Source organism: Shewanella sp. HL-SH8 (assembly GCF_051165765.1).
Lineage (GTDB): Bacteria > Pseudomonadota > Gammaproteobacteria > Enterobacterales > Shewanellaceae > Shewanella > Shewanella glacialimarina.
This window is the reverse complement of the sequence record NZ_CP195039.1, coordinates 1-230686: the sequence shown is the minus strand read 5'-3', so window position 1 is coordinate 230686 and position 230686 is coordinate 1. Positions and strand designations below refer to the sequence as shown.

Annotated in this window: 180 protein-coding genes, 5 tRNA genes, 7 rRNA genes, 4 pseudogenes and 1 riboswitch (1 of these 197 cut by a window edge); of the genes and pseudogenes, 113 read left to right on the top strand and 83 right to left on the bottom strand. The window is 42.4% G+C overall.

The features are described from left to right. Window positions 1–389: the 3' portion of a type II secretion system protein M gene (locus ACRWQN_RS00980; RefSeq protein ID WP_434939495.1), read on the top strand. 88 nt of this gene lie to the left of the window's left edge; 389 of the gene's 477 nt are visible here — the last part of the coding sequence; its start codon lies off the left edge, out of view; it ends in the stop codon at window positions 387–389. Between the two features lie 9 nt (window positions 390–398). Beyond that, window positions 399–1160 (top strand): type II secretion system protein N, encoded by a 762-nt coding sequence (locus ACRWQN_RS00975; protein WP_434939494.1) that lies wholly within the window; start codon window positions 399–401, stop codon window positions 1158–1160. Between the two features lie 110 nt (window positions 1161–1270). Here the strand turns inward: ACRWQN_RS00975 and yrfG are convergent, their stop codons facing one another. Next, window positions 1271–1945 carry a GMP/IMP nucleotidase gene (yrfG, locus tag ACRWQN_RS00970; protein WP_434939493.1) on the bottom strand — a complete coding sequence of 225 codons (675 nt, stop codon included), beginning with the start codon at window positions 1943–1945 and terminating at the stop codon, window positions 1271–1273. A gap of 336 nt (window positions 1946–2281) precedes the next feature. Here yrfG and ACRWQN_RS00965 point away from each other — a divergent pair, with 336 nt between their 5' ends. The 6 genes from ACRWQN_RS00965 to cysQ all read left to right on the top strand — a co-directional run bounded on the left by ACRWQN_RS00965 (window position 2282) and on the right by cysQ (window position 14056). Beyond that, the gene (locus tag ACRWQN_RS00965) at window positions 2282–2776 is read left to right on the top strand and encodes a GNAT family N-acetyltransferase (RefSeq protein ID WP_434939492.1); all 495 of its coding nucleotides are present in this window, start codon (window positions 2282–2284) and stop codon (window positions 2774–2776) included. 250 nt (window positions 2777–3026) lie between these two features. Beyond that, entirely contained in the window at window positions 3027–3593 is a 567-nt protein-coding gene (locus ACRWQN_RS00960; RefSeq protein WP_434939491.1) for a phage tail protein, read from the top strand. Window positions 3594–3697: 104 nt separating this feature from the next. Further along, window positions 3698–5788, top strand: a complete 2091-nt coding sequence (locus ACRWQN_RS00955; RefSeq protein ID WP_434939490.1) for a beta strand repeat-containing protein — start codon at window positions 3698–3700, stop codon at window positions 5786–5788. After that, window positions 5730–12338 carry an Ig-like domain-containing protein gene (locus ACRWQN_RS00950; RefSeq protein ID WP_434939489.1) on the top strand — a complete coding sequence of 2203 codons (6609 nt, stop codon included), beginning with the start codon at window positions 5730–5732 and terminating at the stop codon, window positions 12336–12338. The genes ACRWQN_RS00955 and ACRWQN_RS00950 overlap by 59 nt, the downstream gene beginning before the upstream one ends. Window positions 12339–12534: 196 nt before the next feature. Then, entirely contained in the window at window positions 12535–13083 is a 549-nt protein-coding gene (gene nudE / locus ACRWQN_RS00945) for an ADP compounds hydrolase NudE (RefSeq protein WP_434939488.1), read from the top strand. Between the two features lie 157 nt (window positions 13084–13240). Then, a complete protein-coding gene (gene cysQ / locus ACRWQN_RS00940) occupies window positions 13241–14056 on the top strand; it encodes a 3'(2'),5'-bisphosphate nucleotidase CysQ (RefSeq protein WP_434939487.1) in 816 nt (271 codons plus the stop codon). Between the two features lie 228 nt (window positions 14057–14284). Here the strand turns inward: cysQ and mnmH are convergent, their stop codons facing one another. The 3 genes from mnmH to ACRWQN_RS00925 all read right to left on the bottom strand — a co-directional run bounded on the left by mnmH (window position 14285) and on the right by ACRWQN_RS00925 (window position 17778). Further along, window positions 14285–15385, bottom strand: coding sequence for a tRNA 2-selenouridine(34) synthase MnmH (gene mnmH / locus ACRWQN_RS00935; RefSeq protein WP_434939486.1), 1101 nt, complete (start codon window positions 15383–15385; stop codon window positions 14285–14287). Then, window positions 15378–16439, bottom strand: a complete 1062-nt coding sequence (selD, locus tag ACRWQN_RS00930; protein ID WP_434939485.1) for a selenide, water dikinase SelD — start codon at window positions 16437–16439, stop codon at window positions 15378–15380. The genes mnmH and selD overlap by 8 nt, the downstream gene beginning before the upstream one ends. Before the next feature lie 232 nt (window positions 16440–16671). Further along, window positions 16672–17778: an acyl-CoA desaturase gene (locus ACRWQN_RS00925; RefSeq protein ID WP_434927572.1), complete on the bottom strand. Its 1107-nt coding sequence runs from the start codon at window positions 17776–17778 to the stop codon at window positions 16672–16674. Between the two features lie 166 nt (window positions 17779–17944). On the opposite strand from ACRWQN_RS00925, the gene fabR reads away from it, so the two are divergent. Next, complete coding sequence (gene fabR / locus ACRWQN_RS00920) at window positions 17945–18562, top strand: HTH-type transcriptional repressor FabR (protein WP_226412478.1); 618 nt, start codon at window positions 17945–17947, stop codon at window positions 18560–18562. Window positions 18563–18635: 73 nt separating this feature from the next. Here fabR and trmA read toward each other — a convergent pair whose 3' ends face one another. Further along, complete coding sequence (gene trmA, locus ACRWQN_RS00915) at window positions 18636–19733, bottom strand: tRNA (uridine(54)-C5)-methyltransferase TrmA (RefSeq protein ID WP_434939484.1); 1098 nt, start codon at window positions 19731–19733, stop codon at window positions 18636–18638. 85 nt (window positions 19734–19818) lie between these two features. Between trmA and murI the strand changes: the two genes are divergently transcribed. Continuing rightward, window positions 19819–20592: a glutamate racemase gene (murI, locus tag ACRWQN_RS00910; protein WP_434939483.1), complete on the top strand. Its 774-nt coding sequence runs from the start codon at window positions 19819–19821 to the stop codon at window positions 20590–20592. 19 nt (window positions 20593–20611) lie between these two features. On the opposite strand, the gene ACRWQN_RS00905 is transcribed toward murI, so the two are convergent. Continuing rightward, entirely contained in the window at window positions 20612–21067 is a 456-nt protein-coding gene (locus tag ACRWQN_RS00905) for an RNA recognition motif domain-containing protein (RefSeq protein ID WP_434939482.1), read from the bottom strand. Window positions 21068–21765: 698 nt separating this feature from the next. Between ACRWQN_RS00905 and ACRWQN_RS00900 the strand changes: the two genes are divergently transcribed. The 5 genes from ACRWQN_RS00900 (at window position 21766) to rrf (ACRWQN_RS00880) (ending at window position 27205) form a co-directional block, all read left to right on the top strand. After that, window positions 21766–23310: ribosomal RNA gene (locus tag ACRWQN_RS00900) — 16S ribosomal RNA — on the top strand. Window positions 23311–23398: 88 nt separating this feature from the next. Next, a tRNA-Ile gene (locus ACRWQN_RS00895) sits at window positions 23399–23475 on the top strand. Between the two features lie 145 nt (window positions 23476–23620). Further along, a tRNA-Ala gene (locus ACRWQN_RS00890) sits at window positions 23621–23696 on the top strand. A gap of 346 nt (window positions 23697–24042) precedes the next feature. Beyond that, window positions 24043–26945, top strand: a 23S ribosomal RNA gene (locus ACRWQN_RS00885). Between the two features lie 144 nt (window positions 26946–27089). Beyond that, window positions 27090–27205 (top strand): 5S ribosomal RNA (rrf, locus tag ACRWQN_RS00880). Together the 16S, 23S and 5S rRNA genes with 2 tRNA genes alongside form the textbook arrangement of a ribosomal RNA operon. A 169-nt stretch (window positions 27206–27374) precedes the next feature. On the opposite strand, the gene ACRWQN_RS00875 is transcribed toward rrf (ACRWQN_RS00880), so the two are convergent. The 4 genes from ACRWQN_RS00875 to ACRWQN_RS00860 form a co-directional block, all read right to left on the bottom strand. After that, window positions 27375–28401 (bottom strand): IS630 family transposase gene (locus ACRWQN_RS00875; RefSeq protein WP_434939481.1). Its coding sequence is split into 2 segments (ribosomal slippage): window positions 27375–27944 and window positions 27946–28401, totalling 1026 coding nucleotides; the frame shifts between segments, so codons are not numbered across the junction. A gap of 826 nt (window positions 28402–29227) precedes the next feature. Continuing rightward, a complete protein-coding gene (locus ACRWQN_RS00870; protein ID WP_434939480.1) occupies window positions 29228–32395 on the bottom strand; it encodes an efflux RND transporter permease subunit in 3168 nt (1055 codons plus the stop codon). Between the two features lie 9 nt (window positions 32396–32404). Beyond that, window positions 32405–33553 carry an efflux RND transporter periplasmic adaptor subunit gene (locus ACRWQN_RS00865; protein ID WP_434927566.1) on the bottom strand — a complete coding sequence of 383 codons (1149 nt, stop codon included), beginning with the start codon at window positions 33551–33553 and terminating at the stop codon, window positions 32405–32407. 415 nt (window positions 33554–33968) lie between these two features. Then, window positions 33969–34103 (bottom strand): hypothetical protein, encoded by a 135-nt coding sequence (locus ACRWQN_RS00860; protein WP_434939479.1) that lies wholly within the window; start codon window positions 34101–34103, stop codon window positions 33969–33971. A gap of 223 nt (window positions 34104–34326) precedes the next feature. Between ACRWQN_RS00860 and ACRWQN_RS00855 the strand changes: the two genes are divergently transcribed. After that, window positions 34327–34944, top strand: coding sequence for a TetR/AcrR family transcriptional regulator (locus ACRWQN_RS00855; protein ID WP_434939478.1), 618 nt, complete (start codon window positions 34327–34329; stop codon window positions 34942–34944). 15 nt (window positions 34945–34959) lie between these two features. On the opposite strand, the gene ACRWQN_RS00850 is transcribed toward ACRWQN_RS00855, so the two are convergent. Continuing rightward, window positions 34960–35649, bottom strand: coding sequence for a DNA-3-methyladenine glycosylase I (locus tag ACRWQN_RS00850; protein WP_434939477.1), 690 nt, complete (start codon window positions 35647–35649; stop codon window positions 34960–34962). Window positions 35650–35784: 135 nt separating this feature from the next. After that, window positions 35785–36315: a thioesterase family protein gene (locus tag ACRWQN_RS00845; protein ID WP_434927564.1), complete on the bottom strand. Its 531-nt coding sequence runs from the start codon at window positions 36313–36315 to the stop codon at window positions 35785–35787. A gap of 148 nt (window positions 36316–36463) precedes the next feature. Beyond that, a riboswitch (FMN riboswitch) is annotated at window positions 36464–36654 on the top strand. 93 nt (window positions 36655–36747) lie between these two features. Here ACRWQN_RS00845 and ribB point away from each other — a divergent pair. Further along, window positions 36748–37405: pseudogene (gene ribB, locus ACRWQN_RS00840) on the top strand (3,4-dihydroxy-2-butanone-4-phosphate synthase). 117 nt (window positions 37406–37522) lie between these two features. Here ribB and ACRWQN_RS00835 read toward each other — a convergent pair. From ACRWQN_RS00835 to prlC, 5 genes are all read right to left on the bottom strand, one after another. Then, entirely contained in the window at window positions 37523–38374 is an 852-nt protein-coding gene (locus tag ACRWQN_RS00835; protein WP_434939476.1) for an alpha/beta hydrolase, read from the bottom strand. A 15-nt stretch (window positions 38375–38389) separates the two neighbouring features. After that, on the bottom strand, window positions 38390–38599 hold the full coding sequence (locus ACRWQN_RS00830) for a helix-turn-helix domain-containing protein (RefSeq protein WP_434927561.1): 210 nt from the start codon (window positions 38597–38599) through the stop codon (window positions 38390–38392). Next, the gene (locus ACRWQN_RS00825) at window positions 38599–39174 is read right to left on the bottom strand and encodes a DUF2975 domain-containing protein (protein ID WP_434939475.1); all 576 of its coding nucleotides are present in this window, start codon (window positions 39172–39174) and stop codon (window positions 38599–38601) included. The genes ACRWQN_RS00830 and ACRWQN_RS00825 overlap by 1 nt, the downstream gene beginning before the upstream one ends. Window positions 39175–39335: 161 nt before the next feature. After that, window positions 39336–39998: a PilZ domain-containing protein gene (locus ACRWQN_RS00820; protein ID WP_434939474.1), complete on the bottom strand. Its 663-nt coding sequence runs from the start codon at window positions 39996–39998 to the stop codon at window positions 39336–39338. 179 nt (window positions 39999–40177) lie between these two features. After that, entirely contained in the window at window positions 40178–42217 is a 2040-nt protein-coding gene (gene prlC / locus ACRWQN_RS00815; protein ID WP_434939473.1) for an oligopeptidase A, read from the bottom strand. A gap of 389 nt (window positions 42218–42606) precedes the next feature. Here prlC and ACRWQN_RS00810 point away from each other — a divergent pair, with 389 nt between their 5' ends. From ACRWQN_RS00810 to ACRWQN_RS00795, 4 genes are all read left to right on the top strand, one after another. Further along, window positions 42607–43296, top strand: a complete 690-nt coding sequence (locus ACRWQN_RS00810; RefSeq protein WP_434939472.1) for a hypothetical protein — start codon at window positions 42607–42609, stop codon at window positions 43294–43296. 105 nt (window positions 43297–43401) lie between these two features. After that, window positions 43402–43929 carry a hypothetical protein gene (locus tag ACRWQN_RS00805; RefSeq protein ID WP_434939471.1) on the top strand — a complete coding sequence of 176 codons (528 nt, stop codon included), beginning with the start codon at window positions 43402–43404 and terminating at the stop codon, window positions 43927–43929. Between the two features lie 78 nt (window positions 43930–44007). Next, complete coding sequence (gorA, locus tag ACRWQN_RS00800; RefSeq protein WP_434939470.1) at window positions 44008–45363, top strand: glutathione-disulfide reductase; 1356 nt, start codon at window positions 44008–44010, stop codon at window positions 45361–45363. A 291-nt stretch (window positions 45364–45654) separates the two neighbouring features. Further along, window positions 45655–46356: a DUF6445 family protein gene (locus tag ACRWQN_RS00795; RefSeq protein WP_434939469.1), complete on the top strand. Its 702-nt coding sequence runs from the start codon at window positions 45655–45657 to the stop codon at window positions 46354–46356. A 16-nt stretch (window positions 46357–46372) separates the two neighbouring features. Here ACRWQN_RS00795 and ACRWQN_RS00790 read toward each other — a convergent pair whose 3' ends face one another. Beyond that, window positions 46373–47032, bottom strand: coding sequence for a TetR/AcrR family transcriptional regulator (locus tag ACRWQN_RS00790; protein ID WP_434939468.1), 660 nt, complete (start codon window positions 47030–47032; stop codon window positions 46373–46375). A 121-nt stretch (window positions 47033–47153) separates the two neighbouring features. On the opposite strand from ACRWQN_RS00790, the gene ACRWQN_RS00785 reads away from it, so the two are divergent. Further along, the gene (locus ACRWQN_RS00785; protein WP_434939467.1) at window positions 47154–48026 is read left to right on the top strand and encodes a LysR family transcriptional regulator; all 873 of its coding nucleotides are present in this window, start codon (window positions 47154–47156) and stop codon (window positions 48024–48026) included. A 112-nt stretch (window positions 48027–48138) separates the two neighbouring features. Here the strand turns inward: ACRWQN_RS00785 and ACRWQN_RS00780 are convergent, their stop codons facing one another. Then, complete coding sequence (locus ACRWQN_RS00780) at window positions 48139–48492, bottom strand: cytochrome c3 family protein (RefSeq protein ID WP_434939466.1); 354 nt, start codon at window positions 48490–48492, stop codon at window positions 48139–48141. Window positions 48493–48520: 28 nt separating this feature from the next. Beyond that, complete coding sequence (locus tag ACRWQN_RS00775) at window positions 48521–50041, bottom strand: flavocytochrome c (protein ID WP_434939465.1); 1521 nt, start codon at window positions 50039–50041, stop codon at window positions 48521–48523. 339 nt (window positions 50042–50380) lie between these two features. On the opposite strand from ACRWQN_RS00775, the gene ACRWQN_RS00770 reads away from it, so the two are divergent. Both ACRWQN_RS00770 and ACRWQN_RS00765 read left to right on the top strand, forming a co-directional pair. Next, window positions 50381–50644 (top strand): CYTH domain-containing protein, encoded by a 264-nt coding sequence (locus tag ACRWQN_RS00770; RefSeq protein ID WP_434939464.1) that lies wholly within the window; start codon window positions 50381–50383, stop codon window positions 50642–50644. Then, window positions 50637–50855: a hypothetical protein gene (locus ACRWQN_RS00765; protein ID WP_434939463.1), complete on the top strand. Its 219-nt coding sequence runs from the start codon at window positions 50637–50639 to the stop codon at window positions 50853–50855. Before ACRWQN_RS00770 ends, ACRWQN_RS00765 begins: the two co-directional genes overlap by 8 nt. 87 nt (window positions 50856–50942) lie before the next feature. On the opposite strand, the gene ACRWQN_RS00760 is transcribed toward ACRWQN_RS00765, so the two are convergent. Further along, the gene (locus tag ACRWQN_RS00760) at window positions 50943–52472 is read right to left on the bottom strand and encodes a DUF3612 domain-containing protein (protein ID WP_434939462.1); all 1530 of its coding nucleotides are present in this window, start codon (window positions 52470–52472) and stop codon (window positions 50943–50945) included. Between the two features lie 158 nt (window positions 52473–52630). On the opposite strand from ACRWQN_RS00760, the gene ACRWQN_RS00755 reads away from it, so the two are divergent. Then, a complete protein-coding gene (locus ACRWQN_RS00755) occupies window positions 52631–53149 on the top strand; it encodes a malate synthase (RefSeq protein ID WP_434939461.1) in 519 nt (172 codons plus the stop codon). 102 nt (window positions 53150–53251) lie between these two features. Here the strand turns inward: ACRWQN_RS00755 and ccoG are convergent, their stop codons facing one another. Together ccoG and ACRWQN_RS00745 are read right to left on the bottom strand one after the other, a co-directional pair. Next, window positions 53252–54712, bottom strand: coding sequence for a cytochrome c oxidase accessory protein CcoG (gene ccoG, locus ACRWQN_RS00750; protein WP_434939460.1), 1461 nt, complete (start codon window positions 54710–54712; stop codon window positions 53252–53254). 207 nt (window positions 54713–54919) lie between these two features. Next, complete coding sequence (locus ACRWQN_RS00745; protein WP_434939459.1) at window positions 54920–56362, bottom strand: sigma-54 interaction domain-containing protein; 1443 nt, start codon at window positions 56360–56362, stop codon at window positions 54920–54922. A gap of 253 nt (window positions 56363–56615) precedes the next feature. Between ACRWQN_RS00745 and ACRWQN_RS00740 the strand changes: the two genes are divergently transcribed. Continuing rightward, window positions 56616–57551, top strand: coding sequence for a YeiH family protein (locus ACRWQN_RS00740; protein ID WP_434939458.1), 936 nt, complete (start codon window positions 56616–56618; stop codon window positions 57549–57551). A gap of 150 nt (window positions 57552–57701) precedes the next feature. Here ACRWQN_RS00740 and ACRWQN_RS00735 read toward each other — a convergent pair whose 3' ends face one another. Continuing rightward, a complete protein-coding gene (locus tag ACRWQN_RS00735) occupies window positions 57702–57884 on the bottom strand; it encodes a hypothetical protein (protein WP_434927548.1) in 183 nt (60 codons plus the stop codon). A gap of 439 nt (window positions 57885–58323) precedes the next feature. Between ACRWQN_RS00735 and ACRWQN_RS00730 the strand changes: the two genes are divergently transcribed. The 4 genes from ACRWQN_RS00730 to ACRWQN_RS00715 are packed head-to-tail and all read left to right on the top strand — an operon-like array spanning window position 58324 to window position 62597. Continuing rightward, window positions 58324–59004, top strand: coding sequence for a methylamine utilization protein (locus ACRWQN_RS00730; protein WP_434939457.1), 681 nt, complete (start codon window positions 58324–58326; stop codon window positions 59002–59004). After that, window positions 58994–61291 carry an EAL domain-containing protein gene (locus tag ACRWQN_RS00725; protein ID WP_434927546.1) on the top strand — a complete coding sequence of 766 codons (2298 nt, stop codon included), beginning with the start codon at window positions 58994–58996 and terminating at the stop codon, window positions 61289–61291. Before ACRWQN_RS00730 ends, ACRWQN_RS00725 begins: the two co-directional genes overlap by 11 nt. Window positions 61292–61314: 23 nt before the next feature. Further along, window positions 61315–62166, top strand: a complete 852-nt coding sequence (locus ACRWQN_RS00720) for a DUF3034 family protein (RefSeq protein ID WP_434939456.1) — start codon at window positions 61315–61317, stop codon at window positions 62164–62166. Next, entirely contained in the window at window positions 62163–62597 is a 435-nt protein-coding gene (locus ACRWQN_RS00715) for a group I truncated hemoglobin (protein WP_434927544.1), read from the top strand. The genes ACRWQN_RS00720 and ACRWQN_RS00715 overlap by 4 nt, the downstream gene beginning before the upstream one ends. A 22-nt stretch (window positions 62598–62619) precedes the next feature. Here ACRWQN_RS00715 and ACRWQN_RS00710 read toward each other — a convergent pair whose 3' ends face one another. Then, complete coding sequence (locus tag ACRWQN_RS00710; RefSeq protein ID WP_434939455.1) at window positions 62620–63813, bottom strand: HD-GYP domain-containing protein; 1194 nt, start codon at window positions 63811–63813, stop codon at window positions 62620–62622. A 268-nt stretch (window positions 63814–64081) separates the two neighbouring features. Here ACRWQN_RS00710 and ACRWQN_RS00705 point away from each other — a divergent pair, with 268 nt between their 5' ends. Beyond that, entirely contained in the window at window positions 64082–65440 is a 1359-nt protein-coding gene (locus ACRWQN_RS00705; RefSeq protein WP_434939454.1) for an isochorismate synthase, read from the top strand. 104 nt (window positions 65441–65544) lie between these two features. Here the strand turns inward: ACRWQN_RS00705 and ACRWQN_RS00700 are convergent, their stop codons facing one another. Next, window positions 65545–67152 carry an AbgT family transporter gene (locus tag ACRWQN_RS00700; protein ID WP_434939453.1) on the bottom strand — a complete coding sequence of 536 codons (1608 nt, stop codon included), beginning with the start codon at window positions 67150–67152 and terminating at the stop codon, window positions 65545–65547. A 533-nt stretch (window positions 67153–67685) separates the two neighbouring features. Between ACRWQN_RS00700 and ACRWQN_RS00695 the strand changes: the two genes are divergently transcribed. From ACRWQN_RS00695 to ACRWQN_RS00680, 4 genes are all read left to right on the top strand, one after another. Next, the gene (locus tag ACRWQN_RS00695; RefSeq protein WP_434927540.1) at window positions 67686–68204 is read left to right on the top strand and encodes a hypothetical protein; all 519 of its coding nucleotides are present in this window, start codon (window positions 67686–67688) and stop codon (window positions 68202–68204) included. A gap of 5 nt (window positions 68205–68209) precedes the next feature. Continuing rightward, complete coding sequence (locus ACRWQN_RS00690; protein ID WP_434939452.1) at window positions 68210–69142, top strand: lytic transglycosylase domain-containing protein; 933 nt, start codon at window positions 68210–68212, stop codon at window positions 69140–69142. A 111-nt stretch (window positions 69143–69253) separates the two neighbouring features. Continuing rightward, a complete protein-coding gene (locus tag ACRWQN_RS00685; protein WP_434939451.1) occupies window positions 69254–70657 on the top strand; it encodes a M28 family peptidase in 1404 nt (467 codons plus the stop codon). A 32-nt stretch (window positions 70658–70689) separates the two neighbouring features. After that, complete coding sequence (locus ACRWQN_RS00680) at window positions 70690–70932, top strand: hypothetical protein (protein WP_434930919.1); 243 nt, start codon at window positions 70690–70692, stop codon at window positions 70930–70932. 94 nt (window positions 70933–71026) lie between these two features. Here the strand turns inward: ACRWQN_RS00680 and ACRWQN_RS00675 are convergent, their stop codons facing one another. Further along, window positions 71027–71869: a 23S rRNA (adenine(2030)-N(6))-methyltransferase RlmJ gene (locus ACRWQN_RS00675; RefSeq protein ID WP_434940578.1), complete on the bottom strand. Its 843-nt coding sequence runs from the start codon at window positions 71867–71869 to the stop codon at window positions 71027–71029. Between the two features lie 155 nt (window positions 71870–72024). Here ACRWQN_RS00675 and ACRWQN_RS00670 point away from each other — a divergent pair, with 155 nt between their 5' ends. Beyond that, complete coding sequence (locus ACRWQN_RS00670) at window positions 72025–72783, top strand: class I SAM-dependent methyltransferase (RefSeq protein WP_434939450.1); 759 nt, start codon at window positions 72025–72027, stop codon at window positions 72781–72783. A gap of 128 nt (window positions 72784–72911) precedes the next feature. Here the strand turns inward: ACRWQN_RS00670 and ACRWQN_RS00665 are convergent, their stop codons facing one another. The 3 genes from ACRWQN_RS00665 to ACRWQN_RS00655 form a co-directional block, all read right to left on the bottom strand. Further along, the gene (locus ACRWQN_RS00665; RefSeq protein WP_226412539.1) at window positions 72912–73127 is read right to left on the bottom strand and encodes a TIGR02450 family Trp-rich protein; all 216 of its coding nucleotides are present in this window, start codon (window positions 73125–73127) and stop codon (window positions 72912–72914) included. Then, a complete protein-coding gene (locus ACRWQN_RS00660) occupies window positions 73124–73621 on the bottom strand; it encodes a DUF3429 domain-containing protein (protein WP_434939449.1) in 498 nt (165 codons plus the stop codon). Before ACRWQN_RS00660 ends, ACRWQN_RS00665 begins: the two co-directional genes overlap by 4 nt. 189 nt (window positions 73622–73810) lie before the next feature. Next, complete coding sequence (locus ACRWQN_RS00655; RefSeq protein WP_434939448.1) at window positions 73811–74830, bottom strand: DUF4382 domain-containing protein; 1020 nt, start codon at window positions 74828–74830, stop codon at window positions 73811–73813. 528 nt (window positions 74831–75358) lie between these two features. Between ACRWQN_RS00655 and ACRWQN_RS00650 the strand changes: the two genes are divergently transcribed. Further along, complete coding sequence (locus ACRWQN_RS00650; RefSeq protein WP_434939447.1) at window positions 75359–75871, top strand: DUF2937 family protein; 513 nt, start codon at window positions 75359–75361, stop codon at window positions 75869–75871. 202 nt (window positions 75872–76073) lie between these two features. On the opposite strand, the gene ACRWQN_RS00645 is transcribed toward ACRWQN_RS00650, so the two are convergent. Together ACRWQN_RS00645 and ACRWQN_RS00640 are read right to left on the bottom strand one after the other, a co-directional pair. Further along, on the bottom strand, window positions 76074–76580 hold the full coding sequence (locus tag ACRWQN_RS00645) for an ACT domain-containing protein (protein WP_434927532.1): 507 nt from the start codon (window positions 76578–76580) through the stop codon (window positions 76074–76076). 101 nt (window positions 76581–76681) lie between these two features. Continuing rightward, complete coding sequence (locus tag ACRWQN_RS00640; protein ID WP_434939446.1) at window positions 76682–77293, bottom strand: HutD/Ves family protein; 612 nt, start codon at window positions 77291–77293, stop codon at window positions 76682–76684. Between the two features lie 131 nt (window positions 77294–77424). Between ACRWQN_RS00640 and ACRWQN_RS00635 the strand changes: the two genes are divergently transcribed. Both ACRWQN_RS00635 and ACRWQN_RS00630 read left to right on the top strand, forming a co-directional pair. Beyond that, on the top strand, window positions 77425–79458 hold the full coding sequence (locus ACRWQN_RS00635; RefSeq protein ID WP_434939445.1) for an EAL domain-containing protein: 2034 nt from the start codon (window positions 77425–77427) through the stop codon (window positions 79456–79458). Between the two features lie 106 nt (window positions 79459–79564). Continuing rightward, window positions 79565–80455, top strand: a complete 891-nt coding sequence (locus ACRWQN_RS00630) for a dienelactone hydrolase family protein (protein WP_434939444.1) — start codon at window positions 79565–79567, stop codon at window positions 80453–80455. Window positions 80456–80651: 196 nt separating this feature from the next. Here the strand turns inward: ACRWQN_RS00630 and ACRWQN_RS00625 are convergent, their stop codons facing one another. Genes ACRWQN_RS00625 through putP form a run of 3 tightly spaced genes read right to left on the bottom strand, consistent with a single transcriptional unit; the run spans window position 80652 to window position 84504 of the window. Further along, on the bottom strand, window positions 80652–81899 hold the full coding sequence (locus tag ACRWQN_RS00625; protein WP_434939443.1) for a glutamate-5-semialdehyde dehydrogenase: 1248 nt from the start codon (window positions 81897–81899) through the stop codon (window positions 80652–80654). Next, a complete protein-coding gene (proB, locus tag ACRWQN_RS00620; protein ID WP_434939442.1) occupies window positions 81896–82999 on the bottom strand; it encodes a glutamate 5-kinase in 1104 nt (367 codons plus the stop codon). Before proB ends, ACRWQN_RS00625 begins: the two co-directional genes overlap by 4 nt. Before the next feature lie 8 nt (window positions 83000–83007). Continuing rightward, complete coding sequence (gene putP, locus ACRWQN_RS00615) at window positions 83008–84504, bottom strand: sodium/proline symporter PutP (protein WP_434939441.1); 1497 nt, start codon at window positions 84502–84504, stop codon at window positions 83008–83010. A gap of 362 nt (window positions 84505–84866) precedes the next feature. On the opposite strand from putP, the gene ACRWQN_RS00610 reads away from it, so the two are divergent. Beyond that, complete coding sequence (locus ACRWQN_RS00610; protein ID WP_434939440.1) at window positions 84867–85340, top strand: MarR family winged helix-turn-helix transcriptional regulator; 474 nt, start codon at window positions 84867–84869, stop codon at window positions 85338–85340. 62 nt (window positions 85341–85402) lie between these two features. Here ACRWQN_RS00610 and iadA read toward each other — a convergent pair whose 3' ends face one another. The 3 genes from iadA to ACRWQN_RS00595 all read right to left on the bottom strand — a co-directional run bounded on the left by iadA (window position 85403) and on the right by ACRWQN_RS00595 (window position 90681). Further along, window positions 85403–86566, bottom strand: coding sequence for a beta-aspartyl-peptidase (gene iadA / locus ACRWQN_RS00605; protein WP_434939439.1), 1164 nt, complete (start codon window positions 86564–86566; stop codon window positions 85403–85405). Window positions 86567–86574: 8 nt separating this feature from the next. Then, a complete protein-coding gene (gene yfcC / locus ACRWQN_RS00600) occupies window positions 86575–88023 on the bottom strand; it encodes a putative basic amino acid antiporter YfcC (RefSeq protein ID WP_434939438.1) in 1449 nt (482 codons plus the stop codon). Window positions 88024–88098: 75 nt separating this feature from the next. Next, window positions 88099–90681, bottom strand: a complete 2583-nt coding sequence (locus ACRWQN_RS00595) for a TonB-dependent receptor (RefSeq protein ID WP_434939437.1) — start codon at window positions 90679–90681, stop codon at window positions 88099–88101. Between the two features lie 347 nt (window positions 90682–91028). Here ACRWQN_RS00595 and ACRWQN_RS00590 point away from each other — a divergent pair, with 347 nt between their 5' ends. The 6 genes from ACRWQN_RS00590 to ACRWQN_RS00565 all read left to right on the top strand — a co-directional run bounded on the left by ACRWQN_RS00590 (window position 91029) and on the right by ACRWQN_RS00565 (window position 99628). Next, complete coding sequence (locus tag ACRWQN_RS00590; RefSeq protein WP_434939436.1) at window positions 91029–92756, top strand: cyanophycinase; 1728 nt, start codon at window positions 91029–91031, stop codon at window positions 92754–92756. A 67-nt stretch (window positions 92757–92823) separates the two neighbouring features. Beyond that, entirely contained in the window at window positions 92824–93564 is a 741-nt protein-coding gene (locus ACRWQN_RS00585) for a PepSY domain-containing protein (protein WP_434939435.1), read from the top strand. Then, the gene (locus ACRWQN_RS00580) at window positions 93564–94316 is read left to right on the top strand and encodes a PepSY domain-containing protein (protein ID WP_434939434.1); all 753 of its coding nucleotides are present in this window, start codon (window positions 93564–93566) and stop codon (window positions 94314–94316) included. The genes ACRWQN_RS00585 and ACRWQN_RS00580 overlap by 1 nt, the downstream gene beginning before the upstream one ends. A 257-nt stretch (window positions 94317–94573) precedes the next feature. After that, the gene (locus ACRWQN_RS00575) at window positions 94574–95011 is read left to right on the top strand and encodes a hypothetical protein (RefSeq protein ID WP_434939433.1); all 438 of its coding nucleotides are present in this window, start codon (window positions 94574–94576) and stop codon (window positions 95009–95011) included. A gap of 156 nt (window positions 95012–95167) precedes the next feature. Then, complete coding sequence (locus tag ACRWQN_RS00570) at window positions 95168–96481, top strand: efflux RND transporter periplasmic adaptor subunit (protein WP_434939432.1); 1314 nt, start codon at window positions 95168–95170, stop codon at window positions 96479–96481. Between the two features lie 12 nt (window positions 96482–96493). Further along, entirely contained in the window at window positions 96494–99628 is a 3135-nt protein-coding gene (locus ACRWQN_RS00565; protein ID WP_434939431.1) for an efflux RND transporter permease subunit, read from the top strand. Window positions 99629–99717: 89 nt separating this feature from the next. Here the strand turns inward: ACRWQN_RS00565 and ACRWQN_RS00560 are convergent, their stop codons facing one another. Next, complete coding sequence (locus ACRWQN_RS00560; protein ID WP_434939430.1) at window positions 99718–100701, bottom strand: TerC family protein; 984 nt, start codon at window positions 100699–100701, stop codon at window positions 99718–99720. 431 nt (window positions 100702–101132) lie between these two features. Here ACRWQN_RS00560 and ACRWQN_RS00555 point away from each other — a divergent pair, with 431 nt between their 5' ends. Further along, window positions 101133–103601: an alpha/beta hydrolase family protein gene (locus ACRWQN_RS00555; RefSeq protein ID WP_434939429.1), complete on the top strand. Its 2469-nt coding sequence runs from the start codon at window positions 101133–101135 to the stop codon at window positions 103599–103601. A 121-nt stretch (window positions 103602–103722) separates the two neighbouring features. On the opposite strand, the gene ACRWQN_RS00550 is transcribed toward ACRWQN_RS00555, so the two are convergent. Beyond that, window positions 103723–104640: a LysR family transcriptional regulator gene (locus ACRWQN_RS00550; protein ID WP_434939428.1), complete on the bottom strand. Its 918-nt coding sequence runs from the start codon at window positions 104638–104640 to the stop codon at window positions 103723–103725. 171 nt (window positions 104641–104811) lie between these two features. Between ACRWQN_RS00550 and ACRWQN_RS00545 the strand changes: the two genes are divergently transcribed. Then, window positions 104812–106908, top strand: a complete 2097-nt coding sequence (locus tag ACRWQN_RS00545) for an alkyl/aryl-sulfatase (RefSeq protein WP_434939427.1) — start codon at window positions 104812–104814, stop codon at window positions 106906–106908. Window positions 106909–106966: 58 nt separating this feature from the next. Here ACRWQN_RS00545 and ACRWQN_RS00540 read toward each other — a convergent pair whose 3' ends face one another. After that, window positions 106967–107863, bottom strand: coding sequence for a LysR substrate-binding domain-containing protein (locus ACRWQN_RS00540; protein ID WP_434940577.1), 897 nt, complete (start codon window positions 107861–107863; stop codon window positions 106967–106969). Between the two features lie 207 nt (window positions 107864–108070). Here ACRWQN_RS00540 and ACRWQN_RS00535 point away from each other — a divergent pair, with 207 nt between their 5' ends. Next, entirely contained in the window at window positions 108071–109039 is a 969-nt protein-coding gene (locus ACRWQN_RS00535) for a TDT family transporter (protein WP_434939426.1), read from the top strand. A gap of 527 nt (window positions 109040–109566) precedes the next feature. Here the strand turns inward: ACRWQN_RS00535 and ppiC are convergent. Further along, complete coding sequence (gene ppiC / locus ACRWQN_RS00530; protein WP_434939425.1) at window positions 109567–109845, bottom strand: peptidylprolyl isomerase PpiC; 279 nt, start codon at window positions 109843–109845, stop codon at window positions 109567–109569. 328 nt (window positions 109846–110173) lie between these two features. Here ppiC and ACRWQN_RS00525 point away from each other — a divergent pair, with 328 nt between their 5' ends. The 8 genes from ACRWQN_RS00525 to hmpA all read left to right on the top strand — a co-directional run bounded on the left by ACRWQN_RS00525 (window position 110174) and on the right by hmpA (window position 117355). Then, the gene (locus tag ACRWQN_RS00525; protein WP_226415796.1) at window positions 110174–110617 is read left to right on the top strand and encodes a TlpA family protein disulfide reductase; all 444 of its coding nucleotides are present in this window, start codon (window positions 110174–110176) and stop codon (window positions 110615–110617) included. 3 nt (window positions 110618–110620) lie between these two features. Continuing rightward, a complete protein-coding gene (locus ACRWQN_RS00520; RefSeq protein ID WP_226412590.1) occupies window positions 110621–110860 on the top strand; it encodes a DUF4266 domain-containing protein in 240 nt (79 codons plus the stop codon). Further along, entirely contained in the window at window positions 110851–112155 is a 1305-nt protein-coding gene (locus tag ACRWQN_RS00515; protein ID WP_434939424.1) for a DUF3570 domain-containing protein, read from the top strand. Before ACRWQN_RS00520 ends, ACRWQN_RS00515 begins: the two co-directional genes overlap by 10 nt. 140 nt (window positions 112156–112295) lie before the next feature. After that, window positions 112296–113126, top strand: a complete 831-nt coding sequence (locus tag ACRWQN_RS00510; RefSeq protein ID WP_434940576.1) for an FAD:protein FMN transferase — start codon at window positions 112296–112298, stop codon at window positions 113124–113126. 24 nt (window positions 113127–113150) lie between these two features. Then, entirely contained in the window at window positions 113151–113810 is a 660-nt protein-coding gene (locus tag ACRWQN_RS00505) for a response regulator transcription factor (protein WP_434939423.1), read from the top strand. Continuing rightward, the gene (locus ACRWQN_RS00500) at window positions 113810–115255 is read left to right on the top strand and encodes an ATP-binding protein (protein ID WP_434939422.1); all 1446 of its coding nucleotides are present in this window, start codon (window positions 113810–113812) and stop codon (window positions 115253–115255) included. The genes ACRWQN_RS00505 and ACRWQN_RS00500 overlap by 1 nt, the downstream gene beginning before the upstream one ends. 224 nt (window positions 115256–115479) lie before the next feature. Continuing rightward, a complete protein-coding gene (locus ACRWQN_RS00495; protein ID WP_226412597.1) occupies window positions 115480–115953 on the top strand; it encodes a peroxiredoxin in 474 nt (157 codons plus the stop codon). Between the two features lie 208 nt (window positions 115954–116161). Further along, window positions 116162–117355: an NO-inducible flavohemoprotein gene (gene hmpA, locus ACRWQN_RS00490; RefSeq protein ID WP_434939420.1), complete on the top strand. Its 1194-nt coding sequence runs from the start codon at window positions 116162–116164 to the stop codon at window positions 117353–117355. A gap of 78 nt (window positions 117356–117433) precedes the next feature. Here the strand turns inward: hmpA and ACRWQN_RS00485 are convergent, their stop codons facing one another. The 5 genes from ACRWQN_RS00485 to ACRWQN_RS00465 form a co-directional block, all read right to left on the bottom strand. Further along, window positions 117434–118288, bottom strand: coding sequence for a hypothetical protein (locus ACRWQN_RS00485; protein ID WP_434939418.1), 855 nt, complete (start codon window positions 118286–118288; stop codon window positions 117434–117436). A 116-nt stretch (window positions 118289–118404) separates the two neighbouring features. Then, complete coding sequence (gene envZ / locus ACRWQN_RS00480) at window positions 118405–119739, bottom strand: two-component system sensor histidine kinase EnvZ (RefSeq protein WP_434939417.1); 1335 nt, start codon at window positions 119737–119739, stop codon at window positions 118405–118407. Between the two features lie 3 nt (window positions 119740–119742). Further along, window positions 119743–120468, bottom strand: a complete 726-nt coding sequence (gene ompR / locus ACRWQN_RS00475; RefSeq protein WP_226412603.1) for an osmolarity response regulator transcription factor OmpR — start codon at window positions 120466–120468, stop codon at window positions 119743–119745. Window positions 120469–120714: 246 nt separating this feature from the next. After that, window positions 120715–121455 (bottom strand): hypothetical protein, encoded by a 741-nt coding sequence (locus ACRWQN_RS00470; protein WP_226412605.1) that lies wholly within the window; start codon window positions 121453–121455, stop codon window positions 120715–120717. A gap of 119 nt (window positions 121456–121574) precedes the next feature. Continuing rightward, window positions 121575–122327, bottom strand: a complete 753-nt coding sequence (locus ACRWQN_RS00465) for a putative porin (RefSeq protein ID WP_434939414.1) — start codon at window positions 122325–122327, stop codon at window positions 121575–121577. A gap of 358 nt (window positions 122328–122685) precedes the next feature. Here ACRWQN_RS00465 and greB (ACRWQN_RS00460) point away from each other — a divergent pair. Both greB (ACRWQN_RS00460) and ACRWQN_RS00455 read left to right on the top strand, forming a co-directional pair. Then, window positions 122686–122832 (top strand): annotated as a pseudogene (gene greB / locus ACRWQN_RS00460) (transcription elongation factor GreB); the annotation flags it as partial. A gap of 620 nt (window positions 122833–123452) precedes the next feature. Further along, window positions 123453–124565 (top strand): hypothetical protein, encoded by a 1113-nt coding sequence (locus tag ACRWQN_RS00455; RefSeq protein WP_434939412.1) that lies wholly within the window; start codon window positions 123453–123455, stop codon window positions 124563–124565. A gap of 189 nt (window positions 124566–124754) precedes the next feature. On the opposite strand, the gene ACRWQN_RS00450 is transcribed toward ACRWQN_RS00455, so the two are convergent. Together ACRWQN_RS00450 and ACRWQN_RS00445 are read right to left on the bottom strand one after the other, a co-directional pair. Further along, complete coding sequence (locus ACRWQN_RS00450; protein ID WP_434939410.1) at window positions 124755–126164, bottom strand: DEAD/DEAH box helicase; 1410 nt, start codon at window positions 126162–126164, stop codon at window positions 124755–124757. Between the two features lie 5 nt (window positions 126165–126169). Further along, on the bottom strand, window positions 126170–126709 hold the full coding sequence (locus tag ACRWQN_RS00445) for a response regulator (protein ID WP_434939409.1): 540 nt from the start codon (window positions 126707–126709) through the stop codon (window positions 126170–126172). A gap of 132 nt (window positions 126710–126841) precedes the next feature. On the opposite strand from ACRWQN_RS00445, the gene ACRWQN_RS00440 reads away from it, so the two are divergent. Continuing rightward, on the top strand, window positions 126842–127048 hold the full coding sequence (locus ACRWQN_RS00440; RefSeq protein ID WP_434939407.1) for a helix-turn-helix domain-containing protein: 207 nt from the start codon (window positions 126842–126844) through the stop codon (window positions 127046–127048). Between the two features lie 75 nt (window positions 127049–127123). After that, entirely contained in the window at window positions 127124–127489 is a 366-nt protein-coding gene (locus ACRWQN_RS00435; RefSeq protein ID WP_434939406.1) for a hypothetical protein, read from the top strand. Between the two features lie 534 nt (window positions 127490–128023). Here the strand turns inward: ACRWQN_RS00435 and ACRWQN_RS00430 are convergent. After that, window positions 128024–128488 carry an Imm26 family immunity protein gene (locus tag ACRWQN_RS00430; RefSeq protein WP_434939404.1) on the bottom strand — a complete coding sequence of 155 codons (465 nt, stop codon included), beginning with the start codon at window positions 128486–128488 and terminating at the stop codon, window positions 128024–128026. Window positions 128489–128536: 48 nt separating this feature from the next. Continuing rightward, window positions 128537–129265 (bottom strand): hypothetical protein, encoded by a 729-nt coding sequence (locus ACRWQN_RS00425; protein ID WP_434939402.1) that lies wholly within the window; start codon window positions 129263–129265, stop codon window positions 128537–128539. A 1120-nt stretch (window positions 129266–130385) separates the two neighbouring features. On the opposite strand from ACRWQN_RS00425, the gene ACRWQN_RS00420 reads away from it, so the two are divergent. Further along, window positions 130386–130703 (top strand): hypothetical protein, encoded by a 318-nt coding sequence (locus ACRWQN_RS00420; RefSeq protein WP_434939401.1) that lies wholly within the window; start codon window positions 130386–130388, stop codon window positions 130701–130703. 419 nt (window positions 130704–131122) lie between these two features. On the opposite strand, the gene greB (ACRWQN_RS00415) is transcribed toward ACRWQN_RS00420, so the two are convergent. The 4 genes from greB (ACRWQN_RS00415) to gmtY are packed head-to-tail and all read right to left on the bottom strand — an operon-like array spanning window position 131123 to window position 137334. Next, window positions 131123–131605 (bottom strand): transcription elongation factor GreB, encoded by a 483-nt coding sequence (gene greB / locus ACRWQN_RS00415; protein ID WP_434939400.1) that lies wholly within the window; start codon window positions 131603–131605, stop codon window positions 131123–131125. A 20-nt stretch (window positions 131606–131625) separates the two neighbouring features. Continuing rightward, window positions 131626–132246, bottom strand: coding sequence for a gamma-mobile-trio protein GmtX (gmtX, locus tag ACRWQN_RS00410; RefSeq protein WP_434939399.1), 621 nt, complete (start codon window positions 132244–132246; stop codon window positions 131626–131628). Window position 132247: 1 nt separating this feature from the next. Continuing rightward, window positions 132248–136036 carry a gamma-mobile-trio integrase GmtZ gene (gmtZ, locus tag ACRWQN_RS00405; RefSeq protein WP_434939398.1) on the bottom strand — a complete coding sequence of 1263 codons (3789 nt, stop codon included), beginning with the start codon at window positions 136034–136036 and terminating at the stop codon, window positions 132248–132250. Continuing rightward, window positions 136033–137334, bottom strand: coding sequence for a gamma-mobile-trio recombinase GmtY (gmtY, locus tag ACRWQN_RS00400; protein WP_434939396.1), 1302 nt, complete (start codon window positions 137332–137334; stop codon window positions 136033–136035). Before gmtY ends, gmtZ begins: the two co-directional genes overlap by 4 nt. 137 nt (window positions 137335–137471) lie before the next feature. On the opposite strand from gmtY, the pseudogene greB (ACRWQN_RS00395) reads away from it, so the two are divergent. Both greB (ACRWQN_RS00395) and ACRWQN_RS00390 read left to right on the top strand, forming a co-directional pair. After that, window positions 137472–137810: pseudogene (gene greB, locus ACRWQN_RS00395) on the top strand (transcription elongation factor GreB); the annotation flags it as partial. Window positions 137811–138224: 414 nt separating this feature from the next. After that, entirely contained in the window at window positions 138225–138797 is a 573-nt protein-coding gene (locus ACRWQN_RS00390; protein WP_434930947.1) for a cytochrome b/b6 domain-containing protein, read from the top strand. Between the two features lie 53 nt (window positions 138798–138850). On the opposite strand, the gene ACRWQN_RS00385 is transcribed toward ACRWQN_RS00390, so the two are convergent. Continuing rightward, complete coding sequence (locus ACRWQN_RS00385) at window positions 138851–141871, bottom strand: bacteriohemerythrin (protein WP_434939395.1); 3021 nt, start codon at window positions 141869–141871, stop codon at window positions 138851–138853. Between the two features lie 203 nt (window positions 141872–142074). Here ACRWQN_RS00385 and ACRWQN_RS00380 point away from each other — a divergent pair, with 203 nt between their 5' ends. From ACRWQN_RS00380 to ACRWQN_RS00360, 5 genes are all read left to right on the top strand, one after another. Next, window positions 142075–144438, top strand: coding sequence for a Tex family protein (locus ACRWQN_RS00380; protein WP_434939393.1), 2364 nt, complete (start codon window positions 142075–142077; stop codon window positions 144436–144438). Window positions 144439–144622: 184 nt separating this feature from the next. Next, the gene (locus tag ACRWQN_RS00375; RefSeq protein WP_434939391.1) at window positions 144623–146290 is read left to right on the top strand and encodes a phosphoethanolamine transferase; all 1668 of its coding nucleotides are present in this window, start codon (window positions 144623–144625) and stop codon (window positions 146288–146290) included. Between the two features lie 92 nt (window positions 146291–146382). After that, window positions 146383–147057 (top strand): response regulator transcription factor, encoded by a 675-nt coding sequence (locus ACRWQN_RS00370; protein WP_434939390.1) that lies wholly within the window; start codon window positions 146383–146385, stop codon window positions 147055–147057. Continuing rightward, window positions 147057–148520 (top strand): sensor histidine kinase, encoded by a 1464-nt coding sequence (locus ACRWQN_RS00365; protein ID WP_434939389.1) that lies wholly within the window; start codon window positions 147057–147059, stop codon window positions 148518–148520. Before ACRWQN_RS00370 ends, ACRWQN_RS00365 begins: the two co-directional genes overlap by 1 nt. Before the next feature lie 292 nt (window positions 148521–148812). After that, window positions 148813–150825, top strand: a complete 2013-nt coding sequence (locus tag ACRWQN_RS00360; RefSeq protein WP_434939388.1) for an LTA synthase family protein — start codon at window positions 148813–148815, stop codon at window positions 150823–150825. A 151-nt stretch (window positions 150826–150976) separates the two neighbouring features. Here ACRWQN_RS00360 and ACRWQN_RS00355 read toward each other — a convergent pair whose 3' ends face one another. Together ACRWQN_RS00355 and bioH are read right to left on the bottom strand one after the other, a co-directional pair. After that, entirely contained in the window at window positions 150977–151477 is a 501-nt protein-coding gene (locus tag ACRWQN_RS00355; protein WP_434939387.1) for a hypothetical protein, read from the bottom strand. A 94-nt stretch (window positions 151478–151571) separates the two neighbouring features. Then, window positions 151572–152357 carry a pimeloyl-ACP methyl ester esterase BioH gene (gene bioH, locus ACRWQN_RS00350; RefSeq protein WP_434939386.1) on the bottom strand — a complete coding sequence of 262 codons (786 nt, stop codon included), beginning with the start codon at window positions 152355–152357 and terminating at the stop codon, window positions 151572–151574. A gap of 30 nt (window positions 152358–152387) precedes the next feature. Here bioH and ACRWQN_RS00345 point away from each other — a divergent pair, with 30 nt between their 5' ends. After that, window positions 152388–153293: a ComF family protein gene (locus ACRWQN_RS00345; RefSeq protein WP_434939384.1), complete on the top strand. Its 906-nt coding sequence runs from the start codon at window positions 152388–152390 to the stop codon at window positions 153291–153293. Between the two features lie 282 nt (window positions 153294–153575). Then, window positions 153576–154154 (top strand): Fe-S biogenesis protein NfuA, encoded by a 579-nt coding sequence (gene nfuA, locus ACRWQN_RS00340; protein ID WP_434927491.1) that lies wholly within the window; start codon window positions 153576–153578, stop codon window positions 154152–154154. A gap of 52 nt (window positions 154155–154206) precedes the next feature. On the opposite strand, the gene ACRWQN_RS00335 is transcribed toward nfuA, so the two are convergent. Then, the gene (locus tag ACRWQN_RS00335) at window positions 154207–155265 is read right to left on the bottom strand and encodes a PepSY-associated TM helix domain-containing protein (protein WP_434939383.1); all 1059 of its coding nucleotides are present in this window, start codon (window positions 155263–155265) and stop codon (window positions 154207–154209) included. Window positions 155266–155913: 648 nt separating this feature from the next. Between ACRWQN_RS00335 and ACRWQN_RS00330 the strand changes: the two genes are divergently transcribed. Next, complete coding sequence (locus ACRWQN_RS00330) at window positions 155914–157893, top strand: methyl-accepting chemotaxis protein (RefSeq protein ID WP_434939382.1); 1980 nt, start codon at window positions 155914–155916, stop codon at window positions 157891–157893. 153 nt (window positions 157894–158046) lie between these two features. Here ACRWQN_RS00330 and menE read toward each other — a convergent pair whose 3' ends face one another. Genes menE through menD form a run of 4 tightly spaced genes read right to left on the bottom strand, consistent with a single transcriptional unit; the run spans window position 158047 to window position 163153 of the window. Then, window positions 158047–159531, bottom strand: a complete 1485-nt coding sequence (gene menE / locus ACRWQN_RS00325) for an o-succinylbenzoate--CoA ligase (protein WP_434939381.1) — start codon at window positions 159529–159531, stop codon at window positions 158047–158049. Between the two features lie 8 nt (window positions 159532–159539). Further along, entirely contained in the window at window positions 159540–160565 is a 1026-nt protein-coding gene (gene menC, locus ACRWQN_RS00320; RefSeq protein WP_434939379.1) for an o-succinylbenzoate synthase, read from the bottom strand. A 9-nt stretch (window positions 160566–160574) separates the two neighbouring features. Beyond that, complete coding sequence (gene menH, locus ACRWQN_RS00315; protein ID WP_434939377.1) at window positions 160575–161414, bottom strand: 2-succinyl-6-hydroxy-2,4-cyclohexadiene-1-carboxylate synthase; 840 nt, start codon at window positions 161412–161414, stop codon at window positions 160575–160577. Continuing rightward, window positions 161414–163153, bottom strand: coding sequence for a 2-succinyl-5-enolpyruvyl-6-hydroxy-3-cyclohexene-1-carboxylic-acid synthase (gene menD / locus ACRWQN_RS00310; protein WP_434939376.1), 1740 nt, complete (start codon window positions 163151–163153; stop codon window positions 161414–161416). The genes menH and menD overlap by 1 nt, the downstream gene beginning before the upstream one ends. Window positions 163154–163629: 476 nt before the next feature. Here menD and ACRWQN_RS00305 point away from each other — a divergent pair, with 476 nt between their 5' ends. Next, window positions 163630–164460, top strand: coding sequence for an HDOD domain-containing protein (locus tag ACRWQN_RS00305; protein WP_434927484.1), 831 nt, complete (start codon window positions 163630–163632; stop codon window positions 164458–164460). A 155-nt stretch (window positions 164461–164615) separates the two neighbouring features. Here ACRWQN_RS00305 and ACRWQN_RS00300 read toward each other — a convergent pair whose 3' ends face one another. Beyond that, window positions 164616–165050, bottom strand: a complete 435-nt coding sequence (locus ACRWQN_RS00300; RefSeq protein ID WP_226412653.1) for an Lrp/AsnC family transcriptional regulator — start codon at window positions 165048–165050, stop codon at window positions 164616–164618. A gap of 141 nt (window positions 165051–165191) precedes the next feature. On the opposite strand from ACRWQN_RS00300, the gene yjeH reads away from it, so the two are divergent. After that, complete coding sequence (gene yjeH, locus ACRWQN_RS00295) at window positions 165192–166481, top strand: L-methionine/branched-chain amino acid transporter (protein ID WP_434939375.1); 1290 nt, start codon at window positions 165192–165194, stop codon at window positions 166479–166481. A 6-nt stretch (window positions 166482–166487) separates the two neighbouring features. On the opposite strand, the gene ACRWQN_RS00290 is transcribed toward yjeH, so the two are convergent. After that, on the bottom strand, window positions 166488–166937 hold the full coding sequence (locus ACRWQN_RS00290; RefSeq protein WP_434927482.1) for a TerB family tellurite resistance protein: 450 nt from the start codon (window positions 166935–166937) through the stop codon (window positions 166488–166490). A gap of 158 nt (window positions 166938–167095) precedes the next feature. Then, entirely contained in the window at window positions 167096–167629 is a 534-nt protein-coding gene (locus ACRWQN_RS00285) for a DUF2780 domain-containing protein (protein ID WP_434927481.1), read from the bottom strand. Between the two features lie 158 nt (window positions 167630–167787). Between ACRWQN_RS00285 and ACRWQN_RS00280 the strand changes: the two genes are divergently transcribed. Continuing rightward, window positions 167788–168540: a hypothetical protein gene (locus tag ACRWQN_RS00280; protein WP_434927480.1), complete on the top strand. Its 753-nt coding sequence runs from the start codon at window positions 167788–167790 to the stop codon at window positions 168538–168540. A 39-nt stretch (window positions 168541–168579) separates the two neighbouring features. Next, window positions 168580–170067, top strand: coding sequence for a DUF4145 domain-containing protein (locus ACRWQN_RS00275; RefSeq protein WP_434939374.1), 1488 nt, complete (start codon window positions 168580–168582; stop codon window positions 170065–170067). Between the two features lie 355 nt (window positions 170068–170422). Here the strand turns inward: ACRWQN_RS00275 and ACRWQN_RS00270 are convergent, their stop codons facing one another. The 3 genes from ACRWQN_RS00270 to ACRWQN_RS00260 form a co-directional block, all read right to left on the bottom strand. Continuing rightward, window positions 170423–172378 carry a methyl-accepting chemotaxis protein gene (locus ACRWQN_RS00270; RefSeq protein ID WP_434940575.1) on the bottom strand — a complete coding sequence of 652 codons (1956 nt, stop codon included), beginning with the start codon at window positions 172376–172378 and terminating at the stop codon, window positions 170423–170425. 188 nt (window positions 172379–172566) lie between these two features. Then, window positions 172567–172929 carry a hypothetical protein gene (locus ACRWQN_RS00265; protein ID WP_434939373.1) on the bottom strand — a complete coding sequence of 121 codons (363 nt, stop codon included), beginning with the start codon at window positions 172927–172929 and terminating at the stop codon, window positions 172567–172569. A gap of 159 nt (window positions 172930–173088) precedes the next feature. Then, window positions 173089–174063, bottom strand: a complete 975-nt coding sequence (locus tag ACRWQN_RS00260) for a LysR family transcriptional regulator (protein WP_434939371.1) — start codon at window positions 174061–174063, stop codon at window positions 173089–173091. Window positions 174064–174221: 158 nt separating this feature from the next. Here ACRWQN_RS00260 and ACRWQN_RS00255 point away from each other — a divergent pair, with 158 nt between their 5' ends. Beyond that, on the top strand, window positions 174222–175421 hold the full coding sequence (locus ACRWQN_RS00255; RefSeq protein ID WP_226412669.1) for a multidrug effflux MFS transporter: 1200 nt from the start codon (window positions 174222–174224) through the stop codon (window positions 175419–175421). 87 nt (window positions 175422–175508) lie between these two features. On the opposite strand, the gene ACRWQN_RS00250 is transcribed toward ACRWQN_RS00255, so the two are convergent. Beyond that, on the bottom strand, window positions 175509–176507 hold the full coding sequence (locus ACRWQN_RS00250; protein ID WP_434939370.1) for a putative porin: 999 nt from the start codon (window positions 176505–176507) through the stop codon (window positions 175509–175511). 84 nt (window positions 176508–176591) lie between these two features. Here ACRWQN_RS00250 and ACRWQN_RS00245 point away from each other — a divergent pair, with 84 nt between their 5' ends. From ACRWQN_RS00245 to ACRWQN_RS00220, 6 genes are all read left to right on the top strand, one after another. After that, on the top strand, window positions 176592–177206 hold the full coding sequence (locus tag ACRWQN_RS00245; protein ID WP_434939369.1) for a tRNA-uridine aminocarboxypropyltransferase: 615 nt from the start codon (window positions 176592–176594) through the stop codon (window positions 177204–177206). Next, the gene (locus tag ACRWQN_RS00240) at window positions 177203–177574 is read left to right on the top strand and encodes a hypothetical protein (RefSeq protein ID WP_434939367.1); all 372 of its coding nucleotides are present in this window, start codon (window positions 177203–177205) and stop codon (window positions 177572–177574) included. Before ACRWQN_RS00245 ends, ACRWQN_RS00240 begins: the two co-directional genes overlap by 4 nt. Before the next feature lie 30 nt (window positions 177575–177604). After that, window positions 177605–178285 carry a methyltransferase domain-containing protein gene (locus ACRWQN_RS00235; RefSeq protein ID WP_434939366.1) on the top strand — a complete coding sequence of 227 codons (681 nt, stop codon included), beginning with the start codon at window positions 177605–177607 and terminating at the stop codon, window positions 178283–178285. A 282-nt stretch (window positions 178286–178567) separates the two neighbouring features. Then, window positions 178568–179896 carry a M16 family metallopeptidase gene (locus ACRWQN_RS00230; RefSeq protein WP_434930973.1) on the top strand — a complete coding sequence of 443 codons (1329 nt, stop codon included), beginning with the start codon at window positions 178568–178570 and terminating at the stop codon, window positions 179894–179896. 5 nt (window positions 179897–179901) lie between these two features. Next, entirely contained in the window at window positions 179902–181338 is a 1437-nt protein-coding gene (locus tag ACRWQN_RS00225) for a M16 family metallopeptidase (RefSeq protein WP_434939365.1), read from the top strand. A gap of 158 nt (window positions 181339–181496) precedes the next feature. Then, complete coding sequence (locus ACRWQN_RS00220; RefSeq protein WP_434939364.1) at window positions 181497–182099, top strand: hypothetical protein; 603 nt, start codon at window positions 181497–181499, stop codon at window positions 182097–182099. A gap of 113 nt (window positions 182100–182212) precedes the next feature. Here ACRWQN_RS00220 and ACRWQN_RS00215 read toward each other — a convergent pair whose 3' ends face one another. The 5 genes from ACRWQN_RS00215 to ACRWQN_RS00195 form a co-directional block, all read right to left on the bottom strand. Beyond that, window positions 182213–182500 carry a DUF2956 domain-containing protein gene (locus tag ACRWQN_RS00215; RefSeq protein ID WP_434940574.1) on the bottom strand — a complete coding sequence of 96 codons (288 nt, stop codon included), beginning with the start codon at window positions 182498–182500 and terminating at the stop codon, window positions 182213–182215. A 41-nt stretch (window positions 182501–182541) separates the two neighbouring features. Then, window positions 182542–183006, bottom strand: a complete 465-nt coding sequence (gene trmL, locus ACRWQN_RS00210; RefSeq protein WP_434927467.1) for a tRNA (uridine(34)/cytosine(34)/5-carboxymethylaminomethyluridine(34)-2'-O)-methyltransferase TrmL — start codon at window positions 183004–183006, stop codon at window positions 182542–182544. A 258-nt stretch (window positions 183007–183264) separates the two neighbouring features. Beyond that, window positions 183265–184635 carry an ATP-binding protein gene (locus tag ACRWQN_RS00205; protein WP_434939362.1) on the bottom strand — a complete coding sequence of 457 codons (1371 nt, stop codon included), beginning with the start codon at window positions 184633–184635 and terminating at the stop codon, window positions 183265–183267. Beyond that, window positions 184635–185321, bottom strand: a complete 687-nt coding sequence (locus tag ACRWQN_RS00200; protein WP_434939360.1) for a response regulator — start codon at window positions 185319–185321, stop codon at window positions 184635–184637. The genes ACRWQN_RS00205 and ACRWQN_RS00200 overlap by 1 nt, the downstream gene beginning before the upstream one ends. 93 nt (window positions 185322–185414) lie before the next feature. Then, a complete protein-coding gene (locus ACRWQN_RS00195) occupies window positions 185415–186866 on the bottom strand; it encodes a cytochrome C biosynthesis protein (RefSeq protein ID WP_434939358.1) in 1452 nt (483 codons plus the stop codon). Window positions 186867–187142: 276 nt separating this feature from the next. On the opposite strand from ACRWQN_RS00195, the gene ACRWQN_RS00190 reads away from it, so the two are divergent. Continuing rightward, window positions 187143–187634, top strand: a complete 492-nt coding sequence (locus ACRWQN_RS00190) for a Spy/CpxP family protein refolding chaperone (protein WP_434939357.1) — start codon at window positions 187143–187145, stop codon at window positions 187632–187634. A gap of 211 nt (window positions 187635–187845) precedes the next feature. Next, the gene (gene fieF / locus ACRWQN_RS00185) at window positions 187846–188715 is read left to right on the top strand and encodes a cation efflux pump FieF (RefSeq protein WP_226412697.1); all 870 of its coding nucleotides are present in this window, start codon (window positions 187846–187848) and stop codon (window positions 188713–188715) included. A 78-nt stretch (window positions 188716–188793) separates the two neighbouring features. Here fieF and glnG read toward each other — a convergent pair whose 3' ends face one another. The 5 genes from glnG to typA form a co-directional block, all read right to left on the bottom strand. Further along, the gene (glnG, locus tag ACRWQN_RS00180; protein ID WP_434927462.1) at window positions 188794–190209 is read right to left on the bottom strand and encodes a nitrogen regulation protein NR(I); all 1416 of its coding nucleotides are present in this window, start codon (window positions 190207–190209) and stop codon (window positions 188794–188796) included. A gap of 25 nt (window positions 190210–190234) precedes the next feature. Further along, window positions 190235–191278: a nitrogen regulation protein NR(II) gene (gene glnL, locus ACRWQN_RS00175; protein ID WP_226412701.1), complete on the bottom strand. Its 1044-nt coding sequence runs from the start codon at window positions 191276–191278 to the stop codon at window positions 190235–190237. A 126-nt stretch (window positions 191279–191404) separates the two neighbouring features. Further along, window positions 191405–191947 (bottom strand): DUF4124 domain-containing protein, encoded by a 543-nt coding sequence (locus tag ACRWQN_RS00170; protein WP_434939355.1) that lies wholly within the window; start codon window positions 191945–191947, stop codon window positions 191405–191407. Between the two features lie 118 nt (window positions 191948–192065). Then, window positions 192066–192371, bottom strand: coding sequence for a pyrimidine/purine nucleoside phosphorylase (locus tag ACRWQN_RS00165; RefSeq protein ID WP_434927460.1), 306 nt, complete (start codon window positions 192369–192371; stop codon window positions 192066–192068). Window positions 192372–192563: 192 nt separating this feature from the next. Continuing rightward, the gene (gene typA / locus ACRWQN_RS00160; RefSeq protein ID WP_434939354.1) at window positions 192564–194375 is read right to left on the bottom strand and encodes a translational GTPase TypA; all 1812 of its coding nucleotides are present in this window, start codon (window positions 194373–194375) and stop codon (window positions 192564–192566) included. Between the two features lie 565 nt (window positions 194376–194940). Here typA and glnA point away from each other — a divergent pair. From glnA to glpK, 4 genes are all read left to right on the top strand, one after another. Beyond that, a complete protein-coding gene (glnA, locus tag ACRWQN_RS00155) occupies window positions 194941–196350 on the top strand; it encodes a glutamate--ammonia ligase (protein WP_434927458.1) in 1410 nt (469 codons plus the stop codon). 653 nt (window positions 196351–197003) lie between these two features. Then, complete coding sequence (locus tag ACRWQN_RS00150; protein ID WP_434939352.1) at window positions 197004–198356, top strand: outer membrane protein transport protein; 1353 nt, start codon at window positions 197004–197006, stop codon at window positions 198354–198356. Between the two features lie 70 nt (window positions 198357–198426). Then, window positions 198427–198855: a nuclear transport factor 2 family protein gene (locus ACRWQN_RS00145; protein WP_434930982.1), complete on the top strand. Its 429-nt coding sequence runs from the start codon at window positions 198427–198429 to the stop codon at window positions 198853–198855. 75 nt (window positions 198856–198930) lie between these two features. Then, window positions 198931–200424: a glycerol kinase GlpK gene (gene glpK, locus ACRWQN_RS00140; protein WP_434939351.1), complete on the top strand. Its 1494-nt coding sequence runs from the start codon at window positions 198931–198933 to the stop codon at window positions 200422–200424. 152 nt (window positions 200425–200576) lie between these two features. Here the strand turns inward: glpK and ACRWQN_RS00135 are convergent, their stop codons facing one another. Next, window positions 200577–200870 (bottom strand): hypothetical protein, encoded by a 294-nt coding sequence (locus tag ACRWQN_RS00135; protein WP_434939350.1) that lies wholly within the window; start codon window positions 200868–200870, stop codon window positions 200577–200579. 702 nt (window positions 200871–201572) lie between these two features. On the opposite strand from ACRWQN_RS00135, the gene mraZ reads away from it, so the two are divergent. The 15 genes and pseudogenes from mraZ to lpxC all read left to right on the top strand — a co-directional run bounded on the left by mraZ (window position 201573) and on the right by lpxC (window position 218642). Next, the gene (gene mraZ / locus ACRWQN_RS00130; RefSeq protein ID WP_434939349.1) at window positions 201573–202031 is read left to right on the top strand and encodes a division/cell wall cluster transcriptional repressor MraZ; all 459 of its coding nucleotides are present in this window, start codon (window positions 201573–201575) and stop codon (window positions 202029–202031) included. A 21-nt stretch (window positions 202032–202052) separates the two neighbouring features. Next, window positions 202053–202994: a 16S rRNA (cytosine(1402)-N(4))-methyltransferase RsmH gene (rsmH, locus tag ACRWQN_RS00125; RefSeq protein WP_434927452.1), complete on the top strand. Its 942-nt coding sequence runs from the start codon at window positions 202053–202055 to the stop codon at window positions 202992–202994. A gap of 11 nt (window positions 202995–203005) precedes the next feature. Beyond that, a complete protein-coding gene (gene ftsL, locus ACRWQN_RS00120) occupies window positions 203006–203320 on the top strand; it encodes a cell division protein FtsL (protein WP_434927451.1) in 315 nt (104 codons plus the stop codon). Window positions 203321–203331: 11 nt separating this feature from the next. After that, window positions 203332–205068 carry a penicillin-binding transpeptidase domain-containing protein gene (locus ACRWQN_RS00115; RefSeq protein ID WP_434927450.1) on the top strand — a complete coding sequence of 579 codons (1737 nt, stop codon included), beginning with the start codon at window positions 203332–203334 and terminating at the stop codon, window positions 205066–205068. Further along, window positions 205065–206595 (top strand): annotated as a pseudogene (gene murE / locus ACRWQN_RS00110) (UDP-N-acetylmuramoyl-L-alanyl-D-glutamate--2,6-diaminopimelate ligase). Before ACRWQN_RS00115 ends, murE begins: the two are co-directional and overlap by 4 nt. After that, entirely contained in the window at window positions 206592–207965 is a 1374-nt protein-coding gene (locus ACRWQN_RS00105; protein ID WP_434939347.1) for a UDP-N-acetylmuramoyl-tripeptide--D-alanyl-D-alanine ligase, read from the top strand. Before murE ends, ACRWQN_RS00105 begins: the two are co-directional and overlap by 4 nt. Continuing rightward, window positions 207966–209048, top strand: a complete 1083-nt coding sequence (gene mraY / locus ACRWQN_RS00100; protein ID WP_226412735.1) for a phospho-N-acetylmuramoyl-pentapeptide-transferase — start codon at window positions 207966–207968, stop codon at window positions 209046–209048. 6 nt (window positions 209049–209054) lie between these two features. Beyond that, window positions 209055–210374: a UDP-N-acetylmuramoyl-L-alanine--D-glutamate ligase gene (gene murD, locus ACRWQN_RS00095; protein ID WP_434939346.1), complete on the top strand. Its 1320-nt coding sequence runs from the start codon at window positions 209055–209057 to the stop codon at window positions 210372–210374. Beyond that, window positions 210364–211575 (top strand): cell division protein FtsW, encoded by a 1212-nt coding sequence (ftsW, locus tag ACRWQN_RS00090; RefSeq protein WP_434927446.1) that lies wholly within the window; start codon window positions 210364–210366, stop codon window positions 211573–211575. Before murD ends, ftsW begins: the two co-directional genes overlap by 11 nt. A 62-nt stretch (window positions 211576–211637) precedes the next feature. Then, window positions 211638–212702 carry an undecaprenyldiphospho-muramoylpentapeptide beta-N-acetylglucosaminyltransferase gene (gene murG / locus ACRWQN_RS00085; RefSeq protein ID WP_434928882.1) on the top strand — a complete coding sequence of 355 codons (1065 nt, stop codon included), beginning with the start codon at window positions 211638–211640 and terminating at the stop codon, window positions 212700–212702. A 1-nt stretch (window position 212703) separates the two neighbouring features. Continuing rightward, the gene (murC, locus tag ACRWQN_RS00080) at window positions 212704–214149 is read left to right on the top strand and encodes a UDP-N-acetylmuramate--L-alanine ligase (RefSeq protein ID WP_434939345.1); all 1446 of its coding nucleotides are present in this window, start codon (window positions 212704–212706) and stop codon (window positions 214147–214149) included. 132 nt (window positions 214150–214281) lie between these two features. Then, on the top strand, window positions 214282–215052 hold the full coding sequence (locus ACRWQN_RS00075) for a cell division protein FtsQ/DivIB (protein WP_434927444.1): 771 nt from the start codon (window positions 214282–214284) through the stop codon (window positions 215050–215052). Further along, a complete protein-coding gene (ftsA, locus tag ACRWQN_RS00070) occupies window positions 215049–216284 on the top strand; it encodes a cell division protein FtsA (RefSeq protein WP_226412745.1) in 1236 nt (411 codons plus the stop codon). The genes ACRWQN_RS00075 and ftsA overlap by 4 nt, the downstream gene beginning before the upstream one ends. Window positions 216285–216310: 26 nt before the next feature. Beyond that, complete coding sequence (gene ftsZ / locus ACRWQN_RS00065) at window positions 216311–217477, top strand: cell division protein FtsZ (RefSeq protein ID WP_434927443.1); 1167 nt, start codon at window positions 216311–216313, stop codon at window positions 217475–217477. 244 nt (window positions 217478–217721) lie between these two features. After that, on the top strand, window positions 217722–218642 hold the full coding sequence (gene lpxC, locus ACRWQN_RS00060; RefSeq protein ID WP_434927442.1) for a UDP-3-O-acyl-N-acetylglucosamine deacetylase: 921 nt from the start codon (window positions 217722–217724) through the stop codon (window positions 218640–218642). A 5-nt stretch (window positions 218643–218647) separates the two neighbouring features. Here lpxC and ACRWQN_RS00055 read toward each other — a convergent pair whose 3' ends face one another. After that, window positions 218648–219097 carry a DUF721 domain-containing protein gene (locus ACRWQN_RS00055; RefSeq protein ID WP_434927441.1) on the bottom strand — a complete coding sequence of 150 codons (450 nt, stop codon included), beginning with the start codon at window positions 219095–219097 and terminating at the stop codon, window positions 218648–218650. Between the two features lie 27 nt (window positions 219098–219124). On the opposite strand from ACRWQN_RS00055, the gene ACRWQN_RS00050 reads away from it, so the two are divergent. From ACRWQN_RS00050 to rrf (ACRWQN_RS00010), 9 genes are all read left to right on the top strand, one after another. Continuing rightward, window positions 219125–220024, top strand: coding sequence for a M23 family metallopeptidase (locus ACRWQN_RS00050; protein WP_434927440.1), 900 nt, complete (start codon window positions 219125–219127; stop codon window positions 220022–220024). A gap of 58 nt (window positions 220025–220082) precedes the next feature. Further along, window positions 220083–222806, top strand: coding sequence for a preprotein translocase subunit SecA (gene secA, locus ACRWQN_RS00045; RefSeq protein WP_434931950.1), 2724 nt, complete (start codon window positions 220083–220085; stop codon window positions 222804–222806). A gap of 666 nt (window positions 222807–223472) precedes the next feature. Next, window positions 223473–225017 (top strand): 16S ribosomal RNA (locus ACRWQN_RS00040). Window positions 225018–225105: 88 nt separating this feature from the next. Next, window positions 225106–225182, top strand: a tRNA-Ile gene (locus ACRWQN_RS00035). A 146-nt stretch (window positions 225183–225328) separates the two neighbouring features. After that, a tRNA-Ala gene (locus ACRWQN_RS00030) sits at window positions 225329–225404 on the top strand. Between the two features lie 362 nt (window positions 225405–225766). Further along, window positions 225767–228668: ribosomal RNA gene (locus tag ACRWQN_RS00025) — 23S ribosomal RNA — on the top strand. A 145-nt stretch (window positions 228669–228813) separates the two neighbouring features. Beyond that, window positions 228814–228929 (top strand): 5S ribosomal RNA (gene rrf / locus ACRWQN_RS00020). 52 nt (window positions 228930–228981) lie between these two features. Then, a tRNA-Thr gene (locus ACRWQN_RS00015) sits at window positions 228982–229057 on the top strand. A 34-nt stretch (window positions 229058–229091) separates the two neighbouring features. Next, a 5S ribosomal RNA gene (gene rrf / locus ACRWQN_RS00010) occupies window positions 229092–229207 on the top strand. A 390-nt stretch (window positions 229208–229597) separates the two neighbouring features. On the opposite strand, the gene ACRWQN_RS00005 is transcribed toward rrf (ACRWQN_RS00010), so the two are convergent. Beyond that, window positions 229598–230624, bottom strand: a protein-coding gene (locus ACRWQN_RS00005; RefSeq protein ID WP_434939344.1) for an IS630 family transposase whose coding sequence is annotated in 2 segments (ribosomal slippage) — window positions 229598–230167 and window positions 230169–230624 — 1026 coding nt in all. Because the reading frame shifts where the segments join, the coding sequence is not laid out codon by codon here. Window positions 230625–230686 lie beyond the last annotated feature (62 nt).

The following is a 230686-nucleotide window of genomic DNA, read 5'->3' as shown; positions in this document are numbered from 1 at the left end:
TTTTGTATTGGGGAGTATGGTCGCCTATTTCAAATGCTCAACAAACAGCCGAGCGTAATTATAATGCTGAGTTGCAAAACTTAAATTATGTGAAGCAAACGGCCAATAAAATAGCCGGCCTGGAAAAAGCTGGAGCAAAAGCGCAAGCCAGTGGTAGCTTGAGCTCGATTGTGAACCAAACCGCTAGCCAATATAATTTAGAAATAACCCGAATGCAGCCGCAGGATAATAAAATTCAACTGTGGATGGACGAAGTGCCATTTGATTCGCTGTTAGACTATTTACATGATTTGGTTGATCAAAAAGGCTTAACATTAGATAGCGTCGATTTATCAGATTCAGATACGGCCGGTTTTGTTAACGTCAGACGTATTCAGTTCTCTCAGTAAGGAATGTTTGTGAAATTATTTGTCAAAATTAGCATCGCTGTAGTGGTGTATTTGATTTTTTTGATTGTCTATTTACCCGCCAGTTTATTGGTGAGCTTAGCGCCACTGCCGAACAATATTCAGTTTGCGGGTGTGGACGGTACTTTATGGAATGGTAAAGCCGATCTGGTGCGTATCGATCAACGCCAGTTAGAGCAAGTGAGCTGGCAGTTGAGTCCGTGGGCATTGTTTATTGGCCGTGCAGATATTGATTTTAAAATCGGTACGCGGGCAACGGCTGTCAGCAGTAAAGGCAGTATCAGTTACTCTTTTTCTGGTTTACAGGTTGAAAACTTACGCTTTGATGCGCCCAATAGTTTTATTGTCGCAGGCGCTCGCTTGCCGTTTAGAGCGCAACTAAATGGCGACATCAGCTTAATGGTAGAAAAGCTAGAGCAGGGTCTGCCCTGGTGTGAGCAGCTTGCGGGTAAGTTGTTTTTAAACAGTACTCACCTGACCAATCAATTTGGCGAGTATCCATTGGGTAATATTGCTTTAGGTCTGAACTGTCTTGATGGTCAAGTGCAATTAACTACCGACGAGCAATTGAATCAATTAGGTTTGGTGGGCACTATTACTTTGGCTGAAAATAATCTGGTTAAAGTCAGTGCTAAAATAAAACCTACAGCGGCTCAGCCAAAAGATTTAACCGAAGCTTTAGCATTTTTGGGTAGACAAGATAGCCAAGGATATTATCCGATTAATTATCAAGGTGCGATTCCGGGTTTATAAGCGTCAGCGAGTGCTGAGAGTTCGAGTATTGATTATGAAAGGGCGCACTAGCGCCCTTTTTTCATCAGTGAGGTTATGGACAATTGCGCCATTACTACCTTGGGCTAGTGTTATAGATGTTGGCCTGCAAGTAAGTCATCTAATAAATGATGGTAATCATCAATTGCCGGAAAATCATTAAATAGCTTATGGCCTTTTTGGCTGTCAGGATTTTTTATGCCTAGCTGAAACCCTATGCCCGCCTTTTTCGATGCGACTAAAATCGGTTCACTGTCATCAATAAATAAACATCTGGCGGGATCTAGCTGATATTTTTCAATCGCTGTTAACCAGAACTGCGGATGCTCTTTAGGGTAACCCGTTTCATGACTTGATAACATCGCATCTAAACCCTGTGCCAGTTCAGTATGCTCAAGTTTTAACGCTAAACTTTTAGGGTGGGCATTGGTGAATAAGATACGTTTTTTATTCATAGCACCCAATGCCATAAGAAAAGGCATGCTGTCTTGACGCATTTGAATGCGTTCAACAAGTGAATAATGCAGAGTGGGAATATCCAGCTCAAGCTGCTGCTGCCAATAATCTAAACAATACCAATCTAATGTGCCAGTCACTTTGTGGTAAGCGTTTTCGACTAATTGCTTGGCCGCATCAAGGCTAATTTGTCTTTGTTGGCTTAATTGCTGCGGCACTAAAGTAAGCCAAAAATGGTTATCAAAGTGTAAATCCAGCAAGGTGCCGTCCATGTCGAGTAACACTGTATCTATATTATTCCAGTTAAACATCAATAAATCCTTTGCAGATAAAAAGTTTAGCCATCACTTGTCATTCTTCCTTTATATACTAGCCTCAACAAGCGTACTGAATATTTAAACGTCACTTTGATAAGGGTATAAATTCATTATCTTTGCTAATGTGATTCAACGCAATTTAACAAATTTAACAAATTTAACAGCATATAGTGATAACAGTTCGGAGTTAAATTCGGACCTTACTTAAAAAGGGTGACCTTATGTTAATAAACACTATTTTCAAGATGTTTTGACATTGTGCAGCAGAGCAGCAAGTTAAGTATGTTAGCTACCTTCAGTTGCTAACTATGTCTTATTTTTGGAGTACTAATGTTAAGTCAGCTAAATCCACTATTGAATATCTGTGTGCGCCTAGCCAGTGATGATGACGCATTTATTATGGCGCAGCTATTTTATTCTACCCGTAGCGATTTATATCAACTTGGATTACCCCAAGTTACAGTTGATATGCTATTGCAGCAGCAATATCAACTTCAACAAATGTCCTACAAAAATCAATTCCCCAAGGTAATGGATTATATCCTGTGCCGCCAAGCTCAGGTAATTGGCAAGCTGACCTTAGAGGTTAAGCCAGAATATTTGTGGCTTGTCGATTTGGTGATAGCGCCTGACACCCGTAGCAAAGGCGTTGGCACCGCAGTGTTAGAAGCGCTTAAGCAAGATGCCAAGGGGCGGCAAGTCCCCATTTACTTGTCTGTAGCGATAGATAATCCAAGAGCGAAAGCTCTTTATTATCAGCAAGGTTTTACTCTACAAGGTGTTACGGATACTCATGAAAGCATGCAGTGGCAATACCGCACATAAATGACATTATTTAAATATAGTACCCATGTATCTTTTTTTATGCCTATACCCTTGCAGTGTCGTTTTTTTTACTACACTTGTATCGTTTGGATCATTGTAATTGTTTTTAGGTGATGCGCAGTAAAGTGCAAAGGGCTTATTAGCGATAAATTTAGGTAACGCGTTTTGTGCTTAAAATATCACAAGTCCTGACGTTTAAAACAAGCAAGATTAAATAGACTTAATCGTAAATAATCTAAGGAGAGAAAACATGTCAGAACCATTTCTTGGCGAAATCCGTATGTTTGCGGGGAATTTTGCTCCACAAGGTTGGGCGTTTTGTGCTGGTCAACTATTAGACATAGCATCAAACCAAGCCCTGTTTTCACTTCTAGGTACCACCTATGGTGGGAATGGTACGGTTAGCTTCGGCCTTCCTGATTTACGTGGCCGCAGCCCTGTTGGTATGGGAGCGGGGCCAGGCTTAACCCCAGTTAAACAAGGAGTATTAGTCGGTCAGGAATCGGTTAACTTAAGTGTGGATCAATTACCCGATAGATCTTTGGCGGTAACAGTCAGTGTTGCAATACCCGCGTCAGCTGCAGGTGTGGATATGATAGCTAAGCCGACTGATTCAACTGTATTAGGCTCCATCGCCGCTGGTGGTCGCCCAGGTACGCTTTATTCAAAGGATGTTGCCGATGTCACCTTAAGGCCCTTCAGTGCAACCGGTAATACAGCATCCTTGGGTAGTGGGGCACCAGTCTCTTTGCGTAATCCAAATATAGGCACTAATTTCATTATTGCCCTGGAAGGTCTGTTTCCATCTCGTAATTAACCTTGTTATGTACGTTCGATAAGCGTTCCTAGTTGGAGCACCTTGTTGTTAAGTGAAAATTGTTATCCAGTAAGTGCATCTACCTATTATAAAAAGAGAATATTATGCTTAAAAATATGCTTACCAATACCATTAACACACTTGGAGTTCCAACTAAACAATATTGCGTTGCTTGGCTCAGACTATGTGTAAGTATTTTATTCTTGACCATGATGCAACCTGCTTGGGCGGTGACGCCTGCCGATGAAAATTATGATGACAACGCGTTAGCTGATGTTGCTACGAGCAATTTATTTACCTTGGATGGTGTCAAATATACGCTGACAGGTTCTGGCGGCACCTATCGAAATACGATAGAAAACTCATCTGGGTTTTCGCTTTTGGGTAACAGCGGGGCGGATCACTATTTGATGATTGATAAGAATGGCATTGCTAATCTTTCTAGCGTCAAAATTGAAGCCGCCGATGGAAGTGCTTTCCGCTTATCAGGTTTTAGTTTTGATGCTCTTGCAGACGCTAATATTACCGTGACCCCGAGCGGCGGTAGTGCACTTTCTTATACTAGTAATGGTTTGTATATTACTCAGCAAAATGTTGATACATCAAGTAATACCGACTTTCAAAATATTACTAGCATAACCATTGCAGGGGCAAATCTTGGTATTTTTTTTGATGACCTGAACTTTGAGCCTGCGGTTTTACCAGCGCCTACTATCACCAGCGCAACCTACAATGCCTCGACGGGTGCGTTGGTTGTAACTGGCACTAATTTCTCGGCAACGGCGGGCGCGACCAATGATGTTGTTGCGAATAAATTCACTCTGACGGGTGAGGGCTTCGCTACCTACACATTAACCAATACCGCCGATGTAGAGATTTCCTCCGCGACCAGTTTCACCTTAACCCTGAGTGCAACTGATCGCGCCAGTGTTAATGTTCTGACCAATAAAAATAATGCCACTTCTACGAGCGGAACTAGCTATAACCTTGCCGGTGTGGCAGGTTTTATCGCCAATGCCCCTGCCACAGCAGACTTGACCGCCAATGCTATTACGGTTTCAAGTGTACCTTTGCCGACAATTTCTACGGCAGCTTACAACGCCAGTACCGGTGTGCTCACGGTGTCAGGCTCTGGTTTTACTGGGCTTGCAGGCGCGACTAACGACATAGTGGCAAATAAATTTACCCTCCACGGTGAAGCGGGTGCGAGTTATACCCTAACCGATACAAGCGGCGTTGAAATAACCTCTAATACCAGCTTTTTGTTAACCTTTAGTGCAACAGATAAGGCCGCCTACAATCTCATCGCCAATAAAAATGGGGGATTATCGACAGATATATCCACCTATTACTTGGCGGCGGCAGATGATTGGGCTGCAGGTGCGGATTCAACTATCGATGTTGAGGATTCTTCGGGCAATAACATTACGGTGACTAATGTCCCTCTGCCGACCATTAGCAGCGCACTTTATAGCGCCTCTACGGGTGTATTGGCTGTTACCGGGGCTGGCTTCACCAGCTCAGGCCCTGGTGGTAGCGATGATATTATCGCGAATAAATTTACCCTTAGGGGAGAGTCGGGTGCCACTTACACCTTAACGGATACCGCCAGTGTTGAGGTCACCTCGGGTACCAGCTTTACCTTCACGTTGAGCGCCACGGATAAGTCAGGTGCTAATGCCCTCCTGAATAAAAATGGAACCAGCTCTGTTGATGCCACTACTTACAATCTCGCAGCGGCGGAAGATTGGGCGCCAGGCGCAGACTCAACCCTGACCATTGCTGATCTGGCTGGCAATGGAATTACCGTTAGTAATGTGTTTGCTGCGCCGGGTGCACCCACAATAGGCACGGCTACAGCGGGAGATACCCAAGTGTCGGTTACCTTCAGCGCGCCGGGTTCTGATGGTGGCTCAGCGATTACCGGTTATACGGTAACGGCGAATCCGGGTGGTGCAAGCGCATCTGGTGCAGGTTCGCTCTTAGTGGTGACGGGTTTGACGAATGGCCAGGCCTATACTTTTACGGTAACGGCTACCAATGGTATTGGCACTGGCTCTGCCTCGGCAGCCTCAAACAGTGCAACTCCTAAGTCGCCACAAACCATCACTTTCGGCAATCCGGGCACGCAAAATTTTGGCACTACGCCAACACTCAGCGCGAGCGGCAACATCTGGTTTAACGCCAACCTTTAGTTCCACCACAACGGGTGTTTGTACTATTACCAGTGGCGGCGCATTAACGTTTGTGACTACAGGTACCTGTAGTATTGATGCCGACGAAGTAGGTAATAGCAGCTATCTGGCCGCCGCGACTGTTATGCGCTCATTCAGCGTAAATGCGGTAGTGCCGGGAGCACCTACAGCGGCGACTGCAACAGCCGGTGATGCTCAAGCGGCTGTTAGTTTTACTGCTCCGGCATTCACTGGTGGCGCTGCAATAACGGGTTATACCGTTACCTCTAGCCCTGGAGCCTTAACGGGTACTGGCGCAGGTTCACCAATTACAGTGGCGGGCTTAACCAATGGTGTTGCCTATGCCTTTACCGTTACGGCGACTAACTCTACGGGTGTTGGTGCAGCCTCTGGAGCCTCTAGTGCTATTACGCCTAAGGCTGCACAAACTATTTCTTTTAGTAACCCAGGCGCGCAAAACTTCGGCACCACGCCAACGCTAAGTGCCAGCGCCAGTTCAAGCTTAATGCCAACCTTTAGCTCATCCACCACTGGTGTGTGTAACATCACCAGTGTCGGAGCCTTGAGCTTTGTCACCACAGGCACTTGTACCATTAATGCTGACCAGGCAGGTAACAGTGCTTATTTACCGGCAGCCCAGGTGAGTCAGAGTTTCTCTGTCACTGCCGTAGTTGCAGACGCGCCAACAATTGGCACTGCGACAGCGGGTGATACCCAGGCTATCGTGAGTTTCGCGGCACCAGCTAATACTGGCGGTGCAGCGATTAGCGCTTATACCGTGACCTCTAGCCCCGGTGGTTTGACTGCCAGCGGCGCTGCTTCACCCTTAACGGTTGCAGGCCTGACCAACGGCACAGCGTATAGCTTTAGCGTTACGGCAACAAATTCCGTGGGCACAGGCTCTGCCTCAATCGCATCGAACAGCGTGACGCCGATTGCAGCGCAAACGATAACCTTTGCCAATCCTGGTAATCAAAGCTTTGGCACTAACCCGACCTTAATGGCGAGCGCCAGCTCAAGCTTAACGCCGACCTTTACCTCATCCACCACCGGCGTGTGTACTATCACCAGTGTCGGAGCCTTGAGCTTTGTTACCACAGGCACTTGTACGATTAATGCTGACCAGGCAGGTAACAGTGCCTATTTAGCAGCAGCTCAGGTGAGTCAGAGTTTCTCTGTCACTGCCGTGGTTGCAGACGCGCCAACAATTGGCACGGCGACAGCGGGTGATGCTCAAGCGAGTGTGATTTTTAGTACACCTACTAATACTGGCGGCGCAGCGATTAGCGCTTATACCGTGACCTCTAGTCCCGGTGGTTTGACTGCCAGCGGCGCAGCTTCACCCTTAACGGTTACTGGCCTCACTAATGGTACTGCTTACACTTTTAGTGTGGCAGCCACAAACAGTGCGGGTGTCAGTGGTAGCTCAAGCGCATCGAACAGCGTGACGCCTATAGGGTCGCAAACGATAACCTTTGCCAATCCTGGGGCGCAAAATATAGGCACAAGCCCAACCTTAACGGCGAGTGCCAGCTCAAGCTTAACGCCGACCTTTACCTCATCCACCACCGGCGTGTGTACTATCACCAGTGTCGGAGCCTTGAGCTTTGTCACCACAGGCACTTGTACCATTAATGCTGACCAGGCAGGTAACAGTGCTTATTTACCGGCAGCCCAGGTGAGTCAGAGTTTCTCTGTCACTGCCGTAGTTGCAGACGCGCCAACAATTGGCACTGCGACAGCGGGTGATACCCAGGCTATCGTGAGTTTCGCGGCACCAGCTAATACTGGCGGTGCAGCGATTAGCGCTTATACCGTGACCTCTAGCCCCGGTGGTTTGACTGCCAGCGGCGCTGCTTCACCCTTAACGGTTGCAGGCCTGACCAACGGCACAGCGTATAGCTTTAGCGTTACGGCAACAAATTCCGTGGGCACAGGCTCTGCCTCAATCGCATCGAACAGCGTGACGCCGATTGCAGCGCAAACGATAACCTTTGCCAATCCTGGTAATCAAAGCTTTGGCACTAACCCGACCTTAATGGCGAGCGCCAGCTCAAGCTTAACGCCGACCTTTACCTCATCCACCACCGGCGTGTGTACTATCACCAGTGTCGGAGCCTTGAGCTTTGTTACCACAGGCACTTGTACGATTAATGCTGACCAGGCAGGTAACAGTGCCTATTTAGCAGCAGCTCAGGTGAGTCAGAGTTTCTCTGTCACTGCCGTGGTTGCAGACGCGCCAACAATTGGCACGGCGACAGCGGGTGATGCTCAAGCGAGTGTGATTTTTAGTACACCTACTAATACTGGCGGCGCAGCGATTAGCGCTTATACCGTGACCTCTAGTCCCGGTGGTTTGACTGCCAGCGGCGCAGCTTCACCCTTAACGGTTACTGGCCTCACTAATGGTACTGCTTACACTTTTAGTGTGGCAGCCACAAACAGTGCGGGTGTCAGTGGTAGCTCAAGCGCATCGAACAGCGTGACGCCTATAGGGTCGCAAACGATAACCTTTGCCAATCCTGGGGCGCAAAATATAGGCACAAGCCCAACCTTAACGGCGAGTGCCAGCTCAAGCTTAACGCCGACCTTTACCTCATCCACCACCGGCGTGTGTACTATCACCAGTGTCGGAGCCTTGAGCTTTGTTACCACAGGCATCTGTACAATTAATGTTAATCAGGCAGGTAACCGTGCCTATTTAGCAGCGGCTCAAGTGAGTCAGAGTTTTGCTGTGAATGGTGTGGTTGCAGGCGTGCCAACAGCAGTAAACGCCACAGCAGGAGATAGCAGTGCGAGTGTAAGCTTCACTGCCCCAGCGAGTGATGGAGGCAGCGTCATTAGCGGTTACACAGTGACCTCTAGTCCCGGCGGATTAACGGTTACGGGAACGGCCTCACCGTTAACAGTAGCAGGACTGACCAACGGCACCTCGTACAGCTTTAGTGTAACGGCAACAAATGCAACAGGCACAAGTGCCGCGTCAGCCAGTTCAAATAGCGTGACGCCAAATGGTGCTCCTGTAATTAGTTCTACTCCACTATTAAGTACTGATCAGAGAGCGAGTTATGTTTATACATTGACAGCGGTAGATAGTGTTGGCGACATTCTTACGTTTAGTGCTTCATCGTTACCTGCTTGGTTAAGCTTTAATCCAGTAACGGCAGTGTTAAGTGGCGTACCCAATCGAGATGATGTGGGTAGCCACGCCATTGGGTTGAAAGTGACTGATGCAGGAGGTTTATTTGCCACTCAAACATTTACTCTAATAGTGAATGCGACCAACATCGCACCAGTGGCTGATGATGCAAGTGTCACCCTAGAGGAAGATGCCTCGGTGTCAATTAACTTTACAGCTGTTGATGAGGACGATGATCCAGTTAGTTTTGAGGTAGTGACTCAGCCAACATCGGGTACATTAGATAAGCATGGGTCAGTGTGGTTATACACGCCAAATGTAGACTTTAATGGTGAAGACAGTGTGCGCTTTATTGCTAAAGATGCAGAGTTGAGTTCGACTCCTGGTGTTATTAGTATCATAGTCACACCTGTTAACGACGAGCCTAAAGCGGTCGATGACAGTTTTAGTCAGAGCCTGTCGACGGATAATAGCTATACCTTAGCGGTATTGGACAACGATACAGATGTTGATGGTGACACCTTGACCATAGATGGCGCTGCTGCCGATGTAGGCAGCGTGCTAATTGTAGCTGCACAGCTTAAATACCAAGCTCCAGCGGGTTTTGTTGGTCCAGTGGCACTGCGTTATAGCATTTCCGATGGCCATAAAGGTCGCAATAATGCAAAAGTACAATTGCTTATCACAGGTGAAAGCTCAGCTGATGCGCCTGTGATTACTGTGCCTGCTGACATTACCGCTAACGCGACAGGGCTATTTACTAAGCTTAAGTTAGGTGTTGCCACAGCGGTTGATAAAGCAGGCAAGAAACTTGCGGTATCACTGGTAAACACCAAGCAGCTGTTTGCGCCAGGTGAGCATGTTGCCTATTGGCAAGCTACAGATAGCCAGGGTCGCAGTTCGATTAAAGCGCAAAAAGTGACAGTGAAACCGCTTATTTCCATTAGCCGTAACCAAGTGGTCAGCGAGGGTAATGAAGCACATTTCAGCGTGTTCTTAAATGGGCCATCACCGCAGTATCCTGTCAGTATTCCTTATACAGTGTCTGGCAGTAGTGATAGCAATGACCATGACTTAGTCGATGGGGTGTTTGAGATAACCTCTGGTTTAAGTGCAAGCTTTAGCGTTAACGTGTTCGATGATGGGGTAACGGAAGCGGATGAAGATCTGATAATCAGCTTAGACTCAAGCCTTAATATCAGCGGCCAGCGTGAAACCCGCTTATTGATTACTGAAGCAAACATTGCACCGACGGCTAGTATCGTGGTTACCCAGTCAAATGAGCCACGGACTCAATTGAGCAAGCAAGATGGAAAGGTGTACATTCAGGCGAAAAGCCAAGATGTGAATTTGCAAAATAGCCTTACAGAGGTCTGGTCAACAGGTGTGTTGGTGTTAGAAAGTGATGCCGATGGCAGTTACTTTGACCCTAGTACGCTTGATGCGGGTATTTATCCTATTAGCTTGGTAGTGACCGATGATGGTACGCCGCAATTATCGACTGAGGTGCAATTAACCTTATTGGTGAAAGACAGCTTACCCGTACTAACAGGAAGTGACAGCGATGGTGATTTAATCCCAGATAATCAAGAAGGCTTTGCTGATACCGATGGTGATGGTATTGCTGATTACCTGGATGGGATTAATGAGTGTAACGTGCTGCAAGAAAAGGTGAGTTCGCAACAGACCTTCCTTGCAGAAAGTGAGCCGGGTGTGTGTTTGCACTTAGGTAATGCGGCGCTAAGTAATGGTGCTCAAGGTCTTCAGATACCAGACGATAACTTAATCCCTGATCCAATAGCATTTATTCCAGCAGGTGGCTTGTTTGATTTTGTAATCGACGATCTCCCAACACCAGGCATGACTGTTAGTATCGTTATTCCGCAAATACAACCCATACCGGCAAGCGGTGTGTATCGTAAGTTTATGCGCGGTAGATGGGTGAGCTTTGTGGAGAATGCCAACAATTCAATCCACTCTAGTCAGGGCTCTGCCGGTTATTGTCCGCCACCAGGCGCTGCAGAATGGCAGCCCGGCTTAATTGAAGGCTACCATTGTGTGCAGTTAACCATAGAAGATGGCGGCCCTAACGATGATGATGGTCTTGTCAATAGCGCGGTTTCAGACCCGGGCGGGGTTGCTGTGATGCTTAACAATAATCACTTACCAGTGGCAAATGCAGACAGTGCGTCTTTATCATTGAACCAAAGTATTGATATAGATGTGCTGGCAAATGATACCGATATCGATGGTGATACCTTGAGCGTGCAGAATGTGACCAGCGATTTTGGTGATGCGGTGATTTTAGCCAACCAGCAAATCAGTTACACTCCTGATGTTGACTTCATTGGCATAGACGTACTGTCCTACAGTATTTCAGATGGACAAGGTGGCACATCAACTAGTCAACTTACGGTAACCGTGAGGGCTAATAGTGCACCCACCACAATCGATGACACAGCTAATACGGATGATAGAACCAGCTTGCTGTTAAATGTATTAAGTAACGACAGTGATATCGATGGTGACAGCTTAACGTTAGTCAGTATTACAGCATTACAAGGGGCTGTATCGATAGAATCTAACCAGCTGCTTTATACGCCTAAACAGGGGTTTGAGGGGGTTGATACAGTGAGCTATTTGATAAGTGATGGTGCTGGCGGCGAAGCCTCAGGGCAAGTGTTAGTGACCATTAAAGCTTATCAAGAAGTTGTTATCGATAATCAATCCGGTGGTGGTAGCTTATCCTTGTACGGATTGGTGCTACTTGCTTTTGGTGGTTTAGTGCGTAGAGGTAAATGGCTGACGATAGCAATCAGCAGCGTATTATTGACCAGTGTGATAACACAAGCTAATGCAACTGAAGCCAACAGCTGGTATCTAGATGGGTTTGTTGGACAAGCGTATGCTGATAGCAAGATACAAAATTGGCAATATCCAAACGATACTGAAGTCACTGATGTTGATGATAGCGATACTGCATTGGGTTTGAGTGCGGGTTATCAATGGAACACTTTTTTTGCTGTGGAGTTAGGTTATTCTGACTTTGGTAGCGGCACTGCACAACTTAAAGGCAGCACCTTAAGCCCTGAGGCATATCAACAGGCATTGAAATCGGTTACGCCGATACTGGCTGATGGTATAACTCTAGGACTGCGTTTTACTTTAGTTGAGCATCAGGATTGGCGATTTGAGATACCGGTCGGTTTATTTAGATGGAATGCCGATATTGCCAGCCAGATGAATAATAACCGTATAATGACCGAGCTTAGTGGTACTGATTGGTATATTGGAATGCAATTTCATTACCAAATGACCGAGTCCTGGTCTTTAGGGCTGGGGTACCAATATGTTGATATTGAGCCAAATGATATTTTAACTGGCCAGCTCAGTTTACGTTATCATTTTTAAAGGGTTGTAGAAGTGAAAAAGGAGCTAATTAGCTCCTTTTTTATTGAGTCTGAATCCCAAAAGTAGTGCTATGAATCATCTTTAATGACTAAAACATAGAAACTTGTTTTAAGAAGACTGTAAATTCCGGTTGTAGATTACGCTTAGGGTAGTAATATTGTCGCTTGTCTTATTTCATTCGTCACACGGGGTTGCAATGACACAGCGGCATAGTAAGCCGGAAATCTTGCACACAGAAATTGTCGCTAAAAGTCGACTATTTCAAATTGAGCAAGTTCATCTTAAGTTTTCCAATGGTGTTGAGCGCCAGTATGAGCGAATGAAGGGCGGAAGCCGTGGCGCTGTAATGGTTGTGCCTATTCATCAAGGTCAGTTGTTACTGGCAAAAGAGTATGCCGCCGGAACGGATAATTACGAATTAGGTTTTCCTAAAGGGCTTATTGATCCTGGTGAAAAGGCTATTGAGGCTGCTAATCGTGAATTACAAGAAGAAATAGGTTTTGCCAGTAAAAAATTAACCCATCTAAAAACGTTGTCACTGGCACCGGGGTACTTCTCTAGCAAGATGCATATTTTTGTTGCTGAACAATTGTATGCCAGTGAACTTGAAGGTGATGAACCTGAACCGATTATTGTGGTGCCTTGGGCACTAGATGATTGGCAAGCATTGTTAGATAACCCCGACTTTTCTGAATCTCGAAGTGTAAGCGCACTTTTTTTAGCTAAACAGTTTTTAGCGAAGTAATTTCTAGCTAAATAACTGCTTGTTTCGCCGTATGAGTCATACAGAGGTAAGTGCCATTCACTTACCCAGTAAAGTATTATCCTCGCACTTTGGCTAAAGTTAGCTAAAGTTAGTTTTAATCAGTAATACATGCTTATTTCCAGCAACTGGAGTTGTAATGAAGCCTGAAGCCATCATCGAACAAGCAATTGAAATTGCTATCGAAGCAGGGAATGCTATTCGTAAAATCTACCAATCAGGTGATTTTAAACGAGAGATAAAATCTGATAATACCCCTGTAACGTCTGCCGACTTGGCCGCCCATGATATCATTTGTTCACGTCTTGCTAAATTGACACCGGACATTCCTATTCTCAGTGAAGAAGATGCTGATATCCCTTTGTCTGTCAGACAAAACTGGTCAAAGTATTGGTTAGTCGATCCGCTTGATGGTACTGGTGAATTTATTGCTGGTAGTGGTGATTTTTCGGTGATTATTGCCCTTGTTGAACATAATCGTCCCATTATGGGAATTGTTTATGCGCCAATGACCGAGGTATGTTATTACGCTATTGCAGGGTTAGGTGCCTATAAACGTAGCCCCGAAGGTGAAGTACGTATTACTAGCACTCAATTAGCGCTATCAGAGCAAAATCATCTGCGAATAGCGGTTAGCCGCCGACAAGATCCCAAAAAGGTACTTAAATTATTTAACCACCCTAAAGACTGCGAGTTAGTGGTGTTAGGTGGTGCGGCATTAAAGAGTTGCTTAGTTGCCGAGGGGCAGGCCGATTGTTATATCCGTTTGGGCCCAACAGGTGAGTGGGACACAGGTGCAGCACAAATTATTGTCGAAGAAGCGGGTGGAGCCTTGGTTGATATCAACTTACACCCAATGACTTACAATGAACGTGATACCTTAGAGAACCCTAACTTTATTGTTGTTGGGACAGAAAACCTCCCATGGAATGTTATGTTACTTAATGACGAGTAATTAATTTCTACTTGAGTTAAGAAATGTATTCAATCAGCTAAATTCAATCCGTTTAGCCTATATTAGCCACAGCATATGTGCATATTCCTGAATAATGTTGCTGACACCTTAGGGGGAACATTATTCAGGGAGTGATAGAGTTAAATAAAACACTGTGTAAAGAGTTAAAAGTGCCGTTGGCATTAATGACGACGCGATATAAGTTAACCCTCCGGTAAAACAAGTTGTCTATTTTTGCTCATCCAACCATTGGTGCACTTCAGTGGCATTACCTTTAAAAATCACCTTAGTGAGTTTTTTATGAAGTTGGTATTCGTACATGGGATCATAGTATTTGCTGAGTAACTGGCTTATCCAGGCGTAATGACCATCAAGATTATGCTGATTTTGCTGCTGCTTTAATGCTTGTTGAATAAGTCCTTGTAACTCGTCATGTTGTTTTCCGCCTAAGCGTTTACGGATTTTGCTAATACTGTCGACTAAATACACTGCAAACGCGTTAAACCCCTCAACCTCTCCGAATAGAGTGCAATATTGTTGGTGCATATTACTGACATATTCACCATGAAGTCTATCGACTCGGGCATTAAATGCTTCTTCAAGTAATACAATTGGCGCTTGCTGCATGGCTTTAAAAAATGGCTGCGGAATAGCGGTACGGCCAATTAAGAAGCTCTCATCTTCTAACAGCAATTTGGATGATGGCTTGAGCTGTTGATATTTAAGTAACGCGACCCCTAGATTATTTTCAAAATTAATTTGGCTAGGTTGTGAGCTTATTTGTTTACCAAAACTTGATCCGCGATGATTAGCCAGCCCTTCTAGGTCGATGGTTTCTTTACGTTGATGAATAAACTCAGTTTTACCACTACCGGTGCTGCCGCTTAAAATCAAAAAATGGTGATTTGATTCAGCTTGTTCAATAGTACTAATCAGAAAGCTACGTAGTGCCTTGTATCCCCCATAAACATAGGGAATATCAATACCTACATTTTGCAGCCATTGTTGGCTAAGTTGAGAGCGAAGGCCGCCTCGAAAACAATATAAATAACTATGATTATGTTGGTGTACTTGTTTGCACCAGGCATCAATTCGGCTTTGCTTAATATCACCGCTGACTAATTGATGGCCTAGGGTAATGGCGGCTTGTTGCCCTTCCTGTTTATAACAGGTACCCACTAGTTGACGCTCTCTATCATTCATCAAAGGTAAATTAACTGACTCGGGAAAAGCACCTTTATTGAACTCAATTGGCGCGCGAACGTCGATCAGAGGTCGCTTTTCTAGTAACAATCGACCGTATTCACTGGCGGCAATGGTATTACTCATTGAGTAAAGCCACTAGTTGTTCAGGTGTGTTCAATGCATTGCTACTCAATGTCCCAATACAATGGAGGGCAATTTGATGCTCAGCTAATACTTTGTGTAACTCTGCCAGCGCCGATTCATTTACTGCTATCAATAAACCACCACTGGTTTGAGGATCACATAATATTGCCTGCTGGTAATCGGTCAATGATGGTAAATGCGGTGCATAACTTTGATAGTTACGACTTGTTCCCCCAGGAATACAACCTTGGGTAATATAGTTATCGACTTCAGCTAATCTAGGAATGGCATTAAAGTTAAGTGTCGCAGTGAGATTAGCCCCTTGGCAGAGTTCGATTAAATGACCTGCTAAACCAAACCCAGTAACATCTGTTAAGGCATTGACGCCTTTTATTTTAGCGATATCTTGGCCAACGTTATTCAGCTGACACATAGCATCAATTGCAATGTGATTATGTTCGGGTTTAAGTTTTTTTTGTTTTTGAGCCGTTGTCAGTACACCAATACCAATAGGTTTGGTCAGATACAGCTTATCATCAGTTTTAGCCGTGCTGTTTTGCTTTAAATCATTCAACTTTACCTGGCCTGTCACTGCTAAACCAAAAATAGGTTCTGGTGCATCAATACTGTGCCCTCCCGCTAACATAATGCCGGCATCTTTACAGGCCTGGCGTCCGCCATCTATGACTTGTTGAGCCACTTCTGCAGGCAGTTTGTTTACTGGCCAGCCTAAAATAGCTATCGCCATTATTGGGGTTCCGCCCATGGCATAAATATCACTTATTGCGTTCGTCGCTGCAATACGACCAAAGGTAAAAGGGTCGTCGACGATAGGCATAAAGAAGTCAGTAGTACTAATAATCCCAATATCATCATTGAGTTTGTATACCGCAGCATCATCACGCGTGTCATTACCGACCAGGATATTAGGGTCAGTGAATAGCGGTAATTGTGATGACAGTATAGTACTGAGTACTTGGGGGGATATTTTACAACCGCATCCCGCACCGTGGCTGTATTCGGTTAAGCGAATGTCTTGATAATTGGACTTCATAATGAATAACTTAATCTAAGGAAGTGAAGGTCTGTTATAGATTCATTGTGAAAGATAATCTGGTACTTGGGTAGCATTAAATAGAAAAAGCGCATTTGAATTAGTTTTTGCAATTGCTATAGCGTTTTTATACACAGTCAACGGGCTAATAAAAATGCCGCGCCCTTAAAGGGCGCGGCATTAATGTCACTATAAAGCGGCTGTTAATTGGCCGCTAGAATTCAGACTAAAACTACGCGTAAGCAGCCGTCAGGCTTTTCCATTGTCGCTGCTGCTCAAGAAAGCGTTCGCGAAGTTCTTGAACCTGTTCTTTTAAGTGGGTATCAACTAATTGCTTTCGCTTAGCTTCAATCAACGCTTTTTTGGCTTGATAGTATTCCATCAAATGCTGCTTCATAAGTTCATATTCAGCTTGGAAGGTATCAATTATTTCATCGCAATTAGGTAAATGGGCAACTTTATACTGTACACGTTGCAGTTGCATTTTCAGTTTAGCAGCTTCAATACGCTCTTGTGGTACTTTACGTAAGTCAGAGGCTAGGCCAACCCAGTCCATCGTTTTTATTAACCACTTGGTTGGATCGTAATCCCACCATTTAATACCATTACGGTAATCATTTTCAAAAATATGGTGGAAGTTGTGGTAACCCTCACCGTATGTCAGCAAGGCTAAAAAAGCATTGTCGCGAGCGGTGTTTTTGTTTGTGTACGGCTGTTTACCCCAAATATGGGCAAGTGAGTTAATGAAGAAAGTACAATGATGCACTACCACCAATCGTAGCAAGCCAGCCATTAATACCATTGACACTATGTCACCATTTAACCAGCCCAATAAAGCAGGTAAGCCGATATTCATTAAAATAACCAATGCTAAATAGTGTTTGTGTTGCCACACAAGAATCGGATCATTTTGCAAATCGCGGACGTTATTGTAATCACTATAACGACTCGCTTGATATTCACGTAACATCCAACCTATATGGCTGTACCAAAAGCCCAGCTTAGCTGAGTAGGGATCTTTGTCGTTATTATCGACATGTTTATGATGTACACGGTGATCACTACACCAGTGTATAGCACTATTTTGTAATGCTAATGCACCACCTAATGCAAATAATACTCGCATTGCCGGATGCGCTTTGTAGGCTTTATGGGACCAAAGACGATGATAACCAGCGGTGATAGACAAGCCACTGGCATAGGCTAAAACAATGAAGGCAAGCCATTCTACACCATCAAAACCGTGCGCTATACCGCGCCAAGGCACTAATACCACAGCACCAATAAAGGTAATAGCGAACAACAAGGTGTTAAGCCAAATAATAGGAGGTTTTTTCATCTAATCGCTTTCCTGCTAACTTTTAAATATGAGTCTAAACTAATTGAGCGTACATATGTAAGCTAATTTATCCTGTGATCTGTTTTGGGTCAAGCTCAATAGGGCTGTGTTTATACGATAAAAGGGGTATTATCTGTTAATTAATCTTGACTGAGCGATTTTTTAAATGGGTGTAAGAGCACAACAAAAAGAGAAAACCCGCCGTGCATTAGTGGATGCAGCGTTTAATCAATTAAGTGCTGAGCGCAGTTTTTCTAGTTTAAGCTTACGTGAAGTTGCTCGAGAAGCCGGCATCGCACCGACATCTTTTTATCGTCATTTTAAAGATATGAATGAGCTTGGCCTGACTATGGTTGATGAGGGCGGATTAACGCTTAGGCAAATGATGCGTAAAGGTCGTCAACGTGCTGAAGCGGGTGGGAGTGTTATTCGTATTTCAGTTGACACTTTTATGGAAGTCATGGAATCAAACCCCAATGTGTTCCGAATTCTATTACATGAACGTTCAGGAACATCAGCGGCTTTTCGCGCAGCAGTTGAGCGTGAGGTCGAACACTTTATTTCTGAACTAGCCCATTACACCGAAGCACACGCAAATAGACACCCAACACTTGCACGAGCTCAAGCCGAGGCTTTGGTGACTTTAGTGTTCAATGCGGGTGCCAGCGCATTAGACCTAAAGCGAAGTGAGCGAAAATCGCTGGCTGATCAACTGGTGTTGCATTTACGAATGGTGGCGACAGGTGCTGAAGCATTACAACAGAAAATGGACAGCCGCAGCTGAGAATTGATTTATATTTTAATAAAAAAGGGCAGATAATTAATCTGCCCTTTTTATTCATATTGATAAAGCTGCGTTACTTGCGCTCAAGTAACACACCCGATTCCATATGGTCGGTATATGGGAACTGATCAAATAATGCAAAGCGGGTAATTTTATGGGTAACGCCTAGTACCGTTAAGTTATCTTTTAACGTACTTGGGTTACACGATATATATAAAATACGCTCATAGCCTTGAACCAACTTTAATGTTTCGTCATCAATACCGGCTCTTGGTGGGTCTACAAATATAGTATTGCAATCATAGCTGTCCAAATCGATACCTTCTAAGCGTCTAAAGCTACGTTTTTTGGCCATCGCATCACTAAAGTCTTCTGCAGACATGCGAATAATCTGCACGTTATCGACTTTATTAATTTCAATATTATATTGCGCAGCATCAACTGATGGTTTAGCTAGCTCAGTAGCCAGTACGCGTGAAAAATTTTGCGCCAATGCAATTGTGAAATTGCCATTGCCGCAATAGAGTTCAAGTAAATCACCCTGGCTATTTTGGGTAGCGTTTATTGCCCACTCAAGCATTTTAACTGACACGTTAGCATTAGGCTGGGTAAAGCTATTTTCAATCTGCTTATACTGAAGCATCTTACCGTTCACATTCAGTTTTTCAGTGACAAAATCTTTATCTAAATCGATTTTTTGCTTCCTAGCTCGGCCAATTAAATTAACATTAAATTGTTTGGCGAGTTTAGCCTTCAGTGCCTTAGCATCTTCAAGCCATTGATCATCTAATTGACGGTGATATAACAAAGATACTAAAATCTCACCGCTTAAAGTAGACAGAAAGTCGATCTGAAATAAACGATATCGCAAAGAAGGGCTTGGTTTTAGTTCTTCAATTAAGGCGGCCATCATTTGATTGATCAAAGTACCCGCTGGTAAATATTGATCACAGCGCACTTTAGCATTCAGCGCTTTGTCAAACATGTAGTAATATAAGTCTTCGCCTTCATGCCACATTCTAAATTCGGCGCGCATCCGATAATTAGCAGGTTCAGAAGCGAACACTTCTAATGCTGGTGGGGTAAAATCAGCAAAGGCTTGTTCAAGCTTGTTACGCTTCTGTTCAAGTTGCGTAGCATAGTTATTTGGGTCCATGGCTGCTAAATTCATTTTCTCCACCAAAGGCAATAAAAAAGGGCGCAAATTTTATAACAAATAGCGTCGATATCCAATGTATATAAAATAGGAGACCACTTTGTCAGAGCCAATTTTAGTATTCGACTCAGGAATAGGTGGTTTATCAGTACTATCAGAAATCCGCAAGTTACTGCCAAATAGGGATTATCATTATTTATTTGATAATGCCCGCTTGCCCTATGGCAACTTATCAGAAGAAGATTTAATTGAAGGGTGTGTTGAGTTAATTCTACAACAGGTGCATCAAATCAATGCTGCTATTGTGGTTGTTGCATGTAATACCGCTAGCACTTTAGTATTACCAAGGTTAAGGGCGAGTTTATCTATTCCTGTTGTTGGTGTTGTACCAGCCATTAAACCCGCCGCCGCATTATCTGCTAAAAAGCATATTGGATTACTTGCCACACCAGGCACAGTAAAGCGCGACTATACCCAAGAACTGATCAATGAATTTGCCGATGACTGCAAAGTAGAATTATTCGGGTCATCAGAATTGGTGATGATGGCAGAGAAATATGTCGCAGGTGAAATCATAGACCTAGTAGAATTGGCCTTAATACTGCAACCTATTAAAGATGCTGATATTGATGTGCTGGTATTAGGCTGTACACATTTTCCTATTATCGCAGCGAAAATTAACCAGATACTGGGTAATCATGTCAAATTATTAGATTCTGGATTGGCAATAGCGAATAGAGTAAAAACATTGGTGGCTATGAGTAATAAGCAGGGAAGTGAATTAACGGTCAGTTATACAAAACAGATTTCAACAGGACTCTATAAAGCATTAGTCGGTTATGGGTTCACTAGTGTGAAACAAATAACCGACTAGACCACCTAACTAAGTTAGATTAAGCATCAGAAGAATCGGAAGAGTCAGATTCTTGAGATTTAGCTTCTCTTACCTTTAAAGTACGCTCTTGGAAAGTATAGTCGTTCAACTTACCCATTGCTTTTTGAGCTCCCGCTTCAGACATTTCAACAAAGCCAAAGCCTTTACGGCGACCTGTTTTGCGATCACGTACTAAACGGACTGAATTAACCGGGCCATATTCACCAAATAACTCTTTAACTTCACCTTCATGAACACGGTAAGGTAAGTTACCAACATATAACGTCATTGTTGGACCTACATAAGGTTCATCAGATGCGCGAGCTTGGCTAGCTGGAACAAAGGTAAAGATAAGTGTTGCTGTTACTATCCCTGCAATAAACGCTACAGAGGAAGCTACACTACCTAGAACTTGGAAAAAAACAAAAGCACCAACAAGTGCTGCAATAAGAACAATCACGAATGATTTCTGCATAAAATAATCTCTAATAATAATGAAATGAAAAATAACTGTTAAAAAACCGCTATATATTAATGAATAATCTGAACATTAACCAGTCCGTTGTAGAAAAAATGAGCTTAAAACTAACTTAAATATGATAAATACTGCTTTGGGCATCAAACTTGTTGCATTTATAGGCTGCAAAAGCGAAAAAAACAGCGATCTGGGTAAAAGATCATCGGTCAGCAAAAAAGATCGCGATCCCCCCTTGCGCCGAATCAGAATCTCCCTATAATGCGCAACCACTGACACGGCACAGCGCGAAAGCAAAGTGGCATCTGAAGTTAATCACTTAGGAAGTCAGGTTGATTTGAAAGAATAAAAACTTCGGTTTCATCATCAAATCAACAGCGAAAAGAAAGTTTGAAAAAACACTTGACGCTGACAACAGGGTCTGTAGAATACGCAGCCCAAGCCAACGACCTAGCGTCTTACGGCGATGTTTGAAAAATCAACATCAACGCTCTTTAACAATTTATCAAGTAATCTGTGTGGACATTCACAGGTATTGAGTTATTCGAAATTGCTTCTTCTTAGGAAGAGCAATCAAAAAATTTAAACTCAATGCAACGATGAATGTTCATAGCAATATGTACAAAAAGACTTTGTTAACTTCGGTTGATAAAGCAATCAGAATTCATTGAGCCGAATCGCAAGATTCAAAAAAACTTTAATTGAAGAGTTTGATCATGGCTCAGATTGAACGCTGGCGGCAGGCCTAACACATGCAAGTCGAGCGGCAGCGGGAAGATAGCTTGCTATCTTTGCCGGCGAGCGGCGGACGGGTGAGTAATGCCTAGGGATCTGCCCAGTCGAGGGGGATAACAGTTGGAAACGACTGCTAATACCGCATACGCCCTACGGGGGAAAGGAGGGGACCTTCGGGCCTTTCGCGATTGGATGAACCTAGGTGGGATTAGCTAGTTGGTGAGGTAATGGCTCACCAAGGCGACGATCCCTAGCTGTTCTGAGAGGATGATCAGCCACACTGGGACTGAGACACGGCCCAGACTCCTACGGGAGGCAGCAGTGGGGAATATTGCACAATGGGCGAAAGCCTGATGCAGCCATGCCGCGTGTGTGAAGAAGGCCTTCGGGTTGTAAAGCACTTTCAGTAGGGAGGAAAGGCAGTAGTTTAATAAACTACTGCTGTGACGTTACCTACAGAAGAAGGACCGGCTAACTCCGTGCCAGCAGCCGCGGTAATACGGAGGGTCCGAGCGTTAATCGGAATTACTGGGCGTAAAGCGTGCGCAGGCGGTTTTTTAAGCCAGATGTGAAAGCCCTGGGCTCAACCTAGGAATTGCATTTGGAACTGGGGAACTAGAGTCTTGTAGAGGGAGGTAGAATTTCAGGTGTAGCGGTGAAATGCGTAGATATCTGAAGGAATACCGGTGGCGAAGGCGGCCTCCTGGACAAAGACTGACGCTCATGCACGAAAGCGTGGGGAGCAAACAGGATTAGATACCCTGGTAGTCCACGCCGTAAACGATGTCTACTCGGAGTTTGGTGACTTAGTCACTGGGCTCCCAAGCTAACGCATTAAGTAGACCGCCTGGGGAGTACGGCCGCAAGGTTAAAACTCAAATGAATTGACGGGGGCCCGCACAAGCGGTGGAGCATGTGGTTTAATTCGATGCAACGCGAAGAACCTTACCTACTCTTGACATCCAGAGAATTCGCTAGAGATAGCTTAGTGCCTTCGGGAACTCTGAGACAGGTGCTGCATGGCTGTCGTCAGCTCGTGTTGTGAAATGTTGGGTTAAGTCCCGCAACGAGCGCAACCCCTATCCTTATTTGCCAGCGAGTAATGTCGGGAACTTTAGGGAGACTGCCGGTGATAAACCGGAGGAAGGTGGGGACGACGTCAAGTCATCATGGCCCTTACGAGTAGGGCTACACACGTGCTACAATGGCGTATACAGAGGGTTGCAAAGCCGCGAGGTGGAGCTAATCTCACAAAGTACGTCGTAGTCCGGATTGGAGTCTGCAACTCGACTCCATGAAGTCGGAATCGCTAGTAATCGTGAATCAGAATGTCACGGTGAATACGTTCCCGGGCCTTGTACACACCGCCCGTCACACCATGGGAGTGGGCTGCAAAAGAAGTGGGTAGTTTAACCTTCGGGAGAACGCTCACCACTTTGTGGTTCATGACTGGGGTGAAGTCGTAACAAGGTAGCCCTAGGGGAACCTGGGGCTGGATCACCTCCTTACCTATACGACTAACTCAATACCTAAAGTGCAGAGATGCATGTGAGTGTTCACACAGATTACTTGATAGAAAGAAAGAGAAATTACGTTGGGTCTGTAGCTCAGCTGGTTAGAGCGCACCCCTGATAAGGGTGAGGTCGGTGGTTCAAGTCCACTCTGACCCACCAATTCTTCATTTCTCCTGTGTTAATTTACCGCTCGTTTAGTGAACTAAACGTCGCAATAAATTGCCTTGGATAAATTCGAATTGGCAAGCCAAATAAAATGGCTGACCTTCTTAGAAGGTAAACGTAAATTCTCACTGTATGTAAAGGGGTTATAGCTCAGCTGGGAGAGCGCCTGCCTTGCACGCAGGAGGTCTGCGGTTCGATCCCGCATAGCTCCACCATTCTCTTGAATGAGAAACATACATATTGGTCCGAGATGCCAAAGATAAACGAAATTTTATCTTTGGCTTTTTTAAGCCCGCTCTTTAACAATTTGGAAAGCTGATAGTACTAACTCAAGGCGCATAGATGATGATTCGTTGTCGTTTGTGTGATTACGTTAGTGCGAAAATAATATTGATGCGAAAGCATCAGTATCTTGAGTTCTCAAAACACTGTTTAAGTGTCTTGAATATTCTAAAAACTAAGGCGAGTCACACTTCCTGGTCGGGAGTGAGACAAGTAAAAACCAGCTAGTTGCGATACATCCTGATTAGTTCACGCAAGTGAAACTCATTTGGGTTGTATGGTTAAGTGACTAAGCGTATACGGTGGATGCCTTGGCAGTCAGAGGCGATGAAGGACGTAATAACTTGCGAAAAGCGTTGGCGAGCTAGTAATAAGCATTTGAGCTAACGATATCCGAATGGGGAAACCCGGCCACATAAGTGGTCATCATACAGTGAATACATAGCTGTATGAGGCGAACCTGGGGAACTGAAACATCTAAGTACCCAGAGGAAAAGAAATCAACCGAGATTCCCCTAGTAGCGGCGAGCGAACGGGGATTAGCCCTTAAGTCTATGGGGTGTTAGTGGAATGAGTTGGAAAGCTCAGCGGCACAGGGTGATAGCCCCGTACATGAAAACTAACCATAGATGAAAACGAGTAAGGCGGGACACGTGACATCCTGTTTGAATATGGGGGGACCATCCTCCAAGGCTAAATACTCCTGACTGACCGATAGTGAACCAGTACCGTGAGGGAAAGGCGAAAAGAACCCCTGTGAGGGGAGTGAAATAGAACCTGAAACCGTATACGTACAAGCAGTGGGAGCGGTTCTTGAGACCGTGACTGCGTACCTTTTGTATAATGGGTCAGCGACTTACGTTTTGTAGCGAGGTTAAGCGAATAGCGGAGCCGTAGGGAAACCGAGTGTTAACTGCGCGTTTAGTTGCAAGGCGTAGACCCGAAACCGAGTGATCTAGCCATGGGCAGGTTGAAGGTTGAGTAACATCAACTGGAGGACCGAACCGACTTATGTTGAAAAATGAGCGGATGACTTGTGGCTGGGGGTGAAAGGCCAATCAAACTCGGAGATATCTGGTTCTCCTCGAAAGCTATTTAGGTAGCGCCTCGAGCGAATACCATTGGGGGTAGAGCACTGTTAAGGCTAGGGGGTCATCCCGACTTACCAACCCTTTGCAAACTCCGAATACCAATGAGTACTACTCGGGAGACAGACAGCGGGTGCTAACGTCCGTTGTCAAAAGGGAAACAACCCAGACCGTCAGCTAAGGTCCCAAAGTGTATGTTAAGTGGGAAACGATGTGGGAAGGCTTAGACAGCTAGGATGTTGGCTTAGAAGCAGCCATCATTTAAAGAAAGCGTAATAGCTCACTAGTCGAGTCGGCCTGCGCGGAAGATTTAACGGGGCTAAACATACCACCGAAGCTACGGGTTTGCAGTTTACTGCAAGCGGTAGAGGAGCGTTCTGTAAGCGGTTGAAGGTGAAGGGGTAACCCACACTGGACGTATCAGAAGTGCGAATGCTGACATGAGTAACGATAAAGGGAGTGAAAAACTCCCTCGCCGAAAGACCAAGGGTTCCTGTCCAACGTTAATCGGGGCAGGGTGAGTCGACCCCTAAGGTGAGGCCGAAAGGCGTAATCGATGGAAAACAGATTAATATTTCTGTACCTCTGCTAACTGCGATGGAGAGACGGAGAAGGCTAGGCTAGCGCGGCGTTGGTAGTCCGCGTTTAAGGTAGTAGGCGGTGTTCTTAGGCAAATCCGGGAACACGTACTTAAATGTACACGTTGAGAGCTGATGACGAGTCACTAAGGTGATGAAGTAGTTGATGCCATGCTTCCAGGAAAATCTTCTAAGCTTCAGGTTAGTAGGGATCGTACCCCAAACCGACACAGGTGGTCGGGTAGAGAATACCAAGGCGCTTGAGAGAACTCGGCTGAAGGAACTAGGCAAAATGGTACCGTAACTTCGGGAGAAGGTACGCTGCTGTTGGTGATGGGACTTGCTCCCTAAGCTGACGGCAGTCGCAGATACCAGGTGGCTGCAACTGTTTATCAAAAACACAGCACTGTGCAAAATCGCAAGATGACGTATACGGTGTGACGCCTGCCCGGTGCCGGAAGGTTAATTGATTGGGTTATCGCAAGAGAAGCTCATGATCGAAGCCCCGGTAAACGGCGGCCGTAACTATAACGGTCCTAAGGTAGCGAAATTCCTTGTCGGGTAAGTTCCGACCTGCACGAATGGCGTAATGATGGCCACGCTGTCTCCAGCCGAGACTCAGTGAAGTTGAAATTGCGGTGAAGATGCCGTATACCCGCGGCTAGACGGAAAGACCCCGTGAACCTTTACTATAGCTTGGCACTGAACATTGAACCTACATGTGTAGGATAGGTGGGAGACTTTGAAGCTTCGTCGCTAGATGGAGTGGAGTCAATCTTGAAATACCACCCTTGTAGTTTTGATGTTCTAACTCTGGCCCCTTATCGGGGTTGAGGACAGTGCCTGGTGGGTAGTTTGACTGGGGCGGTCTCCTCCCAAAGAGTAACGGAGGAGCACGAAGGTTGGCTAAGTACGGTCGGACATCGTACGGTTAGTGCAATGGCATAAGCCAGCTTAACTGCGAGACATACACGTCGAGCAGGTACGAAAGTAGGTCATAGTGATCCGGTGGTTCTGAATGGAAGGGCCATCGCTCAACGGATAAAAGGTACTCCGGGGATAACAGGCTGATACCGCCCAAGAGTTCATATCGACGGCGGTGTTTGGCACCTCGATGTCGGCTCATCACATCCTGGGGCTGAAGTCGGTCCCAAGGGTATGGCTGTTCGCCATTTAAAGTGGTACGCGAGCTGGGTTCAGAACGTCGTGAGACAGTTCGGTCCCTATCTGCCGTGGGCGTTGGATGATTGAGGGGAGCTGCTCCTAGTACGAGAGGACCGGAGTGGACGAACCGCTGGTGTTCGGGTTGTCATGCCAATGGCATTGCCCGGTAGCTACGTTCGGAATCGATAACCGCTGAAAGCATCTAAGCGGGAAGCGAGCCCCAAGATGAGTCATCCCTAGAGCTTTAAGCTCTCTAAAGGGCCGTAGGAGACTACTACGTTGATAGGCAAGGTGTGTAAGCGTTGTGAGGCGTTGAGCTAACTTGTACTAATGACCCGTGAGGCTTAACCATACAACCCAGATGGGTTTTACTGATACGACTTAGTATTAGAATGAGACGCTTAAATAGTGTGACGAGACTCAAACTCAGATAAAGTAATCAGCTTTCCGAATTATTATTTAATGCTAGCTAAATAGCGTTAGATAACCAAATTTGTCTGGAAACCATAGAGCTGTGGCACCACCTGATCCCATTCCGAACTCAGAAGTGAAACACAGTATCGCCGATGGTAGTGTGGGGTCTCCCCATGTGAGAGTAGGTCATTTCCAGGCGCCTAATTTACTCGAAAGAGTAGTAATAAGCCCGTTACTAACGTAATGGGCTTTTTTGCGTCTGAGATTTGAGCATGAAAGTCGTGTGGCCGATATGCCCATGTGAGAGCAGGTCATTTCCAGGCGCTAAATACCAATCCGATGATACCAATTATACCATTTACATTAATTAATTGGTCAGTTTTGTCCACCGTCTAGAACATAGTAGAATCACCCTTTCCGGCTCTGCAATAAATCGATTCCATGCAATGGAACACTGCTCAACAATATCGTAATATCCACTAAAGCAACGATTGGCGAGTTCATTCTGACGAAGCCATTGCCACACTTGTTCTATAGGGTTGAGTTCTGGCGAATAGGGCGGAAGCTTAAGGATACTAAGGTTATCAAAGTCCTCTGTCAGCACCTGTTGATGCCAACCTGCGCCATCCATGATGACCAAAGCATGGCGACTCGATTCGGTAGCCTCTGAAATTAATTTTAAATGCTCCCACATATATTCACTATTGGCATGCGGGGCAATAATAGCCTCTGTCGCACCCGTTGCCGGACACACCGCGCCATATAAATACGCTGATTCAAACTGTTGTTGCCTTACCGCTCGTGGTCGGGTTCCTTTCGTTGCCCAAATGCGGGTCGTTGTATTTTGCTGACCAAATCTGGCTTCATCTTGAAACCAAACATCAATGCGATCTAACGCCACATGACCAGGGGTGTTAAGGATCGTTGACAGCTGGAAGTTTTTTAAAAGCGTCCTGAATATCTTGAGATTGCTTTGGGTGACGAGAGCGGGTCGTTATCCATGACAATCCTAATTGATGCAGTAATCTGTAGATATTTGCCTGTTTAAAGGTCACGCCAAATTCAGACTGAATAAAAAGACTGACATCTCTTGCCATCAATCTTCCGCCACTCTCAGACAAGCTTTGACGTTGTACAAATTCTTTCAGATTTACCAGTTTTTTCGCCGATAATTGAGCGGGTCGACCTGGATTATGTTTATCATCTAGGCCGCTAATGCCATGAGTTAAATAATGAGTAACCCATGCATTTACACTGGTTCTACTGACCTTCAACATGTTGGCTATAGCAGTACGAGAATGACCTTCGGTAAAATGAAGTAAGGCGAGATAACGCATACGTTTACGTGCGCTTTTCTCAGATTTAACTAATGCTGCAAGATTGAGATTATTCATCGATACTGAAATAAGGAAATGACAACTAATTAGATCACATATTTAATGTAAATGGTATTACATTAATTCATGGGTCAGACCTATTCTCTCTAATAGCTTAATCGGATATCCCTTCTGGCTCAAATATCCTCATCTCCATGAAAGCAGCTATTAACGAGTTTATTCTGACAAAGTCCTTATCACACTTGCTCTCCATGGTTTAGTTCTGGTGAACCGGGGGATAACTTGAGGGTTGTTAGGTTAGCAAAGTTATCATCTAAATCATGCTGTCGCTGAGATAAATTTCAAATACTCGTACATTTATCTGCTGTTAGCATGTGAGGCAATAATGGCTTTCGTTAGTGGCGTGACTGCCCTGTCTAAATATACTGATTCAAACACTTGCAGCCATATCGCTCGTGGACGAGTTTCTTTCTTGGCCCTAATTGGCTAGTAGTATTATGTTGGCTAAATCTGACTATACATCAATGCGAGTGAATGTCACATATTAAGGATAGTTGGCATATAGGGCGTTTTAAAAGCGTCCAGAATTACTTAGGGTGACGAGATCAAGTGGTTATCAATGACAATCTAATTGATGAAGTAAATGATAGGTTTTTGTATGCCACGCTTAATTCAGGTAAGTTAAAGCAATTGATACTTTGGGTTAGATAGGTAGCAAACTAGGTGTTAAAGCTTACTTTGCTTACCTTTAACCTACTGGTAAATATCGTTCGAGGACGATCTTAGCCATTTATTCTGCTTGATAAAATAAAGGACCAAACATTTGCACGTTTGGTCCTTTATGTTCTGCAAATACCCTTACTCAAGTATTTTTCGAATGGTATTAAGCGTCAGGTTTATTGCTTGTTGGAGCTGATTCTACATTGACTGTTTGTGGCTCAGTTTGGCTTTTTCTCTTACTGAAAATCCTTTCAACCACCACAAAGAACAGTGGAATTAAGAATATACCTAAGAAGGTCGAACTCATCATGCCGCCTAGTACACCAGTACCAATAGCATTTTTACTGCCAGAACCAACACCGGTACTTATTGCCAATGGAACCACACCGAAACCAAATGCTAATGATGTCATTAGAATAGGACGCAAACGCACACGTACCGCATGCAGTGTTGCTTCGATTAATCCCGCACCTTTATCGTAGAAGTCCTTGGCGAATTCAACGATCAAGATGGCATTCTTGGTTGCCAGCCCGACGGTTGTTAATAAGCCTACCTGGAAGAATACGTCGTTAGGTAAACCTCGACCGTTCATAGCAAGCAATGCACCAATAACCCCTAGAGGTACGACTAATACGACGGCAAATGGCACCGACCAGCTCTCATAGAGTGCTGCAAGGACCAAAAACACCACTAGAATTGACAAAGCATATAATGCAGGTGCTTGGTTACCCGACAAACGTTCTTCATAGGACAGCCCATTCCACTCAACTCCAAACCCAGGTGGTAATTGTTCGACCATTTTCTCTATCGCAACCATAGCATCACCGGTACTGTAACCAGGCACGGTAGCACCTTGAATATTAACAGCAGGTAAACCATTAAAGCGTTGTAACTGTGGTGAACCAAAGTTCCAAGAGCCTGTCGCGAAGGCTGAAAAGGGCACCATTTCGCCTTCTGAATTACGGACATACCAAGTGTCTAAATCACTTGGTTGCATACGATATTTAGCCTCACCTTGCACGTATACTTTCTTAACACGACCACGGTCAATGAAGTCATTCACATATGAGCCACCCCATGCGGTAGCGAGTACGCTGTTGGCACTGTTGATATCAATACCCAGTGCGCGCACTTTAGCTTGGTCGATATGAATTTCGTACATTGGCGCATCTTCCTGGCCATTGGGTCTAACGCCCACCAAGCTTGGATTTTGTGCCGCCATACCCAGTAACTGGTTACGTGCCTCAATTAATGCATCATGGCCTTTACCGCTTCTATCTTGCAGATATAAATCGAAACCATTTGCTGTGCCCAACTCAATTACCGCAGGTGGAACAAACGCAAACACCATTGCTTCTTTTATTTGCATAAAGCGGCCCATTGCACGACCTGCGATAGACTGTACATCCTGACCTGGTTCTTCTCGTTCGGCCCAATCTTTTAAGCCAACAAACGACATGCCCATGTTTTGGCCCATACCCGCAAAGCTGAAACCTGCAACACTGAACACAGAGTTTACCGAATCGCTTTCCTGGGTTAGATAGAAATCATTGATTTCGTTTAAGACTTTAACGGTACTTTCTTGCGTTGAGTTGGTTGGTAAAATTGCTTGGGTGAATAAAATCCCCTGATCTTCATCTGGTAAGAATGCTGTTGGCATGCGTAAGAAAATCCACGCTGTAGCAATAACAAGCACAAGGTATATGCCCATCATGCGGAAACTGCGTTTAAGAATTTTTGCCACGCTCGCTTCATAGCGAGATGTCATGCGATCAAACATACGGTTAAACCAACCAAAAAAGCCGGTATTAATATGGGTATGACCTTTAGGTAATGGCTTTAACATGGTTGCACATAATGCAGGTGTTAAAATCAACGCTACTAATACTGACAACGCCATAGCCGATACGATAGTGATTGAGAACTGACGATAAATCACCCCGGTAGAGCCTGACATAAAGGCCATAGGCACGAATACCGCAGAAAGTGTTAAACCAATACCTACAAGTGCGCCAGTAATTTGATCCATCGACTTACGAGTTGCTTCAAGTGGGCTTAACCCCTCTTCAGACATTAATCGTTCAACGTTTTCTACTACCACAATGGCATCATCGACCAGTAGACCAATTGCCAGCACCATAGCGAACATGGTGAGGGTGTTAATAGAGAACCCTGTTGCCGACAAAATAGCGAATGTACCCAATAGTACTACGGGTACTGCAATCGTTGGGATTAACGTTGCCCTGAAGTTCTGTAAGAACAGATACATGATCAAGAATACTAATACGATAGCTTCGATTAACGTATGAACCACACCTTCAATAGATTTCTCAACAAATGGAGTAGTGTCATACGGATAGTAAATTTCTAACCCTTCAGGAAAATAGGTTTTTAAATCATCTAAACGGTCGCGAATATTATTAGCTGTATCGAGTGCGTTTGCACCTGTTGCCAACTTAAAAGCTAGACCAGATGCAGGTTTACCATTATAGAAGGATTCAACCGCGTAGCTTTCGGCACCAAGTTCAACTCGAGCCACATCTTCAAGATAGACATTTGCGCCAGAAGAGTCTGATTTCAGAATAATACGTTTAAATTGTTCAGGTGTTTGTAAACGGCTTTGTGCGGTAACCGTGGCGTTTAACTCTTGGCCAGGCATTGCAGGTGAACCGCCTAATTGGCCAGCCGATATTTGAGCATTTTGCTCTCTAATCGCTGCCATTACTTCAATACTGGTTAAATTGTATTGGGTTAACTTTAGCGGTTCAAGCCAGATGCGCATTGCGTACTGTGCACCAAACAACTCGAGTTCACCAACACCTGGTACTCGACTCATAGGGTCTTGAATATTGGCAGCAACGTAATCAGAAATATCGTTTTTAGCCAGCGAGCCGTCTTCAGACACAAACGCCACAACCATTAAGAAACCCGCGCTGGATTTGTTAACGTTTACACCTTGTGATTGTACTTCTTGAGGTAAGGAGGTCATTGCCGACTGCAGTTTATTCTGCACTTGAACTTGAGCAATATCGGCATCGGCTTCGGCATTAAACGTTAAGGTAACAGTCGCGTTACCAAAACTATCACTGCTAGAAGAAATATAGCGTAAATGGTCAATACCTGTCATACGTTGCTCAATAACTTGAGTCACGGTATCTTCCATGGTTTTGGCCGATGCACCAGGATAAAATGCGGTAATGACTACCGTTGGCGGTGCAATACTAGGGTATTGAGCAATGGGCAGGCCTTTAATGGCCAGCACCCCTGCTAACATAATAAGAATTGCGATCACCCAAGCAAAAATAGGGCGATCGATAAAAAAGCGAGCCATAATAATGTCCTATTTTTGTGGAGTGTCTGCAGTTAATACCTGTGGTGATACCGCCGCACCTGGACGAATTTTTTGTAAACCTTCTACAATTAATTTATCGCCAGCTTGGAGGCCATCAATAATGCGCCATTGGTTATCAATTACTTCAGCAGTAGTGACAATACGCACTTCGACATTGTTATCTTGATTAACAATCATCGCCATTGCCTGACCTTTAGTATTACGAGTAATAGCACGTTGAGGCACTAAAATAGCTTGTGGATCCGTACCTGTATCTAAGCGTGCACGCACATACATACCCGGTAGCAGCACACCATCAGGATTAGGGAATTCAGCACGTAATGTGACAGACCCGGTAGCTTCGTCAACACTGACCTCAGCAAACTGCATCGTACCTTGCTGATCATAAGTGGTACCGTCTTCTAAAATCAGCGTAACAGTAGCATTGTCACTTTTTTGTAATTTACCCGCTTTTAGCTTACTTTTAAGGCGTAATAACTGCACACTAGATTGAGCAATATCAACATTGATAGGATCTAATTGTTGAATCGTCGCCAAAGTGCTGCTTTGATTTGCGGTAACTAAAGCACCTGCCGTTACTGATGATTTACCTATGCGACCCGCAATGGGGGCTTTTACTTCAGTATATTCAAGGTTGATTTTAGCTGTGTTAATAGCGGCTTGCGCAACGGTTACAGATGCTAAGGCTTCTTTATAAGCAGCTTTTGCTTCATCAAAATCTTGTACACTGACCGAATTAGTTTTTACCAATGTTTGGTAGCGTGCCGCTTTCGCTTTAGCAGATTCTAAACCTGCGTTAGCACTGGCTAAATCAGCTTCTGCACTGACTAAAGCCGCTTTGTAGGTAGCAGAATCGATTTGATAAAGAGATTGACCTTTAGTGACCTCTTTACCTTCAACAAATCCACGTTCAGTAATAATACCAGACACTTGTGGACGAACTTCAGCTTCTAAAAACGATTTGCTGCGACCCGGTAGCTCTACTTGAATAGACTGCGACTGTGCTGTCACCACCATTACACCAACCGGAGTAGGTGGGCGCTCTTGTTGAGCCTGCGCTCCTTCGTCTTGTTTGCCACAGGCTGTTAACCATAACGTCGCAGTTATCACTGCGGCAATTTTCAATGCTTTGTGCATGAGAGCTCCTACTCTAATGTATCCACACACAACTAGGTTACTGTGTGAAAAAGGCTATTTCAATTCTAACTGTATATTTTGCTACGCAATTAACATTGCTCATAGAAACTATTCGCAAAGCCAATGGGCTAAATTGTAAATAAATACGTTAACCCGATTGATTGATAACTGTTTGTTAACGAATTTGGACCAAAAAACTTGTTTTATGAGTAATCTAACTAAAAATGTTTACTCAGTGTGTGGTTAATTTAACAGCTATATATTGCAATTACACTGACCAACTAAGATAACCTTGTTGAAAGTTAGTATAGTATTCCACTATTAATGGTTTCTGTCTGTTAGCTCTTTTGGTTAATTTGGCTTACTTTTATTGTAAAACAGGTATTTGTTGCGTTAATTTCGCTGAATTTTGTCATCAAAGATTATGTGCTTGTGGGGTTGCCATACAAATCAGTCGGCCAAATTCAGGAATAATCAGCTCAACACGATGTTGTTTAGCAAGGGCAGTTGTCCGTTTTGTAAACGCGAGTCTTGAGCATATTGCAAACATCAGATATTCCTTTTTGCTAATCTACAGCTTGGTTTTCGACACAATTAGCCATTGAAATATCCCAATAGATATACTTATGATTAACAAGACTGGTACGACTATAATCAACATTTTCATTATCAACCAGAAAGTAAACTATACGGTGTAGTTTATTTCGATCCAGTTGAAAAGTAAACTGGTCAGTGTAAAATAACTTTTATCAATTTTTTGAATATAAAGCGACATGGATACTGAAAAGAAAAGCCGCAGTCAGTTAAAACGACAAGCCATTATTGATGCAGCCAAGCGCACCTTTAAATCAATAGGTGTCGCAGCGACCAGTATGGACAAGCTAGCTGAAGAGGCTCAAGTGTCTAAACGCACGGTTTATAATCACTTTGCCACCAAAGAAGCCTTAGTGATGCACCTGGTGAGTGAATTGTGGCTTGACGCTATGGCACGTAATCAGGGTCAATATCAAGCCGACAAAGATTTACTGCAACAATTTACGGCCATTATTTTGACCGAAATTGAGTTTATTAATTCACAAGAACATATCGATATGGCCCGAGTCGCATTTGGGCACTTGTTTTACAATAGTGAAGACATGAACCGAGAGGTTGAGAAAATGAAGCTGCTTGAAACGGCGTTACTGCGCTGGATAAAAGCCGCCGTAAGCGATAATAAGTTAGCACTAACCGATGTTAATTTTGCTAATGAACAGCTAATGCACTTAATTAAAGGGCATTGTTTCTGGCCACAATTATTGGCTTACAAATCTTTACTCACCAGTGAAGAGCGCCAACATCTGGCCGATGAAACTGCAAAAATGTTTTTAAGCCGTTATCAAGTAGTAGCTTAATACCTATCATCACTTCTACAGATAGTTATCACCGGCGCCGAGTGAAATAATTCGGCTTATTTCAGCTAATGTCAGCCCTGATTCTTGTTGCCAAGTATTGAATGCTGCTTGTGTTTGTTTAAGGCCTGTTTGTGAACTAAATCCGGCATCGACAACGTTTTTGGCTTTTAAATACCCTTGTACATCGTTGGATAATATAAAGGTGTCTTTGCCAATGGAGCGTAAAAAGTACGCAACAGTATTGCCGCCTAAACGGGTCCCTTGTTTTTTCAGTGACTGCCATAAACCGATAATGTCTTCGGTGGGCCAGTGGGCGATGAACTCAGCAAAGCTGCCGTGTTCAGCCGCCAATGATTGCACCATATAGGCATTATCCATAATAGCCTGGGTCTTCTTTTGGTGGCGGATCAGTGTTGCGTCGGATGCCCGTTGTTGAATCTGCTCAGGTGATAGCATCAGCACTTTTTGTGGCTCAAAATCAAAGAAGGCTTTTTCATAAGCGGGCCATTTATTGTCGACTACGCGCCACACAAAACCACTTTGAAAAACCCGCTTAGACATAGCTGATAATAATTGTGCATCACTGTATTCGGCTATTTCACTACTGGATAATGTGTTGGGTAACAAAGCTTCAACAGCCGCCATTCCACCTTTGCGTTCACAGGCACGTAACACGATATCAGCAAATTTTTCTAGCTTAGCCACAATATGGTCCTCAGGTATTTGATTGTCATTTAGCGTTTGAGTTATGAGCTAAATTAATCTATTTAAATGATTATATGGCACAAACAAAACAGCCATCTATACGATGGCTGTGGTTGTTTAGATTAACATTAGGCGTTAAATGTTTCTTTCTTTTTTAAGTTGTAAAAATTGCTTCCACTTTACCACTTCTGGTGGTAACTCTGGTGTTGCACCTTCATATCCCGCTTCTAACACTAAGGTGTCAATCGGCACTTGTTTGCCTTTACATATAAATACGCCACGGACATGAACAATACAATGCAAACCGCGTGCGGTGACAAAACGCTGCTCAATATAGAAATATTTTTCGTCCCATCCAACCACTTTAGTTTCAACTTCAAACTTTTCAAATGGCTTAATATCACGGATATAAGTGAACTCAGATGCATTAACAATTGGCATCCACTTCATCTTAAGAAATTTTTTCATTAATCCCATATCGGCGATCATATAGGTACGTGCCAAGTCCATGAATGCAGGGTAGCGTGAGTTAGTGAGATGCAGATTTACATCGCAATCAAACGGCAGCGCTCGATAACTAATCTTGCTGGTGCCTAAAAAACCAATGCCAGGACAATGGCGAATGCGCCACATGAATAACCACACTAATCGAAAATAAAGATTCATTTACAACCACTCCTTTATGAGTGCCACAGGCTAGCAGAGGTCATACCAGCGAGCAAGCAGAGTTTTCGCGATTTTCGTGGGTGTTTGTGCGTTGAGTTGATTGAACTTATGTGGCTAGGACATTATTATAGCGCTGCTGAATTTCAGCATTAATTCTCAGGGCGGGGCGAAACTCCCCACCGGCGGTAAATACTTATGCCTACTTATATGGTGTAAGCATAAAGCCCGCGAGCGCTCGATTCGTCGAGGTCAGCAGATTTGGTGACTTAGTTTATTACTATATGGTAATAGCTAATATTCCAAAGCCGACGGTTAAAGTCCGGATGAGAGAGAATAGCAACACCATCAGTAGACTCTGTCCACTGATGCAATTCTATTTGGCGTAAAAACCCTCTTCAAAGCCCTGGTTCTGGTATTTTTTAGGAGTAAACCATGAATCAGTTATCTTTACTTGCACCTTTTGGTGATCCAATCGAACGCGTTGAAAAAGCTATTATTGCCTTACAACAAGGTCGGGGCGTGTTATTGCTTGATGATGAAGATCGTGAAAACGAAGGCGACATTATCTATTCAGCACAGCACCTAACCACAGAGCAAATGGCATTAATGATCCGTGAATGCAGCGGTATTGTGTGCTTATGCTTAACTGATGAGCAAGCTAATAAGCTTGAACTGCCACCTATGGTGATGGATAACAACAGTGCTAATCAAACGGCATTTACGGTATCGATAGAAGCCAAAGTTGGCGTGACCACAGGTGTTTCAGCAGCTGATCGTGTTACTACAGTTAAAACGGCAACAGCAGTACATGCTAAAGCCAGCGACTTAGCAAGACCGGGGCATGTGTTTCCACTGCGCGCCCGTGCTGGTGGAGTGATGTCGCGCTCGCGGCCATACAGAGGGCACAGTTGATTTGATGCAAATGTCAGGTTTAGCGCCTGCTGGTGTGTTGTGTGAACTAACCAATGAAGATGGCACTATGGCTAAAACACCACAAATTGTTGCCTTTGGTTTAAAACATAACATGCCGGTTCTAACGATAGAAGATATGGTAATGTATCGCTTAAAGCATGATTTGAAATTAGCATAGTTGATTTAACGGACTTAATAGCTTTGAAGTACTATTGCTGGAAAGAGGCGCATAAGCGCCTCTTTTATTATCAGCCAGCGTACTAGATTAAGCCTGCTTATATGAGGGGTAATGACATTAAAGTGCATCTATAAATGCTTGGTATTGGGCCATTGTCTTAGCCTCAGTTAACATTCCTTGATGGCCAGTATTAGGGACAATAATCAGCTCTTTATTTGCAGATTTGCTAGCCGCATATAACTTCTCTGATAGCCCCACAGGTACTTCCTCATCATTCTCTCCAGCAATGACTAATAATGGCCCTTTATAATATTGTGCGACCACTTTTTCATTATCTATTTTACGAAAATCTTCTGGCATTTCCACACTCATAAAGGGTGCCATATACCAGGGCGTTTTTTCATCTACCCAGTCATCAGCGTTGGTTGCTGAACCATGTAATACTAATGCGCTAATGGTATTGTTTTTGGCTAAATCAGCCGCAATAAAGCTGCCTAGCGAGTAGCCATGCAGAATGACTTTTGTCGGTTGATATTGTTGATGCAAATAGTCCAATTGTTGCTGTGCATCAGACACAATATTTTTAATGCGTGGCTTGCCTTCACTTGCGCCTAATCCGCGGCGATCCATCACAAAAATATCAGTACTCAATGCTGAAAGCATGGTTAATGCTGACAAACTATATGGCTCTATTTTCATCCCATTACCTTGGAAAAACACTAAGGTAACCTTGCTGTTTGGGTTATCAATATAAAAACCATTTAAGCTGACATTATCGCTGGCTGTTAATTGGACTGGAGTAATTAAATGATCTGGCAAGGCTTGCTGTAATTTTTGGGTGAATTCGGTTGTAAAGGGCGTTGGTGCTTTATCATTGGCAATAAAGGTTTCTTCGCTAATTCGCATTGTGCAGGCTGAAGTCATCAATATTATTGCGCTTATCGCGGCTTTTTTAACTAACGTGAGCATATTATCTTCCTTAATTTATTCATCAATTTGATGAACTAAAATATCGCCTGGTGAACATTGTAAGTGCTGACAAATAGCATCCAATGTTGAAAATCGAATCGCCTTAGCACGTCCGCTGCGTAGTACAGATAAGTTTTGTGGGGTAATACCTACCCGTTCAGCCAGTTCAGTTGACTTCATTTTACGTTTTGCCAACATGACATCTAATTCAATAATAATGGCCATTAAATAGTTAATTTCGCCTCCATTTGTAATTCGGCGGCGTGTTTCATTACCCAGCCAATGCAATAGAAAATAAGTCCAACTAACGCGTATTTAATCTCTTGGCTGCCGATAGTAAAAAAGCCGGGGACAGCGCTACTTAACCCAGTTGAATGCAGAAATATTGCTACCACTATAGGGTAAAATAAACTGAGTACTATCCACACAAAAAAGACCGTGGCAATGCGCGTTAAGCAGTAAAAATTTGCTGAGGTAAATACCTGACCATTTTGGTATAAGCTAAATAATCGGAACAAGAAAAAATAAATAAACAAATAAGGAATTATTTCGACGCTGCCAAGAATAACGCCAGGGTTAAATCCATCAGCATAAAGGTGTTGACCTAAGGCTTGCCAGGATGGTTCAAAATCGACACTGAGGTAACTGCTAAAAAATCCCCACCAATCGACACTCATAAAATATATGCCGTCTTTATATTCACCCATGGTCATCACAGCAAGGTAACTACCAAGTTGCAGTGTCGCGAGCAGTAGTAGTAACCATTTTATCCATTTACTGATTATTGCAATTCTATCCATGAGTGGCTTTTCATCTGAGTAATGATGCAGCTAAGTTATCATAATGATTCTATATCGGCAATAAGTTATCGATAAACGATAACTTAAGGTGTTTAAATAAAGCGGCTATAACAGGAATGGGCGCTGGTTAGGCTATTTGACTGAAGTGTCGATGACTGACATTACAATTCGATAAAGAGTTGGTTCAATAGCTTTTTGATCTGTTCATCATCTTCTTTAAATTGAATGCCTACATTCACTTTGCCATTTTCAAAACGACTATTACATACTCTGGCGGGAATGGTAATTTCAAGATCGCTAGGTGAGCGAAGCACAACAAAGATATCTTTTTGGTTTACAGTCACTTTAGGGTTGTCGGTTTTAAAAACAAAACCACAACCTTTTGCGGAAATATCAGAAATAATGCCCTTTAATTGGGCTGCTTTTTTAACCTCTTGTTCGCCTCTTGCGACAAGCGATGCCGGTAAATGGGTGACATAACGTTGATGAGTACGTAGTTGTCTATTTTCAATTTTTTCTGGGTAGGTTAAAAATATAAATTTTTCAGGAATCTTAGTGATATTTCGAATGGTGGCTTTAAACGCGTAACACTCCCCTTGTTGACCTTCGAGTAGATAACGAACAACAACCACATTGCCTTCGGTCAACACATCGCTGTAGTTATTCATATTCTGTGGGGCGGGATGTTTTAAGATAATATATTGGCCTAAATCATAACCTGCTAACGCCGCTTTTATACGTAGTTTAACAGGATGGTCAATTTGTAAATCGACGATTTTTCCTGGTTTTAAATCAAAGAAAATAGGCTGTATATTGGCTGTCAACGTTCAAGTCCGTTCATAGATTATTATTAGTATGGAGGCCTGTTAATGTATTGTGATAATCCCCGTAAGGCAATTCTTTTTATGCCAATAATGGATAAACGCCCTAAGTTATCAAGTGTGGATGTTTCAATTTAAACAAAAAGCGCCATTAAGGCGCTTTTGTTGTTTACAGTATTTTGTTAAACAGCAATACCACTATGTCTTAATAATGCATCGGTATTAGGTTCGCGTCCCATAAAGCGTTTAAATAGCTCCATTGGCTCTTCACTACCACCCATTTCGAGTATGTTTTTTAAGAAACTTTTGCCTGTTTCTGAGTTGAAAATACCCTCATCTTCAAAGCGCGAAAAGGCATCTGCGGACAATACTTCAGCCCACTTATAGCTGTAATATCCCGCGGCGTAGCCACCGGCAAAAATATGGGCAAAGCCATGTTGGAAGCGGTTAAAGCTAGGGGGGACTAATACCGCTATCTTACTGCGTACTTCATCTAAAATACCCTGAATATCGGCGCCCTTAGCAGGATCAAACTCATGATGCATTCTAAAGTCGAATAACGAGAACTCCAACTGGCGCAACATCATCATGCCAGATTGGAAATTCTTTGCCGCTAACATTTTATCCAGCAATGCTTTAGGAAGTGGCTCACCGGTTTCAAAGTGACCTGAAATTTCCGCTAATGCTTCTTCTTGCCAGCACCAGTTTTCTAAAAATTGACTTGGTAATTCAACCGCATCCCATGGCACACCATTAATGCCTGATACACCGCCTACATCAACTTTGGTGAGCATGTGGTGAATGCCGTGGCCAAACTCATGGAATAAGGTAATCACTTCGTCATGGGTAAATAAAGCCGGCTTACCATTTACGGGGCCATTAAAGTTACAAGTTAAATAAGCAACTGGCTTTTGTAGGCCAGTAGAGGTAATACGACGACCTCGACAATCATCCATCCATGCTCCGCCACGTTTACCTGTGCGGGCATATAAGTCGAGATAGAAGCTGCCACGGTGAATGTTTTCAGCATCAAAAATATGGAAAAAACGCACATCTTTATGCCAGGTATCAAATTGTTTTTCTTCTTTAATGGTTAAACCAAACAGCTTGTTTACCGTAAAGAAAAGACCTGATAATGCTTTGTTTTCAGGAAAGTACGGGCGTAACACTTCTTGGGATACTTCATACTTATGCTGTTGCAGTTTTTCGGCATAGAAGCTTAAATCCCACGACGCCATTTCGGTCACATTGAAATGTTCTTTTGCGAAGGCACGAAGTTCAGCCAACTCGCTAGCAGCTTGATCTTTTGAGCGCTCACCTAATTCATTTAAAAAGCCTAGCACTTGCTCAGGGGTTTCAGCCATTTTGGTTGCCAAAGATTCATCGGCATAGCTTTTAAAACCTAATAAGTTAGCAATTTCATGACGTAGTGCAATAATTTCATTCATGTTGTTGCTGTTATCAAACTCTCCCGCATTCGGGCCCTGGTCTGATGCGCGCGTTACAAATGCACGGTAGCATTCTTCACGTAACTCACGGTTTTCACTGTAGGTCATAACAGGTAAATATGATGGGAAATCTAAGGTGAATAACCAACCTGTTTTCTCATTCTCGTCAGCCATGGCTTTTGCTGCTGCGATAGCTGATTCCGGTAAGCCGACTAACTCCGATTCATCGGTGATCAGTTTGGTCCACGCTTGGGTGGCATCGAGTAATTGGTTGGAAAAATTGCTGGTAAGTTCTGAAAGGCGTTTCACTATGTCGCCATAACGGATTTTATCTGCATCACTTAAGCCAATGCCCGATAATTCAAAATCACGAAGGCTTTGTTCAATCACCATTTTTTGTGCCTGGGTTAATTGGCCAAAATCCGCGGACTGGTGAATCGATTTATACGCTTCATATAAGCCTTGGTGTTGGCCTACATAGGTGCCGTAATCCGATAATAGTGGCAGGCAGTCATCGTGTGCTTCACGCCATTCATCATTACTAACAACTGAATTCATATGAGAAACCGGTGACCAGACTTTACTGAGCTCATCATCAACTTCTTCGAGCGGCGCAATTAAGTTATCCCAAGTATATAGACTATTCTTTGCGAGGAGTTCATCAATGCTGTTGCGGCAGTTTTCGATGGCTTGTTCTACAGCTGGCTTAATGTGTTCAGTTTTTATTTGTGAAAAAAGCGGTAATTCTGTGCCACTTAGCAATGGGTTGCTCATAATGTTTCCTCTAAGAGTAGGCGTATGTGATCTTTATGAGGGCGACAGGGTTGAATTTCAAGTCAAATAGGCTGTTCGGATGAATCGGAGTATGCCTAAGAATACTCTATCAGGCATTACCTAGGTTAAAAACTGACTAAAAAAAGTGATTTTGCTCCCGATTTGCATTTACATGCTATTTGCGGTGCAACTATTGACAACTAGATCGCAAATGCAATTCGTTATTATTATCTTTCTTACGGCTATTAGTTAGTATTATTAAAATTGTTAATTTCTGTTTCGATGAGTCAATAATCATTATGACAAAGTTACCTCCTGTGTCAGCAATCATAAGTACTTATATCTTAAGTCAGGTTTATCTTTTGCGAACCGCGATTATGGGGCTCACCTTGACAGGTATCCTTTTAACATCGTCAGTACAAGAACTGTCAGCGTCTGAGTTTGCATTAGATATTGCTTGGGATAGCGAGTATATCTCCGAAGGGCGCAATAACCTCGATAAAGGCGGCATTGCCTGGGGAGTTGCGAGTGTGATTCAAGATGATTTAATGGCTTTTGTAGCATTAGGCCGCGGTGACCAAACACATTATATTGAGTGGGATTTTGGTGTTGAATACACTGTTCATTTACATGAATACCTTGACGCTACGCTGGGTTATCAGCGGTTAGAGTTTTATGGTGATGAACGCGGTTCAGATAACGAGTTGTTTAGTTCACTCACTTATACTGGAATAGATTGGTTAGTGCCTGCAGTAAGTTACACCTATGCCACTGAAGCCGATGGATACTTTATAGAAGTGAGCTTGCATAGCCCATGGGAGATTACTGAACTATTTAATGTAACGCCATATATTCTCCAGGGCTTTGATTTCCAATATGTGACTGAGCAACATGATGGTGCCAATCACATACAGTTCGGTGTTGAAGTGGGTTATGCACTATCTAACAATGTGGAATTGTCAGCGCACTTTAGCCGTACTAAAGCATTAGAGGATATTAAGCGTGAAACATTGGTTGAGGGTGTTAAGGGGAGTTTAAATCAAACCTATGTTGGTGTGCATGTTAACTGGGCTTTCTAATTCGGCTAGATGACTATTGCACCTTTATGTGAAACTTAGTCTACACTTATAAGCGCAACAGGATGGTTGCGCTTTTTATCACCTCAGCTTTTGCAAGGATGCATTATGAAACTTTTCGTTATATTCTGTTTTGTCTTATTTTCTCTCATTTGTCTTTCAAGTATCAATCAAAGTATTGCCGGTGATGATTGGGCACAGCTAACTGCCAATACAAAGTTAAAACAAACTGAGCTTAATAATCAATCAGCAGTAAAGCTTGGTAAAGATGGTGTTTATGACAGTGAAGGTAAACCTATTAAGATAAGTCAGCCTTCATTTTCACTTGAATATGATGCTGAAGAAGCATTAGTTGCGCCATATCGGTTAAAAAATGCTACAAAATCCATCAAAGGGTCAGGAAAAACATCCTCCAAAACAAAATCATCCGCAGCCGCTAAAATGGCCGATGATCCCAGTTGTCGCTGGCTGCATAATCGTATTACCTATTTGCAAGGTAAAGTTCGAACAGAAAACCGCCATCAACAACATTTTGAAAAAGAGTTGTCCGCTAGGTTATCTGAGTGGAAATGTTTGCAGTGCGCAGGAAAAGGACCTTCTCAGGGTGATCACGACCGATGCCAGTACAAACGTTAACGCGAGTTTATTAATGGCACCTAGCATCCAAGTCGTTTCCTCCCTACAATAGCCATATCAATTGCAGCGGAGATTATCATGGCTCAACATTTTGACTATATTGCTTTGGGTGCCGGCAGTGGCGGTATCGCATCAGCAAATCGTGCAGCAATGCGCGGTGCAAAAGTATTAATTATTGAAGCAAAACATGTGGGTGGCACCTGTGTAAACGTAGGGTGTGTGCCTAAAAAAGTGATGTGGTATGGTGCGCATGTCGCAGATGCCATGAATCTTTATGCCAAAGATTATGGTTTTGACGTCACAGTTAATAAATTTGATTGGAACACCTTAGTTGATAATCGTGAAGCGTACATTGGACGCATTCACGAAGCCTACGGTCGTGGTTTTGCTAGCAACAAAGTGACACTACTAAACGGTTACGGCAAGTTTGTTAATAACAACACCATTGAAGTGAATGGTGAACATTACACCGCCGACCATATTGTGGTCGCAACCGGTGGCGCGCCGACTATTCCTGATATTCCAGGTGCCGAGTACGGTATCGATTCAAACGGGTTCTTTGAGTTACGTGAACAACCAAAGCGCGTCGCCGTAGTGGGTGCGGGTTATATTGCTGTCGAACTAGCAGGCGTATTACATGCCCTTGGTAGTGAAACTCATTTATTAGTGCGTAAACATGCACCTTTGCGCAACTTTGACCCTATCTTAGTTGATGCGCTTGTTGAAGCAATGGCAACCGATGGCCCAACATTACATACTCATAGTACGCCAAAGCAAGTGATTAAAAATGCGGATGCTAGCTTAACGCTAGAGCTTGAAAACGGTAATAGCATTACCGTAGACACGCTAATTTGGGCGATTGGGCGTTCACCAGCAACGGATAATATCGGTCTTGAAAATACTGATGTTACTTTAAATGCCAAAGGTTATGTAGTAACCGATGAGCAACAAAATACTACCGCAAAAGGCATTTACTGTGTTGGCGATATTATGGAAGGTGGTGTAGAGCTAACTCCAGTTGCCGTAAAAGCGGGGCGTTTATTGTCAGAGCGCTTATTTGGTCAAATGCCTAATGCAAAAATGGATTACAGCCTGATCCCTACTGTGGTGTTTAGTCATCCTCCAATTGGTACTATGGGGCTTACCGAATCCGAAGCGATTGAGCAGTACGGTAAAGATAAGGTGAAAGTCTACACCTCAGGCTTTACTTCAATGTACACAGCTGTCACAGCACACCGTCAAGCCTGTAAAATGAAGCTAGTATGTGCTGGAGATAATGAAGTGGTAGTAGGTATTCACGGTATCGGTTTTGGTATGGATGAAATACTTCAAGGATTTGGTGTTGCCATGAAAATGGGCGCAACCAAAGCAGACTTCGATTCAGTAGTCGCTATACATCCAACAGGTGCAGAAGAGTTTGTTACTATGAGATAATAGCTATCGCTATTAATAGACAAAAAAAGCAAACGACAGCGTTTGCTTTTTTATTGCCTGAGCATTTATTCCAATCATGTCTTTCATATTCATGCCGTTGGCGGTGAGTCTAAATGATACTAAAGTAGGGTTTATCAACGCTTTAAAATCAATAGACTATTACAATCGATAAAAAAGATCGTAACTCCTCATATTATCGTATAAGACTTAGATTAGCTAAATGCTTTTCATTGGTACTGCCAGATTAGGTGGTGATAGTAAAGTCACGATATAAAGGACATCGTATTTCGTATGTATAGTTTAAGCTCAAACCTCAAAATCAACCTTACCCATATTCCTCACTCTAATGCATCTATTTGGATTATTGATAACGTCATTGACGATTTCGATAAGGTGCTGCATTACTGCGATAAAATTGCTTATTTTAATCCTGTAGGCGCAGATGGAACGCTTTTTCCAGGCATGCGTGACGAAATGCCCAAGCCTTACTATCGATTGCTTTCCAGTTTATTCAACCGTTTAAGCGAGCACCCACAAGGGCATATTTTTAAACAATTTCAGATCATTAAAAGCTGGTTGTCAAAAGTGACTTTGCCCCCAGAACAACTTGATGTAATACAAACAATGCCACATTTTGATTCATTATCAGTTAATCATATCGCGGCAGTGCATTACCTGAATGATAATTGTTTGGGAGGAACAAGTTTTTATCGTTATAAAGGCATCGATAAACTACAACTAGCGCATGAGGATAAAGCGGTGATTTTAAAAATGGTGGAAGAGGTGAAACAAGCCGCCGATGTAAGAGGGGGTTATATCAACGAAACGGATCAATTTTTTGAAAAAGTGTTTTCTGTTGATGCTAAATCTAATCGGTTAATCATTTATGCTAGCAATATTCTGCACAGTGCTAATATTACTGAGGCAGTGGAGTTTGACAAATCATCTTCTTACAATCGCACCACAATTAACTCTTTTTTCAGTGTGAATTAGCGCCTTAGGTGATTGATTAGTTCGGGTTGACTTGTGCATTCCTACTTTGACCTTGGGTTAATAACCAAGTTTTAAAGTCTTTCAATGCAGGGATACGTTTATTTGAATGACCTATCAATTGGGTTAAGGCGTAACTCAGCTGGTGGTAGAGTTCTGGGGAATCATATTGCTTTTGTGCATCATCAATATTAATCAGCGCACCCCGCAAATATTGGATAACCAATTCCACTCGATCAAAACCGTTTATTTCACCAATTTCTTTAATCGCATCAGCATTCCAGTGATAATAAGCCGCTGCCAGTGTTGTGAATTTCTCTTGAAATGCATCGCTGCTCTTATTGAGAATGTCATCATTGGGCAGTACCCGTTCAATAACAAACATATTCTCAGATAAAATTGAATATAAGCGCTGGCAATGATGGTAGATAAACCGAGTATAAGGGTCGGGATATACTTCAGAGTCAATGTTTGCCTGTGTTAACCAGCGCTCTAGTTGATCACACCCTACAGCTACGATTAAATCAGCTTCGCTATTAAAATGATTATAAATTGTTCCCTTTGAAATCTGGCTAGCTTGGACTAAATGAGAGCGGCATAAGTCAAAGGTTTTATGACCTTTTAAGCAACGCTGTGACACGTCAACTAAGTACTTACCACGCTGATCCCAGCTGCTCATATTACACTCCTCACACTTTATAAAAGATCTTGACTACAGCATCACATTTAAACAGTAACAAACTTCTAACTTGTTGGGCATTGAGTAATACTGGTAGCACTATGAATAATATCAATAGCCCATGTTAAAAATAGAATTGCTGGAAGGTTTTATCGCCGTTGCACAAAGCGGCAACTTATCAAAAGCGGCCGAAAAGATATGCCGAACTCAATCGACCTTGAGTTTGCAAATCAAAAAACTGGAAGAGAGTGTTGGCCAAGAACTATTGATTAGGGATAACAAAGGTGTAACCTTGACTGAGTCAGGTAAAACGCTATTGAACTATGCCTATAAAATGACTCAGCTGCATTTACAAGCGTTAGATGATTTGAAAGATTGCGTTAATCGTGAGGTTATTCGTCTTGGTGTGCCTACTGATTACATCAAACGATACTTAAAAAGTTGTCTGTTGGAGTTTATTCGTGAGTTCACCTGCATTGAGTTGGTTATTGATACCGGCGTCAGTGGTAATCTTTATAAGCGTTTGAAGCAGGGGGACTTTGACTTAATAGTGGCAACACATTGGCAGCCACCCGTTCAAGGTGAATTGTTGTTTGAGCGAAAGTTTATTTGGGTTGCAGCTAAAAATGGCCAAGCACATTTACGTAGCACTATTCCAATGGCGCTTTATCCTGAAAATTGTCCCATTCGTGCCCAGGTGTTTGCTAACCACCAACTTTCAATGCGGCCAATTAACGTGCTGTTATCAACGCCTTCTCCTGACGCCTTGTGTATGGCGGTTGAAACTGACCTTGTGGTTGCGCCTATCGCAGAATTTAGGGTTACAGATAAAATGCAAATACTTGACCCGATAGAGCACGGATTACCGCCTTTACCGATGTTTAATGAGTCATTGTATGTTAATCCTGAAACACAGACAGCTACTACGCTACAACTTATTTCGTTGTTAAAATCGAATGTGCAAGAATTAGCAGACGTTCGCAGCGTTAATTAATCTCGATTAACGAACTTATAAAAATGCCAATCTTATTAAGATTGGCATTTTGAAAATTTAATCTTCATTACCGCTTTTACAAAGAATAAAACTGCAATGGAATTTATGCTATTTATTCCTTATGTTTATCGTACTTAAACGTATGGCAGTTGCTGCAGAGTGGTTTTTTAACTTTATGCTCACCATGACATTCTTGGCAAGGTAACTCTTTACCATAGTGAAGGTTATTATGTGGATTTTGCCACTTTTCTTCTTCACTTCTGGCGGTTTGCTTGGCCAAGTCATCAACATCATGGCACTGCAAACAAGCTTGATCTGAGGGATACTGTTTGATGCCATTGCCATGGCAGCTTTTACAATCTTTACCGATAACATCTTTGTGGTAATCTCTAATTTCTACTGCTTGAACTGATAAGCTGGCTAAGCTAAGTAAGCCCAGTGCAAGCATAATTTTTAATGTTTTCATCAATAACTCCTCTTGTATCTGGTCTTTACTAAACGGTCATCATGCTACGGGCAGCGGTCATCCCCATTACCATACACTCTGGTATTGAACAGCTACCTAAGCGGCTAACACCGTGAATACCACCACACACTTCACCAGCAGCATAAAGGCCGGTAATCGGCGCGCCAGTGAAGCTATCTTTAACTTCCGCCTTGGTATTTACCATCACACCCCCTTGGCAGTAGTGTACTTTTGGCCATAAACGCACCACAGTAAAGGGGGCTTTAATATACTTGCCAGCAGCTTTAACCATATTCTTGCCAAACTGTGAGTCTTTACCCGTTTTGACATAGCCGTTATATTCTTCAATTTGAGCTTTTAATGGCTTAAGTGGCATATTGAAATACTTTGCTAAATCTTCAATTGAATCAAACTTCCAACCTACATTGTACTTAATTACTTTTTCAGTATTAGGGTGATTTTTAGAGTCTTCAAAACTGGTGATTAAAATAGGCGGTAATGGATTACCTTGCTCATCACGACAGGCTAATTCAGCATCTGCACGTATTTTTCTATCGGCAATTTCATCCATAAAACGCTGACCAGTTAAACGGTTAACCGCGATAGAATGTGGGAAGTTGTAGATAGCATAGTTAGACACATAGCCAAAGCCGCCTTCATCAGGTGATGCCCATGGGCCAGATTGGATATGCGCAAGATGCACAGGAATTGCGCCAAGACGGAACATTTCAAACATGCCTTCGCCTGTAGCGCCTGGAGCATTGGTACAGCCCACTTCAGCGGTAAGCGTTGGGTCTTGTGCCATTCTTAAATTAACATTTTGTGCAAAGCCACCAGTGGCCATAATCACACCGCGTTTGGCGCGAATGTTGAGCACTTTACCAGGCTGGTCTTCACCAAAGTGGTAATTGTCACGCATTTTAACACCCAACACTTCGCCTTTATTGCCGACAAGAAAGCCTTCAAATTTTGAACGATTGTGGGTTTTAACACCTAAGTCACGACACTTATGCAAAAGTGGTTGGGTAATTCCTGCGCCACAGCTCACTGTAGTTTGGTAGGTTCTTGCTACAGAGTGACCGCCTAATTGCTGTAAATATGGATGGTATTCAGAACCCGCATCCAAAGTCATTTGCAATGCTTCCATTGCATGGGAGGCAACATGACGTAATAGTGCTTCGTCGGCAATACCACGACCTGACGCTAATTGGTCAGCCACCATGCGATCAACTGAATCGTCTACGCCTTCTGTCTTTTGCATCGGCGTAACTGGTGCGGCAAATAACCCACCATTGATAGATGAGTTACCACCAAAATAAGACATTTTTTCAAAAATATGAACGTCTTTAGCGCCTAACTTACTGGCTTCAATGGCTGCGGCTAAGCCTGCAAAGCCAGAACCAATAATGACAATTTCAACTTCTTTGTCCCATTTAACGCCATCCGCTTTTTCGGATATAGCCATTGCTGGTGCAACCATGGCTGCTCCTGCCGCTACACCTAGTCCCGCGATAAACTTACGGCGCCCTAATAGATCTACATTGCTCATGGATCATCACCCCTTTCTTATATTCGACACAATAAGAATAAGGCCGGAATCAATTCCAAAATGGGAACTGATGGCAGTTTTAGGCTAATAAATGAACGGATTGTTAATACTCAAAAGTAGGTAGCAGTTTTGTTGATGGCGTGAGCTTTCTCACGAGTTGGAATTGATTCCAAATGGTCATAGTGTCATTTCCGTCAGTTTGAAGTTCTGCTGCATAAATCGGTTAGAAGACCGTTGGCTGTAAGATCAGTTATGACCATCGCAAGGGCATAAATTGCTATACAAATAGGTGATAACTTTCAATAATACTCCCAATCATCGTTAGCTGAATATAATTATATGACTGTCGAAATTGAACGTAAGTACCTTGTGCATAATGACCAATTTAAATCACTTGCTCATCGCTCGACCAGAATTATCCAGGGGTATTTAAACTCTGAAAAGTCGCGCACTGTCAGGGTTAGAATAATGGGTGAGCAAGGTTTTCTAACCATCAAAGGCATTAGTAATCAAGCCGGTTTGTCACGCTTTGAGTGGGAAAAAGAAATCAGTGTGCAAGAGGCACAAGACTTGCTCAAATTATGTGAACAAGGGGGTGATTGATAAAACCCGGTACTTGGTGGAATATCAAAACCAAGTATTTGAGGTAGATGAGTTTTATGGTGATAATCAAGGTTTGGTAGTCGCTGAACTTGAGTTAGAAAGTGAGCAGCAAGTGGTGATAAAACCGGATTGGTTAGGTGAAGAGGTGACTGGCGATAATCGTTATTACAATTCTTCATTAATGAAACAGCCTTATAGCCAATGGGCTTAAGCTGCTATTGGTCACATCTTTTGTAAGCGAATAAAATGCCGTTTAAATTGATATTTAAACGGCATTTTAATGTTTACAGTGTTTGAGTTAATTCTCTTCACATAAATTTTTACCAACAGCGTAACAACTTGGCTGTCTTGGGCACACTGCGCCGCGTGAGCAAATTAAGCGGGCGTCATTTTTAATGCCGCGTTCAATCCAATTAATGTTAAGAATTTTAGCCACACTGGTGAGGTCCTGTTTAATGTGCCTTGGAATAACCACAGAACCACCATTAGAAGCGCACGCTTGTTTCAAATCATTGGCAATCGACAGTGAATCTTTACCCTGGGCATCAATGGCCGGGTTCAAATCAATACCGGCACAAAGCACATGAGGGTTACCCGCAGAGTCTTCAACCTTAATAGATTCACAGCAATATATTCGCGGTTGATTACCCACATTAAGAATCGAAATTTGCGCTGATGTACCAGATGACGGCTCATTAATCATTCTGAACACTGCCCAGTGCTGACAAGGATCTTCCACTAAACGCATATTGCCCCACGGCAGCGGAATACCATTACCGCGATAAACAGCCTTGAGTTTGCCAGGAGCATAGGCATCAAAAAAATGCCAATGTGGATAAGGGGACACTACGGTCATGCGGCGCATAGCAACCGATGCCGAAACCTGCAACTGCTTGTGAACGCTAATTTCATAGCCGTGACGGTCAAGTAATTGTCTAAAAGGAACCTTAGGGCATAGTAATGCGCCAGCAAAAAAGCTTGACTCAAAATCACGCCAGGCATGTAAAATATCTTGAGCGTTAAGGGTGTTTGACTGTGGAATACCGTTGTCATCACCTTCTTCTTTTCGCCCTGATGTCATCACCGACTTTAAGCCATCTTTATTGTGTAATACACAATGGCCAATATGCACCGCTAAGTCATATTTCAAACGGTGAGGGCGATTTTTTAAAGTATTGTTTAAATAAATTGTGCCGGGTGGTTCAAAAAACGAGGTGACTAATTGACGTGAACTTGCGCCCATTTCATCACGAATTTCTTGTGGTGTTCGGTCAATCCACTTAATTATTAGCCCCATTCTGGCGGCGATAGTCAGCATGTCATCAGCCATTAATGGCATGCGTTTTAAACCCACATCTTCAGCTGCACGTTCTAAATCAGGAAAATGATTTTGGTGGTGTTCTTGATGCGCGCGGATCAACAAGTGGGCAAATTGTCTGCCCGATGTACCGGTTTGCGACAGCATTTCGGGTATCGCGATTTGTAAAATATCATTAGAGAATAAAAAACTTGGCTCTAGCGGCATACCACTAATGCCACCTTTATTGCCTTTTTCGGGCGTGATGGCGTCATCTTCTGGCTCGTCATCCAGAAACCAGCCGACTTCTTTTTGAAAAACCACCGCAATAACCGCAAGCATATCGGCGCTTGGTACACGCTTACCACGTTCAATCATAGATAAATATGACACGGAAGGTGAGTTGTTTGCATCTACCCGCATACAGCGGGCAGATAAGTCTTCCATGGTTAAGTTGTTGCGTTTTCGCAAGTTTCTTATTTTTGTGCCCAAAAAATGGGTCTTTCGCATCAAGCTTCTATCATTTCTCATTTTGTATAATTCACACTGTAAAATTTTTATTGTGAAATTCTTGGTAAAAATAGCATAGACTAAAAATCAAGCTGCGAACAAGGCTTAAATCAAAAACTAATTTGAATCATTATAAATAAAAATAATGTGACCTACGATTAAAAGAAGAGGATAAGGCTATGAACATGTCTACTCAAGCAAGCAAAACATCTACTCAAAACCTTAACCACTTTATTGGTGAGCAATTTGTGGCAACAACTAATGAATTAGATCGCTCTATTAATGCGAAAGAGTTTTTAGATGCCCAGTTCCCACTAGCAACAGGTTCACACCAAGATGTGACTAGCTATGTTGTTTATTACACGCATCTTTTAGCATTTTTAAAAGATGGCACTCAGTCTGGATTACAAAATCCTTGTCAATTTGTGGCATTAACAGGCCATAAGAGTGAGCCAACATCAGTCGTATTGAAAAATAATGACACTCATATTGAAATTTGTTTTGATCGCCAAGGCGATATTGGTACTGATGATTTGGCACACATTGAAGATATTCAAATTGAAATGCCAATCAAGAATTTGCCGACACCTTATAAGCAATGGATAAGCTTATTACACTCTAGCTGCAAGCCTACAGAAGGCCGTTGTAAAGTGTTTACTGCTAAAGATGGTAGCGATTACGCTATGCACCAGCGTTAAGCTTATTGCTAACATTAGTGTACTAAATAAAGAATTTTTGAAAGCCAGCGGGTTAATTCTGCTGGCTTTTTGATTACTTGCTTAAGTTGCTTGGCTAGAAAATTAGTTGCTTGGCCAGAAAAAATTAGACTGTTGGCTGACTTTGTTTGATGGCTTTGCTTGGTCGGCGATATAAAAGTTGATGGTTTGTTTACTCATCGGCGTGGTATTTTCTGACTGCTTACAGCGTAAGGTCACCGGATATTCGATTTGCTCACCTGGTTGAATATGGACTTTATTGTGAGTGATTAGAGTGAGGTCACAACCCTGATGCAAGCTATTAACACCAATAATATAGTCGACTGCTTGTTGGGTTTTATTGCGGATTTTAAGTTGATAGCTATTTTCGACAAACTCCCCAACCTCGCGATAGAGAGTTTGGCGGTCTCGTATTACATTAAGTTGAATTAAACTGCGATTGGTTAAGTCGACTACCATTAATACGCACATAATGAGTAAAGCTGATGCGTATCCTAGCGCTTTTAATGATAGCTTTTTAGTTGGAATACTGGGTTGTTGCTCAGTAAGGGGCTGCAGTTGAGGTGTCGATTTTGATGACTTGAGTGCATTCTCGCTAGTAAAGCTGATTAAATTCGGTAAATAGCCAAATTTTTCCATCGTTTGATTACATGCATCAACGCAGGCGCCACAGTTGATACATTCATACTGTAAACCATTGCGAATATCGATACCTGTTGGGCAAACGTCGACACATAAATTACAGTCAACACAATCACCTAAATCAGTACTTTGTGAACGTTTTCGTGGCCCTCTTGATTCGCCTCGCGCGGCATCATAGCTGACAGTTTTGGTATTTGAGTCAAACATAACCGCTTGAAAACGCGAATATGGACAACAATGTAAGCACATCATTTCGCGCATCCAACCCGCATTAATATATGTACATAAAGCAAAAAACCATACCCAAACGCCAGTCCAAAAACCGCTAGAGAAAGTGAAAATGTCGATATATAGCGCTCTGGCGGGCATAAAGTAGCCCATGAAACCACAACCAGTCACTAATGCAGTAATGCCCCATAGGCTGTGCTTGGTAACACGTTTACGGATTTTTGATGCTGATAAAGGGGCTTTATCTAATGCGGCACGATGGTGATGGTTTCCTTCAGCTTTAGCTTCTATCCACATAAACATAGCGGTCCACGCCGTTTGAGGGCATAAAAAACCACACCATACTCTGCCCCAATAAACGGTAACAAAAAACAACGCAAATGCCGCCGCCATAAACAGCCAGGCCAGAATGGTAAAGTCTTGTGGCCATAGGGTGATATTAAAAAAGAAAAACTGTTGCTGGGTAACATCAAGCAAAATCGCCTGACGTCCTTGGTAGCTGATAAAGGGTAATAAAAAGAAAACGGCTATCAGTAAAGTATTGCTGTATTTTCTGATCCGCTGAAATACACCGTATTGTTCACGCACATGAATTTTGCCTGAGGGGGAAGAGCTGACATTCACAATAGGGATGCGTTGGGATGAAGTTAATAGACTTGATTCTGGTGCTGACATGTTGTTTTCCTAAAATGACATTACGTCGTTATATAGCAATAGGTAAGCCAACATAGTTTTTATTTATCAAGCTGATTTTAATAGAGAAATATTTTTTTGAGTTGATGATGCATCACGATATATCGCAATTAAGCGAAATATCGTGACTTAGTGGTCATGATGTTTAAGTGAGTCGCTTGATGAATCCAATATTGATTAAGCGTCAGGCTAACGGTTAATACCGAGTTTTTTCATTCGAGATCGCAATGTGCTGGGCGGCAATGCCAGCATGGCTGCTGCGCCATTTGGGCCTGATATTCGCCATTGAGTCAATTCTAGTATGTCGATAATATGCGCAGCCTCGGCTTCTATCATGGTTAAAGGTTGCTTAATGGCAGTATTGTTATCTTTGAGTGTGGGCAGCTGTAAACTATTAAATGTTAACGTGTTGTCGTGGGTTAGAATGATTTCTCTTTCGATTAAATTTTGTAGCTCACGTACATTTCCCGGCCAAGGGTATTGTTGTAACTTGTGTAAGCCTTTTGCGCTTACTTTGGTGATTTTCTTTCCCAGTTTTTGACTGAGTGATACGACCAAATCACTTACCAAGTTAGGTAAGTCTTCTTGCCTATCGCGCAGAGGGGGAACTTGAATAGGAAAAACATTAAGGCGATAAAATAAGTCCATCCTAAACAACCCTTGCTCTACACGGGCTGGTAAATCATGGTGAGTAGCTGCAATAAGGCGAATATTCACTTTAATGGTTTCGCTGCTACCCACACGCTCAAAAGATTGCTCTTGAATAACACGTAATAGCTTTGACTGTGCTTCAAGACTGAGCTCAGCAATTTCATCTAAGAATAGCGTGCCATTATGAGCCAATTCAAAGCGGCCTTTACGTCGACTAATCGCCCCTGTAAATGCGCCTTTTTCATGGCCAAATAGCTCGCTTTCTAAAATGGATGCCGAGAACGCAGCGCAATTGACACTCACCATGGGCTGGTTTTTTCGGTGGCTCAATTGGTGCAGGCTACGCGCGACTAGCTCTTTTCCTGTGCCATTTTCGCCACAAATTAATACCGTGCTGTCGGTATTAGCAACGAGATTAATCTGCTGAGTTAAATGGTTTATGGCTTTGCTGTTGCCAGACAAGCCCATAGCGCCTTGCTTACCTTGTAGTTCGGTGAGTAAGTATTGATTCTCTGAGGTTAATCGCTCAGATAAGGCTTGTACTTGTGCGAGGGCTTTGCGTAATGAATCTTCAGTATGCTTTTGAATACTCACATCGCGAAAGATGGCGATAACACCAATAAGAATATTATTATCATAAACCGGTGTTGAGCTGTAATAAACAGGGAAACAACTACCATCTTTACGCCAAAACACATCGTCACTGACCTGACGTGCAATACCATCATGTAATGTGCGATATATCGGACAATCTTGCTGAGGATAATGGCTACCATCTGCATGACTATGATGGTGACAATCATGAATATTTTTACCGATTAACTCTTCAGCATTCCACCCAGTCATGTGCTCTGCTGCTGGGTTGATGAACACAGCGTTGCCCTTAAGGTCAAAGCCATAGACACCTTCAGTCATTGCATTGAGTAGCAAGGTATTTTCTGGCAGAAAATGGCTGGTGGTTAAGCTGGATTTTTCGGTCATATTTAAGCTTATAAAGACTGATCAACAAGGAATATCAATCATTATAACTAAGTCACGATATTTCGCGACTTAAATGTCGCCCACAGCAGTTTGTTCCTCTTGCCTAGTTTGAATGCTGCTGGAGACAGCATTCAATTAACTATTCCCGATCTAGGCATAATTTGTGTAGTGGGTTGAAATTATCCACTATAAACATCGTTTGAGTACAATCAAGTTGTTACAATAGCGGATTGCTTTTTTAACGTGTTATTCCATGACGAACTTATCTACTACACATTATAAAATGTGGTTGTTTATTGCAGTGGGCTTGTTGTGCCTTACGCCGCTAATATCTTCTCCGGTAGCTCTACTGATGGGGTTTACGTTGGCGAGTATCGGTTTGGTGCCTGACAGTATTGATTTAGGTAAGTGGACTAAAAAGCTACTGGCGTATTCGATTGTTGGTTTAGGTTTTGGGATTAACTTACCTGAAGCGATTGACGCCAGCAGTAATAATCTTGGCCTCATTGTGGGCTCAATTTTCTTTACCTTGATTTTAGGTTACGGCCTGACACGATTAATGGGCTTAGACAGTAAAACCGGACATTTAATTAGCTGTGGTACTGCTATTTGTGGCGGCAGTGCTATTGCTGCTGTCGCACCGGCGATTAATGCGAAGAATGATCAAATTGCTGTGTCGTTAGCCTGCGTATTTTTACTCAATTCAATCGCCTTGTTTGTGTTTCCAACGATTGGCCATGCGCTGCAATTGTCTCAATATGATTTTGGCGTGTGGAGCGCTATTGCTATTCACGACACCTCGTCGGTTGTAGGTGCGGCGGCGGCTTATGGTGATGATGCGTTAAAAATTGCCACCACAGTTAAGCTTGCTAGAGCGTTGTGGATTATCCCTATCGCATTATTAAGTGCTATTGCCTTTGGTGGTGATAAAAGCAAAATTACCATTCCATTTTTTATTCTGTTTTATTGTGTCGCCATTTTAGTTGCCTACTTTATCCCCCAGGGGCAACCGGTTTATAACCTATTGTTTGCTGTGTCTAAACAAGTGTTAGTCTTGTGCTTATTTTTAATTGGCGCGGCGATTACAGTCAAAAAAATGCGCGCTAATGGTCCTAAACCGTTGCTGTTAGGCGTGTTGCTATGGTTTGCTATTGGCAGCAGTTCATTGTTTTATATTGTGACATTTTAGATATGAAAGCTTCAGAGTAATGATACTGAATTTGCCTTGCAGTTTTATGCACAAAAAGATGCTGAAATCGGTAAATAAAATCTATCACAAAGACATGAATAACTAGAACGAGGGGATCAGCGGTAGCACAACCTGTTTAAGGCTTAACCGTTAGGCGTCGTGCTGTTTAATATCGGGTTTGCTTAATGCGAGCCAAATAAGACCGCCGAATGCGACTAACTCGATTAACGCGCGTGTGAGTCCTGTGGTTTGTATGGAGGCAATAACGGCGATAATACATAAGGTAATAATCACAGCTGATTTAAGCCGGCGTGATAGCCATAATTGTGTCATTTCCCCTCCAATATAATGATAAAAGCGGATTATATTATCGAGGTAATGACTTTGCTGGCGCCAATATCAATTTTAACTATCTCATAACTGATTGGTTACCATTTTGTCGTGACTGGGTTAGCTGAGTTAAACATGCTACTAAATACTGAACGTCACCTCGGGGTAATTGTGCCAGACGATAACAAGCACTGTAGATGTGGCCAGTTTTACTTGCATAGGCTTTTTAATGAATATTTGAGGGTAATGTTTACGCACTTAACACTTGTTTGCGGGAATTGATAAATCCAAACAGCGTAAATTATGTTATTAGTTATATTGGTAAGAAGTTGGTTATATTGATCATACTTAGTTACATAGTGAGCTGAGTAATATTATGCATTTATGCAAAGGGTTAAGCTAAACTTACTGCAAATGTGTCATCAACCAAGAAGAGATATAAATGCTGAGTTTTCGATTACGGGTGCTGATATTGTTAACCTTTTTTACCTTATCTGTTGGCGCGTCAGCGACTATCTTAGATGTTGATGTGAGTGACCTTCAAGGTGCTTCAATCAGTGATGCTGTGGTGGAGTTGATCCCTGAACATAGTATGTCAGCATCAGCCATTAACAATCATGAAATGAAGCAGCAGAATCGAATATTCCAGCCTTTTGTACTGGCTGTTCAACAAGGCGATAAAGTCAATTTTCCTAACTTTGATCGTACCCGGCACCATGTGTATTCATTTTCAGCCGCAAAACCGTTTGAATTAAAGTTATATGTCGGAAAAGCAGAAGAACCAATCGAATTTGAACAGCCAGGTATTGTGGCGATAGGCTGTAATATTCATGATTATATGCAGGCCTTTATTTATGTCGCCCAAAGTCCACTTTACGGTGTCAGCGATAATAAAGGTCGTGTGAGCTTTAATGATTTAATCCCAGGAACATATAGCGTTAACGTATGGCACCCGTGGCAGAAAACTTCCTTGGCAGTAGCACCAATGGTATTAACCGGCGAACCCCAAAAAACGCTTGAGCTACAGCTTGATATAGAACATCAGGACAAGCCAACATCCCCCCCAGCAGGATTTGCTGCAACCCGTCAGTCAACTCAAATTGAGTTAGCCAATGCGCAATAGTTTTCGACATAGATTGATTTTGGTCTTTTTAGTGGTACTGACAGTGGTGCAACTGTTAACTGCAGTATTTGTGTTGAATGCGACTCAAAATGCGAGTCGGCAACAGCAAATACAGCGATTAAGTGTCGGTATTAACGTTTTTAGCGATATTTTGGCTAACCGCAGTGAACAGTTGAATCAGAGTTTGTCATTACTGAGTGCTGACTTTGGCTTTAAACGTGCTGTTGCAACTAAAGAGCAAGAGACCATTTCTTCGGTTTTATCGAATCACGGTAAACGTATTAATGCTAATGCGGCCATATTACTTTCACCGCAGGGGCAGTTGTTATCGTCTAGTTTGACAGGTTTATCGGCCAACGATGTTGCTAGCTTATTTACCAAGCATAAAAGTGAAGATAACGACTTTGTGATGTTAAATGTTAATCACGCTAACTACCAATTTGTGTTTCAGCCAGTAAAAGCGCCCACATTAATTGCCTGGGTTGGTATGGGCTTTTTACTCGATGAAAATGTGGCTCAACAAGCTAAGGCGATGACAGGTATCGATGTGAGTTTTATTAACTCAACATCAATACCTGTTGAAATTATTTCTACTTTAGCGCCAGAATTGATTCAACACTTAAGTGATATCTCATTCAGTTTTGCCGATGCTACCCTTCACCCACAAGAGCACTATCCTGATAACTATTTGTCCCAGGCTATTCAGTTAGATCCGCAAAGTGATGCGCAATGGGTCGTATTGCATCAGTCTAATCAGCGCTGGCAACTCAATTATCAGCAACTGCGTAACAACATGCTGCTGATATTTGCATTCACTTCTTTATTGGCCTTTATTGTGGCCATGTGGGTCACCAATGGATTAACTAAACCGATAGATGCTTTGGTTAATTTCGCTAAAAAAGTGGGCCAGGGTGAAAATCCGACTAAAATTTACGGCGCCCCTGCAGAATTGCAGGCTCTTGCAGATACTTTATCCACAATGCGCAGTAATATTGAGCAACGTGAACAAGACTTTTTATATCAATCTGAACACGACCCCTTAACGGGGTTGTTCAATCGTTTTGCCGCCGAAAAACACATCAAACATAAAATTATTGGCTTAACTGGTACCTTGTTATTGATTGATATTAAGCATTTTAGGCAAGTGAATGACATTATTGGTTTTGCTAATGGTGATCAGCTGTTAGTCAGTTTTTCTGAACGGTTAAGCCGCTTGTCTATCGATGTATCCCTTGTTGCAAGGTTAGACGGCGATGCCTTTTTATTGTTGTTACAACAACCGGCAAATAAAGCTGAGATTAGCCAGTATTTACATGGTGTGGTTATGCCATTTGATGTTGCAGGGTCAAAAATAACGTTATCAATTAGAACTGGCATTGTGCAGTTGAATGGCTTGTATCAACATATAGACACTCTCTTTAGACACCTTGAGATAGCCTTGAACCATGCCTGTGTTCAAGCCGATGATTCGTATGTTTATCAAGAAGGTGATGATGATAAATATCAACGCGAGTTGTCATTGGTGCGGGATTTACCGCAAGCATTAATTCAAGGGCAATTGCATTTGGTATATCAGCCTAAGGTGAATATTCAACTTAATACTTGTCATGCTGTTGAAGCATTAATTCGCTGGCAGCATCCAGATTTGGGCTTTGTTCCCCCAGATGAATTTATCCTACTTGCCGAGAACTCAGGTAACATTTCGATTATTAGTGAATGGGTTATGGCTGAAGCTATCCGTCAGGCGCACATTTGGCATCAACAAGGGTTAGCTATTTCTGTGGCGATTAATTTATCGGCACATGACTTAATGGATGAGTCATTGCCAGCTCGATTAGCGCAGCAGTTACATGATGTTAATTTACCTATTAACGCGATAGCTATTGAAGTTACCGAAGGTGCGGTAATGACAGACACAGAAACTACCATTAAGGTGCTTAACCAATTTAAACAACACGGCTTTCATATTGCGATTGATGATTTTGGGACGGGTCACTCGTCATTAGCTTATTTAAAAATGTTACCCGTTAATGAAGTGAAAATAGATCGCAGTTTTATCAAAGACATTCATCATAACGCGACTGACCATATGATAGTTGAAACCAGCATTAAATTGATTAAAGGCTTGGCTTTGTCTGTGGTCGCCGAAGGTGTTGAAACCCCATTAGGGATTGATATTTTAAAGCAAATGGACTGTGATATTATCCAAGGCTATGTGTTTTCTAAGCCCGTCAAAGCTGCCGAGTTGCAGGTTTGGGTGAGTGAATTTAATCGCACGACAGCTTAACTCTAATAGCGTGGGAATTTAACATGCAACATATTTTACAGGCCATATCTGCCGCAACTTTATCTATCTGTGTGATTTTTATCCCCAATAGTTATGCTGAATCGAGCAGAATTATTGCCACGGGTGGCGCCAGTGAAATTGAGGGAACAGCTGGTGGCGGTATTGTTCCCTGGGCAGTGATTAACGGTTATGGCAGTAGTGGTGAGTGGGCGGCAACCGCAATGGCTACTCAGGTTGCAGTTGATGACTTTACCCTTAATGTCGTGGGCGCATCCGTCAGTTATGATAATCAATTTGAACTTAGCATAGCCAAACAAACATTTAGTTTAGATTCATTAGGTGGTGAACTTGGACAAGATATTTTAGGGATAAAATATAAACTTGCAGGCGAGTTACTTTATAGTTCCATGCCACAAATCAGTGTGGGTATGCAGTATAAAAAAGTTGACGATTTTGGTTTGCCCAGCGCGGTAGGTGCGCAAGATGATTCAGGTTTAGATATTTATTTAGCCTCTAGCAAGGTGATTTTAGATGCGATAGCGGGTCGTAATTTATTACTTAATGCTACGGTGCGAGCCACTAAGGCGAATCAAATTGGTTTACTGGGTTTTGGTAGTGTGAATTCAAATGACTATCAGTTGATGTTAGAGGGCTCAGTAGCTGTTTTATTACGAGATGATCTTGCCCTAGGTTACGAGTATCGTCAGAAACCCAATCAGTTGGATTTTGCTAAAGAAGACGACTGGCAAGATATTTTTTTAGCATGGTTTGTGAATAAACATTTTTCAGTAACAGCCGCTTATGCCGATTTAGGTGATATTGCGGGTTTTGAGCAACAAAAAGGCTGGTATCTCTCAGTTGAGGGGGCGTTATGAGACACATTGGTATTATGCTAATTAGCAGTGTTTTGTTAGTGATATGTTTAGGCTGTTCTATTACTAAACCATCTACAAACCTACTTTACCAACGCCTTGGCGGTTATCACGGTATTGAGTTAATTACCGATGATTTTTTAAAGCTAATTTCACAAGATGAACGCATAGTTGATCACTTTCGTGAAACGGATATTAGTGTTTTTAAGCAAAGATTAGTCGAACATTTATGTGTTGTGTCCGGGGGCGGGTGTGACTACCAAGGCGAGAGCATGTTTAATGCGCATCAGGGGTTGAACATTAGCCAGGCTGACTTTGACGCTGTTGTCGGCCATTTAACCAAAGCAATGCAGCTGAACGATATTCCGATACAAACCCGCAATGCTTTACTCGCTAAGCTTGCCCCCATGTATGGGGACATTACTTACCATTAATATGATGTATTGATATCAAGAATTAATAAAATGGTGCAGGGTCTACATCTAGTGCGCTTGGGGAGATACCGCGTTCAATGTTAATGTCAGCTTTTAGCAAATCCACCATAGTGACATCGGTATAGCGTTTGTGTTTTAACGAGTAGAAACATTTCACTATAGGGTGTAGTGCATCACGGTTTTTAGCTTCCCAGACAATACCGACACGTTCATCTGACAGTTGTACCAGTGATCCCACAGGATAAATCCCAATACAGCGGATAAACTCGTAAACCAATGATTGATCTAAGTGGAAGGGCGTTAAGCTGATTAAGATTTTAAATGCAGCAGCCGGACTCATGGCTTCTTTGTAACAACGTGCTGCAGTTAGCGCGTCAAAAATATCGACAATACAACTCATTCGCCCATGTATTGGAAGTTCATCCCCTTTCAAACCTTTCGGGTAGCCCCGGCCATCTAGCTTTTCGTGATGCATTAAGCATACGTCTTTACTGATCTGCGACAAACCCTTGGTGTCTTCCATAATTTCAACCGCATACACTTGATGCAGTTTCATATGCTCAAACTCTTCCGGTGTTAGTTTTCCGGGTTTATGCAAAATTTTATTATCGACTTTCACTTTGCCAATATCATGCAAAATACCACCAACAGCCATATGGCGCAAGGTGTCGATATCTAGTTTGAGGTGTTTACCGAAAGTCACTAATAGAAATGCGACATTGATTGAGTGTTCCAGCAAATAAGCATCTTTGGTGCGCAGCGCTGAAATACATTTAAAGGCGTCAGCATCATCCATCACAGATTCAATCATTTTATCGGCAACGGCTTCAAAGGGACCAACCTCAACGGCTTTACCTTCAAAGGTTTCAGATAATACTTTTTTGATTAACCCTTTCGCTTCATTGAGAAGTTTTTTGGCGTGAACTTGTTGCGCATCACGGCTAATAGTGGCTTTTCTTGCCAGTGGTTTACCAGGCACTTGCTGTGGAGGCACTTTTTTTAGACCGCAACTGTCTGATGAGCGGTCAATATCTACCCATACAAATTTAATATTGCTGTTAGCTAATTTTGTAATAGCGTCACGGCTTTTTATTTGGCCGGCATTGGCAATTTCTACAGTGCTGTTGTTATGATCGATAGCCGTCACAAACATACCGAGGTTTAGTTTGGCGACTGGAATTTTTACAGTGTTTGAAGATTCTATTGAATCACTCATTTGACAAGCGCCCTCAAGGTCAAAAATGCACTTAACAATTTATATAATAGTTAAAGTTATATTGGCCTGCTTAATGTTGAGCCTTCCTTGGGGTCAATGTTAAAAACCTTAAAGATTTACGTTACAGCATGCGCAATAGTTTACACCATCATTCTGCAATATTAGCATATTAATTAATTATAGATCACAGCGTGCAGAGTTGACGATTGACACTGAATCTTTGGTTGATTAACTTTATCTAAATTATCAGCATAAATAGGAGTCGGTATTGTCTGGTCACTTTTTTAGTTCACAATTTAATGACTTAAAGCAAAAACTTGCCCAAGTTATGCAGGCGCCTAATATCGTGCCGATTGTACAACTATCTGTAGAAGCACCAGCAGTTCCGCTATTATCTTGGTTGAGTGCACAAACTCAGTATCCACGTATTTATTGGCATGGCCGCGACAAGGCAGAAGAAGTTGCCGCTATTGGGATGTGTAAACAATTCTATTATCAAGACCAAGTGGATGATCATCAACTATCCGCAGACTACCAGGCACAGCGGAGTAAGGGCGCAAGCCAAGACTTACGTTACTACGGTGGGGTAGCATTTGACCGTACGGTTGACTGCTGGACTGACTTTGGACGGGTTCGGTTTGTTCTGCCTCGTATAGAATTAAGACGAAGTGGTCATAAAATAAAAATCTTACTTAATTTAAATTTCGATGGCCAAGATCGAGAGTTAGAGTGCCAAAAAGCGCTTGATTTAATCTCTAAAATAGAACGGCCTAAACCGCTTTCACCGCCGAATAAAACACAACTAATGAGTCGCAGTGACTTACCGAATCAAGAGCGGTGGCGCGAGTTAGTTGAGCAAGTGACTCAAGATAATTTTAATCAAACTACCCCTAAAGTTGTGCTGTCGCGACAAACACAAATTGATATAGCTGAGTCACTTGACCCCTGGACTGTACTGGCTTGCTGGCAGGGGCGTAATCCTAATAGCTTCCAGTTTGGGTTTCAATTTAGTCCTGAAAGGACATTTATATCATGTTCACCAGAGCGGTTATATTTACGTCGTCAGAATGAGTTGTTTACCGAAGCCCTCGCTGGCACAACGACCCGAGGTTTAAATCAGGAAGAAGATGACTTTTTAGCGCAGCAGTTATTAGACGATGCTAAAAACAGTCATGAAAACCAGCTGGTTAGGCAGCATATCGTGGGTGAATTAAAACCACTTAGTCAGTATGTTGGCGCTGACGAGCAAGCTAAAATATTTAAATTAACCCATATTCAGCATTTACACCGCGCAATTCGAGCAGAGTTAAAAGCAGGGGTGAATGATTTTGACCTATTACGCGCGCTGCACCCAACTCCTGCGGTAGGAGGGTTGCCTCGCCACAGTGCACTGAACTTTATTCGTCAGCGTGAAGGTTACACCCGGGGTTGGTATGCCGGAGCTTGTGGCTATTTTAATCATTATGAATCTGAGTTTTCAGTCGCTATTCGCAGTGCATTGATTGATCCACGTCGAATTACCTTATTTGCTGGCGCGGGCATAGTCGCAGGGTCCGACCCAGATGCAGAATGGCAAGAATTAGAGAATAAACTGGAGACGGTTTTATCGATATTAATCGATTTTTAATGGCTGTTTGAACGCGAGCGGATCACCCATTGATTTGCTCGCATCCAATAAAAAACGCATCTTACACAGATGCGTTTTTTATTATTGTGCCATGCTGTTATGTATTACGGCGTGTAATAAGTGGCAGCATTGGGGCCGACTGGAATGCCTAATACAAATACCCACAGGAAGAAGAACATAGTCCAGCCAATAAAGAACACGATACTGTAGGGCAGCATAGTGGCAATTAAGGTGCCGATCCCCAAATCTTTCTTATAACGGCAAGCTACCGCCAAAATAAGTCCAAAGTAGCTCATCATCGGAGTGATAAGGTTAGTGACTGAATCACCAATTCGATATGCCGCTTGGATGGTTTCTGGAGCATAACCAACGAGCATTAGCATGGGCACAAAAATTGGCGCAGTAACAGCCCATTGTGCAGAGGCGCTGCCTAGCATAAGGTTGATCACGCCACACAGCATAATAAATAACACAAATACTAATGGTCCTGTTAAGCCAATGGTATTTAATGCCTGCGCACCACCTACAGCCAATACCGCACCTAAGTTTGTCCAATTAAAAAACGCCACAAACTGAGCAGCAAAAAAGACTAATACTATGTACATGCCCATAGTACTCATACTGTGTGACATGGCATTAATGACATCGACATCCTTCTTCATGGTACCAACGACTTTACCGTACACTAAACCTGGAATAGCAAAGCCGATAAAGATAAATGCCACAATTCCTTTCAAGAAAGGTGAGCCAGCTACGAGTCCCGTTTCAGGGTGACGTAATGGCCCATTTTCAGGAATAATAGTTAACGCTAATAAAGCAGAAAATGCGACAGCAGCAAAGGCTGCCATTTTTAAGCCACGCTTTTCAATATCACTAACGTTCTCCATGGGTTGGTCATCTAAGTCGCCAGCTTCACTTGGGTCATATTTACCTAATTTAGGTTCAACAATTTTTTCTGTTACCAGACCACCTAGCAAGGTAATTAAAAACGTGGAGGCAAACATAAAGTACCAGTTAACTTCTGGGCCAACTGTGTATTCAGGGTCGATCATTTGTGCTGCGGCTTCAGTAATACCTGACAATAGAGGGTCAACAGTACCCAATAAAAGATTGGCGCTATAGCCGCCAGATACACCAGCAAAGGCCGCTGCTAGCCCCGCCAGAGGATGGCGGCCCAATGAATGGAATATCATTGCAGCCATAGGAATGAGGACAACATAGCCTAGCTCTGCCGCTGTGTTAGATATAATACCTGCAAATACAATAGTGTAAGTGACTAAGCGCTTTGATGATCCCATCACTAACAAACGCATTGCCGCTGATAACAAACCAGAACGTTCGGCAATACCTACGCCAAGTAATGCCACCAGTACCGTACCCAATGGTGTAAAACCGGTAAAGTTAGTCACTAAGCCTGACACAATACGTTGTAAGCCTTCTGCGCTGAGTAAGCTCACTACGTGAATTAAACCATCAGGACTTCTGCCTGAGGTGCCTTCTGGTCTAGGGTCAACAACCGACAACTCAAAGTAACCCGCAATACCGCTTATCACTACCACAGCGACACAGAACATGGCGAATAAAGTGATTGGGTGGGGTAATAAGTTACCGAGTCTTTCTACTATGTTTAAAAATCGTACAAAGGCACCGGACGAGGCTATGTCAGAGGCTGTTTGAGGCGATTTCGTCTTTGGTTGGTTTGATTGACTCATGTGGTTCCTTGATTTATTTAGGCTTTTTCCTCATCGCCATTAATACATTTATGTATTGATGTGAGCATGGTCGTCAGGATAGTTGATATAGTTTTGCCAACTTATTAGCTTACAGGGGCAGAGTTAATTGAAAATTAATTTATATTTATGAGTTAATTAGGTTTGAGCAAAAATGACTGCTTTAACGGGTAAAAGTAAGCGTTTTATAGTGGATTTGTTGTATGATAAGAGAGTATTTATTGTGGTATGGGTTAAAAATTGCTCACCGTAATTTATGTTTAAGTGGCTGATTTTAATATTTTTTAGTTTTGATTTTAAACTTGTCATTTAGTGTGGCTGTGTCATGACTTAATTCGTCACGATATTGAGTTAGATGCAATAAAATTGTTTGTTTTGTCAACCAAATGTTACTGTTAGCCATTGTGATGTAATAAATATAGTTGTGACTTCGCTGAGATTTAAGTGAAATATAAAGTAAATTATGCTTATTATGCTAGATAAGAATTAGAAAAATCATCATTAAGGAAAATATCATGCAAGCATTGCTGCTGAGTGTAAGCTTGGCTGTTATTCTCTGCTACCTATGGTACGCCAGTCTAGTCAAAAAACGTCAATCAGCGATTGATTCTCTGATTGTTTTGAATCAAAAAATTGATGCTCGCTTAGTTTTATTAAGCCAGTTATCTGATGTTAGTTTACAACATCAACCTTTGGATGAAGCGCAAGCTGATCAGTGGCAGCAGTTGCGCGCCCTGGCTGATAATAGCTTGTGGTCGCAGGGCATTGATCATCATTTACCGACTACTTTAGCTGTCTGGTCTGAAATGGATATGCTGCAGAAAGGCTTATTTTCAGCTTTGCATGGCGATGATCTTGATGAGCAGCGGGTGAATGAATATCTACAATTAGAATTAGATTATCAAAACGTGGCTGATTTTTATAATCAAACCGTGACTGAATTGAATCAAGGCGTTGGTATGTTTCCGGGTTCTATTGTTGCCAAGTTAGCCAAGGTATCGGTTATGCCCCAGCTTATACCAGATGTAGGTTAATCGAGTTGAGTGGCATATTGCTTTTAAGCAGTATAGTAAACCGGTTACAGCTAAAACGGTTACTGCACAGCATTGTGCTGACAAGCTTGGTTTTTTGTCCTGGGTTACTGGCCAATCAAACGGCGGAAAACAATGCAAAAAAACCAGTAATAAAAGCGGTATATCAACCCAATCTTCAATCTACACCCGCAGATAAAGCGCATCTTAGTTTGTTTCCCGACCTAAATGAGCTAGCTGTTATTCCGCCAGGGGCAGAGGGTGCGGATAAATCTATTACATCAGCCCTGGTGCTAGATAATAGTTATCCACTCGCTAAACCTGATATAAGCAAGCCTGCTAAAAAACAGCTTAAAGCCAGTTATTCAGAACACGGTATTTTATCCGACTTAGGTGTTGAAAAACGTAAAGTCTATCAATATGAAAAAGATGGTATTACCGCATTCAGTGACACTGAGCCAGACCATACTAACTACCGTGTGTTACTGTTTGAATGCTATGCATGCCGTCCTGATTCAACCATTGATTGGTATAAAACCCCATTATTCACCCAAGATTATGCCAGTTTTGTCGCCGTTGCTGCATCACGATATAAACTTGAGCCTGCACTCATCAGAGCTGTTATTCATGCCGAGTCAGCTTTTAGAAGTAATGTGGTGTCTAAAGCTGGTGCTATGGGGTTAATGCAATTAATGCCAGGCACTGCCAAAGACATGCAAGTGTTAGATGCCTTTCAAGCAGAGCAAAATATAAACGGTGGCAGTCGTTATTTGGCACTGTTATTAGCACGATTTAATGGTGACATAGACCTAGCTTGTGCGGCCTATAATTCAGGTCCATCAACGGTTACCCAATACAATGGTGTACCGCCATATCCTGAAACACAAGCCTACGTGCAACGGGTAAAAATTCTTTATAGTCGCTATCGGAAAGCCAGCTGAGTTGATTGATAAAACATAAGTTCAGCTAAAAAAATGACCATCAACGGCATTAATACAACAGAAAATACCAATAAATAACCCTGCCTAATCATATGGCTAAAATTTAAAGGAATGTTTATGACTTTTTCACCCGTTATTAACTCTTTATCGGTTGCCATTGCTGCCCTGTGCTTATCTTCCTCAGGTTATGCAAACGCTGCCGTACAAGCTCCTGCAATAAATGCGGCACCATCCCAAGAAGATGTGCGCTTATATGACATAGCTACCGCGCCACAGGCCAGCCGGCTAGAACAAGATGTGCGAAAACTGGTGAGCTTTGGTACCCGTCATACCTTGTCTGAAACTCAATCGGATACCCAAGGCATAGGCGCGGCAAGACGTTGGATAGAGGCCGAGTTTAATCGTATTTCAAAAGATTGTGGTGGCTGCTTAGAAGTGATTACCGTCAGTGACACTGTGCAAGGCAAACGCATTGCTAACTCAACTGAAGTGGTTAATGTCATCGCTATTCAGCGCGGTAAAACTGACCCTAAGCGTGTGGTGATGATGAGCGGCGATATCGATTCTCGAGTCACCGACGTATTAGATGCTACCTCAGTTTCACCGGGCGCGAATGACAATGCCTCAGGCGTTGCAGGCGCAATTGAAGCGGCTAGGGTGTTATCGCAATATCAATTTAACGGCACTATCGTCTATGCCGCCTTGTCAGGTGAAGAGCAGGGCCTATATGGCGGAGATATTTTAGCTAATTATGCTAAAAGTCAGGGCTGGCAAGTGCAAGCGGTATTGAATAATGACATGATCGGTAATATTGCCGGTATTAATGGCGTGGTGAATAACTCTACAGTACGGGTGTTTTCTGAGGGAGTGCGTTTTGTTGAAACCACTGATGAAGCCAAAGAGCGCTACTTCAGTGGCGGCGAGAATGACTCTGCGTCACGCAATTTGGCGCGCAAGATTAAAGCGTTAGTTGATCAGTACATGACCAATTTAGATGTCATGTTAGTGTATCGGCTTGACCGTTTTGGCCGTGGTGGACATCATTTACCTTTCAACAAAGCGGGTTTCCCTGCCGTGCGGGTGATGGAAACCAACGAGCATTATGATCGTCAGCATCAAGATATTCGCACTGAAAATGGCATAAACTATGGTGATGTTATTGAAGGCGTCGACTTTGATTTTACTGCAAAATTAACCGCACTTAATGCCATTAGCTTAGCGTCAATGGCGTGGGCACCCGCGCCGCCATCAGGTGTCAGTATTAAAGGGCAAGTGTCTCCTAGCACCACACTCAATTGGGCTAAAACAGCGGATAAAGAGGTGGTTGGATACCGAGTTTATTGGCGATTAACTACAGTGCCTGAATGGACTCACAGCCGTTATGTAGGCAATGTGAATGAATTTATGTTGAAAAATATGGTCATAGATAATTATGTGTTTGGTGTGGCAAGTGTCGCAGCGAATGGTAATGTCAGCCCTGTGGTGTTTCCCGGGGCGGCAGGGGCATTTTTTTAAAACCAATTTAATGATTAAGGTTAAGGACGATTATGAGCAAAAGGATTTTACTGGTATGTCTATTGGTACCTTTACTAACAGCTTGTTCAGCACGAACGGCCACAAATGCAGGTAGCGACTTTGTTATTGGTGCATATGAAAATGCAGAAAAGAGGGAAGTAGCAGAGTCTCGCCCTGAAAGTCATTCATCAAGTAATAATACCCGTAAGGATGTGAGTGTTGGAGCGTTAAGTGCGATATTAGGGGCACTTTCTCGGACGTTAAATGGCGATTAGGAAGCCGATGTAACTGCACTGAAATGATTAAAAAGCCCATGTAATTTGAATTACATGGGCTTTTTAATAAAGTGCTAAAGCATTATATAGCCAATTATTCTGGCACTTCTAGCTTCACTAACGTTTTACCACCGCTATGGCCCAAACGACGCTCTAAGTAATTAAGCATTTCTTTTGCGGTCACATCTAATTGCCAAGGCGGATTAATAATCCATAACCCTGCCGCAGTCATACCAAATTCATTACTGTCAGGTTTAATTGCTTGCTCTACTCGTAGTTGATTTTTAATGCCGCTGTTTTTAAGTAAATTGAGCATAGATTCCGTTTGCTCACGCTGAACTACCGGATACCACAACATATACACCCCAGTCGAAAATCGCTTATGGGCTTTAATGATAGTTTCCGCAACATCAACATAATCAGATTTAATCTCGTAGCTTGGGTCGATTAATATCACCCCACGGCGCTCTGGTGGTGGCACTGCAGCGATTAAACCTTGTAAACCGTCACCTTTAAGTACTTTTACTTGCCTATCTTTAACAAAATATTCAGCTAATAAATCGTGATCGGTACTGTGTAACTCGTGTAATAGCATCCGATCTTTTTCACGTAACTCGGCATCGACAAAACTGGGCGAGCCAGGGTAAACCGTTAGCTGATCATATTCAGCGTTAAACACTTTAACGGCTTCGGCGTAATCTACTAATGCTGCTGGCAGGTTGCTGGCCTCCCACAGTTTGGCCACACCGTCTAAGTATTCACCGGTTTTTTGAGCAAACTCATCGGTTAATGAATAAGCACCCGCACCAGCATGGGTATCAATATAGGCATAAGGTTTATCTTTTTTCTGCATTAATTTAAGCACTTGCAGTAACATTGAATGCTTTAGTACATCGGCATAATTGCCAGCGTGATAACCGTGACGGTAACTTAACATGAGATATTCCAAAAAAAGTAGCAGCGTGGACTGCAAGATAATCATATTATAAGTTTTATCTTGGCTAATACCAATCAGCTTAAGCACGGTATAGGTATTCACTGCGGTAGCCTTTTGGCATAATAGGCTTATTCACCCTAAATGTAGGCAATACAGTGACCGCGATTTATTTCAATCAACAATACCCAAGCCTTGTCGATATTTGCCAACGATGGTCACTGCACTATGAACCAAGCGCACCCTTTGAGCTACGTTTCGAGCAAAATCAATTAACCTTACACAAACGTGACGAGCCCAAACTCGACGGTATTTTGGTCGATTTTGTTACGGGCGCAGTCGCCCATAGGCGTAAGTTTGGCGGTGGCCGTGGTCAATCAATTGCTAAAGCGGTCGGCCTTAAGCAAGGTGTCACCCCAACCGTGGTAGACGGTACAGCAGGCTTAGGCCGTGATGCATTTGTATTGGCCAGTTTAGGCTGTAAGGTGATTATGGTTGAGCGTCATCCAGTGGTCGCAGCATTATTAGAAGATGGTTTACGCCGCGCCTATGAAGATGCTGAAATAGGTGATTGGATGACGGAGCGCATGAGCTTGTTTCATGGTTCCAGCATTACCGCATTAGCCGATGCAGCCAAAGCTAGCGGCACAGAAATTGATGTTGTCTACCTTGACCCTATGTACCCGCACCGTGAAAAGTCTGCCCAAGTGAAAAAAGAAATGCGCGTATTTCAAACCCTAGTGGGCGCAGACTTAGATGCCGACAGCTTACTCAAACCAGCAATATCAATAGCCACTAAACGCGTGGTAGTCAAACGCCCTGATTACGCCGAAGACTTAGATGGTGTTAAGCCCTCAATGGCCATTGAGACTAAGAAAAATAGATTTGATGTATATGTGAGATCGGCAATGAAATAGCGACTATTTAAGTGACCGCTAGAGTATTGGTTTATAAAGACATTCCTGTAGATCTAATAGGTAACTCTTTGAAGATCATTTGCAATAACGCAGAAGGCACAGTCAATTCCATGATGCTAATGCCAGATTTAACACCAGCCTTGGCGCCACTGGGAAGGCTGCTTTAAATCACGCCAATTAATCTCATATTCATTATTGTTGTAAACCGCTTGAATGACGCAGCGAATGACTTTTTTATCGTCATCAAATTCAACGGCGGTCACGGCAAAATGTTTTTCTCGATTCACTGGCGACGTTGCCGTCCATTTGCTTAAAAGCAGTGCTTTTGGATTGATTTGATTCATGCAACCACTCCTAAATGGCTCAATTGCGCCCACATTAATAAATGACACACCAATACCACCGAGGTTATTTTGGCCCGCATTTGTTGGTACTCTTTGCTTAATAACGCCCAACTTGGTAACCGCTTTTGCAGCAATAATAACCAAACAAAACTGCCGGCTAACCACAGTAAGCTAAATTCAACACTAACCCATACCCCAAGTGGTAAAGGTAAAGTCACCAGCACGACAAGCCACGCCTGAGTGAGCGACTGGCTTCGAGCTGTCGACTCTTCTAACTGGTTAACGTTATTTTGCTGATGTTTTGCGCCTTGTTTTGTTTGAATATTGAGTGGTGCTTGCCACAAACTGCCTGCCACAAAGCTTAAAATGCTGACACTATAAATAACAAAAGCCTGCAGTATCCACGGTGTCTCGCTAAAAAAATAGCCGCCGGTTAAAATTAAAAAAGGTAATAAGCCTAAATAGCTTAGAGTCACATGATGGGTTGAGTGCATAGTTGATTTTGCTCACAAAAATTTGATCATATAATACGTGCATAATACATAAGTCGATCAGCTTAAATTCATCCACAACTTAGGCTGTGGCTGGGCAATGACAGCAAAACTACCCTAACTCAAAGGCATCCATTATGGATGCCTTGTATGTGATTCAACTTTATCTGGCATCAAACCAGTCAATTAATATTATGGACTAGTCGCCACAACAAAATCGCCATCGGCTACAGTGCCATTGGTTACTGTCACTGCTTGTATATCGGCTTGGATAAAGAAAGGTAGCCCAACATCGTCTGGGTTGTTATTGGCATCAGGATCGTCATTTTGAGCGACACAGGTGTAACCCACACTGTAGCTACCAGCAACGACGAAACCAAATTCATAGCCTTGGCCAATGACTTGGTTACTTTGATCCATAATATCGTTCACTCTTGCAGCGGCAATAGGCGCAATTTTTGGCGCCACAACGGCATCACTTCTAAAATCGCTCATATTATCAAGCGCAGTTGCAGCGGAATATAAATAGACGGCATGGCTAAAGATACTGCCACCGGCAGCAGTTTCGCACTGTGTTACAAGTTCTGATGGGATATTGCCTTTAATCGCGCCGACTTCTGCATTGTTATATAACTGTACTGACGTTGGCTTTAGGGTCCAGTAATCTTTATTTCCTTTAGGGTTTTGTAAGCCGCTATTTAAGTCAAATTCAGCAACAAAGCTATTGGTACCGGCTGCAATAGTAAACTTCTTATTAAAAAATAAACGGCCAGTATCAGTATCGTCTGCACCAACACCGCCACAAGAGCCATTACTGTTGGTTGTTAACCCATGGAGATTATCATCCATGGTTTTAACATAAGAGCTATCGGCATTTGGCGTTTCACTTCTTTGCATGTAAATACACATTTGGTATTCGCCAACAGGAATACTTTGGCCGCTCACTAAGGTTTCAACTGCAGTACCTTGAAATTCGAGTAGATTGACTTGTTTTAATGCCCCATCGTCAGACACGTTAAATGAAATACTGCCAGTACTGCCTTTCAGTACCACTTGTTTAAAAGCGATAGTCACATCTTTAGCGTCACTTGGGTTATCTGACACGCCTAAGCTAAACACTCCCATTTGCTCAGCTGGGGTGTCGTCACCGTCACCACAGGCGACAAGTAAGCTTGATAGGGAGAGCGCTATCAGGGTTTTCGCTGTTTTCATGATGGACCTTCTTATAATTAGGGGGTGAGGTTGTCGTGTGGAAAAGTATAACTGATCATAAAAGTTAACTTACTGTATCGAGTATTATTCTATTTGCAAGTGTCAATATTTTGAAATATGTCAATAACTTAGCTATATATTGCGGCGTAAAGATAGATAGTTTTTTATTGTTATTAAACTCATGGGGATAGAATCGTTTTTGTAGGAGTCTGATTAATGTTAACTAGCCACCATGACTTCCGTGATGGACACCATTGCCGTTACCGCACTCATGTATTGTTTGTTGTCCACCGTGTGCACCCGCTTCTATAGTAATTGAGCCCGAATCTTTAAACATAACAAATAGACCAGAACACAATCTCGCGTATTGGCTCATTTGAATAGGCTAATATAACTATGCCACTACAATAACGACATCAGTGATTTATAATGGCTTGCTAGGCAAAATATATATCCACTTATTCCAGGTGCTTAGTGAGATAATCAGTGATATTGTGATGCTTTGTATTTGGCGACATTTTAGGCATTATGATTAAATATTTAATGGACTACCTGCGGATCATTTTATTTGTGTGTGGGGTATTAATTGGTATTCAGGTTCCCGGTTTTGTTGATCAATATGGGCAACGTCTTGAGGCGCATCAATTAGAAGCTAAACTGAGTTTGGCTGAATTTCAGCGCGATGCTGATCGCTTTTTTGGTGGCGACTTCAATAAGCTAATTAGCCACTATCGGCAAAACAATGATCCGGTTGTTAATGCTGGTGGTGAAAGTATTGAGTATATTTATCAACGTTATGTGTTGTTAACCGAGGCGCTTACTCAGTTCCGCCGACACAGTTACAGCCCTTATCAACAGCTTATTCTGGCACCGCAACATGACATTCAAGTTGAGGTATGGAAAAACTATTCCCATGTGATTTTATTAAAGCCCGAAGCGATTGCTATTGGCATGTTGCTAGGGCTGTTATTTGCCGTGCTATGTGAATCTATATTATCGATTTTGTACTTGGGTTGCCGTAAGGTATTTGTGTCAACTTAACCGTTTGTTTTTGAACTTACTGTGTCAAGATGACATGGTTAACTTACCTAGGCCTGACTTGGCCCGAGTGTTATGACTATTCAACCCATATAAAGTCCTTTGGGGCGATGTTATTTGCCTGAAAAAGTTTCTATTACTGACACCGATATCATCTCATAATCGATGCAATCACTATAGGCCGCACTACTTTTGGTGAGCAGTGTTAGTCCTCTATTTTAATTCTAATATTGTCGGCTATTGTTTCAAGTTGAGTGATTAACAATGCTTGGGTAACGTTTTCTGGCAGCCTTAAGTTGAGCTTGGCGCTGTATACGGTTTTACCAATAGACGTGACTTGTACTCGGTTACTTTCTTGGTGTTCAACACTGGCTTCAAGTTCAGACAATATCTGATTTATATCGTGGGTTAATCCTGCTCGGTCATTACAGTCTAAGGTTAAGGTAAACTCGGTGCAAAGTGGTAGGTTTTCATGCTCGAATTCGGCATAGACGAAGGTCAGCTGAGGAAATTTTTGTGCTAAATGTTGTTTAAAAATCAATTCTTGTTCTGTACTTATCATAACTCGCATCATAGCCGTGAATTGACCATCGAGTTTGATGACTTTAGTGGTTTCCCAACTGGCACCCATTTCGCGGCTGACCTGGGCTAAAGACTGTAAAAGGTTGGGTTGTAAAGCCCCTAGTACTGTAGTGATAAATTTATGTTTCATGTAAGCTCCCCTGTTTGTTGCGTCTTACTTCAGGTTACCGATAGTGCACAAACTAATCTGTGGTTAACGACACATTTTCATCAAATAAGCGCACTTTTGGGTTAACCTGCACACTTTGATAGTTGGGTGATGATAACGGGAGTTGCGTGTTTAAAACGCCAATGGCTAATAATATCGCTTGAAACTATTAACAAATCATATTGAGCGATTGAATGACTCTGAGTGGCTTCATCTTGGTACTCAGTATCTTTTAAAAATAACAGGATTAACTCGCCTTCACGCTGAATTGTGGATAAACAGTCGGTGGTTAATTGGCATTGGGTTACCTTAGCCTGATACGACCCTCTACGAACCATGACATTAAAATCTAACACCTGTGAACCAATCAGTTCACTGTTAATAGACCATTCGCCTTTAAAAGCATAAGGCCTACTTGTTTGGGTTAAGTCTATTGCAGGACGGCTAGCTGAAGGCTTGTTAGTCGCAGAGTTATCAGTAAAAGTTAGCCTTAACCCGTTACCTTCAAGTAGTGATAAGTGACGATCGATACCCTTAAATATTGAAAAAGGTCCATTGGTTTGTACTCTTGCCATGCTGATCCGTACATCAAAGTTATCTAGATCAGCATCTAGGGGCCAAATATAGCGCTGAAATGTACTGCCTAAGCCATTTTTCCACGGTGTTGCCTGGCATTGACTGAATTTGAATAGCATTTTAGTCGGCTTATGTTGCTTGGGTAGAGCTTCAAAATAGGCGTAAATCTTTGTCTGTACAAGTTGCTATTGAAATATAAGTAATCTGCGTTATTATCAATAAATCGCCATGTTAAATTTAAGTGTTTTTATTGTTAACATCTCTTTTCGAATCTCGCCGATTTCAACGTTTAGCGAGCTTGAATCAAACCGTGCTTATCCTGTCTATGCGCGAAGGCTTTATTGCACTTATTCCTTTTTTTGTAATTTCTTCGTTAGCTTTTATGCTGATGGGATTGCAGTCTTTTTTACCTGACTTTACAGGTAAAACAGCCATTGTTTCTGCTTTAGGCACAAGTCATCGCTTAATTATGGCTATCTCACCGTTAGCGATTGTGATTTCGCTAAGTTATCACCTTTCTAAAAATTTAAGGGTTAACACTATAGTGGGCAGTATTTTGGCTTGCTTATGTTTTATTACGCACAGTAACTACCTGATTAAAAGTGATTCTGGCTATATGCTAAACTCTGTTTGGCCTAATTTTTACTCCATAGTTATTCCACTGTTGGTGCCCTATTTAGTGCGTTTTTTTCTTGGTTTTAATGGGTTGAAGCTGGTTAGAGCATCAGTGGCAAGCTCATTTTTAATGAAGCACTTAAATCTTATTCTGCCTTTCTTTTTAGTGTACCTCACGCTGTACTTAGTTTTACCGATTATGGATTTGTTGATTGGTGATTTGACTGCTAACTTGGTGACCTTTGTGACTGGATTGTCATTAGAGGTGCAAGGCTTTATCCGGATGTTAATCATACATAGCCTTTGGTTTATCGGGGTGCATGGTGATAACACTTACTTAAGTCTTTTTTCAAATGCGCTGATGTCAGAATCTTTTGTTGCGGGCTTATCTTTAAACAGTTTTTACAACAACTTTGTTATTGTGGGGGGCTCAGGCTGTTTATTGTCTTTGGTGATTGCAACTTTGTGGCGTGGTCGTTCGTTACAAGAGTTAACGCTGATGAAAGTGTCTTTGCCTTTTAACATGTTTAACTTCTGTGAGCTAATCGTGTACGCATTGCCGATTGTGTTTAATCCTGTTTACTTAATTCCCTTTATTTTGGCGCCAGCGGTTAATTTTATTATTTCATATTGGGTACTTGGTTTAGGTTTCATTGAATTTACCTCTCAAGAAATATCTTGGATGACCCCGGTGTTTTTGAACAGTTGGTTAATCAGTGGTGACATTAAGGCTGTGCTATATCAGGCCTGTTTAATTGTGTTGAATGTGTTTATTTATCTGCCATTTGTGTTGTTTTCCAGCAGATTTGCCAATAATGCCAACTTAATAGAAAAGCTCAGTCATAAGTTAAAATTTACTGATATCCATCAATTAGATGCAGAAGCTCGATACAGCTCTGAGCAGCGAGATTCAATTATTCATATTACAGAATTGAATCAAGTATTACACCAGATTGACAATGGTAAGTTGATTTTATATTACCAACCTAAAGTGGATATAAATCAACGTAAGGTAATCGGCTTTGAGGCGCTGCTGAGACTGGAAAATAACCTGGGTGAAATTTCTGGCCCCTGGTTTATGGATATTCTTGAACGCAATAATTTAGTGTCGATGATCGATTTCTGGGTGGTCAATAGAATTAAACATGACCTCAAAAAGCTGGCAGAAAATAGTATTAGGCCTTTTGTGTCGATTAATCTTCACCCTTTGTCGTTATTAGAAGCCTCAATTATACAGGGATTAGATGAACTCAATCGTTTGTATCCACAACAGATACAGTTAGAGGTTTTAGAGTCTGGTTTTAAAGATGACAGTCCCCAGGCTTGGGCGAATTTAGCGCAATTACAGCGCAAAGGTTTTAGTGTTGCCATTGATGACTTTGGCCGAGGGTTTTCTAACTTATCACGTTTAATTAAGTTATCCCCCAATGATATAAAACTTGATCGCTCGATGTTATTGGCGACAGATTCAGCCGACGGGTTACTGTTATATAAGCATATGGCGGCTTTATGTTCCGAATTAGGTTATCAATTAGTTGCTGAGGGCGTTGAAACCGAGGCTGAATTAGCGATTGTACGACAAGCGGGAGTGTATTGTGTACAAGGTTGGTTTTTTGCTAAAGCTATGCCAATAAATGAAGCTATGGCGTATCAATTTCCGCCAGAGTGAGTATAAAACTAAACATAAATATAAGTATAAGAAGTGACTATTTATCGATTGTTGAATGCCGTTAATATTGCAACGGTCACGCTTTATATGATCTAAGGGAGTTCAGATGTCAGAAACGTTAAAAAATACTATTCCACAACAAGCATTTGATTGGTATGACGAATATGCCCATGGGGGCATGGATCGTCGCATGTTCATCAAAAAGCTCGGTTCGCTAGTGGCGCTGGGATATTCAATGAGCGTACTGACGTCAGCTTTACTGCCCAATTATGCTTTAGCAGAGCAGGTATCCTTTAATGACGCTGCTATAAAAGCCACTTATGAGATCTTTGATTCGCCGTTAGGGTATGGCAAAGGGCGCGGTTATTTAGTGACGCCGACAGATAAAACGGGTTTATTACCCGTGGTGCTGGTGGTACATGAAAACCGTGGTCTTAATCCTTATGTTGAAGACGTGGCTAGACGTTTAGCCAAAGCGGGCTTTATTGCATTTGCCCCAGACGCTTTGTTTTCTTTAGGCGGGTACCCTGGGAATGATGATGAAGGGCGGGCGATGCAAGCAACATTAGATCGCGCTAAAATTGAACATGACTTTGTTGCTGCGGGCAAGTTTTTAAAAGCTCATCCAAACAGTAATGGCAAGTTAGGCGCTGTTGGTTTCTGCTTTGGTGGTTATATTGTGAATTATCTCGCCGCTGTTGATGCTGAGCTTATTCAGGCGGGGGTGCCTTTTTATGGTACTCCAGCGGCCAAAGAGCTGCGCAAAAATATTAAGGCGCCTTTAATGGTGCAATTAGCTGAGCTGGATGAAAGAGTGAATCAGTCTTGGCCTGAGTATGAGCAAGATTTAAAAACTTTTGATGTACCTTATCAAATGCACATGTACAAAAATGCTAATCATGGTTTTCATAATGATTCTACTAGCCGTTATGATGAAGCTAATGCTGAGTTAGCATGGCAAAGAACATTGGCATTTTTTACTCAGCATTTAGTATAAGTGATTAATCATGTTTTCAAACTACATGTGAATAGCTGTCGGGTGCGAATACCTTTATTGACTAAGCCTAGTTTGAGCTATCGCTTTAATGCATAAAAAAGAGGCTCACATAATGTGAGCCTCTTTTTTATTTAGCTATCCTAAGCTGAAGTTAACCAGCTTACTTTAGTGGTTTTCATTTGCTCAAAGCTATTGACTAACCTCTAACGTGGCCATTACCAGACACTAAAAACTTCTCAGCAGTTAATGCTTCTAATCCCATTGGGCCATAGGCATGCAACTTAGTAGTGGCGATACCAATTTCTGCACCTAAACCGAGCTGGCTACCATCAGAAAAGCGCGATGAGGCATTGACCATTACAACCGAGGCATCAACACTACGCTGAAAACGTTGAGCACGCTCAGTGTTTTCGGTACAGATTACCTCAGTGTGATGGCTACCATTTTGATGGATATGATCTAGGGCTTTATCCATGTTTTCAACCACTTTAATCGCGATTTCTAAATCAAGATATTCCTGACCAAAACCATCATCAGCCAGTAAATTGGCTTGTTTAAAGAATGGCATGCTTGTAGCACAGGCATTAATAGTCACATTATGTTCAGCTAAGTGCTTTGCCACTAACGGCATAAAGTCGCTGGCAATTTCCTGATGAACCACTAAGCCTTCTAGTGCGTTACACACTCCAGTGCGCTGGGTTTTTCCGTTCAGCAGAATGTTGATCGCTTTGTCAAAGTCAGCGTGTTTATCAACATATAAATGGCAAACGCCTTTAAAGTGCTGAATAACTGGTACTTTGCTGTTATCGGTAACAAAGTTAATTAATCCTTCACCGCCGCGAGGAATGATCACGTCGATCAGGCCGCGTTGATCCATTAAATCCATTAGCAGTTGTCTATCCGCATTAGGTACTACACTGATTAATGCTTCAGGTAAACCGAACGAGGCTAAGGTTTGTTGTAAAATACTGGCAATCGCTTTGCTTGAATGAATAGCTTCTTTGCCGCCGCGCAAAATAATGGCATTACCTGACTTGAAGCACAGGGCGCCAGCATCTGCTGTCACATTAGGTCTTGCTTCATAAATCATACACACAACGCCTAAAGGCATGCGCATTTTACTGATTTTAAGGCCGTTAGGTTGCTCGCCAATATCGCGTATTGTGCCGACAGGATCATCAAGTTTTACAATATCTTCGATGCCTTTAGCCATCAGCTCAATGCGTTCTTCGTTTAGCAATAAACGGTCAAGCATTGCACTGGCAACATTATCTTGCTTAGCGCCATCCATATCTAACTTATTTGCTTCAAGTATGGCGGGTAAACCTTTACGCAGTTCGGCGGCCATGACTAATAAAACCTTATTCTTTGTTGCGGTATCTAAATTTGCTAACACGCGTGCTGCTTGTGACGCCTGCTGTGACATAGTTGTCATTAAATTCATGTGTTCTCCAAAACGGTTAAATGCTCTTTTGCGATAATAGAATTGTCTTGAGAAAAATAGCCGTCGGTTGTTTTTATATCGTCTTGTTCTTGGGCGATATAATTTAATAAACAACTACTGTAATTCGTCATGGCTTTAGCCACTCTAGTGCCATCATCTGTGGTGACTAAAATGGTATCTCCTGCGGAAAACTGACCTTTCACTTCAATAATATTTTCGCGGGTCAACATATCTTCATTGTCGCCAAACGCTGTGGTGGTGTCATTAATGATCACTTCGCCACGTTCGCGAACGGTGTGAGTCATCCAATGCACTGCGGGTGATAATGGCTCGTTGCTAGGTAAAAAGTGAGTGCCAGGGTTGTTACCTTCAAGTAACTGGTTAAAAGAGTGAACGTCAAAACCATTAATAATAAAGGTATCAATACCATGTGCGGTGGCTTTTTCTGCAGCTTCAATCTTAGTTTGCATACCACCTGTGCCGGTTGTGCTTACCGCCCCACCCGCCATGGCGTATATCTCTGGTGTGATCACATCCACTTGCTGTAATAATTTTGCATCACTGTGGCTGTGTGGATTTTTATCGTAAAGCCCATCAACATCAGTACACATAATTAAAGTATCAGCATTAATGGCTGCTGCAGCCATTGCGGCCAGATTATCATTATCGCCCACTTTCAATTCTTCCGAAGTGACAGTGTCATTTTCATTAATGACTGGCAGCACGTTATATTCGAGTAATGACTCGATGGTTTCTTTAATGCTGACATAACGCTCACGGTTACATAAGTCGCCTTGAGTCAGTAATATTTGTGCCAGTGGCATATCAAGCAACTTAGCCCATATAGCCATCATGTCGTTTTGACCTGCTGCTGCCATGGCTTTCTTCAAGGCTTTTGAAGGATTATCAACATTAAACCATTGACGACCCGCAGCAACAGAGCCCGAAGATACCAAAATAACTTGCAGGCCTTGCTTACGGCAAGATTTAATAAAGTCGGCAATGTTTTTCAGGTATTTAGGACTGCAACCGTCACTGCCTGGAGCAATTAATGCACTGCCCACTTTGATAACGATCCGTTTGTTATTACTTAAAGACATACTTCCTCTTATGATGTGCTTTCAATCAATACTTGGTTAACTTCTTTAAATTGGTCAGTTATTTCCTTTGAAGGCTTTTCGCTCCAAAGACTAACAAGCCATATGCTGAGTGCACTAATTAAAAACCCAGGTAGCATTTCATACACTAAGCTACTGAGTGTTGCGCCGCCTTCTAACACAGGCGCATAAATCCAGAACAATACAGTTGCTGCGCCAGTGATAATACCGGCAAGTGCACCACTGTAAGTGACTCGATCCCACAGCAAGCAGAACAAAATTAATGGACCAAATGCGGCGCCAAATCCAGCCCATGCATTGCTGACAATACTAAGAATATTGCTAGAAGGTTGTAATGCCATTACTGCGGCTATTAGCGCAACGACAAATACGCAGCCTCTACCTACATTCACTAAATGCTTTTGCGACAGTGTTTTTTTACTGTAAACACGGTAAATATCTTCGGTTAACGAGCTCGATGACACTAAAAGCTGTGATGATATTGTGCTCATTACCGCAGCCAAAATAGCGGCTAATAAAAATCCACTAATTAGTGGGTGGAATAAAACATTCGAAAAGAAAACAAAAATGGTTTCAGGATCTTTTAGCTCAACATTGAATTTATTGACATACGCCACCCCTGTTAACCCTGTCGCCAGTGCGCCCACAATGGTGACTGTCATCCAACTCATGCCAATACGTCTTGCTGTTTTGATGTTTCTAACCGTATCAATAGCCATAAACCTAACAATAATATGTGGTTGACCAAAATAACCTAACCCCCAGGCTAAGCTAGACAGTAATGATAATACGGTCAGACTTTCAAGACTTTGACTGAAAGAGGGGATCTCTTCTAGTGAGTAAGCCATCATGGTTTCTGCACTTTCAAAATAAGTAAATGCTACTACTGGCACCATGACCAGTGCGATGAACATAATCACGCCTTGCACAAAGTCAGTCAGGCTGACCGCAAGAAACCCGCCTAATAATGTATAAGCTACCACCACAAACATGGTGATGAAAACGCCTAGCTGATAGTCGAGCCCGAATGCGGATTCGAATAACTTGCCGCCGCCGACTAAGCCAGCTGAGGTATAAAGTGTAAAGAAGATAATCACGACAATCGCAGATACCAGCTTAATAATACCGTCTTGCTTGTGAAAACGTTGGCCAAAGAAATCTGGCAAGGTTAACGCATCATTAGCGACTTCTGTGTATACACGTAACTTAGGGGCGACTAATTTATAATTTGCCCACGCACCAATAACCAAACCCACAGCAACCCAGACAGTGCTAAAACCTGAAACAAAAATAGCGCCGGGTAAGCCCATCAGCATCCAACCACTCATATCTGATGCTCCCGCAGAAAGCGCGGTGACTTGAGGGCTGACTTTTCTGCCTCCCAACATGTAATCAGATAAGTTAGAAGTGGATTTTTTAGCGGCATAAATTCCGATGCCTAGCATTAACATAAAATATAACGTTAATGTGAAATAGGTATAATTCATTACTTTCCTGCGTTATTGTTTGAGTACGACTTATATATTGTATACAAAGGGCTGAAAACATAAGTCGCAAGAATTAACCAAAAACAAAGAAACTCCATCGAGTTTTTAGCTATTCTCTTAGGTTTTGTTTTTGAGTTGAATATTTTTTTGATAAAATTTTTGCGTTTCATATGATTCACCACGAATAATTAGAGTACGAACTATTATGATACGTTGTTAACGGAGAATATCAACCCGTGATGGTAAGTTTATGACAACTATTTCGTTTTAAAATAAGCAAAATAGTCTGTTTATGAGTGATTCAGATTTTGATAGAATTGTAATTATTAGTATTGAATAGACAATTGGGGTGAATAAGTCCGATGAAAAAGTATGAAGAGTTACTCGTCTCCTTGCGCCAAGTGATCCGCGCAATCGATTTGTATTCAAAGAAATTATCTAAAGAGACAGGTTTAACAAGTCCGCAGCTATTGGTCTTGCTGTCGATTGCTGAGCATGACGATGCCATGGTGAAAGAAGTGGCTAAAACCATTAATTTAAGCTCGGCAACCGTTACGAGTATTGTCGATCGTTTAGAAAAGCGTGGTTTAGTAACGCGTACGCGTTCGACAACGGATAAACGTAAAGTAGGAATTAGTTTAACGGATCAAGGTAAAGAGATAATTAAAGACTCTCCTAAGCCTTTGCAAGATCACTTCATTGCCCGTTTTGAATCAATGCAAGAGTGGGAACAGTCACAGATGTTGGCGACCATGCAACGTATTTCAAACATGATGGATGCTGAAGATTTAGATGCGTCACCTGTTTTAGAAGTTGGCCAAATAGATCAGCATTAGTATCATTAAAGAGCTAACCATTTAATGTTGAGTTAGCTCTAATTTTGCCATGTTAATTGTGATTAAAATGGTGTCTTAATACAGAGTTTTCCTTCAGAGAATACCAACTTCCCTTTACTGTATACCGCCTCAATCGCCAGTGAGTTGGGATTTAATAAATTAATATCAGCATCCATATCAATGGCTATTCGACCCTTTTGAGTTAACTTTAATATGTTAGCGGGTGACTCAGTAATTGAGGCTAAAGCAAGCTCAATCGGCACATTAAACAGTTTAACCGCATCAACCATAGCTTGATGTAGGCTACTGACTAGTCCCATTTGTAAATCAATTAAGTTACCTTTAGCATCAAATATCGGCAGGCTGGCATTGCCATCTGAGCTCATTGTCAGTTGGCTTATTGGGGCATTTTTTTCTAGCGCTAATGCTAATGCTTGGGCCGCGGGAACTTCCCCTTGGGCAATAATTTGTGCTGTCGTGCTGGTGGTAAAATCAATAAAACCGCCCTTTAGGGCAAAATCAATTCCAGCCTCTAATAGTGATTTGCTACGGTTAATATGGGTTGGATAATATTGGGTGATCGGAATGTCAAACTCACTAATGACTTGCTCAAGTAACTCGAGTTTACTAGGCTCATCTCCCACATGAATACTGACAATACCCACTTTGCCAGCCAACATTCCAGCCACTCTAGCCTCAGATGTCAGGCGTGCCATTTCGTGTGAGGTAATTTGTGAACTCCGGTGATCAGCAATGGCCACTTCACCGACACCAATAAACTTATCAATCAGCATAATGTCATGCTTTACTGATTGGGTGATGGTGACCATAGGCAAATGATACGATCCGGTATAGCAAAATACCGATAAACCTTGCTCTTCCAACGCGTAGGCTTTAGCGAGAAGATTCTCTAAACTGCGGGTTTGAGCATCGGTTCCCAGTACGCCTACCACAGTGGTTACGCCGCCCTTAATCGCGTCGTTTATGTGCATTTCAGGGGTGCGAGTTGTGTATCCACCTTCTCCACCACCGCCAGTAATGTGTACCAGTGAGTCAACAAACCCTGGGGTTAATATTAATCCTGAAGCATCAATGACAGTAATGAATGAATTTGCGGTGAGATCAATACTATCTTCAATGGCAATAATTTTACCGCCGCCCAACAGAACATCTTTTTTACCCAGAGACATAGGTGCATAAACTTGTGCATTTTTAAATAATTGCATGAAAACCCTTAGCTAAAATTGATGCTGACGGCAACAATCATAAACGTGATCGAAATGCTGACCAGCAGCAACATAAATCGCCATATAAATTTGGCCCAAACAAACCAATCTACTTTAGCTACACCAAGACAGCCAATCAGTGCGGCAGAGGTTGGAATGATGATATTGGTTAAACCGTCACCTAATTGAAAGGCTAATACGGCAATTTGACGGGGTAAGCCTAAAATATCAGCCAATGGCGCCATAATGGGCATAGTTAACGCAGCCTGGCCAGAACCCGATGCGATGAAAAAGTTAAATATGGATTGAAATAAGTACATGAAAACCGCTGAAGCGGTTTCAGGTAATTGCCCTAAAAATAGACCGGTATAGTGTAGTAAGGTGTTTAATACAGACGGAGTATCCGCTTGATCGCCGCCTAATATAATCACAATACCTTTGGCCATGCCGACAATCATCGCGGCGGGCAACAATTCTTGTGCGCCTTTTTTAAAGGCGTTAGCGACATCGTTAACTTTAAGGCGTTTGCTGAGAATGGCGATTAAACCTATCGCACAACCTAAGGTAAAAAACTGACTGGCCAGTTCGGGAATATAATAACCTCTGGCAATAACACCCCAAATAACCCAAACAATACCCAGCATAAAAGTGGTGAGAATAAGACCATCGGTTAAATTGAATTTAACCTTCACCTGTGGCTCAGTTGAAAAAACTTCTTCGCTAAAGCAGGGCGATAATTCAGGGTTTCGTTTTATTTTTTGGGCGTAGTGCATAGTAAATGCGACACCGATAGAGGTGAAAATAAACCACATTATCACCCTAAACTCTAACCCTGACATTAACGGCAGGTCAGCAATACCCTGCGCTATTGCAACACTAAAAGGGTTCATCCAAGATGCGGCAAAACCAATTTGAGTCGCGACATAAGTGACTAAAATGGTCACAATACCGCTGTAGCCTATGGCGCGCATTAAAGGTAGCAGCACAATACAAAAGGCAATGGCTTCTTCGCCCATACCAAATATTGCACCGCCAGCGGAAAATAGAACAAATAGAATAGGAATAAAAGCCAGTTCAAATTTTTGGGTTTTAGCGATTAACGCCAAAATACCATTATCAACCGCTTTGGTTTGCATGATGATACCAAAGGCGCCGCCAGTAATAATGATAAACATCATTACTCCAATGGCTGAGCCCCATTTGTCACCTGAAACCATGCCTTCAAAGGCAAAATTGAGAAAGCCAATTTCACCCTTTTCGGCAAATAAGGGCACTCCTTGGTAGTCGGTAGCAAACTGAAAACTACCCGCAATTAAGGCTGATTTATTGGTGTCAGGATTGATGGCAACTTCAAAAAAGCCTGCAGGCACAAAGTGGGTGGTAATTGCGGCAAATAACACCACAAAAAACAAGATGATGAAGGCATCTGGCATTTCTCGAGCTGTCTGTAACTTCATATTGTTATACTTTTTATTTTGGTGAAAGGAAAAGGTAGGCCGTGCTACTAAGCACAGCCTACAGAGCTTAAGTTTTTAAAACTTAAAAGTATAACGTACATTCCAGCGGCGTCCGAGCCAATCATGTACCGAACTGGCATAGCCATTAGTCGGTGAAGAGGCGTAAGGTGCATCTTCATTGGTTAGATTGCGAACCGATAACAATACAGTGTGATTATCGTTAAGTTCATAGCCAATACTGGCACTAAAGGTTAACCAATCTTCAACGGTTTCATTATCAAACTTAAAGTCACCATCGCCTAATGAGCTTATGTAATGACCTGAAATACTGGCATTCAAACTATCAACTTGCCATTCTGTGCCTAAATCAATCACACGTTCAGGGCGCGCGATTTCTGATGCACCACTGAGCTTGCCGAGTAAATCTTCAACAGGCGTACTAGGTGTGATTTGGCGTTCAAATGAGAAGGTTTCTGTACCGGCTACATAAAATTTAAATGTACCAGCAGTGGCCGTATCCAGGCGATAGTTAACATTATAATCCAAGCCGTCAGTACTTTGATTACCTACGTTAAAATAGCCTGTGCGTAGGAAACTAATATCACCCTGACCATCAACCACACAACCAAAGCCATCACCTAATTCAGCAATACTACCCACCACACTAGCAGGATCTTTAATACAGGCATCCAAAGTGGTGTTGGCATCAATATCAACAATATCGTCATGCTCATAACGCCAATAATCGACAGTGAATTGCAACTCATCCGTTGCATTCCAAGACATGCCCACGTTAACTGCTTGCGACTTTTCTGCTTCTAGGTCTTTATTACCTAAGGTTTCTTGGTCAAATTCTAGTTCGCCTAAATCTGCCCCCGCAGTGCCACATAATGCGTTATAGGCTTCGTCTGCACCGCAATTAATATATTGGCTGCCTAATGAGGTGCCAGCACCCAGTTGCGATAATGATGGCGCTCTGAAACCTGTGCTCCAAGATGCACGTAATACCAGCTCATCAATTGGGTTGTAACGTAATGATACTTTTGGGTTTACATCACCACCAAAGTCACTGTAATGGTCATAACGTAAGGCCGCTATTAAGTCGAGTGAATCGGCTAGTGGGAAGTTAAACTCGCCATATGCTGCATATTGAGTGCGATCGGCCGCGGCATCACTTGCACCTAAACCAATAATTTCATTATTAACGGCGTTAACAGACGGTTTATCAAAAATATCTTCTTTGCGAAATTCACCACCAAATACTGAACTTACCATACCTGCAGGCAGTTCAAATAAGTCTCCTGCGAAGTTAAAATCGAGTGATAACACTTCTGACTCGCCTTGGCGAACACCCGGATCGCGCAATGCCGCAATTTGAGCTGCGCTGCTATCCAGGCCTAAATTAAAGGGGTTAAAGCTATCATTTGCTACCGCCATATCTAGACTGGTCGCATTCATATAACCCGATACGTTTTTAATTTCATTGGTAGATTTACCGTAGCTCAGTGCCGACTCAAAACTCCATTCGGCAATATCACCTCGAATACCGGCTAGCATACGGTAGCTTTGGGTGTCATATTCTTGAATTCGACGTTCAGGAAAACGAGTTCGTACTGTGATAAAGTCACTTATACTGCCATCGAGCATATCGATATCTTGAATATATTGAGGAACATTTATAGAGTCGCCCGCAACATCAACGGTATAACCTGCTGGAGCTTCATAGGATGAGCCGTTATTTTGTTGAAACATGCCTTCAGCAAAAAACTCTAAACCACTATCAAGTCGATAAATATGATTCAGTGTAGCGCCTATGTTTTCATAATCAGGTTGAATGGCGCGTTGAATGACGTAGTCATAGTTACAACGGCTACCACTTTTTTGGGTATCGTCACCACACCAATTTTCGGCGTAGTCATCACCGTCAATTGTCATGCGAGTATTAGACTCATATGTCACATTAACGGGTCTATCACTATTGAAAATAGGATTACGTGTTGCATAGTCAACCACAAGTGTTGTGTTGCTATTGGTGGTCTCGAATCCACCGGCATAAGTCAGGTTAGTGCGACTGGCATCGTGGTCTGAAGTGTCATCACCATATTGGGCAGTGAGTTCATGACCAACAAAGTCTTTGCGCAAAATAAAGTTAATCACCCCTGCAATAGCGTCTGAACCATAAATCGATGATGCGCCATCGGTTAATACATCAATCCGTTCAATAGCAGAAAGCGGAATAGAGTTAACGTTTACAAAAGAGTCTGAACCGTTAGAAAATGAATCAACTGCCACGCGACGACCATTGACTAATACTAGGGTAGAGCTGGAACCTAGCCCGCGTAAACTGACCCCTGAAGCGCCAGCTGGTGAACCATCAGCACCTGCTACACCGCCCGACTCAGAGAATGTACCTGCACTTGAGGCTTGGGGTAAATCACGTAAAAACTCACTGACAGATCCATAGCCTTTTTTGGCTATTTCATCCTGGCTAAAACTTTGTAAAGGGTTAGCCCCTTCCATATCTACACCTTTAAGGCGAGATCCTGTTACTTCAACCCGTTCTACGGTCTGTTCTTGTTCTAATTCGTTGGCAACGGCTAAGGCTACAGGTGATAACGCCATGCCAAACACGGCGCATAAAAGTACTGAACTTCTCATGGTAAGCTCCCGATAAATCTCTAATTGTAATTTTTAGACGTGGCTACACTGCGCGTGAGTCAATACGCTTGGCATTAATAAATGTTTGCAGGCAGTACAACGTCAATCAAATGATTGAGAGGGGAGTAAGACGGCTAGACAAAACTCCACCAAACACTAACGTGTTCAGTAGGTTATTCGTCCCACCATTCAGACAGATACCAATTACGGAAGTGGTATCTTTGGAAAAGAGTTGCTGAAAATATCATGTTATAAAAAATAATCTTTTGTTGTTGATATGTTAAGAGGCTATCCGTAATATGATGCTTGAGTCAATACGTGGCAGACACTTTTTTTTGAGTGCAACCATGAAAATTATTTCTAAAAATAAATTATTTATATTTTTTAACACCTTAGCTTTTAGTTCATTACTGCAATTATTGTTTGTTGGTAATATATGGGCAGAACAAAGCGTTTTATCAAAACGAGAAAAACCATTATTACCTGGTTTTGATTTGATGTTGGTCGGTGGCGGCTTAAAAACCTGTAGCTCATTGTCATCACATTCCTGCGCCGAAAGCGTCGCTTTCTCACCTAATGCCAAATTATCAATTCAATATCACTTCAGCCTTGATTGGCTTGAGCGCGCATTTAGCCATGATAGTTTGCAAACGTTGTCGTTAACTCAAATAAACTCATTACGTAAAGCCAGCCAACAAGCGGCACAAAGCAGTGTCAGCTTAAACCAGTTAAAGGATGCCGTTGGCCATATTAACAAACACTTATTGAATGATTTAACCGATCAGCAATACTATGCTTTACTCGATTTATTAGAACAAGAGCAACGCACCGAAGCCGGTGAAACCTTACAAGAGCAAGTTATGCTAAATGCAACCGCCAAGCCATATGGCCCGGCTATTTACCGGCTATTTACCTTGCAAGCTTTACTAAAAAAACAGCAAAGACATCCCGATGCAACACGCCCATTAATTGGTCTTGTAACCGCTTCAGCACGAGACCCATTTGAGTCCATTTCGTTTTATACCAGCGCATTTGAACAGGCTGGCGCTGATGTCATTTGGCTGCCCTTAGATTCCGCTTTGCAAGCTGGAATAAATAATAAGCAATGCGATAAATTGCCAATGCTGCGTCAGCAACTACAAGGCAATTTTGATAAGGCTCGGCTTTATCCTACACAAACACAATTACAACAACGCCTGTGTGAATCACCTGAAAAATTTTATGAGTTACTTGAAAGTATTGATGGTCTATTTTTAAATGGTGGCGATCAAAGTTTAACCTTAACGGCATGGTTAACGCCGGATAAAAAGCCGTCTAAAGCGTTAGCCGTCATTCAAAATCGCTTGGCCAATAAACAAATCGTGATTGGCGGGACGAGTGCGGGAACAGCAGTAATGACAGCGGCGAATATGATCACTGGCGGCACCAGTGACGGCGCAATTCAGCATGGTGTATTGAGTGCCAAACCACCGAGTGAGCGATGTGAAATGAATCAGTGTGATGGGGATATACCCGCAACGGCAGTGACCTATCGTGCAGAGGGTGGCTTGGGGTTATTTCCTTTTGGGATAATGGATACGCATTTTTCTGAGCGGGATCGCCAAATAAGATTGTTAATGCTAACCGCCTCCACTGATAGTGAAATGGGATTTGGTGTGGATGAAAATACCGCACTGTTAGTCAATATTGCTGATAAACATCTGTCGGTTATTGGTGAGCATGGTGTGTGGGTTATCGAGCAAACTCAAGCCCGTAAAGATGATAATGGCAAATCGATATTTAAAGGGGTGTCTCATTATTTAACTTCAGGCAGCCAAGCCGATATTGATAACAAACAGCGTCTGGCTAATATTGAATTCGCCAATCGGGTGGTTTCAGTTAATATGGCTGCCAATTATCCAGCTTACCAACAGTGGATTGTGCAAGCTTGCCGTGAGGGACGCTTATCGAGCAAACTTATCGATGATGTTGAACTTATCCTCCTCCCAAGCTCAACAACTGGGTGCCAATCAGTGCTAAACAATCAGCAAAGCTATCAAGGTATTAAGCTATTATTGCAGCAACAAGATGATTAATGATCACCTAGCTAAAACTGTTAAGGTAATAATATAAAAGTGTTTTAGCTCAAATACAGAGAAAGTCATGCATAAAACCGCAAGAACGCTTCATCAATGGTTGATGTTATTTTTAGGTCTGCAATTTGCGATATGGTCGGTCACGGGCGCTTATATGGTCTATATGGATATCGATTTTATCCATGGTGATGATTTGGTTACCAACCCGCAATCTAAAGTGCAGCCCGCCCAGATGAATTATTCACTGCAACAGCTCATTCAAGCTTATCCCCATATTGACAATATCAGTGTCGATACCTTGTTAGGTGAAACAGTTTATAGGCTGACCTTAGCGGATAGCGAGCCCACTAAAAAATTAGTCATTAGCGCTAATAGCGGCCAAGTGTTAACGCCGTTATCAGAGTCAGTGGCTATATCAGTAGCGCAATACTTTTACACGGGTAAGGGCGATGTTGCCGAGGTGACGCTGATTACCGACAACCCTCCTTTTGAGTTAAGCCCGCGCCATTTACCCGCATGGCGAGTCAACTTTAATGATTTTGGTGCCCCTTCGCTTTATGTGTCGGCACAAACGGGCATCTTGGTGGGCAAGCGGCATGAGTTTTGGCGTTGGTTTGATTGGATGTTTAGGTTTCATATTATGGACTACAGCAGCGGTGAAGATATCGATAATATGCTGCTGTTTTGGGTCGCCTTGCTAGCCAGTGGTGGGGCACTGACTGGCATGGTGTTAGTGTATTTCAGGGTGTTCAAAGGCTTGTTTACACGCCGTAAAAAAAGCCGCGTTCAACGCGTGGGAGTTGCCTAATGCGTTGGATTAGAAAATTGCACAAATGGGCGTCGGTCATTGTCGGGATTCAGTTTGTGCTGTGGTTAGCCAGTGGCCTGTATTTTAATTTGATGGATCACACCAAAGCGGCAGGGCTAACCTATTTTAGTCAGGATATTGTGCCCAATCAGCTCGATGCGACTCAGTTGATTGAGCCTAAAGCCGTACTTGAACAACATAGTGATAGCGTGGCACTGGATACGGTATTCTTATTGGCTAAGCCCTATTATTTACTTAGCCATCAGCAAGGCTTGTATGCGCATTCTTATCATGAATACACCTTGGTCGATGCTTATAGCGGTGAGGTGGCCACTCTTGATGAAGAGCTGGTAACAAGGTTAGCACAAGCGTCATATACAGGTGAGGGCAAGGTAGCCAAACTCAAATTACTCACCCCACCGATTAGCGATTTTCCGAAACAACAAAACCCCACATGGCAGGTTAACTTTACTGACGACATCGATACGCAAGTCTATGTTGAGGCGCAATCTGGGCGAATAGTCGGCCACAGTGATCAGCATAAAAAGTTAGCCGATATCTTTTTTATGCTGCATTTTATGGATTATAACAACCAAGGCAGTTTCAATAATCTGCCTATGATGTTGATGGCCTTTTTCAGTTTGTGGTTAACCGTTACCGGGTGTTATTGGTGCATTGATTTACTTCGAAAAGGAAAATACCGCCGCAAGCGTGGTACTCGGTCAAAGCCCGCTGCGATAAAATTGTTATAGTTATTGCTAAATTAGGCACTTGTCACACAATGACAACAATAAAAAAGTTATCATCAGCATGAATTTAGCGTTATGCTATTGCCCTTATCGACTTGTTTGTTAGCTGAGCTAACGACCAAAGTTGTTTTAGATTGAAAGCATTTTATGGTTTACACGGTCAACTCTATTAGTTGATATTTTATGAGCCTATATTGAATAATCGCCATCGTAAGATGCTGTAAGATTTATTCAGTCCGGCATATTGGATTTTGAGTGCGATGCAAAAAACACTGAAAAACTACTGGCTAATTACTTTCACTTTGTTCGCACTTGTCGGACAAGGTTTGTTAGCTAATGGTAGTTCTATGGTGCCGATGGATCATCAACAATCCCATATGGTGACTCAAACATTGAGTGATGGTTCAGATAATAATGTGCCTCTGACCTCAATGCAGCATGCCTCCGCTATGACAGATTGTCATGGCAATATGCTGCCTGATCAGAAATCGCAGCAAGCAGATAACAACAGCTGTTGTAATGGTGTAGGCGGTTGCAGTATCGATTGTAATCATTGCTTAACCATTACCTTTACCGCTGACTTAAGTGATATTCAGTTAGCTATTGCTAATGCTCCTGCTAATCCAGCCCCTATCGCGGTGGCTGTAAACAGTTTCTCTATCGACTTCCCGCCAGCTTTTAGACCTCCTATCGTCTAACGTAAACATCTTAGCTGCGCATTTATGGTATATCGCCCATGTTAGCAGCAAATTTTACTGTTTCTTTTTAAACGAGTTTTAACACTTACGAGTGTTAAATCGTTCGAGGTCTGTATGAAAATATCCCCCTGTAAAAGCGTATTTACGTTTGTTTTAATGCTAACCACAAGCTTGCTGATGCCATCAGTGACATTTGCTTCCGAGGATGAACATGCAGGACATGCTCATCCCGCACAGCCAATGGATGCTGTAAATAGCACTAACACTGCCGCTGACAAGGTTTTTAATCAATCAAAACCAGCACTATTACCGACTAAAAACAGCGCTGATGACGCGAACATCAAATATGTTTGTCCCATGCACCCGCATGTGGTGTCTGATGCTCCAGGTACCTGCCCAATTTGTGGCATGAATTTAGAAAAAGTCACCCTAGGTGAAGTGGGTGAGGAAGTGGTTGTTGGCGTTTCTGGAGGCATGCAGCAGGCGTTAGGCATGCGCAGTGAAACCGTTACCGAGGGCACCCTGTGGAAGCTAGTTAAAACCATAGGTACGGTAGAATACAATGAAAATATGATTGGCCATGTGCATACCCGAGTGACCGGCTGGATAGAAACCCTTAAGGTGCATACGGTTGGCCAGCAAGTAAAAAAAGGCCAATTATTGTATGAGCTGTATTCACCTGAGCTGATAAATGCTCAAGATGATTACATGCAAGCCAGAGATTACCTTAAGCAGGATAAAAACCGTGGTGCGTTATTGTTGAAAAAAGCTCGCCTACGCCTTGAGTTATTAGGGGTGAGTTCGGCGTCGATTCAGCAATTAGAGCGCACCGGTGACACCCTTTATCGCGTGCCATTTTATGCCGAGCAAGATGGACTGATTAGCCGGCTTACTGTGCGTCATGGCATGTACGTGCAACCGGGTGATACCCTGTTTGAAATTGTTGATTTAAGCAGCGTGTGGGTGATTGCCGGCGTATTTGAAAATGAACAAAGCTGGTTGCAACAAGGCCGTGCAGTAGAGGTGACCTCGGCGGCGCAAGGTCTATTTGATATTGAATCAAGCATAGATTACATCTACCCAGAGCTAGACCCAGTGACACGGGCAATGCGGGTGAGAATTCGCTTAGATAACCCGAATCAGCAATTAAAACCAGGCACCTTAGTGGATGTAAAACTGTTTGGTGGTCCAAACCGGGGAGTATTAGCCATTCCAACCGAGGCGTTAATTCTTACCGGGCGTGAAAACCGTGTTGTGGTGCAACGCAGTGATAACCAATTTGCGTCTGTACCCGTTAAAGTTGGCATGATTGCCCAGGGTAAAGCTGAAATCACCGAAGGCTTAAAGGCTGGCGATAAAGTGATTGTGTCGGGGCAATTCTTGCTTGATTCAGAAGCCAGTATTCAGGGTAGTTTGCAGCGATTAAGTGGCAGCAATAGTGCTGCGCCTGATCCACACGCAAATCATTAATCGGAGCTCACTATGTTAGAAAAAATAATTAGTGCGTCGATTAAGCAGCGAGCCATGGTGTTGTTAATGACCGTGGTTATCGCATTAATTGGCTATCAAGCCATGCGGATGACGCCTTTAGACGCTTTACCTGATTTATCTGATGTGCAGGTGATTGTAAAAACCTCATATCCAGGCCAAACACCGCAGTTAGTTGAAGACCAAATTACCTACCCCTTGTCGACGGCGATGCTAGCCGTGCCTGGCGCGAAAACCGTGCGTGGCTTTTCGATGTTTGGCGATTCCTATGTGTACATTATTTTTGAAGATGGCACAGATATTTATTGGGCCAGATCACGGGTTTTAGAATATTTATCGCAAACCCAGGGGCAATTGCCCCCTAATGTCATCCCTTCATTAGGGCCTGACGCATCTGGCGTGGGCTGGGTGTTTCAATACGCCCTTGTTGACCGTAAAGGTAAGCATGATTTAGCTCAGCTTCGATCACTGCAGGACTGGTTTTTAAAATTAGAATTGCAAAGCGTTGAAGGTGTTTCAGAGATCGCCACTATTGGCGGCATGGAGCAGGCGTATCAAATTATTGTCGACCCACACAAACTGGCGCTGTATCAAATTGATTTGATGACGGTGAGGAATGCGCTGGATAACTCTAATAGTTCTACCGGTGGCTCGGTGATTGAAATGGCCGAAGCTGAGTACATGATCAGCTCGTCGGGTTATCGCCAAACTTTAGAAGACTTTGCCGAAATCCCTTTAGGTATTGTGGCAGAGTCGGGCACGCCAGTATTGATGAAAGATGTGGCGCAACTGCGTACTGGCCCCGCGGCTCGAAGAGGTATTGCCGAGCTTGATGGTCAGGGCGAAGTCGTTGGTGGCATTGTGGTGATGCGTTATGGTGAAAATGCCCTCGCAACCATCAACAACGTTAAAACAAAATTAGCTGAAATTGAAAATGGTTTGCCCGATGGCGTTGAGCTAGTGATTACCTATGATCGCTCGGAGCTTATCTTAAATTCGGTGGATAACCTCAAGCGTAAAGTGCTAGAAGAAATGCTGGTGGTTGGTTTTATCTGCCTTATTTTCTTACTGCATGCCCGCTCAACCTTAGTGGCGATCATTTCATTACCGATTTCAATTTTAGTCAGTTTTATTGTGATGAACATGATTGGTGTCAATGCCAACATTATGAGTTTAGGCGGGATTGCAATTGCGATTGGTGCTGTGGTGGACGCCGCCATTGTGATGGTCGAAAACCTCCATAAACACCTTGAGCATTACCGCGACCAACATGATGGCGAAGCGCCAACGGGTGAAGCCCATTGGGAGTTAGTGCGACAATCGTCGGTTGAAGTCGGGCCGGCACTGTTTTTTAGCTTATTGATTATTACCTTGAGCTTTGTGCCTGTGTTCGCGCTTGAAGCTCAAGAAGGGCGATTATTTCATCCGTTAGCCTTTACTAAAACCTTTGCTATGGCGGCATCGGCTATTTTGGCTATTACCTTAATTCCGGTATTAATGGGTTATCTTGTACGCGGAAAAATTCCCGCAGAAAAGAAAAACCCGCTAAGTCGCATATTAATTGCCATGTATGAACCGCTGTTACGCGTGGTACTGCGCTTTCCTAAAATGACTATATTAGTCGCTATTATGGCACTTGGCAGTGCGATATACCCTATGACTAAAATGGGCAGCGAGTTTATGCCGTCACTCGAAGAAGGCGATTTATTGTATATGCCTACCACCTTGCCGAGCGTTAGCTCAGGGAAAGCGGCGGAAATATTGCAGCAAACCGATCGCCTGATTAAAACCATTCCTGAAGTGAAAAGAGTATTTGGTAAGGTTGGCCGCGCTATTACAGCGACCGATCCCGCACCGCTGACCATGCTTGAAACCACAATTATGTTGAATCCACGTGATACCTGGCGTGAAGGTATGACACTGGAAGGCATTATTAGTGAACTGCAAAAAACCGTAAAAGTGCCCGGTATTACCAATGCATGGGTGCAGCCGATTAAAACCCGTATTGATATGTTATCCACTGGGGTAAGAACCCCCGTGGGAATAAAAATATCCGGTGCAGACATTAATGAGCTACAACGGATAGGTGCTGAAATTGAAGCTGTAGTGAGCAAGTTGCCAGGTACCACTTCTGCTTTTGCGCAGCGCACCAGTGGTGGCCGTTATATTGATATCGAACCCGATCTTAAAAATGCAGCCCGTTACGGTATGACCTTAAAAGATATTCAAGATGTGGTGCAAATGGCCATTGGTGGCATGCAAGTTGGCCAGTCGATACAAGGGCAAGAGCGCTATCCTATTATCATTCGCTACCCACGTGAGCTACGTGACAACATAGAAAAACTCAAAGACTTACCAGTACTTACCAAAACGGGTAAATATGTGCCTTTGGGTAATTTAGCCAGCATTACCATCAGTGATGGCGCGCCTATGTTAGCCAGTGAAAATGGCCGTTTAATCAGTTGGGTGTTTGTTGATTTACAAGACATCTCCATTGGCGAATACATCAAAATGGCACGTACTGCGTTGGATGAACAAATCACTCTGCCGCCTCGTTACAGTTACACCTTTGCTGGCCAATATGAGTACATGCAGCGAGTTGAGGCTAAAATGAAGTTAGTTATTCCACTGATGTTAATGGTGATTTTCATCTTGTTGATGATGACATTTAGCTCATTTATTCAAGCGTCGGTGATCATGTTAAGCCTGCCATTCTCATTGGTGGGCAGTGCATGGTTATTATACTTGCTGGACTTCAATTTCTCGGTCGCTGTGTCGGTCGGGATGATTGCCCTAGCAGGTGTTGCCGCTGAGTTTGGGGTAGTGATGCAAGTGTATTTGAATAACAGTATTAAAGATCGCCAAGCAGCAGGGCAATACAATCATCGCTCTGACTTAACCGAAGCGTTAATTCATGGTGCGGTAATGCGTATTCGCCCTAAAGCCATGACGGTAGCCACTATCTTCTTTGGTTTGCTGCCCATTATGTGGGGTAGCGGTACTGGTAATGAAGTGATGCAAAAAATCGCCGCCCCTATGGTCGGTGGTATGGTGACCGCACCGTTACTGTCATTGTTTGTTATTCCGGCGATATATTTACTGATATACGGTCGTAAGATGGCCAAGTAACGTCAGCTTGAGCTAAGAGATGAATAAAAAAGCCCTCAATATGATTGAGGGCTTTTTACTGTCACAGTAGAAAGGTTAAAACTGAACACCTAGGTTGGCGATTGATCTCGGGTTTTCCACAATGAATACAACACGCCTGCCAAAAGTAAACCAAAGGTCACACCTAAAGACAGCGCGGTCGGGATTTTAAAGTCGATTAAGCCTGTTTGGTTAAAATAAACCAACCCGACTTTGACGCCGATAAATACCAATACCACAGACAAAGCGTATTTTAAGTAGTGGAATCGATGCACCATTGCCGCTAAGGCAAAGTACAACGCACGCAGCCCTAAAATGGCGAAAATATTTGAGGTATAAATAATAAAGGGATCTTGCGTTATCGCAAAAATAGCCGGAATACTGTCTACCGCAAAGACCAAATCTGCTGTTTCAACTAAAATTAGCGCTAGAAACAATGGCGTAGCCCACCACCCTTTACTGAGTTGATGGTCTTCACCGCGCACCCAAAATTTTTGTTGGTGTAGCCCGGGTGTAAAGCGCATCTTGCTTCTCAGCCACTTGTAAAACTTATTATCTTCAAGACTGCTGTGTTCATCATCAGAGAACAGCATTTTGATACCGGTGAAAATAAGGAACAAACCAAACAATACTAATATGCCCTGGTATTTAGCCACTAGCACAGCGCCAAGACCAATCATGATAGCGCGCAGCACAATAACGCCTAAGATGCCCCAGAATAACACTCGATGTTGGTATATCCGCGGAATGCCTAAGCTGCTAAAAATAAGCGCAATAACAAAAACGTTGTCCATTGAAAGCGACTTTTCAATTAAATAGCCCGTCAGGTATTCCATACCGGCGGTAGAACCTTTGTACCACCATAACCACGCACCAAACAGCAAGCCCATCGTAATGTAGAACGCAGAAAGCTTAAGGCTTTCTGCGACAGATATTTCATGTTGTTCTTTATGTAATACACCTAAATCAAAGGCTAATAAGCCAACGACAAAAGTAAAAAACATCGCCCATACCCAAACGGGGTAGCCAATAAACAACGTTGTAAGCAGTTCCATACATTTCCTTAGTTATCGATAATCAGTATGACAAAACACACTAATAAGAGGCCGATATAGTCACTCAATAAGCACTTTATCTATAAGCTAGTTATACCGGCTCGTTATTTTAAATCATCATTTTTAAAATTGGCTTAAGGTGAGCGGTTTAAAAAATGGTTTTTGTCTTTTTAACAGTGTTTTATGCTGAAATTGACGTGATGATATTGTCTTAAATGGCCAATGGTACTTTGTACTTCGTCGCTTAGACAAGATGATTTAGGACGGCATTAGGGGGGATTTACATCACCTTGCAAATCTATGTTTGGCTTAAGCCCGAAAACAGATGCATTTTTAAGCCACTTTTGTCAAAATGTAACAATTATATGACTTAGCACACCTTATTTTTTCAACATTTCAGTTTATAAAAATAACTTAAAAAAGGACTTTCCATGAAAGCTTTTACACTGGTTTTGACCAGTTTAGCCTTAGCAGTTGCGGGCATGGTGTATAGCGCCGAAATCGACCTTAACCATATTCAGCGCCTAGGCCCAGTTAGCCAAAAAAGTGCAGCGCCGTTATCTAAAAGTGCTCATGCAGATGCGTTACGTGCCAACCTTGTGGCAAAGTTAACCCAACCCGATTCCACTCAGCCTATTTTAGTTTTTAATCAGCCATTAACTTGGCAGTCAGCGGTAGAAAAAGCGGAAGGTGAGGGCTGGTTAGCGTATCAACTTCCGCTATCAACCCAGCGATTTACCCAAGGCACACTTAACATAAAAGGGCTTAAAAACCCGCAAGTGTATTTAAATGGTCAACTTGTTAAATCAGCTGATGAAGTGCCGCTTGCATTAGCCAATGGTGATTATCAACTGATTGTTTTGGCTGATGGCCAACAAGCTGATGTGCCTTTCAGTTTAGATTGGCAGGGTAACAGTGAGGTTGATGTACTGAGTTTTGTAAAACAGGACACCCAGCGCGTATCTGCTCAGCAGTTGTTTGATGCCAAAACGATTAGCAGTATGCAATTATCGCCTAATGGCAAATACCTACTGCAATCAACGGTTGAATATTCCCCTAGTGAGGGCGATAAGGCCATCTCGGTTACCGAGTTACGTGACGTTGCTGGCAACCAAGTGCTTTATCGTTGGCAAGACAGCTCGCCGCAAAGCAGCGCATTTTCATCAGATAGCAAACAGTTAGCTTATGTTACTGGAAAGCAAATTGTACTGTTAGATTTAGCGGATTTATCATTAAAAGTGGCTGCGGATAACGTTGAAAATATCTCTAGTTTGCAGTGGTATGGCAGTACCTTGTTATTTAGTTGGCAAAAAACCTTTAAAGCCGACGACAAGGCTACCTCAAAGCGCTACCAAGCACTGGAAGACCGCTGGAGTTATTGGCGTAATAACAGCCAAATTTATCAGTTAGATGTGGTATCAGGCGCAATGAGACAATTAACAGAGTCTAAGCAAAGCAGCGACTTGTTAGACAGCGATGTCAGCTTAGGTAAGCTGTTATTGACCCGTTCAGTAGTCGACTATGCCCAACCTGCTCATGGCCTGTCGCAACTGGTTGAGTTGGATATTGCTACATTAACTGAAATCTTAATTGGCGAATATCGCACCTTTGGTAGTGCCTTGTATGGCGAAAATGGCATGTTTATTTTGGCCGGCCCTAACTTTATGGATGGCCTAGGCAAGCAAGATCCTGCTATGGAAGTCAATGATTATGATGGTCAATTATATTGGCGTGAAACTAAAAACGAACAAATCACAGCCCTAAGCAAAGAGTTTGATCCTGCTATTACTAGCATGACAGCGGTTGCGGGAAGAGACTTAATTTTATCTGTCATCGAGGGTGATTTTTCGCCGTTATACTTCTTTGATAAAAGCCAAAACAAGTTCAGTAAAATCGACACTGGCGTTGAGATGGTGGACAGTTTTGGTATTGCTATCGACCAAGCTTTACCCACCATTGTTTATGCCGGAACATCGGCAACAGTGCCGCAACAAGCGTATGTGATGAATATCAAATCCAACCGAAAAGTGATGCTGTTTGATAGCAAAGTCACCCGTTATGCGACCACACGTTTAGGCAAAATTGAAGATTTTGACTTTACCAATAAACAAGGTCAATCGATTGATGGGCGCGTGTATTTACCTGTTGATTATGATGCTAATAAAAAGTATCCTGCATTAGTATATTACTACGGCGGCACCTCACCTGTAGGCCGTAATTTTACAGGACGCTGGCCATTTAATTTATGGGCTGCACAAGGCTACGTAGTTTATGTATTACAGCCAAACGGCTCAACCGGTTATGGACAAGCATTCAGTGGCCGCCATGTTAATGCCTGGGGTAAACACAGTGCAGATGACATTATTGAGGGAACCCAAGCATTCTTAAAAGCTTATACCGCCGTTGACCCTAAAAAAGTCGGCAATATGGGTGCGTCCTATGGCGGCTTTATGACCATGTATTTAGCTACCCAAACGGATATTTTTGCCGCGTCTATGTCTCACGCTGGGATCAGTAACCTGTCTTCATACTGGGGACATGGCTGGTGGGGTTATGGTTACTCTGGTGTGGCGAGTCGAGGTAGTTTCCCATGGAATAACCGTGAGTTATACGTAGACCAAAGCCCGCTGTATCATGCAGATAAAATTACCACGCCGCTATTACTGATCCATGGTGATGCCGATACCAACGTCCCTGTTGGCGAAAGTCATTACATGTATACTGCGCTTAAGTTATTAAACAAAGACGTAGAATTAGTCGAGTTTGCCGGTCAAGACCACCATATTAATGCGCGTAATATACGTTTTGATTGGTGGGACACCACAATGGCATGGTTTGACTTACAGCTTAAAGGTGAACCAGAGTGGTGGAACACCCTTTATCCTGAAACCAAAAAATAGTCTGACTAAATAACCTCACCGTCACTTTTAACTCGAGTTAAGGTGAAATAAATTAGCCTCGCAATGCGAGGCTTTTTTTTGTTATTCAACAGTGAGCTGTTTGTCGCCCATTGATTAAACATCATTGCGTTAGACCAATATGATGCCGGTATATTTCAGTGATGGTGTCGCGCAACCATTTATGCGCAGGATTATTACGCTGTCGTCTATGCCAAATTAACGATAATTGTACCGGTTTAATGTTAACCGGCATGTCAATAATTTGAATATTAAAAGCCTGCTGGTATTTATGGGCTAATGATTTGCTACAGGCGCCAATACAATCACTTTGAGCGACCAAAGAAATTAACGAGAGTAACGAGTTGCACTCAGCCACCACTTTTCGGGTAGACAGATTATTCTCGGCATAAAAATCAACAATCGAGGTATTTGCGCGGGTGAGATTGAGCTTAATGTGTTGCTCAGAAAAAAATTGCTCAGTACTGACACTGCCATTAATGCGCGGATGATTATGGCGGCAAATCAATACAATTTCATCAGTGGCTAGGGGTTGGTAAATTAAGGTGTTATCGCGGCTATCGGTAATATCAATGGCGAGGTCGGCTTGTTGAGAAAATAGTGCCTCATTGATTTGTGTTTCATTGGTATTTTGATCTTTAAAGGTGATTAACGGATTGCCTAGCTTTTGCAAATGCAAAGTATGCGGTAGCAATTGATCTGTGATGGATTCGAAGGCTAAAACAGTGAATTGCTGACGAGAACTTTTGCTATCAAATACCTTAGTATCTTCAACTAACCCTTCTAACACTTCAAGTGAAGGCAGTAGTTGCTCCATCAGTTGATGTGCGTATAGGGTGGCGATAATACCGCGCCCATTACGAATAAATAAGTCTTGGCCGCATAACTTTGATAACCGCTTAATCGAGCCACTGACCGCCGCTTGAGTCACGCCAAGCTGTTCAGCCGCTAGGGTGATCGATTGGTGATGGTATACCTGCGAAAACACTCTATAGAGATTCAAATCAATCTTGTTTGACATAAGTTTTCACCATGGCTGCGTGCGTTAATTCATAAGTATAACTTAATAATAAACCATAGTTACCTTTGTTTATCTAAATTGTTAACAGTTTATGATGAACGCAATTAAGTCAGCGAGCGCTTTGATTATTCGCTTGGCATCAAGTAGCAACCTCAATATGGGTGATTAATTATGAACAAGTCAGTTATTGCTTCAATCGTTATTTCAAGCTTGTCTTTTAGCTATTCAGCTGTGGCACATGACCACGCTGCTGGCCAGGATGAACATGCATTAACAACCTCATTTATGTATCAAGGTAAGCCCGCAACTCAGGCGACCAAAGCATACAATACTGAGTTTGCTAAGGGGTTAAAGTTTGACGATACTAAATCGTTTCAAGAAGGCCGTGCCAACTTGATTGCCCCGCTTGATGCAGCAACCGCGGCACTATTAGCCGATGCCTATGAATTTATCGGTGATAAAACACCAGATACTATTAATCCATCGCTTTATCGTCAGGCGCAGATGAATAATGAAGCCTATGGCTTGTATCAGGTGAACGATAATATTTTCCAAATTCGTGGTACTGACTTAGCCAACATGAGCTTAGTGCGTACCGATAATGGTTGGATTGTATTTGACCCGCTAACCACACGTGAATCAGCTAAAGCCTCGTTAGCCTTCGCCCTTAAAAACTTGCCTTTTGGTAATAATGATCCTGTTGTCGCTATGGTTTATTCGCACTCACATGCGGATCACTTTGGGGGTTCTCGTGGAATACAAGATATGTTTCCTAACGTAAAAGTCTACGGTTCAGCTAATATCACCAAAGAGATGGTTGATGAAAACGTACTAGCGGGTAATGCCATGTCTCGCCGCACGTCTTATCAATACGGTGCGACTATGGTGCCATCAGAAACTACTATTGTTGATGCCGCCTTATCAAACGGTATTGCTAAAGGCGAGATCACCTATGTGCTGCCACACCACGAAACAAACTTAAAGGGTAAATTCGAAACGGTAGTGATTGACGGCTTAGAAGTGGTGTTTATGGATGCATCAGGCACTGAAGCCGTATCAGAAGCCGTAGCTTATATCCCCAGCATGAAGACGATTTGGGCAGCGGAAGTGACCTACAAAGGCATGCACAATGTGTATACCTTACGCGGCGCTAAAGTACGTGATGCGCTTAAGTGGTCGAAAGAAATCAATAACATGATCCAAGAATGGGGCGGTGAAGCAGAGTTTTTATTCTCGGCGCACAGCTCACCAGTGTGGAGCAACAATGATATTAATGATTTCTTAAAACTTCAGCGTGACAACTATGGTTTTGTCCATAACCAGTCATTACGTTTGGCTAATAATGGCGTGGTATTGCAAGATATTGGTTGGGAAATCCAAAAAGTATTACCGCAATCAATTAAAGATGCATGGCACACCAATGGTTACCATGGCACTTACTCGCACAATGCACGCGCCGTATATAACATGTACCTGGGTTACTTTGACATGAACCCTGCTAATCTAAATCCATTACCAACAAAAGCGGAAGCGGCTAAGTTTGTTGAATACATGGGAGGTGAAAAAGCCGTGCTGAAACATGCTAAAGCCGATTTTGCCAAGGGTGAATATAACTTTGTGGCAACAGCATTAAACAAAGTGGTTGTTAGTAACCCAAGTAACAACGATGCCCGTTCGCTACTGGCTGATACTTATGAACAGTTAGGTTATCAATCGGAAGGCGCAGGTTGGAGAAACGTGTACCTTTCAGGGGCACAGGAGCTGCGTATTGGTCGTCAAGCGGGTGCGCTTAAATCAGCATCAGCAGATATTATTGCTGAAATGCCAGTCGGGTCGTTACTGGATTACTTAGCGATTAAAGTGGATTCAATTAAAGCGCAAGAATATGCCTTTGAAGTTAACTTAGTCCTTCCAGATACCAAAGAAATCTACGTGGTTGAGCTTTCGAACGGTAACTTAAGCAACGCTAAAATTGATAAAGTAAAAGACACAGCAACAGCGACTTTGACTATTAATCAATCTGACATCGTTAAGCTGAACCTTAAGCAAACAACGGTTAAAGACTTGCTTGCAAGTAAAGCGGCTAACATTAAAGGTGATGCGTCTTTCTTAGAAACCTTAGCTAAAGTGATGACAGAATTTGACTCGGCATTCGAGATTGTGCCACTACCGTCAGATAAAGTGATCGAAGCTAATCGCGCTATCTACATGCAAGATGTCGCCAAGCCAGCACACAATGACCGTCACCATGGTCATGATAGTAAGTAAATACTGATTAACTTACTCTGCAATAAAAACCGCTCATTGAGCGGTTTTTTTATGGGGTTTAGTTTGGTCCTGTAGCTTGCCATTGCTGACAAAAAGCCATAAAGCTTTTAAGCAGTGGGTTTTGATATTTGTCTTTATGGATTAAAAACCAAAAGCGGCGTGGCATGCTAATAGGCAGAGTCAGTTGGCTAACTCGACCACTTTTTATGGCATATTGTGCCGCCAACGTGGATAAACAGCCTAATCCCAGCCCTGCTGAAACACTGCTAATCAATGCCTCAGTGGTGTTGATCTCGAAGGCGAGCTGCCAATGGTTAAGTTTCGGTGCCAGAGTATTAATAAAAACCTCGCGTGAGCCTGAGCCGGGCTCCCTTAACACCCAATCGCTATGTTCTAAGTCCGTTATTGTCAGCGTTTTTTGCTTAGCTAGTGGGTGATCGATGGCGCTAATAATGCACATTTCATCGTGACTGAAAGGGATTGAAATCAAATCTGGATGATGGGTTTGACTTTCGATAAGGGCAATATCTAGCTCAAAATCAACTAACTTTTGGCAAATAGTGGCAGAGTTTGAAATAAATAAGCTTTGCGATAAATGCTGATGTTGTTGCCGAAATTGGCTAAGTAAATACGGGCTAATATGATTGCCTATGGTATCGCTACTGCCCAGCCTGAGCTTGCCGTACAAGGCTGGATTATCGCTAAAAAGATGCGTGATCTGCAGGGCGCGATTAAGTAATTCGTCTGCCAAGGGTAATAGCTGTTGCCCTTCTTGATTAAGAATAAGCCGATTGTTTACCCGATCAAATAATGGATGAGACAGTTGTTTTTCAAGTTCTGCCAACGCCATGCTAATAGCGGCTTTAGACAAGCAAAGTTGTTCTGCTGCAGCCGTTAAGGTTTTGTGTTGCGTAATAGCATGAAATACATTGAGCTGCTTCAAAGATATGTGCATGGCCATAGTGATACCATCCTCGCGTTTATCGTTATCATCAACGCCGCCATTGATGAACCGAGTGTTAATTTATTTTTATACTCTAGTATATCGTTCAGTATTTCTTAACGCACGTCATTAATAATTGGATATATATAAACAATTAGCAAGCGTAACATCGCATTAAGAAACAAATCAACGCGTTCATCGAAATAGTGAGAGTTCAGTATGATCAACATGGCTAAAGGTAAATTAATCACCGCGCCAACGCCCATGGCCGGTTTAGCTTTGGGTATTGCCAGTTTAGGCTGGTGTTGGGAAAACTTCGCCAATTTAAATGGTTATGGTCAACTCATCGGTGCCGCCATTGCGAGCGTGTTACTCATGGTGTTAGCCATAAAATTTTTACTGTTATCACATACATTGAAAGAGGATTTAGCTCATCCCGTGATTGGCAGTGTGGTTCCCACATTCGCCATGGCGACTATGGTGGTGTCTAACTCGGTAGGGCAGTTTTATTTACTGGCAGGCGATGCGTTATGGTTGTTTGCGGTAGGCTTACATTTGGTATTTTTAATAAGCTTTTTATATCACAGAGCAAAAGCATTTCAACTACACCACATGGTGCCCAGTTGGTTTATCCCGCCCGTAGGGATTATCGTTGCCGGCGTATCATTTTCGGGCACCCCACAACTGGCTTTAATCGCCCATATCGCTTTAATCTTTGGTATGGCGACCTATGCTGTGATGTTACCGCTGATGATCTATCGTTTGCTGTTTAGCCATGAAGTGCCCGATGCGGCCAAACCAACTTTGGCCGTGTTAGCCGCCCCCGCCAGTTTGTCATTAGCAGGATATTTAACCGTATCGGCTACGCCATCACCTATCATTATCGCCTTACTATTTGGCATAGCAGTGTTGATGACCAGCGTTATCTACCTGGCCTTTATTAAATTACTTACCCTGCCCTTTAGCCCCGGCTACGCAGCGTTTACTTTCCCTATGGTGATAGGGTCTACCGCATTATTCAAAATGGTCACCTGGATGGAAACGACCAATATAGCAGTGGATTATATTGATCAAGTACGCCGATTAGCGCAGTTAGAACTAGTCATCGCAACCGTGGTAGTGGCCTATGTGGCAATACGATATCTGTATTTTTATCAGCCGTTTAGGGTGAAAACGATGGTTAGTTAGCGTTTTGGGGATAGGTTTTCGAGGCACCATTGGGCTTAAAACATTTTTATATGAAAGTGGCTTAGGAGGTTTTTTTGAAAAGGTTTACCAGCCCTACTAAAATAATGCGTCTAGTGAATAGGAATGTTTACCCTGACCCCACTAAATTCCCAATGAAGTCAAATCGAAGAAATAGAATATTAGGTGTAAGTGCGGCTGTGACCGTCGATGGCAGTGATGCGATCGTTGAGCTTACAGGGACGTACTGGCAGCGTGTCACATAAGGTGGCTATTTCACATCCATGTGATCGCGTCATTCGTATATCCTATACATCCCTGTTACCGTGACATTTGTTAATCCAAACGGAGTTTGTAAATACGAAAAGGAACCTGCGGTCTAAATCTGCTGTGGGTGAAGCACTACTAGGTTGATTTGTTTAAAATGGCCAACAAACTTTAACGCAACACTTAGTTAGCCCTGATCTGTTTTAGCGCAACAATCAGTAAATCATGGTCGCTTACTCATACGCGAACTCTTATGTTCACTCTTAGGTCCGGTAAAGCACTTTTACCACATGCCAACCAAACTTTGTTTTGACTAAATGCGGCGTGATGAGCTCGCCACTAAAACAAACTTTATCAAAAGGCGGTACCATTTGGCCTTGTTTAAACTCACCTAAACTGCCGCCTTTTTTACCCGATGGACAGCTAGAGTGTTGCTTTGCAAGCACATCAAATTTAGCGCCTTTTTTAAGTTTAGTCATAATGTCATCGGCCAACTCTTTGTGTTTGACCAAAATGTGTAATGCGCTAGCAGTGCGTGCCATGATGTGAACCTTTTATAAAATGTCGCTAATGACGGCATTATATCATTGCTTATGCCTGTTGCTAACCTTGCAAACTGAATGATATTTATCTGCTTAAATCGCCCGAATTAAGCATAATGATGCTGGCATATCACTTTATGCTACTGACTGATTTTACAAAATAAACACTTATCATTTTTCCTTAAGAAAGCCTTAAGATTGGCCCGATAGATTGCCAATATAGGGTTTATAAGGATTAATCATGCCAGCCATCCATAATCAAATTTCGTTACTGTCTTTTCGAAAAACCATCAATGCATTGTGCTTATGCTGTAGCGCTTTGTGGGTGATGACGTTTGCACATTCAAGCATTGCTGCGCCCGCATTAAATTATGCTGTGCAAAATGTTAAGGGTGAAACCGTTAACCTGTCAGAGTTTGCGGGCAAAGTGGTGTATGTCGACTTTTGGTCGTCCTGGTGTGGACCTTGCCGCAAATCTTTCCCTTGGATGAACGAGATGCACGCCAAATATGCCGCCAAAGGTTTAGCTGTGGTGGCGATTAATTTAGATGTTGAACCTGAGCTTGCTGCGCAGTTTTTAACAAAGTTACCCGCGAGTTTTCCTGTGCGTTACAACCCCGAAGGCGATGTGGCGAGATCATTTGATTTACAAGGCATGCCGAGCAGCTTTTTGTTCAATCGCCAGGGCGAATTAGTGCAAAAGCATGTGGGTTTTTATGATGATAAAAAAGCCCTGTATGAGCAAGAAATTCAACAGTTGTTGGTGGAGTAGTTTATGAAAAACAATTTGATTCGATTCAATATTAAAGCTGGACTCGCTATTGTTATTTTAACCGGTTTATCGGCTTGCTCAACCTTAGGTGTTGAGCCCTGGGAAAAAGATCAACTTGCAAGAGCTGATATGGCTCTAGACAGTGAAAAGCTTGATATGGCCTTAGATGATCATATTTATTTTAGTAAAGAAGGCACCAGTGGTGGCCGCTCATTAGCGGGCGGAGGTTGCGGATGCAATTAACTCAAAAACGCAATATAGCAGGCGCCATAGCCATGGCGAGTTGCAGCTTAATTAACCCTAGTGCTCAAGCGACAGACCTTAATGACACCGTAAAATCAGACGATTGGAAAGTAGATGCCGCCATTATGTATTACGGCGAGCAAGATAGAGTGCAAGCCGCTGAAGTGATCGGCAATGTGCAGAAATCGTTTGGCGATAGCTCATTATTAGACATGAAGCTGGTAGTGGATAGTTTAACGGGTGCATCGGCGTCAGGTGCGGTGGCGCAGGACAGTAGCCAAACCTTTACTCGCCCTTCTGGTAATGGTGAATATACCGTTACCCCTGGTGAAACGCCGCTTGATGACACTTTCCACGATACGCGCGTGCAATTAAGCGCGAACTGGATGGAAGTACTTAATCCAGATTGGACCTTAAACGTGGGCTTGAATGGCTCAACCGAATTTGACTATTTATCGTTAGGTTTAAATGCGGGTCTTGAGCGTAGCTTTAATAAAAACAACACAATAGTGGCGTTATCAGGGGCGTTTACCCAAGATACCATTGATGCCGTAGGTGGCAGACCTGTGGCGTTATCTGAAATGGCACTGAGATCTAAATATGATACCGAAGCCGCGTTTCAAGCGGCATTTGATGACACGCGTCAATCGGGTACCGATGACAAGCAAACGATTGACCTAATGCTTGGGGTAACCCAAAATATTAATCGCTTTTGGTTAATGCAAGCTAACTATGGTATTTCGAATGTGTCGGGTTACATGAGCGACCCATATAAGGTGTTATCTCAAGTGGATAACAGCGGTACCGCACAGGCGTACCTATATGAGAATCGCCCTGAAGATCGCTTAAAACACAGTGTGTTTTTAATGACCAAAGGCGCGTTAGATTCTGGTGTAGTTGATTTTTCTTATCGCTACAGTACCGATGATTGGGATATTTCATCACATACCTTGGAAACCCATTATCGTTATTATTTGAGCCCGAGTATTTATGCTCAGATACACCTACGTTACTACCAACAACAAGCAGCAAACTTTTATCAGCCATTTTTGTTGGCGGATGAGCCGTTACCTGAATTTGCCAGCGCAGATTATCGTATTGGTAATATGACCGCGTATACGGTGGGATTAAAGTTTGGTCAACGGTTATCTGGCGGACATGAATTAAGCTACCGTTTAGAGTACTACCAGCAAAACCCAGAAAATAATGGCACTGAGTTAATTGGGCAGTTGAATCAATTTGAACAATTCCCTGCGGTGAAAGCGATTGTGGCACAAGTGAGTTATTCGTTTTAAGATGAACACATAATGTGTTTGTGGACAATGCGCTAATGAGCGGTGCCAATTTGAGTGCTAATCAGACTTATGATGCCAATCAAACCCCTTCAGCGACTTTACAGAGTCGCAGTTGGGGCTTTTTAGGGTGTTTTCGCGCTATGGCAAGCCCTTGTGAGCTATTAATGGCAACAGATAACGCCGATATAGCCCAAGCTATGTTGGATATTGCCCACAAGGAAGCCATTCGCATAGAGCAAAAATATAGCCGCTTTTTAAGTCATAACCCCCTATGGCAGATAAATAATGCCCAAGGTGCTGCTATCCCTATCGATACAGAAACCCTACAATTGCTAACGTTTGCCCAGCAATGCTACCAATTAAGTGATGGTGATTTTGATATTAGCGCGGGCCCATTAATGCGTTTGTGGCGTTTTGATGCCGGCGCTAAAGTGCCCGCCGATGCCGATATTATGCTGGCAAAAGAACAGGTAAACTTTTCTGCGGTGAAGTTTGATGAACAACAAATCACTATGCCAGCGCAAATGAATCTTGATTTTGGCGGCATAGGTAAAGAATACGCCGTCGATAAAGTGGCTTATTTATTAGCAGAAAAATGGCCTAGTATTTCTGTATTAGTTAACTTTGGCGGCGATATTAGCTGCTTAGTGCCCAAAGTAGGCGACCCATGGCAAATTGGGATTGAAAACCCCGATGCATTAGATAATGCAGCCGCCTTATTAAGTGTTCATCAGGGTGCTTTAGCAACCAGCGGCGATACGCGGCGATTCATTGAGGTGAATGGGCGTCGTTATGGGCATATTATTAATCCAGGCACAGGTTACCCCGTGCTTGATGCGCCTCGGTCAGTCACTGTGTTGGGGCCTAATTGCGTTACAGCGGGCATGTTAGCGACAATGGCCATGTTGCAGGGTAAAGATGCTGAGATTTTTCTTCAACAACAATCAGTAAACTTTAAAGTATTCAGATAGTTTATAACGTAAGGCGAAATTAACATGCGGATATTACTGGTTGAAGACAATGCATTATTGGCGCAGGGCGTGTGCCTCAGTTTAACTAAATTGGGCATGCAAGTTGATCACCTTTCGACCTACCAACAGGCGTTGAATGCGTTAGGTTATGAAGACTTTAGCGTGATTATTCTTGATTTAGGCTTACCAGACGGTGATGGCGCTGATTTACTTAAGCGTTGGCGCAAAAACGGGGTGTCTATTCCGACTATTGTGCTGACCGCTAATACTGATTTTGATATGCGCCTGGCCTGTTTAGATATGGGGGCCGATGATTACCTAAGTAAACCTTTTGACGTGAGAGAGTTAGCGGCAAGGTTGCGCGCTATTGTGAGGCGACAGCATGGCCTAGACCATAATCAATTTGAGTATGGTGCATTAAGTATCGACTTTTCTAAATGTGAAGTGCATTTTCGTGGTGAACTCGTTCATCTTTCGCGACGAGAATATCAATTATTACTTGAGTTTGCTCAGTCCGCAGGGCGAGTGTTAACGCGCTCTCAACTTGAACAATTAACCTATGGCTGGGATGAGGTTGGCAGTAACTCTATTGAAGTGCATATTCATCATTTACGTAAGAAAATGGCTAACGAACTCATCAAAACAGTGCGCGGTATTGGTTATACCTTAGTTGAGGTTGTTTAATGTCGGTAAAATCGAATCGGGGTTTAAGCTCGCTGTACTCGCTGCGCATGCTAATGGGCGTTGCTATGGTAACGGCCATTATCATTACCGTGGCTATCACTAATTTACTCAGCCGAGATGATGCTAGTAGACAAATAGAAGAGTTATTTGATGCGCAAATGCTGCAAACAGCCAAAGTGCTGGAATTGTTTTATGTGAGTGAGTTTACCGGCGTAAAAATTAAACAACTTATTCAACAGCCTATAAAACTGCATGTGCAACAAACCGATATTGAAACCTTTGCAGAGCAGTCGACCACAGCCAACTTGATGTATGAAAACAAAATGTCTTTTCAACTGTTGAGCGAGTCAGGGGAATTATTAGTTTATTCAGATAGCTCCGGTGAGAAATCACTAAGTCGTTTGGCTCAGGGGTATGAGTTACGCAACATTGATAATGCCTTGTGGCACGTGTTTAGCTATTTTTCCAAAACACATAGGATATGGATTGTTACTGCACAAAGTGAGGATGTTCGCGAAGAGTTGTTAGCTAAGATGATGTCGAATACCTGGACCGTGCCGTTCCTTGTGATGCCAGTCGTGTTGTTGGTGTTTCTATTGATTACTTATTACTTATTTAAACCAGTCAAAACCCTCGAAGCTAATTTACTGACGCGCGCGCCACAGGATTTATCGCCCATCAATATTGCTCTGCCTACTGAATTAATTCCGGTGCAGCGGGCTTTAAACGATTATATCCACCGTATATCACAGGCAATGCAGCGGGAAAGGCGTTTTAGTGCTGATGCCGCCCACGAGCTCAAAACCCCATTAGCTATTGTGAAGCTGCACCACAATGGTTTAAGGGATTTATATGGTGACACTGTTGAACAATTAGTCACTGAACCACAACAGGCGCAACTTCACTTAAGTGCGATTGAGCAAGGTGTTGATCGTATGAGCCATATGGTTGAACAGTTATTGTTGTTGTCCAGAGTCGATGCTATTGAGGCGCTTAATTTACAACAGTGTAGAGTGAGTGACATCATTGAGGCATCGATAAACCAGCTTATTACTATTATCGCCGACTACGAATGGCAGATTGATATTTCTCCTTCTATTATTGCCACGGTTGATGAGTTTTATATGGAGTTAGTGTGTAAAAATTTGATAGAAAATGCCTGTAAGTATAGTCCTAAAGAGTCGATTATCAGTATTCAAGCCATTGAGCAAGATAACAAGATTATCTTAAAGTTTGCTGATTCAGGTAAGGGAATGAGTGAGACGCAAATCGCACGAGCAAAAGAGCGATTTTATCGGGTGGATGAAAATGACTCCCAAGGTGCTGGTTTGGGATTATCGATTTGCCAGCACATTATTAGTCTACATGGCGGTGAACTTCATTTGGCAGCCAACCAACCTAAAGGCTTAGTCGTCAGTATGTCATGGCCAAACGCAACACAATAAACAGCGTGGATAACGTAGTAGCCGAATAAATTAGTTTGGACTAATTTATCTCTACAGACGTACAATGAGGTTATTTGTTAGACTGCATGGCTGATCAAAATACGCGTTTGCAATGAGCTATTGCAATAAACTGTCATAATGTTCAGTCACAATCATCGAACCTTATTTTATACAGTGGCTTTCTATGATGCCGCTGCAACTTCACTTATCGTTAAGGAACAAACATGATCACTCAAGGACAAACTTTACCAGCGGGTACATTAGGTCAATTAACTAAAGACGGCATGGTAAACCATAACGTTACTGAACTATTCGCCGATAAAAAAGTGGTTTTATTTGCCGTACCAGGTGCATTTACGCCAACGTGTTCAGAAGCACATTTACCGGGTTTTGTGGTATTAGCGGATCAGCTTAAAGCCAAAGGTGTTGATTTAATTGCGTGTGTATCAGTTAACGATGCATTCGTGATGAAAGCTTGGGGCGAAGCGCAAAATGCATCAGAATTAATGATGCTTGCGGACGGTGATGCTAGCTTTACTAAAGCGTTAGGTTTAGAAATGGATACCGCAGGTTTTGGTGGTGTTCGTTCACAACGTTATGCCATGGTAATTGATAAAGGCGTGGTTAGCGTATTAAACGTTGAAGCGGCTAAGTCATTTGAAGTCAGTACTGCAGAAGCGGTACTAGCTGCCCTATAAGTTTCCCTTTCATCACTTTAACGTGATGATGAACTAAAAAAGCACGCCATCATGACATTGATGGCGTGCTTTTTTATTTTAACGGCCTGTATAGCATGTGTATTGGGTGTACCTGAAACAATGTTAATGCAAAAAGAATTGATCTAAATCAAATAGATGTTTAACATGCTGCAAAACGTTTATATTAAATACATGTTAAGGGTAATTTATGTTAGATCAACATACAAAAGAGATTGTTAAAAGCACTATTCCGTTATTAGAGTCAGCAGGCCCAGCCTTAACTCAACACTTTTACCAACGTATGTTTTCCCATAATCCTGAATTAAAAGATGTGTTTAACTTAGCGCATCAACACACAGGAGGGCAGCCAGTAGCCTTGTTCAATGCCGTAGCCGCTTATGCTAAAAATATTGATAACCTGGAGGCTTTAGGCTCAGCGGTCGAACGTATTGCCCATAAGCACACGGGGTTTTTAATTAAGCCAGAGCAATATGCAATCGTCGGTGGTCACTTATTAGCAACCTTAAAAGAGTTAGGTGGCGATGCGGTGACTGAAGAAGTGTTAACGGCGTGGGGTAAGGCTTACGGTTTTCTTGCTGATATCTTTATTAATCGTGAGGCGCAGTTATATCAGCAAACAGCTGCCAAAAAAGGCGGCTGGCAAGGCACTCGTCGTTTCGTTATTAAAGCAAAGCAAGCTGAATCTTCAGTTATCACCTCATTCTTACTTGTACCTGAAGATGGTTTGCCGGTTGTTGAGTTTATCCCTGGACAATATCTCAGCTTATCAATTAATAACAGTCAACTAGAGCATCAAGAAATTCGTCAATATTCGCTTTCGGATGCACCGAATGGTGACTCATATCGCATCAGTGTTAAGCGAGAGTCTGCAGGTAAAGTGTCTAATTTGTTGCATGACTATTATCAAGAGGGCGATGTAATTGACGTTGTCGCGCCAGCGGGGGATTTTGTGCTTACCGCCACCAACGATACGCCTGTGGTGTTGTTATCTGCTGGAGTGGGATTAACGCCAATGAAGAGTATGTTGAACCAACTGCTATTAAAGTTACACAGTAGCAATATCACTTGGGTACATGCCTGTGAAGACGGAGATCAACATGCCTTTAAAGTGTGTACCTCGGATCAGGTGGCACAGAATATTCATTTAGATCGTTATGTGTGGTATCGCAAGCCAATAGCCACAGATTTACCTGCTGAAGACTATGATTTTGAAGGTACTATTGAATTAGCAAAAATTGCCCAGCGCATATTACCTAACGCACAATATTATTTCTGTGGTCCTATTGGATTTATGAAAGTGGTCAAACAGCAATTATTGGCGCTGAATGTGCCAGAGGGGCAGTTACACTATGAAGTGTTCGGCCCACATTCAGACCTGTAATCGACTTTATGTGAATCTTATGTAAGTAAAATGGACGCTAAAAGCGTCCATTTTTTGTATAAACTGTACTATTAAAAGCTAGAAATAGTGAATATATTCAGCACCGACACGATACAACACATCATCAAAACCTATTAAATCTAACTCATAATCACGCTTGACATATTCGGTTGCGAAATGCAGTAAATTATTCTGGTTGCCTAACGGCACTATGACGCCAAATTTTAAATGATCCACTTTATAAAATTGATTATCGTCATAAGCCCACTCACCAGAAAAATGGCTGTAAGATGCCGTAAGCTGTACGCCACTGTTGTTAAAGGTATAGGCGTTATTCCATTCAACAAAGTAACCTAGACCAGAGTGGCCAAGTACATCAACACCGTGGCCAAGTTCTTGGCGCGGCCAATCATCATCTTTTTCTTCTTCGCTGTAACCTGCGCCAAGTACAAAGCCAAGATCGTAATGGTTAACGTCAGTAAAACGACGATTTAAGCCTAAACCAGCAATGGCTAATATTTCAAACTCTTCTAGTTGCTGGCTATTGTAATGGCCTTCAACACGAGCGTGGGCACTGACGATATATTGCTGCTGATCACCAAAACTGGTAAAAGGACGATAATAATGGAGCTTAGCATCCATAGAGTTACGATAGCGGTCGTCATCGTACTTTTCAGAGTCTCTTTCGTAGTAATAAGTTGCCCGTGCGCGAATATAGTTTTCATCTAGCTTAAGGCCATTATTGTAACGGCGATCATCCCAAATGATTGAAAACCCACCACCGCGCGACATTGAGCTATATTCTGAGTCTGGATATGATTCAAGACCGACAATAACCGACGCGGCTAATGGCAAGGCCTTTTCTTCAGCCATAACAGAGGTACAGATATTGGCCAATAGTAAACTACTGAGTACTGACACCATCAATTTCATAATCTGGATAACCTTTTTCAATGTAAACTTAATGTGCTGCCTAATATTAACATCTTGAGGGCACATATCATTATAAAAAAAGAGGGATTAAGTAGTACTTAAGTGTTAGCTTTTGATCATGTTTTGGGTAATAAAACCCGGGCAATTAACCCACCATCAGCTCGATTTGCCAAACTCACTTTGCCATTATGTCGGTCGATAATACGCTTAATGATTGCTAGGCCTAAGCCTGAACCTACGCTACCACGCGCACTGTCACCTTGGGTGAAAGGCTGAAAAAGTGTTTCTGCTGTAGCTTCATCAATACCAGGGCCGTCATCTTCCACTGAAAAACCGACAAACCGACCTTGTTGGAAGGATGATATTTTTACCCAGCCATTACCGTATCTAAAGGCATTTTCTACCAGGTTACTCAGTACCCGCTTAATCGCTACGGGGTGAATAAGAATTTCTGGACATTCGCTTAAGTTTGTTTCTAGTACACCGGAACGATGACTTTCTTGCTGACTTATCTCTTGAATTAACTGATTAACTTGAAACAATTCACGGGCAACATCTTCATCATTGCGGATATAAGCAATAAATTGGGTGATGATGGCGTCCATGTCTTCTATATCACCGACAATACCGTCTTTTAAATATTGGTCATCTTCTACCATCATTTCTGATGCAAGGCGAATCCTGGTTAAAGGAGTGCGTAAATCGTGAGATATTCCGGCCATCAGTAACGCGCGGTCTTGTTCTAGTTGTTTCATGCTGTGCGCCATTTGATTAAACGCATGGGTCACTTCAACGATTTCCGTTGAGCCACTTAAGGGTAAAGGGTCGGGGAATTGGCCTTTTGATACCGCAAAAGCGGCCTTTTGTAATCGTTTTAAGGGTTTGTTTTGTTTGCGAGCAAACAGCCAACCGCCAGCGACACTGAGTGCTCCGATAACCAGCAAATATAATGTCAGTGGCGATAAGTCAGATTCGTTAATGCTAGTCAGCGGCACTTTTATCCACAATTTAGGCGCTTGCGGTGGGCGGATCCAAACATTTAACGTCTCGCCTTGAGAAAAGCGCACTTCTGCTTCACCGCCTAAATAGCCTGACATTTGCTCAGATAAAAAACCATAGTAAGCGGCATTGTCTAAACCTGCTTCACGGGCTTGCTTGAGATTGTAAACTGTCATGCCATCGTGACGAACTTTAGCGTTAAGTGCGTCAACCATAGACAGGTGCTCACGACCAACGTCAACACCATCAACAAATAGAATATTGATTTGCCTAGCAATAAGCTGGTTAATTTGCTCATAACTGGGTTTAATAAAGTACACAGCAACTGACCAGTAAGACACCAGTTGATTGATCAGCAGCAAGCTACCAATCAATACCACGGTTTGACTAAAGGCGTTACGAGGTAAGAGGCGTTGCCACCACTTTAAGACTAATTTGGCAGGTTCCGGCACGGTTTACTTACGCGCCGAACCGTCAGGCACGAACACATAGCCTAAACCCCATACCGTTTGAATATAACGTGGGTTGGCTGCATCTTTCTCTATTAATCGGCGTAAACGCGATACTTGCACATCAATCGAACGCTCTAGGGCAGAATAATCACGGCCCCTTGCTAAATTCATGAGTTTGTCGCGCGATAGTGGCTCGCGAGGGTGGGAAACCAATACTTTTAATACCGCAAATTCGCCGCTAGTGAGTGCAATACTTTCATCACCATGGAACATTTCGCGGGTGGCTAAATTCAGTGAAAACTCACCAAACTCAATCATTTCTTCTTGCTGTGCAGGGGCGCCGGGTACATCAGTAATTTGTCGGCGCATTACCGCTTTAATGCGGGCAAGCAATTCACGGGGATTAAATGGTTTAGGTAAGTAATCATCGGCGCCTAGTTCTAGGCCAATAATGCGATCGACTTCATCGCCTTTTGCAGTAAGCATCACAATCGGGATCGGGTTTTCTTGCTGACGTAAACGGCGACAAATAGATAAACCATCTTCACCTGGTAACATTAAATCTAATACGAGTAAGTGAAAGTTTTCACGCTCAAGTAGTCTATTCATTTGATCTGCATTGGCAGCGCTGCGTACCTGGTAGCCTTGCTCCATTAAATAACGCTCTAACAACGAACGCAGTCGCATATCGTCATCAACAACGAGAATTTTAGATGTTTCTTGGCCCATGAAAATGTCCCTTTTACCTTCAGCATTTTTAGTTAATATAACCAGTTTACCGCTTGGCTAATAGTGTCTTGAAAGTAACTTTAGCTTGAAGTCGCATTTTTATAACTATTTGTTATTAAATGCTATTGATTTTATTGGTTTTTAATTAATATCAATTAAAGTGTGAAAATTGTAACAAATCCCATTTTGTAGATAATTAACAAGGCTTTGTAAGCTAGGTATGCAAATTGTATTAAATGCTTATGTTTAAAATAATTTTCCCCACACAAACTCAGCGTTAATAGCTTGATCTGAACTGCTATAAACCTGGGCGTAATAGCCGTTAGCAAAAATCACACAATAGCTGATATCAACCGCCAATTTATTAGGCCAATATCCAAAAGTGTGATGGCGCTCAAGTGCTTGGTATTGCTGACCGAGAATATCCACATCACCATACTCAGAGGATAAAGTGAGTAGGGTATTTGCTGCGGACAGCGAGTATTGGATCGGTTGGGTTACAAGGTTGTGAGTGAGCAAGTCGGTTTTGGTTATTTCTGGTAATTCTACAGGCTGCGTGACTAAAGACTGTGCCGCTACAAACTGAGCTTGTAACGATTGTTGTCGGTAAAATACCAGCTCACTGGGAATAAACTGCAGTGCATCAGTCAGTTGCTTGATACGTCCCCAATGGTGGAAGCTGCTATTTGGTGAGTCGAGGTTGATAAAAACGTGGCTATAACTGGTATCAGGATTAATGTGCAGCAATGCCATTTGGTTTGCTGATTGATAAAGCCAGTCGCCTGTTATAGGCAGGTCATTATTGGGTAGAACACTACTTGGTAGGGCGCTATTAGGTAGAGCAATGTTCGTTAGCACGCTCGTCAGTAGGTTATTACTGTAGGCGAAACCGACATTAAAACACATTGATATAGGCAACATAATGACAAGTGTAAATAGCGGTTTAGGTCGATATTTATCAAATAAGTCTTTTAGCATTGAGTACATATAATTCCCTTTATGTGTACAAATAGAAGGTTAAGTATAGTTGATAAAATGGCACATAAAAAAAGAGCCTCATAAAGTGACTCAATTTTAGGTATTCATAAAGTATGATTTAAGTTGAGTTAGAAGCGGCCTACAACACCCAAACCTACATTATAACCATCAGCATCAGAATCAAGATCTTTTGATAAATCAAATGTAGCAGAGAATGCATCTGACATGCGTAACCAGTATGCGGTTTTAACCATAAAAGCATCATCAGAGCCAACATCCGCATAACCTAAACCCACAGACCAGGCTTTAGTCACATACCAATCTGCATTGAAATTGATTAAGTCATCAGCATCTGTGTGAGTCCAAGATGCACCTAGGTCGATACCGGTTGTTGTTTCAAAATCAATAAAGCTACGCACTTCAGCACCGTACTGTGATTCAAAGTCATCACTGCCATCAATATAAAAAGCGGCTACTTTTGAGCTATCATTGAAAAAATAACCCCCATCCAGTTTGTAAACACTGCCACTATTATTGCCAAATTCTACACGTTGGAATTGACCACCAACGAACCATTTTGAATCAAACACATAAGTACCATCAAAACCTAAAGTGTCCACATCGGCAGCGTCAAACATAGAATAGTTAGCGCCAACGTTAGATTTTTGCGCTAAAAAGCCGTTAAGTGCATAAGGGCCGTTTGCTTGGTCAACAGGGCTAACATAGTAGCGATATTTTGCATTCCAAATACCGTCGCCAAATTCTTCAGAGTTAGCGTTATAGCTTAAGCCCGCTTCGTGTTGAAACGCAGCATCTTGTGCAGCTACAGCAGGTAAGCCTAGAAAACCTAATAATAACGCTAGAGCAGTAACATTTTTCATCAATCATTCCTTTATTTGATTATTTTTCGCTAGGTAATTCAAGCAAGGTCGGGGGGGGAGATAGACTGAACATACAAGATGTTTAATCCACTATATTTTTCTTCCAAAACATCATGTTTGTGAAGTGTGCTTTCCTAGCGGCGCAAACCATAAAGCAAATGCGGTTAAAAATAAAATGAAACTTATAAATTAATAAAAAACTTAGACTTTTTATAAATGTCAATCCACTAAATAGAATGGGTTTTACTGTTGGCATTCTACTTTGTAATTAGTTTTATGTGCTATTCCGCTACATTGAGCTAATCGTGATATATTGCGCTATTGAATTTTATCCTCTAACTGTGATTATAAAATTATTATGAGAACGGCGATTGTGACCCGCGAAGGGTTTGAAAAACTCCAGCAAGAACTGCATTTTTTGTGGCGTGAAGAGCGACCAGAAATTACCAAAAAAGTAGCCTGGGCTGCTAGCTTGGGCGATAGAAGTGAAAATGCGGATTGGCAGTTAGTACCGCTAGCTGGGTACTAAATTAAGTTAAAGTACTGATACCTAGTAGTTATGAATTAGTATTGTACTATCTGCAACGTACTATTCCCCAGTATTGTTTGTGAAATGACTATATTAGGCGTGACTGAATATCAAGTTGCCCTGACTCTCTTCTAGTCAAATGAAAAAATGAATACAGAGTCAACTCCAATTTTCTCAACGCTTATCCCTAATCAGCTAATATCAGCTCTCTATTTAGCCTTCACTATGACGGTTTCTGACAATTCTTACAGCATCTCCAGTGACTAGCTTATCTGAAGGAATATTGAGGATTACATTTATAATGTCCGCTAATGCGTTATTGCTAAAGCGAAAGTTTGAAGGTAAACCATTTAAGCCATCGAAATTGCTATGCCACTACAGGCTATGATCTGAATAAAGCTGAAATAGGACTCTCTAGGTAGTCCTGATTCATCTGATTTTAAGAGAGGGGTATAAGTGTGGTATGTAAGCGGTGAAGATCGGGATGTTTCCGCTGTTGTAGGCTTTTATTTTAACATCAGCAAAAAAGCTTAAAGCACCTTTGTTTATTACGATTTATTATTTTTTATAAATATTTGCATTTAGTAGGAGAGAGAATGGAAGCTCTAGATTTATGTTCTCCGGCTAAGGGTGACTTTCGTCTTTCTAATACCTCTTACGATGAAGTAGCATTAAGGCCACATATAAGACAATGGAATGTAAAAATGACAGATAAAATAGATGACCAACCACCAGAGTCCGTCGACAAGACAAAGGATAAATCACCCGATTCAGCCGACAAGATAGAAGAGAACCTGGCTATATTTGATTTCGATTCACTACCTAAAAATGCTGAATGGTTCGATAAAAACCCTCACATGAGGCCGTTTACAGCGGGAGTTCTTTCTTATCTGTGTTCTGTATATAACCTCAAGAGAGGGTTCTGCCGACCACATGATCACAGCAAAGGCCCTAGGTTTTTATTCAACGAAAAAAAGGATGGTTCGATACTAAGAGTCCACCTTGCTCAACGTCACTTAACCGTATATATATCCGGCCCGAAGAGTTGGGTAAAAGCTCATGGGGCGACACAGTATCAAGGTCATCGAGGAGGCAACTCATCTGGCGAAGTGTCTAAAACGTATAGAATGAAATTCAAAATCGAGGAACCAGTACATTTAGAACACGTTGAGCGTTTTTTATTAAAGGTTAATATCTATAACTTTAATCAAGCTAAGCTTGGGTTTTGGAAAACAGCTCCCACTAACTGGGTTGACTTTAATGACCAGCTACAAGTTTCCAGCTTTGCAATGCAAGCGACTCAACGCTTGATTCAATGGCATGAAGAACTGTTGGGCCGGAAGTTTGAACGCTGGCTTAAAAATGGCCACTTGGCAGTTAGTGAAGTCGGCGGTGAGAATAAGATAGAAACGAGCTCAAGAGAGAGAGCCGATTTCACATTCAGACTAAAGGGTAAACCAGTGCTTGCAGAGCTAAAATCTGTCTGTAACTACAAGTATTCAGTCAAATCATGTATTCGAAAAGCTACTGGGCAACTACTGGAATATGGATTTTATAACTACAACAAAGATTTTTCAGAGTTATGGATTGTGGTCGATGGGACCCCAGAACAGGCCGACATTGAGTATATAGAACGACTACAGACCAAGTTCAACATCCAATATCGTCTTTATTACTTAGAGGGTGATGAGTTCACACTTGCTTGTTGATCTATGTAAACTAAATAAAGCGAGATGCGAGGTTCCACAAGTACTAATTATTGGGCTTGAAGGCACTTAAAAATCGTACTCATAAAACTCGCCATCCCAAATTTGCATTGCTAAAAAAAATCGCGATTGGATTGACTAAAACCCAAGGTCTTGGTTAAAAGTGGTGTCACCACTAATAAGATTTATAAATTAAAAAGGTGAGTTAAAAGTAGACACCACCTTTTCTCTAAAACTACCTAAAATCTCAAAAGATGGCGATTTCTCCCAAGTGAGGTCTTGATTGTTAAGTTGTGCTAAAATTGATCGGTGTGATTCATTTGTGGTTGGTGTGCTCAACCTAACTTTACACTCACTTTGAAATGGGGAACTAGCGAGTATTATTTCCCTTCCTCCCTGCTTAACAGAGGCCATAAAAGTTTCAGATTCCCTGAATACAACTGGCACATCAGGTATTTCTTCGGCGATACGATTTGCAAACTCGACAAGCTTTGGTGCTGCGAAAGTATATAACCAAGCATCTTGATTTGTAGCTTTATTTACTCTTAAAATTCTACCTAGTACTTGCCTAAAATACAGTTCAGTCTTAACCCTGCTAAGGTGACAACAGACCTGTAAACGTGGAATATCTGTGCCTTCGCTTATCATCCCTACACTGACTATCCAGTTCGTTGTGCTATTTCTGAATTCGTGGATTTTGAATGATGGATTTTCTTCTTTGTAGGTAACTATTTCGACGGTTTGTGCGTATTCATTTCTTAACATATTTAGAATGTACGCAGCATGATCTATCGATGATGCAACGACAAGTCCTGCAGCGTTAGGGTTGTGGATTCTAATGTTGTCGAGCTTGTTAGTCGCCAGCGTTAAGGCGTGTCGAATGGCTACATCATTTTTGATGATCGATTGGTGTGTGACTGAAGAGCCTTTGAATAGATCACCTAGGCTATTAAACGTTTTAGTTTCATTATCTTCGTCAGTAACCGAGATTTCGTCATTATCAATTAAGACAATCTTTGGGTTTCGGCATACACCGTCAGTTACAGCTTCTTTTAAGCCATAAATGTAATCACACTGTATTTGATTATCAGGGGCGGTATAGCGAGATAGAGCTATAGGTGCTTGATCAGAGCGCCATGGAGTGCCGGTTAGCGCTAAAGTGTATTCTGCTTGGTTTTGAATATTCAGTAAGATTTCTTCTCCCCAAGCATTTGCATCGTCAAGAGAACCTCCCGAGCAATGATGGATCTCGTCAAATACCACCAGTACTCGATTTTGTTTTAACAATTGCCAAAAATCCTCTTTGAAAGATAGCATGCTTTGATACGTATAAGAGCAACCAATGGCACCTATGACGCCATCGAAACGGCATTCCAGCCGTTTCGAGAAAGTATGCTTAATACCCTGCGATATATTTATCGAAGGTGAAAAGCAAAGTACAAAATCGATAAGGTCTTGTTCAAATAATTTAGCAGCGACTTCCGCTGCCATAATCGTCTTACCAGCGCCAGGAGTTGCTAAGCAAATAAAATGCCTGTGTTGATCATTAAAGTGCTCTAGAGCGCGGTTGACGCACTCTGATTGCCATTGTCTTAGATGCATTGAGGTTACTTTTGTTGATGAGCGAGAACAGATTTAATCGCTTTGATTTGCCCGAGTAGTTTCGAGCTATTTTCACGGGCTTGTAAGTATTGTGATTCGAGGTGCATCTTCATATCTGGGAAGGATTGATACAACCGCATATACTCTTCTGACTCACCAATGCTAGTGAGTAAATCAACTTCAGATTCTTTCAACCGTTCTTCAAGTTGCTGAATTGCATCATTAGTGATTGTTGCGGCTGATTTGGCTTGGTTCACAGTGGCAGTGGTTTTACTTTGCTCGATGAAATTAGCGTTAAAAAACAGTTCAGATTTCTGGTACACAAGCCTTTTAGAGTTTTTAGTCCCTTTTTTCAGCAGTAAATCTTTCTTAACCAGTTTAAGGATTTGTTTGTAAACATACTTGCGAGCCTCAATGGGATTTTCGACCGTTGAAGACATGGCCAGGTATGCGTCACGCAACTGTGTCACATTGAAGTCGTCAAAGTTCTCATCCTGGAGAATTGAGTTTAGTTGGGCGTTAATTTTGATGGATGGTTTTGACATTACTTTCTCGTAAGAGGCTCTTTTTCTCTAGCTCACAGAGCCAGAAGAACTTCATATTAATAATTACGGATTATAATCCGTGGCTTTATAAGCCGCAACTTTGGATAGTCTTTCTCTTTGACGAGACGAAAAATGAAAGACTTAGCTATCCAATTTGGTGCGAAATTGCGTGGTAAGCGCAAAGCACTCGGCATTTCTCAGGATAAATTGGCATTATTAGCAGAGATTGACCGCAGTTATGCAGGACGAATCGAGCGTGGAGAAGTTAACATCACCCTCGAAAAAGCGTATCAATTAGCTGAGGTTTTGGACTGTGACATAAGGGAGCTTTTACCTTAAATCAAGGTATTTATTTGAGAGTATTAGTATATTTGAGATAGTTGATAGGGAAGTGTCCTACGCTAAGGATAAGTGATGGGAAGAAGATATCGAAGTGGTTCGAGTGGAGCACAGATAATTAGAGATTCTGTATATATTTCAGCTCGCCTGCCATGGTGGGGAGCAATAGGTTTTGGTGCCGTACTTTTTGTACTTTTTTATTTTGGTATTCCAGCATATCTAGAATCCAAAATAGCCGAAACCAACGGTAGTATGGTAACTCAAGTATTTGAGTCACTGTTTTTACGTCGTATTCACTGGTTTGAGTGGATAGGTGTTGCCTGTGCTCTGATTGGTGCTTTCTTTGGCATTCGTAACTACTTGACTCATGGATGTACCAGCAACAGGGAACAAGGAATAGTAGGCTTTCTTTCTAAGCTTATTAGTCGAAGCATTGATTGAAAACCTAGTATTAAGTGATTTTTAATTACCGCTTTCAGTGGCGATTTCGAATTATTGTGCGTTTATATTAAAGTTTGTTATTTCCAGACTCATTTTTGGCAAAAGCTAAATCAGAACAAAAGTTAGCTCACTTTTGGACAAAAGCTTGTTAGATTTTTAGCTTTAATTGATGAGTTTCGGATTAGTATTTGTAAGTGCATATTCCGCCCATAATGGACCACTGCTCCGCAACTCAAGGACCAGCACTCCGAATTGCTTGGACCAGGCTTCCACTGAGAATGGACCACAAAATACCATCTCTATGGACAAAGCTGCGTCTTATGTGGCGGGCTCACGGCATAAAGACAATTGTCATTGGTTCGTCAATGGCCAGGAGTTGGATGCGCAAAGCGGTCAGAGGGTAGTGTTCAAATTTCTGTGTCATTTCTTTAGAATAAACCAAAAAGAGATGATTTATGACTGCACGTACATTTGATATCAATGCCCGAAAATGCGGGCCTTGTTATCAATCTATTCGCTGATTTATTGTTAGATTTAGCATCTTTCAATAAAGTAGATTCGCTCAGGTTTATGCTCTGGATATAAGAGAAAATCATCTAAGTAATCATCTTTAAAAAAGCAGTTCCAATGGTAGACACCTAAGTAAGCACTCATGAATTTCCTTATATTACAAGAGCCTCTAATTTTTGCCCCGACATAACCATTTGACTTCAATTCATTGAGGTTTAAGTAATCATTAGGCTCAACTGGCGTCATGTTTTCAATAATTCCCCAATGCCCTTCCTTTAATAAATCAGGTGTAACGAATTGAACTGCAATTAAGTTCTTTTCATTTAAATCCTCTATATTTAATTCATTTTCACTCACAATTTTTAAATCATAAAAACCACATAACACGCTATTTAATGCTTTTGGCGTGACTTCTATAACTACACCAACACCATAACTGACGCTGTCTTCAAGCGGAATAATAAAGACATCACCAACATTTATGCTCACTTTTTTTTCTTAGGCATTGCAGCTAACCTCATCATCAATCTAATTTTACTAATCCAGCTTCTTTAATTCCAAGCTATCTAATCTTCCCGAAACCCTTACGGTGCCAGTAACCTTTGTAGAACCAAAACGATTCCCTTTTCCCTCACCAGAACTTTTCGGCTCTGCAAGACCTAATTTACCTCTACGTGCAGGGCCAACAGGGTCTTTTTTATTTTGTACTGTATCAGAATCTTTAGCTCTCATGCCTGCCGTTTTTTCCTGTATTTTGTTATGTTCTGCAACATCCAATTTATCGCCTGGTTCAGCTTGGTCCACAATTTGATAATCGTGCTTAACCCCTAGCTTTTTGTCATGCTCCTTCTTACGCTCTTCAAAACGCTCAGGGGACTTACATTGTCCAATATAGCACTCACCTGTTTCTGGATTGGTCCTCTCATAAATAACACCTGTTTTCTTGCTCCCACTTGCACCAATATCCGCTGTCTGGACAGTTTCAGTCTTAATACTACAACTATTTGCACCACTGCTCGGTAATGCTGATTTGGCGATGAAGAAAGCACTTGCTAATAAAGACCCTGTTACTTTATATGAGGCTTTAAAATCGCTGGAAAAATTTACTCCTGCAGCAAACTCTCCTGAACAAAATGAACAACTTTCCGCATGATTTAGCAAGTTAACTTGGTCATAAGTCAAATTTGAACCGAAGCCAAAGCCTACTCCGGCAAGGTAATCTGCCGCATACCCTGTCGGATCTGTCCCCGCTAGCGGGTTGTTCATGATGTATGAGTACGGATTCACACTCTGGGTCGAGGTCGAGGTCGGGCTCTGAATTAACGGATCCACACTCATAAACCGGCCGAGGTTGTAATCTTACACCCGACCGTTCATGTGAATGAGCTGCTGCTCGTTCAGATGCTCATGGTCGGTGAAGCCGCGGCGGTTTTTGTTGGTGACATCCAAGTCTTGCAGCTGAGATATATGAATTCTGCATGAGAAAATGTAGGTCAAATGTACTCACTATTGCGAACTTGAAATATCAGTTCTAACGAGGAATGGGGCATAAATGTGTTACCGGCACCCACTTTTTAATTCATTTATCTTTGTCCAGTTATGGAAGACCATAGCTTCAATCTGACCCATTGCCTGCCGCAGGCTTATGTGCAGATAATCCAGCGAGACGCCGCAAGCAGATATATGTGGGCTTAACCAAAACATTTATGTTTTGGGTCCTCGCTGACTCATCTACACCCGATATTTTCATCTCTTCGATTTGACATATTTGTTATAATTTAACAATTTTAAGCTTGAAAATCTGAAATCTAAAAGACTCAATTTGAATTGAGGTCATCGAGAAAAGGTTGTGAGCTTAGCATGGATGCCAAGTTAGCTTTCGTTGGGTCATGGACGGCACATTGGAAGCGTTAGGGCTTTTTGACAATGACCGAAGCGGGCACAAACTCGGTCTAAAGCTTGATCTAACCCCATCGATAATTATGCGCTTTCAGCATGGGCGCAAGAGTTTTACCCCTTTGGTCTGGTGTGGGCGAAGCACCACGACGTTGATTTAAAAAAAGACCAAACCTTCATTCGAAGGACAACAAACTTTGAGGCTAACCGAGTTAATAGAATTTGTGATGTTTGGGAGGAAACCGTTATGATTGAAGTGTATGGAAATAGATACGCTGAGTTCGTTGAGCTGAATGCTTGATTTGGACATAGCTCTCAGGAGGATGGTAATATTTATCACCTCGACTTATGTGAAAAGTGTTTTAAAACAGCCATTTTTGCTCTCAAAGAACATAGAAGATCAATGATAATGTTTGATAATAACAAAGAATTACCAAATGACTCCTTTGGTTTGGCTTCAACTTAACCCGCAGTTCAAGAGGTTTGCACAGTGGATATTAAAAAAATTAAGTTTCTTGCTAAGGAATTACAGAATGCTTTACCGTTTGGTCGTGAGGGGATTGTTACTCCCAAAGAGTACGCCCATGCACTTGCTATAGCTGACGAACTGACTGACGACTACAAAGACAGCTATACGATTTTGCTCGATGTGTTGTGGCCTCCCATTCAGCGTTATGAGGATACAGCGCCCGAATTTACTGAATTTAACGAGCGGTTTGCTAAATCAGAGGTAGAAGATAAGAAAAGGCAAGTCGAGTTGATCAAATCAAGATTAAACCAAGCTGAAATCGACGTTGATGACCTGTAGTGCTTGCATAATTGTCATTATGCTCAACCATAAGCTCTTATATTTACGATGCTTTACGCCCTCATTCTGAATGTCTTTGGATCGTTTGTCACTCACAATGGTCAGATAGGCGGCACCTGTTACCAAGTGCAGCCCTCCTAAGAACCATACGTGCAACTTTCACTGCATACGGCTCAGGCCTCCACTAAGGCGTGTTTCAGCAAAAAATTCTAAACAACCAGTAAAAAAGCCACTTTTCTCAACCAAAAGTGAAGCTCAAAATGGTTACATAGTTAAGGATTTACCGATATTAAGGGAGGGGACAGATCATATTCCTTAACAAAGTGCGATTCCGCCCTGCGTTGGATCTGTAGAGCTAGAACGGCTAACTGACTATATACCGATGATGTACAATAGTAATAGGCTGCACAAATAATTATTCATAGTGGCTTTTGGTAAGATATTTTATTGATATACCAATCTTGAGGCCCGTTAGGAGTAGAAACAACTGCGTCATCGTCCACTTCTTTCTTCAATAATGCCCTTGCCATGGGTGAATCAATTGAAATATAACCTTTCGCATCACCATATATTTCATCTGGGCCAACTATTTTAAAACTTTTCTTTTCACCATTGTCATTTTCAATCTCAACCCAAGCACCAAAGAATACTTTGCCCTCCTGCTCTGGAGAATATTCAACAATTTTAATTGCTTCAATGCGCTTTCTAAGGAACCTCACTCGGGAATCAATTTGTCGAAGTAACCTCTTGTTCTCCTTATAGTCAGCATTCTCTGAGCGGTCACCAAGGCTGGCTGCCCACGCTACTTTTTTGGTAATTTCGGGTCTGTACTCACGCCATAAGTAGTTAAGTTCTTTATTTAGCTTGTCGAAGCCCTCGCGGGTGATCAAGTTAGTTTTCAAGGTTATTCCTACAGATTTATCTAGAGGTACTGTAAAGCCTTTTTTATAGCATCTATCGTTGCAACGGGTAAAAAGGGCTCGTTATTATTGCCTGATACTATACTGCCATGTTGCCCTACCTCCAATTGATTCCGCCGTCTAAATTCATCAGACAACAGATACTCAAGCGCTTCTCGCTCAAGGCCTGTTAGCCTTTTTGTGAGAATATCAGACGAACTTCGATCAAAGATCTCTATTATTTGGTTGATAGGAACTATCTCATTGACTGCCCGCTCTGCAGCAATTTTTTGTGAGTACAAGATCCTTGCTTGTAGTTTTACAACTGGATCTTTAAGTTCATCTATCCAAGCATAACTTTTGCCATAGCTTGGTTTGTTACTCTTTGGAGAGTTTTGGGGTTGCTTGGCAAAGCTTGAAATTAAAGTACGATAGACTTTACCTGTTTTGTTTCGAATGCTTTGTGCAGCAGGTACTCCTCGCCCTTGACCAAGCCGAGCAATTGTCGCATAGCTAAATTCATTCAGGCCTCTTTGTTGCTGCTCTATGCAAATTTGATATATAGCTTGCAGAGAGTGTTGTGTTCGCTCTGAAACCTCAGATTTTAGTTGTTTCAAGACGATTTCAGGAGATGTTTCAGTCATGTTAATCGACCAGTTTAAGAGGGGTTGCCCCCATAAAAAGTTGTTTCAATTCGTTCTTAGAAATTCGTTCACCATCTTCAAAATCATTTAAAGCCAAATCCCCATCGATAAGCCTGTCGATTTTTTCCCAGCTTTTTAGCCTTGAGAGCATCAATTGAGTCATTTGGTTACCCACTACAAGTTGTTCTGCTTCGTTTAAATGCAAAAAGTGGGGGGTAATACCGTTCTTCACCAACATCTTATCGAGAGCTTGACTCCTTCTTGTTACAGCTTGTTCATCTGTGCAACTGTGGTAAAGCTCTGCGTTTTCACACACTTCAGATAGTTGTTGAAATCCACTAACTTCACTGATTTCAACATTCACTAAAAAGTCTTTAGGTACAATGAGTTGTAGTTTTTTATCTTCAGATGATGAGTCTTGATTAATGATAGATTGACAGTTAACTAAGTGTTTATGAAGGGCATTCATATCACTCATGTATAAATCCATTTTTTTGGCTTTGACTTCAATTTCTGAGTTCAGTTTTCGTCGTTCAGATTGAAGTTTAAGCTTTTCACCTTCCAAAATAGACGTTTGAGTACTTTGTGATTTCTGCTGATATATTTGATGTGAGAGTATGTTTATCTTTGTTACAGTATCGTCGAGCTCTTTCTCTAAACGACTGTAACGTCGAGATTGTGTATTAATCGCCAAACACAATTCGTTAAATACAGCAGCCAGTCCCATCATAAATGCAGGGCCAGTGACAAAAAACCTACACTGAATACAGTTTTGCTCCCCGAGATAGCCGGCAGTAACAGGATGATAAATATTGGCTTTCATCGCGACGGCAGCTCCCCCTTCGTTACAAAACCCCCCACCAACAGGACATATGCCAAAGTCTCTGAAAAGATAACTCGATGTAGGTCTAGCATTATCGATGGTTGCTAGAAACTCAGTGTTGTTAGCGAGGAGTTGGCTCTTACATTGTTCAATTCGTTGGGATTCAATAAAATTTCTTAATGTATCTGCTGCTTTATTTAATGCCTGCTTTTCTCCAAGAGTAACTTTTTCTCTGATATTGGCTCCCGTTTTGTCACTCTTAATATAGTAAATTGACATGATGATTGAAGAATGACCGACCAGCTTCATAATTACTTCTATAGGCATGCCAAATTCATAAGCATAGGCATTAATCAAGCTAACCCGCATTGCGTGTGGCGTATAGGCTGATTTAAATGGTGTAAGAGCAATTGATTGCTGTTGCTTGAGTTGAAATGCGCACTCTTGGTGAGTTTGCCCTGAGTAGGAAGCAGAAACGAGTTGATCGTCTGAAGAAAAAAATAACGCAGCAGCAAGCCTAGAAGCCAACCTCCCAGCAAATGTACCTGGTTCATTTTCTTGAAAGTCACGAAACAAGAAGCAGTTGCGCCCCTTTTGTTTCCTTTGGAGTTCGTTCAAATTTGTTCTGGTGCAATCTAGCCACTCAGCAGGGTTGTCAATGTGGTTGTATTTCTCCTGCCATTTTCTTAATTTGATTAGCCAATACGCTAACTCAATGGGCATAAATGGAATTGTATAACCTCTCCCATCGAAACTAGTTTTGTTGGATGTGTAGTAAACGCCAAAATCTCCATCTTGAGTTTTGTTAATCATACTTTGGCGATCGGTTAAACCTGCCAATTTGTTTCTATTTGGGACCCAAGATACTTTTCCCTGCAGAAAGTTGGCTATCTCAAGGTCTGCTTCGCCTGAGTCGCAATAGACGATTTGCCTCCCTCTTGCTGGTAATTGCATTAATGCATAGGTATAGGTCCAATAGATAGGAAGCCAAATATACGTTTTATCCCCCTCAGTTTTGGTTACACAGTCCGGATCTGATGGATCAATTGCCAAGGAGTCATCAACTTGAATCCAATCGACAGAAAATTTATGTAGATGAAGAAGCTCTGAATAACTAATCTTTTCAAAATTTTTCTGGGGAAATATCCATTCTCGAGCACTTTTTACAAATTGATAAGGCAATGCTAGTTTGTTGGTTTCATTAAGTGAAACAGGTATTTGTTCTCCATCAAAATTAATGTGAGAAAATGGATTTCTTGCACCCTTTATACGTGATACTTCACCTGTATCGTCATCTTCTATAGTTAAGAATTTTACGATGAGCCAGTCTAAAAATTCATTGATTGAAAAGAGCCATTTTTTCTTACGAGTGATAGGTACTAATTCAAATAATTCAAGCATGAGTTGAATATTTGTTTTGCCGCGAGTGAGGTAGTCAAGTGGAGAGGTTTCAAACATATTGGGCTCAATGTATTCTCGGACAAACTCGCAAAGGTCTTTAACTTTAGTGTCCCCTCCTTTTGCGGTTTTTAAAAAATCGGTTATTAAATCACCCCATTGCTTCCATTCTGGTTCAAAATATCTTACTTGATACGGTCTTTTGATACCAAAGAAATCAAAAGTATTGGTCCAGCCATCACCTTTATAATACTCAATTGGAGATGCTGGCATTTTTCGGTCGTTCAGTTTGCTACGTAACTTTTTGTAATCTTTCAGAGATGTACATTTATGGGAAAAAACTATTTTTTTTAGCTCATGAAGCTCATATGGTTTGGGAATATCTAGTAAATCATACCAATCAATCCAGTCTTTGAATTTTTTATCAGGTTTCGAGGGCAGTTGCGCATAGTCTTTTTGGATTTGGCGGTACTGAAGAGTATCTCTGATTCCCAGCACTTTGCATGCGTTCTTTAGCTCACTAAGTTTATTTATCCTATTTGGCAGAAACAATTCAGTCCAAGATTGCCAGTCGGCGGAATAGGTTGCATTAGGGCAGCTGGGTAAGCGTGGGTCTTCACGGTAGCGCTGTTGGTAGTTTGCCTGTGAAGTGATGCCAAGGGCTTGGGTGGCCTGCTGAGCTGCGGCTAAAGTGGGATAGAACTTATCTGCTGTCCCTAAAAACTGGGGCCAAGATTGCCAGTCGGCGTAATAGGTTGCATTAGGGGTGCTGGGTAAGCGTGGGTCTTCACGGTAGCGCTGATTGTAGTTTTGCTGTGAAGTGATGCCAAGGGCTTGGGTGGCCTGCTGAGCTGCGGCTAAAGTGGGATAGAACTTATCTGCTGTCCCTAAAAACTGGGACCAAGATTGCCAGTCGGCGGAATAGGTTGCATTAGGCCAGCTGGGTAAGCGTGGGTCTTCACGGTAGCGCTGTTGGTAGTTTGCCTGTGAAGTGATGCCAAGGGCTTGGGTGGCCTGCTGAGCTGCGGCTAAAGTGGGATAGAACTTATCTGCTGTCCTTAAAAACTGGGGCCAAGATTGCCAGTCGGCGGAATAGGTTGCATTAGGCCGGCTGGGTAAGCGTGGGTCTTCACGGTAGCGCTGACGGTAGTTTTGCTGTGAAGTGATGCCAAGGGCTTGGGTGGCCTGCTGAGCTGCGGCTAAAGTGGGATAGAACTTATCTGCTGTCCCTAAAAACTGGGGCCAAGATTGCCAGTCGGCGGAATAGGTTGCATTAGGGCGGCTGGGTAAGCGTGGGTCTTCGCGGTAGCGCTGATTGTAGTTTGCCTGTGAAGTGATGCCAAGGGCTTGGGTGGCCTGCTGAGCTGCGGCTAAAGTGGGATAGAACTTATCTGCTGTCCCTAAAAACTGGGGCCAAGATTGCCAGTCGGCGGAATAGGTTATATGAGGGCGGCTGGGTAAGCGTGGGTCTTCGCGGTAGCGCTGATTGTAGTTTGCCAGTGAAGTGATGCCAAGGGCTTGGGTGGCCTGCTGAGCTGCGGCTAGAGAAGCATAAAAACATTTATTCATAGGCCTAACTCCCTAGCTTTTTCTCTAATTTCATCGTCTTGAGGTTTTATATACACCAAGCAACTTTCTGGGTTTTTATGGTGCATTGCTTTTTGAATTTCTAACTGATTAAAACCAAAAGTCGCGAGCCTGTATCCATATGAATGCCTGTGAGCGTGTGGGCTGGTTCCCTGATGCTTATCCGAATCTAGTCCAATACGTTCTATTGATTTTTGATACTTTTTTATAAAGTTTTTTTTGGATTCGGGTAGCCCTTTGCTGTTGGTAAAAAGATAAGGATGATCGCCATTTACTCTGGCAGATAGATAATCTCTTAGCAGGCCAGTAAATTCGACCGCTTTAGTGTAGGGAAATATCATGACATTAAATGAAAGGTTACGAGCTGTAAGCAGTGATCCTTTCCAACCCGAAAAAAGTCTGTGTGAGCGTGGATATTCATTTCGGGGCTTAAGATGAAACTGTAGATTTAAATAATCGCGACGGTTAGTAAAATTAGGTAATGGACTGGCCCCGTCGCTTGGATGAAACACTGAAAATATCGTAGCACCAGTTTTATTATCAATCGCAATATCATGGGTATAGATGTGGAAGCATTCAGATAGTCTTAGGCCACCATAGTGCATAAGCATCACGATGAGTATGCTGCCTAAATCGAATTCTCCTGTAGGTTTTGTAAATCCGTATTGTAAAAATCGTTCAAAGTGCTCGTCTGGAAAACGGGACACGGATTCAATAGAAAGCATATGAGAGGTTGGTGCTTGTACTCTACGACTCAATGCAAATTTGTTTGGTGATGGATGATTTAAGTGGTTTAAAAAGCAGTTTGATTGACGTTTGTAGTAGGCACACCATCGGATTCTTTCTTCTGCTTTAGTTGCTCGTCTAAGGGGATTTAGGTTAGGTAATTCGTGCCCATAAATTCCATCAATGTAGTCGCAATACAAGTTAATATGGCTTAGTAGAGTATTCACATCTGCAATTCTACGAGGGAACCAGTAGAGGTTTAATTCATCAGTTTGTTCGGTGTCTAAAGTTCCAAAGTTTAGGGCATCTACGAAAGATTGGAGCAACTCAGTTGCAGACATGTCTGAATCTTGATGTGCATCAACGAACTTCAAAAGTAGCTGAATTGCAAACGTATTCCGTTCAATCCAAGATTGGGATTTATTTCGTTTTGAGCAAAGAAATCTTAAATGGGAAATGAGCAAGCCATTTTCAGTGAAAAGGGCAGGAAGTTGTATCGCTGTAGTTGCATGAGAGGCGGTAAATGCAACATTGAGCTTTAGAATTGAAGGCATTTTTATACCAACAAATAAATAATATAAAATATATAGTTGGGGATTCTTATTTTGTCAAAGTGATAAAGATTAGTAAGGAAAATGATCTCATTGGGAAGATAATGATGTATTTAGTATGATGTTGTTAGGGGAACTAATATCAGTACAACAAAAAGCGGCTACGTGAAATTGATTGGCGAGTAAGGTATTTACGTAAAGCGATTGAAAACCTTAAAGTTGTCGACTATTCCCCTGAGCAAGAAGGCAAGGTGTTTTTTGGTGCTTGGGTAGAGATTGAAAACGATGATGGCCAACAACTGACACTGCGGGTGGTCGGTTATGATGAAATTTTTGGCCGCAAAAATTATATCTCAATAGATTCGCCTATGGCACGCGCCTTGTTAAAAAAAGAAGTTAATGATGAAGCGATAGTCAGCACACCTGATGGTGATAAGTGCTGGTATATTAATAAGATATATTATCAGCAAGCCGAATAAGCTTATTTAAAAGATATTATTTTTTCGTTCCCTTATCCCAAAATTTGATAAACATACTCTAGGCTGCGACACCCTGTCGCAGTTTCCGCTTTAGCTTTTGTCTCCCCCTATTGTCGCAGGCACAATTGCACTACAACTTATCTAAAAAACAACAGTATGGATCTAATTGATATAAAAACTTTTCTCCTTGGTAATGCTTAATAAACAAGACCTGCCGCATTTAATATCATTATGGTCACACTGGGCGATATGCTACGCATGTCTCATATCGCAATGCTATTTTACGGTTTAATGAACTTATACCAATTTCATAAGCGTTACTTAAGTTTCGGTTATCACAATAGTTAAATATTATCGCTCACTGATATTTAATCATCAGTGTTTAGGCTTACTTGTACTACTTCGAGGTTAATTATGAAAACATCACATGAGTTTCCGCTAGTTCACCGATTAATCCATTGGGGCTTAGCTTTTGCTATGCTGGTGATGTTGCTGACAATATTTTTGCGCTTGGGTTGGATGGAAAAAAATCATATGGCGGCGATTATTCAGCAGGGCTTAGCCAAAATTTCAGTGACTATTGATAGTAAGCAAGCGGTGAGTATTGCCAAGATGATCCGCGGTGAAATGTTCCAGTGGCATATTTACTTTGGGTATGCCGTTGGGGTGTTCTTATCGGCACGCTTTATTTATATGGCAAAATGTGGCTTGCATTATTTATCGCCCTTTAATCCGTTGGCAAGCATGCAACAAAAAATGCAAGCATGGGTTTATTGGTTATTTTATCTTGGGGTGAGCGCTTCGATGATAACGGGTTTATTACTTAAATTTGGCCCTGAGTCGATTGAAGAATTAGCCGAAACTGTGCATAAATTAGCCTTGTGGTATTTCATCCCGTTCATTGTGCTTCACTTAGCCGGTATTGTGTTTGCTGAAGCAGGACATGACAAAGGCATAGTATCGAAAATGATTGGGGGTAAGTCTTAAGTTTATTATTAGCCTAGCCTAACGGTTTACTTTAATGGTTAGGCTAAGCGAATTTATGACAAGACTAAATCACATTCCTGTATATTACTGATTAGTTGTTCAATTTCGCGAATGGGCATAGGTTTACTGAACAGATAACCTTGAAAATGAGAGCATCCTATATCGAGCAAGTAGCGTTTTTGTTCGATGGTTTCAACCCCTTCTGCAATGACTGAAAATCCTAAGCTGTCAGCCATAGAGATGATGGTTTTCACAATTGATTGGTCGCTTTGATCGGTTAATAAGTCATCAACAAATGACCTATCAATTTTTAATTGTGACAAGGGTAGCTTCTTTAAATACTGTAAAGATGAGTAACCTGTACCGAAGTCGTCTAATGAAAACAGGATCCCCAGTCTGCCTAAGGCATTCATTTGAATGATGGTATTGTCGATATCATCGAGTAATAGTGACTCGGTTAATTCCATCTTTAGTTTAGTCACATCAATGTCGTAATGGTTAATCATTTTAATTACAGTATCGACAAAGTTTTTTTGACGGAATTGCTTGGAACTGACATTCACGGCAATGGTTAAATGCTTAGTATCACATTGTTGTTGCCATTGTTTTAGCTGTGCACAAGCGGTTTCTAATACCCATTGGCCTATTGGTAAAATTAATCCAGATTCTTCGGCGTAGGGAATAAATTCTACGGGACCAACAATGCCTTTAGTTGGATGTTGCCAGCGTATTAATGCTTCTACACCCACAGGTTGCTGATTTTGGTTTACTTGTAGTTGATAGAAAAGTTTGAATTGGTGTTGTGTTACCGCCTGGTGCAGTTCAGCTTCTAATGCTGCACGCTTACTAATTGCTTCTTGCATTTTGGGGTCAAAAAAACGCACTGTATTTCTACCCGCTAGCTTAGCTTGGTACATGGCAATGTCAGCTTGCTTCATCACTTCTGAAGTGGTGGTTAAGTGATCCTTAAACAACACCACACCAATGCTGGTAGTGCAATTATAGTGAATGTCGTTGAGCTGAAATACGTCATTCATTCTGGTCAAAATAGTGGTGCAAATAGTGGTTGTTTTTGATGCCGCAATAATATCTTCTTCATCAAGCCCTTCTAATATAATGACAAATTCATCACCGCCTATTCTGGCCAGGGTATCTTCTTTTCGTATGCAGTCACTTAATCTGGTAGCAATTAATGTGAGCAATAGATCACCTACATCATGACCGTGGGTGTCATTAAGCATTTTAAAATGGTCGATGTCTAAAAACAGTAATGCATTATTTTTATGGAGTCGTTTATTGGAAATAATGACTCTGCTTAGCCTATCTAGTAATAGGCGCCGATTGGGTAGCTCAGTCAGTGGGTCGTAAAAGGCTAACTGTTGAATTTTTTGTTCATTATTTTTACGTATAGTCATGTCATTGATAGTGATAACGTAATTTGTAATACATTGATTCTCATTGCGGACAGCATCGATAAATAAATAAGCTGGAAAGGTAGAGCCATTTTTATGGTTATGCCATATCTCACCCTCCCAATTATCGGTTTCAACCACCTTATTCCAAATCTCATTATGAAAATTGTCATCGTAAAGCGCAGTATTAAATAAGTTAGGTTGCTTGCCTATTAGCTCTTCTTCTGGATAGCCAGTAATCGTGCTAAAGGCCTTGTTTACTTGTAAAATTGCTCGATTAGTATCGGTAATGAAGATCCCTTCATTCGACTCGAATACCTTGGCCGCTAAACGAAGTTTTTGTTCCAACTGTTTACGCTCAGTAATATCAGATATACCTGTGATGTAACCGACCACTTGCTGCTGTTCATCAAACTCGGGGACGTACTGAACTAATAATTCCTGTGTAAACAAGCATAAGTCATAGGTAACAGAAACACCTGACAGCACCTTATCAATATGTTGACTAATTTCTTGGTAAATTATTTCCCCAAAAATGCTTTTCACCGGCTGACCAACAATGTCGTCAGGTTTTAGGCCAAACAAGGCGGCATAAGATTGTGTGGCATAAATAAACTCTTGCTGCTTGTTACATCTGGCAATATAAAAAGGCGAATTGTCGTTAATGAATTGCAATTGTTGCTGCTGCGCGATCAGCTTTATCTCTGCGAGTTTAAATGCGGTAATGTCTTGGGAAAACCCCGATATTGTATGTGATTTACCATCAGGACTTGCGATACGTTTACCACGGCATTCTATCCATCGAGTTGTTCCATCACAGGGGCGAGTAATAGGGTATTGAATGTGATGTTCGATGCCCGTGTTATAACAGGACGTTATCGACTCAATTAAAGTGTGATGATATTTAACGGGGATCAACTGACAAAGCATTGCTAAACAAGGTTGTTGATCTTTTGATAACCCAAATAAGCTATACATTTGATCAGACCAATGCAACGGTGATTGTAAATCGACTAAATCCCAGTAGCCAACCTGAGCATAGTACATTGCTTCTTCAAAGCGTTTTTCGCTATTAACCAACTGTTGCTGAATGTCATGGTTCAGTCTTGTTTTACGCATCAGGTGCAAGGTGTTAGTTGATAAATTAGCATAGCTGGACAAAATGACATTGATAAGGCGTCGAGTTGACCCCTGCATTTGCTGTTGTGAATGGACTTTAGCCTCTTTTAAAGGTACTCCCTGTTGCAGCATCATGACTAGGATTGCCATGTAGCGGTCACTTTCTAAAATATGGGATGCTAACCATTGGGTGAGAAAAGATATCATTTGCTCGAGTAAAGCATCAGATGGCGTTGTAGTGAGTTGAGTTTGCAGGGTAATGACCTGCTGAACAAAATCATCATGGCCTAATTTGTGGTTTGTACTAAGTTGATGGTTGGGCAAGTATTGATGCCAGATATCTTCTTCAGTTTTAAAGTGGTAAACAGTGTAATTAATTAGCTCTTCAAATGCGGCATTCATATCAATAAGTGAAGTGCCAAATACCGCTTGGTTTGCAAGGCGATTTAAAATGATGACTAATTTTTTATGCTGCTCATCGATTTTTGCTAATCCTGTGCAAAAATTATCATTCCATGGAAATATATCTATCGATTCAGTCACTATACACCAACGTACATTCTGGGTTGTCCATGTAATTAGTATAGTTGTCCATTTTACACTTGTGGGTGAATTTTAATTTTCATGACAATTGTTGTGATCAATTTCTACGGTTTCGTAAAGTAAAAATCATGTTCAATATCTAATTTTATGCGGTTTGTGGTATGGTGAGGCAATTTTAAAATTTAAGCCTATAAACATCTGCTATGCATAATATTGCCCAAATAATTGCCCAAGAATTGAATGTTCGCCAACAACAAGTCGATGCCACTATCGCCTTGCTTAATGATGGTGCAACAGTGCCCTTTATTGCTCGTTATCGTAAAGAAGCTACCGGCGGATTAGATGATACTCAGTTACGTCAGCTTTACTCCCGTTTAGGGTATCTAACCGAGATGAGCGACCGACGTCAGGTAATTTTGTCTAGCATCAACGCACAGGGTAAGTTAACCCCAGCGTTAAAGTATGCAATCGATGAAGCCGACAGCAAAACTCGCCTTGAAGATTTATATTTGCCGTACAAACCTAAGCGCCGTACTAAAGGGCAAATAGCCATTGAAGCTGGCATTGAGCCATTGGTCGATATATTGCTTGCCGATCGCAGCGCAGATGCTGACGCTAAAGCCGCCGAATTTATTAACCCTGAGGCCAGTTTTGCTGATGCAAAAGCTGTGCTGGATGGCGCACGTTTTATTTTGATGGAACGCTTTGCCGAAGATGCTGATCTAGTCCTTAAAATTCGTAACCATTTAGCCCAACAGGCTGTGTTTGAAAGCAAAGTGGTTAAAGGCAAAGAAAAAGAAGGCGCTAAGTTCCGCGATTACTTTGAGCAAAGTGAAAGAATCACTAAAGTACCATCACATCGCGCCTTAGCTATGCTTCGTGGCCGCAATGAAGGTATTTTAAGTTTAAGTATGAATGCCGACCCTGATACTGAAGCCAAACAAGGCAGTTATTGTGAAGTGATTATTGCCGACCATTTCAAGCTTAAACTCACCGATTCAAGTGTCGATCAATGGTTAAAAACCGTTGTTACCTCGGCGTGGCGCATTAAAATTGCGTTACAAATGGAAACTGAATTTATTACTAAAATGCGTGAAAGCGCCGAAGAAGAAGCGATTAAAGTCTTTGCCCGCAACTTGGGTGATTTGCTTATGGCTTCGCCTGCGGGCGCAAAAGCGACTATGGGGCTAGACCCTGGTATTCGTACCGGTGTGAAGGTTGCGATTGTTGATAACACCGGCAAGTTAGTCGCCCATACAACGGTTTTCCCGCATGCACCACAAAATCTGTGGGACAAATCAATAAAGACATTATCCAATCTGGTTGGTATGCATAAAGTGGACATTATCGCGATTGGTAATGGTACAGGCTCGCGTGAAACCGACAAGCTGGCAGGCGAGTTAATTGCAGCAGTAAAAGAAAGTCGTCCAACTTTAACTAAAGTCATGGTCAGTGAGGCCGGTGCTTCTATTTACTCGGCTTCCGAATTTGCCGCTAATGAATTTCCCGATTTAGATGTGTCGATTCGAGGCGCGGTGTCAATTGCGCGTCGCTTACAAGATCCATTAGCTGAATTAGTTAAAATTGAACCTAAAGCCATTGGCGTAGGGCAATATCAACATGATGTTAGTCAAAGCCAGTTATCGCAATCGCTTGAAGCTGTGGTTGAAGACTGCGTGAACAGTGTGGGTGTTGATTTAAACATGGCCTCTGCGCCGTTATTGGCACAAGTGGCTGGGCTGAATAAAACCTTAGCGAAAAACGTAGTTGATTACCGTGATGAGCATGGCCAATTCACTAACCGTAAGCAATTATTGAAAGTGGCGCGTTTAGGGCCGAAAGCTTATGAGCAAGCCGCAGGATTTTTACGCATTCGCAATGGTGATAATCCACTTGATGGTTCAGCAGTGCATCCTGAAGCGTATTCAATTGTGGAGTCTATTGCCGCCGCGTCGAAACATGATGTTGCCCAATTGATTGGTAATGGCGAGTTATTAAAGGGCGTGAAAGCTGAGATGTTTGTCACTGAATCATTTGGTTTACCGACCATTACCGATATTTTGGCTGAGTTAGATAAACCCGGGCGAGATCCGCGTGGTGAGTTTAAAACAGCCAACTTTAAAGACGGTGTTGAAGCGCTTAACGATTTAAAAGTGGACATGATCCTTGAAGGCGTTGTGACTAATGTGACTAACTTTGGTGCCTTTGTTGATGTGGGAGTTCATCAGGATGGTTTAGTGCATATTTCTTCATTAACCGACAAGTTTGTTAGCGATCCGCATACCATAGTGAAAGCGGGTGACGTGGTTAAAGTCAAAGTGATGGAAGTGGATATTGAGCGCCGCCGAGTCAGCTTAAGCATGCGCCTTGATGAAATACCGCAACCGGCTAATACAGACGGCAAGCCACAATTTATGGGTCAGCCTGGCAAGGGTAAACCTGCTCATAATAAAGGCCAAAAACCTGCGCATGCTGGTAGAAATGTTACACCGCCAAAAGTTAAAGTGCCGGCTAATGCCGCTATGGGTAATGCGTTCGCGGATGCTTTGGCTAAAATGAAAAAGTAATTTTGCTTGTATATATCATTCAGAAAGCGCTTATTAGTAAGCGCTTTTTTGTTTTTATACCTGTTATAAACTGAAGTTTCACTGGGCAAGTGAATATTCAGTATTTCTTAAGCCATTCTTAAGTTTGGTTGTGGATGATACATTTAGGTAATTAAGAATATTAAATCATCATAATAGGTAAAGCATGTCGACACTTTCTAAACTATTTTTACGTATTGGCTCTCCTCAATTACATGTCACTAGCGTTATTATTCTATTGTCAGTTTATTTTGCTGTTGTGTTAAATTACCCAATTAATCAACGAATTTATGAATTATCAACAGAAGGCCATCTGCTGTTTAAGCTGTCTCCTGCTGTGCTGTTAACCGGACTATTCTTAATTATTTTCAGCATGTTTTCTATTTCTATTAAGTATGTGTTTAAGCCTTTTGTGACATTGTTATTAGTGTCGTCAGCCACGACCATGTTCGCTATGTTGTTTTATAATGTCATGTTTGACTATGGCATGATTGAAAATATCTTTGAGACTAATACTGGTGAGGCTTGGTCTTATGTGAGTTTACCCTCGGTGTTATTTGTCAGCACTTTGGGTATTTTTCCATCATTATTATTGTTACGAACTCGGGTTATTCGGGCCGACAGTATCTTAAAAGGTGTCTTGCAACGTATTGGATTAGTTGTTATTGGCTTAGCACTTGTTGGTGTTGTAGCGTTATTTTTTTACAAGGATTACGCTTCTGTAGGGCGTAATAATCATTACTTAAATAAAATGATTAACCCAGCACACATTTTTAATACCGTTAAGTACATCAATAATACCTATTTAACAGAGCCATTAGTTTACAAGGCGCGTGGCACAGATGCCCACTTAGATGCCAAGAAAAACCAAAAGCCAACCCTATTTGTGCTGGTAGTAGGCGAAACAGCTAGGGCGGAAAATATGGCTTATTATGGCTACTCTCGAAACACCAATCCTTTTACTCAGTCGCTGGATATGATCAGTGTTGCTAATGTATCTTCATGTGGCACGGCAACCGCGCATTCATTACCTTGTATGATGTCTGATATGAATCGGGATAATTTTAAGCGAAATCAGGCTAATGCCCAAGATAATGTGTTAGAGGTATTACAGCAAGCGGGCATTGAAGTGACTTGGTTTGAAAATGATGGTGGTGACAAAGAGGTTGCTAGTCGCATTACTAAGAAAGAGGTCGCCATAAGTGATAATAATCCGCTTTGCGATGGTCTAACCTGTTTTGATGCGGTTTTAGTTGAACAACTGTCAGCTCATATCAAAGCAAGCGCGGTAAATGACCTAGGGTCTACTTTGCAAAATCAATTTATTGCTTTGCACACTATTGGTAGCCATGGCCCGACATATTGGAAGCGTTACCCGAAAGAGATGGAGGTGTTTACGCCCGCTTGTAATCGCAGTGATATTGAAAACTGTACCGATGAAGAAATCGTTAATGTGTATGACAATACGATACATTACACCGATTATATTTTGTCTCAGGTTGTTAGTATATTAAAGCAGTATGAGTCTGAATATCAGGTTGCCATGTTGTATGTCTCTGATCACGGTGAGTCATTAGGTGAAAATGGTCTTTATCTGCATGGTACACCTTACGCGATAGCCCCAAGCCAACAAACTCATGTGCCTTGGCTGATGTGGTTGCCTGAAAGCTATACAGAAGCAAAAATGCTTGACCGGAAATGCATTGTTGAACAGGCCAGTAAAGGTGAACACTCACACGACAATCTTTTTCATACCTTGTTGGGCTTATATGGAGTTGAAACTCATTTAAGAAATAGTCAACTTGATATTAGTCATGGCTGTAAAGTGATTTAAGCAATGTAGATATATGAATCGACAGAATGCTGGCGCTTGAGATGTCCAGTGGTATACCTATAAATGCGTTAATGGAATAAGCAGGAAGATAGATGAAAGTGTTGCTAATTGAAGATTCTGAAGCGCTTCGTCGGGGGATCAGAGTAGGACTGGATCATTTGGGTTATACGGTTGATGAAACCGGTGATGGTTCTGAAGGCCTCAGTATGGCGCTGACAAATCATTATGACTTTATTATTTTAGACTTAATGCTGCCCAATGTAGATGGTATTAGTTTACTTAAAAGTATTCGTAAACTGGGCAACCAAGCCAAGGTGATTATCTTATCGGCAAAATCATTAACTGAAGATCGCGCTGCCGGTTTACTCGCTGGGGCTGATGATTACCTCACCAAACCTTTTTCATTTGACGAACTTCAGGCTCGTTTGGTTACCTTGGGCCGCCGCGGTGATCTAACCTCACATTCGAAAAATATACGATTGGGTGAGTTACTGCTTGATGATAATCAAAAGGTATTAATTTATAAGCAGACAATCATAGAGTTAACTAAAAATGAATACAAAATTATCGAGTATTTATTTAACAACCCTAATCAAGTGCTTAATCCTGAACAGATAAGTGAGGCCGTTGTTGGCTCATTTAACCATTTATCGAAAAATACTATCGAAGCCCATTTATCGGCGGTGCGTAAAAAAGCAAAATTAGTGGGCGCAAGCTTACCGATAAAAAATAAACGCGGTTTTGGTTATTTTGTGGGTGAGGATTAATGAAATCATTAGCGAGCAGTTTAGTTAATCGTATGACCTGGGCAGTATTAATTATTGTCGTGCTGGTATTTTTAGCGGTTGATATTATTATCGATAACTGGATTGATACTGAATTTGATAATGCGCTTACGACTAAATCGAACTACCTTAAAACCTTAATAAAAGTGTCGCCGACAGGAGTCGAGTTTGATTTTGCGGGTGAGTTTATGCCTGAATTTACTTTACCTGCAAAAGGAGAGTATTTTCAGCTGTGGCAAGATGGCGTTGTGTTTGAGCGCTCTGAGTCATTAGCCCATTTTGGCCAAGCCAACCTAATTAAAGTTGATTTACCCATTAATGGTCAGCAGTTTTTTAATGTGACTTTGCCCGATGGGCGTTCAGGGCGAGCAATGGTGTCTGTTTTTGAACCACAGGTTCCTGACAAATATCAACGTATTATCACTGGAAATATAGCCCCCATGGTGCTCACTGTGGCACTGTCAGAAGAAGAGTTAAATCATATTCTGATTATTATCGACTCCAGTCTAGCTGTGGGTTTATTGCTGGTGATTCTATTTATGCGTTGGGCCGTGGTGAAGTTAATTCATCGAGGGTTACAGCCATTGAATGATCTAAACCAGGCGCTCAAAGATATCGACTTCCAGCAAGCTGAGTTAAAACTTCCTGCCCATTTTAAAGCGTTTATCGAAATTGAACCGATAAAAAATGAACTCAATAAATTTCTAAGAATCAATCACAAACATCTGCAGAATGAAAAACGGATCACCGCCGATATTGCCCACGAGCTTAAAACCCCGATCAGTGAGCTAATTAGTTTAAGTGAAATCTATATACGTTATCCCGACGACGAACGAATAGGCGTGAGCTACAAGCAAGATGTACTCAGCATAAGCTTAAAAATGAAAGATATAGTCAATAATTTATTATTACTGCAAAAGGCGTCTTCCGAAGGGTTGCAATTAAGCCAAACTTTGATTGATGTTGAAGCTTTTATTCAAAAAATCGTCGCTGAGTTAAATGCTTTGCGAAGCGGATCGTTAGCCAGAGTCAACGTCATCAGTGAGTTAAATGGAGTCATGTGCCAAACAGATGCGTTTTCGCTTCATACTGTACTGTATAACTTGATTGATAATGCACTGTTTTACAGCCCGCAGCAGTCAAAGGTTGATATTCGTCTTATTAAGCAAAAACAACCTGTTCAGGGCAACAAATCAGCGATGATAGTGATCACCATTGAAAATGAGTTACTTAATAGTATCAGTGATGATGATTTAGACCGTTTGACGCTCCCTTTGTTTCAAACCGAAAAGTCACGTCAACACCAAAATAGGCATGGGCTGGGTTTAGCTATTGTGGATAATATAGCCCAGGTGAATCAATACGCTTTTTCGTTTGGCCTCGTTGATACAAATCGAATCGCATTTACCTTTGCATTGCCAGTGATGGGCGATATTAGTGGCTGACAAGAGACAATGGGTTAAGTAAATGTGAATTTTATTAGTTTACAGTGAACTAATATTTATATTGAGCGTCAAATTTGAATCGAAATAATCATAAACAATGAGTTTTATTTTATAAGCTGACTGTAATCATTGAACAATATCGCATTAATCATTATTTGACACATGTTAGTATTCTGTTAACGTGCACGCTGCTGATTGCCGGTGTTAAAACCGATTGCTGTTATGACACAAAGTATCGTGCCATAGACATAAAGTATCCTAAAAATAACAGAATAATATATTGGAGTCATTAATGGGGTTATTTTCCCTCAAGTCGAATGTCGACTACATCAGATCATCTCGTTACCCCAAGCCACATAATATCTATAGCGCTATTTTTGTGTTTGCGCTGATCATTTTAGCTGTGACTACATTGAGCCGTATTGGCTTATCACTGTGGCAACTTGAACGAGTCAATGACGCTCAAGGATGGTCAGATATTATATTTCAGGGCATAAGGGTTGATTTTGCAACATTGTGCTGGTTGTTCGGTATTGCAGCGCTTGGTACTGCATTATTTGCAGGAAATCATGCAATAGGGCGCTTGTGGGCACTGATTTTAAAAGTCTGGCTAACTCTTGGCTTGTGGTTAATCGTGTTCTTAGAAATATCGACGCCGTCATTTATTCAAGAATACGGCTTCAGACCGAATCGTTTATATGTTGAATACCTTATTTACCCTAAAGAAGTGCTGTCGATGTTGTGGGCCGGTCGAAAGGCTGAACTGATATTCGCTTTTGTAGTGTCTACAGCAACATTATATGCAGGCTGGCGCTTGTCTGACTATTTTACCCGAAATGTGCGTACACCGCGGTGGTATTGGCGCCCTGTGATGGCCATTTTGGTTATTTGTGTCACTATTTTAGGAGCGCGTTCTTCTTTAGGTCATCGACCATTAAACCCTTCTTTAGTCGCGTTTTCAGATGATCCTTTAGTTAACTCATTAGTATTGAACTCGGGTTACTCACTCACCTTCGCCATTAAACAAATGAGTAATGAAGAAGAGGCCTCAAAGGTATACGGCAAGTTAGATGATCAAAAGGTTATCGATATTATTCGTCGTCAAAGTGGTCGTTCAGCACAAGCATTTACGTCAACTGACTTGCCAAGTTTGACCTTTAACCAGGCAACTTATCAGGGTAAGCCTAAAAACCTAGTGATTATTTTGCAAGAAAGTTTAGGCGCTCGATTTGTTGGCAGTTTAGGCGGGTTACCGCTGACACCTAATATTGATGAGTTATCCTCACAAGGGTGGTTTTTTGAAAACCTTTACGCCACAGGAACCCGCTCAGTACGAGGAATTGAAGCCATTACCACAGGTTTTACTCCAACGCCCGCTCGTGCGGTAGTTAAGTTGGGTAAAAGCCAAACTAACTTTTTTACCATTGCAGAATTATTAAAGCGTAACGGTTATTCAACCCAATTTATTTATGGTGGCGAAAGTCATTTTGATAATATGCGCAGCTTTTTCCTGGGCAATGGCTTTAGTCAAATCATCGATCAAAATGACTACAAAAACCCTGCATTTGTCGCATCTTGGGGCGTGTCAGATGAGGACTTGTTGTTTAGAGCCCATGACGAGTTTACCGCTATGCATGAGCAAGGTAAGCCATTCTTTAGTTTAGTGTTTAGTTCTAGTAATCATGATCCATATGAGTTCCCTGACAACCGGATTGAACTGTATGAACAACCGCAATATACCATGCACAATGCCGTGAAGTATGCGGATTACGCAGTGGGCGAGTTTTTCAAAAAAGCCCAAAAAGCAGACTATTGGAAAGACACTTTATTTCTTGTGGTAGCTGATCACGATAGTCGTGTCGGCGGCGCTAACTTAGTGCCTATTTCACGTTTTCGTATCCCAGGACTGATTTTAGGTGGTGGGATTGAAGCCATACGTGACCCTAGAGTGGTTAGCCAAATTGATATGGCGCCGACGTTATTGTCTATGATGGGGATTTCAGACAGTTACCCTATGTTAGGACGTGATTTAACCCAACAAGCGGCAGATTGGCCGGGTCGAGCCATGATGCAATATGATAAAAACTTCGCCTTAATGGAAGGCAATCAAGTGACTATATTACAGCCAGAACAAGCTGCTAAAAGCTTTGTATATGATTTTGGTGCAGAAACACTAACGTCACGTGAACTAGATACCGAACAAGCTGAAAATGCACTCGGAATTGCATTGTGGGGCAGCGCTGCCTATAACAATCATTGGTTTACTTTGCCGAAACAAACTCAAACAGAGCAACAGTCGCGCTAGTTATTCAGTCGCGCTAGTTATTCAGTCGAGCTAGTTATTCAGTCGAGCTAGTTATTCAGTAGAGTTAGTTGCCATGCCATGCCATGCCGTGAAAGTGTCTAGGCGTGAGATAGGTTGAGACGATAGTAGGTATAAGACGTCAGATGGCGTCTTATACCGTATCAGGGATACTCGCAAGATTGGTCGGCATGTTGTTTTGGCCATAATATTGGCTAACATGTTGCCTTACTTGCTGATAATACGCTGAGCTTTGCTTGGGCATTTCATCATTACGTACCGAAGACTTACTGCTTTGCGTTGTGCTTTGTTCAGCTTGGAGCGATTGTTTAATACGAATATCTTTACGCTGTATGGTTGGCGTGTTGTTTGCCACTATATTTAGCGGTTGTCCCTGTAAGCTTTTAGGTGCAACTAATTGTTGAACAATGGCTTCTCTTTGGTTTGCTGAACGCTGCTGTTGCTGTTTTTGTTCAACAATATTGTGCGCTTGAGTGCGTTCATTTTGTTGATTGTAAGCACGCTCAGGATGATTCTTTGTCGGTTGCTGCGGTGGAATAATGGGCGGCTTTTGTTGATTATCCACCCGTGCAGAATCCGTCGCAACATTAGAGGTTACTATCGAAACTTGCGGGTAATGGGAATTAATCAACATACTCAATAACCTCCGCTCGGGATAATCTATATCTGAAGTTAATTTGTTTTTATGGCGGTTAAATTATAGCCAATATTTAAGCGATGTTAAAGTACTAGCTGTTAATACCTTTAATCCAGTCACAAAGGTGTTCAATAAACAGGCTTGAATGTGAGATAAAAGGCGCATGGGATGCTTTGGCTAGGATAATGTCATCGATATTTTTAGCTTTTACTAGCATTTCAAGCCCACTTTTCGGCACTAAACTATCTGATTTGCCCCATATCCTCAACCAAGGTAGCTTTATATTGGTTAATTGAGTACGTAAGTCTACCTCTGCAAGCATGGCTAACCCCTGCTGCAAACTGTCCTCACAGGGTAAGGGCTTAGCCAGCACCAGATGTCTTATCATTTGAATATCTGCTTTTGCTGTTTCACTGCCCATGGCTTGAATAGCTAAAAAACGCTCAATCGTTTTAGGCAGGTTTTTATGTAACTGCTGTGAAAACTGAGATAATACCTGCGGCGCAATGCCTGGCCAGGGTTGCGGTTTTTCATCGGGCTGCGCCATAAAACAAGGGGACGATGCGACTGTAATTAAGGCTTTTATTTTAGTTGGAAATGTTAATGCTACTTGAGTGGCAACTAACCCGCCTAATGACCAGCCTAACCAAATTGCATTATCGGGTAATTGTGTTGCTAGCGCTGCAGCCCAGATATCAATGTCGCCCTCAATAGGGTCACTGTCGCCAAAACCGGGCAAGTCGACATAATGCACTCTATACTCAGACAGGGCCTGTTTTAAGGGTTCAAACACCGCACTATTGACGCCCCAACCGTGAAGTAACACGATATCTTGGCCATTACCTAGGGTATTGATATACAGTTTGGGGTTTGGCAATTTTTTAACCTCTATTTAAAGGAATGAATAGTGAACTCACTTAATAAGCAAGGATGCACGCAGCTATACAATCATCAACCTAAGATTAAACTCCAAAGTCAGTCTGCTGTTATCCCATTAGCCGCCTTACATGCTAAAGGCGTTAGGTTATTAACCCATTTTAGTCGTTATATTCGTCGCAGTTTACCTAACCGCTGTTTACTGTGCCAGCAAAGGATTGAGCAGCAAGGCTATGCGAAGTTATTTGACGGTCAAGTACTCACTGGGGTATGTCAGCATTGTTTAGTGAGTGGTTTATATCAAACCGAAGTGTGTTTGGGGTGTGCTAAACCGTTAGTGCAATTACAAGAGTATTGCGGTCAGTGTATGGCAAGTTTGCCGATTAAAGTGATTGCGCCTTGCAGTTATCATCAAGGTTTAGGCCAACTGGTGAGTGCGATAAAATACCAGCGCCAAATAGCCGCTTTACAGGTACTGGCACAACAGCTGGCATACCGCATTCAACAACTTGTTAAACACGGTTTAATTGAGTTACCCCAAGTGATTATTCCTGTGCCATTACACTCAAATCGTTTACGTCAACGGGGCTTTAACCAGGCGTGGTTAATTGCCAAACAACTTAGTGCGATGCTTGACCTGCCGTTAGATGATCAGTTTATTTTTCGACTTCAAGATACGCAGCCACAAGCGGGACTGAACGGAAAACAAAGACGTGACAACTGCCACCAAGCCTTTGCTTTGATGGCATCACTGGAACCTGACTTAGCATCAGAATTAGTACCTAAGCAATCTTGCTACCAACATGTGGCGCTGGTTGATGACGTGGTCACAACCGGAACGACGATTAATGAGATAGCCGCATTACTAAAACAACACCACATAGCTAGTCAAACATGGTGTTTAGCGCGTGCCGAGGCGCCTGAGTTACGCGGCTAAATCGATCAATATATTCGCTTAGAATGCTAGGCATAACACCATGCGTGGCAGGCTAATATAAAGAGCAAACGGTTTAGTTGGAACAAACTTTGACCACAAAAGTTCAACAACCCCTAGCGTAACTTTGATACTAGACATCTATTATTACCCATTAATGCAGATGATTTATTGTATTTTTTAATGATCAAACGATGAAGAGGGCTACAAAGAGAATGCAACACAGAGTATCATGGTGCTAATTCTCACTAATTTACTCAGGTATTACCTGACGGAGTAAGTTTTATGATCTCCATTTCCGAAGCAGCTCAGGCTCATTTTGTAAAATTATTAGCAGATCAAACCGAAGGCACGCATATTCGTGTATTCGTTATCAGCCCTGGTACCGCACAAGCAGAATGTGGTGTGTCTTATTGCCCACCAGATGCGGTAGAAGATGATGATATGGAATTACCGTTCAACGGGTTTAAGGCTATGGTTGATGAGAAAAGTGTGCCTTTTCTTCAAGAGGCCACCATTGATTATATTACTGATCAAATGGGTTCGCAGTTAACCTTAAAAGCACCAAATGCCAAAATGCGTAAAGTGTCTGACGACGCGCCATTAAAAGAACGTATTGAATATGTTATTCAGTCGGAAATAAACCCACAGCTTGCTAGCCATGGCGGCAACATTATGTTGGTGGAAATTTCTGCTGAGGATGTCGCCGTATTACAATTTGGTGGCGGCTGTAACGGTTGCTCACAAGTAGATATTACTTTAAAAGATGGTATCGAGAAGCAATTACTTGACCTATTCCCAGGTGAACTTAAGGGTGTGCGTGACGTGACTGACCATCAACATGGTGATCACTCTTACGCTTAATCTCTGATTATTTTGATTTAAAACGCGCCTATAGGGCGCGTTTTTTGTTATATCAGGCTTTAGATTTAAATGTCCGTCGATAAAACGTTACTACACTAAACAATAAAATAAATGTACCAATTACAGATACGAAAGTAATGAATAGTACATAGCTAAAAGGCATATTCAGTGCATCATGGAGCGGTCTCACAAAGCTGGCTATTTGACCTGCAATCGGTCGGTCACTGTGCTTTAATGCGGACTGAATTTCACCTCGTTGGTAATTCATCGTAATGTTATCTGCTTGTCTTAACCAGACACTATTGCGGCTATCAAAACGTATGCTGTATTCTAAATCTTGTTCTGTAGCGTCTTGCGCCTCTGGTTGCCTTGGTTTACTTACCGCGACTAACAGTGAATCTGGCCACAGCTTCTGAGCGGTATCCAGTTGACTGTACCAGTCGTTTTCCTGGCTTTGCGGATAAGACACATTGGGTGCTTGCTGGTGTTGTAAATAATCCGTCCATAAGCCTTTGTAAGTGATCAAAAATCCACTTATACACAAAATAAATAACGGTAGTGAAATAAATAATCCTAGTTGAATATGGCTTTTCACTAAGCTGCTTGAACGGGTATCTTTTGGCACACTGTGTTTAAGCCTAAATCCACTGCGTACCCGCCACCATAAGTAAACCCCAATTAAGGTAATCACACCGCCAATGATTGCAGCCCATGCGTTGATATATTTGCCCACATCATCGAGTAAAAAATTTCTGTGTAACCAAAAAATTGTACTATAAAAAGGCACATTTTTAGATTCATGGATGGAGATTTCATTTAGATTATTATCTAACGCAATGCTTTTTCCACGGGTCGCAGCTTCAATAAAAGGTGAGTGCTCGGTTGGAAAACGTACCGTACTCATTTCAGGATAACGCTCAAACACAGTTTGGGTTACCTGTGCTTTTTCTGCTGTGTTTAGCGGCACAAATTGCTGGCCTTTATTGTCTAGGCGATTAAGCATATCCATGCTGCCAAGATAGACCCCTGTGGTTAAGACTATGAGCATAGTAATGCTAATAAAAAATCCTACCCAGTTATGAAACCATTTTAAAGCTGATACCACTTTCATAAATAACGTTCTCAGTTTTGATCGTGAAAAAGTCACGACTATTTAGTATTGCGTTTAATTTATGCGAATGATAATTAATATCGTTTAATTCATCAATTAAAGAAGTGTAAAGATGCCAACTATACTCCTTGTGAATATCAATCAAAATCTGTTAAATTTGTATTTTATTTTACTTAAAATACTGTATTTAAAGGTCTTTAAATTATTTTGGTAGGTTTTTTAAAATGAGTAATGTATTTACCCTCACCTCGGGTTAAAGAGGTGAATATCACGCTAGGGTGGATATCGTTTGCTTTAAGAGAAGACTGCCCATGGTGTTGTCACGATAAATTAAGTATTGGTTAATAATTAATTGCTAATGTTTGTTGCAAAATGGTCTATCTAATCCGCGCTTTTTGTAATTTGTAAGGTATTTCTGCTAATTAACTCTATCTCATTCACTTTTGATATTTGCGCGTAATTCTTTTCACATCTATTGTTATAGTGTTTAAAACAGCGTTTAAAAAAGATTTTAAAACAGTGTATTAGTATTTTTTGTTTGTTTTATGCCATTTCGATGGTGAAAAAACTCCAATTAATATCGCAGTTTAATATTGAAGGGATACTCTACCTCACGCAATCATCACGGATGAACTTAAAGGTTATTAAATGAAACTTAAGCAAAAGCTATTGCTGGCTTTCTTGTCGATAGGCCTGATCCCAGCATGTATTATCAGTATTACCGTGCTCTACATCAGCAGCCAAACATTAACCCAACAAGCATTCAATCAGCTTGATTCGATTAAATACATCAAAAAAGAACAAATTGAGTCTTACTTTGCTGAACGGCAGGGAGATTTAAACTTACTGCAATATACCCTTTCTAAAAATTTAAACTTCAATGATGAAGCGCAATTATCCCGTAGTGCTGATGCGCAGCACGACTACCTGACGCAGTTTGTTAGCGCTTATCAGTATTATGATCTGTTTGTGATTAGCCCTTCGGGTAACATTTTATATACGGTTGCTAAAGAGTCAGATTACCAAACGAATTTAAATAACGGCAATTATAGAGACTCAAATTTGGGTGAGTTATTTCGCCAAACCATGAGTCGACAGAGTTACCAGATCATCGATTTTGCTCCCTATGCACCGAGTAATGGTGAGCCAGCAGCCTTTATCGCTCAGCCGATTATTGAAAATAATCAGGTGAAAGCCGTGATTGCTTTACAGCTGTCACTTGAGTCGATAAATGAAATCATGCAGCTACGGGCTGGTATGGGTGAGACAGGCGAAAGTTATCTTGTAGGGCCAGATTTGCGGATGCGTTCAGACTCTTTTCTTGATCCCACAGGACATTCAGTAAAAGCCAGTTTTAGTGGTAATGTCAAAAATAATGGCGTTGATACTGTTGCTGCTCATGCTGCATTAAAAGGGACGTCAGACACGCAAATAATCACTGATTACAATGGTAATCCGGTACTGTCCTCATATGCACAAATTAAAATTAATGATTTGTACTGGGCCTTGCTAGTTGAAATTGATGAAGCCGAAGCCATGGCTGCTGTGCATCATTTGCGCTGGGTTATTTTGCTTATTACCGTGCTTGCGGTGATAGGTATTTTGATGACTACCTATGTGATCACGCAATCAATTTTGCGTCCTTTGGGCGGAGAACCCAAAACAATGCAAGTGATTACCGAGCGCATAGCCAGTGGTGATCTTACCGTTAACTTTGAATCTAACGTTAAGTTGATTGGTGTATATGGAGCCATGCGTACTATGTCGACATATTTAAGACAAATCATCGGCAGCATTGTTGATGCCACATCGCAATTATCCGCCACAGCAGAGCAAACTAGCTCAACAAGCCATCAATCAAATATCAGTTTACAAGAACAACAGGCCAATATTCATAATGTGTCCGTAGCAATGCAAGAAATGGCGACTACGATTGCAGATGTTGCTATGAACGCTAGAAACGTAGCAGATTCAACCAGCCATGTATCTAATATTTCTGAGGCTGCTACTGACAGCATTGAACAGACTATTACCGTTATTTTATCCTTAAGTGACGAAGTCTCCAAGGCTACAAATGTGGTGCAAGAAATTGCTAAGCAGAGCCAAAGCATTGGGTCAGTGCTTGAGGTTATTCGATCGATAGCTGAGCAAACAAATTTACTGGCGTTGAATGCCGCGATTGAGGCCGCTAGAGCAGGGGAGCAGGGACGTGGTTTTGCCGTGGTTGCCGATGAAGTTAGACAATTAGCGTCGAAAACCCAGAACTCAACGGCAGATATTGAATTGATGATCCAAACTCTGCAAACCAAAACTAATCACGCAGTTACAGTAATGAAATACAGCGCAGAGCATGCTTTAGACACTGTAGAGAAGGCTCGTGATACCCAAAACTCGTTTAAAGAAACTACCGTAGAAATTGATCGAATCGCATTAAATGCGCAGCAAATTGCTGCTGCAGCTGTGCAGCAAGCCGATGCCGCTGAAGAAATTAATCAGTGTTTAGTGACGATTAATGATGTTGGCAGACAAAATGCTGAAGGAGCACAGCAAATTTCAGAGGCCAGCGCTGATTTAAGTCATTTAGTGAGGCAGTTAAATGGCATTACGCTGAAGTTTAAACTGCAATAGTCAATACCATAAGCATCCTCCGCATAGGGGGATGCGGAACCTTTATGGTTAATTGCTCTTTAGGATTCATCTAGGTATTCGCTATAGCGTACCTTAATTATACGGGGTGATACGACATCACCTAGTCAGGTTTTCATTTATGTACTTTTTCACCTAGCTATTTTTTAAGTTATGGACTGTGGCAATGATTTGCTTTCGATTAATTTTAAGGCCATTAATTGCGATATCTGGCCAGGCATAAAAGTGTCTGGGGCGCTTAAAACTAGCAAGCTGTCGCGTTACCATTTGAGCTAATTGTTGTTCTACTTTCGTTGGTACTTCAGCTTGCTTGTATTCAATAATCGCCGCGGGTAGTAAACCAAATTTGTCATCAGCAAGGCCAAAGACTATAGCGTTAACCACTAAAGGGTGTTGCAGTAACACTGATTCAATTTCTTCTGGTTGGATATTCTCGCCACCACAGATAAACATGTTATCGACTCGACCTAATAATATCAGTTGGCTTTTTTCATTTAATTGGCCGCGATCCTGTGTGCAAAACCAGCCTTGTTCATCGACAGGTAAATGCAGCTGGTATTGTTGCTGTTGATTTATCTCTAGATAACCTTGAAACAAACACTCACCCTTTACCCAAATAACCCCATCAACCAATTTTAACTGTCTATTAGGTAATGCGCGGCCATGATGTTGTTGTAAATTGGCTTTGGCAGTGGTGATTTGCGAGCTCATCTCAGTCATACCGTAGCTGGTGTAAGTGTTCACTTTTTTCTGTGCTAGGGTTTCAATCAATGTAGCTTCGATAACCCCACCACCAAGTAATAAGGCTTTTAATCCGCTTAACGCCTGTGGCGCTTGCTGCAGAATTTGAAGCGCTTGTGTTGGTACCATTGATACGTGGGTAACTGCTTCATCTTCAAGTTGCTGCGCCAATGTGATGTGGTTTGATTTAATCACAATACAGGCCGCCGCAAGCGCACAGCGATTAACAATGGCCAGGCCACCAATATGAAACAAGGGCAATGACAATAACCAACGGTCGTTATTATGCAGCGGAATATAACGGCTTGAGCCCTGAGCGCTGGCAATGTGATTGATTAACCCATGTACAGCCGCTTTGGGCGTGCCGCTAGAGCCCGATGTCAAAATGATATTAACCGGCTTGTGCGGGTTTACTTTTTGCACAGCATAAACAGGCTGACTATTGTCGAGTTGATGATCAGTCGTTACGTTTTGAGTTAAATCAATTAACGCTGGATGGCGCTCAAGCGATACTATTTCGCTATTTTGCCAAATAAAATGGATCTGAAAACGGCCAAGTAGTTGATCGATTTGGCTAACAGAAAAGCGGCCGTTAATGGGAAAAAATATGGCGCCAATTTCAACACATACCCAATAAAGTGTCATGATGGCAAAGGTTTGCTGGGCTAAGTCGTGATTTGGGGTTTTATTTGCGTTAACTGGTGTTGGGATAATGGTCGCAATAATAGTACCAGGCATTACCCCCTGTTGTAGCAAATTAGCTGACAGCACAGAAATGTGTGCCGCCCAGTTTGCGTAAGTTATCGACGCTCCTTCAAGTAACACTGCAGTATTATCAGCGGATCGCAGCGCAGCTTGTTGAACTGGAGATAACATCATATCGCTGACTAGCCTTTAATCAGTTTGAGCTTATTAAGCTTTAATTGGCCATTTTCATCTAACAAACGCTGGCTAAATGCACTTAAGGTGTCAAGCCCTGGTGGATTATCAGGGGTGAGTGCCTGGCTAATAAGGGCTAAATCAGCAATACCGACATCAGACTCAAGGCTTGAGCTTACAATACAACGCACACCTTGGTGATCGGCCAGGCTGACAATCTCTTGCATCTTACTGAGTGAGCCTAACAACATAGGTTTTAAAATAAACGCCCCTATGCCTGGTTGCTGTTGCAATAATTTATCGAAGTCTAAATCTGCGGTTAATAAAAACTCATCTAACGCATATTTTATGCCGAGTTGCTGATACATTTTCAGGTTATCACTGGGTTGCTGGCAAGGCTCTTCAACGTATTCGATTTGTTTTTTAGGTAAACAGGCTAAAAAATCGACCGCCTGATTGAGGGTAAAACCGCGATTAGCATCAAGACGTAGCGTTAAACTGGGTTTACGTGCTAACACCTGATGAACAAAAGCAATTTCACTGTCCATGTCGGTTTGTGCCACTTTGATTTTTACACTGTGTATATGGCTTAAATCAGCCAGTTTTTGATCAATTACCGTTGTGGATAAACCTTGGTACAGCAAAGGGATATTTGCTTGGGTAATGACTCTAACGGGGAACTGTTGCAGGCATTTGGCCGCTAATACACTTAAACCAAATTGCACAGAAGGCAATAAACTTCTCTCTGCAGCCAGGGCGAGTTCAGTGATCTCTTGCCCTATTAACTGAGATTGAAGCTGGATCAGTTCAGTGCTAACTTGCGCGAGGGTTTCATGGCTAAATCCAGTCAATGGTAAACCTTCAATATCAATACCTGCAAGGGGAGATATTTCGGCAAAATATTGTTGGTTATCGTCCAGTGTCACGGTAACAATAATACCAATTCGATGATCAATGCGTTGTTTAGCAACAGGTAAAGGTACGGTTAAATCAATTTGAAATTGATACAATTCAAACGATGCGATCTTAGTCATAGGGCACTCTTATTTTTGTGGATCATCGCGAAGTAACAATAATAACCTGTCAGCGAACATTTGCGGTTGTATTGAATGAATATTGTGACCCACTCCTGCAATTATGCTCACATGAGGCTGTGATATAAGTGTTTGCTCTACGCTAGAGGTGGGTATGTTTGCTTGGGTACTTTGTTGCAGTTGTTCTAGCCAATTACTGGTTATTTGCAGAAATTTTTTATCCTGCTCGCCAGTAATAAAGTAGCTAGGACACTTGAGTTGTTGCAACACGTCTCGACAGTCTTGCTGCCAACCTAATGAGGTTGCTTGGTAGCATTCATGAAGATGATGTGGATTGTTCGATTGGCGCTTACTGATTAGCCATTGGCGCTGATCTGAAGTTAAGCCTGAGAATACCGCTTGTTGATACCATAAACTCAGAAATTGTTTCAAAGGAAGGGCGATAAGCCTATCTGCCCAGCGTTTATCGCTTAGTATTCTTTGTTGTTTATCTAGTTCATTTTGCAAACCGGGATGGGCAGATTCTAGCACTAAACTCAGTAATGCTTGTGGCTGTTTTTTGGCGATATGTAAGGCTATGCGCCCACCTAGCGAATAACCAACTAAGTGAAAATCTTGATAGCCTAATTGGGTTACTGCCTTAAAAATATGTTCAGCAGCCTCTAATAATCCTGGGGTCGGTAAACGATATTGATTGCCGCCATGGCCAGGTAAATCGATACAAATGCAATGGTAATACTGGCTCATCTTGGCCATCAAAGGTTGCCAGTCTTCTTTTGCTCCCATAAAGCCATGTAGAAACACCATGGCAGTTAATTTAGGGTCGCCGTATCGATTAATCCATGCCATTAATGCTGTTTAACCCATTGGCTAATTTGAGCGATTTGATTACTCGCTTGATCATGGCTGACATTCACTTCAATCACGCTGGCGCAATTAAAGTCCATAGCTTCGTTATAGGCTTGTGTAAACGACTCTAAATCATCGGCTTGACGGTAAGCTAAGCCAAACATTGCTGCGCCATAACCAAACTCTAATCCATGTGATAAGCGATAAAAGTCATCTCTGATTTGTTCGGTTGGAACAGGTAATAAATTAAAAATATTACCACCGTCATTATTTAATATCACTAACACATATGCCGAGGTGATTTGCTTCAATAAAGCCAAAGAGTTCAAATCGTGCAAGCAAGAAATGTCGCCTATTATCATAACCATAGGGAGTTTGTGACCGATAGCAATCCCTGCGCTGGTGGCTATCAGCCCATCAATACCAGAGGCGCCGCGATTGGTGTATATCTTAGGCAAAGCTGGGCCTATTGGGGCATACATATCATATAAACGGATCGGTAGGCTATTGCCAATAAATAAAATATTATCGGCAGTTTGTTGTTGGGCAATCCAGCGAATAACTTGTGCCTCACCAAATTGAGTTTGGTCAATGTGTTGGATAAATAATTCAGCTAGGGCTTCATTATGGTTAATGAGTTCCAGCGCCCAGTTGGCACTTGATGATCGTGGCCAGGCTAATTTACAAAATGCACTGACACTGGTTTGCCAAATCTGTTTACTTTGATGGCTAGGGTCTAAACGATTTGAGCGAGGTAATACTTGCCAATAACTATGCCAAAGTTGATTTGCCAAGTAACTGATTAAGCGCTTGGAAATAAAGCGTCCACCAAACACCAAGACACGATCAGCTTGTTCTAATAGCTTGCTGGTTCTAGGGCAAAGCAGCAGTTGATCGACATTACCAATAACCCCTGAATGCTGTCTTAGCTGAGATTGGGCATCGGTTACTATCGGCCAGGCCAGTTTTTGAGCTATTTCGACAATTTGTTGCGGATTATCTTCAGGTGACAAGGTACCAACCACGATAACGCCCTTACCATGGGCAAAGCGTTTTAAGCCATCTTCGCTCGGCAGCTGTGCTCCCATTGTTGGATGATAATAACTATATGGATGTTGATGGCTTAACCACTGACAAAGAGGTTTTAGATATTGTTGAATAACAATCGGCGCATTTTTAGCTTGCTTGGTTAGGGGGCTAAGTTCATTAGGGTAAAACGGCTCGCGGTACATACAATTAATGTGTACTGGTTGGCTAGTTTGACTAATGGCTTGATCTATAGTGGTTAACAGTGCACTTGCTGGTAAAGCTAAATCTGGCGTAGGTAGATTTACTTGGGTCGCATAATGGCCAAAAATACCCGGCTGAGTAATCGCTTGATTGGCGCCACAGTCAATTAATTCTGGCGGGCGATCGCCTGATAATATAATTAATGGTACATGGGTTAACCATGCTTCTATTATTGCAGGATATAAATTGGCAACGGCTGTACCAGAGGTAGTAATGATCGCCACTGCAGCGCAGCTTGCTTTGGCTAACCCCAGTGCCATAAAGCCTAATCCGCGTTCGTCAAAATGAATATGGCGACTAATGCTGGTTTGTGATGCTGCGGCTAATGTTAAAGGTGTAGAGCGTGAACCTGGTGCCATGCATACGTGCTTAACCCCTAAGCGGCTGAGTTCTTCAAAAATTAATTGGCCCCACAAAAGATTTAAATCGGCACTGGCCTGAGATTGCATATTAACAAATACCTGCAAAAAAGAGTCTATTTTAAGTGTAACCGTTCGTCATAGGGATATCTAAGATTTAGTCTTCATTTTTAACATGGCATTGAAAAATATCAGTGAAAATATTTACTAAAACCCCACAAGTAAATTTTTTGTTGTGCTAATGTTAGATATATGATTTATATAAAGCCAGATACTTAAACAATGTCAAACTGTTAAATAAGAAAAATCAAACATCAACAGGATAGCTTGATGTTAGCGATAGACTGAGTCTTAAATTGCTTAGGCGATTGCTAATGCAATTGCCTAAGCAATCGGAGTCACACTAGCTCTTGCTTATGACGGTTACAACTTGGTTATAACAGGATAAAAACACAATAATCTCACCTATCATAGTGAGTCGGTTAATTGGCTAAACATTACTGACCAATTAAGTGAACTCATCCCTTATCAAAAGAGGATATGGGTGAATCATCAGGAGAACATATATGCAGACTGCGGCGCTATTAAAAAGAGTTGATGAACTTCCTCGTTTACCTAAAGCGATCAGTGAATTACTCGAAGCGGTTAATAATGAAAATAGTTCAGTAAAAAGTATTTCATCAAAAGTAGCTCAAGATACATTGATCAGCGCGCGGGTACTTCGTTTAGCTAATTCTGCCCATTTTGGCCGCAGTCGAGAAGTGGGTTCGATTGATGAAGCTGTGATCCGCCTCGGAATGCAAACTTTACGAACCTTAGTCATTGCCTCTGCAGTTGTTGGTGCAATTCCTAAGGTAGACGGTATTGATTTAGCTGACTTTTGGGGCCAGACCTTTGAAGTAGCACTATACAGTCAGGAATTAGCCAAGCGTTGTAACGTGCCCGCAGATGAAGCATTTACCTGCGGGATTTTACACCGTATCGGTGAGTTATTAGTCGCCACCATTGAACCAGACTTGGCAGCACAAATTCGTGTTGCGGTTGATCAAGGTGGCGATGCGCAAGAGCTTGAAACCACATTGTTAGGTTTTAATTCTCCTTCAGTTGGCGCGCTATTGGCTAAAAACTGGAAATTTACTCCTAGCTTAGTGGCAGGTATAGAGTTTCAACGTAATCCTATCGAGGCTGAACCTGCGTCAAAATTAGCGATTTTAATGTATTTATCTCAAAAAATTTATATGCATTGGGATGATGAACGTGAGGAAGAAATCTTTACTGCCTGGCTTGCTGCCCTAGTGAATAAAGCCGGTATTATTAAAATGGATATGTCAGGTTTAGCTGAGAAGTTAGAAGAGTTACGCGGTAAGGGCTTAGAGATTGGTAAGCAACTAGTGTAAATCGATTTGTAGAGTCAAATTTTTCATATATTTAGAATCAAATCTTGTCATAAAACAGTACCAGCAACTTTTCATTAGGTTGCTGGTTTTTTTATTTATAAATTAGTGCTTACCCCTAGCTTGATTTAACCCGAGTATGAGAACGCTTATTTAGCTTAATCCGAATTGAGATTATTTATCCATTCACTCATTACCACGTGGGTTTTGATTTTAATAATGTCAGTTTGTGCATCAATAAATTCACGAATTTCATGTAAGCGCTTCATTGAGTCCGCATGCACATAGACTAATAAATCCATGTCACCGGTAATGCCCTGGCAGGTAATGACCTCAGGGATACTGTGAAATACATGAACCACATCTGCGCACCGCGGGCATTTATGCTGGATTTCAAAGTAAGCTGATACCCCTTGTTTTTGCGATTCGCTTAAAAGCACCTGGTAGCCGCGGATCACGCCGGTGTTTTCCAGTTTTTTAATCCTTTCGGTCACAGCACTTCGAGATAAATTGACTCTATCTGCAATAGTCGAAATACTTTGACGCGCATCTTGGCGTAACTCATTTATAATGGCTTTATCAAATTTATCCACAACTGATCCGTCATTTTGTTGGTATTTTTATCTTTAACCGTCATTTTGTGGGTTTAATCGAGCAGTTTGCGTTATATCGCCGACAGAATGAAAACCGATGTGACACTATAATAACCTAAAATAAGCCCAGTAGAATAACAAATGAATCAAATCACAGGAACCATAGGACGTTGGCAAGGCGCAGGCTTAATGGCCACCACTTTGCTGGGTACAGGGGTGTTTATATTACCGCAAATGACGATAGCAGTGGCGGACTCAGGGGCTTTATTAGGCTGGTTAATTCTGACCTTAGCCATTATTCCGGTAGCCTTAGTCTTTGGATTATTGGCGAGCCGTTTCCCCCACGCAGCTGGGCCAGCTTATTTTGTTGAGAAAGCATTTGGCCGAACTGCTGGCAGAACCATTGGGCTCATTTTTCTACTCGTTATTCCTATTGGTGCGCCTGCGGCAATTTTAATGACCTTTCAATTTATGAACGCATTAGTGCCACTGCACAATGGCTGGCAATTAGTCGCCGAACTATTTGTAGTGTTGATGTTGTTAGGCCTAAATATTCGCGGTATTCAGGTGTCAGCCAAGCTACAGTTTGGATTAACTGTGGCGATTGTGGCTGTGGTGGCAATATTATTTGGCGCAAGTGGCCTCAACTCAGAGCAACTTGAGTCTTTTAACCAAACTAGCCATCCACAGGTGAGTACAGTCATGTTGGCAATGGGCATAGGTTTTTGGAGCTTTTTAGGTATTGAAGCCATGACCCATCTTGCTAGTGATTTCCGTCGCCCAGATAAGGACATGTTACCTGCCATTTTAATGGGTACAGTGTTAGTGGGTGTTATTTACCTAGCCTGTACATTTTTATTGTTAATGGTGCCGTCGGATAAAAGTGGCGTAGCGATGATAAGCGCGTTTGACTACCTACTGAGTGATAGCTTTTTACGCGGTTATGGTGCTCAAATAATCGGTGTTTTAGGTATAGCCAGTGGTTTGGCAACGGTAAATGTTTATGCTGGAAGCGCTGCAAGATTACTGTGGAGCTTTAGCAAAGAAGGTATTTTACCTAAATACTTTGTGGTGCTAAATCGCCATGGTGTTCCGTTTAGGGCCTTGTTTGCCATTCTGGGCACTATGGCATTAGTGATTGTGCTGACCTTTTATTCTAATCAGGATTTAGAAAAACTGATTGCCTGGAGCAATGGAGTATTTGTGATCATCTATTTATTGGCGATGCTCTCAGCGGTTAAACTATTGAGTAAGCGTTATCTGCCTTTAGTGGCTGCTAGCTGCCTATTTTGTGTCGGCATTGGAATCGCCCTTGCTGACAACATGCTGTATGCAGTTTTGTTGGTCCTTGTTATAGCCCCATTCATGTGGTGGCAAAAAACACACTTACAAAGCAAGTCCATACAGGCTCCGGCTCACTTGCCGGAATAAGCTGAGCTAGCTTTGGGATATAGCGATATTACGCATTTGGATCAGTTCGCTGTGCTTGAGATGAAGTAAATCAGCACAGCGGCGAATAATTTGGTCTTCATGTTGCGATAGTTCACCATCGGCATAAGCTAATTGCCACATTGCCAGCAGTAATTGCTGCTTTTCATCAAGGCTGAACGCTTGATTCACTTCAGCGGTAAATTCAAATAACGAGGTTGCGTTACCTCTGATTAAGCTCGCTTCTTCAATTAGCTCTTTTGTTTGCTCGGCAGTGATATTCAATGCGTTAGCAAGCATGCTAGGTAACAGTGCTGCTTCATTGTCATCCAAGGTTTCATCTGCATAGACCACTTCGAGTAACAGTGTGGCTGCCGCCAGGTGCAATTGACGGGTTTTATCTTCAGGGCTGTCTGCCTGGGAGCGGGCTTGAATAAATTGTTTGAGTTTGGCAATCATCGTTGTTCCTCTTTATTTGGCCTCTTTCTAACAAAGACGCATCTTAATCAACATACATCCTAGCAAAGACAACAATGCCGAGCACAGTGCTCGGCATTAATTTATGTTTATATTTGTAAATGAGCAGATCAATTAGCTGACAAGGTTTGGCTAATGTTTTATAGCAGCGACCCTAAACCTTTCATAAGCAAATCAACTGTGCCTTCACCTGATTGTTGCTGTAAATATTGCTTAGCAATGTCGACCATAGGCGCAATATATTCTTTTGAAATACCCAGTTTTTCAAAAGAGTCATAAACAACTGCAGCGCCCTGGAATGATGAACCTAGGTTACCTGCTTTTGACAATAAGCCTGACATACCTGAATCACCACCCATGGCCGGTACTGCACCTAATAATGAGTCTATGCCGGGAATGCTGTTACTTAAGGTGCTGAAATCGTTATTGCCTAGGTTTGACTGGGCTAAATTAAGTATCGAGCCTAAGCCGCCAGCAGCTTGTTGCTCAGTTAAGCCAAGTTGGGACATAACATTGCCCACTAAGGCGTTATCCGCTAACCCAGTTACTGCAGCAGCTTGGGTTGCTACGGGGACAACTTCTTTTTTGGTGACATTGTCTAACCAACCAGCATTTACTGGAGCAGAGAGTAATACGGCTGATAATACTGAACAGGCAATAATAGAACGGTTCATAAAGTTGATCCTTTGGTAAAAATAGTGCTGATATTGGCATTATGTTAACTTTTTTTGCCTCTATACGACATATGAAGATTTTGTTTTGTGCAAACTCGATCAATTTTGGGTATCCTTAGCGCCATAATCATCTTAAGCCGATTTTTGGGATCTCACTTATGTCACTTTCAGCGATTTTGACTGAAGCCTATAATTTTTTTCGTAATCATATTAGCCAACTTGCCGCAATAACCTTTCCGTTATTACTGATACAAGTGATGATCCAGCTTTGGCTGGGTAATGAGATGTTGATGCAAGCCCAGGCTGAAACGCCAGAGTTTGGTAGTATTCACGCCGCAGCCATGATGGTGTTGCTGTTACTGTTTTCTATATTGATAGCAGCAATTACGGTATACCTAGAGGTGCGCTCACGTGGCCACGATGTTTCAACCGCTATGGTATTTAAACAAAGCATTCAATTTGTGCCGCCTTTATTACTTGCGGGAGTGTTTTCTGGTTTAGCTATTTTAACCCCAGTGATGCTATTTGCTGCCTTTGGTCCATTTGGCATAGTGGGCTTTGGGATTAGTTTTTATTTATTTTCGCGCTTAGCTTATGTGAACTTTATGGTTATTGTTGAGCGTTTAACGCCATTGGAAGCCATTAAAGCTAGCTTTATATTTACCGGGCCGATTACGGTTAAAACCATTGCGATATTAATGTTGTATCTGCCACTCATATTAATCAGTGGTACGCTTTCACAAATGGCTGCACAAGTTGGTTTTCCACTGCAATTAATTACCGACACTGTGTTCGCTTTTTTTGGGTTATTTATTAACGTGGCATTGTTCCGTCTCTATATGGTTAATCGTAAAATTGATGCTCCTATAGATGACGCCTCAACCGATGATGATAACCACACAGAAGTGTAATTTATTAGACCTAATTTACTGAGTTGATAGGAGAGTCTATTGATAACTGATACTGAGTTAGTTAGCCAATTCTCCATTGAACTTGGTGAAGATTATGCCAGCGCAAAGAGTTATGTTCGTGACATTCCCACTCAAGCGCTGGTTTATATCCGCAGCTTTACTCACAAACTTGCCAGCCTAGTTGCTAAACAGCATCAGCTAGAGTTTATTGGGCCTAATCTATACGATCGCATTGAGCAATTAAACCAAGCTCGCCTTATTGACGTTACTGCTATTCGTACCATGCATAAATTGCGTGCTGACGGTAATCGTGGTGCTCATCCAGAAAAATATCATCTTACCCAACATCAATTAGTGTCCTTGGCTGAAAAATCAATTAAGCACATTATTGACGTGATCAAGCAGCTTTATCCGTTAGTGCACCAAGCGTCAGCGCCTGCCTATCAATTTGTGCCTTTTGATTCATTGGCGGGCAGAGATGTATGCTATCGCGCCATGATGCACAATGACCATCATGCTCAGTATTTAGTGGCAATGTCGCTAAAAGCTCAAGCACTAATGGCTCAAGATCAAACAGGCACTCAAGCTGTTGCTCCCGGTGAAACACATAATCCACAGTTTAATCAGGATGAGATGCAGCGACTTTTTGCTCAGGCGGCTTATTGGTTTGCCCAGGCAGCACCTTTTGAGCATGCGGCATTATATGAACACGGTGTCAGCTTGCTACATGGTTATGCTGATTTTGACCCAGCAAAAAAAGCCCAGTACACAAAACAAGGCGAGTTACTTATTGCTCAAGCCGCTAGGCATTGCATTGCCGATGCTCAAGCATTACTGGGTTACTTTTATCTGGTGGGCAGTGAGGTGTTTGGTGCTGATGTTGAACAGGCTAAATTATTGCTAACCCAAGCGGCTGAAGCTGATAATGTTGAAGCTATGTCTAATCTTGGGGTATTGTTTTATGAAGCGGGTGAATACCAAAAGGCATATGTTTGGATGAGCAAAGCGGCAGAGTCTGGCTATCCTCAGGCGCAGTATCATTTAGCGTTACTATTAGCCGAAAAGTTGGCTTTAAATGTTGGCGATAATATCGATGTGCAGCTTGAGCAAAGTCAAATATGGATGCAAGAAGCGGCCAGTCAAGGCCAGTTAGATGCCATGTTACATTGCGCTACGACTATTCTTCACCATGAACACGCCACTAAAGCCGAACTAGAACAAGCCGAGCGCTACTTACATGATGTGATTAAATATGGCCATAATGTTACCGCAATGATTGAGCTCAGCGTTGCTTTGGCTGACGGTATGTTAGGTCGAGTCGATGTGGTGCAATCAGCTTACTTATTACAACAGGCAAAATTGCATGGTAATGATATTCAGCGGCAAGTAGTAGCGCCCTTGTGGCAGTCGCTATTAATGCAAATTGACAGTGTTATTGACAACCACTGCGTGACCGCGCTTCAGCCTAGTGAAGGTGAGTTGGCTGCCCTGCAACAAGCAAAACATATGCTTAATCTAAGCTCGTGATAGTAAACACTTAACAAATAGCCCTTTTTCTTGCTAATAGCGTTAGATTAACGTGCAATAGGCAAGCTGTTGACGTGTTAATGCGCCTTGTTTTCAAAACAGATGACAAGTTTGTTATAAAATAGGTTAAACGTGTTGAATTTAGCTAATTGAATGCATCTCTACCTGAATTGAAGGTAAATTAACGCGTTTTCAACGCATAACGTTTGTCGCACGTGCTTTATAAGAGAGGTATCACATAACACGAGACCTCTTCATTTTATCGATGTATTTTTAATGTTTAACGATGCCAATCGCTAATCCTGTTACATCAGTAACAGGATTAGATCAGTCTGATGATCCTTGCCCCTTAACTCTAACCAGTAATTCCAAGGCTTTGCTCAATATTATCGACACTATTATTCACTTGTGATGCAATGGTTTCACTTTGTTCAAATGCATGCTTGGCACGTTGCATTAAGTTGTCCATGGCGATAACAAACTCATCAAGATGATGCACCTGCTGTTTGGCAAAATCGCTGCCTTGGCTGGCACTGTTGAGCATAACATTGGCCTGTTGTTGAACTTGCTGGGCAACGGCAAGTAAGCTTTGTGCACGGGTTTTCTGTTGCGCTGATGCTGTGCTTATATCACTGACACTGCTACTGAGTGCACTATTTGACTGGGTAAGTTGGGTGAGAATTGCCATTATTTCCTTTAGCGATACCTGAGTGCGTTGTGACAGGTTACGCACCTCATCAGCGACAACCGCAAATCCTCGTCCCTGTTCGCCAGCCCTTGCTGCCTCAATAGCTGCATTTAATGCCAATAAGTTGGTTTGTTCGGCAATGTTACCAATCACATCAACAATTTTAGCAGCATCACTCACAGAGGTACTGAGTTGTGATAGTGAATGGTTACATTGAGTGACTGTGTGTAATGTATGGTTAGTGGCGGTAAGGACTTCCTGCGCTTCTAGTTGACTAGCCTGCATGTCGGTCATGGTTTGCTGGGCAGTGGCTGTTAATGCGGTAGAGGACTGATTGACTTGATTAGCTAGTTCAATTAAATCCGCGGTTTGACCTTGTGCTTGTTGTACCACAGTTTGGGTTTGTTGGGTGCTGTTTGATAATGAACCAATTCTTGCCACTAAATCACTTAACGATTGTGACACCTTAGCCATATTGTGCTTTTGTTTATTATCTTCTTGCTCAAACCTTTGTAATAACTGGTTAAAGTGTGCGGCGATTTGCCCGGTTTCACATTGGCTATTTACCGCAAGCGGTTCTCTTTGGTTAGATTCACTTAATAATAAAAACGCGCGGTTTAGCTTTTTCAATGGCGCGACAACTCGGCGTTGCTGCAAGATGAAATAACCGATTGAAAAGAGTGCCAGCAAGGTTACCATGCTATAAAGCAGCCATTGTAAATTGACTTTTAATTGCTGGTCAGTTGCCTGCTGGGTGCTTGCTAATGCGACAAGCTGATACTCTACCTGGTTGGTAGCTTTGATTAATGCGGCTTGTACTCGCTGATTTTCTGTCAACATCTGCTCAGTATTCGCCACCTCTTTACCGTAGCGCTGTGTCAGACTGAGTAACTCTGCCCGTGGCGTTTCGCCTGTTTCAATTTGGGTAGGCTCATCATCACCTAAGGCAAACTCATCCGCTTCTTCGGTCTGGTAAATGCCCAATAAAGGCAGCTTATCTAATTTATCGTGCCACAGGTTTAGGGCATTGATAGAAAAATTTAGGTTGTTAGCCACGCCGCTATCTTTGTCGATTAATATCGCCTGGGTTTGCTGAGACAATGTATACACTAAGCTGGGTAACTCAACACTAAGCGCGAGATATTGCTGTGCGATATTGAGGTCGTGAATGTCTTGCGAAGCTGATTGGGCGTAGCGGCTTAAGTTACGACTGTAGTCGAGCATTTCTGATTCAGAAAATGCCAATAGTTGTCTTGGGTTGCCTGCTAGCTTACCCGCTGCGCGATACTTAGTGTCTAAATCACTAATTAATTGCGTCATCAATGTGGTTAAAGAAGCACTGTTTAGGTAAGGATGAACTTGGTGTAACCGAGTAATGTCTGCATTAATTTTAGTAATGTCATTACGCGCTTGTTCAAGGTAATTCGTTTGACCTGTTTGTAAGTATTTATCGATATTACGACTGATTCCATATTGGAAACTATGCTGGATTTTTTGTAAGTCTTGATTCAGTTGTTCACTGACTTGTCGTTGTTGATTGCTCCATAAAACGGTTGTTGCTAGCAACGCTGCCAGCAGCAGTAATAGCGCTGATGCGCCTAAAGATAGAGTGGATATTTTCAAGGGGCTAATACTCACATAAATGGCATGAATAAAAGCAGCATATGGCATTAATATTACAGTTCTGTGTTCGCTGTAAATATAGTCTTGATTGCGGTGTAGCTTAATGATGTGTTAACTCCCCTATGTCACTAAAAGGGGGAGTGACATCGGGGGAGGATTATTAAATCCTCATTTGATTCAATATTAGATTAGTCTGCTTGATGCTCAAACGTACGTCCACCTTGGTTTGGTTTGTGTTGATGTTTCCCCGCGGGCGAAAACATATCAGCATAAGGTGCAGTAGGTTCGCGTTGAATATCAGCATCGCTTCCGTATGTGTGACCTTGTTGGCGTTGAGATTGTTCAAAAGCACGCTTCATTTTTGGGATAATAACTTTACGACCTAGTAGCTGAAAAGTAATGAAGCTCAGCAATAAAAATAACAAAATAAATGGCAGCAATACCATGGCAATTAATGACAGACCAATAAAGGCTACTAATGCCAAAAGTGGGTTCATTGCGGTTAAGTTGTTTTTCAAATTGGTCGCGCGAAATGATTGATTAAATTGCATAGTGGCTCCTGAATATGAATAGCCCATATAAATAATAATGAAGACTGAAAGGCTAGTGTGCCGCTTTTAGACATAATATGTCATGTTAAAGTGAGTTAATGTTCTCAGTGCAACGTGACATGATTGTTTTCTGGGATTTTTATTATTGATGGTTTTTGTTTATTCAGTATGGAGTGATGCTTTGAGATCCTGGGGAATACTATTAACAATCATTTGTCTCACCCATTCATGACCTGGGTCTTGATTGTTGCGCTCATGCCAAAGTAACACATAGGCCATTGGCATAAACTCAAAGGGTAGGGGAATTTGCACTAATGGATATAGGTTTTGTGCATGGTGCGCAAAACTGGATGGTAAAGTGAAAATTAAATCGGTATGGGCGCAAATACTGGCCGCACCATAAAAGTCGGGCACAGTTGTGGATATTCGGCGATGATAATTACTATTTGCGAGAAAGTAATCCAATGCCCACCAGTCATTACCTTCGCAGCGAACTTGTACATGGCTCATGGCAAGGTACGCCTCTTGATGCCAGTGACCTTGTTGTAATGCAGATAAAATAGGGTGATTTTTACGGACTAAACACACTTGATTATCGCTAAACAAGGTTTGGTATTGCAGGCCATCAGCAAGATTATCCTCTTTAAATTGTGAGTGTGGATGCATATCACGACCCGCAATGCCAAAGTCTATTTGGCCGTGTTGTAAGTCGTAAATCGATTTTTCTGTCCAGCCGTAAGTGTCTAGCTTTAATTGAGGCGCCTGCTGTAGCAGTGAACCGATAAAGTAAGGAATTAATGTTTCATAAGCGCTTTCAACCATAGAAAAAGCAAAGTGACGCTGGCTGGTGGCGGGATCGAAACTAGGTGGTAAGGTTAACTGATACAAGTTTTGTAAAGCTTGTGGTAACACTTTGCCTAATGCCAGTGCATGGGCAGTTGGTTTTAAACCGTGGGCTGTGCGTTGAAATAATGGGTCGTCTAAAGTGTCACGCAATCGGTTTAAGCTTTTACTTAACGCTGACTGGCTTAAATGCAACCGATTAGCGGCACGGGTCACGCTTTGTTCTTCTAATAATACTTGTAAAGTAACCAGCAGGTTTAAGTCAATGCGGGCAAGGTTGTCTAAATTCACAGCAGTTATTCCTTTGTGGAAATTCATTATGGATTTTATATCATTTCTTGTCATACCACTAATGCGCTAATATTACTGATTAACCTCAATAAGAAATAACGATTGAGGTGAGACACATACAAGTCTGTGGTTAATCTATAAATCGAGTGAGAAATTTGATGCAACGTAATCTATTACCGTTATTAATGTTGATGGTGCTGCTAAGCCCTTTGGCGATTGATATTTATTTGCCTTCTATGCCTACCATGGCATTAGAGTACGGTGTGTCAGACAGCCAGGTGCAATCCACGTTAGTGCTGTTTTTATTTGCTATGGGTGTTGGGCAAATTCTGATTGGCCCACTTGCTGATCGTTTTGGCCGCAGACCGATTGCGATTTTTGGTATTGTGCTTTATGGCGTCAGTAGCTTTCTGGGGGCTTATGCGGTTGAGTTTGAGTTATTGCAACTTGCAAGGGTATTTCAGGGGCTAGCCGCGTGTTCAACGTCTATTGTAGTGTTTAGTGCGGTGCGTGATTGCTACAGCAATAAAGAAAGTGGCTCGATTTACAGTTACCTTAATGGCGCTATTTGTGTGGTGCCCGCACTTGCGCCCACATTAGGTGGATTATTGGCGCTGCAGTTTGGTTGGCGTTCGACCTTTATTTTTATGGCGTTATACGCCATTATCGTGTTGTTTATTGTTGGCTTTAAATTTCCTGAAACTCGACCGCTTAACACTGATACCTCAGGTAAATTATATCGTTGGGGACGCTATAAGCCGGTGTTAAGTGATGGTCATTTCATGTTTTATGCCTCGGCTTGTATGGTCGCAATGGCTTCTATTCTTTGTTATGTGTCTTATGCCCCAGTGTGGTTAATTGGTCGTTTAGGTATTTCTGAGCTAACGTTCAGTGCCTTATTTGGACTCAATGCCGTGGTGAATGTTGCAGCTTGTTTTGCTGCGCCGATATTAGTAAAGCGCATCGGTAATCGTGCTGGTGTGGTTGTAGCACTTAACTTTATGGTTGCAGCCGCGGCTATTGAAGTGGTGATGCAGTTAGTGGGCCCACAAACTGGCTTAGCGGCAGGTTTTGGGTTTATGTTACCCATGATGTTGTTATGTGTAGGCTTTGCGGCGTTACTTGGCCCAGCGACTAGCATGGCATTGGCAGGCTTTGGTGAGCGTGCGGGTACAGCAACGGCCATGCTAGGTTGTATTCAAATGAGCGGCGCAGCGATATTAACCGCACTTATTCAATTAACGGATATTCCAGCGCCCTATGCAATAGCCTTATTAATGGGGGGATTGTGCAGTGTGTTATTGCTGATGATGGGCATGAAACGTTTTAATCATTGGCACCAAGAGCAGCATGCTTAATTGAATAGGCATATGCACTGATTGCTTATGAAGCAAAAAAAGCCCATTAGTAAAGTAATGGGCTTTTGGGATTTAGGTCACTACGCTTTAAAATCGAGCGTTTATGGCGATACCCAATGAGGTCTGATAATCAGGGTCTGACTCAGAATCTGTAAACGTTTGCTCAATTGATGCTTTAGCCGAGAAAATATCAGAGAAGCGCCAGAAATAACGAGTATTTACTGAATATACATTAGCTGAACTCGTGTTGCTGTAATTGTTATTATCATTAACGACGGTATCAGGCGTAGTAATAACGTTTACGCTATTAATATCATAATCACTGTTAAAATGGGTATACAGTCCACCAACAGACCAAGAGTCAGTGATATACCAATCAGCGTTAACACCGAGTACGGTTAGCGAATTTTCACTGTTAGTGATGCGCGATGAAATATTGTCATCTTGCCCCTCAACGATAGTATATGCAATGTCATTTGTATTATTAGAGTGCAGTATAAAACCATTTAGCATTAACCCTGATGTTGATTCAAAAGGGAGATAATGTTGATAATCAAGCTTAATCACATCGCTTTTATACTCATAACTATAATATCTACCATCAAGTTGATCGCTTTCGAATCGATGAGTTTCATCGTCTGATTGCCATGCGTATGATAAGGTCAATTTTGACTGCTGAGTAAAATAATATCCTAAATTAGCACCGTAACTATTTTGGCCATCTCCTGAAGCGTTCAGTAGATCCATGTCAGTGGTACTTCTAGTATAATCTCCACCAATAAAAAATTTAGAGTCAAAGACATATTCACCCGCAATGTTATATAAATCTTGGTAATCGGTTACGGCATAGCGGGCTGAAATGGTAGAATATTGATTGAGAAATGGCGCCAATGCGTAGGGGACGTCAGCTTGATTAACAGGCTCAAAATAATAACTATAATTGAGATTGAGTAAGCCATCAGAGTTTTCAGTAGAGTCTAGAAAGCCTAGCTCGGCTTCATGTTGAAAAGTGTCAGAGGATTCTGCGAACGTGTTCGAACTGACCAATGCCAGCATTAGTGCTAAAGACAAACTTGTCTTAGTCATTTATTCTTCCTTGATATAGTAAAAGTATTGTAAAAATATGATGTTATATGGTTTGCTGTATTCAAGCAACAGGTTTGGTTTAAGATGAAAAGAACTTACTGTACCGTCTGTGATTACCCACAAACAGCTTGTGTGTGCCATGCGATTAGCCCATTACAGGCGCGCACAAATGTCATAGTGATGCAGCATGAAAGTGAAGTTAATCATGCTAAAAATACCGTTCGGTTAATGCGTTTAGTTATGCCGAATATGCGGGTGTTTGTGGGTGAAACCGCAGAAGATTTTATTGAGTTACAGGCTTACCTAGCCCAAGCCTCCAAGCCAATATATGTGGTGTATCCAAGTGAAAATAGTCAAACTGTGTCGCAATCGGGTGCTCAGGCCGACAGCATCATTATTTTACTAGATGGCACTTGGCGTAAAGCTTATAAAATACTCCAGTCTAATCCATGGCTGCAACACTACCCCGCTATCCATTTAGATGTTGAACACGCATCAAATTATATTATTCGCAAAGCAAAACGGCCTGATAGTTTATCTACCTTAGAGGCTACGGCTTTATTATTGTCGGCGCTAGATAAAACCTTAAACACAGAGCCTTTGTTTGCCGTTTTTGATGCTATGGTGCAACATAGATTGAGCGCCATGCCTGAAAACATCAAAGCCCGTTATCAATTAAATGACAAGGAAGTAAAATGAAGTATTTATTATTAGGACTGTGTTTGGTATTTATCTTGACCTCTAGCGCGTTTGCAAGTGATGTCATTAAGCCAATCGATCCTGAAAAACCGCGCAAAAAAATGTCATTAGAAAAACAAGCTGAACAAGGCCGCATTGATTCTGAAAAGTTAGCGCAATCGCAATTAGACAAGGCGCGTGTTGCAGCGCAAGCTACCGCTGAACGCGAACAAGATGTGTTGTCGCGCCAAGAGTCTGGGGAATGGCAGAATGAGCAACGTGAAAAGGCTAAAATACAGTTTGATGATCGTGCTGAGCGCGAAAATAAATATTTAAAGCAAGCACAAGAAGCGGCTGCTAAAGAAAAACAAATTAGTGAAGAAAAGTAGCCTAAGTGTTGAGCCAATAGAGTGTCTTTCATGTCAGTAGATTTAGCTGTTAATACCGTTGTTGCGCCAAAACGCTGCCCATTATGTCACCACACTGAAGTGGTGTTTTTTCACCAAGATAAAGACCGTAGCTACTTTCAATGCAAGCGATGTGAATTGGTTACTGTACCTGCGTCATTTTATTTAGATAAAGCAGCAGAAAAAGCCCACTATGATTGTCACCATAATGACTTTGCCGATGCGGGTTATCAACGCTTTCTATCTCGTACCTTAACGCCATTACTCGCTCGGGTTAACCCCAACGCCAAGGGCTTAGACTTTGGCTGTGGAGAAGGTGCTGTGCTTAGCCAAATGGCAGCGCAGCAGGGGGTTGAGGTGAGTAATTATGATTTATTTTATTTCCCTAACCATGACCTACTACAGCAGCAATATGACTTTGTCACCATGACCGAAGTGCTGGAACATATTGCTAACCCCCAAGCAATATTTAAGCAACTACAAGGCTTACTAAACCCTTCAGGCAAGCTGGCTATTATGACTAAGCGCGTAAAAGGTATTGCAGGGTTCATAGACTGGCATTACAAGTTTGATCCAACTCATATTAATTTTTATAGTCTGTCGACCTTTGAATGGATTGCTAAACAGTATCAGTGGCAACTCGAAGTGATCGAGAATGACGTGGTAATGTTTCATTTGCCAGAATCCGCTTAAATAAACTACTGTGCTTGGCGAGCCGATTAATGGCTGCAAATAAATAGATACAATTGTTACTATATTGTTGGGTCAAAAAAATTAACAATTCTGTAAAATAAAGGTAAATTCAATACCTAATTGTTATACAGCATGACCGAGATACGCTATTAAAGTGCAATTGCCAGTATCCGGTTTTGTTGTTTAGTCATGGCGACAAGTTTTAAGCCACTTCTAGAATGTCATTCTTGCAAACAAACTTAAGTTAAACACTCTAGTTAAAATAGCTCAAAGGAGCGAAATATGAAACGGACGTTAACCGCGTTAATGTTATTGGCAGGCATTTTAGGCACATCAAGTGCTGATGCCACTACCGCCAAAGATATTGACAGTTTTACTTTAGATAACGGTATGAAAATTATGGTATTAGAGGATAGCTCTATACCCAATGCCAATATGTACTTATTTTGGAAAGTTGGCTCGCGCAATGAGGTACCTGGTATTACCGGTATTTCGCATTTTTTTGAACACATGATGTTTAATGGTTCAAAAAAGTTTGGTCCGAAAATGTTTGACCGCACTATGGAAGCTGCTGGTGGGGCAAATAATGCTTACACCACTGAAGACATGACAGTGTATACCGACTGGTTCCCCGCCAATGCCATTGAAACCATGTTTGATTTAGAAGCCGACCGTATCGCTAATTTAGATATCAACCCTGAAATGGTTGAGAGTGAGCGTGGCGTGGTGCAGTCAGAGCGCACAACAGGGCTTGAAAACTCTAACTGGCGCACCATACAAGAAGCGTTAAAAGGTGTGGCATTTTCAGCCCATCCTTATAGCTGGTCGGTTATTGGTTATGAGTCTGACATTGCCGCATGGACGTTAGAAGACTTGCAGCAATACCATAAAACCTATTACGCGCCAAACAACGCAGTGGTGGTTATTGCCGGTGATGTAAAGCTGGCTGAAGTTAAGCGATTAGCAAATAAGTATTTTGCACCTATTCCGGCACAAGCACCGCCTAAAGCCGTTCGCACAGTCGAGCCATTACAGCAAGGTGAGCGTCGCGTTTTTGTTAAGAAAGAGTCGGTAAGTACTCCAAATGTGATGTTGGCTTACCATATTCCTGCCACCAGTCATGCTGACTATTATGCGCTTGATTTACTCAGCTCAATCTTAAGTCAAGGTAATAGCTCGCGTTTTTACCAAGGCTTGGTAGACAAGCAACTGGCGACATCGGCAGACACGTACATGCCAATGTCGTTCGACCCTAACTTGTTTTACATCTTAGGTGTTGCTAACACAGGCGTTGAAGCCAGTACCCTTGAGCTTGCCTTACTAGAGCAAATTAACTTAATCGCAACCCAAGGTGTCACAGCTGGAGAGTTAGAAAAGGTTAAAAATATTAAATTAATCAATTTTTATCGTGATATGGAAACCATTAACGGTAAAGCCAACACGCTAGGAACCTACGAGATGTATTTTGGCAGCTTTGAAAAATTATTTGATGCGCCAGAGCGTTATAACACAGTGACCCCAGAAGATATCAAGCGTGTGGCGCAAACCTATCTAATTCGCGCTAATCGTACCGTCGGTGTGTTGGCGGCTACAGAGGAGAGCGACAAATGAGACCTATGAAACAAACAATCAAAATGTCGTTGTCGGCCCTGGCTATTGTCAGTGCATTATCATTAGCGGGTTGCGCTACTACAAGTAACAGTACTGTGGCCAATGTAGTCGAAACAGGCAGCTTTAGCTTACCTCAGTATCAAACGGTGAGTTTATCTAACGGCCTTAAAGTGAATTTAATGGTACAAAAAGAAGTGCCATTAATCACAATCAATGCCGTGGTGCGAGCCGGTGCAGTGAATGACACGACTTCAGGGCTAGCCAGCATGACAGCCCAAGGTTTAATGCTAGGTGCGGCGGGTCAGTCAAAAGCCGATATTGAACAAACACTCGATTTTATGGGTGCCAGTTTGAATACCGGCGCAGATCAAGAGGGCAGCTATATTGATGCCAGCTTTATGAGTAAAGATCTGGATAAGGTACTGCCTATTTTTAGCAATGTATTGTTATCTCCTGACTTTGATACAGCAGAATTTGCTAAATTACAGCAACGTGAAATTGTGGGTTTGTCGCAACAAAAGGAAAGCCCGCGTGCTGTGATTGGCCGTTACTTTAATAAGCTAGTGTTTGCTAACCATCCTTATGCGAACCCAAGTTCAGGTAACAGCGAGTCTATTGCTGATTTATCTATTGAGCAGCTACGAGCGTTTCATCAGGGTTTCTATCAACCTAATAACGTAGCAATCAGTGTTGTGGGTGATTTTGACCCGCAGCAGATGCAAGCTAAGTTAGAGCAAGCTTTGGGGCAATGGCAAAATACTGAAGACGCAGTGCAAGCCGATTTAGCTCAAGCTTTACCTGTAATGGGCGCTAGCCGCGTGTTGCTGGTGGATAAGCCTGATGCAATTGAAACCACTTTTGTGTTTGGTGGCATGGGTATAAGTTACGATAACCCTGATTACGTTGGCTTAACGGTAGTGAATACAATTCTAGGCGGTCGTTTTACCTCATGGTTAAATGATGAACTTAGGGTTAACGCAGGCTTAACCTACGGTGCGCGCTCTGGTTTTGTGCCGTTCTCAAAAGCTGGTGTATTTCAAATTAGTACTTTTACTAAAGCTGAAACCACCAAAGAAGCCATTGATTTAGCCTTAAAAACCTATGCAAGATTGTGGGAAAAAGGTATCGACCAAGCGACCTTAGATTCAGCTAAAGCTTATGTTAAAGGGCAGTTTCCGCCTAAGTTTGAAACCGCCAGTCAGCTAGCGGGCTTAATGTCAGAGATGTATTTATATGGCTTTGATGATAATTTCATTAATCAATTTCAAGCTAAAGTTGATGGGTTAACCATTGCTGACACCCAGCGATTGGTGAAGCAGTATTTCCCTCAACAAAATTTGCAGTATGTGTTGATTGGAAATGCTGAAAAAATTGCCGATATTGCCGCTCAGTATGGCGGCGTGACCAAGGTTGATATAAAAGACAGTGGTTTTGGTCAGTAATTTGGGGTGGTGAATTGAGCTGTAATTAATAGCCAAACTAAAAAAGACCCACGATTGAGTGGGTCTTTTGTTTTATCGGGTGTATATTTTGAGCTGATTATCTTGGGGGCGATTAAATAAATGTATCCCAAGCCTTAGGTGCTAAAAACGGGTCAAATATGGCAATCAGTGAAATATGCACTCGCGCTTTACTTTCAACAATTAATCAACCGACCTTAAATAAGATGATATTGAACTGTTTTAAATCGATAATCTGGATCCTATTTGGCATTATTACGCTGCATTGTGCGCCTGCTTTGGCCAATAAAGTGCAGCTTGGGCAACTTTGCCCGTTAATAAGTGGTCAGTGGCAAGGCAGCGCAGCAAATCCAAACGGCCTATCAAAACAGGTGACTACCTCAGTGCTGTGTTCTGCCGATAACAATAATATGTATATTAGTATTAGCCAAGGTGCACGGTTCAGTAATAGTGAAACCTGGTGGTTTCGTGTGCGAGGCAATGAGATAGAGCTGATTTATTCTGATGGTATTAATGCAGACATTAGCCAACTATTTACCTTATACCAGCAAGGTGATGGATTTACTTTTCTAGGAAAGGGTGAAATTAAACAGCGTCCAGCTTTAATACGGCTTTCCTTTGATGAGCAGCAAACTAACAACAAGACACACTGGCTATGGCAGCAAAGCGCCCATTTTCTAGATGATGATAGTGACAGTTATCAAGTCGTAAGAGGGATAAGCTTGATGCCTATAGGTAGGTAAAAGTCTGGGCAATAAATGAAATAATATTTATTTAAGTTTGCTACGCCATATAACCGATACCCAGACAGGCATAATAAATAGCTTAATCAATAGATTAGCTAGTAAAGCTTTGCCTAGCTAAAAAAGTACAACGCAAAGCCTAGCCAACTTAAGCCTAATGCACAGGCTAATGCCCATACCATAGGTGTCATTTGGGTTGATTCAGTAAACTCTAATTCAAACTCAGGTTCATCGTGTTGTATTTTTTGCTTAGATTTAACTTGCTGCTTGCGCGCTTTATCACTCTGTCTTGCTTTGGCTTTATGCTGTTTTTTATATTCAGTAATGCCTTTTTCAATACCGCTAGCAATAAGCTTAGTTTGCGCTTTAGTTTGGCCTTCTTTCTGGGTCGACTTGGCAATGGTTAATGCTTGCTCTTAAGTTTCGTTTGAACTGGATTGCTTCATTCTGCGCCTGCAAAATCGAGCTGTCGCCAGGCTTCATAGCTAATAATCGCGACAGAGTTAGAAAGGTTTAAGCTGCGGCTATTGGCAGTCATAGGAATGCGCAAACGCTGCTCTAATGGCGTCGCATTAATAATGTCCATGGGTAAGCCGCGAGTTTCTGGGCCAAATAATAAAACATCATCTTCGGCAAAAGCAATTTGAGTGTGTGGGCGACTGCCTTTAGTGGTGCACGCCATAATACGTTTACCTGCCATAGCGACTAAAAAGTCTGGGTAATTTTTATGGCGGGTGACTCGGGTTAGGTCGGAGTAATCTAAGCCTGCGCGACGTAGCTTTTTCTCTTCTAAGTCGAAACCTAGAGGTTCAATAAGATGAAGTTGCGTACCATTATTGGCACATAAACGAATAATATTACCCGTGTTTGGGGCGATTTCTGGCTCATAAAGTGCGATATGGAACATGGTGACCTACCTGAAAAAAATAACGGTGCATTATAGCTGAAGTAGTTGAAAGCTTCATTATTAACTCACGCCAGTTAACTTACCCGAATTTGAATGAATAAATGAGCTAACCATTATTGGCTCTCCTTATAACTGTTGAAGTTAACCTGATAATCAATATCTTGTACTCTGGTTTAGTGATTTTTACCGTCCATGTTACTTATAGGGATAATATTTAAGTGAGCCTTTGGCTGCAATTACACCTCAAGAGGTGACTTTTTAATGGCGCTGAGGCAAGGTGATCTTTATCAATAAACCACTTGGCTGAGCATTTTTCGCCTCAATACTGCCTTTATGGACTTGAATAGCGGCTTGAGTTATCGCTAGGCCGAGTCCCCATCCACCACTATTGCGATCTCTGGCATTATCCGGACGGTAAAACGGCCTGAATATCGCTTCTAGCTCTTGCTCATCAATACCCTTACCATCGTCTTTAATCTGAATGACAATATTTTTACCCTCTTCGATGGCTCCGATATGCACGTGTTGAGTGGCATAACGGATAGCATTTCGCAGTACGTTTTCAATTGCACGGCACAAGGGTTTTGGATAGTGCTCAAAAGCTAAGTGCTCATCGATATCTATTTCGAGTATTTTCTGTTGTTGCTCTGCCTCAAACTCTGCATCATCAAGGACTTGGCTCAAGGTTTCGCTTAATTCGGCATGAATTTTTATTTCGCTGGCATTTAGTGTTACTCGAGATAACGTCAGTAACTCACCGATTAAGTCATCTAATTGGTTGGTTTCATATTCTATGCGGGTTAACTCTGTGCTGTCTTGGCCTTTTTTACGTGCCAGCGCCAAGGACAGTTTTAAGCGTGTTAGCGGTGTGCGAAGTTCGTGGGAAATGTCTCCCATTAACCGTTGCTGGTTAGTCACCATAGCTTCAATTGAGTCGGCCATACTGTTGAACGTCATTGCAAGCTGACCCATTTCATCACTTCTGCTGACGGTGGTTTTGTCGACTCTATGCGATAAATCGCCTTTCGCGATTGCATTGGCGCTGCGTTTTAGACTATTCAGGGGTTTACCAAGATGCCAAGCGAGTAAACCACATAATAAGCCTGAGAATAGAATGGCAATAGAGGCTGTGAGTAGTTTGTTCTCTGAAAAATAAAAGAACCAGGGTCTAGGATGGTTAGCGGGTACTCGACCATACACTTGGAAGGTTTGCTGGTTAACGCTGAAGGTTAAAGGGCCAAAAATAAGCTCATTTCTAAACTGATGACTAATTGGCTGCTTAGCGTCTTCTGCCATTAATAGAAACTGTCGTAATGAGCGCGGGACTTTACGGCTATTAATAACTTGACCGTCGTCGTTTACAAGATACACACGTAGCGGTTTGTCGTGTCTTGAATGTTGGCGTTGTAATTTATATAGCTTATCTGTAGTGAGAATATCGGGGGATTGTTGAATGTCTTTAGCGACCGTTTGTAGCACTTGCTGTAAATGCTTTTCAATCGGTGCGCGGTCCTGACTTTGCATAATAATTGGCAGAATTAACACTAATGCAATGGTTAAAGAGCTGCATAGCCAAAAGCCAATCAACAATTTAAAGAATAAGCGATTTAATGGGTTAGTTGAACTCATTAGGGGATCCAAATATAGCCCTTGCCTCGCAGGGTTTTTACCCTCGCTCGGCCATCTTTGCGCTCGGGTAACTTCTTACGCAAATTGGATAAGTGCATGTCTAAACTGCGATCAAAGGGCATCAGTTTTTTACCCAATACACTTTCACTTAACGAGTCTTTGGTAACTAACTCACCTGAATTGGCAACTAAGTTAAGCAGTAAGCTAAATTCGGTTGATGTCAGAATCATTAATTGTTCATTGCAATAAACTTCTTGGCGCTTAGGATCTAGGCGCAAATCACCAATTTTCAAAGCATCACTAGTTAACAGCTCTTGTTCTGCATTGGTCGCACGACGCAATATGGCCCGAATGCGGGCGATTAATTCTCGGTCGTTAAACGGTTTTGGCAGGTAATCATCGGCGCCAATCTCTAGGCCAATCACACGATCGATTTCATCGCCACGGGCGGTTAACATCAATACTGGAGTTTGCTTACGTTTGCGGATGCCTTTTAATACTTCAAAGCCCCCAAGTTGCGGTAGCATCACATCCAATAGAATCAGATCAAAATCAGTTTGCAATGCTTTAGTTAACCCTTCTTGACCATCATAAGCCTGGTTGACAGCAAAGCCTTCCATTTCTAATAACTGGGTTAATAATTCTGATAATCCGACATCATCGTCAACAAGTAAAATTCGATTCATTTCAGCCCTCAATATGCATTCAAACACTTTAGCCTATGGCGAGCTGAGATGAAATCATCATTGCACAGTTTTACATTCGTTGGTGCTTTACTGCTAGCCAGCAGACTTATCTTTTTTTGCTGGAGTCAGTTTGACGATAATGAAGGTCAATATGATTGACCCCACAATCAGCCCAATTGATAGCACTGGATTTTGCAATGACATGGGATTAATCACTAGCATGCTACCCAAGCCTAGCATCATAACCCCAGACATTAGCTTTAACTTTTCGCCTTCTTTTTCGGTCAGTTTTCGTTTACCCAGAGTCATTGAAAACACAATCACTATGGTGGCTAAAGGGATGACGTAAACCACGTTGTAAGCGATCAAATAAAGATAACGCTCCATCATATCCAGGTTAGAAATGGACAGCACTGACGTGTAAATCATTGGAAAACCCGCAGTGCACAATAACTCGTAAGCATTAGCTAGAATAGCCAATACTGATGAGCCGATAATCATGGTGGGTAATGAACTGGTTTTAGACAATTTACCCATACGCTTAATAAGCGTCCCTCTGTTTTCTACTGACATTGATAGGCTGACATCACCACGGCCGTAGAAGTAATCTTTGATATTGACCCCAGCAGCAATCAAAGCCAATACTCCAGCGCAAGTGATAATAATGCCGCCATCACCGCCGCCAAGTAGTTGGAATAAATTTAACCAGGCACTCATAAAGATAAAATAAATAAACCCAGAGAAAAATACAAATATACCGCCCACCAGTAACATGCGTTTTTTGCTGCCAGCATTGACCATGATGCTGAGTAAGAATAACAACACGAAAAATGCGCACGGATTAAAGGCATCAACCCCTGCCAATACTACTGTTAGCAGGGGTAATGACATTTGTTCAGGATGCACTGCACCAATTAAGGGAATATCCACGGGTTGAACATGTGGCGTTGAGGTGTTCGTGCTGACTGAAGTGTCTTCGGTTGCTATGCTACTGTCCATGCCACAAGTGCTAGCGTTATCTTCAACATTACTGGTATCTCCACATGTAGCAAATAAGGGCTCGGATGGTGTGTTATCTAAGGTTAGAAAGTCATCAAGTTTGTCGCCAATATTAGCTTTGCCACCTTGTTTTTGGTAACAGTCGACTAAACGCTCAATAATATATTGGCCAGTGACCTGATGGCTGTTGTAGCCAACAATGGCTTCACCACATACCGCAAAGTAGGGCACAGATTTAGGTTCAACTCCTGTCCGCTTGCCCATTGCCATGAGTTTATCGACATTGCCAGTTTCACTGATTAAGTAATCTTCAACCGTTATCCAATCAAATCGCTCGCCTAATGCGTCAATTAAAGGGTGAGCCTTGCGACAGTGCGGGCAGCTTTCTGACCAAAAGAAATGCAGCTTAACAACTGGCTGCTCATTTTTTTGACTGTACCATAGTGAGTTATCTGCTGATGTTGATGGGTTTATACTGGCTATGGCACTTGGCGCCAATATCAGTATATAAAGCAGTAACAGCAACTTGCTAAATAATCGATTCATAATTTATTCCAATAAAGCACTAATAGTAAGATTTTATGCCCTTATCTAATGACTGTAATGATCAAGTTTAAATTACGTTAACTAGCTCGCATTACTGTGGTGTTTATCATCCAATATGCCAACTAGATCATCTATTTCTGGTGTAAAAGTCGATAGGAAACATTCTTTACATAGCTTTACGCCGTCTTAACCCTGATTGACATTGCATTGGGTAAACTGAGTATCAAATCTGCTGAGGCAGAAAGTAACCCCTTTTTTATACCGAGGAATTTACCAATGAAAACATCATCAATCTTCAACATGAGTTTAGTTGCTTTAGTGGCAAGCTCAGCATTATTGGCTGGTCAGTTATATGCAGAAGAAACCATTAGCAGTGCAGCAAAAACTGAGCAACCTAGCGTTAAAGCCGACAGACATCATGGCCATAAAGGTGGCATGCACAAAATGTTGAGCAAACTAGATTTAACAGATGCACAAAAAGTGCAAGTTAAAGTGATATTTGACAAATATAAAGCTAACCGTCCAGAGCGCCCAACAAAAGAGCAACGTGCAGCGCACAAAGCCGATAGGTTAGCGTTAATCACTACCGCTGGTTTTGATGAAGTTAAAGCCACTGAAATGGTTGAAGCAAAACAACAAATGCAGTTACAAAAAATGTTAACCCAGATGAAAATACAAAACGAAATTTATCAATTATTAACACCTGAACAGCAACAAAAGTTTCAAGATAAATTTAACTCAGGCAAAGGCCACAAATCACGCCATTAATCTAGTTTATATAGGCTGACATAGATAAAAGCCATTACTTCAGAGTAATGGTTTTTTTGTTTAGTTAAGCTTGTGACTTTTACAAGATTGAGAAAGGTCACACTTTGCATAAGCTGAGTCGATTGTTTAGTAAACTTTATCCTAATTAAGTAATCAACTTGCTATAGTAAGGGTTGGTAGATTATCAGTATAAAGAGTCGATAGATCTTTTATGAGTGAAACTTCAGAATATGATTTTTGGGTAAAACTGGCTAGCCGTGCAGCGGTAGCAACAGCCCTTTGCTTGATAGTCATTAAGCTTGTAGCGTGGTTGTATTCCGGTTCGGCAAGTATGCTGGCATCGTTAACCGACTCTTTTGCCGATGCTTTGGCGTCAATAGTCAATTTTATTGCCGTGCGTTATGCGATTGTGCCTGCGGATAAAGATCACCGTTATGGTCATGGTAAAGCTGAGCCGTTAGCTTCACTAGCACAAGCGGGGTTTATTTTAGGCTCGGCTTGTGTATTGTTGCTCTACGGCGGTGAAAAGTTGATTAACCCTGTAACGGTTACCCATGCCACTTTAGGGGTCATTGTGTCTATCATTGCCATTATTATGACCTTGGCCTTGGTATTGTTGCAAAAAAGAGCGTTGGAAAAAACCAACAGTACAGTAGTTGAAGCAGATGCTTTGCACTATAAGTCTGATTTATTTTTAAACTCAGCCGTGCTACTAGCGCTAGTTTTGGCACATTATGGTTGGTGGTGGGCGGATGGATTATTTGCGATATTGATTGCCATATTCATTGGTCAACAAGCCATTGATTTAGGCTATCGCTCAATACAAAGTTTGTTAGACAGAGAGCTAGATTCTGATACTCGTGAACAGATTAAAGCTTTGGCTTTAGAAGATAAAAGAGTCAAGGGACTGCATGATCTACGTACCCGTCAGTCAGGTAAAACCAGGTTTATTCAATTGCATTTAGAATTAGATGGTAACCAACCATTGTTTGAAGCACATTCAATAGCTGATGCGACCGGACTGCGTATTAAAAATGCGTTTGAAGATGCTGAAGTGATTATTCACCAGGATCCCGTTTAGCATCTTTTTTGGTTATGGCTAATCCTTGCCTCTTAGGCATAACAACTTAGGCATAACAACTTAGGCATAGCAAAGTACTTATTCCATTGATAATTCTTTTAATTTACGGGTTAACGTATTGCGCCCCCAGCCTAAACGTTTAGCGGCATCTTGTTTATGACCTTGGGTATGTTTTAAGGCGGTTTCAAGTAATATCCGCTCAAATTCAGGTTGTATCTCGGTGAGTAAATCGTTATCACCCGCACTGAGTCGTTCATTTATCCAGTCTTTAAGCGCCGATTGCCAGTCTGTATGTGCCGCATTTGGCTGGCTAGTTGCCACAGGATCCTTGAGTAATTCAGGAGGTAAATCTTGTGGCAGAATTTCTTGTCCCGATGCCATTACGGTTAACCATCGACAAGTGTTTTCAAGTTGACGCACGTTCCCTGGCCAGGGTAATTGCGATAGTTTAGCGGCGGTTTCTTTGGTGAGTATTTTGGGTTCTACGCCCATTTCTTTGGCCGCAGTACTGAGAAAGTGAGTAGCGAGTTGAGAGATGTCCTCACGGCGTTGTGACAGAGGAGGTAAATGCACTCTAATGACATTCAAGCGATGAAATAAATCTTCGCGAAATGAGCCTTTTTGCACCAACAATTCAAGGTTCTGGTGAGTTGCGGCAATAATACGCACATCAACCTGCACAGATTGATGGCCACCAACACGATAGAATTGACCATCTGATAGCACCCGTAATAAGCGTGTTTGGACATCGAGTGGCATATCGCCAATTTCATCTAAGAATAGTGTGCCACCATTGGCTTGTTCAAACCGCCCTTGACGCACATTAGCAGCCCCAGTAAATGCGCCTTTTTCATGGCCAAATAGCTCTGACTCAATAAGGTCTTTAGGTATTGCTGCCATATTAAGGGCAATAAAAGGCTTATCTTTGCGTGGGCTGTGTTTATGAAGCGCACCCGCGACTAACTCTTTACCTGTACCTGATTGGCCATTAATTAACACGCTGATAGAGGACCGAGATAAACGGCCAATAGCACGAAACACCTCTTGCATCGCGGGCGCTTCACCGATAATTTCAGGTGTCTTTACCTGTGTATCAACTGCTGGAGTTGCAGGTGTTTGTTCGGTTGCATGGGTTAATGCCCGTTCAACTAGCGCAATGGCCTCGTCAATATCAAACGGTTTAGGTAAATACTCAAACGCGCCTGCTTGATAGGCGCTAACGGCACTGTCTAGGTCAGAGTGAGCTGTCATGATAATTACGGGAATATGCGGGTAATGAAGCTGTAAACGGTCTAGTAGGGTTAAGCCGTCGGTACCTGGCATACGTATGTCAGACACAATCACTTGAGGTTGAGCTAGTTCTAATGCTTGCCATAGTGACTCGGCTGCAGCAAAACTGGCGCAGGTTAATTTTGCGCCTGAGAAGGCTTTTTCTAGCACCCAACGAATGGAGCTATCATCATCTAAAATCCAGACTTGTTCGCTTATTGTCATCTTGTTACCTCGTGCTGCCTAAGGTCTAGAATTTTTGTAATGGCAGGGTAATTATAAATTCGGTATGGCCTGGAGCTGATACGCAGTCAATACGTCCGCCATGTAATCTTGCTATATTGTGTGCAATGGATAAACCCAGGCCTGAGCCATCTTCACGCCCTGTCACCATAGGGTAAAACAAGGTGTCTATAAGATCAGAGGGTATGCCGGGGCCGTTGTCGATAATCGACAGGACTAACACTAACTTATACCTTTGTGTACCGAGGGTGACTTGATGTTGAGTTCGGGTCTTTATCAAGATTTCACCGCCAGCATGTTCTAATGCTTGAATGGCATTTTGGACAATATTAAGCACAGCCTGCTGAAGTTGGTCGGGATCCATCTGAAAATCAGGAATAGATGGGTCGTAGTCACGCTTTAGATTTATGTTTGCGGGTAAAGCCATTTCAACCAGCTTTAATACCTTTTGTACCACTTGATGAATATTGTGTTCGGTATGCTGTGTTGGTCGCTGCGGGCCTAATAACCTATCGACTAGGTTGCGCAGACGATCGGCTTGTTCGATGATTAAAGTGGTAAATTCTTTTAATTCCGGTGAGTGCAGTTCTCTTGATAACAGTTGAGCTGCACCGCGCAATCCCCCTAATGGATTTTTAATTTCATGGGCAAGATTACGCACAAGATATTGCGCTGCTTGTTGCTGCGCGTCCATATTTAGCTGCTGGTGTATACGGCGTTGTTGATCAACTTGTCGTAGCTCTAAAATACTGAGATTTTGTTCATTCTCGATAGGAATTAAGGTCAAGTCTACAGTGTGGTGCTGACCGTCTAAGGTAATTAATGCCGCAGTGTTAACTGTGATCCCCTGATTTGATGATACAGCATCTCGCAAAATATGTTCATCAACGCCTAAAAACTGATATAAATCAGGCAAGCTTAATTCGAGTAATTTATGGTTGGCGACAGCCAATAGCTGCTCGGCAGCAGCATTGGCAAAACAAGGCTTTAATTTGGTGTCGATCACTAGTACTGCGGTAACTAGATGATTAAGTAAATTATTAGTGTCCATTCGCCGTCCTGATTATTGGGTTGCAGCTTGCACCAATATGTTGCACCAATATGGTGCGATCTGCAACTCAGTTCACGCAGGCAAATAAAAAATAAATTTAAGCAGAATTTGTTTTATGTTACTGTTTTAATTTATTTTTGTAGCATAGTAAGGCGTTGGTTTCGCCAATCTGCTCACACTTGCCTGGTGAAGAAATATCTTTCTTGGAGAACTAGATGCAAGGACTTTGCCGTTTTGATCCAATGCTTTCACCACAATGATATGTTCCCCTCGGTAAATGCCCATTAAGCTAAAAGTGGATGAAGATTGTGGTTGAGCTTTAACTTCGCCATCAATAAAAAGTGCCAGTAAGATACCTCGGGGGAGTGTTGGGGTAACACTGACAATGACATCAAATTTTCCCTCATTACTGCGAATGGTTTCATCATGTGTGGGGGATACTATACTTAAGACGAGCTCAATAGCATCATTTTGCGAGGTTGAATCCACAATGATTGGGGTATCATTTAGCACGATAGTGTTTTGAGTATTTTCTTTTACTTCGACAAGCTCTGCATTAGGCTTAGCTTCGTCGCTATAGTGAACTTTTCCGTTTTCATCGACCCAGCGATAAACCGCTGCTGTGCTACTGATACTGACGAGTAGCAAGGTAAATAATAAAATGCGCATAAATAGAATCCTTTTACGTGTGCATTTTACTAGACTAGCTGTTTTTTGATAAAAAAACAGCCAAAACTGTTTGGTTCTGGCTAAGTTTATTTGTAACTAAACTGCAGAGTAAGACGACTTAAAGGTAGCTGCAACAGTATTCAGCAATACCGCTGGTTTTAATACTAAAGCTCACACCAGCAGCTAATTCAAACTGGGTGTCAGCTGAATAATTGATCCATTCGGTCGTACCAGGCAATAACACTTCAAAGTTACCTGATGTGACTTGCATTATTTCACCTTGAGAGGTTGAAAAGGTATATTCGCCAGGTAAGACAACACCTAGAGTTTGTCTGCTTCCATCGGCTAAAAATACTGTGCGGCTAATGACTTTTCCATCAAAATAAACATTTGCCTTTAGGGCTACATCGACTTGTTTTAACATATTTCCTGATACTCCATAAATGTTTTAAGTGAATTTATATCTATTTTAAATGTATATCTAGTTATTTTTGTGCTCTGGTTATGAATTATTTATGTGTAAGTTTTTAGATTAGCAGGCACAAAAAAAGCCCAGAACAATCTGGGCTTTTTGATACTAATAAGTGGTAAATATAGCGCCACTCATTAATTTTAATTAACTGCGGTTATGACGCTTACGCTCGTTCTCAGTTAAGAATCTCTTACGAACACGGATGTTCTTAGGAGTTACTTCAACTAATTCGTCATCATCGATGAACTCAAGTGCTTGTTCAAGCGTTAAGTTAATCGGTGTAGTTAACACTTGTGCTTCATCAGTACCTGATGCACGCATGTTGGTTAGCTGCTTACCTTTAAGACAGTTAACCGTCAAATCGTTAGAGCGAGCATGGATACCAACAACTTGGCCTTCATACACTTCAGCAGCGTGGCTAATAAACAGACGACCACGGTCTTGTAAACCGAATAGTGCGAATGTTAATGCTTTACCTGTTGCGTTAGAAATCAATACGCCGTTAGCACGTTGACCAATATCGCCACCTTTGTGCGGAGCGTAGTGATCAAATGAATGATAAATTAGACCAGTACCTGAAGTTGCAGTTAAGAACTCAGTTTGGAAACCAATTAAGCCACGGCTTGGGATGATGAAGTCGATACGTACACGACCTTTACCATCAAGCTGCATATCTTTCATTTCAGCTTTACGCACACCTAACTTTTCAATTACGGTACCTTGATGTTCTTCTTGAACGTCAACAGTCACAGTTTCGAATGGTTCGTGTAGCTCGCCATCAACAGTTTTAAGAATTACTTCTGGACGTGATACCGCTAATTCGTAGCCTTCACGACGCATGTTTTCAATCAAGATTGATAAATGTAATTCACCACGACCTGATACGCGGAAACGATCTGGACTGTCAGTTTCTTCAACACGTAGTGCTACGTTGTGAACAAGTTCTGTTTGTAAACGCTCAAGAATGTTACGAGAAGTAACATACTTACCTTCTTTACCCGCGAACGGAGAAGTGTTTACCTGGAACGTCATCGTTAGTGTTGGTTCATCAACTGTTAACGGCGGTAACGCTTCAACTTCAGTCACTGCACAAATAGTGTCAGAAATCTTAAGCTCACCTAAACCTGTAATTGCCACGATGTCACCAGCGTTAGCAATTTCAACTTCAGTACGGTCTAGACCCATGTAACCTAATACCTGGCCCATTTTTCCGTTACGTTTCTTACCATCAGCACCAATAATAGTCACTTGTTGGTTAGTTTTTACGTTACCACGCTTAATACGACCAATACCGATAACACCCACGTATGAGTTGTAATCGATTTGAGAAATTTGCATTTGGAATGCACCTTCCGAATCAGCGTCTGGGAAAGAAACTTTCTCAACGATGGTTTGGAAAAGTGGTGTCATGTCTTCGCTAACTACATCTGGATCTAAGGTCGCGAAACCATTTAATGCTGAAGCATAAACAATAGGGAAGTCTAACTGTTCGTCAGTTGCACCTAAGTTGTCGAATAAATCGAATACTTGGTCAATAACCCAATCAGGACGAGCGCCAGGACGGTCAATCTTGTTAATCACAACGATTGGCTTTAGGCCTTGAGCAAACGCTTTCTTAGTCACAAATCGAGTTTGTGGCATTGGACCATCAACTGCGTCAACTAACAATAATACTGAATCAACCATAGATAGAACACGTTCTACTTCACCACCGAAATCGGCGTGACCAGGCGTGTCTACGATGTTAATGCGGTAGTCGTTCCATTTGATGGCAGTGTTTTTTGCCAGAATGGTGATCCCACGTTCTTTTTCAAGATCGTTAGAATCCATCACACGCTCAGTCGCTTCTCCACGTGAAGCAAGGGTACCAGACTGCGCAAGCAATTTGTCTACCAGGGTCGTTTTGCCATGGTCGGCGTGTGCAATAATGGCGATGTTACGTAAATTCTCTAGCACGGATAAAACCTCTATACCATCAAACAAAAAAAGGGATTATTTACAGCAACTATTTAATGATAGCCACCATAAAAAAGCGTGCCATTCTACTCCAGCAAGGCCTCAGTAGATAGGATTTTTTTTGAACACCTCATATTTTCGTCTTATTGTGCTATAAATTTGCCGTTAATTTAGTGATATAAACTTTATCATCGCCTTAACGTAGGCTAGGTTACAAAAGATGTAAAACACAGTTTTCGCTATTTTGTTCAGTAAATTGTTATCTGTACGCACTTTTTGGGTTTCAGTCTCTATATAATCAAACTGGCGTGCACCACTCTGGTGTTGTGCACTGTTATGGTGCGTAGAATGGATCTATTTGGTGCAGACTTTGTTTTTTGAGAAAATCTAAAAATATCAAATTTATATAAATCAGATGCTTATATATCTGGCATGATAATAGCTAAGTAAACGTCATCATGTGGACATCATTTTTTTACATTAGTTTGCTGAGTCAATAAAACTTGGTGAACAGTAATATTAAATATTAGAAGGGAATACCCTTGACCCTACCGGAGGCTTGAGAATGTCAGTTGAATCAGTATTAAAGCAACTTAAAGAGTTAGAAGTTAAGTTTGTTGACTTACGCTTTACCGATACTAAAGGTAAAGAACAGCACGTTTCTATTCCATCTCATCAAGTAAATGAAGAGTTTTTTGAAGACGGTAAAATGTTTGACGGTTCTTCAATCGCAGGCTGGAAAGGCATCAATGAATCAGACATGGTATTAATGCCTGATCCAACTACTTTTGTTTTAGACCCTTTCACCGAAGAAACAACAGCACTTATCCGTTGTGACATTTTAGAACCTGGTACTATGACTGGTTACGACCGTGACCCACGCTCTATCGCTAAAAAAGCAGAAGCGTATCTAATTTCTACCGGTATTGCTGATACAGTATTGATTGGTCCTGAGCCTGAGTTCTTCTTATTTGATGACGTTCGTTTTGGTACTGATATGTCAGGTTGTTTCGTGAAGATTGATGCGAAAGAAGCTGCATGGAACTCTGGTAAAGAATACGCTGATGGCAACACAGGTCACCGTCCAATGGTGAAAGGTGGTTATTTTCCAGTTGCGCCAGTTGATTCTTCACAAGACTTACGTTCTGCAATGTGTTTAGTACTTGAAGAAATGGGTCAAGTTGTAGAAGCACATCACCATGAAGTGGCGACAGCGGGCCAAAACGAAATTGCAACACGTTTCAACACTTTGACTAAGAAAGCGGATGAAATCCAAATTCTTAAGTATGTTGTTCATAACATGGCGCATGCTTATGGCAAAACAGCGACCTTTATGCCTAAGCCTATCGTAGGTGACAATGGCAGCGGTATGCACGTACACCAATCTTTAGCTAAAGACGGTGTCAACTTATTTGCTGGCGATAAGTATGCTGGTTTAAGTGAATTAGCGCTTTACTACATTGGTGGTATTATCAAGCACGCTCGTGCATTGAACGCATTCACTAACCCAAGCACTAACTCTTATAAGCGTTTAGTACCACATTTCGAAGCGCCTGTTATGTTAGCTTACTCTGCGCGTAACCGTAGTGCATCTATTCGTATTCCAGTAGTGCCAAGCCCTAAGGGTCGTCGTATCGAAGCACGTTTCCCTGATCCACATGCAAACCCATATTTAGGTTTTGCGGCATTATTAATGGCAGGTCTTGATGGTATACAAAACAAGATCCACCCTGGCGATGCCATGGACAAAGACTTGTATGACTTACCGCCTGAAGAAGCTGCTGAGATCCCACAAGTTGCAACTTCTTTAGAAAACGCGCTTGAAAACTTGAAAGCTGACCATGAGTTTTTAACTAAAGGTGGCGTATTCAGTGAAGATTTCATCCAGTCTTATATCACTTTGAAGACTGCAGAAGCTGAGCGTGTAGCCCGTACTACTCATCCATTAGAGTTTGAAATGTACTACAGCCTATAATATTAACGCGCTAACTTTGTTAGCGGTTAAGTGATAAAAAAAGCCTCGCATAGATTGCGGGGCTTTTTATTAAGTTATTTTTACAATTATTTACAACCTTTCTCATTCTGTTTTAACTCATGCTTTGCGAATTTCTGTTTTAAATTCAGCTAACTCGTGTGCGTTAGAATTAACCAATTTTTTATCATTAGTTATTGATATATATAAATAATTAAATTACATGTTATTTGGCTATAACTATTCAGCCAACACTTCGTTGATATCCTTTTGTTTATTGAATAACTTGTGAGCAAGTTATCAGTAATATCAATCATTTTGTGATCCAGCATTTGTACGCTTGCGGTTGCAATGGCGTTTTAGATCCGTAAACTTGCGCCGTATAAATGCCGAGCAATTACTCTAAAAGTGATTTTGGGTTAAAGGCAGATATAAATAACCTCAACTTGGGTTAAGGGATGAATAAGCGGGATTTAAATATTTAAATTCAGATGTTTACTCTCAAACTTGAGCTTTGCGCTGGTAATAAGGCGAACTAACGCGTCAACAGCTAGCCTATTGCAAGTAAATTCAACACAGTTAGCGGTGCAAAGAGCTGTTTGATATGCATTTGTTATCCTGAGCTGAGGTTAAATACAATAACTAAGAGAATGATAATGAAAAAAACAATAATCACTTTGGCAATATCAGCTATTGTCTTTGGCACGACTTCACAAGCTCAAGCTGCAGGTTTTCAGTTAGCAGAATATTCATCAACCGGCTTAGGTCGTGCATTTGCAGGTGAAGCGGCAATGGCCGATAACGCGTCTGCGCAATCACGTAATCCGGCAATGTTAACGTATCTGACCGGGCGTCAACTGTCAGCTGGAGGCATTTATGTCATGCCTAATATTGATGTGACGGGTGACATTGCGATTACCTCTCCTTTATTGGGCGCTCAAGCTATGCATGTGCCAGCCAGTGCGCATGATGTAGCAGGCGGCGCACTAGTGCCTAATTTTTATTATTCTAACCAGTTAACTGACGAATGGACCTGGGGATTAACGGTAAACTCAAACTATGGCCTAGCCACTGAAATTGATACTACACATGCTGCGGCAATTTTTGGTAATGAAACCGCGATTACAACGGTAGAGTTTAATCCTAATATTGCTTATAAAATCAATGAGCAATTTTCAGTAGGTGGCGGTCTACGTGTGGTTTATGGAGAAGGTAGTATCAGCGCAACTACGCCTGCTTGGGTGGGGGCGATTAAATATAATCCAGCATTGCCCGCAGCCGTTGCTGCACGTTTACCAGATTCTGGTATGACGTTAAAAGCAATGGAAGGTGATGATATAGCCTTGGGGTGGAAACTGGGTGCTAGCTGGCAGATAAACGCTGATCATCGTTTAGGTTTGGCTTATCACAGCGGCGTTGAACTTGAGTTAGATGGTCACGCGTCTGGCTTGCTTTATGATGGTGGTCAAGATTTATCAATTGAAGGTTATCTTCCGATCGAGACGCCTGCATTTGCTGAATTAGCTTCTTATAACCAGCTTACTGAGAAATTTGCGATGCATGCAAGTGTCAATTGGACTCAATGGAGTGTATTTGATCAATTAGTGGCATATTTCCCTGGTGAGCAAAAGCCAGTTAGTGGCGTTGAATCTGACTTAGTAAAAGACGAAAACTTCAAGGATAATTGGCGTTATGCCCTTGGTGGTACTTATCAGCTTAAAAATGATTGGTTAGTGCGTGCAGGCTTGGCATTAGATAAAACGGCTGTTGAAGATCAATATCGTACTACAACTATTCCAGATACTGACCGTTTATGGTTTAGTATGGGAGCAGGTTATCAAGCTAGCAAAAATCTTACCGTTGATTTTGCGGTAACCTATATTCGTATGTATGGTGATGCGCCTATTAATGAACAGCAAAATCTGGCTGGATTGGCTTTAGTAAATTTTGATGGCGAAGCTAACGGTGACGTGTGGCTTGCGGGAGTTCAATTAAGCTACAAAATGTAATCCGCATTTTTGAGCCGCTTTTTAATAGCCTCGCATAGCGGGGCTTTTTTGTGTGAATAAGGAAACAAGAATGATTAAATTTATGATGGTCGCAATAGCCTTAGTCGCAAGCTTTTCTGTTCAAGCTAACGATAAAAGCCAACTAGTGAGCCAATTTGTTGAGGCATTTAATTTACGTGATCCAGAATTAATGGGCAAAATGGTGACCAAAGAGGCGCTGTGGTTTGATGTAACACGTGCAGGAATTAATAATCAAACAACCACAAGAGACGAATTAGTTAAATCAATGAAAGATTATTTCTCAGATTCTAGCCGGGCGCACTCTCGAGTAATTAAGTCGATTGACACAGGTGATTTTGTCAGTACGGTTGAACAGGTTTCCTGGCAAAAAGAGGGTAAGTGGGTATCTAAATGCAGTATCGGCGTATATCTATTTGAAGAACAAAGAATTGCAGCGGTTTGGTATTACAAGGCACATCAGTGTGATGATCCTCAGTAAGTCGTGGTCAGCGTTTATCATCCTGAGCTGAGATTAATAACTCATTAGTAATGTAAATGAATAAGAGAGCGTTACATGAAAGCTAAAAAATACATTATTGCATTAGATCAAGGCACCACTAGTTCTAGAGCGATTGTGTTTAATCATCAAGCCGACATTGTGGCTATTTCGCAGCGAGAATTTAGTCAGCATTATCCACAGGCAGGCTGGGTGGAACATGATCCAATGGAGATTTGGTCGTCACAAAGCTCTTCATTAGTGGAAGTGTTAACGCGTGCAGGTATTAGTCGTCATGAGGTTGCCGCTATCGGCATTACCAATCAACGTGAAACCACTATTATATGGAATAAGCACACCGGAAAACCTATTTATAATGCAATTGTGTGGCAGTGTCGGCGCAGCCAAAGTATTTGCCAGCAATTAAAAGCGCAAGGCGCAGAAAAGCTTATTCGGCAAAAAACCGGTTTAGTATTAGACCCTTATTTTTCAGCTTCAAAAATTAAGTGGATTTTAGATAATGTTGAGGGCGCGCGTGCGCAAGCTGAAGCAGGCGATTTACTATTTGGTACTGTTGATACCTGGTTGGTATGGAAATTAACCCAAGGCGAAGTTCATGTCACCGAACCGACTAATGCGTCCAGAACTATGCTGTATAATATTCATACTCAGCAATGGGATGAAGAGCTATTAAGTCTATTTCAAATACCGCGCGCTTTATTACCTGAAGTAAAATCCTCCTGTGAAGTTTATGGCCACACTGAGTTAGCCGGTGGCCAGGGCATTCCTGTCGCAGGGATGGCGGGCGATCAACAGTCGGCTTTGTTTGGCCAACTTTGCTTAGAGCCGGGGATGGTGAAAAATACCTATGGTACAGGTTGCTTTTTATTGATGAACACTGGTGATAAAGCCGTTGAATCTACCCATGGGTTATTGACCACTGTGGCTATTGGCGATAAAGGTCAGGCCTGTTTTGCGTTAGAGGGGTCGGTTTTTATGGGCGGAGCGATTATTCAATGGCTACGTGATGAGTTAGGCCTGATTCAAGATGCCTGCGATACACAATATTATGCCGATAAGGTGAGTGATACCAACGGGGTTTATGTGGTGCCAGCATTTGTTGGTTTAGGTGCACCTTACTGGGACGCTGATGCTCGTGGGGCAATAGTGGGATTAACCCGTGGTGCTAATCGTAGTCATATTATTCGTGCTGCATTAGAGTCAATTGCTTATCAGTCGCGAGATTTGCTCGATGCCATGAGTAAAGATTCTGGTGTGCCACTCACCCGAATTCGAGTAGATGGTGGCGCAGTCGCCAATGACTTTTTAATGCAGTTTCAAGCAGATATAACTGATGTAAATGTATTAAGACCTAAGGTGACTGAAACCACCGCGATGGGAGCAGCATTTTTAGCCGGGCTAGCTGTGGGGGTATGGAAATCGACGCAAGAATTACAGTCTATACTGGCAACCGATCGTATTTTTAGTGCGCAAATGGATAACGCTACCCGTGAAACCTTATATCAAGGTTGGGTTAGCGCTGTTAAGCAAGTGAGCACGCAAAAGGCTTAAACCTATCGAGTCATTGAATGTTGCTAGTATGAATAGCAAGTCAGTAATCGCAAGTAGTTAATGTCACGCTAGTAAAAGGTCAGCGTATTGGATGTAAGGTCGAGACCGACTTTTTGTGTCAACATAAAACGCTACCGACATTAATGACACCGTTATACTTCAACATCGATATGCTTGTTTTTATCTTTATTTTTATGTTCACTGACCGGCGCATCATCATCAGTAATATAGTCACCAGTACCTAACTCATATTCTACTTTCGGTTTCTGCTTAGCTTGGGTATGCCGTACATGCTCGGTATTGGGTGAGGTAAGCTCAGCCTGTTGATCTTCATGGCTATCAGGCGCTATCTCACTCGACACACTGACGCGATTAACAATGCGCTTGCGCTGGGTAATGAATTGCACGGGTTTGCTTAGCATGGCATATATGCTGTCTAAACTCATGATTGCCTCCTTGTATAGTGTTGTTACCGAGATCCAATGTAAGTAACAATAGGGCTGACTTCATTTACGTCAATGTCATCTCTTGGCACTGTTGCCGTGAGACAGCGTTATTTACCTTATATCGGCCAGAGTAGCTGATATTTTAATCTAATATTCAACAATCTAATGACATCATCTAACAAGTGGTGATGCAATGATATTGATCAAATTTTTATTACCCCTCACTAAATCCAGTCAGTCAAATGCCTGCTAATTTCTCCCGCGCATCATTAGCGGTAGCATAAAAAATATGCTTTTTTACAGCTGATGACGATTTTTTATCAGTAGATGGATTAAGTTTAATTAAAAATGATATTAAATATGGCGTGCTGTTAAGGGCAAATCATACCATTTAAAGGTTTTTTAACCGATTAATCGTACGGTATCGCTTGGTTTGTTAACATTAAGTAAGATAAAAGTTGCTTAAATAAGCGCCGATAGGTGTCTGGTTTTATTCATTAACTCATATTTTCCGTGGTTATTATTCACTTTATCTGTTGTTTTTATTCCCCAGTTAGAAATTCCCTGCTAACCCGCTTGGCGTCTGGATTTAATATATGTTCACATCCCTTGACAACCCTTGTGTAGTATCCCTAAACTTAGCATTTGTGGGAAGAAGTGGATCATTGTGGATCAAATTAAAATAACAAGGACTTTCTAAACGTGTTTCGAGGTGCAAGTGCAATCAATATGGACGCAAAAGGACGGATCGCTATGCCAGCGAGATTCCGCGATGCGTTACGTAATGGGCACGATGGCATGCTTGTGTTAACCGTTGACATTAACTCTCCTTGTTTACTGATTTATCCGTTACATGAGTGGGAACTCATGGAAACCAAATTGATGCTACTTTCTGATATTGACCCCACAGAGCGCTCGTTAAAGCGCAAGCTATTGGGTTACGCCCAAGAATGTGAATTAGATAGCCACGGCCGCATTGTTGTGCCGCCGATACTCAGAAGCTTTGCTAATTTGGATAAAAAAACCATGTTAGTCGGCTTATTAAATAAATTTGAATTATGGGAAGAAGGGGCTTGGCAGCTGCAAATGGAACAAAACCATGAGCTGATCAGCAACCAGAATTTGGCCAGCCATCCAAGGCTAAGCCAATTTACCCTGTAATGTGATGAAAAGAAGACCCAAATGAGTCAAGAGTTTGCTCACTTAAGCGTGTTATTAAAAGAGACTGTAGAGGGTCTTAATATTGATCCTAATGGCATCTATATCGATGGCACATTTGGCCGTGGCGGACACTCACGACATGTACTGAGTCACTTAGGTCCTAATGGACGTTTAATTGCCATTGACCGAGACCCGCAAGCAATTGAAGCTGCTAAAGCGTTTGCTGACGATCCTCGCTTTCAAATTGTCCACGGTGGATTTGGTCAGATGGCCGATTACATTGAAGACTTAGGGCTAGTTGGCAAGATTAATGGTGTACTACTGGATTTAGGCGTGTCATCGCCACAACTTGATGATGCTGATCGTGGCTTTAGTTTTTTACGCGACGGTCCATTAGATATGCGCATGGACAATAGTCAGGGCGAAACAGCAGCACAATGGATTGCCCGTGCTGAAATTGAAGATATGGCGTGGGTATTTAAAACCTATGGCGAAGAAAAAAATTCTCGTCACATTGCCCGTTGCATTGCTGCTGACAGGGACGAAAAACCCTTTTTACGTACTAAAGATTTAGCTGAATTGATTGCACGTATCACTAAAAATAAAGAACGCAACAAGCATCCTGCAACCCGTGTGTTTCAAGCAATTCGTATTTATATCAATAGTGAGTTAGAGCAAATTGACCAGGCACTTGAAGGTTCTTTAAAAGTGTTAGCGCCTGAAGGACGCTTATCAGTAATTAGTTTTCATTCATTAGAAGATCGCATGGTGAAACGTTTTATTCGTCGTCACAGTCAAGGTGAAAGTGTGCCGTATGGTCTACCTATCACTGAAGATCAAATAAATAAGTCGCGCAAATTGAAGCCAATGAGTAAAGCATTAAAACCATCGGATGAAGAGATTGAACAAAACCCTCGCTCGCGTAGCTCAGTGCTACGTGTGGCCGAGCGTTTGCCGTACTAAGGTAGAAGATTTTGAGCCAGCCTCCACTCAATCTTCCCCGTATCGTTTTACAGGATATATGGCACCATAAATGGGTGGTGCTGGCGACGATTATCGTGATGATAAATGCCGTAGCCGTAGTGTATACCAGCCATGTGAGTCGCAAGCTGACATCGCAATGGGACGAATTATTACAAGAACAAGACCGTCTTGATATTGAGTGGCGAAATTTATTGTTAGAAGAGCAGTCGCAGTCGGAACACAGCCGTGTTACCCGCATTGCAACAAAAGACTTAAACATGTCTAGACCACTTCCCAAAGAAGAAGTGGTGATACGGGCACAGTGAGCATAGGGAATATGTCCAGACAAGCAAAGCGTAAACAAAATCCTGAATTGATCCCATGGCGTCTATACGTTGTGGTGGGATTTGTCATGCTGTTATTTGTCAGTTTGATTGCCCGTGCAGCCTACATTCAAATTATTGAACCGGATAAACTGCGTCACGAAAGTGATATGCGTACGCTACGAACGACCAGTAACCAGGTACAAAGAGGCTTAATTACCGACCGACATGGTGACATGCTTGCCGTCAGCGTACCTGTCAGAGCGGTATGGGCCGACCCTAAACACGCATACGATCAAAAAGCCTTTGTTGATATGCGCCGTTGGCAAGCATTAGCCGATGTACTGCAAGAGCCTGTGGATAAATTGGTTGAGAAAGTAAAGCGCGATCCAAAGAAACGGTTTGTCTATCTAAAACGTCAAGTTACCCCTGCGGTTGCTGATTATATTGAGCAATTAAAAATTGGCGGTATCTACCTAAAATCTGAATCACGTCGCTACTATCCCGCCGGAGAAATTGCTGCTCAGTTAATTGGTATCACCAATATTGATGATGTTGGCATTGAGGGTATTGAAAATACCTATAACACCTGGTTAACAGGGACACCGTCAAAGCAAAAAGTGCGTAAATCTCGTGACGGTAGCGTAGTTGAACGTCTAGATATGGTGCAAGAGGGTGAAAACTCTAACGACATCGTCTTAAGTATTGATCAACGCATTCAACAATTGGCATATCGAGAATTAAAGCGGGCTACTGAAACCTATCAAGCAACTTCAGGTTCTGTGGTGGTGATTGATGTGCTTACTGGCGAAGTGCTAGCTATGGTCAATACGCCATCATATAACCCCAATGCTCGTGATAATTTGCAAGCACACCGAATGCGTAATCGCGCATTGACAGATACTTTTGAACCTGGATCTACCGTTAAACCCTTTGTAGTGGCGGCGGCTTTAGAGGCTGGAACCGTAAAGTCTGATGATCTGATTTCAACATCGCCAGGTTGGATGCGGATTGGTGGCCGTCAGGTACGTGATTCAAACAACTATGGTGATATGTCGCTGGCAAAAATACTGGTCAAATCATCTAACGTAGGTATCAGTAAACTCGCCTTGTCGATGCCAGTTCAACAATTGCTTGGTACTTATCAATCTATGGGACTTGGCAATTATTCAGGTATTAACTTAACGGGTGAAAGTGCAGGATTAATTCATGATCGCCGCCGTTGGTCTGATTTTGAACGCGCGACATTATCATTTGGTTATGGTTTTACCGCCACGCCGCTTCAACTTGCCCGCATGTATGCCACCTTAGGCAGTGGTGGCGTATTGTTTCCGGTATCTATTTTAAAGTTGAAAGAGCCACCTAAAGGCCAGCAAGTATTATCTGAGCAAGTTGCTAAAGATGTCATGCAAATGTTGGTCGGCGTGACTGAAACCGGTGGTACAGCGACTAAGGCCCATATTGATGGTTATCCTATAGCGGGTAAAACAGGCACCAGTCGTAAGGCGGTAGCTGGAGGCTATGGTGATGATTATGTGGCAATATTTGCCGGTGTAGCGCCTGTGCATACCCCAAGACTGGCTATATCTGTGGTCATAAATGAACCTAAAGGTGATAAGTATTATGGCGGCGATGTCGCCGGCCCTGCTTTTGCCAAGATAATGTCCGGTGCCCTGCAAATGCTCAATGTCGAACCTATTTCTGAACGCGATGCGATAAAGCTTGCGGCTGCGCCAAGGAGCGCGGGATGATGTTACTCAAAGATTTACTCGCGCCCTGGTTTCATTATGCCGGGGCTGAAACTTTTTATAGCTTAACCCTAGATAGTCGTCAGATAGATGAGGGTAAAGTGTTTGTTGCCTTGCCTGGTTATCAAGTTGATGGGCGAAAGTATATTAACGCTGCGATTGAAAACGGCGCAATAGCGGTACTTGCGCACACAGACGATCCCGCTCGACATGAACACGTCCGAGTTGATTAATAGCGTGCCTATTATTCATTTCTGCCAATTGACAAGACAGCTGTCAGCTGTAGCAGCTCAATACTATAGTGTCTCAAATAAGCTTAAAGTAATAGGCATTACTGGCACGAATGGTAAAACCTCAGTCAGCCAGATTATTGCGCAAATAGTGACTTTATTAGGTCAAAAAGCGGCTGTAATGGGGACTCTTGGCAATGGATTATGGGGCGAGCTCGTTGACAGTGGCAATACCACAGCTGATGCGATTACCGTGATGCAGCAATTAGCTCAATTTGAACAGCAGGGCGCGAACGTTTGTGCCATGGAAGTATCAAGCCACGGTTTAGTGCAAGGGCGGATTGAAGCGGTGCCATTCAATACCGCAGTATTTACCAATTTAAGTCGCGATCATCTTGATTATCATGGTGATATGGATGCCTATGCCGCAGCAAAAAAACGCTTATTTCAATTTGCATCATTATCCAATGGGGTGATTAATTTAGATGATGCCGTGGGTAAGCAATGGTTAAGTGAATTACAAAAAGATGGATTATCCACAGCTGACTTACTTAACGGCAATGCTAGCAAGCTGCAGTTATACTCCTTTAGCTTAACGAGTAGCAAAGCAGACTTTTACTGCCAAGACACGGTATTTAATGATCAGGGTGTTAATGCAACATTGATTTATCCTTCAGCCGATGGCAAGGATAAATTGAGCGCAAAATTAATCTCACCGCTACTTGGACATTTTAACCTTGCAAATGTATTAGCCGCTATTTCAGCTTTATCGTTACAGGGTATTGAAATGGCCGACATACTTAATGTGTTACCACAAATTAAACCAGTTGCAGGCCGAATGGAGCGTTTTGCATGCGATGGTAAAGCAACATTAGTGGTTGATTATGCCCATACTCCAGATGCTATCGAGCAGGCATTAAAAGCGCTTCGCGTTCATTGTGCAGGCCAGTTGTGGTGTGTTTTTGGCTGTGGTGGCGACCGTGATAAAGGCAAGCGTCCTTTAATGGCGCAGGCCGCAGAACAATTTGCTGATCGCGTTATGGTCACCAGCGACAATGCGCGTAGTGAAAATCCGCAAAATATTATTGATGATGTATTAGCGGGGTTAGCTTCACCCGCACAAGCACTGTCTAATATCGACCGGATCAGCGCAATCAAGCAAGTTGTGGCGCAAGCGAAACCGCATGACATTATTTTATTGGCGGGCAAAGGTCATGAAACTTATCAAGAAGTGGCAGGAAAACGATTGAATTATGATGAACGCGCATTGGCCATGCAGTTAATGGAGGCTTCAATATGATTTCGCTTTCATTAAGTCAAATAGCACAGACTTTAAATGGTCAGTTGATTGGTGAGGATATTGCTATCAAGGCCGTCAGTACTGATAGCCGTAAATTTGATCATGACAGTCTATTTATCGCGCTCAAAGGTGAACGATTTGATGCCCATGAATTTGCAGCTAAGGCTTTAGAAAATGGCGCTAAAGCGTTATTAGTTGAACGAGAGTTGCCGCTGAATATCCCTCAAGTTGTCGTCAGTAATACTCACAAAGCTTTAGGCCAATTAGGTCAGTTAGTGCGACAGCAAGTGGCACCGATAGCCGTGGCGTTAACCGGCTCAAACGGTAAAACCAGCGTTAAAGAAATGGTCGCAACCATTTTATCTCAGCAATTTCAGGTGTTATTCACCGCAGGTAATTTTAACAACGATATTGGTGTCCCACTTACCCTGTTGCGATTATCACCAGGTGATCAGTATGGTGTATTTGAATTAGGTGCGAACCATAAAGGTGAGATTAACTACACCAGTAGCCTAGTTGAGCCGCAAGTTGCCTTAGTCAACAATATCGGCAGTGCACACCTTGAGGGGTTTGGCTCGATAGAAGGCATTGCACAGGCTAAATCTGAAATATTTAATCATTTGTTACCAGACGGTACTGCCGTGATTAATGCCGATGATCAGTTTGCTGATTTTATGGCAATTAAAACGGCGGCGTTTAAGCAGCTGCGCTTTTCTCGGGAGTTAGATGTTACCGCTGATGTGCGAGCTACTAAATTAGTTGCCAGTGCCCAAGGTTGTTATCATTTTTCACTCGAATATGCCTCGCAAGCGGTTGAGGTGCAATTGCCGTTGGCGGGTATCCATCAAGTCAGTAATGCACTGGCTTCTGCGTCTATATGTTTAGCTCTAGGGCTAGATTTATTGATGGTGGCCTCAGGGCTGAGTTTATTGCAACCAGTAAAAGGGCGCATGATGCCGAAAGCATTGGGGCGTTTTTTAGTGGTAGATGATAGTTATAATGCCAACCCTAGTTCAGTCAGTGCTGCGATTAACTGGTTGCAACAACGTCAACATCACCGTTGTTTAGTGCTGGGAGATTTGGGCGAATTAGGCGACAATGCTGCCCCTTTGCACGAACAGCTCGGCAAGCAGGCTAAAATGGCTAATATTGACGCGCTGTATTGTTGTGGCAGTTTATCTGCACACGCAAGTCGTGCTTTTGGTAGTCAACATTTTCAAGATGTCAGTGAATTAGGTCAGATGTTAATAGCACAATTAAATCAGTTGCCAGGTGAGGCGACAATATTAGTTAAAGGTTCTCGAAGCGCAGCGATGGAACGTGTGGTCGATATATTAGTAGATGCCTTTGGGCGCGGGGAGTTAGTGTAGATGCTGGTTTATCTGGCCGAGTATTTAACCCAGTTTTACAGTGGGTTTAACGTTTTTTCTTATGTGACTTTTAGAGCTATTTTAGGGCTGTTAACCGCATTAGTGTTTAGTTTGTGGTGGGGACCAAAATTGATTGAGCGTTTGCAGTTATTGCAAATTGGCCAAGTTGTGCGTAATGACGGCCCTGAATCACACTTTAGTAAACGCGGCACCCCAACCATGGGCGGATTACTGATCCTAGCGGGTATTTTTATCAGCGTATTACTTTGGGGAGACTTATCCAGTCGATACGTGTTGGTGATGTTGTTTGTGTTAGGTGCTTTTGGCGCGATAGGCTTTCTTGATGACTACTTAAAAGTGGTTAAGAAAAACTCTAAAGGACTTATCGCTCGCTGGAAATATGCTTCGCAGTCTATAGCGGCGTTAATTGTCGCTTTTTACTTATATAGTTCAGCAACAATACCCGGAGAGACTCAGTTAGTCGTGCCCTTTTTTAAAGATGTCATGCCACAGCTTGGCATCCTGTTTATCTTTTTAACTTACTTCACCATTGTTGGTGCAAGTAATGCGGTTAATTTAACCGATGGTTTAGATGGTTTAGCGATTATGCCTACGGTAATGGTAGCAGGCGCATTTGCGCTGGTTGCTTATCTGTCAGGTCATGCCCAGTTTGCTAGCTATTTGCATATCCCTCATTTGCCAGAGGCCGGTGAGTTAGTGATTGTATGTACCGCAATTGTTGGCGCTGGTTTAGGTTTTTTGTGGTTTAACACCTATCCTGCGCAAGTTTTCATGGGCGATGTAGGCTCACTCGCACTCGGTGCTGCTTTAGGCACTATTGCAGTATTGGTTCGCCAAGAGATTTTACTGGTGATTATGGGCGGCGTATTTGTGATGGAAACCGTTTCAGTGATTTTACAGGTGGGCTCTTACAAGCTTCGCGGGCAGCGTATTTTCCGTATGGCGCCTATACACCACCACTATGAATTAAAGGGCTGGCCAGAGCCGCGCGTAATTGTCCGTTTTTGGATTATTTCACTGTTCCTTGTGTTACTGGGTCTTGCGACCTTGAAGTTAAGGTAAATTATTATGCAATCCAATTATACGCACATAGTGTTAGGGCTTGGAGCCACAGGGCTGTCGGTCGTGCGTTATTTAGTTTCGCAGGGAATTAAACCTTTGGTAATGGATAGCCGTCGCCACCCTCCTGGCGAAGATGTGCTAGCAAAAGAGTTTACTGATGTTGAATTGATGGCAGGTGGTTTTGATTGCCGATATTTAGTTCAAGCAAGTCAATTAATTATCAGTCCTGGTATCTCAATTGATACACCTGAGATTAGAGCTGCGCGTGACATGGGTATTGAGGTTATTGGTGATGTAGAGCTATTTGCCCGAGCCATTGCCGATAGAAAACCTTGCGTGATCGGTATTACAGGATCCAATGGTAAGTCTACCGTGACAACCCTGGTGAACGACATCTTGGTTGCAGCAGGAAAAAAAGTCGCCATGGGCGGTAATATTGGTATTCCAGCATTAGATTTATTGGCTCTGGATGTTGAATACTATGTATTGGAGTTATCTAGCTTTCAGCTTGAAACAACCTTTTCGTTAAACTGTATTGCAGCGACTTGCTTAAATATTAGCGAAGATCATATGGATCGTTATTGCAGCATTGCCAGCTACCGGGAAGCTAAGTTGAATCTGTACCCACAAAGTAAATTTGTGATGTACAACCGTGATGATGAGCTGACTTTTCCCTTTGAACCCATGAACCAAAATACATTCGGTTTAGGGGTGCCTGAAGGGGACGAATGGGGATTAAGCGACGGTAAAATCTTCCACGGTGACAGTGAGATCATGAATTTGAATGATGTCACCTTAATTGGGTCGCATAACCACGCAAATTTACTAGCAGCAATGGCATTGGTTGATGCCTGCTCAGTCGATAAAGCTTTTGCTATTCAAGTTGCTAGTAGCTTTAAGGGCCTAAGCCATCGTTGTGAGCTTGTGGCGGTTGTAGAAGGTGTGACATATATCAATGATTCTAAAGCCACCAATGTTGGTGCAACGGTTGCAGCGTTGCAAGGATTAAATACCCATTTAGGTGAGGTGTTTTTAATTGCAGGTGGTGACGGTAAAGGGGCTGATTTTAATCCCTTAATTCCAGCATTAGAGCATGTGGCAAAGGTCATTACTCTTGGTAAGGACGGCGCGAAAATCGCTAAGCTCAAAAGTAATAGTATTAGCGTAAACACCATGAAAGAAGCGGTTGATACCGCTGCAAAAATAGCTTTCTCAGGTGATATTGTATTGCTGTCACCTGCGTGCGCCAGTTTAGATATGTATCGCAACTTTATGGCGCGTGGCGGCGATTTTAAGCAATGTGTGGAACAACTAGATGGCCAGTAATGAGCAGCGATTAAGCTTGTTCAAACAAGGGCTGAAAGGAATTTGGCCTTCATTGCTTGATGATAATAGCGCTGGCGTGGAGCTTTACGATCGCACATTTTTAGCAGCTATTATTGGCCTGATGTGTTTTGGTTTTGTCATGGTAATGTCAGCTTCTATGCCAGAGGCAGAGAAGTTAACGGGGAATCCGTTTCACTTTATATATCGGCATATTTTTTATCTTGTTGGCTGCATTGTCATTGCGTTTGCGGTGTTGAAAGTTGAGGTGAGTCACTGGGAAAAAAATAGCGGCATGCTAATGATAGGCGTGTTAGTTATGCTATTTGCCGTATTGGTGGTGGGAACATCGGTTAATGGTGCAAGGCGTTGGTTAGCCATTGGACCTGTGCGTATTCAAGTCGCTGAACTGGCAAAGTTTGTTTTTATTGTTTATATGGCGGGTTACCTAGTTCGTCGACATGGTGAGTTAAGGGAAAACCGCAAAGGCTTTTATAAGCCTATTGGTGTTTATGTGTTGTTTGCGGTGTTAATTCTACTGCAACCCGACCTAGGCACAGTAGTGGTATTATTCGTTTGTACCGTCAGTTTATTATTTTTAGCTGGAGCCAGAATAACTGACTTTATGGTGTTGATATTACTCGGAATCGCCACCTTTGTGTTACTGGTGTTATTTGAGCCATACCGAATGCGACGGGTGACGTCGTTTATGGACCCGTGGGAAGACCCATTTGGCAGCGGTTATCAGTTAACTCAATCGTTAATGGCTTATGGTCGGGGGGATTGGTTTGGCCAAGGCTTAGGTAATAGTATTCAAAAGTTAGCTTACTTACCTGAGGCGCACACCGACTTTATTTTTGCGGTCATTGGTGAAGAACTAGGCTTTATGGGCATTATTGCAGTGCTAATAGTAATGTTTTTTATTGCACTGCGCGCTATTAGATTGGGTAACCTTTGTTTGCAAATGCAACGACCGTTTGAAAGCTATGTAGCATATGGCGTGGGTATTTGGATTTGCTTTCAAACTGTTGTTAATGTCGGTGCAAGTATTGGCATGTTGCCAACAAAAGGGCTGACATTACCCTTTATTAGTTATGGTGGTAGTAGCTTGTGGGTAATGACCGCTGCGGTAATGTTGTTAGTCAGGATTGATCATGAAAGGCGTGTCAGTTTGATTCAAGCAGTACAAGGGAGGGCTAAATAGTGACAGATACAAATAACAATAATAGTGCAGTTGCTTATAGCCACTCTCCAAGATTATTAGTGATGGCAGGTGGTACCGGTGGTCATGTTTTTCCTGCATTAGCCGTGGCTAAACATTTAGCCGCCAGCGGCTGGCAGGTACGATGGTTAGGCACTGCAGACCGTATGGAAGCACGCCTAGTGCCACAACATGGTTTTGATATTGAGTTTATCGATATTAAAGGCGTGCGCGGTAATGGCTTGCTGCGTAAATTAGCTGCACCGTTTAAAGTGATACGCTCTATTATTCAAGCCAAAGCAGTGATAGACGATTTTAAGCCCAATGTGGTGTTAGGTATGGGCGGTTTTGCCAGTGGACCTGGTGGCATAGCAGCTAAGTTGGCTGGCGTTCCGGTAGTGCTGCATGAGCAAAATGCTATTCCAGGTTTGACGAACAAATTACTGTCAAAAATTGCCACCAAAGTATTGTGTGCTTTTAACAACACGTTTTCGAGCGATGTTAAAAATGTTGAAGTGGTGGGTAACCCAATCAGACAAGAGTTAGTGTTACTCGGTGGGCTAGAGAAACCCCTTAGCGAAGACGCATTAAAAGTGCTTGTTGTAGGGGGAAGCCTAGGTGCTAAGGCGCTTAATGAAACCTTACCTGATGCGGTTGCTCAGTTAGCGACACAGCATTCTATAACTGTTTGGCATCAAGTGGGTAAAAATAACCTAGATTCTGTTAAAGCCGCTTATCAGCAACTAAACCAGCTTGATAAAGTGAATGTAGCCGAGTTTATTGATGATATGGAAGCCGCATATCGCTGGGCTGATGTGGTAGTGTGCCGCTCAGGTGCATTAACGGTATCTGAATTAGCTGCTGTAGGATTACCAAGTATATTAGTGCCTTATCCACATGCAGTAGATGATCATCAAACTAAAAACGCAGCAGTATTAGTGGATGCAAAGGCGGGCTTTTTATTACCGCAAACAGAATTGAATGCAAAATTGCTTGCTGAAAAATTGCAGCTATTTGCCAGTAATAGACAAGTATTGCTCCAAATGGGGCTAAAAGCACGGGGCGTAGCCGTGTTAGATGCCACTCAAAGAGTTGCAGCTATATGCGCCGCGGTAGCGAAAAAGGGTTGAAATGACAAAGACAGAAAAGTACGCACAGCTTCGTAGCATGATCCCAGAAATGAGACGGATCAAGCGAATTCATTTTGTTGGCATAGGTGGTGCTGGCATGGGTGGTATTGCGGAAGTGTTAGTCAATGAAGGCTATCAAATCAGTGGCTCGGACATTGCGGTAAATAATGTCACCGAACGCTTAGCGCGTTTAGGAGCAAAAATTATTATTGGCCATCAGGCTAACAACGTTGTTGATGTGGATGTTGTGGTCGTCTCAACGGCTATTGATAAGCAGAATCCTGAAATTCTAGCCGCACAGGAAAATCGTACGCCAATCGTGCGTCGTGCAGAAATGTTAGCTGAACTGATGCGTTATCGTCATGGTGTAGCCATTGCTGGTACACATGGTAAAACCACCACAACCAGTTTAATTGCCAGTGTTTATGGTGAAGCTAAGCGCGATCCCACTTTTGTTATTGGCGGACTATTAAACAGTGCAGGTACCAATGCACGTTTAGGTACAAGCCGATATTTGATTGCTGAAGCAGATGAAAGTGATGCCAGCTTCTTACATTTACAGCCAATGGTCAGTGTCGTAACCAATATTGAAGCTGATCATATGGACACTTATGGCGGCGACTTTGAAGTACTTAAAACCACATTTGTGGATTTTTTACATAATTTGCCATTTTACGGTGTCGCGGTAATGTGTATTGATGACCCGGTTATTCAAGAGATATTACCGCGAGTTGGACGTCAAGTAGTCACCTATGGTTTTAGTGAAGATGCCGACGTCAGGGCAAGTAATTTTGTTCAGCAAGGGCATCAATCTCGTTTTACTGCGCACAGAAAAGACAGACCCGATTTAGATATCGTGTTGAACTTACCCGGAGCACACAACGTGCTTAACTCTTTAGCTGCTATTGCAGTGGCCAGTGAAGATGAGATTGATGATGCTTCTATTGTAAAAGCATTAGCAGAGTTTGAAGGTATTGGCCGTAGATTCCAGCATTTAGGTGAGTTTGAGACCCCAAATGGCAAGGTCATGTTAGTGGATGATTATGGGCATCACCCAAGCGAAGTACTTGCAACCATTAAAGCGGCACGTGCAGGTTGGCCTGATAAACGATTAGTGATGGCTTACCAGCCACATCGTTATAGCCGTACTCGCGATCTATACGAAGACTTTGTCGAGGTACTATCGCAAGTCGATTGTTTGCTGTTACTTGATGTTTATGCTGCTGGCGAAAATCCGATACCGGGTGCTGATGGCCGAGCATTGTGTCGTTCAATTCGCGTGCGCGGTCAGGTTGACCCGATATTTATCTCTGGGCCTGATCAACTCGCAAGTGTATTACCTGATGTATTACAAGACGGAGACTTATTACTAACTCAAGGTGCGGGTAATATTGGTGCGTTATCACGTGAGTTAGCAAGCAGTGAACTGGGTTTTAAGCCAGCATGATGTTAAAATAAAACTGAACGGTTTTTGTACAGCTATGCAGTTGAAAAATCGTGCTTTTATACAGCCATTAAGCACTATATAATGGCCGGTTTGTTGCAGGATCGTATCAGCAGTTTTCGGGAGTGATTATCGGTGTCATGGAGCAAGAAAGGACGCCAGTTAAAACAAAAACTAAAACACGTTAATTGGTATTTGTATTTTGGTTTGATGTTTTTGCTCAGTGTGTTGGCAACAATTACATGGAGTGGCATGAAGCTTCATGAGTTACTTAATGATGCTGATGCCCTTCCGATAGAAGCAATTGCCATTAAAGGCGAGCGCCATTATACCTCGGACGAAGAAATCCAGGTGGCGTTGCAATCAATGATGAAAAGTAGTTTTTTTAACGCAGACGTATTAGATATACAGCGGGCATTAGAAAGCCTACCGTGGGTTTATCATGCGTCTGTTAGGCGCGAGTGGCCTGCAAAATTTAAGGTTAATTTGCAAGAGCAACAAGCCGTGGCGCACTGGAACGGTGATGCTTGGCTAAATGTTAACGGTGAAGTGTTTAATGCTTTGGCGGAATTGGACCTAGTTGATTTACCTAAGTTGTCAGGTCCTGATGATATGGCTGAAGAAGTACTTATAAGCTTTAGGCAATTAGATGACTTACTTCAGATTAATGGATTTAAATTAGCCAGTCTGCGATTAAGCCCACGCCATGCATGGCAAGCTGAATTGGCTAATGGCATACAAATAGAGCTAGGGCGTGAGGATAAAATGTCTCGAATACAGCGTTTTATTAATGTCTACCCGACACTAGTGCAAAGTGAAAGACCCGTCGCCAGAGTTGATTTACGTTATGACACAGGTTTTGCTGTGGGCTGGGATGAGACCAATAAGAGAACTGAGAATAAATGACCAAAAATCAGGAAAGAAACCTTATCGTAGGGTTAGATATCGGAACATCAAAGGTCGCTGTCATAATAGGTGAAGTACTGCCGGATGGCGAAATTAGTGTTATTGGTTTAGGTAATCATCCTTCTCGTGGCATGGACAAAGGCGGTGTGAATGATCTCGACTCAATCGTACGCAGTGTTCAAAGGGCATTAGATCAAGCTGAATTAATGGCTGACTGCCAGGTGTCTTCTGTTTATTTAAGTATTTCAGGTAAACATATCGCGTGTCAGAATGAAAACGGCATGGTGTCGATTAACGACGAAGAAGTGACCCAAGAAGATGTCGACAACGTCATTCATACCGCACGTTCGGTTAAAATTCCCACCGAGCGTCGTATTTTGCATGTGTTGCCACAAGAATATTCAATTGACGTGCAAGACGGTATAAAAAGCCCAATAGGTATGTCTGGCATGCGGATGGAAGCGAAAGCTCATATTGTGACATGTGCAAATGACATGGCTAAAAACATCACCAAAAGTGTTGAACGTTGCGGTTTAAAAGTGGATGACTTGGTTTTCTCAGGTATTGCATCGGCAGACTCTGTATTGACCAATGATGAAAAAGATTTAGGTGTGTGTATTGTCGATATCGGTGGCGGAACAACCGATATTGCTGTTTATACCAATGGCGCATTACGCCATTGCGCGGTTGTGCCAGTAGCTGGTAATCAAGTAACCAGTGATATTGCTAAAATATTTCGCACACCGTTAACCCATGCCGAACAAATTAAAGTGCAGTTTGCCAGCGCAAGAAGCTCAATGGTAAGCCGTGAAGACAGTATTGAAGTGCCATCTGTCGGTGGGAGACCTTCGCGCAGCATGTCACGTCATACTCTGGCTGAAGTTGTTGAGCCAAGGTACCAAGAATTATTTGAGTTAGTACTTAAGCAATTACAAGATAGCGGCTTAGAAGATCAAATTGCCGCAGGTATAGTGCTAACTGGCGGAACATCCTCCATAACAGGCGTGGTAGACATTGCCGAAGCGACATTCGGTATGCCAGTGCGAGTCGCATCGCCACTGCCTGTTAAAGGATTATATGAATACGTGGACCAACCAATTTACTCAACAGGGATAGGGTTGCTTCACTATGGGGCAAGAAGGCTTATCGAACGTCAGTTCGAACGTCCTGAACGCCAAGGGGTAACTAGCTTTTTAAATCGGGTAAAAAGCTGGTTTAAGGGTGAATTTTAAATAACGCAGACAAACGGGATCAGACAATGTTTGAGATCATGGATTCACATTCAGACGAAGCGGTGATTAAAGTCATCGGTGTCGGTGGTGGTGGCGGAAACGCTGTCGAACATATGGTAAAGCACAGCATTGAAGGTGTTGAGTTTATCGTAACAAACACAGATGCACAGGCATTACGTAAATCAAGTGCGGGTTCAACTATCCAACTTGGACGTGATGTTACAAAAGGTCTAGGTGCTGGGGCAAACCCAGACGTAGGCCGTCAAGCGGCAGAAGAAGATCGTGAAAATATTCGTGCGGCAATTAAAGGATCTGACATGATCTTTATCGCAGCGGGCATGGGCGGAGGTACCGGTACCGGTGCTGCACCAGTCGTTGCTGAAATCGCACGCGAAGAAGGTATCTTAACGGTTGCCGTTGTGACTAAGCCGTTCCCATTTGAAGGCAAAAAGCGTATGGCATACGCTGAGATAGGGATCGCTGAGTTAGCTAAACATGTGGATTCATTAATTACCATTCCAAATGAAAAGCTACTTAAAGTGCTTGGTCGTGGTACATCATTACTCGATGCATTCGCAGCAGCTAATAACGTGCTACTTGGTGCGGTGCAGGGTATTGCTGAGCTAATTACTCGTCCAGGTTTAATTAACGTGGATTTCGCCGACGTGAAAACCGTTATGTCTGAAATGGGTAATGCCATGATGGGTACGGGTGTCGCTACTGGTGATGACCGCGCAGAAGAAGCAGCAGAAGCAGCGGTTGCAAGTCCATTATTAGAAGATATTGATCTAGCTGGCGCCCGTGGCGTATTAGTTAACATTACTGCTGGTATGGACATCACAATTGAAGAGCTAGAAACAGTGGGTAACCACGTTAAAGCCTATGCATCTGAAAATGCTACAGTAGTAGTCGGTGCGGTGATTGATCCTGAAATGAGTGATGAGCTACGTGTAACGGTAGTTGCTACGGGTATTGGCATTGAAAAGAAGCCTGATATTCAGTTAGTGCAAAAAACAGCACCACGCCCAGAGCCAGTAGTTATTGAGCCACGCCCAGAGCCAGTTGACGAACCTATTGTAGCGCAAACATATTCTTCGCCGAAGAGTAATGCTGTACCACAATCAGTTCCAGCTCCACGTGCAGATGCAGATTATTTAGATATTCCAGCATTTTTACGTAAGCAAGCTGATTAACTAGCATAACTATCAACCCGTTTAAAAGCGGTTTTGATAGGCTGATATTAATATTGTTTACAATATTAATATTAATAAAGGTGTGATGATTACGTAGTTGATAACGAAATGACGTTGTTCTGGGGTCATTTGCATTTTTTTTGTGAATTGCGCAAGATATGGTAGCATGTCGTACCAGCTATACATGATAGCTTTAGGTATTTATTTTAAGCTTTTGTTTTTATTGTTATTTACGGGTAAATGAATGATTTTTCAAAGAACTGTTCAAAAAATGGTGAAGAGTACTGGTGTCGGATTACATTCTGGCAACAAGGTCACTCTGTGCATTATGCCCGCACCAGTAAATACAGGGATTGTACTAACACGTACCGATCTTACGCCTCCAGTGTCTATACCTGCTAAGGCTGAATTAGTGCGTGAAACGACAATGTGTACAGCGCTTGTAAATGATACTGGTGTTCGTATATCTACAATTGAACATCTATTTGCAGCACTTGCTGGTTTAGGCATTGATAATGCGATTATCGAAGTTGATGCCCCTGAAATCCCAATTATGGATGGCAGTGCCAGTCCGTTTGTATTTTTGCTGCAAAGCGCAGGCATTAAAGAACAAGCGGCACCGAAAAAATACCTAAAAATTACCAAACCTATTCGAGTGGAAGACGGTGATAAATGGGCTGAGTTAAGACCTTTTAAAGGGTTTAGAGTTGATTTTAAAATTGACTTTACTCATCCAGAAATTGCTCGAAGCCAACAACATATGGTAATGGACTTTTCTACATCCGCTTTTGTAAAAGATATCAGCCGTGCTAGAACCTTCGGCTTTATGCGTGACATTGAATATTTGCGTGCGAATAACCTAGCTTTAGGTGGCAGCATGGAAAATGCTGTAGTGCTTGACGAATACCGCGTCCTCAACCCTGATGGTCTGCGTTATGAAGACGAGTTCGTTAAGCATAAAATTCTCGACGCTTTTGGTGATTTGTATGTAGCAGGTCATGCCATTGTCGGTGAATTTAAAGCATACAAAACAGGTCATGCATTAAATAATCAACTCGTTAGAGCGCTACTTGCCCAGCAGGATGCATGGGAATTAGTCAGCTTTGACAAAGAAGCCGATGTGCCTGTCAGCTTCATTGTGCCAGGTTCAGCGGCACTAGCTTAATCGTTTTATCGCCTATTACGGCTGGCCAATGCAGCCAGCCGTTTTAGTTTTTCACCCAGTGATCCTTCAACATGATCAGCCAATGCAGTGATGTGTTGCGCAGCTTCATTACTGATATAAGTGTGATTCACCTGGGAGTTTACATTTCCTATTGCTAATCCTGGGTTGACTTTAACCTCAATAGCAGTGAGCATGGGTAATGTTTCAGCCTGAAGTTGTCGTAGTAGTTTAGGCTTTTGAAAATTAATTCTCGCGGCCCAGGCAGCGGATGACGTTTCAACAACAAGAACACCCTGGCGGAGATTGGCTACTTTTAGCTGCTCTGCCGCAGGACCATCGATAATCTGTTTTAAATAATTATTCAGATTATTTAATAGTTCTGCTTTCTCAGCGAGTTCAGGAAGTTTTCCTGACAAATGTAATAAATTGCTGAGGTCTTGAGGGGGCTTTTTCATATGATAATAAGATGGCTGAGTTAGGCTATGAGTGTAACAGTATTTGTTCAAGGTCGAAATGGGGTCACGCGCTGGCAACCCAGTAAGCGATGGTTTCTTCTACCCATCATGATAATGGTCACCGGAACTGCTATTTATCAATACAGTACCGATCGCTTTGCTAATCAACAAGCTAAAGTGGACGAAAACCAACAATTGCGTGAGCAACAAAAACAGCAAGTTATTGAGCTCAAACACGCAACCGAAATTCAACTGTCTACGTTAGTAACTCATGTTGCTAAAATGCAGGCCAAAATTACCCGACTTGAGGCATTAGGCCAGCAAGTCGCCCAAAATAATTTACTCGACGATCAATTCGATTTCCATGTAGAAGTTGGTATCGGCGGTTACAGTGAATTAGGGACAGGAATCGAATTAAGTCAGCTTATTAATGATATGAATACGCTGGCATCAAGAATTGATAGTAATAATCTTCAGTTGTCACTACTTGAAACAGTGTCAACAAATCTCCATATAGATGAAGAGCGTTATATATCAGGGCGGCCAATCGATAAAGGTTGGTTATCTTCGCCCTATGGTTTACGCAATGACCCTTTTAATGGCCGTAGAACAATGCATAAAGGTATTGATTTTGCTGGGCGAGAAGGGGCCGACGTTGTTGCAACTGCCGCAGGTGTAATAACGTGGTCAGGAAGTATGTTTGGATATGGTGAGCTTATCGAAATAGATCATGGTAATGGTCTTCGAACTCGCTATGGACACAATAAATCTCTGTCAGTAAACGTAGGTGACGTCGTTGCCAAAGGCGATACAATCGCCAGTATGGGAAGCACAGGCCGCTCAACCGGCCCTCATGTGCATTACGAAGTGCTTCGCGGTGGACAACAAATAGATCCACAAAAGTATGTCTATCGCAAAGCAAGTTGATCATATTAACGGTTAATCCGCTCTGAAGAGCCAAACCTACAAGAGATAAGTGACTAAGATGTTAGGTAAATTACTGACAAAAGTATTTGGAAGCAAAAACGATCGTACCCTAAAGAACTTGGGTAAAGTGGTCACTAAAATTAACGCATTGGAAGCAGATTATGAAAAACTCTCCGATGAAGAACTAAAAGCAAAAACCGCAGAGTTTCGCCAGCGTCTAGATTCAGGTGAAAGCTTAGAAAGTCTGATGGCAGAAGCATTTGCCGTTGTGCGTGAAGCGTCAAAACGTGTGTTTAACATGCGTCCTTTTGATGTCCAATTACTTGGCGGTATGGTTTTAGACAGCAATCGTATTGCTGAAATGCGTACCGGTGAAGGTAAAACATTAACCGCAACATTACCTGCATATTTGAATGGTCTCAGTGGCAAAGGTGTTCACGTTATTACTGTGAATGATTACTTAGCCCGTCGTGATGCTGAATTCAATCGTCCGTTATTTGAGTTTTTAGGCTTAACGGTTGGCGTTAACGTTGCTGGTATTGGTCAAATAGAAAAGAAACAGGCGTATAACGCAGATATAACTTATGGCACCAATAACGAATTTGGTTTCGATTATCTGCGCGACAATATGGCCTTTTCTCCACAAGAGCGTGTACAACGCCCACTAAACTACGCATTGATCGATGAAGTCGATTCAATCTTAATTGATGAAGCGCGTACGCCACTGATCATTTCAGGTGCAGCTGAAAACAGCTCAGATCTGTACATTAAAGTGAATAAGTTAATTCCTAGTCTTGTACGTCAAGATAAAGAAGATACCGAAGACTACATCGGTGAAGGTGACTTCACAATCGATGAAAAAGGTAAACAAGTTCATTTAACAGAACGTGGTCAAGAGAAAGTTGAACTACTGTTAACTGAACAAGGCATGTTAGCTGAAGGTGATTCACTTTATTCAGCCGCAAATATTTCATTACTGCATCACGTGTATGCAGCACTTCGTGCACATACTTTATTTGAACGCGATGTTGATTATATTATCCAAGACGATGATGTTGTTATTGTAGATGAACATACTGGCCGTACAATGCCAGGACGTCGTTGGTCAGAAGGTTTGCATCAAGCGGTTGAAGCTAAAGAAGGGGTTCATATTCAAAATGAAAACCAAACATTGGCGTCAATTACCTTTCAAAACTACTTCCGTCAGTATGATAAATTAGCCGGTATGACGGGTACTGCCGACACTGAAGCATTCGAGTTTCAGCATATCTATGGCCTAGATACCGTTGTAGTACCGACTAACCGTCCAATGGTTCGTAACGACATGGCCGATTTAGTTTATCTAACAGCTGCAGAAAAGTACGATGCTATTGTTGCTGATATTAAAGGTTGCCGTGAACGCGGACAGCCAGTGCTAGTGGGTACCGTTTCTATTGAGCAATCAGAGCTGCTTAATACATTATTGAAAAAAGCCAAAATTCCACACAGTGTGCTAAATGCTAAGTTCCATGAAAAAGAAGCTGAAATTGTTGCCCAAGCCGGTAGTTTAGGCGCAGTAACTATTGCAACAAATATGGCTGGCCGTGGTACGGATATCGTATTAGGCGGCAACTGGAACATGGAGATAGAAGCGTTAGATAATCCAACAGCAGAACAGAAAGCTAAAATTAAAGCAGATTGGCAAATACGCCATGATGAAGTGCTTGCGGCTGGCGGTTTACACATTCTTGGTACCGAGCGTCATGAATCGCGTCGTATCGATAATCAGCTACGTGGTCGTGCTGGTCGTCAAGGTGATGCGGGTTCTTCACGCTTCTACCTATCGATGGAAGATAGCTTAATGCGTATCTTCGCTTCAGATCGTGTTTCAGGCATGATGAAAAAGCTGGGTATGGAAGAAGGCGAAGCTATCGAACATCCATGGGTATCTCGTGCCATCGAAAATGCACAGCGCAAAGTAGAAGCGCGTAACTTCGATATTCGTAAGCAATTGCTTGAATATGATGACGTGGCAAATGATCAACGCCAAGTTGTTTATTCGCAACGTAATGAGTTAATGGATGCTGAAAGCATTGAAGACACCATCAAGAATATCGAACAAGATGTGGTTTCTGGCGTTATTGATACTTATATCCCACAGAATTCTTTAGAAGAGTTATGGGACGTACCAGGCTTAGAGCAACGTTTACATAATGAGTTCGCCTTAAAGCTTCCGATACAAGAATGGTTAGATAAAGAAGACGATCTACATGAAGAGACATTACGTGAGCGTATTGTGACATCATGGACTGAAGCCTTTAAAGCTAAAGAGCAGATGGTTGGCCCGCAAGTATTACGTCAATTTGAAAAAGCTGTAATGCTACAAACCTTAGATGGTTTATGGAAAGAGCATTTGGCTGCGATGGATCATCTACGTCAAGGTATCCATTTACGTGGGTATGCACAAAAAAATCCTAAGCAAGAATATAAGCGTGAATCATTTGAGTTGTTTCAACAGATGCTTGAAACATTAAAGCACGATGTCATCAGTGTATTATCGAAAGTGCAAGTACAAGCACAATCTGATGTAGATGACATGGAACAACGCCGTCGCGATGAAGAAGCTAAGATTAAACGTGATTACCAACATGCAACGGCACAAGCATTGGACGAAGGTGAAACGACAGCTACAGCGGAAAAACCTAAGACGGTTATACGCGATGGTGAGAAAGTGGGACGTAATGATCCATGTCCCTGCGGATCAGGTCAGAAATTTAAACAATGCCATGGCAAATTAAGTTAATAAACCAGTTAGCTTAGCTAAACCAGCATAGTGATTATAAAAAGCAGCTTATATAGCTGCTTTTTTTATATCTGATTGGCAAGAGTCTAAGCTTATAAAGCACCTATTGTGGATAACTTTGGGGGTAAATGGTGCAAAACATGTATGTAAGTGGGTAACTATCAAAAAGATCGTAAAAAACCGATCTTTTTACACAAAAGCCCTTGCACTGCCTCAGAATCTCCCTATAATGCGCAACCACTGACACGGCACAGCGCGAAAGCAAAGTGGCATCTGAAGTTAATCACTTAGGAAGTCAGGTTGATTTGAAAGGATAAAAACTTCGGTTTCATCATCAAATCAACAGCGAAAAGAAAGTTTGAAAAAACACTTGACGCTGACAACAGGGTCTGTAGAATACGCAGCCCAAGCCAACGACCTAGCGTCTTACGGCGATGTTTGAAAAATCAACATCAACGCTCTTTAACAATTTATCAAGTAATCTGTGTGGACATTCACAGGTATTGAGTTATTCGAAATTGCTTCTTCTTAGGAAGAGCAATCAAAAAATTTAAACTCAATGCAACGATGAATGTTCATAGCAATATGTACAAAAAGACTTTGTTAACTTCGGTTGATAAAGCAATCAGAATTCATTGAGCCGAATCGCAAGATTCAAAAAAACTTTAATTGAAGAGTTTGATCATGGCTCAGATTGAACGCTGGCGGCAGGCCTAACACATGCAAGTCGAGCGGCAGCGGGAAGATAGCTTGCTATCTTTGCCGGCGAGCGGCGGACGGGTGAGTAATGCCTAGGGATCTGCCCAGTCGAGGGGGATAACAGTTGGAAACGACTGCTAATACCGCATACGCCCTACGGGGGAAAGGAGGGGACCTTCGGGCCTTTCGCGATTGGATGAACCTAGGTGGGATTAGCTAGTTGGTGAGGTAATGGCTCACCAAGGCGACGATCCCTAGCTGTTCTGAGAGGATGATCAGCCACACTGGGACTGAGACACGGCCCAGACTCCTACGGGAGGCAGCAGTGGGGAATATTGCACAATGGGCGAAAGCCTGATGCAGCCATGCCGCGTGTGTGAAGAAGGCCTTCGGGTTGTAAAGCACTTTCAGTAGGGAGGAAAGGCAGTAGTTTAATAAACTACTGCTGTGACGTTACCTACAGAAGAAGGACCGGCTAACTCCGTGCCAGCAGCCGCGGTAATACGGAGGGTCCGAGCGTTAATCGGAATTACTGGGCGTAAAGCGTGCGCAGGCGGTTTTTTAAGCCAGATGTGAAAGCCCTGGGCTCAACCTAGGAATTGCATTTGGAACTGGGGAACTAGAGTCTTGTAGAGGGAGGTAGAATTTCAGGTGTAGCGGTGAAATGCGTAGATATCTGAAGGAATACCGGTGGCGAAGGCGGCCTCCTGGACAAAGACTGACGCTCATGCACGAAAGCGTGGGGAGCAAACAGGATTAGATACCCTGGTAGTCCACGCCGTAAACGATGTCTACTCGGAGTTTGGTGACTTAGTCACTGGGCTCCCAAGCTAACGCATTAAGTAGACCGCCTGGGGAGTACGGCCGCAAGGTTAAAACTCAAATGAATTGACGGGGGCCCGCACAAGCGGTGGAGCATGTGGTTTAATTCGATGCAACGCGAAGAACCTTACCTACTCTTGACATCCAGAGAATTCGCTAGAGATAGCTTAGTGCCTTCGGGAACTCTGAGACAGGTGCTGCATGGCTGTCGTCAGCTCGTGTTGTGAAATGTTGGGTTAAGTCCCGCAACGAGCGCAACCCCTATCCTTATTTGCCAGCGAGTAATGTCGGGAACTTTAGGGAGACTGCCGGTGATAAACCGGAGGAAGGTGGGGACGACGTCAAGTCATCATGGCCCTTACGAGTAGGGCTACACACGTGCTACAATGGCGTATACAGAGGGTTGCAAAGCCGCGAGGTGGAGCTAATCTCACAAAGTACGTCGTAGTCCGGATTGGAGTCTGCAACTCGACTCCATGAAGTCGGAATCGCTAGTAATCGTGAATCAGAATGTCACGGTGAATACGTTCCCGGGCCTTGTACACACCGCCCGTCACACCATGGGAGTGGGCTGCAAAAGAAGTGGGTAGTTTAACCTTCGGGAGAACGCTCACCACTTTGTGGTTCATGACTGGGGTGAAGTCGTAACAAGGTAGCCCTAGGGGAACCTGGGGCTGGATCACCTCCTTACCTATACGACTAACTCAATACCTAAAGTGCAGAGATGCATGTGAGTGTTCACACAGATTACTTGATAGAAAGAAAGAGAAATTACGTTGGGTCTGTAGCTCAGCTGGTTAGAGCGCACCCCTGATAAGGGTGAGGTCGGTGGTTCAAGTCCACTCTGACCCACCAATTCTTCATTTCTCCTGTGTTAATTTACCGCTCGTTTAGTGAACTAAACGTCCGCAATAAATTGCCTTGGATAAATTCGAATTGGCAAGCCAAATAAAATGGCTGACCTTCTTAGAAGGTAAACGTAAATTCTCACTGTATGTAAAGGGGTTATAGCTCAGCTGGGAGAGCGCCTGCCTTGCACGCAGGAGGTCTGCGGTTCGATCCCGCATAGCTCCACCATTCTCTTGAATGAGAAACATACATATTGGTCCGAGATGCCAAAGATAAACGAAATTTTATCTTTGGCTTTTTTAAGCCCGCTCTTTAACAATTTGGAAAGCTGATAGTACTAACTCAAGGCGCATAGATGATGATTCGTTGTCGTTTGTGTGATTACGTTAGTGCGAAAAATAATATTGATGTGAAAGCATCAGTATCTTGAGTTCTCAAAACACTGTTTAAGTGTCTTGAATATTCTAAAAACTAAGGCGAGTCACACTTCCTGGTCGGGAGTGAGACAAGTAAAAACCAGCTAGTTGCGATACAGTCTAATTAGTTCATTCTCTTGTTTACAAGGGTTGTGAAACTCATTTGGGTTGTATGGTTAAGTGACTAAGCGTATACGGTGGATGCCTTGGCAGTCAGAGGCGATGAAGGACGTAATAACTTGCGAAAAGCGTTGGCGAGCTAGTAATAAGCATTTGAGCTAACGATATCCGAATGGGGAAACCCGGCCACATAAGTGGTCATCATACAGTGAATACATAGCTGTATGAGGCGAACCTGGGGAACTGAAACATCTAAGTACCCAGAGGAAAAGAAATCAACCGAGATTCCCCTAGTAGCGGCGAGCGAACGGGGATTAGCCCTTAAGTCTATGGGGTGTTAGTGGAATGAGTTGGAAAGCTCAGCGGCACAGGGTGATAGCCCCGTACATGAAAACTAACCATAGATGAAAACGAGTAAGGCGGGACACGTGACATCCTGTTTGAATATGGGGGGACCATCCTCCAAGGCTAAATACTCCTGACTGACCGATAGTGAACCAGTACCGTGAGGGAAAGGCGAAAAGAACCCCTGTGAGGGGAGTGAAATAGAACCTGAAACCGTATACGTACAAGCAGTGGGAGCGGTTCTTGAGACCGTGACTGCGTACCTTTTGTATAATGGGTCAGCGACTTACGTTTTGTAGCGAGGTTAAGCGAATAGCGGAGCCGTAGGGAAACCGAGTGTTAACTGCGCGTTTAGTTGCAAGGCGTAGACCCGAAACCGAGTGATCTAGCCATGGGCAGGTTGAAGGTTGAGTAACATCAACTGGAGGACCGAACCGACTTATGTTGAAAAATGAGCGGATGACTTGTGGCTGGGGGTGAAAGGCCAATCAAACTCGGAGATATCTGGTTCTCCTCGAAAGCTATTTAGGTAGCGCCTCGAGCGAATACCATTGGGGGTAGAGCACTGTTAAGGCTAGGGGGTCATCCCGACTTACCAACCCTTTGCAAACTCCGAATACCAATGAGTACTACTCGGGAGACAGACAGCGGGTGCTAACGTCCGTTGTCAAAAGGGAAACAACCCAGACCGTCAGCTAAGGTCCCAAAGTGTATGTTAAGTGGGAAACGATGTGGGAAGGCTTAGACAGCTAGGATGTTGGCTTAGAAGCAGCCATCATTTAAAGAAAGCGTAATAGCTCACTAGTCGAGTCGGCCTGCGCGGAAGATTTAACGGGGCTAAACATACCACCGAAGCTACGGGTTTGCAGTTTACTGCAAGCGGTAGAGGAGCGTTCTGTAAGCGGTTGAAGGTGAAGGGGTAACCCACACTGGACGTATCAGAAGTGCGAATGCTGACATGAGTAACGATAAAGGGAGTGAAAAACTCCCTCGCCGAAAGACCAAGGGTTCCTGTCCAACGTTAATCGGGGCAGGGTGAGTCGACCCCTAAGGTGAGGCCGAAAGGCGTAATCGATGGAAAACAGATTAATATTTCTGTACCTCTGCTAACTGCGATGGAGAGACGGAGAAGGCTAGGCTAGCGCGGCGTTGGTAGTCCGCGTTTAAGGTAGTAGGCAGTGTTCTTAGGCAAATCCGGGAACACCTCTTTAGTGAGAATGCTGAGAGCTGATGACGAGTCACTAAGGTGATGAAGTAGTTGATGCCATGCTTCCAGGAAAATCTTCTAAGCTTCAGGTTAGTAGGGATCGTACCCCAAACCGACACAGGTGGTCGGGTAGAGAATACCAAGGCGCTTGAGAGAACTCGGCTGAAGGAACTAGGCAAAATGGTACCGTAACTTCGGGAGAAGGTACGCTGCTGTTGGTGATGGGACTTGCTCCCTAAGCTGACGGCAGTCGCAGATACCAGGTGGCTGCAACTGTTTATCAAAAACACAGCACTGTGCAAAATCGCAAGATGACGTATACGGTGTGACGCCTGCCCGGTGCCGGAAGGTTAATTGATTGGGTTATCGCAAGAGAAGCTCATGATCGAAGCCCCGGTAAACGGCGGCCGTAACTATAACGGTCCTAAGGTAGCGAAATTCCTTGTCGGGTAAGTTCCGACCTGCACGAATGGCGTAATGATGGCCACGCTGTCTCCAGCCGAGACTCAGTGAAGTTGAAATTGCGGTGAAGATGCCGTATACCCGCGGCTAGACGGAAAGACCCCGTGAACCTTTACTATAGCTTGGCACTGAACATTGAACCTACATGTGTAGGATAGGTGGGAGACTTTGAAGCTTCGTCGCTAGATGGAGTGGAGTCAATCTTGAAATACCACCCTTGTAGTTTTGATGTTCTAACTCTGGCCCCTTATCGGGGTTGAGGACAGTGCCTGGTGGGTAGTTTGACTGGGGCGGTCTCCTCCCAAAGAGTAACGGAGGAGCACGAAGGTTGGCTAAGTACGGTCGGACATCGTACGGTTAGTGCAATGGCATAAGCCAGCTTAACTGCGAGACATACACGTCGAGCAGGTACGAAAGTAGGTCATAGTGATCCGGTGGTTCTGAATGGAAGGGCCATCGCTCAACGGATAAAAGGTACTCCGGGGATAACAGGCTGATACCGCCCAAGAGTTCATATCGGCGGCGGTGTTTGGCACCTCGATGTCGGCTCATCACATCCTGGGGCTGAAGTCGGTCCCAAGGGTATGGCTGTTCGCCATTTAAAGTGGTACGCGAGCTGGGTTCAGAACGTCGTGAGACAGTTCGGTCCCTATCTGCCGTGGGCGTTGGATGATTGAGGGGAGCTGCTCCTAGTACGAGAGGACCGGAGTGGACGAACCGCTGGTGTTCGGGTTGTCATGCCAATGGCATTGCCCGGTAGCTACGTTCGGAATCGATAACCGCTGAAAGCATCTAAGCGGGAAGCGAGCCCCAAGATGAGTCATCCCTAGAGCTTTAAGCTCTCTAAAGGGCCGTAGGAGACTACTACGTTGATAGGCAAGGTGTGTAAGCGTTGTGAGGCGTTGAGCTAACTTGTACTAATGACCCGTGAGGCTTAACCATACAACCCAGATGGGTTTTACTGATACGACTTAGTATTAGAATGGGACGCTTAAATAGTGTGACGAGACTCAAACTGAGATAAAGCAATCAGCTTTCCGAATTATTATTTAATGCTAGTTAAATAGCGTTAGATAAACCAAATTTGTCTGGAAACCATAGAGCTGTGGCACCACCTGATCCCATTCCGAACTCAGAAGTGAAACACAGTATCGCCGATGGTAGTGTGGGGTCTCCCCATGTGAGAGTAGGTCATTTCCAGGCGCCAATTAAAATTACTCATCATAATGATGAGTAATAATATAAAGCAAGTTTTGCTGATATGGCTCAGTCGGTAGAGCGCATCCTTGGTAAGGATGAGGTCCCCAGTTCGATTCTGGGTATCAGCACCACGAATAATCTAGTGTATTGTCCTAGTAGAATTTGTCTGGAAACCATAGAGCTGTGGCACCACCTGATCCCATTCCGAACTCAGAAGTGAAACACAGTATCGCCGATGGTAGTGTGGGGTCTCCCCATGTGAGAGTAGGTCATTTCCAGGCGCTAAATAAAGCAGCAAGGCCACTCTAATTGAGTGGCTTTTTTGTTTTGTGTCGAAGTACTATTCTTGAGCATGAAAGTCGTGTGGCCGATATGCCCATGTGAGAGTAGGTCATTTCCAGGCGCTAAATAAAACAAAAAGGCCACTCTAACTGAGTGGCCTTTTTGCTTTGTGTCGAAGTACTATCCTTGAGCATGAAAGTCGTGTACCCGATATGCTCATGTGAGAGTAGGTCATTTCCAGGCGCCAAATAAAACAGCAAGGTCACTCTAATTGAGTGGCCTTTTTGTTTACGACGAAAAACTATTCTTGAGCATGAGTCATACAATTTACATTAAACATAGTGTGGCCGATATCCCCATGTGAGAGTAGGTCATACCATTTACATTAATTAATTGGTCAGTTTTGTCCACCGTCTAGAACATAGTAGAATCACCCTTTCCGGCTCTGCAATAAATCGATTCCATGCAATGGAACACTGCTCAACAATATCGTCATATCCACTAAAGCAACGATTGGCGAGTTCATTCTGACGAAGCCATTGCCACACTTGTTCTATAGGGTTGAGTTCTGGCGAATAGGGCGGAAGCTTAAGGATACTAAGGTTATCAAAGTCCTCTGTCAGATCCTGTTGATGCCAACCTGCGCCATCCATGATGACCAAAGCATGGCGACTCGATTCGGTAGCCTCTGAAATTAATTTTAAATGCTCCCACATATATTCACTATTGGCATGCGGGGCAATAATAGCCTCTGTCGCACCCGTTGCCGGACACACCGCGCCATATAAATACGCTGATTCAAACTGTTGTTGCCTTACCGCTCGTGGTCGGGTTCCTTTCGTTGCCCAAATGCGGGTCGTTGTATTTTGCTGACCAAATCTGGCTTCATCTTGAAACCAAACATCAATGCGATCTAACGCCACATGACCAGGGGTGTTAAGGATCGTTGACAGCTGGAAGTTTTTTAAAAGCGTCCTGAATATCTTGAGATTGCTTTGGGTGACGAGAGCGGGTCGTTATCCATGACAATCCTAATTGATGCAGTAATCTGTAGATATTTGCCTGTTTAAAGGTCACGCCAAATTCAGACTGGATAAAAAGACTAACATCTCTTGCCATCAATCTTCCGCCACTCTCAGACAAGCTTTGACGTTGTACAAATTCTTTCAGATTTACCAGTTGTTTCGCCGATAATTGAGCGGGTCGACCTGGATTATGTTTATCATCTAGGCCGCTAATGCCATGAGTTAAATAATGAGTAACCCATGCATTTACACTGGTTCTACTGACCTTCAACATGTTGGCTATAGCAGTACGAGAATGACCTTCGGTAAAATGAAGTAAGGCGAGATAACGCATACGTTTACGTGCGCTTTTCTCAGATTTAACTAATGCTGCAAGATTGAGATTATTCATCGATACTGAAATAAGGAAATGACAACTAATTAGATCACATATTTAATGTAAATGGTATTACT

What these genes read in the sequence shown, in the direction of transcription:
- yrfG (WP_434939493.1), bottom strand. Translation starts at nt 1,945, where the DNA reads ATGTTTAACTGGAATAATATAGATACAGTGTTACTCGACATGGACGGC.
- ACRWQN_RS00965 (WP_434939492.1), top strand. Translation starts at nt 2,282, where the DNA reads ATGTTAAGTCAGCTAAATCCACTATTGAATATCTGTGTGCGCCTAGCC.
- ACRWQN_RS00960 (WP_434939491.1), top strand. Translation starts at nt 3,027, where the DNA reads ATGTCAGAACCATTTCTTGGCGAAATCCGTATGTTTGCGGGGAATTTT.
- ACRWQN_RS00955 (WP_434939490.1), top strand. Translation starts at nt 3,698, where the DNA reads ATGCTTAAAAATATGCTTACCAATACCATTAACACACTTGGAGTTCCA.
- nudE (WP_434939488.1), top strand. Translation starts at nt 12,535, where the DNA reads ATGACACAGCGGCATAGTAAGCCGGAAATCTTGCACACAGAAATTGTC.
- cysQ (WP_434939487.1), top strand. Translation starts at nt 13,241, where the DNA reads ATGAAGCCTGAAGCCATCATCGAACAAGCAATTGAAATTGCTATCGAA.
- mnmH (WP_434939486.1), bottom strand. Translation starts at nt 15,385, where the DNA reads ATGAGTAATACCATTGCCGCCAGTGAATACGGTCGATTGTTACTAGAA.
- selD (WP_434939485.1), bottom strand. Translation starts at nt 16,439, where the DNA reads ATGAAGTCCAATTATCAAGACATTCGCTTAACCGAATACAGCCACGGT.
- ACRWQN_RS00925 (WP_434927572.1), bottom strand. Translation starts at nt 17,778, where the DNA reads ATGAAAAAACCTCCTATTATTTGGCTTAACACCTTGTTGTTCGCTATT.
- fabR (WP_226412478.1), top strand. Translation starts at nt 17,945, where the DNA reads ATGGGTGTAAGAGCACAACAAAAAGAGAAAACCCGCCGTGCATTAGTG.
- trmA (WP_434939484.1), bottom strand. Translation starts at nt 19,733, where the DNA reads ATGAATTTAGCAGCCATGGACCCAAATAACTATGCTACGCAACTTGAA.
- ACRWQN_RS00905 (WP_434939482.1), bottom strand. Translation starts at nt 21,067, where the DNA reads ATGCAGAAATCATTCGTGATTGTTCTTATTGCAGCACTTGTTGGTGCT.
- ACRWQN_RS00870 (WP_434939480.1), bottom strand. Translation starts at nt 32,395, where the DNA reads ATGGCTCGCTTTTTTATCGATCGCCCTATTTTTGCTTGGGTGATCGCA.
- ACRWQN_RS00865 (WP_434927566.1), bottom strand. Translation starts at nt 33,553, where the DNA reads ATGCACAAAGCATTGAAAATTGCCGCAGTGATAACTGCGACGTTATGG.
- ACRWQN_RS00860 (WP_434939479.1), bottom strand. Translation starts at nt 34,103, where the DNA reads ATGTTTGCAATATGCTCAAGACTCGCGTTTACAAAACGGACAACTGCC.
- ACRWQN_RS00855 (WP_434939478.1), top strand. Translation starts at nt 34,327, where the DNA reads ATGGATACTGAAAAGAAAAGCCGCAGTCAGTTAAAACGACAAGCCATT.
- ACRWQN_RS00845 (WP_434927564.1), bottom strand. Translation starts at nt 36,315, where the DNA reads ATGAATCTTTATTTTCGATTAGTGTGGTTATTCATGTGGCGCATTCGC.
- ACRWQN_RS00835 (WP_434939476.1), bottom strand. Translation starts at nt 38,374, where the DNA reads ATGCTCACGTTAGTTAAAAAAGCCGCGATAAGCGCAATAATATTGATG.
- ACRWQN_RS00830 (WP_434927561.1), bottom strand. Translation starts at nt 38,599, where the DNA reads ATGGCCATTATTATTGAATTAGATGTCATGTTGGCAAAACGTAAAATG.
- ACRWQN_RS00825 (WP_434939475.1), bottom strand. Translation starts at nt 39,174, where the DNA reads ATGGATAGAATTGCAATAATCAGTAAATGGATAAAATGGTTACTACTA.
- prlC (WP_434939473.1), bottom strand. Translation starts at nt 42,217, where the DNA reads ATGAGCAACCCATTGCTAAGTGGCACAGAATTACCGCTTTTTTCACAA.
- ACRWQN_RS00805 (WP_434939471.1), top strand. Translation starts at nt 43,402, where the DNA reads ATGAAACTTTTCGTTATATTCTGTTTTGTCTTATTTTCTCTCATTTGT.
- gorA (WP_434939470.1), top strand. Translation starts at nt 44,008, where the DNA reads ATGGCTCAACATTTTGACTATATTGCTTTGGGTGCCGGCAGTGGCGGT.
- ACRWQN_RS00795 (WP_434939469.1), top strand. Translation starts at nt 45,655, where the DNA reads ATGTATAGTTTAAGCTCAAACCTCAAAATCAACCTTACCCATATTCCT.
- ACRWQN_RS00790 (WP_434939468.1), bottom strand. Translation starts at nt 47,032, where the DNA reads ATGAGCAGCTGGGATCAGCGTGGTAAGTACTTAGTTGACGTGTCACAG.
- ACRWQN_RS00785 (WP_434939467.1), top strand. Translation starts at nt 47,154, where the DNA reads ATGTTAAAAATAGAATTGCTGGAAGGTTTTATCGCCGTTGCACAAAGC.
- ACRWQN_RS00780 (WP_434939466.1), bottom strand. Translation starts at nt 48,492, where the DNA reads ATGAAAACATTAAAAATTATGCTTGCACTGGGCTTACTTAGCTTAGCC.
- ACRWQN_RS00775 (WP_434939465.1), bottom strand. Translation starts at nt 50,041, where the DNA reads ATGAGCAATGTAGATCTATTAGGGCGCCGTAAGTTTATCGCGGGACTA.
- ACRWQN_RS00770 (WP_434939464.1), top strand. Translation starts at nt 50,381, where the DNA reads ATGACTGTCGAAATTGAACGTAAGTACCTTGTGCATAATGACCAATTT.
- ACRWQN_RS00760 (WP_434939462.1), bottom strand. Translation starts at nt 52,472, where the DNA reads ATGAGAAATGATAGAAGCTTGATGCGAAAGACCCATTTTTTGGGCACA.
- ACRWQN_RS00755 (WP_434939461.1), top strand. Translation starts at nt 52,631, where the DNA reads ATGAACATGTCTACTCAAGCAAGCAAAACATCTACTCAAAACCTTAAC.
- ccoG (WP_434939460.1), bottom strand. Translation starts at nt 54,712, where the DNA reads ATGTCAGCACCAGAATCAAGTCTATTAACTTCATCCCAACGCATCCCT.
- ACRWQN_RS00745 (WP_434939459.1), bottom strand. Translation starts at nt 56,362, where the DNA reads ATGACCGAAAAATCCAGCTTAACCACCAGCCATTTTCTGCCAGAAAAT.
- ACRWQN_RS00740 (WP_434939458.1), top strand. Translation starts at nt 56,616, where the DNA reads ATGACGAACTTATCTACTACACATTATAAAATGTGGTTGTTTATTGCA.
- ACRWQN_RS00735 (WP_434927548.1), bottom strand. Translation starts at nt 57,884, where the DNA reads ATGACACAATTATGGCTATCACGCCGGCTTAAATCAGCTGTGATTATT.
- ACRWQN_RS00730 (WP_434939457.1), top strand. Translation starts at nt 58,324, where the DNA reads ATGCTGAGTTTTCGATTACGGGTGCTGATATTGTTAACCTTTTTTACC.
- ACRWQN_RS00725 (WP_434927546.1), top strand. Translation starts at nt 58,994, where the DNA reads ATGCGCAATAGTTTTCGACATAGATTGATTTTGGTCTTTTTAGTGGTA.
- ACRWQN_RS00720 (WP_434939456.1), top strand. Translation starts at nt 61,315, where the DNA reads ATGCAACATATTTTACAGGCCATATCTGCCGCAACTTTATCTATCTGT.
- ACRWQN_RS00715 (WP_434927544.1), top strand. Translation starts at nt 62,163, where the DNA reads ATGAGACACATTGGTATTATGCTAATTAGCAGTGTTTTGTTAGTGATA.
- ACRWQN_RS00710 (WP_434939455.1), bottom strand. Translation starts at nt 63,813, where the DNA reads ATGAGTGATTCAATAGAATCTTCAAACACTGTAAAAATTCCAGTCGCC.
- ACRWQN_RS00700 (WP_434939453.1), bottom strand. Translation starts at nt 67,152, where the DNA reads ATGAGTCAATCAAACCAACCAAAGACGAAATCGCCTCAAACAGCCTCT.
- ACRWQN_RS00695 (WP_434927540.1), top strand. Translation starts at nt 67,686, where the DNA reads ATGCAAGCATTGCTGCTGAGTGTAAGCTTGGCTGTTATTCTCTGCTAC.
- ACRWQN_RS00685 (WP_434939451.1), top strand. Translation starts at nt 69,254, where the DNA reads ATGTTTATGACTTTTTCACCCGTTATTAACTCTTTATCGGTTGCCATT.
- ACRWQN_RS00680 (WP_434930919.1), top strand. Translation starts at nt 70,690, where the DNA reads ATGAGCAAAAGGATTTTACTGGTATGTCTATTGGTACCTTTACTAACA.
- ACRWQN_RS00675 (WP_434940578.1), bottom strand. Translation starts at nt 71,869, where the DNA reads ATGTTAAGTTACCGTCACGGTTATCACGCTGGCAATTATGCCGATGTA.
- ACRWQN_RS00665 (WP_226412539.1), bottom strand. Translation starts at nt 73,127, where the DNA reads ATGAATCAAATCAATCCAAAAGCACTGCTTTTAAGCAAATGGACGGCA.
- ACRWQN_RS00660 (WP_434939449.1), bottom strand. Translation starts at nt 73,621, where the DNA reads ATGCACTCAACCCATCATGTGACTCTAAGCTATTTAGGCTTATTACCT.
- ACRWQN_RS00655 (WP_434939448.1), bottom strand. Translation starts at nt 74,830, where the DNA reads ATGAAAACAGCGAAAACCCTGATAGCGCTCTCCCTATCAAGCTTACTT.
- ACRWQN_RS00650 (WP_434939447.1), top strand. Translation starts at nt 75,359, where the DNA reads ATGATTAAATATTTAATGGACTACCTGCGGATCATTTTATTTGTGTGT.
- ACRWQN_RS00645 (WP_434927532.1), bottom strand. Translation starts at nt 76,580, where the DNA reads ATGAAACATAAATTTATCACTACAGTACTAGGGGCTTTACAACCCAAC.
- ACRWQN_RS00640 (WP_434939446.1), bottom strand. Translation starts at nt 77,293, where the DNA reads ATGCTATTCAAATTCAGTCAATGCCAGGCAACACCGTGGAAAAATGGC.
- ACRWQN_RS00630 (WP_434939444.1), top strand. Translation starts at nt 79,565, where the DNA reads ATGTCAGAAACGTTAAAAAATACTATTCCACAACAAGCATTTGATTGG.
- ACRWQN_RS00625 (WP_434939443.1), bottom strand. Translation starts at nt 81,899, where the DNA reads ATGAATTTAATGACAACTATGTCACAGCAGGCGTCACAAGCAGCACGC.
- proB (WP_434939442.1), bottom strand. Translation starts at nt 82,999, where the DNA reads ATGTCTTTAAGTAATAACAAACGGATCGTTATCAAAGTGGGCAGTGCA.
- putP (WP_434939441.1), bottom strand. Translation starts at nt 84,504, where the DNA reads ATGAATTATACCTATTTCACATTAACGTTATATTTTATGTTAATGCTA.
- ACRWQN_RS00610 (WP_434939440.1), top strand. Translation starts at nt 84,867, where the DNA reads ATGAAAAAGTATGAAGAGTTACTCGTCTCCTTGCGCCAAGTGATCCGC.
- iadA (WP_434939439.1), bottom strand. Translation starts at nt 86,566, where the DNA reads ATGCAATTATTTAAAAATGCACAAGTTTATGCACCTATGTCTCTGGGT.
- yfcC (WP_434939438.1), bottom strand. Translation starts at nt 88,023, where the DNA reads ATGAAGTTACAGACAGCTCGAGAAATGCCAGATGCCTTCATCATCTTG.
- ACRWQN_RS00595 (WP_434939437.1), bottom strand. Translation starts at nt 90,681, where the DNA reads ATGAGAAGTTCAGTACTTTTATGCGCCGTGTTTGGCATGGCGTTATCA.
- ACRWQN_RS00590 (WP_434939436.1), top strand. Translation starts at nt 91,029, where the DNA reads ATGAAAATTATTTCTAAAAATAAATTATTTATATTTTTTAACACCTTA.
- ACRWQN_RS00585 (WP_434939435.1), top strand. Translation starts at nt 92,824, where the DNA reads ATGCATAAAACCGCAAGAACGCTTCATCAATGGTTGATGTTATTTTTA.
- ACRWQN_RS00580 (WP_434939434.1), top strand. Translation starts at nt 93,564, where the DNA reads ATGCGTTGGATTAGAAAATTGCACAAATGGGCGTCGGTCATTGTCGGG.
- ACRWQN_RS00575 (WP_434939433.1), top strand. Translation starts at nt 94,574, where the DNA reads ATGCAAAAAACACTGAAAAACTACTGGCTAATTACTTTCACTTTGTTC.
- ACRWQN_RS00570 (WP_434939432.1), top strand. Translation starts at nt 95,168, where the DNA reads ATGCTAACCACAAGCTTGCTGATGCCATCAGTGACATTTGCTTCCGAG.
- ACRWQN_RS00565 (WP_434939431.1), top strand. Translation starts at nt 96,494, where the DNA reads ATGTTAGAAAAAATAATTAGTGCGTCGATTAAGCAGCGAGCCATGGTG.
- ACRWQN_RS00560 (WP_434939430.1), bottom strand. Translation starts at nt 100,701, where the DNA reads ATGGAACTGCTTACAACGTTGTTTATTGGCTACCCCGTTTGGGTATGG.
- ACRWQN_RS00555 (WP_434939429.1), top strand. Translation starts at nt 101,133, where the DNA reads ATGAAAGCTTTTACACTGGTTTTGACCAGTTTAGCCTTAGCAGTTGCG.
- ACRWQN_RS00550 (WP_434939428.1), bottom strand. Translation starts at nt 104,640, where the DNA reads ATGTCAAACAAGATTGATTTGAATCTCTATAGAGTGTTTTCGCAGGTA.
- ACRWQN_RS00545 (WP_434939427.1), top strand. Translation starts at nt 104,812, where the DNA reads ATGAACAAGTCAGTTATTGCTTCAATCGTTATTTCAAGCTTGTCTTTT.
- ACRWQN_RS00540 (WP_434940577.1), bottom strand. Translation starts at nt 107,863, where the DNA reads ATGCACATATCTTTGAAGCAGCTCAATGTATTTCATGCTATTACGCAA.
- ACRWQN_RS00535 (WP_434939426.1), top strand. Translation starts at nt 108,071, where the DNA reads ATGATCAACATGGCTAAAGGTAAATTAATCACCGCGCCAACGCCCATG.
- ppiC (WP_434939425.1), bottom strand. Translation starts at nt 109,845, where the DNA reads ATGGCACGCACTGCTAGCGCATTACACATTTTGGTCAAACACAAAGAG.
- ACRWQN_RS00525 (WP_226415796.1), top strand. Translation starts at nt 110,174, where the DNA reads ATGACGTTTGCACATTCAAGCATTGCTGCGCCCGCATTAAATTATGCT.
- ACRWQN_RS00520 (WP_226412590.1), top strand. Translation starts at nt 110,621, where the DNA reads ATGAAAAACAATTTGATTCGATTCAATATTAAAGCTGGACTCGCTATT.
- ACRWQN_RS00515 (WP_434939424.1), top strand. Translation starts at nt 110,851, where the DNA reads ATGCAATTAACTCAAAAACGCAATATAGCAGGCGCCATAGCCATGGCG.
- ACRWQN_RS00510 (WP_434940576.1), top strand. Translation starts at nt 112,296, where the DNA reads ATGGCAAGCCCTTGTGAGCTATTAATGGCAACAGATAACGCCGATATA.
- ACRWQN_RS00505 (WP_434939423.1), top strand. Translation starts at nt 113,151, where the DNA reads ATGCGGATATTACTGGTTGAAGACAATGCATTATTGGCGCAGGGCGTG.
- ACRWQN_RS00500 (WP_434939422.1), top strand. Translation starts at nt 113,810, where the DNA reads ATGTCGGTAAAATCGAATCGGGGTTTAAGCTCGCTGTACTCGCTGCGC.
- ACRWQN_RS00495 (WP_226412597.1), top strand. Translation starts at nt 115,480, where the DNA reads ATGATCACTCAAGGACAAACTTTACCAGCGGGTACATTAGGTCAATTA.
- hmpA (WP_434939420.1), top strand. Translation starts at nt 116,162, where the DNA reads ATGTTAGATCAACATACAAAAGAGATTGTTAAAAGCACTATTCCGTTA.
- ACRWQN_RS00485 (WP_434939418.1), bottom strand. Translation starts at nt 118,288, where the DNA reads ATGAAATTGATGGTGTCAGTACTCAGTAGTTTACTATTGGCCAATATC.
- ompR (WP_226412603.1), bottom strand. Translation starts at nt 120,468, where the DNA reads ATGGGCCAAGAAACATCTAAAATTCTCGTTGTTGATGACGATATGCGA.
- ACRWQN_RS00470 (WP_226412605.1), bottom strand. Translation starts at nt 121,455, where the DNA reads ATGTACTCAATGCTAAAAGACTTATTTGATAAATATCGACCTAAACCG.
- ACRWQN_RS00465 (WP_434939414.1), bottom strand. Translation starts at nt 122,327, where the DNA reads ATGAAAAATGTTACTGCTCTAGCGTTATTATTAGGTTTTCTAGGCTTA.
- ACRWQN_RS00455 (WP_434939412.1), top strand. Translation starts at nt 123,453, where the DNA reads ATGGAAGCTCTAGATTTATGTTCTCCGGCTAAGGGTGACTTTCGTCTT.
- ACRWQN_RS00450 (WP_434939410.1), bottom strand. Translation starts at nt 126,164, where the DNA reads ATGCATCTAAGACAATGGCAATCAGAGTGCGTCAACCGCGCTCTAGAG.
- ACRWQN_RS00445 (WP_434939409.1), bottom strand. Translation starts at nt 126,709, where the DNA reads ATGTCAAAACCATCCATCAAAATTAACGCCCAACTAAACTCAATTCTC.
- ACRWQN_RS00440 (WP_434939407.1), top strand. Translation starts at nt 126,842, where the DNA reads ATGAAAGACTTAGCTATCCAATTTGGTGCGAAATTGCGTGGTAAGCGC.
- ACRWQN_RS00435 (WP_434939406.1), top strand. Translation starts at nt 127,124, where the DNA reads ATGGGAAGAAGATATCGAAGTGGTTCGAGTGGAGCACAGATAATTAGA.
- ACRWQN_RS00425 (WP_434939402.1), bottom strand. Translation starts at nt 129,265, where the DNA reads ATGAACAACCCGCTAGCGGGGACAGATCCGACAGGGTATGCGGCAGAT.
- gmtX (WP_434939399.1), bottom strand. Translation starts at nt 132,246, where the DNA reads ATGACTGAAACATCTCCTGAAATCGTCTTGAAACAACTAAAATCTGAG.
- gmtZ (WP_434939398.1), bottom strand. Translation starts at nt 136,036, where the DNA reads ATGAATAAATGTTTTTATGCTTCTCTAGCCGCAGCTCAGCAGGCCACC.
- gmtY (WP_434939396.1), bottom strand. Translation starts at nt 137,334, where the DNA reads ATGCCTTCAATTCTAAAGCTCAATGTTGCATTTACCGCCTCTCATGCA.
- ACRWQN_RS00390 (WP_434930947.1), top strand. Translation starts at nt 138,225, where the DNA reads ATGAAAACATCACATGAGTTTCCGCTAGTTCACCGATTAATCCATTGG.
- ACRWQN_RS00380 (WP_434939393.1), top strand. Translation starts at nt 142,075, where the DNA reads ATGCATAATATTGCCCAAATAATTGCCCAAGAATTGAATGTTCGCCAA.
- ACRWQN_RS00375 (WP_434939391.1), top strand. Translation starts at nt 144,623, where the DNA reads ATGTCGACACTTTCTAAACTATTTTTACGTATTGGCTCTCCTCAATTA.
- ACRWQN_RS00370 (WP_434939390.1), top strand. Translation starts at nt 146,383, where the DNA reads ATGAAAGTGTTGCTAATTGAAGATTCTGAAGCGCTTCGTCGGGGGATC.
- ACRWQN_RS00365 (WP_434939389.1), top strand. Translation starts at nt 147,057, where the DNA reads ATGAAATCATTAGCGAGCAGTTTAGTTAATCGTATGACCTGGGCAGTA.
- ACRWQN_RS00360 (WP_434939388.1), top strand. Translation starts at nt 148,813, where the DNA reads ATGGGGTTATTTTCCCTCAAGTCGAATGTCGACTACATCAGATCATCT.
- ACRWQN_RS00355 (WP_434939387.1), bottom strand. Translation starts at nt 151,477, where the DNA reads ATGTTGATTAATTCCCATTACCCGCAAGTTTCGATAGTAACCTCTAAT.
- nfuA (WP_434927491.1), top strand. Translation starts at nt 153,576, where the DNA reads ATGATCTCCATTTCCGAAGCAGCTCAGGCTCATTTTGTAAAATTATTA.
- ACRWQN_RS00335 (WP_434939383.1), bottom strand. Translation starts at nt 155,265, where the DNA reads ATGAAAGTGGTATCAGCTTTAAAATGGTTTCATAACTGGGTAGGATTT.
- ACRWQN_RS00330 (WP_434939382.1), top strand. Translation starts at nt 155,914, where the DNA reads ATGAAACTTAAGCAAAAGCTATTGCTGGCTTTCTTGTCGATAGGCCTG.
- menE (WP_434939381.1), bottom strand. Translation starts at nt 159,531, where the DNA reads ATGATGTTATCTCCAGTTCAACAAGCTGCGCTGCGATCCGCTGATAAT.
- menC (WP_434939379.1), bottom strand. Translation starts at nt 160,565, where the DNA reads ATGACTAAGATCGCATCGTTTGAATTGTATCAATTTCAAATTGATTTA.
- menH (WP_434939377.1), bottom strand. Translation starts at nt 161,414, where the DNA reads ATGGCATGGATTAATCGATACGGCGACCCTAAATTAACTGCCATGGTG.
- menD (WP_434939376.1), bottom strand. Translation starts at nt 163,153, where the DNA reads ATGCAATCTCAGGCCAGTGCCGATTTAAATCTTTTGTGGGGCCAATTA.
- ACRWQN_RS00305 (WP_434927484.1), top strand. Translation starts at nt 163,630, where the DNA reads ATGCAGACTGCGGCGCTATTAAAAAGAGTTGATGAACTTCCTCGTTTA.
- yjeH (WP_434939375.1), top strand. Translation starts at nt 165,192, where the DNA reads ATGAATCAAATCACAGGAACCATAGGACGTTGGCAAGGCGCAGGCTTA.
- ACRWQN_RS00290 (WP_434927482.1), bottom strand. Translation starts at nt 166,937, where the DNA reads ATGATTGCCAAACTCAAACAATTTATTCAAGCCCGCTCCCAGGCAGAC.
- ACRWQN_RS00285 (WP_434927481.1), bottom strand. Translation starts at nt 167,629, where the DNA reads ATGAACCGTTCTATTATTGCCTGTTCAGTATTATCAGCCGTATTACTC.
- ACRWQN_RS00280 (WP_434927480.1), top strand. Translation starts at nt 167,788, where the DNA reads ATGTCACTTTCAGCGATTTTGACTGAAGCCTATAATTTTTTTCGTAAT.
- ACRWQN_RS00265 (WP_434939373.1), bottom strand. Translation starts at nt 172,929, where the DNA reads ATGCAATTTAATCAATCATTTCGCGCGACCAATTTGAAAAACAACTTA.
- ACRWQN_RS00255 (WP_226412669.1), top strand. Translation starts at nt 174,222, where the DNA reads ATGCAACGTAATCTATTACCGTTATTAATGTTGATGGTGCTGCTAAGC.
- ACRWQN_RS00250 (WP_434939370.1), bottom strand. Translation starts at nt 176,507, where the DNA reads ATGACTAAGACAAGTTTGTCTTTAGCACTAATGCTGGCATTGGTCAGT.
- ACRWQN_RS00245 (WP_434939369.1), top strand. Translation starts at nt 176,592, where the DNA reads ATGAAAAGAACTTACTGTACCGTCTGTGATTACCCACAAACAGCTTGT.
- ACRWQN_RS00240 (WP_434939367.1), top strand. Translation starts at nt 177,203, where the DNA reads ATGAAGTATTTATTATTAGGACTGTGTTTGGTATTTATCTTGACCTCT.
- ACRWQN_RS00235 (WP_434939366.1), top strand. Translation starts at nt 177,605, where the DNA reads ATGTCAGTAGATTTAGCTGTTAATACCGTTGTTGCGCCAAAACGCTGC.
- ACRWQN_RS00230 (WP_434930973.1), top strand. Translation starts at nt 178,568, where the DNA reads ATGAAACGGACGTTAACCGCGTTAATGTTATTGGCAGGCATTTTAGGC.
- ACRWQN_RS00225 (WP_434939365.1), top strand. Translation starts at nt 179,902, where the DNA reads ATGAAACAAACAATCAAAATGTCGTTGTCGGCCCTGGCTATTGTCAGT.
- ACRWQN_RS00220 (WP_434939364.1), top strand. Translation starts at nt 181,497, where the DNA reads ATGGCAATCAGTGAAATATGCACTCGCGCTTTACTTTCAACAATTAAT.
- trmL (WP_434927467.1), bottom strand. Translation starts at nt 183,006, where the DNA reads ATGTTCCATATCGCACTTTATGAGCCAGAAATCGCCCCAAACACGGGT.
- ACRWQN_RS00205 (WP_434939362.1), bottom strand. Translation starts at nt 184,635, where the DNA reads ATGAGTTCAACTAACCCATTAAATCGCTTATTCTTTAAATTGTTGATT.
- ACRWQN_RS00200 (WP_434939360.1), bottom strand. Translation starts at nt 185,321, where the DNA reads ATGAATCGAATTTTACTTGTTGACGATGATGTCGGATTATCAGAATTA.
- ACRWQN_RS00195 (WP_434939358.1), bottom strand. Translation starts at nt 186,866, where the DNA reads ATGAATCGATTATTTAGCAAGTTGCTGTTACTGCTTTATATACTGATA.
- ACRWQN_RS00190 (WP_434939357.1), top strand. Translation starts at nt 187,143, where the DNA reads ATGAAAACATCATCAATCTTCAACATGAGTTTAGTTGCTTTAGTGGCA.
- fieF (WP_226412697.1), top strand. Translation starts at nt 187,846, where the DNA reads ATGAGTGAAACTTCAGAATATGATTTTTGGGTAAAACTGGCTAGCCGT.
- glnG (WP_434927462.1), bottom strand. Translation starts at nt 190,209, where the DNA reads ATGACAATAAGCGAACAAGTCTGGATTTTAGATGATGATAGCTCCATT.
- glnL (WP_226412701.1), bottom strand. Translation starts at nt 191,278, where the DNA reads ATGGACACTAATAATTTACTTAATCATCTAGTTACCGCAGTACTAGTG.
- ACRWQN_RS00170 (WP_434939355.1), bottom strand. Translation starts at nt 191,947, where the DNA reads ATGCGCATTTTATTATTTACCTTGCTACTCGTCAGTATCAGTAGCACA.
- ACRWQN_RS00165 (WP_434927460.1), bottom strand. Translation starts at nt 192,371, where the DNA reads ATGTTAAAACAAGTCGATGTAGCCCTAAAGGCAAATGTTTATTTTGAT.
- glnA (WP_434927458.1), top strand. Translation starts at nt 194,941, where the DNA reads ATGTCAGTTGAATCAGTATTAAAGCAACTTAAAGAGTTAGAAGTTAAG.
- ACRWQN_RS00150 (WP_434939352.1), top strand. Translation starts at nt 197,004, where the DNA reads ATGAAAAAAACAATAATCACTTTGGCAATATCAGCTATTGTCTTTGGC.
- ACRWQN_RS00145 (WP_434930982.1), top strand. Translation starts at nt 198,427, where the DNA reads ATGATTAAATTTATGATGGTCGCAATAGCCTTAGTCGCAAGCTTTTCT.
- glpK (WP_434939351.1), top strand. Translation starts at nt 198,931, where the DNA reads ATGAAAGCTAAAAAATACATTATTGCATTAGATCAAGGCACCACTAGT.
- ACRWQN_RS00135 (WP_434939350.1), bottom strand. Translation starts at nt 200,870, where the DNA reads ATGAGTTTAGACAGCATATATGCCATGCTAAGCAAACCCGTGCAATTC.
- rsmH (WP_434927452.1), top strand. Translation starts at nt 202,053, where the DNA reads ATGAGTCAAGAGTTTGCTCACTTAAGCGTGTTATTAAAAGAGACTGTA.
- ACRWQN_RS00115 (WP_434927450.1), top strand. Translation starts at nt 203,332, where the DNA reads ATGTCCAGACAAGCAAAGCGTAAACAAAATCCTGAATTGATCCCATGG.
- ACRWQN_RS00105 (WP_434939347.1), top strand. Translation starts at nt 206,592, where the DNA reads ATGATTTCGCTTTCATTAAGTCAAATAGCACAGACTTTAAATGGTCAG.
- mraY (WP_226412735.1), top strand. Translation starts at nt 207,966, where the DNA reads ATGCTGGTTTATCTGGCCGAGTATTTAACCCAGTTTTACAGTGGGTTT.
- murD (WP_434939346.1), top strand. Translation starts at nt 209,055, where the DNA reads ATGCAATCCAATTATACGCACATAGTGTTAGGGCTTGGAGCCACAGGG.
- ftsW (WP_434927446.1), top strand. Translation starts at nt 210,364, where the DNA reads ATGGCCAGTAATGAGCAGCGATTAAGCTTGTTCAAACAAGGGCTGAAA.
- murG (WP_434928882.1), top strand. Translation starts at nt 211,638, where the DNA reads ATGGCAGGTGGTACCGGTGGTCATGTTTTTCCTGCATTAGCCGTGGCT.
- murC (WP_434939345.1), top strand. Translation starts at nt 212,704, where the DNA reads ATGACAAAGACAGAAAAGTACGCACAGCTTCGTAGCATGATCCCAGAA.
- ftsA (WP_226412745.1), top strand. Translation starts at nt 215,049, where the DNA reads ATGACCAAAAATCAGGAAAGAAACCTTATCGTAGGGTTAGATATCGGA.
- ftsZ (WP_434927443.1), top strand. Translation starts at nt 216,311, where the DNA reads ATGTTTGAGATCATGGATTCACATTCAGACGAAGCGGTGATTAAAGTC.
- lpxC (WP_434927442.1), top strand. Translation starts at nt 217,722, where the DNA reads ATGATTTTTCAAAGAACTGTTCAAAAAATGGTGAAGAGTACTGGTGTC.
- ACRWQN_RS00055 (WP_434927441.1), bottom strand. Translation starts at nt 219,097, where the DNA reads ATGAAAAAGCCCCCTCAAGACCTCAGCAATTTATTACATTTGTCAGGA.
- ACRWQN_RS00050 (WP_434927440.1), top strand. Translation starts at nt 219,125, where the DNA reads ATGAGTGTAACAGTATTTGTTCAAGGTCGAAATGGGGTCACGCGCTGG.
- secA (WP_434931950.1), top strand. Translation starts at nt 220,083, where the DNA reads ATGTTAGGTAAATTACTGACAAAAGTATTTGGAAGCAAAAACGATCGT.